This is a genomic window from Thermococcus thioreducens (genome assembly GCF_002214545.1).
Lineage (GTDB): Archaea > Methanobacteriota_B > Thermococci > Thermococcales > Thermococcaceae > Thermococcus > Thermococcus thioreducens.
In genome coordinates this window covers 497,399-722,001 of record NZ_CP015105.1, presented here as the reverse complement: position 1 = coordinate 722,001, position 224,603 = coordinate 497,399, and the positions used below count along the sequence as shown (strand labels likewise).

Annotated in this window: 224 protein-coding genes, 12 tRNA genes, 1 pseudogene and 1 CRISPR repeat array (1 of these 238 cut by a window edge); of the genes and pseudogenes, 123 read left to right on the top strand and 114 right to left on the bottom strand. The window is 53.3% G+C overall.

Annotated features, from left to right (window positions below; translation table 11 throughout):
* Positions 1–15 precede the first annotated feature (15 nt).
* Positions 16–1,161, top strand: a complete 1,146-nt coding sequence (locus A3L14_RS03925) for a M20 metallopeptidase family protein (RefSeq protein ID WP_055428977.1) — start codon at positions 16–18, stop codon at positions 1,159–1,161.
* Here A3L14_RS03925 and A3L14_RS03920 read toward each other — a convergent pair.
* From A3L14_RS03920 to hxlAB, 15 genes are all read right to left on the bottom strand, one after another.
* Positions 1,154–1,987 (bottom strand): GNAT family N-acetyltransferase, encoded by an 834-nt coding sequence (locus A3L14_RS03920; protein ID WP_055428978.1) that lies wholly within the window; start codon positions 1,985–1,987, stop codon positions 1,154–1,156. The genes A3L14_RS03925 and A3L14_RS03920 overlap by 8 nt on opposite strands.
* Entirely contained in the window at positions 1,962–2,699 is a 738-nt protein-coding gene (locus tag A3L14_RS03915) for a phosphoglycolate phosphatase (protein ID WP_055428979.1), read from the bottom strand. The genes A3L14_RS03920 and A3L14_RS03915 overlap by 26 nt, the downstream gene beginning before the upstream one ends.
* Positions 2,700–2,776: 77 nt before the next feature.
* Positions 2,777–4,027: a tRNA pseudouridine(13) synthase TruD gene (gene truD / locus A3L14_RS03910; protein ID WP_055428980.1), complete on the bottom strand. Its 1,251-nt coding sequence runs from the start codon at positions 4,025–4,027 to the stop codon at positions 2,777–2,779.
* A 1-nt stretch (position 4,028) separates the two neighbouring features.
* On the bottom strand, positions 4,029–4,544 hold the full coding sequence (locus tag A3L14_RS03905) for a hypothetical protein (RefSeq protein WP_143597808.1): 516 nt from the start codon (positions 4,542–4,544) through the stop codon (positions 4,029–4,031).
* Positions 4,544–5,905, bottom strand: a complete 1,362-nt coding sequence (locus A3L14_RS03900) for an AAA family ATPase (protein WP_055428982.1) — start codon at positions 5,903–5,905, stop codon at positions 4,544–4,546. Before A3L14_RS03900 ends, A3L14_RS03905 begins: the two co-directional genes overlap by 1 nt.
* Before the next feature lie 46 nt (positions 5,906–5,951).
* The gene (gene pth2 / locus A3L14_RS03895; protein ID WP_055428983.1) at positions 5,952–6,308 is read right to left on the bottom strand and encodes a peptidyl-tRNA hydrolase Pth2; all 357 of its coding nucleotides are present in this window, start codon (positions 6,306–6,308) and stop codon (positions 5,952–5,954) included.
* Positions 6,309–6,360: 52 nt separating this feature from the next.
* Positions 6,361–8,403, bottom strand: coding sequence for a COG1361 family protein (locus A3L14_RS03890; RefSeq protein WP_055428984.1), 2,043 nt, complete (start codon positions 8,401–8,403; stop codon positions 6,361–6,363).
* A 60-nt stretch (positions 8,404–8,463) separates the two neighbouring features.
* Complete coding sequence (gene aspS / locus A3L14_RS03885) at positions 8,464–9,780, bottom strand: aspartate--tRNA(Asn) ligase (protein ID WP_055428985.1); 1,317 nt, start codon at positions 9,778–9,780, stop codon at positions 8,464–8,466.
* A gap of 43 nt (positions 9,781–9,823) precedes the next feature.
* A complete protein-coding gene (locus tag A3L14_RS03880; RefSeq protein ID WP_055428986.1) occupies positions 9,824–10,336 on the bottom strand; it encodes a KH domain-containing protein in 513 nt (170 codons plus the stop codon).
* 100 nt (positions 10,337–10,436) lie between these two features.
* Positions 10,437–11,057: an HD domain-containing protein gene (locus A3L14_RS03875; protein WP_055428987.1), complete on the bottom strand. Its 621-nt coding sequence runs from the start codon at positions 11,055–11,057 to the stop codon at positions 10,437–10,439.
* A gap of 4 nt (positions 11,058–11,061) precedes the next feature.
* The gene (locus A3L14_RS03870) at positions 11,062–11,871 is read right to left on the bottom strand and encodes a DUF4392 domain-containing protein (protein WP_055428988.1); all 810 of its coding nucleotides are present in this window, start codon (positions 11,869–11,871) and stop codon (positions 11,062–11,064) included.
* Between the two features lie 2 nt (positions 11,872–11,873).
* Complete coding sequence (locus A3L14_RS11810) at positions 11,874–12,050, bottom strand: hypothetical protein (RefSeq protein ID WP_162840169.1); 177 nt, start codon at positions 12,048–12,050, stop codon at positions 11,874–11,876.
* Positions 12,047–12,691 (bottom strand): TIGR02253 family HAD-type hydrolase, encoded by a 645-nt coding sequence (locus A3L14_RS03865; RefSeq protein ID WP_055428989.1) that lies wholly within the window; start codon positions 12,689–12,691, stop codon positions 12,047–12,049. Before A3L14_RS03865 ends, A3L14_RS11810 begins: the two co-directional genes overlap by 4 nt.
* Position 12,692: 1 nt before the next feature.
* On the bottom strand, positions 12,693–13,448 hold the full coding sequence (locus A3L14_RS03860) for a hypothetical protein (protein ID WP_055428990.1): 756 nt from the start codon (positions 13,446–13,448) through the stop codon (positions 12,693–12,695).
* 9 nt (positions 13,449–13,457) lie between these two features.
* Positions 13,458–14,678, bottom strand: a complete 1,221-nt coding sequence (hxlAB, locus tag A3L14_RS03855) for a bifunctional 3-hexulose-6-phosphate synthase/6-phospho-3-hexuloisomerase (RefSeq protein WP_055428991.1) — start codon at positions 14,676–14,678, stop codon at positions 13,458–13,460.
* Positions 14,679–14,817: 139 nt separating this feature from the next.
* Here hxlAB and A3L14_RS03850 point away from each other — a divergent pair, with 139 nt between their 5' ends.
* Genes A3L14_RS03850 through A3L14_RS03840 form a run of 3 tightly spaced genes read left to right on the top strand, consistent with a single transcriptional unit; the run spans position 14,818 to position 16,081 of the window.
* Complete coding sequence (locus A3L14_RS03850) at positions 14,818–15,543, top strand: arginase family protein (RefSeq protein WP_055428992.1); 726 nt, start codon at positions 14,818–14,820, stop codon at positions 15,541–15,543.
* A gap of 5 nt (positions 15,544–15,548) precedes the next feature.
* A complete protein-coding gene (locus tag A3L14_RS03845; protein WP_074631393.1) occupies positions 15,549–15,872 on the top strand; it encodes an Sjogren's syndrome/scleroderma autoantigen 1 family protein in 324 nt (107 codons plus the stop codon).
* Positions 15,869–16,081, top strand: coding sequence for a hypothetical protein (locus tag A3L14_RS03840; protein WP_055428993.1), 213 nt, complete (start codon positions 15,869–15,871; stop codon positions 16,079–16,081). Before A3L14_RS03845 ends, A3L14_RS03840 begins: the two co-directional genes overlap by 4 nt.
* A gap of 65 nt (positions 16,082–16,146) precedes the next feature.
* On the opposite strand, the gene trmBL2 is transcribed toward A3L14_RS03840, so the two are convergent.
* The 3 genes from trmBL2 to A3L14_RS03825 form a co-directional block, all read right to left on the bottom strand.
* The gene (gene trmBL2 / locus A3L14_RS03835) at positions 16,147–16,941 is read right to left on the bottom strand and encodes an HTH-type transcriptional regulator TrmBL2 (RefSeq protein ID WP_055428994.1); all 795 of its coding nucleotides are present in this window, start codon (positions 16,939–16,941) and stop codon (positions 16,147–16,149) included.
* A gap of 365 nt (positions 16,942–17,306) precedes the next feature.
* Positions 17,307–22,436 carry a reverse gyrase gene (gene rgy / locus A3L14_RS03830; RefSeq protein WP_074631395.1) on the bottom strand — a complete coding sequence of 1,710 codons (5,130 nt, stop codon included), beginning with the start codon at positions 22,434–22,436 and terminating at the stop codon, positions 17,307–17,309.
* Between the two features lie 39 nt (positions 22,437–22,475).
* Entirely contained in the window at positions 22,476–23,027 is a 552-nt protein-coding gene (locus tag A3L14_RS03825) for an SWIM zinc finger family protein (RefSeq protein ID WP_055428995.1), read from the bottom strand.
* 93 nt (positions 23,028–23,120) lie between these two features.
* Here A3L14_RS03825 and A3L14_RS03820 point away from each other — a divergent pair, with 93 nt between their 5' ends.
* Positions 23,121–23,354, top strand: a complete 234-nt coding sequence (locus tag A3L14_RS03820; protein WP_055428996.1) for a hypothetical protein — start codon at positions 23,121–23,123, stop codon at positions 23,352–23,354.
* Here A3L14_RS03820 and A3L14_RS03815 read toward each other — a convergent pair.
* Positions 23,351–24,652 (bottom strand): DUF4139 domain-containing protein, encoded by a 1,302-nt coding sequence (locus tag A3L14_RS03815; RefSeq protein ID WP_055428997.1) that lies wholly within the window; start codon positions 24,650–24,652, stop codon positions 23,351–23,353. The genes A3L14_RS03820 and A3L14_RS03815 overlap by 4 nt on opposite strands.
* Before the next feature lie 154 nt (positions 24,653–24,806).
* On the opposite strand from A3L14_RS03815, the gene A3L14_RS03810 reads away from it, so the two are divergent.
* The 4 genes and pseudogenes from A3L14_RS03810 to A3L14_RS11650 all read left to right on the top strand — a co-directional run.
* Complete coding sequence (locus A3L14_RS03810) at positions 24,807–25,505, top strand: acetate--CoA ligase family protein (RefSeq protein ID WP_055428998.1); 699 nt, start codon at positions 24,807–24,809, stop codon at positions 25,503–25,505.
* Positions 25,506–25,608: 103 nt separating this feature from the next.
* Complete coding sequence (locus tag A3L14_RS03805) at positions 25,609–26,853, top strand: AAA family ATPase (RefSeq protein WP_232473406.1); 1,245 nt, start codon at positions 25,609–25,611, stop codon at positions 26,851–26,853.
* A gap of 130 nt (positions 26,854–26,983) precedes the next feature.
* Positions 26,984–27,745 (top strand): CRISPR-associated endoribonuclease Cas6, encoded by a 762-nt coding sequence (gene cas6, locus A3L14_RS03800; protein WP_055429000.1) that lies wholly within the window; start codon positions 26,984–26,986, stop codon positions 27,743–27,745.
* Positions 27,744–27,848 (top strand): annotated as a pseudogene (locus A3L14_RS11650) (type I-B CRISPR-associated endonuclease Cas1b); the annotation flags it as partial. The gene cas6 and the pseudogene A3L14_RS11650, both read left to right, overlap by 2 nt.
* Here A3L14_RS11650 and A3L14_RS03795 read toward each other — a convergent pair.
* Positions 27,845–28,519 (bottom strand): winged helix DNA-binding protein, encoded by a 675-nt coding sequence (locus tag A3L14_RS03795; protein ID WP_055429001.1) that lies wholly within the window; start codon positions 28,517–28,519, stop codon positions 27,845–27,847. The pseudogene A3L14_RS11650 and the gene A3L14_RS03795 overlap by 4 nt on opposite strands.
* Positions 28,520–28,623: 104 nt before the next feature.
* Between A3L14_RS03795 and A3L14_RS03790 the strand changes: the two genes are divergently transcribed.
* The 8 genes from A3L14_RS03790 to A3L14_RS03755 are packed head-to-tail and all read left to right on the top strand — an operon-like array spanning position 28,624 to position 35,958.
* On the top strand, positions 28,624–28,989 hold the full coding sequence (locus A3L14_RS03790; RefSeq protein WP_055429002.1) for a hypothetical protein: 366 nt from the start codon (positions 28,624–28,626) through the stop codon (positions 28,987–28,989).
* Positions 28,989–29,993, top strand: a complete 1,005-nt coding sequence (gene cas7a / locus A3L14_RS03785) for a type I-A CRISPR-associated protein Cas7/Csa2 (RefSeq protein ID WP_198300100.1) — start codon at positions 28,989–28,991, stop codon at positions 29,991–29,993. Before A3L14_RS03790 ends, cas7a begins: the two co-directional genes overlap by 1 nt.
* Positions 29,994–30,758 carry a type I-A CRISPR-associated protein Cas5a gene (gene cas5a / locus A3L14_RS03780; RefSeq protein WP_055429004.1) on the top strand — a complete coding sequence of 255 codons (765 nt, stop codon included), beginning with the start codon at positions 29,994–29,996 and terminating at the stop codon, positions 30,756–30,758.
* The gene (gene cas3, locus A3L14_RS03775) at positions 30,740–32,773 is read left to right on the top strand and encodes a CRISPR-associated helicase Cas3' (RefSeq protein ID WP_055429005.1); all 2,034 of its coding nucleotides are present in this window, start codon (positions 30,740–30,742) and stop codon (positions 32,771–32,773) included. The genes cas5a and cas3 overlap by 19 nt, the downstream gene beginning before the upstream one ends.
* Positions 32,770–33,486 carry a CRISPR-associated endonuclease Cas3'' gene (locus A3L14_RS03770; RefSeq protein WP_055429006.1) on the top strand — a complete coding sequence of 239 codons (717 nt, stop codon included), beginning with the start codon at positions 32,770–32,772 and terminating at the stop codon, positions 33,484–33,486. The genes cas3 and A3L14_RS03770 overlap by 4 nt, the downstream gene beginning before the upstream one ends.
* Positions 33,487–34,530, top strand: coding sequence for a type I-A CRISPR-associated protein Cas8a2/Csa4 (gene cas8a2 / locus A3L14_RS03765; protein ID WP_055429007.1), 1,044 nt, complete (start codon positions 33,487–33,489; stop codon positions 34,528–34,530).
* The gene (locus tag A3L14_RS03760; protein WP_232473405.1) at positions 34,520–35,254 is read left to right on the top strand and encodes a CRISPR-associated endoribonuclease Cas6; all 735 of its coding nucleotides are present in this window, start codon (positions 34,520–34,522) and stop codon (positions 35,252–35,254) included. The genes cas8a2 and A3L14_RS03760 overlap by 11 nt, the downstream gene beginning before the upstream one ends.
* 38 nt (positions 35,255–35,292) lie before the next feature.
* Positions 35,293–35,958, top strand: coding sequence for a CRISPR-associated protein Cas4 (locus A3L14_RS03755; RefSeq protein ID WP_055429008.1), 666 nt, complete (start codon positions 35,293–35,295; stop codon positions 35,956–35,958).
* Here the strand turns inward: A3L14_RS03755 and cas2 are convergent.
* The 4 genes from cas2 to pdo all read right to left on the bottom strand — a co-directional run bounded on the left by cas2 (position 35,951) and on the right by pdo (position 39,519).
* Positions 35,951–36,208 carry a CRISPR-associated endonuclease Cas2 gene (cas2, locus tag A3L14_RS03750; RefSeq protein ID WP_055429009.1) on the bottom strand — a complete coding sequence of 86 codons (258 nt, stop codon included), beginning with the start codon at positions 36,206–36,208 and terminating at the stop codon, positions 35,951–35,953. The two genes, A3L14_RS03755 and cas2, sit on opposite strands and share 8 nt — an antisense overlap.
* A gap of 516 nt (positions 36,209–36,724) precedes the next feature.
* Positions 36,725–37,570: direct repeats of the CRISPR family, unit length 30 nt; unit sequence GTTCCAATAAGACTCTAGGAGAATTGAAAG.
* 22 nt (positions 37,571–37,592) lie between these two features.
* Positions 37,593–38,516 (bottom strand): hypothetical protein, encoded by a 924-nt coding sequence (locus A3L14_RS03745; RefSeq protein ID WP_055429010.1) that lies wholly within the window; start codon positions 38,514–38,516, stop codon positions 37,593–37,595.
* Between the two features lie 129 nt (positions 38,517–38,645).
* Positions 38,646–38,807 carry a hypothetical protein gene (locus A3L14_RS11645; protein WP_157628429.1) on the bottom strand — a complete coding sequence of 54 codons (162 nt, stop codon included), beginning with the start codon at positions 38,805–38,807 and terminating at the stop codon, positions 38,646–38,648.
* Between the two features lie 31 nt (positions 38,808–38,838).
* The gene (gene pdo / locus A3L14_RS03740; protein ID WP_055429011.1) at positions 38,839–39,519 is read right to left on the bottom strand and encodes a protein disulfide oxidoreductase; all 681 of its coding nucleotides are present in this window, start codon (positions 39,517–39,519) and stop codon (positions 38,839–38,841) included.
* A 132-nt stretch (positions 39,520–39,651) separates the two neighbouring features.
* Between pdo and surR the strand changes: the two genes are divergently transcribed.
* Genes surR through A3L14_RS03725 form a run of 3 tightly spaced genes read left to right on the top strand, consistent with a single transcriptional unit; the run spans position 39,652 to position 41,736 of the window.
* A complete protein-coding gene (gene surR / locus A3L14_RS03735) occupies positions 39,652–40,374 on the top strand; it encodes a sulfur metabolism transcriptional regulator SurR (protein WP_055429012.1) in 723 nt (240 codons plus the stop codon).
* Positions 40,346–40,549: a DUF362 domain-containing protein gene (locus tag A3L14_RS03730; protein WP_055429013.1), complete on the top strand. Its 204-nt coding sequence runs from the start codon at positions 40,346–40,348 to the stop codon at positions 40,547–40,549. Before surR ends, A3L14_RS03730 begins: the two co-directional genes overlap by 29 nt.
* Before the next feature lie 5 nt (positions 40,550–40,554).
* Positions 40,555–41,736: a geranylgeranyl reductase family protein gene (locus A3L14_RS03725; protein ID WP_074631484.1), complete on the top strand. Its 1,182-nt coding sequence runs from the start codon at positions 40,555–40,557 to the stop codon at positions 41,734–41,736.
* Here A3L14_RS03725 and topA read toward each other — a convergent pair whose 3' ends face one another.
* A complete protein-coding gene (gene topA / locus A3L14_RS03720) occupies positions 41,737–43,896 on the bottom strand; it encodes a DNA topoisomerase I (protein WP_074631397.1) in 2,160 nt (719 codons plus the stop codon). It lies immediately after the preceding gene.
* A gap of 81 nt (positions 43,897–43,977) precedes the next feature.
* Here topA and A3L14_RS03715 point away from each other — a divergent pair, with 81 nt between their 5' ends.
* Positions 43,978–44,298 carry a cupin domain-containing protein gene (locus A3L14_RS03715; protein WP_055429014.1) on the top strand — a complete coding sequence of 107 codons (321 nt, stop codon included), beginning with the start codon at positions 43,978–43,980 and terminating at the stop codon, positions 44,296–44,298.
* Positions 44,299–44,399: 101 nt separating this feature from the next.
* Positions 44,400–44,477, top strand: a tRNA-Pro gene (locus A3L14_RS03710).
* Between the two features lie 748 nt (positions 44,478–45,225).
* Here A3L14_RS03710 and A3L14_RS03700 read toward each other — a convergent pair.
* Both A3L14_RS03700 and A3L14_RS03695 read right to left on the bottom strand, forming a co-directional pair.
* Positions 45,226–45,302: transfer RNA gene (locus A3L14_RS03700), tRNA-Thr, on the bottom strand.
* Positions 45,303–45,328: 26 nt separating this feature from the next.
* The gene (locus A3L14_RS03695; protein ID WP_074631486.1) at positions 45,329–45,925 is read right to left on the bottom strand and encodes an RNA ligase partner protein; all 597 of its coding nucleotides are present in this window, start codon (positions 45,923–45,925) and stop codon (positions 45,329–45,331) included.
* Between the two features lie 60 nt (positions 45,926–45,985).
* Between A3L14_RS03695 and A3L14_RS03690 the strand changes: the two genes are divergently transcribed.
* Positions 45,986–47,194, top strand: a complete 1,209-nt coding sequence (locus tag A3L14_RS03690) for a hypothetical protein (RefSeq protein ID WP_055429016.1) — start codon at positions 45,986–45,988, stop codon at positions 47,192–47,194.
* 103 nt (positions 47,195–47,297) lie between these two features.
* The gene (locus A3L14_RS11910) at positions 47,298–47,498 is read left to right on the top strand and encodes a class III signal peptide-containing protein (protein WP_055429017.1); all 201 of its coding nucleotides are present in this window, start codon (positions 47,298–47,300) and stop codon (positions 47,496–47,498) included.
* A 9-nt stretch (positions 47,499–47,507) separates the two neighbouring features.
* Here A3L14_RS11910 and A3L14_RS03680 read toward each other — a convergent pair whose 3' ends face one another.
* From A3L14_RS03680 to A3L14_RS03665, 4 genes are all read right to left on the bottom strand, one after another.
* Positions 47,508–49,811, bottom strand: a complete 2,304-nt coding sequence (locus A3L14_RS03680; protein WP_055429018.1) for a TRAP transporter permease — start codon at positions 49,809–49,811, stop codon at positions 47,508–47,510.
* 2 nt (positions 49,812–49,813) lie between these two features.
* Positions 49,814–50,269, bottom strand: coding sequence for a DUF1850 domain-containing protein (locus tag A3L14_RS03675; RefSeq protein ID WP_055429019.1), 456 nt, complete (start codon positions 50,267–50,269; stop codon positions 49,814–49,816).
* A gap of 15 nt (positions 50,270–50,284) precedes the next feature.
* A complete protein-coding gene (locus tag A3L14_RS03670) occupies positions 50,285–51,319 on the bottom strand; it encodes a TAXI family TRAP transporter solute-binding subunit (protein WP_074631399.1) in 1,035 nt (344 codons plus the stop codon).
* A gap of 160 nt (positions 51,320–51,479) precedes the next feature.
* Positions 51,480–53,393, bottom strand: coding sequence for a KamA family radical SAM protein (locus A3L14_RS03665; protein WP_198300099.1), 1,914 nt, complete (start codon positions 53,391–53,393; stop codon positions 51,480–51,482).
* A gap of 418 nt (positions 53,394–53,811) precedes the next feature.
* Between A3L14_RS03665 and A3L14_RS03660 the strand changes: the two genes are divergently transcribed.
* The 9 genes from A3L14_RS03660 (at position 53,812) to A3L14_RS03620 (ending at position 59,638) form a co-directional block, all read left to right on the top strand.
* Entirely contained in the window at positions 53,812–54,630 is an 819-nt protein-coding gene (locus A3L14_RS03660; RefSeq protein WP_055429020.1) for a D-aminoacyl-tRNA deacylase, read from the top strand.
* Between the two features lie 121 nt (positions 54,631–54,751).
* Positions 54,752–55,873, top strand: a complete 1,122-nt coding sequence (gene ftsZ, locus A3L14_RS03655) for a cell division protein FtsZ (protein ID WP_055429021.1) — start codon at positions 54,752–54,754, stop codon at positions 55,871–55,873.
* 35 nt (positions 55,874–55,908) lie between these two features.
* Entirely contained in the window at positions 55,909–56,097 is a 189-nt protein-coding gene (locus tag A3L14_RS03650) for a protein translocase SEC61 complex subunit gamma (RefSeq protein ID WP_198300098.1), read from the top strand.
* A 20-nt stretch (positions 56,098–56,117) separates the two neighbouring features.
* Positions 56,118–56,576, top strand: a complete 459-nt coding sequence (locus A3L14_RS03645; protein WP_055429022.1) for a transcription elongation factor Spt5 — start codon at positions 56,118–56,120, stop codon at positions 56,574–56,576.
* A gap of 26 nt (positions 56,577–56,602) precedes the next feature.
* Positions 56,603–57,094, top strand: a complete 492-nt coding sequence (locus A3L14_RS03640; RefSeq protein WP_055429023.1) for a 50S ribosomal protein L11 — start codon at positions 56,603–56,605, stop codon at positions 57,092–57,094.
* A gap of 79 nt (positions 57,095–57,173) precedes the next feature.
* On the top strand, positions 57,174–57,824 hold the full coding sequence (locus A3L14_RS03635; protein ID WP_055429024.1) for a 50S ribosomal protein L1: 651 nt from the start codon (positions 57,174–57,176) through the stop codon (positions 57,822–57,824).
* Positions 57,825–57,829: 5 nt separating this feature from the next.
* Complete coding sequence (locus tag A3L14_RS03630) at positions 57,830–58,849, top strand: 50S ribosomal protein L10 (RefSeq protein WP_055429121.1); 1,020 nt, start codon at positions 57,830–57,832, stop codon at positions 58,847–58,849.
* Between the two features lie 78 nt (positions 58,850–58,927).
* On the top strand, positions 58,928–59,245 hold the full coding sequence (rpl12p, locus tag A3L14_RS03625) for a 50S ribosomal protein P1 (RefSeq protein WP_055429025.1): 318 nt from the start codon (positions 58,928–58,930) through the stop codon (positions 59,243–59,245).
* A 96-nt stretch (positions 59,246–59,341) separates the two neighbouring features.
* Complete coding sequence (locus A3L14_RS03620) at positions 59,342–59,638, top strand: hypothetical protein (RefSeq protein WP_143597809.1); 297 nt, start codon at positions 59,342–59,344, stop codon at positions 59,636–59,638.
* A 369-nt stretch (positions 59,639–60,007) separates the two neighbouring features.
* Here A3L14_RS03620 and A3L14_RS03615 read toward each other — a convergent pair.
* Positions 60,008–60,083: transfer RNA gene (locus A3L14_RS03615), tRNA-Arg, on the bottom strand.
* A gap of 48 nt (positions 60,084–60,131) precedes the next feature.
* Between A3L14_RS03615 and dcd the strand changes: the two genes are divergently transcribed.
* The 6 genes from dcd (at position 60,132) to A3L14_RS03585 (ending at position 66,133) form a co-directional block, all read left to right on the top strand.
* Positions 60,132–60,602, top strand: a complete 471-nt coding sequence (dcd, locus tag A3L14_RS03610) for a dCTP deaminase (protein ID WP_055429027.1) — start codon at positions 60,132–60,134, stop codon at positions 60,600–60,602.
* Between the two features lie 336 nt (positions 60,603–60,938).
* Positions 60,939–61,142 carry an archaeal histone HpkA gene (gene hpkA / locus A3L14_RS03605; protein ID WP_074631403.1) on the top strand — a complete coding sequence of 68 codons (204 nt, stop codon included), beginning with the start codon at positions 60,939–60,941 and terminating at the stop codon, positions 61,140–61,142.
* Positions 61,143–61,207: 65 nt separating this feature from the next.
* Positions 61,208–62,482, top strand: coding sequence for a TIGR04013 family B12-binding domain/radical SAM domain-containing protein (locus A3L14_RS03600; RefSeq protein WP_055429029.1), 1,275 nt, complete (start codon positions 61,208–61,210; stop codon positions 62,480–62,482).
* A gap of 74 nt (positions 62,483–62,556) precedes the next feature.
* Positions 62,557–62,958, top strand: a complete 402-nt coding sequence (locus A3L14_RS03595; RefSeq protein ID WP_055429030.1) for a toprim domain-containing protein — start codon at positions 62,557–62,559, stop codon at positions 62,956–62,958.
* Positions 62,955–64,340: a DNA primase DnaG gene (gene dnaG, locus A3L14_RS03590; protein ID WP_055429031.1), complete on the top strand. Its 1,386-nt coding sequence runs from the start codon at positions 62,955–62,957 to the stop codon at positions 64,338–64,340. Before A3L14_RS03595 ends, dnaG begins: the two co-directional genes overlap by 4 nt.
* Before the next feature lie 77 nt (positions 64,341–64,417).
* Positions 64,418–66,133, top strand: coding sequence for a glutamate--tRNA ligase (locus A3L14_RS03585; protein ID WP_055429032.1), 1,716 nt, complete (start codon positions 64,418–64,420; stop codon positions 66,131–66,133).
* Positions 66,134–66,200: 67 nt separating this feature from the next.
* On the opposite strand, the gene A3L14_RS03580 is transcribed toward A3L14_RS03585, so the two are convergent.
* From A3L14_RS03580 to A3L14_RS03570, 3 genes are all read right to left on the bottom strand, one after another.
* The gene (locus A3L14_RS03580) at positions 66,201–67,490 is read right to left on the bottom strand and encodes a sodium-dependent transporter (RefSeq protein WP_055429033.1); all 1,290 of its coding nucleotides are present in this window, start codon (positions 67,488–67,490) and stop codon (positions 66,201–66,203) included.
* A gap of 160 nt (positions 67,491–67,650) precedes the next feature.
* The gene (malP, locus tag A3L14_RS03575; RefSeq protein ID WP_055429034.1) at positions 67,651–70,146 is read right to left on the bottom strand and encodes a maltodextrin phosphorylase; all 2,496 of its coding nucleotides are present in this window, start codon (positions 70,144–70,146) and stop codon (positions 67,651–67,653) included.
* A gap of 97 nt (positions 70,147–70,243) precedes the next feature.
* A complete protein-coding gene (locus tag A3L14_RS03570) occupies positions 70,244–72,121 on the bottom strand; it encodes a phosphoenolpyruvate carboxykinase (GTP) (protein ID WP_198300097.1) in 1,878 nt (625 codons plus the stop codon).
* Positions 72,122–72,345: 224 nt separating this feature from the next.
* Here A3L14_RS03570 and A3L14_RS03565 point away from each other — a divergent pair, with 224 nt between their 5' ends.
* The 3 genes from A3L14_RS03565 (at position 72,346) to tmk (ending at position 74,875) form a co-directional block, all read left to right on the top strand.
* Entirely contained in the window at positions 72,346–73,431 is a 1,086-nt protein-coding gene (locus A3L14_RS03565) for a sugar phosphate nucleotidyltransferase (protein ID WP_055429035.1), read from the top strand.
* Between the two features lie 10 nt (positions 73,432–73,441).
* A complete protein-coding gene (locus tag A3L14_RS03560; RefSeq protein WP_088886108.1) occupies positions 73,442–74,149 on the top strand; it encodes a phosphohexomutase domain-containing protein in 708 nt (235 codons plus the stop codon).
* A gap of 102 nt (positions 74,150–74,251) precedes the next feature.
* Positions 74,252–74,875: a dTMP kinase gene (gene tmk, locus A3L14_RS03555; RefSeq protein WP_055429037.1), complete on the top strand. Its 624-nt coding sequence runs from the start codon at positions 74,252–74,254 to the stop codon at positions 74,873–74,875.
* A gap of 229 nt (positions 74,876–75,104) precedes the next feature.
* Here tmk and A3L14_RS03550 read toward each other — a convergent pair whose 3' ends face one another.
* The 3 genes from A3L14_RS03550 to A3L14_RS03540 form a co-directional block, all read right to left on the bottom strand.
* Complete coding sequence (locus A3L14_RS03550) at positions 75,105–75,971, bottom strand: alpha/beta hydrolase (RefSeq protein WP_055429038.1); 867 nt, start codon at positions 75,969–75,971, stop codon at positions 75,105–75,107.
* Positions 75,972–75,973: 2 nt separating this feature from the next.
* A complete protein-coding gene (locus tag A3L14_RS03545) occupies positions 75,974–77,278 on the bottom strand; it encodes an MFS transporter (protein WP_055429039.1) in 1,305 nt (434 codons plus the stop codon).
* A gap of 92 nt (positions 77,279–77,370) precedes the next feature.
* Complete coding sequence (locus A3L14_RS03540; RefSeq protein ID WP_055429040.1) at positions 77,371–78,693, bottom strand: SLC45 family MFS transporter; 1,323 nt, start codon at positions 78,691–78,693, stop codon at positions 77,371–77,373.
* Positions 78,694–78,794: 101 nt separating this feature from the next.
* On the opposite strand from A3L14_RS03540, the gene A3L14_RS03535 reads away from it, so the two are divergent.
* Genes A3L14_RS03535 through A3L14_RS03520 form a run of 4 tightly spaced genes read left to right on the top strand, consistent with a single transcriptional unit; the run spans position 78,795 to position 81,664 of the window.
* On the top strand, positions 78,795–79,538 hold the full coding sequence (locus A3L14_RS03535) for a glycerophosphodiester phosphodiesterase family protein (protein ID WP_232473404.1): 744 nt from the start codon (positions 78,795–78,797) through the stop codon (positions 79,536–79,538).
* The gene (locus A3L14_RS03530) at positions 79,522–80,268 is read left to right on the top strand and encodes a glycerophosphodiester phosphodiesterase family protein (protein ID WP_055429042.1); all 747 of its coding nucleotides are present in this window, start codon (positions 79,522–79,524) and stop codon (positions 80,266–80,268) included. Before A3L14_RS03535 ends, A3L14_RS03530 begins: the two co-directional genes overlap by 17 nt.
* 44 nt (positions 80,269–80,312) lie before the next feature.
* Positions 80,313–80,984, top strand: a complete 672-nt coding sequence (locus A3L14_RS03525; protein WP_055429043.1) for a hypothetical protein — start codon at positions 80,313–80,315, stop codon at positions 80,982–80,984.
* The gene (locus A3L14_RS03520; RefSeq protein WP_055429044.1) at positions 80,963–81,664 is read left to right on the top strand and encodes a hypothetical protein; all 702 of its coding nucleotides are present in this window, start codon (positions 80,963–80,965) and stop codon (positions 81,662–81,664) included. Before A3L14_RS03525 ends, A3L14_RS03520 begins: the two co-directional genes overlap by 22 nt.
* Before the next feature lie 12 nt (positions 81,665–81,676).
* Here the strand turns inward: A3L14_RS03520 and A3L14_RS03515 are convergent, their stop codons facing one another.
* The 5 genes from A3L14_RS03515 to A3L14_RS03495 form a co-directional block, all read right to left on the bottom strand.
* The gene (locus A3L14_RS03515; RefSeq protein WP_055429045.1) at positions 81,677–82,480 is read right to left on the bottom strand and encodes a hypothetical protein; all 804 of its coding nucleotides are present in this window, start codon (positions 82,478–82,480) and stop codon (positions 81,677–81,679) included.
* A 106-nt stretch (positions 82,481–82,586) separates the two neighbouring features.
* Complete coding sequence (locus A3L14_RS03510; RefSeq protein ID WP_088886107.1) at positions 82,587–82,787, bottom strand: hypothetical protein; 201 nt, start codon at positions 82,785–82,787, stop codon at positions 82,587–82,589.
* Positions 82,784–83,491 carry a PrsW family intramembrane metalloprotease gene (locus A3L14_RS03505; RefSeq protein ID WP_055429046.1) on the bottom strand — a complete coding sequence of 236 codons (708 nt, stop codon included), beginning with the start codon at positions 83,489–83,491 and terminating at the stop codon, positions 82,784–82,786. Before A3L14_RS03505 ends, A3L14_RS03510 begins: the two co-directional genes overlap by 4 nt.
* Before the next feature lie 46 nt (positions 83,492–83,537).
* A complete protein-coding gene (locus tag A3L14_RS03500) occupies positions 83,538–84,290 on the bottom strand; it encodes a hypothetical protein (RefSeq protein WP_055429047.1) in 753 nt (250 codons plus the stop codon).
* Between the two features lie 46 nt (positions 84,291–84,336).
* Positions 84,337–85,017 (bottom strand): metallophosphoesterase, encoded by a 681-nt coding sequence (locus A3L14_RS03495; protein ID WP_055429048.1) that lies wholly within the window; start codon positions 85,015–85,017, stop codon positions 84,337–84,339.
* Positions 85,018–85,108: 91 nt separating this feature from the next.
* Here A3L14_RS03495 and A3L14_RS03490 point away from each other — a divergent pair, with 91 nt between their 5' ends.
* Positions 85,109–85,393: a hypothetical protein gene (locus tag A3L14_RS03490; RefSeq protein WP_055429049.1), complete on the top strand. Its 285-nt coding sequence runs from the start codon at positions 85,109–85,111 to the stop codon at positions 85,391–85,393.
* Here the strand turns inward: A3L14_RS03490 and A3L14_RS03485 are convergent.
* The gene (locus A3L14_RS03485) at positions 85,385–86,062 is read right to left on the bottom strand and encodes an HAD family hydrolase (RefSeq protein WP_055429050.1); all 678 of its coding nucleotides are present in this window, start codon (positions 86,060–86,062) and stop codon (positions 85,385–85,387) included. The genes A3L14_RS03490 and A3L14_RS03485 overlap by 9 nt on opposite strands.
* 218 nt (positions 86,063–86,280) lie before the next feature.
* Between A3L14_RS03485 and A3L14_RS03480 the strand changes: the two genes are divergently transcribed.
* The 4 genes from A3L14_RS03480 (at position 86,281) to A3L14_RS03465 (ending at position 91,005) form a co-directional block, all read left to right on the top strand.
* Positions 86,281–87,570, top strand: a complete 1,290-nt coding sequence (locus A3L14_RS03480; RefSeq protein WP_055429051.1) for a phospholipase C/P1 nuclease family protein — start codon at positions 86,281–86,283, stop codon at positions 87,568–87,570.
* A 140-nt stretch (positions 87,571–87,710) separates the two neighbouring features.
* A complete protein-coding gene (gene gcvPA / locus A3L14_RS03475) occupies positions 87,711–89,051 on the top strand; it encodes an aminomethyl-transferring glycine dehydrogenase subunit GcvPA (protein ID WP_055429052.1) in 1,341 nt (446 codons plus the stop codon).
* Complete coding sequence (gene gcvPB, locus A3L14_RS03470; protein WP_055429053.1) at positions 89,052–90,557, top strand: aminomethyl-transferring glycine dehydrogenase subunit GcvPB; 1,506 nt, start codon at positions 89,052–89,054, stop codon at positions 90,555–90,557.
* A gap of 133 nt (positions 90,558–90,690) precedes the next feature.
* On the top strand, positions 90,691–91,005 hold the full coding sequence (locus tag A3L14_RS03465) for a hypothetical protein (RefSeq protein ID WP_143597810.1): 315 nt from the start codon (positions 90,691–90,693) through the stop codon (positions 91,003–91,005).
* 12 nt (positions 91,006–91,017) lie between these two features.
* On the opposite strand, the gene A3L14_RS03460 is transcribed toward A3L14_RS03465, so the two are convergent.
* Positions 91,018–91,094: transfer RNA gene (locus A3L14_RS03460), tRNA-Thr, on the bottom strand.
* A gap of 100 nt (positions 91,095–91,194) precedes the next feature.
* Between A3L14_RS03460 and A3L14_RS03455 the strand changes: the two genes are divergently transcribed.
* The 12 genes from A3L14_RS03455 (at position 91,195) to A3L14_RS03400 (ending at position 102,469) form a co-directional block, all read left to right on the top strand.
* A tRNA-Asn gene (locus A3L14_RS03455) sits at positions 91,195–91,270 on the top strand.
* A 5-nt stretch (positions 91,271–91,275) separates the two neighbouring features.
* A tRNA-Ile gene (locus A3L14_RS03450) sits at positions 91,276–91,353 on the top strand.
* A 979-nt stretch (positions 91,354–92,332) separates the two neighbouring features.
* Positions 92,333–92,581 carry a DNA-directed RNA polymerase subunit H gene (locus tag A3L14_RS03445; protein ID WP_055429124.1) on the top strand — a complete coding sequence of 83 codons (249 nt, stop codon included), beginning with the start codon at positions 92,333–92,335 and terminating at the stop codon, positions 92,579–92,581.
* Between the two features lie 17 nt (positions 92,582–92,598).
* The gene (locus tag A3L14_RS03440) at positions 92,599–95,967 is read left to right on the top strand and encodes a DNA-directed RNA polymerase subunit B (protein WP_074631405.1); all 3,369 of its coding nucleotides are present in this window, start codon (positions 92,599–92,601) and stop codon (positions 95,965–95,967) included.
* Positions 95,968–95,972: 5 nt separating this feature from the next.
* Positions 95,973–98,690 carry a DNA-directed RNA polymerase subunit A' gene (locus A3L14_RS03435; protein ID WP_074631406.1) on the top strand — a complete coding sequence of 906 codons (2,718 nt, stop codon included), beginning with the start codon at positions 95,973–95,975 and terminating at the stop codon, positions 98,688–98,690.
* A 5-nt stretch (positions 98,691–98,695) separates the two neighbouring features.
* Entirely contained in the window at positions 98,696–99,871 is a 1,176-nt protein-coding gene (rpoA2, locus tag A3L14_RS03430; RefSeq protein WP_055429055.1) for a DNA-directed RNA polymerase subunit A'', read from the top strand.
* 13 nt (positions 99,872–99,884) lie between these two features.
* Entirely contained in the window at positions 99,885–100,190 is a 306-nt protein-coding gene (locus tag A3L14_RS03425; protein ID WP_055429056.1) for a 50S ribosomal protein L30e, read from the top strand.
* Positions 100,190–100,627: a NusA-like transcription termination signal-binding factor gene (locus tag A3L14_RS03420; protein WP_055429057.1), complete on the top strand. Its 438-nt coding sequence runs from the start codon at positions 100,190–100,192 to the stop codon at positions 100,625–100,627. The genes A3L14_RS03425 and A3L14_RS03420 overlap by 1 nt, the downstream gene beginning before the upstream one ends.
* 10 nt (positions 100,628–100,637) lie before the next feature.
* Entirely contained in the window at positions 100,638–101,081 is a 444-nt protein-coding gene (locus A3L14_RS03415) for a 30S ribosomal protein S12 (protein ID WP_014788295.1), read from the top strand.
* A gap of 5 nt (positions 101,082–101,086) precedes the next feature.
* Entirely contained in the window at positions 101,087–101,734 is a 648-nt protein-coding gene (locus A3L14_RS03410; protein WP_055429058.1) for a 30S ribosomal protein S7, read from the top strand.
* A gap of 99 nt (positions 101,735–101,833) precedes the next feature.
* Positions 101,834–102,019 (top strand): hypothetical protein, encoded by a 186-nt coding sequence (locus A3L14_RS03405; RefSeq protein ID WP_055429059.1) that lies wholly within the window; start codon positions 101,834–101,836, stop codon positions 102,017–102,019.
* Positions 102,020–102,082: 63 nt separating this feature from the next.
* Positions 102,083–102,469 carry a hypothetical protein gene (locus A3L14_RS03400; RefSeq protein WP_055429060.1) on the top strand — a complete coding sequence of 129 codons (387 nt, stop codon included), beginning with the start codon at positions 102,083–102,085 and terminating at the stop codon, positions 102,467–102,469.
* A 109-nt stretch (positions 102,470–102,578) separates the two neighbouring features.
* Here the strand turns inward: A3L14_RS03400 and A3L14_RS03395 are convergent, their stop codons facing one another.
* The 4 genes from A3L14_RS03395 to A3L14_RS03380 all read right to left on the bottom strand — a co-directional run bounded on the left by A3L14_RS03395 (position 102,579) and on the right by A3L14_RS03380 (position 105,561).
* On the bottom strand, positions 102,579–103,700 hold the full coding sequence (locus A3L14_RS03395) for an alkaline phosphatase family protein (RefSeq protein WP_055429061.1): 1,122 nt from the start codon (positions 103,698–103,700) through the stop codon (positions 102,579–102,581).
* A complete protein-coding gene (locus A3L14_RS03390) occupies positions 103,697–104,032 on the bottom strand; it encodes a type II toxin-antitoxin system PemK/MazF family toxin (RefSeq protein WP_074631408.1) in 336 nt (111 codons plus the stop codon). Before A3L14_RS03390 ends, A3L14_RS03395 begins: the two co-directional genes overlap by 4 nt.
* Positions 104,029–104,226, bottom strand: coding sequence for a hypothetical protein (locus tag A3L14_RS03385; RefSeq protein ID WP_055429063.1), 198 nt, complete (start codon positions 104,224–104,226; stop codon positions 104,029–104,031). Before A3L14_RS03385 ends, A3L14_RS03390 begins: the two co-directional genes overlap by 4 nt.
* A gap of 66 nt (positions 104,227–104,292) precedes the next feature.
* Entirely contained in the window at positions 104,293–105,561 is a 1,269-nt protein-coding gene (locus A3L14_RS03380; protein ID WP_055429064.1) for an Nre family DNA repair protein, read from the bottom strand.
* Between the two features lie 102 nt (positions 105,562–105,663).
* Here A3L14_RS03380 and A3L14_RS03375 point away from each other — a divergent pair.
* From A3L14_RS03375 to A3L14_RS03365, 3 genes are all read left to right on the top strand, one after another.
* Positions 105,664–105,749 (top strand) — tRNA-Ser (locus A3L14_RS03375).
* A 21-nt stretch (positions 105,750–105,770) separates the two neighbouring features.
* Positions 105,771–105,845, top strand: a tRNA-Cys gene (locus A3L14_RS03370).
* 236 nt (positions 105,846–106,081) lie between these two features.
* Positions 106,082–106,285, top strand: a complete 204-nt coding sequence (locus tag A3L14_RS03365) for a MoaD/ThiS family protein (RefSeq protein ID WP_055429065.1) — start codon at positions 106,082–106,084, stop codon at positions 106,283–106,285.
* A 26-nt stretch (positions 106,286–106,311) separates the two neighbouring features.
* Here the strand turns inward: A3L14_RS03365 and A3L14_RS03360 are convergent, their stop codons facing one another.
* The gene (locus A3L14_RS03360; RefSeq protein ID WP_055429066.1) at positions 106,312–107,511 is read right to left on the bottom strand and encodes a pyridoxal phosphate-dependent aminotransferase; all 1,200 of its coding nucleotides are present in this window, start codon (positions 107,509–107,511) and stop codon (positions 106,312–106,314) included.
* A gap of 189 nt (positions 107,512–107,700) precedes the next feature.
* Here A3L14_RS03360 and A3L14_RS03355 point away from each other — a divergent pair, with 189 nt between their 5' ends.
* The 3 genes from A3L14_RS03355 (at position 107,701) to A3L14_RS03345 (ending at position 108,765) form a co-directional block, all read left to right on the top strand.
* Positions 107,701–107,946 carry a hypothetical protein gene (locus A3L14_RS03355; protein ID WP_055429067.1) on the top strand — a complete coding sequence of 82 codons (246 nt, stop codon included), beginning with the start codon at positions 107,701–107,703 and terminating at the stop codon, positions 107,944–107,946.
* Positions 107,943–108,524 (top strand): lysine exporter LysO family protein, encoded by a 582-nt coding sequence (locus A3L14_RS03350; protein WP_055429068.1) that lies wholly within the window; start codon positions 107,943–107,945, stop codon positions 108,522–108,524. The genes A3L14_RS03355 and A3L14_RS03350 overlap by 4 nt, the downstream gene beginning before the upstream one ends.
* Positions 108,525–108,585: 61 nt before the next feature.
* Complete coding sequence (locus tag A3L14_RS03345; protein WP_055429069.1) at positions 108,586–108,765, top strand: HTH domain-containing protein; 180 nt, start codon at positions 108,586–108,588, stop codon at positions 108,763–108,765.
* On the opposite strand, the gene A3L14_RS03340 is transcribed toward A3L14_RS03345, so the two are convergent.
* Positions 108,747–109,322, bottom strand: a complete 576-nt coding sequence (locus A3L14_RS03340) for a hypothetical protein (protein ID WP_055429070.1) — start codon at positions 109,320–109,322, stop codon at positions 108,747–108,749. The genes A3L14_RS03345 and A3L14_RS03340 overlap by 19 nt on opposite strands.
* A 184-nt stretch (positions 109,323–109,506) precedes the next feature.
* On the opposite strand from A3L14_RS03340, the gene A3L14_RS03335 reads away from it, so the two are divergent.
* The 10 genes from A3L14_RS03335 to A3L14_RS03290 all read left to right on the top strand — a co-directional run bounded on the left by A3L14_RS03335 (position 109,507) and on the right by A3L14_RS03290 (position 115,815).
* Complete coding sequence (locus tag A3L14_RS03335; RefSeq protein ID WP_014012391.1) at positions 109,507–109,791, top strand: 50S ribosomal protein L44e; 285 nt, start codon at positions 109,507–109,509, stop codon at positions 109,789–109,791.
* 3 nt (positions 109,792–109,794) lie between these two features.
* Positions 109,795–109,992, top strand: a complete 198-nt coding sequence (locus A3L14_RS03330; protein WP_012571194.1) for a 30S ribosomal protein S27e — start codon at positions 109,795–109,797, stop codon at positions 109,990–109,992.
* Positions 109,993–110,084: 92 nt separating this feature from the next.
* Positions 110,085–110,912: a translation initiation factor IF-2 subunit alpha gene (locus A3L14_RS03325; protein ID WP_055429071.1), complete on the top strand. Its 828-nt coding sequence runs from the start codon at positions 110,085–110,087 to the stop codon at positions 110,910–110,912.
* On the top strand, positions 110,909–111,088 hold the full coding sequence (locus A3L14_RS03320; protein WP_055429072.1) for an RNA-protein complex protein Nop10: 180 nt from the start codon (positions 110,909–110,911) through the stop codon (positions 111,086–111,088). Before A3L14_RS03325 ends, A3L14_RS03320 begins: the two co-directional genes overlap by 4 nt.
* 1 nt (position 111,089) lies before the next feature.
* Positions 111,090–111,890 carry a proteasome assembly chaperone family protein gene (locus tag A3L14_RS03315; RefSeq protein ID WP_055429073.1) on the top strand — a complete coding sequence of 267 codons (801 nt, stop codon included), beginning with the start codon at positions 111,090–111,092 and terminating at the stop codon, positions 111,888–111,890.
* A 155-nt stretch (positions 111,891–112,045) separates the two neighbouring features.
* Complete coding sequence (locus A3L14_RS03310; protein WP_055429074.1) at positions 112,046–112,660, top strand: energy-coupling factor ABC transporter permease; 615 nt, start codon at positions 112,046–112,048, stop codon at positions 112,658–112,660.
* Positions 112,657–112,905 (top strand): PDGLE domain-containing protein, encoded by a 249-nt coding sequence (locus tag A3L14_RS03305; protein WP_055429075.1) that lies wholly within the window; start codon positions 112,657–112,659, stop codon positions 112,903–112,905. The genes A3L14_RS03310 and A3L14_RS03305 overlap by 4 nt, the downstream gene beginning before the upstream one ends.
* Position 112,906: 1 nt before the next feature.
* Positions 112,907–113,566 carry an energy-coupling factor transporter transmembrane component T family protein gene (locus tag A3L14_RS03300; RefSeq protein ID WP_055429076.1) on the top strand — a complete coding sequence of 220 codons (660 nt, stop codon included), beginning with the start codon at positions 112,907–112,909 and terminating at the stop codon, positions 113,564–113,566.
* The gene (locus A3L14_RS03295; protein WP_055429077.1) at positions 113,563–114,375 is read left to right on the top strand and encodes an energy-coupling factor ABC transporter ATP-binding protein; all 813 of its coding nucleotides are present in this window, start codon (positions 113,563–113,565) and stop codon (positions 114,373–114,375) included. Before A3L14_RS03300 ends, A3L14_RS03295 begins: the two co-directional genes overlap by 4 nt.
* 123 nt (positions 114,376–114,498) lie before the next feature.
* Positions 114,499–115,815 (top strand): hypothetical protein, encoded by a 1,317-nt coding sequence (locus A3L14_RS03290; RefSeq protein WP_232473435.1) that lies wholly within the window; start codon positions 114,499–114,501, stop codon positions 115,813–115,815.
* An 83-nt stretch (positions 115,816–115,898) separates the two neighbouring features.
* Here A3L14_RS03290 and glmM read toward each other — a convergent pair whose 3' ends face one another.
* The 12 genes from glmM to A3L14_RS03235 form a co-directional block, all read right to left on the bottom strand.
* Complete coding sequence (glmM, locus tag A3L14_RS03285) at positions 115,899–117,269, bottom strand: phosphoglucosamine mutase (RefSeq protein WP_055429079.1); 1,371 nt, start codon at positions 117,267–117,269, stop codon at positions 115,899–115,901.
* A gap of 10 nt (positions 117,270–117,279) precedes the next feature.
* Positions 117,280–117,705 (bottom strand): hypothetical protein, encoded by a 426-nt coding sequence (locus A3L14_RS03280; RefSeq protein ID WP_055429080.1) that lies wholly within the window; start codon positions 117,703–117,705, stop codon positions 117,280–117,282.
* Entirely contained in the window at positions 117,705–119,087 is a 1,383-nt protein-coding gene (locus tag A3L14_RS03275) for a mannose-1-phosphate guanylyltransferase/mannose-6-phosphate isomerase (RefSeq protein ID WP_055429081.1), read from the bottom strand. The genes A3L14_RS03280 and A3L14_RS03275 overlap by 1 nt, the downstream gene beginning before the upstream one ends.
* On the bottom strand, positions 119,084–119,815 hold the full coding sequence (gene mpgP, locus A3L14_RS03270; protein ID WP_055429082.1) for a mannosyl-3-phosphoglycerate phosphatase: 732 nt from the start codon (positions 119,813–119,815) through the stop codon (positions 119,084–119,086). Before mpgP ends, A3L14_RS03275 begins: the two co-directional genes overlap by 4 nt.
* A 2-nt stretch (positions 119,816–119,817) precedes the next feature.
* Complete coding sequence (gene mpgS, locus A3L14_RS03265) at positions 119,818–120,999, bottom strand: mannosyl-3-phosphoglycerate synthase (protein ID WP_055429083.1); 1,182 nt, start codon at positions 120,997–120,999, stop codon at positions 119,818–119,820.
* An 80-nt stretch (positions 121,000–121,079) separates the two neighbouring features.
* Positions 121,080–122,444 carry an ADP-specific glucokinase gene (locus A3L14_RS03260; protein ID WP_055429084.1) on the bottom strand — a complete coding sequence of 455 codons (1,365 nt, stop codon included), beginning with the start codon at positions 122,442–122,444 and terminating at the stop codon, positions 121,080–121,082.
* 70 nt (positions 122,445–122,514) lie between these two features.
* Positions 122,515–123,084 carry a glucose-6-phosphate isomerase gene (gene pgiA / locus A3L14_RS03255; protein ID WP_055429085.1) on the bottom strand — a complete coding sequence of 190 codons (570 nt, stop codon included), beginning with the start codon at positions 123,082–123,084 and terminating at the stop codon, positions 122,515–122,517.
* 66 nt (positions 123,085–123,150) lie between these two features.
* A complete protein-coding gene (locus A3L14_RS03250) occupies positions 123,151–123,762 on the bottom strand; it encodes a site-2 protease family protein (protein ID WP_055429086.1) in 612 nt (203 codons plus the stop codon).
* Between the two features lie 21 nt (positions 123,763–123,783).
* Positions 123,784–123,963: a KH domain-containing protein gene (locus A3L14_RS03245; protein WP_055429087.1), complete on the bottom strand. Its 180-nt coding sequence runs from the start codon at positions 123,961–123,963 to the stop codon at positions 123,784–123,786.
* 48 nt (positions 123,964–124,011) lie between these two features.
* Entirely contained in the window at positions 124,012–124,188 is a 177-nt protein-coding gene (locus A3L14_RS11800; protein ID WP_162840170.1) for a zinc ribbon domain-containing protein, read from the bottom strand.
* Entirely contained in the window at positions 124,188–124,889 is a 702-nt protein-coding gene (locus A3L14_RS03240) for a TraB domain-containing protein (protein WP_055429088.1), read from the bottom strand. The genes A3L14_RS11800 and A3L14_RS03240 overlap by 1 nt, the downstream gene beginning before the upstream one ends.
* A complete protein-coding gene (locus tag A3L14_RS03235) occupies positions 124,886–125,830 on the bottom strand; it encodes a ribonuclease Z (protein ID WP_055429089.1) in 945 nt (314 codons plus the stop codon). The genes A3L14_RS03240 and A3L14_RS03235 overlap by 4 nt, the downstream gene beginning before the upstream one ends.
* A 285-nt stretch (positions 125,831–126,115) precedes the next feature.
* On the opposite strand from A3L14_RS03235, the gene A3L14_RS03230 reads away from it, so the two are divergent.
* The 6 genes from A3L14_RS03230 (at position 126,116) to A3L14_RS03205 (ending at position 132,780) form a co-directional block, all read left to right on the top strand.
* Positions 126,116–129,058 (top strand): PKD domain-containing protein, encoded by a 2,943-nt coding sequence (locus A3L14_RS03230; RefSeq protein WP_169786413.1) that lies wholly within the window; start codon positions 126,116–126,118, stop codon positions 129,056–129,058.
* Positions 129,059–129,127: 69 nt separating this feature from the next.
* Positions 129,128–130,087 carry a tetratricopeptide repeat protein gene (locus A3L14_RS03225; protein ID WP_055429090.1) on the top strand — a complete coding sequence of 320 codons (960 nt, stop codon included), beginning with the start codon at positions 129,128–129,130 and terminating at the stop codon, positions 130,085–130,087.
* 30 nt (positions 130,088–130,117) lie between these two features.
* The gene (locus A3L14_RS03220) at positions 130,118–131,050 is read left to right on the top strand and encodes a hypothetical protein (protein ID WP_055429126.1); all 933 of its coding nucleotides are present in this window, start codon (positions 130,118–130,120) and stop codon (positions 131,048–131,050) included.
* 52 nt (positions 131,051–131,102) lie between these two features.
* On the top strand, positions 131,103–131,522 hold the full coding sequence (gene hypA / locus A3L14_RS03215; protein WP_055429091.1) for a hydrogenase nickel incorporation protein HypA: 420 nt from the start codon (positions 131,103–131,105) through the stop codon (positions 131,520–131,522).
* On the top strand, positions 131,519–132,250 hold the full coding sequence (locus A3L14_RS03210) for an Mrp/NBP35 family ATP-binding protein (RefSeq protein WP_055429092.1): 732 nt from the start codon (positions 131,519–131,521) through the stop codon (positions 132,248–132,250). The genes hypA and A3L14_RS03210 overlap by 4 nt, the downstream gene beginning before the upstream one ends.
* A 56-nt stretch (positions 132,251–132,306) precedes the next feature.
* Entirely contained in the window at positions 132,307–132,780 is a 474-nt protein-coding gene (locus tag A3L14_RS03205) for a hydrogenase 3 maturation endopeptidase HyCI (RefSeq protein ID WP_055429093.1), read from the top strand.
* Positions 132,781–132,895: 115 nt separating this feature from the next.
* Here A3L14_RS03205 and mobA read toward each other — a convergent pair whose 3' ends face one another.
* Positions 132,896–133,477 (bottom strand): molybdenum cofactor guanylyltransferase MobA, encoded by a 582-nt coding sequence (gene mobA, locus A3L14_RS03200; protein ID WP_055429094.1) that lies wholly within the window; start codon positions 133,475–133,477, stop codon positions 132,896–132,898.
* Positions 133,478–133,580: 103 nt separating this feature from the next.
* On the opposite strand from mobA, the gene A3L14_RS03195 reads away from it, so the two are divergent.
* The 8 genes from A3L14_RS03195 to A3L14_RS03160 all read left to right on the top strand — a co-directional run bounded on the left by A3L14_RS03195 (position 133,581) and on the right by A3L14_RS03160 (position 140,694).
* Positions 133,581–133,826: a HypC/HybG/HupF family hydrogenase formation chaperone gene (locus A3L14_RS03195; RefSeq protein WP_055429095.1), complete on the top strand. Its 246-nt coding sequence runs from the start codon at positions 133,581–133,583 to the stop codon at positions 133,824–133,826.
* Between the two features lies 1 nt (position 133,827).
* Entirely contained in the window at positions 133,828–134,931 is a 1,104-nt protein-coding gene (gene hypD / locus A3L14_RS03190) for a hydrogenase formation protein HypD (protein WP_055429096.1), read from the top strand.
* A gap of 92 nt (positions 134,932–135,023) precedes the next feature.
* Entirely contained in the window at positions 135,024–137,342 is a 2,319-nt protein-coding gene (gene hypF, locus A3L14_RS03185) for a carbamoyltransferase HypF (RefSeq protein WP_055429097.1), read from the top strand.
* A gap of 49 nt (positions 137,343–137,391) precedes the next feature.
* Entirely contained in the window at positions 137,392–137,718 is a 327-nt protein-coding gene (locus tag A3L14_RS03180) for a nucleotidyltransferase domain-containing protein (protein ID WP_055429098.1), read from the top strand.
* Positions 137,715–138,110, top strand: coding sequence for a HEPN domain-containing protein (locus A3L14_RS03175; protein ID WP_055429099.1), 396 nt, complete (start codon positions 137,715–137,717; stop codon positions 138,108–138,110). Before A3L14_RS03180 ends, A3L14_RS03175 begins: the two co-directional genes overlap by 4 nt.
* A gap of 2 nt (positions 138,111–138,112) precedes the next feature.
* A complete protein-coding gene (gene hypE, locus A3L14_RS03170; RefSeq protein ID WP_055429100.1) occupies positions 138,113–139,129 on the top strand; it encodes a hydrogenase expression/formation protein HypE in 1,017 nt (338 codons plus the stop codon).
* Between the two features lie 78 nt (positions 139,130–139,207).
* Positions 139,208–139,501, top strand: a complete 294-nt coding sequence (locus A3L14_RS03165) for a hypothetical protein (protein WP_055429101.1) — start codon at positions 139,208–139,210, stop codon at positions 139,499–139,501.
* Positions 139,498–140,694, top strand: a complete 1,197-nt coding sequence (locus A3L14_RS03160) for a cysteine desulfurase (RefSeq protein ID WP_055429102.1) — start codon at positions 139,498–139,500, stop codon at positions 140,692–140,694. Before A3L14_RS03165 ends, A3L14_RS03160 begins: the two co-directional genes overlap by 4 nt.
* Positions 140,695–140,738: 44 nt before the next feature.
* On the opposite strand, the gene A3L14_RS03155 is transcribed toward A3L14_RS03160, so the two are convergent.
* Genes A3L14_RS03155 through A3L14_RS03145 form a run of 3 tightly spaced genes read right to left on the bottom strand, consistent with a single transcriptional unit; the run spans position 140,739 to position 144,276 of the window.
* A complete protein-coding gene (locus tag A3L14_RS03155) occupies positions 140,739–141,638 on the bottom strand; it encodes a hypothetical protein (protein ID WP_055429103.1) in 900 nt (299 codons plus the stop codon).
* Between the two features lie 57 nt (positions 141,639–141,695).
* Positions 141,696–142,829 (bottom strand): ATP-NAD kinase family protein, encoded by a 1,134-nt coding sequence (locus tag A3L14_RS03150; protein WP_055429104.1) that lies wholly within the window; start codon positions 142,827–142,829, stop codon positions 141,696–141,698.
* Positions 142,830–142,833: 4 nt separating this feature from the next.
* A complete protein-coding gene (locus tag A3L14_RS03145; RefSeq protein ID WP_055429105.1) occupies positions 142,834–144,276 on the bottom strand; it encodes a potassium channel family protein in 1,443 nt (480 codons plus the stop codon).
* Positions 144,277–144,465: 189 nt separating this feature from the next.
* Here A3L14_RS03145 and A3L14_RS03140 point away from each other — a divergent pair, with 189 nt between their 5' ends.
* Positions 144,466–145,710: an MFS transporter gene (locus A3L14_RS03140; protein ID WP_055429106.1), complete on the top strand. Its 1,245-nt coding sequence runs from the start codon at positions 144,466–144,468 to the stop codon at positions 145,708–145,710.
* 7 nt (positions 145,711–145,717) lie between these two features.
* Here the strand turns inward: A3L14_RS03140 and cdr are convergent, their stop codons facing one another.
* The 5 genes from cdr to A3L14_RS03115 all read right to left on the bottom strand — a co-directional run bounded on the left by cdr (position 145,718) and on the right by A3L14_RS03115 (position 154,156).
* Positions 145,718–147,043: a CoA-disulfide reductase gene (gene cdr, locus A3L14_RS03135; protein WP_055429107.1), complete on the bottom strand. Its 1,326-nt coding sequence runs from the start codon at positions 147,041–147,043 to the stop codon at positions 145,718–145,720.
* A gap of 60 nt (positions 147,044–147,103) precedes the next feature.
* A complete protein-coding gene (locus A3L14_RS03130) occupies positions 147,104–148,270 on the bottom strand; it encodes a 60S ribosomal export protein NMD3 (RefSeq protein WP_055429108.1) in 1,167 nt (388 codons plus the stop codon).
* A 46-nt stretch (positions 148,271–148,316) separates the two neighbouring features.
* Entirely contained in the window at positions 148,317–148,616 is a 300-nt protein-coding gene (locus A3L14_RS03125; RefSeq protein WP_055429109.1) for a DUF424 domain-containing protein, read from the bottom strand.
* 73 nt (positions 148,617–148,689) lie between these two features.
* Entirely contained in the window at positions 148,690–152,964 is a 4,275-nt protein-coding gene (locus A3L14_RS03120; protein WP_074631411.1) for a S8 family serine peptidase, read from the bottom strand.
* A 142-nt stretch (positions 152,965–153,106) separates the two neighbouring features.
* Positions 153,107–154,156, bottom strand: coding sequence for a hypothetical protein (locus A3L14_RS03115; protein ID WP_055429111.1), 1,050 nt, complete (start codon positions 154,154–154,156; stop codon positions 153,107–153,109).
* 55 nt (positions 154,157–154,211) lie between these two features.
* On the opposite strand from A3L14_RS03115, the gene A3L14_RS03110 reads away from it, so the two are divergent.
* The 7 genes from A3L14_RS03110 (at position 154,212) to A3L14_RS03080 (ending at position 164,561) form a co-directional block, all read left to right on the top strand.
* Positions 154,212–156,671, top strand: a complete 2,460-nt coding sequence (locus A3L14_RS03110) for a glycosyltransferase family 39 protein (RefSeq protein ID WP_055429112.1) — start codon at positions 154,212–154,214, stop codon at positions 156,669–156,671.
* A 57-nt stretch (positions 156,672–156,728) separates the two neighbouring features.
* Positions 156,729–158,150 (top strand): ArnT family glycosyltransferase, encoded by a 1,422-nt coding sequence (locus A3L14_RS03105; RefSeq protein WP_232473403.1) that lies wholly within the window; start codon positions 156,729–156,731, stop codon positions 158,148–158,150.
* 133 nt (positions 158,151–158,283) lie between these two features.
* On the top strand, positions 158,284–160,638 hold the full coding sequence (gene ppsA / locus A3L14_RS03100) for a phosphoenolpyruvate synthase (protein WP_055429113.1): 2,355 nt from the start codon (positions 158,284–158,286) through the stop codon (positions 160,636–160,638).
* Positions 160,639–160,776: 138 nt separating this feature from the next.
* On the top strand, positions 160,777–162,177 hold the full coding sequence (locus A3L14_RS03095; protein ID WP_055429114.1) for an MATE family efflux transporter: 1,401 nt from the start codon (positions 160,777–160,779) through the stop codon (positions 162,175–162,177).
* 39 nt (positions 162,178–162,216) lie between these two features.
* On the top strand, positions 162,217–163,671 hold the full coding sequence (locus A3L14_RS03090) for an MATE family efflux transporter (protein WP_055429115.1): 1,455 nt from the start codon (positions 162,217–162,219) through the stop codon (positions 163,669–163,671).
* A gap of 50 nt (positions 163,672–163,721) precedes the next feature.
* Positions 163,722–164,390, top strand: coding sequence for a uracil phosphoribosyltransferase (gene upp / locus A3L14_RS03085; RefSeq protein WP_055429116.1), 669 nt, complete (start codon positions 163,722–163,724; stop codon positions 164,388–164,390).
* Between the two features lie 83 nt (positions 164,391–164,473).
* Positions 164,474–164,561: transfer RNA gene (locus A3L14_RS03080), tRNA-Leu, on the top strand.
* Positions 164,562–165,045: 484 nt separating this feature from the next.
* Here A3L14_RS03080 and rpiA read toward each other — a convergent pair.
* The 5 genes from rpiA to psmB are packed head-to-tail and all read right to left on the bottom strand — an operon-like array spanning position 165,046 to position 170,048.
* Entirely contained in the window at positions 165,046–165,729 is a 684-nt protein-coding gene (gene rpiA / locus A3L14_RS03075; protein WP_055430067.1) for a ribose-5-phosphate isomerase RpiA, read from the bottom strand.
* Positions 165,730–165,733: 4 nt separating this feature from the next.
* Complete coding sequence (locus tag A3L14_RS03070; RefSeq protein ID WP_324615388.1) at positions 165,734–166,087, bottom strand: hypothetical protein; 354 nt, start codon at positions 166,085–166,087, stop codon at positions 165,734–165,736.
* A 39-nt stretch (positions 166,088–166,126) separates the two neighbouring features.
* A complete protein-coding gene (locus A3L14_RS03065) occupies positions 166,127–167,461 on the bottom strand; it encodes a pyridoxal-phosphate dependent enzyme (RefSeq protein WP_055430069.1) in 1,335 nt (444 codons plus the stop codon).
* A gap of 18 nt (positions 167,462–167,479) precedes the next feature.
* Positions 167,480–169,426, bottom strand: a complete 1,947-nt coding sequence (locus A3L14_RS03060; RefSeq protein ID WP_055430070.1) for a beta-CASP ribonuclease aCPSF1 — start codon at positions 169,424–169,426, stop codon at positions 167,480–167,482.
* Positions 169,427–169,436: 10 nt separating this feature from the next.
* Positions 169,437–170,048, bottom strand: a complete 612-nt coding sequence (gene psmB / locus A3L14_RS03055; protein ID WP_055430071.1) for an archaeal proteasome endopeptidase complex subunit beta — start codon at positions 170,046–170,048, stop codon at positions 169,437–169,439.
* A 118-nt stretch (positions 170,049–170,166) separates the two neighbouring features.
* Here psmB and A3L14_RS03050 point away from each other — a divergent pair, with 118 nt between their 5' ends.
* Both A3L14_RS03050 and A3L14_RS03045 read left to right on the top strand, forming a co-directional pair.
* Positions 170,167–171,330, top strand: a complete 1,164-nt coding sequence (locus A3L14_RS03050; protein WP_074631413.1) for a P-loop NTPase family protein — start codon at positions 170,167–170,169, stop codon at positions 171,328–171,330.
* Positions 171,331–171,406: 76 nt separating this feature from the next.
* Positions 171,407–171,697, top strand: a complete 291-nt coding sequence (locus A3L14_RS03045) for a potassium channel family protein (RefSeq protein ID WP_082432049.1) — start codon at positions 171,407–171,409, stop codon at positions 171,695–171,697.
* Between the two features lie 58 nt (positions 171,698–171,755).
* Here the strand turns inward: A3L14_RS03045 and gdhA are convergent, their stop codons facing one another.
* Positions 171,756–173,015: a glutamate dehydrogenase gene (gene gdhA / locus A3L14_RS03040; protein WP_055430073.1), complete on the bottom strand. Its 1,260-nt coding sequence runs from the start codon at positions 173,013–173,015 to the stop codon at positions 171,756–171,758.
* A gap of 609 nt (positions 173,016–173,624) precedes the next feature.
* On the opposite strand from gdhA, the gene A3L14_RS03035 reads away from it, so the two are divergent.
* Together A3L14_RS03035 and A3L14_RS03030 are read left to right on the top strand one after the other, a co-directional pair.
* Entirely contained in the window at positions 173,625–175,208 is a 1,584-nt protein-coding gene (locus A3L14_RS03035; RefSeq protein ID WP_055430074.1) for a sodium-dependent transporter, read from the top strand.
* Between the two features lie 156 nt (positions 175,209–175,364).
* The gene (locus A3L14_RS03030; protein WP_055430075.1) at positions 175,365–176,093 is read left to right on the top strand and encodes a hypothetical protein; all 729 of its coding nucleotides are present in this window, start codon (positions 175,365–175,367) and stop codon (positions 176,091–176,093) included.
* A 12-nt stretch (positions 176,094–176,105) separates the two neighbouring features.
* On the opposite strand, the gene A3L14_RS03025 is transcribed toward A3L14_RS03030, so the two are convergent.
* Together A3L14_RS03025 and A3L14_RS03020 are read right to left on the bottom strand one after the other, a co-directional pair.
* Positions 176,106–176,423 carry a P-II family nitrogen regulator gene (locus tag A3L14_RS03025; RefSeq protein ID WP_055430076.1) on the bottom strand — a complete coding sequence of 106 codons (318 nt, stop codon included), beginning with the start codon at positions 176,421–176,423 and terminating at the stop codon, positions 176,106–176,108.
* Positions 176,424–176,488: 65 nt separating this feature from the next.
* A complete protein-coding gene (locus A3L14_RS03020; RefSeq protein ID WP_055430077.1) occupies positions 176,489–178,498 on the bottom strand; it encodes a 1,4-alpha-glucan branching protein in 2,010 nt (669 codons plus the stop codon).
* A 128-nt stretch (positions 178,499–178,626) separates the two neighbouring features.
* Between A3L14_RS03020 and rqcH the strand changes: the two genes are divergently transcribed.
* Positions 178,627–180,579 (top strand): ribosome rescue protein RqcH, encoded by a 1,953-nt coding sequence (gene rqcH / locus A3L14_RS03015; protein ID WP_055430078.1) that lies wholly within the window; start codon positions 178,627–178,629, stop codon positions 180,577–180,579.
* Here rqcH and A3L14_RS03010 read toward each other — a convergent pair.
* Both A3L14_RS03010 and nikR read right to left on the bottom strand, forming a co-directional pair.
* Positions 180,576–180,986, bottom strand: coding sequence for a hypothetical protein (locus A3L14_RS03010; protein ID WP_055430079.1), 411 nt, complete (start codon positions 180,984–180,986; stop codon positions 180,576–180,578). The genes rqcH and A3L14_RS03010 overlap by 4 nt on opposite strands.
* A gap of 23 nt (positions 180,987–181,009) precedes the next feature.
* Positions 181,010–181,426, bottom strand: coding sequence for a nickel-responsive transcriptional regulator NikR (nikR, locus tag A3L14_RS03005; RefSeq protein ID WP_055430080.1), 417 nt, complete (start codon positions 181,424–181,426; stop codon positions 181,010–181,012).
* 81 nt (positions 181,427–181,507) lie between these two features.
* Between nikR and A3L14_RS03000 the strand changes: the two genes are divergently transcribed.
* A complete protein-coding gene (locus A3L14_RS03000; RefSeq protein ID WP_055430081.1) occupies positions 181,508–181,954 on the top strand; it encodes a hypothetical protein in 447 nt (148 codons plus the stop codon).
* On the opposite strand, the gene A3L14_RS02995 is transcribed toward A3L14_RS03000, so the two are convergent.
* Positions 181,951–182,952: a TIGR00341 family protein gene (locus tag A3L14_RS02995; RefSeq protein WP_055430082.1), complete on the bottom strand. Its 1,002-nt coding sequence runs from the start codon at positions 182,950–182,952 to the stop codon at positions 181,951–181,953. The genes A3L14_RS03000 and A3L14_RS02995 overlap by 4 nt on opposite strands.
* Before the next feature lie 116 nt (positions 182,953–183,068).
* On the opposite strand from A3L14_RS02995, the gene A3L14_RS02990 reads away from it, so the two are divergent.
* Positions 183,069–184,403: a hypothetical protein gene (locus A3L14_RS02990; RefSeq protein ID WP_055430083.1), complete on the top strand. Its 1,335-nt coding sequence runs from the start codon at positions 183,069–183,071 to the stop codon at positions 184,401–184,403.
* Between the two features lie 254 nt (positions 184,404–184,657).
* On the top strand, positions 184,658–185,983 hold the full coding sequence (locus A3L14_RS02985; protein WP_055430084.1) for a TrpB-like pyridoxal phosphate-dependent enzyme: 1,326 nt from the start codon (positions 184,658–184,660) through the stop codon (positions 185,981–185,983).
* 19 nt (positions 185,984–186,002) lie between these two features.
* On the opposite strand, the gene A3L14_RS02980 is transcribed toward A3L14_RS02985, so the two are convergent.
* A complete protein-coding gene (locus A3L14_RS02980) occupies positions 186,003–186,665 on the bottom strand; it encodes a Ribonuclease P protein component 3 (protein ID WP_055430085.1) in 663 nt (220 codons plus the stop codon).
* Positions 186,662–187,117 carry an RNA-binding protein gene (locus A3L14_RS02975; RefSeq protein WP_055430086.1) on the bottom strand — a complete coding sequence of 152 codons (456 nt, stop codon included), beginning with the start codon at positions 187,115–187,117 and terminating at the stop codon, positions 186,662–186,664. The genes A3L14_RS02980 and A3L14_RS02975 overlap by 4 nt, the downstream gene beginning before the upstream one ends.
* 104 nt (positions 187,118–187,221) lie before the next feature.
* Here A3L14_RS02975 and A3L14_RS02970 point away from each other — a divergent pair, with 104 nt between their 5' ends.
* Both A3L14_RS02970 and A3L14_RS02965 read left to right on the top strand, forming a co-directional pair.
* The gene (locus tag A3L14_RS02970) at positions 187,222–187,452 is read left to right on the top strand and encodes an AbrB/MazE/SpoVT family DNA-binding domain-containing protein (RefSeq protein ID WP_055430087.1); all 231 of its coding nucleotides are present in this window, start codon (positions 187,222–187,224) and stop codon (positions 187,450–187,452) included.
* A 1-nt stretch (position 187,453) separates the two neighbouring features.
* Positions 187,454–187,819: a type II toxin-antitoxin system VapC family toxin gene (locus tag A3L14_RS02965; RefSeq protein ID WP_088886106.1), complete on the top strand. Its 366-nt coding sequence runs from the start codon at positions 187,454–187,456 to the stop codon at positions 187,817–187,819.
* 67 nt (positions 187,820–187,886) lie between these two features.
* Here the strand turns inward: A3L14_RS02965 and A3L14_RS02960 are convergent, their stop codons facing one another.
* The 3 genes from A3L14_RS02960 to A3L14_RS02950 form a co-directional block, all read right to left on the bottom strand.
* Entirely contained in the window at positions 187,887–189,332 is a 1,446-nt protein-coding gene (locus tag A3L14_RS02960; RefSeq protein WP_055430089.1) for a hypothetical protein, read from the bottom strand.
* Between the two features lie 144 nt (positions 189,333–189,476).
* Positions 189,477–190,205 carry a hypothetical protein gene (locus tag A3L14_RS02955; RefSeq protein ID WP_055430090.1) on the bottom strand — a complete coding sequence of 243 codons (729 nt, stop codon included), beginning with the start codon at positions 190,203–190,205 and terminating at the stop codon, positions 189,477–189,479.
* A 210-nt stretch (positions 190,206–190,415) separates the two neighbouring features.
* Entirely contained in the window at positions 190,416–191,000 is a 585-nt protein-coding gene (locus tag A3L14_RS02950) for a 50S ribosomal protein L15e (protein ID WP_055430091.1), read from the bottom strand.
* Positions 191,001–191,127: 127 nt separating this feature from the next.
* Here A3L14_RS02950 and A3L14_RS02945 point away from each other — a divergent pair, with 127 nt between their 5' ends.
* On the top strand, positions 191,128–192,201 hold the full coding sequence (locus tag A3L14_RS02945) for a M24 family metallopeptidase (RefSeq protein ID WP_055430092.1): 1,074 nt from the start codon (positions 191,128–191,130) through the stop codon (positions 192,199–192,201).
* Positions 192,202–192,268: 67 nt separating this feature from the next.
* Here the strand turns inward: A3L14_RS02945 and A3L14_RS02940 are convergent, their stop codons facing one another.
* The gene (locus A3L14_RS02940) at positions 192,269–194,641 is read right to left on the bottom strand and encodes a DUF5711 family protein (protein ID WP_055430093.1); all 2,373 of its coding nucleotides are present in this window, start codon (positions 194,639–194,641) and stop codon (positions 192,269–192,271) included.
* A gap of 347 nt (positions 194,642–194,988) precedes the next feature.
* Here A3L14_RS02940 and leuS point away from each other — a divergent pair, with 347 nt between their 5' ends.
* Positions 194,989–197,892 (top strand): leucine--tRNA ligase, encoded by a 2,904-nt coding sequence (gene leuS, locus A3L14_RS02935; protein WP_055430094.1) that lies wholly within the window; start codon positions 194,989–194,991, stop codon positions 197,890–197,892.
* Positions 197,893–197,907: 15 nt separating this feature from the next.
* On the opposite strand, the gene A3L14_RS02930 is transcribed toward leuS, so the two are convergent.
* The 3 genes from A3L14_RS02930 to A3L14_RS02920 form a co-directional block, all read right to left on the bottom strand.
* On the bottom strand, positions 197,908–198,267 hold the full coding sequence (locus A3L14_RS02930) for a hypothetical protein (RefSeq protein WP_055430095.1): 360 nt from the start codon (positions 198,265–198,267) through the stop codon (positions 197,908–197,910).
* The gene (locus A3L14_RS02925) at positions 198,260–198,505 is read right to left on the bottom strand and encodes a hypothetical protein (RefSeq protein WP_055430096.1); all 246 of its coding nucleotides are present in this window, start codon (positions 198,503–198,505) and stop codon (positions 198,260–198,262) included. Before A3L14_RS02925 ends, A3L14_RS02930 begins: the two co-directional genes overlap by 8 nt.
* Before the next feature lie 112 nt (positions 198,506–198,617).
* Positions 198,618–199,067, bottom strand: a complete 450-nt coding sequence (locus tag A3L14_RS02920) for a hypothetical protein (protein ID WP_055430097.1) — start codon at positions 199,065–199,067, stop codon at positions 198,618–198,620.
* Positions 199,068–199,400: 333 nt separating this feature from the next.
* Between A3L14_RS02920 and A3L14_RS02915 the strand changes: the two genes are divergently transcribed.
* Positions 199,401–199,976 (top strand): class I SAM-dependent methyltransferase, encoded by a 576-nt coding sequence (locus A3L14_RS02915; RefSeq protein ID WP_232473402.1) that lies wholly within the window; start codon positions 199,401–199,403, stop codon positions 199,974–199,976.
* 235 nt (positions 199,977–200,211) lie between these two features.
* Here the strand turns inward: A3L14_RS02915 and A3L14_RS02910 are convergent, their stop codons facing one another.
* The 13 genes from A3L14_RS02910 to A3L14_RS02855 all read right to left on the bottom strand — a co-directional run bounded on the left by A3L14_RS02910 (position 200,212) and on the right by A3L14_RS02855 (position 211,642).
* A complete protein-coding gene (locus A3L14_RS02910; protein ID WP_055430098.1) occupies positions 200,212–201,243 on the bottom strand; it encodes a polyprenyl synthetase family protein in 1,032 nt (343 codons plus the stop codon).
* Positions 201,244–201,318: 75 nt separating this feature from the next.
* Positions 201,319–202,641: an RNase J family beta-CASP ribonuclease gene (locus tag A3L14_RS02905; RefSeq protein ID WP_055430099.1), complete on the bottom strand. Its 1,323-nt coding sequence runs from the start codon at positions 202,639–202,641 to the stop codon at positions 201,319–201,321.
* A 202-nt stretch (positions 202,642–202,843) separates the two neighbouring features.
* Positions 202,844–204,061 carry a hypothetical protein gene (locus tag A3L14_RS02900; protein ID WP_143597811.1) on the bottom strand — a complete coding sequence of 406 codons (1,218 nt, stop codon included), beginning with the start codon at positions 204,059–204,061 and terminating at the stop codon, positions 202,844–202,846.
* On the bottom strand, positions 204,061–204,852 hold the full coding sequence (locus tag A3L14_RS02895; protein ID WP_055430101.1) for a hypothetical protein: 792 nt from the start codon (positions 204,850–204,852) through the stop codon (positions 204,061–204,063). The genes A3L14_RS02900 and A3L14_RS02895 overlap by 1 nt, the downstream gene beginning before the upstream one ends.
* Positions 204,853–205,050: 198 nt before the next feature.
* Positions 205,051–206,181 carry a type 2 isopentenyl-diphosphate Delta-isomerase gene (gene fni / locus A3L14_RS02890; protein WP_055430102.1) on the bottom strand — a complete coding sequence of 377 codons (1,131 nt, stop codon included), beginning with the start codon at positions 206,179–206,181 and terminating at the stop codon, positions 205,051–205,053.
* A 57-nt stretch (positions 206,182–206,238) separates the two neighbouring features.
* Complete coding sequence (locus A3L14_RS11795; protein ID WP_055430103.1) at positions 206,239–206,685, bottom strand: hypothetical protein; 447 nt, start codon at positions 206,683–206,685, stop codon at positions 206,239–206,241.
* 48 nt (positions 206,686–206,733) lie between these two features.
* Entirely contained in the window at positions 206,734–206,856 is a 123-nt protein-coding gene (locus tag A3L14_RS12005; RefSeq protein ID WP_257789386.1) for a hypothetical protein, read from the bottom strand.
* Positions 206,857–207,037: 181 nt separating this feature from the next.
* A complete protein-coding gene (locus A3L14_RS02880) occupies positions 207,038–207,835 on the bottom strand; it encodes an isopentenyl phosphate kinase (protein WP_055430104.1) in 798 nt (265 codons plus the stop codon).
* Positions 207,832–208,836 carry a mevalonate kinase gene (locus tag A3L14_RS02875; protein WP_055430105.1) on the bottom strand — a complete coding sequence of 335 codons (1,005 nt, stop codon included), beginning with the start codon at positions 208,834–208,836 and terminating at the stop codon, positions 207,832–207,834. Before A3L14_RS02875 ends, A3L14_RS02880 begins: the two co-directional genes overlap by 4 nt.
* Positions 208,833–209,255, bottom strand: a complete 423-nt coding sequence (gene hepT, locus A3L14_RS02870; protein WP_055430106.1) for a type VII toxin-antitoxin system HepT family RNase toxin — start codon at positions 209,253–209,255, stop codon at positions 208,833–208,835. Before hepT ends, A3L14_RS02875 begins: the two co-directional genes overlap by 4 nt.
* On the bottom strand, positions 209,252–209,626 hold the full coding sequence (gene mntA / locus A3L14_RS02865) for a type VII toxin-antitoxin system MntA family adenylyltransferase antitoxin (protein ID WP_055430107.1): 375 nt from the start codon (positions 209,624–209,626) through the stop codon (positions 209,252–209,254). The genes hepT and mntA overlap by 4 nt, the downstream gene beginning before the upstream one ends.
* A gap of 38 nt (positions 209,627–209,664) precedes the next feature.
* Positions 209,665–210,543, bottom strand: coding sequence for an MEMO1 family protein (locus A3L14_RS02860; protein ID WP_055430108.1), 879 nt, complete (start codon positions 210,541–210,543; stop codon positions 209,665–209,667).
* 43 nt (positions 210,544–210,586) lie between these two features.
* Positions 210,587–211,642, bottom strand: coding sequence for a pyridoxal-phosphate dependent enzyme (locus A3L14_RS02855; protein WP_055430109.1), 1,056 nt, complete (start codon positions 211,640–211,642; stop codon positions 210,587–210,589).
* 69 nt (positions 211,643–211,711) lie between these two features.
* On the opposite strand from A3L14_RS02855, the gene udp reads away from it, so the two are divergent.
* Entirely contained in the window at positions 211,712–212,548 is an 837-nt protein-coding gene (udp, locus tag A3L14_RS02850) for a uridine phosphorylase (RefSeq protein WP_055430110.1), read from the top strand.
* Between the two features lie 11 nt (positions 212,549–212,559).
* Here the strand turns inward: udp and A3L14_RS02845 are convergent, their stop codons facing one another.
* The 3 genes from A3L14_RS02845 to A3L14_RS02835 form a co-directional block, all read right to left on the bottom strand.
* Positions 212,560–213,372, bottom strand: coding sequence for a hypothetical protein (locus A3L14_RS02845; protein ID WP_055430111.1), 813 nt, complete (start codon positions 213,370–213,372; stop codon positions 212,560–212,562).
* Positions 213,373–213,410: 38 nt separating this feature from the next.
* A complete protein-coding gene (locus A3L14_RS02840) occupies positions 213,411–213,869 on the bottom strand; it encodes a hypothetical protein (protein ID WP_055430112.1) in 459 nt (152 codons plus the stop codon).
* 158 nt (positions 213,870–214,027) lie between these two features.
* Positions 214,028–214,105, bottom strand: a tRNA-Arg gene (locus A3L14_RS02835).
* Between the two features lie 104 nt (positions 214,106–214,209).
* Between A3L14_RS02835 and A3L14_RS02830 the strand changes: the two genes are divergently transcribed.
* Positions 214,210–214,287: transfer RNA gene (locus tag A3L14_RS02830), tRNA-Gly, on the top strand.
* A 333-nt stretch (positions 214,288–214,620) separates the two neighbouring features.
* Here A3L14_RS02830 and A3L14_RS02825 read toward each other — a convergent pair.
* The 5 genes from A3L14_RS02825 to A3L14_RS02805 form a co-directional block, all read right to left on the bottom strand.
* Entirely contained in the window at positions 214,621–215,961 is a 1,341-nt protein-coding gene (locus A3L14_RS02825) for an FAD-dependent oxidoreductase (protein ID WP_232473399.1), read from the bottom strand.
* A 104-nt stretch (positions 215,962–216,065) separates the two neighbouring features.
* A complete protein-coding gene (mtnP, locus tag A3L14_RS02820; RefSeq protein ID WP_055430113.1) occupies positions 216,066–216,869 on the bottom strand; it encodes an S-methyl-5'-thioadenosine phosphorylase in 804 nt (267 codons plus the stop codon).
* Positions 216,870–216,910: 41 nt separating this feature from the next.
* Positions 216,911–218,212 carry a hypothetical protein gene (locus tag A3L14_RS02815; RefSeq protein ID WP_055430114.1) on the bottom strand — a complete coding sequence of 434 codons (1,302 nt, stop codon included), beginning with the start codon at positions 218,210–218,212 and terminating at the stop codon, positions 216,911–216,913.
* A gap of 91 nt (positions 218,213–218,303) precedes the next feature.
* Positions 218,304–218,513, bottom strand: coding sequence for a hypothetical protein (locus tag A3L14_RS02810; protein ID WP_055430115.1), 210 nt, complete (start codon positions 218,511–218,513; stop codon positions 218,304–218,306).
* 82 nt (positions 218,514–218,595) lie between these two features.
* A complete protein-coding gene (locus tag A3L14_RS02805; RefSeq protein WP_055430116.1) occupies positions 218,596–219,450 on the bottom strand; it encodes a damage-control phosphatase in 855 nt (284 codons plus the stop codon).
* 415 nt (positions 219,451–219,865) lie between these two features.
* Here A3L14_RS02805 and A3L14_RS02800 point away from each other — a divergent pair, with 415 nt between their 5' ends.
* Genes A3L14_RS02800 through A3L14_RS02780 form a run of 5 tightly spaced genes read left to right on the top strand, consistent with a single transcriptional unit; the run spans position 219,866 to position 223,056 of the window.
* Positions 219,866–221,212 carry a signal recognition particle protein Srp54 gene (locus tag A3L14_RS02800; RefSeq protein ID WP_055430117.1) on the top strand — a complete coding sequence of 449 codons (1,347 nt, stop codon included), beginning with the start codon at positions 219,866–219,868 and terminating at the stop codon, positions 221,210–221,212.
* Entirely contained in the window at positions 221,209–221,448 is a 240-nt protein-coding gene (locus A3L14_RS02795) for an Lrp/AsnC family transcriptional regulator (protein WP_055430118.1), read from the top strand. Before A3L14_RS02800 ends, A3L14_RS02795 begins: the two co-directional genes overlap by 4 nt.
* Before the next feature lie 4 nt (positions 221,449–221,452).
* The gene (locus A3L14_RS02790; RefSeq protein WP_055430119.1) at positions 221,453–221,953 is read left to right on the top strand and encodes a YkgJ family cysteine cluster protein; all 501 of its coding nucleotides are present in this window, start codon (positions 221,453–221,455) and stop codon (positions 221,951–221,953) included.
* A 54-nt stretch (positions 221,954–222,007) separates the two neighbouring features.
* Positions 222,008–222,724 (top strand): phosphoribosyltransferase family protein, encoded by a 717-nt coding sequence (locus A3L14_RS02785; RefSeq protein WP_055430120.1) that lies wholly within the window; start codon positions 222,008–222,010, stop codon positions 222,722–222,724.
* A 5-nt stretch (positions 222,725–222,729) separates the two neighbouring features.
* Positions 222,730–223,056, top strand: coding sequence for a hypothetical protein (locus A3L14_RS02780; protein WP_055430121.1), 327 nt, complete (start codon positions 222,730–222,732; stop codon positions 223,054–223,056).
* On the opposite strand, the gene A3L14_RS02775 is transcribed toward A3L14_RS02780, so the two are convergent.
* Positions 223,042–223,494 carry an Lrp/AsnC family transcriptional regulator gene (locus tag A3L14_RS02775; RefSeq protein ID WP_198300102.1) on the bottom strand — a complete coding sequence of 151 codons (453 nt, stop codon included), beginning with the start codon at positions 223,492–223,494 and terminating at the stop codon, positions 223,042–223,044. The genes A3L14_RS02780 and A3L14_RS02775 overlap by 15 nt on opposite strands.
* A 67-nt stretch (positions 223,495–223,561) precedes the next feature.
* On the opposite strand from A3L14_RS02775, the gene A3L14_RS02770 reads away from it, so the two are divergent.
* Positions 223,562–223,639: transfer RNA gene (locus tag A3L14_RS02770), tRNA-Arg, on the top strand.
* A gap of 483 nt (positions 223,640–224,122) precedes the next feature.
* A protein-coding gene (locus A3L14_RS02765) for a metallophosphoesterase family protein (RefSeq protein ID WP_055430122.1) crosses the window boundary here: on the top strand, positions 224,123–224,603 show its 5' portion. It continues 275 nt past the right edge of the window; 481 of the gene's 756 nt are visible here — the first part of the coding sequence; its start codon is at positions 224,123–224,125; its stop codon lies off the right edge, out of view.

Below are 224,603 nucleotides of genomic sequence, written 5' to 3'. Positions count from 1 at the left end.
AGTCCAGGTGAGACCATGAACCCGCTCGAAGAAGCCCTGAAGATTAGGGGGGAGATAATAGCCTGGAGAAGGGACTTCCACATGCACCCGGAGCTCAAGTACGAGGAGGAGAGAACCTCAAGAATAGTGGAAGAACACCTGCGCGAGTGGGGATACTCCATTAAACGTGTCGGAACCGGGATAATAGCGGACATCGGCGAGGGTAAGAAGACGATAGCCCTAAGGGCCGACATGGACGCCCTGCCAGTTCAGGAGGAGAATGACGTTCCCTATAAATCCAGGATTCCCGGAAAGATGCACGCCTGCGGACACGATGCCCACACGGCCATGCTCCTCGGGGCGGCGAAGATAATAGCCGAGCATATCGATGAGCTCAACGGCAGGGTGAGGCTAATCTTCCAGCCGGCCGAGGAGGGCGGCAACGGAGCGGTGAAGATGATAGAGGGCGGTGCACTTGAAGGAGTGGATGCAGTGTTCGGCCTCCACGTGTGGATCGACATGCCCAGCGGGGTGATAGGGATAAGGGAAGGCCCGTTCATGGCCGGTGCGGGCATATTCAAGGCACGGATAATCGGTAAGGGCGGCCACGGGGCATCGCCACACCAGACCGTTGATCCAATTCCCATAGCGGCGGAAGCAATACTCGCACTCCAGACCATAGCGAGCAGAAACGTACCTCCAATTGAGACTGGCGTTGTAAGCGTCACTGCTGTACAGGCTGGGACGGCCTTCAACGTGATTCCAGAGGGAGTCCAGATGAAGGGAACGGTAAGATTCTTCAAGCACGAGATAGGCGAGCTGATTCAGAGGCGTATGAAGGAGATATTCGAAGGTGTCACCATGGCACACGGGGCTTCCTACGAGCTGTCGATAGAGGAGCTCGTCCCGCCGACCGTTAACGATAAGGGCATGGCGGCTTTTGCCAGAAACGTTGCCGAAAAGTACGGGCTGAGGCACAGCGATGTCGAGCCGACTATGGGCGCCGAGGACTTCGCCTTCTACCTCCAGAAAGTCCCCGGAGCGTTCCTGACGCTTGGGATATACAACGAGGAAAAGGGGATAATCTACCCGCACCACCACCCCAAGTTCGACGTTGATGAAGAGGTTCTCCACCTCGGCACGGCGATAGAAGTCGCCCTTGCCATGGAGTTCCTCAGGTGAGTTCCTTCGCGAGGATCTTAATTTTTCCCACCTTTTCAGCGCCGAAGCTCTCAACGTCGCCCGGCAGGAGTGTCAGGACCCGCTCGAACCCGAGGACCTTTGCCCTGCCGAGAACAGCCTTCAAGTCCCAAATCCTGCCCCAGAGAAGGAGTGCAGCGCCCTCCCTCCCGGGGAGACTCTTGAGGGCATAGTACGAGCCGCCGCTCCTGCCGGATTCGATCGTATAGTGAATCCCGGCGATGTTGTCCTTAAAGGCCGAGAAGAACATGCTGTAGGAGCTCTGAAATCGGCCAGCAACCAGTTCAAGGTTTTTAACGTCCTCCCAGCCGAACGCCGAAGGCTCCACGGTTCCTCTGCCCCTCGCCGGAACCCATACGGTTGTCCCCGTGAAAAGCTCAGCGTCAAAGCCGAGCTTTCTGTAGAATCCCTCCGCATCCTCATCCGGCTGGACGGTCAGCATCTCGACCTTCCGCTCCTTAGCGACCTCCCCAACGAACTCCATCAGAAGCCTTCCGATTCCCCTGCCCCTGTAGTCGGGGTGAACCTCGATAACGTCCACGTGCCCTATTTTCCTGAGCCTTCCACCAACGGGCTCCTCGGAGAACAGAACCTCGACCTCGCCAACTATAATACCTTTTAGCTCGGCAACGGCCACGAGCTGGTCATCAAGGAGGAGGTTGTTCAGATGGATCGCGCAGGTCTCGACGCTCATCCAGGGACCGCCTCGGGTGTAGCGTTCGTAGAGGTTGCCGCTGAGCCTCTCGTTGGCAGTGTGGAGTGCAACTATTCCCCCAACGTCATCAAGGGTCGCCAAGCGGATCCGCATCCTCCTCACCGAGATAGCCGGACTTCTTCAGCACGTGAAGAATTCCCTCGGCTCCACCGGCCCCGTAGGTCTTTTTCGTCACGTAGTCGGCTTCCCTTTTCAGGCTCTCCGGGGCCTGACCAACGGCGACGCGGTAGCCGACGACCCGGAAGGCATCGAGGTCGTTCTCGCCGTCACCTATGTGGGCAACCTCCCCGGGCTCTATCCCGAGCACCTCGCAGGCTTTCTCTATCCCCGTCCCCTTGTTTATCCAGGGCTTCTTGACGTGTATCGCGAAGCCGGAATCAACGGCGACGAGGTTGAGACCAAGTTCTTCTATTATGCCCCTCACGGCCTCGACTGGAATTGTTCGCAGAATCACGAGGCCCGCCCTCCGCTCAGGCATCGAAAAGCTCATAACGGCTTTTGGATAGCGCCTCTTCACCTCGCTCCAGAGGATCCACTCCTCGTCCATCTTCGTCAGATAAACCCTCTTCCTCAGCCGCCCGTCCTTTATGGACAGGGCCCCCCCGTCCTCAGCCACAACCGGCCCGCTGGTGCCTATCATTATTGCCATTGCCTCCGCAAAGGGGACGGAGTTGCCTGTGACAAGCATGACGGGAACGCCCAGGCTCTCGGCGAGCCTTATCGCCCTAAGGGCATCTTCATGGAGTCGCCTGTCTGGGTAGGTGATGGTACCATCTATGTCAAGGGAAATCGCCTTTATCCTCATAATTCCTCACCACTGGAGTGCCAGCAAAAAGGTAGAGCGCAGGCGAATAAAAAGCTTTTTTAACATATTTATGGCAATCAGTGGTCCTTCATTATCTCCCTTAAAACTGTGGTCGCGTAGGTTCCTTTCGGAAGGAAGAACCGGAAGCACATGCCAGTGCCGGGGATGTAGCCGTAGGTCAGGCCGAGGGGCCTAATCAAAAGCTCCCTCCTGCCGCCGGGCTCAACCATCGGTTTTGGAAGCTTTCTGAAGACCTCGAGGGATATCCCTTCCGCCTCAAGTATCTCCTCCTCCAGCCTTCCGGGAAGCCCTTTAGCGCGCCTCATGGCGAAGCCAAAGAGGGGGCCACTCACAGCGGCCTCGCCGCGCCGTATCTTCTCGTTTACAAAGCCTATATTAGTCCCGGTGACGCGGTACGTTCTGTCGCGGTAGGGGATTCCTCCCTTCACCTGGACGACGATATCGCCGACGAGGGCCTCGTTCAGGGGAATACCTCTTTCAATCCTCAGGGAGATGTAGAGGTTGAAGAGGTAGCTCTGGTAGGCGTGGATGAAGATACGCATTATGGGAAGTGGAAGGCTTAGAAAAGCCCTCTTCCAGCTCCCGGTCTCTTTGTAGCGGTGGAGCATGGTTCTCTCATAGCGCAGGAAGTTCGGAAATTCCTCCAGAGCTTTCTCAACATCACCAGTCTCCCAGAAGTGTCTCCTGGCCTCGTCCCCTTCCATACCCCCCTCGTGCGCTCCGAGGAACAGCCTCGCGGCACCCTCGAAGTCCCCCTGCAGGAGGAGCTTTCCGATCAGGTGGTTCGTGACACGTCTCTCCCCGAAACGCTGGTAGCCAAAGTAGTTGGGGAAGCCGCCTTTACCGCGCAGCTCTCGGATTATCTCCCTGCTCTGTTCGAATGCATTTTCGTCAACGTCTCTCACGATTATCCTGAACCTGTTTCCACGGAGGTGGCCGAGTTTGATAAACCTACCGTAGGAAACGAACCTCAGCTCTATGTCCCTTATCTGGACGTTCTCAACCGCCTCCCTCGCTCCGGCCGGCACGCTGATATACTGGTAGGTCACCGCGTGCCTGTCCTTCGTCCCGGCGAAGCCTATGTCCCTGTAGCTAATCCCGGCCCGCTTGGCTATCTCCTTGACGGCGCTCATCGTATCCCAGTTTCGCTTTTTGAGGAGGAATATCGCATGCCTCTTCCCCTCGAAAATCGAGGGGAGGGGCTCTTCAATTACCAGGAAATCATCGGGATGAACCTTTATCCTTCCTCCAATACCTGTTCTCTCACTCAAGTACACGAACTGGGAGAAGAACTCGCGGTAGTCCATCTCAATCACCTAAAATCTCCAAAAATTCGCGAAAGGATTTGCAATTCCGTTTGAGCTTCTCAAAGTCGAGCTTGTCAGCATACTTTGGAAGATTGGATTTGGTGTAACGCTCTCTCTTTTTCAGTTCATCGGAAGGTTTGGTACTCCAACTGTAGCCGAGGCTTTTGCATATCCATTCTTCAATCTCGTACTCAAAGAGGAAAATCTTAACCGGAACCTCCGTTTTTTTAGGGATATGTTTCGCAATGTCCCGTTTACGTGACCCATAATTTGCAGGATCATCCCCATCGTAAACAATAAGTATGAATTCAGGGAAAGCACTCTCAGCAGCCTTGATAATTTTGGTTAACTTATGATTGCAGAGATAAGGAGCATGAATCGGATTCCTTCTTCCAGAAAGCTTCTTGAGTTTGATGTTAGCAAGCCCCTCATGGTTCAATCTGCCCAAGAGACGTTTGAAGAACTCTCCCCCGTAGGTGTCCTCAGTAATGATGACTATCTCTTTTGCCATGCCCATCACTGCTCTTTGTTCTCAAAGAGTGAACCGTAAAGCCATCCCTCACTGAGGGTGATGCCCCTCTCATTAAGGAACTCTTTGATTTTTTCGGGATCTTTTATTCTTTTGAAGACAGTCTCACCATTCTCCTTATCGACGAGCACAAGGTCAGAAGGCTCAACGATATCAACGACAACCGGGGAGTGGGTCGTAATAATAACCTGGCTCTCGCTTTCCTTGAGTGTGTCGATGATAAGCTCAAGGGTTTCAGGATGGAGGGAATTCTCTATTTCGTCGATTATTAGGAGAGGAGGCTTTAAATAGGCCGCAGTTAGTATCGCGAGGACTTTGTAAAATCCGTCCGAGATGCTCGGGGGAGCGAGCTCAAGGTTGTTCTCAAAGACCTTCATCATGACCCTGCCGTCTTCAGTAAGCTGGAAGAAAACTCTCGTATTGGGAAACGCTATGGATAATGGACCAGTTATCCCCTCGGGTAATCTACCCTCACGGAGCCAGATGTTGTAGAGAAGGGGGACAAGGTTGGAGGCATCTTCGTTGAGGATTGTTTCTTTGCGGGGATATTGGGGTGTTTTGAGAGCCCTAATAAAAATTTGCCTTAGTATTAATTGTTTCTTTAAAAATTCAAGCCCATAAAGATCCTCTATGCCCAGTTCCATATATACAGGTATCCCAACAAATTCATTATCTCCTGACTGTAAAATTTTAGTTCTCGGCCACATGACCGGAATTTCAACAAAAAACTTATCTCCCTTGGGAATTTCAATAGTCGTGTATGCACTTTTTATTGACTTCCAATTGGCGATATCTCCTAAAAGAACCGGTCGCATAGAAGTATAATCCATAAGAATTTCGAATAAGGATGCATCTTCCAAGTCTTTTGGTAACTTTTCTCGTATGATTCCTAGATTTAAATCTGAGAACTCTGAAATCGTAGGGTACTCTAAACCCGAAAAAGCCATTTTTAGCCACTCTTTATCATGAACAACCTTTAGAAGATGGCCCTCCTTCTCGATCCTTACGTAACCAGAAACCTCAATAACCTCCTTCAAAATCCCAAAACTTCCTCCTGTTCCCGTAAAAGTCGTCTCAAAGTAAACATCGTAGCCCTCAACGTCAAATAGCATTCCCACAGTTATCGGCAGTTCCTCTTTCCCGGCCCAGACAACGTTGTTGTAACCCCACCATTCAAGGAATGGATTTGTGTCTTTTTCAACATAGATTTTCCTAAGAAGCTTGAAGACCTCCACAAGATTTGTCTTGCCCGAGGCGTTGGGACCAATGATAACGTTGAACTTATCCAGTTCTACTTCGCAGTCCCTGAGACTCTTGAAGTTTCTAACAGTGAGCTTCTTCAGCCTCACGCTCTCACCGAAGATTAAAACGGCTAAATGATTAAAAGACTTCCGCTCACACCAGCTTCAGGTGTCCGGTAACTTTGTCAACGAGCTCCTCTGGGGCCGGACCAATCGCCAGAACCGTTATCGTCCCCGGCGGAATCTCGGTTAAGCCGGCATCTCTGATGAGCGCCGTTGGAATGCCGAGCTTTTCAGCGTGAGCCTTCAGCTCAAAGAGCTCCCTCTCGTTTTCGGCCTTGACGACTACCTTCTTCTGCCCCTCGTGGAACCAGGCCTTGAACCACTCGGGCTTCTCCTTCTGGGCCTTGAGAGCGGCGGTAACGGCCCCGTGGGCCACCTGGACGGCAAACTTGCCCTTGCTGAGCTTGAGATCCTTCCGCGAGACTATGACCTGCTTGTACCTGAACATCTTCCATCCCGGAGGGAGTGAGAAAAGGAACTTATAAATTTAAGGAAAGGGGTCAGAGTTCGACTATCTCCGTGCTTTCATTCTCCTCTTCCCCGCCCTTTTTGGGAAGTCCTCCTGGGCGCCTGCTCTTCTTTCTCTCCAGCTTCTCCCTGAGCTTCTCGGACTCGTCCCAGTACTTGTAGGTGACCCCGGCGAGCACGAAGGCCACTATGATGAAGAGTATCGCGAGCGGCTTCCACGGGTTGCCGGTCGGGCTGTACGCCTCTGCTATACCTTTGAGCTCCTCCGCGAGGGGAGTTGGATCGCTCATCTTGGCGAGCGTCTGGTTGATGTAAGCTGGAAGCTCCTCAGGAGTTGGCCAGACCTTGACCTCCTCCACGATGACCTTGGGTGGGATGCTGTTGATAGTAATGAGATTGCCGAGCTCAAGCCTGTGCTCGTTTCCGAGCGGGTCGAGGTAGACGAGCGTCGCCCCTATGTTGGTGAGGTTCTCCCTGAGCACGGTCAGGTCTATCTGAACCGTCTTGGTTTCCCCGGCCTTGACGGTTCCTATCCTGACCGAAGAGGGCCCATCGAGGCTGGCCGGAAGGTCTAGGAGAAGCGTGGCGTTCGTTACAAACTCATAGTTGGGGTTCCCATCGCCGGCGGAGAGAGTGAACTTGAGCTTAACGGTATCGCCGACCTTTGCACCCACATAGTTGCCCCAGGTGCCGTTGTAAGCCTGGGCGGTAACCTCTATGGCCGGTATGTTGTAGACCTTAATGCCGCCGAGAATCGGGGAGTATATCGTCCTCTTCTTCCCTGTCTCAAGGCTCTTGTCATCGTAGAAGGTAACGATGGCCTTTCCAATCTCAAACTCGCCGACCTTGGTTGGCTTGAGGACATAGATAAGCGCCGGCATGCTGGTGAAGGCCGGGAATGTCTTGAGGGTCCAGGTCTTGGTCATGCTCACGAGCTCAAAGTCGTTGGGTATCGGCGCGGCAACGCTCACATCGTAGGCGTCACCCCTTCCAAGGTTCTGGACGTTTATCGTGACCACGAGGTTGTCCCCAAGGAGCATCGCTTTCGGGAGGGCGTCGATTTTGGCGATAACGTTGGCCTGCCTGAGAATCGGGGTCACCTGTGCACCGGCAGGGCCGTAAACCCTGATGATGGCCCTCTTGTAGTCGGGCTCAACCTTCTGAACCGAGAGCTTTAAGGGGGCGTTTGGAACGTTCTTCGGCTCGTCGCCCACCTCAAGGAGCATCGTACCGAGGCTGTTGCTTCCCCTGAGAACCTCGACCTTAACGACGTCCGGTATTGTCGAGACGAGCTTGACGTAGTACGTGGTGTTATCAACAGTAACGGGTAGCTTCTCGTTAACGTAGAGGAGGTCGTTGTAGAGGAGAACCGTCTCAACCTGCTCCGGAGGGTTGACCTCACCGCCTTCCTTGACGATCTGGAAGTTCGTGGACGCGATTTTTGGAACGTAGACGTTTATCGTTGCCCCGTTGTTAACGGTGTTCGTGACCTCTATGGAGAGGTAGTTTGCATAGGAATGCGTTGAATCGAGCTTGTACCTCACGCTACCTGCAGAGCCCTTGTCTATGGTGAGCGTGTACACGTCCCCGTAGGGCATGGTAACCTTAAAGGACGCCGTGTCACCGGAAACCGCGGTCAGCTTTATTTTTATCTGCGGGAATCCTTCGGGCAGGGTGATTTCATCCCCGACTATCAGGTTTTTGCCTGAAAGAACTTTCTGGAGCGGAGACTTAAGCTCCAGAAGTATAGACTTGGTATCATACCTAATCCACACCAGGCTCACATTGAGGTAAACGTTCGCGCTCGACGGGTAGAGGAGGTATCCGTCCTGACTGACGACGTACCTCAGAGGTCCCTGGGGACCGTCAACCTGAAGATAGATCTTGCTCCAGTTCGGATTAACGTCGGCAAACTGGACCTCAAATGGGCCCAGAACTGCCTTATCGCCAAGACCGAGGGAAACACCGGATATGCTGGCGGATTCTGGCACGCTTGCGGATTTTACTAGATGCACCATGGGTGTCAGGGAGAAAATCATCAGGCCCAGCAGGATTAAAGCGGCTACCTTTTTCATATCTCCAGCCTCCAAAGAGTAGTTAACTAATCACCAAAAGGAAAAGGTGATATAAAGATGTTACGGTGTTAGTCTTCTCCTGTCCCTTGGGAACAGGATGACTTCCCTGATGTTGTTGATGTCGAGCATCTGCTTTATCAGCCTCTCCGCACCGAGACCGAAGCCGCCGTGTGGGGGCATTCCGTAGCGGAAGGCCTTGAGGTAGAACTCAAAGCTCTCTGGGTTGAGTCCCTTCTCCCTGATCTGCTCGATGAGGACATCAACCCTGTGCTCCCTCTGGCCGCCGGAGGTTATCTCTATTCCCCTGTATTCAAGGTCGAAGGAGCGGCTGATTTCCGGCCTGTCATCATATTTCATTATGTAGAACGGCTTTGCCTCGCTGGGATACTGGTATATGAAATAGAGGGGCGCGTTTTCATTTTCGAGCATGTACTTTCCGAGGAGCTTTTCCCCCTCGGTATCTATGTCCTCGCCCCACTCTATAGTTTTGCCGAGGTCGGCGAGTATCTCAAGGGCCCTCTCATAGGTAACGCGCGGGAAGGGCAGCCTCGGCTCCTCAAGTTCAAATCCAAGAGCCTCAAGCTCCTTCGCGTTGTGCTCGCGGACGTATTCGATGGCATGGGCGACGAGCCTTTCAAGGAGACTCATTACCTCCTCCTCGTTTTCTATGAACGCCATCTCTGCATCTATGCTCCATGCCTCGTTGAGGTGCCTGGTGGTGTTGTGCTCCTCGGCGCGGAATATCGGCGCTATCTCGTAGACCCTGTCCAGGCCTGTAGCCATCATTATCTGCTTGTAGAGCTGCGGGCTCTGGGCGAGGAAGGCATCTTTCTCAAAGTATTTCATCGGGAAGAGTTCGGTTCCGCCCTCGGTGGCGGTTGCGATTATCTTCGGGGTGTGAACCTCAACGAAGCCCTCGCCGTGGAAGAAATCCCTGACGGCCTTAAAGACGGTGGAGCGTATCTTGAAAATCGCCATTACTTCCGGCCTTCTGACGTCCATAAACCTGTTGTCGAGCCTCGTGTCGAGCTCCGCCTTGACCTTCCCCGTTGGGTCGAGCGGGAGCGGGCTCTCCGCCCTGCTGAGCACTTCAAGCCGCTCCGGAAGGATTTCAAAGCCCAGCTTCGCCTTCGGGGTAAAGTTCACGATTCCTTCAACGGCTATAACGTCCTCAGCGTTCAGCTTGGGTATTAGCCTGAACAGCTCGGGATCGACCTTCTTCTTGGGGGCGGTGACCTGAACTATGCCCTCCCTGTCCCTTATCCAGAGGAACTTTATCCCACCCAGGTCCTTGATCTCCCAGACCCATCCGGCGACCTTAACCTTCTGGCCGTTCAGCTCTTCAGTAATCTGGCTTGAGTAGTGTGTCCGGTACATACCATCTACCTCCGGTTAATAACGGTGAGAAAGAAAAGGAAGTTTAAATAAAGTTTATCCTGACCTCTTCCCCTGCTATTTGGGAGAGTATGCTCTCAAGCACATCCCCCCTCTCCGGGAGCTTCCTTCTGTCCCTGCTGAGCACGAGGACTTTGTAGTAAGTCCCACCGCCGGGCTTGTAGACGATGTTGACGCCAAAGACTCCGGCAGGATAGAGGAGGTCGGTAGCGAGCTTCTTGAGGTCGTCGGTCCCCTTGACCTCAACAGCCTCAATGACGCGTATCCTCTTCCCAAGCTCCCTCATGAGGGCCTTTATGTTCTTACCGCCCTTCCCGATTGTTATCGGGACGTCGCCTTGTCCGACCATGATGACTATCAGGTCACCGGCCTCGACGGCCCTCTTAAACTCCACATCAGCGTCACCGATAAGCTGGTACAGGAGTCTCGCGACCTTAACATCCAGCTCAGATATAACACCCTCCTGGAGTTTTTTCTCGTCGGCCGGGCACAGAATGTCGTCGGTCTTCAAACACACCTCACAGATTGGCGCCTTCATCTCCTCACCTCCCTTGCCTGAAGAATGAACTTAAAGGGCTAACCCTTAATTCTGAAAGTCATTTAAAAACCTTATTATGGGGGAAAGGACGGGAGGAAGTTCAGATTTCGCCCTCTATTTCACGCCTTATGCGCTCGATGAATTGGACGGTAAAGGCGTGCCTTTCCTCGGCGATCCTTCTGGCGGTTTCGGTGTACATCAGGTCTTTGAGCCTCAGTATCTTTTCCTCAAAGTGCCTCAGAGAGGCCTCAATGTCCCTGCCGTGCTCGCCCGAGTACATGAAGACCCTCGCAACACCTATCGCACCTATGGCGTCAAGCTTGTCGGCGTCGCTGAGTATCTTTGCCTCAAGTGTCTTTGGCTCGGGACCACGGGAAAAGCGGTGGGCCTCTATGGCGTGGGCAACCGCCTCGATTTTATCCTCCCCGTAGCCAAGACTCCTGAGGTACTGCCTCGCTATCCGCGCCCCTTCAAGGGCGTGGTCTTCCACCCTTCCGGCACTTTCAAGAGGCCTGGCAACGTCGTGGAGGAGAGCAGCCAGGGCGAGGACTTCAAGATCCGCGCCTTCCTCCTTTCCAATGTGCATGCAGAGGTTGAAGACCCTCTCAACGTGACTGAAGCCGTGCGTTCCTTCCCTCTCAAAGAAGTGCCTGGCGTATTCGCGGGTCCTTTCTATTAGCCTGAGGCTATTTCCATCGGCTATGAATTTATCCAGCCTCATTCTATCACCTTAGCGCTTCATCAACCAATGCGTTTAAAAGTTCAACGATTCCCTCGTGGACGTCGAGGCTTATTCCATCGACCGTCGGTGTTTGGGCTTTTGAGACGCCATCTATGAGCCCGAGCTTTGAGATAATCCGAACTATCGTCCTCTCGTCCCAGTCGGGAAGGAGTTTCCGGCCGAGTTCTATGGATGCCTGGGCGACGAGGCCGTAGGCCCCCCAGTTGGAAACGGCCGAGAGGATCAGCTCATCCGTCTCAACGACGCTCGCTATCTTCTCTCCATGGGGGATGTGCCTAACAACGAGGCCGTGGATATTCCCCATCCCTGCCTCGTTGCCGCCGTCGCCTATTCCTATCGTTGGTATCCCAAGCTCCTTTGCCTTCAAGACTGCCCAGTCGAAAGCCTCCCTGGTTATCTCAAGGCCGCTCATGGAGTAGCACTTCCCATCCCTGGCCCTCCCCGGAGTCTCCAGCGCTATAAGGAGGGAGTAGTCCTCTATCTCTGGCCTGTTCGTAAAGCTGAGGCGGAACGGTTCAAGGGCTTCTCTCACCTCGGGGTACGTTAGTATTTCCGCCCGCCCCCCAAGAGCCTCCACAGCCTTCGCTATGGCAATCGTTCCCGGCGGGCCGTCGGTCTCAGCGCGCATCGTGGGAGGTATGGGAAAGCCGGTTATGATTAAAACCCTTCCATAATTGTCCAAAAACATTCTTGCAGAATTATGTAAAAAATTGGGGTTCTCCCTGCGGTAGTCCAAGTATACCCGGAGAACCCCCCGGTCCCCAACGTCGGTGTTTACAACATGAGCGATCATGCTTACTCGACCTCATAGACCACTATTCTAACCCTTTTGCCCTTTATCGCCTCCTTGAGCTTCCACCACAGCTCGGTGGGCTCTTCGCTCCTGTGGGTCAGCTCATGGCCGTTTTCAAGTTCGACCGTTTCCTCTCTATACTTCACAAATACGCCCTCCATGTCGAATATTCCCCTCATTCCCAACCCCCCAGTACCTTTCTCAGCTCATGAAGGGTTCTAATCTCGTAATCGGCCATGTTGTATCCCTTTTCACCCTCCCGGTTTATCCACACGGCGGTCATCCCGACATTTTTGGCGCCGTAGACATCCTGGCTGAGAGAATCTCCCACCATGACTGCTTCGGAGGGCTCGACGCCGAGGCTCTCAACGGCATAGAGGAATATCCTGGGCTCGGGCTTTATGGCGTTAACGTCGTCCCGGGTAACGACAACGTCAAAGTAGTCCAGCAGTCCAACGAGCCTGAGCTTCAGCCGCTGGTATTCAGGGCCGCTCGTTACGATACCTAACTTGTACCCGGCCTCCCTGAGCCATTTTAGGGTCGGTAGGGTGTCGGGATAAACATGGAGCCTGTGGGGATAGGCCCTCAGCAGTTCCTCATACCTCAGGTCGAGGTCAAAGAGTTTAAAGAAAAAGTTCCAGTCATGCCAGTCGTAGGTGTCCTTCCTCCCAAAGATTTCGCTCAGAAACTGTGTCCTGGCCTCGTCCCTGCTGATTCCAAACTTCTTGGAGAGCTTGTCATAAACCTGCGGAAGGAAGAGCTGGATAAGCGGCATTTCCGTTAGTATCGTCCCGTCTATATCGAAGAGAACCGCTTTCATTTTACCACCTCTTGACCAGGAGCGCCAGTATCTCGACCTCTCTGGTGAGGTTCTCGTCCATCACGACGCCCCAGATAACGTCCTTGTCCGCCAGTATTTCCTGGAAGCTGGCCAGTATCCCGTGGGCGTCCCTTAGGGGGAACTCCTTCCCGACGAGTATGCCTATAAGCCCCCTATCCCATATGCCCCAGTGCCACCCAAAGTCAACCTCCCGTAGGAGGCGCAGGATCCCGACGTTGCCGCCGCGGATCATGTTGAACAGGTCGGCGTAGTCTATGTTGACGAGCATCTGGGTCTCAAGGTAGTAGTAGAGCCTGGAAAACATGGCGGCGATGTTTTTCGATGCCTCCTGAAACGCCGTTGACAGGGAGACGTTCTCGTCCGCGAAGAAGTCCCAGAGGGAATCATAGAACACCGTCTCAAAGTCGTCGGCCCAGGAGGGCCTCTTCCCGACGACGAGTTCTTTCCGGGGTGTCAGAACGTATGCGAGCTTTATCGTGTCCTTGGGGGTGCTGTCGACTATTATTTCCCTGAGCTCGTGGTTTATGTCCTTATCATCGAAGACTAGCCAGAGGAATGTGTTTTCGGGTATCCTTGAAAAGAAGCCCCTAAGGCGCTCCTCATACTCACTTGAACGGGGGAGGAGGTAATAAGCAGGGTTTACCGTTACCTTGACCGCACCGTCGGCCGTTATGCTGTTGACTATCCGTGCCCCCGTGTTCCCTATTCCAACAAAAAGGTGGGTAAAAGACACCATGGCGACCCCTTACTCTAGGGTCGCGTGCTTCCGCTTCATATCCTTTTCGGTCTTCTGGAAGGTGGCCATCAAGAGTGCTATGATGCCGTCCAGGAATATCATCGTGGAGTCCTCGAAGAGTGTTCCCATCGGCGCTATCCACTTGTATTTGGTTAGCATCTGTCTGGCTATGTAGTCCGTGGGTATGTCCGTCTTGGCCCTCCCAGGTATCTCAACGACGACATCGGCGAGCTTTCCAAGGGTTGAGCTGGCATAGGAGGTTATCGCAACGACTTTGCCACCCTGTTTGCGGGCTATCCCAGCCGCATCAACGATGCTGTTGGTCTCACCGGAACCGCTGATGGCTATGAGCAGGTCTCCGGGCTCAAAGGCCGGCGTTATCGTCTCGCCGACGACGTAAACGTTGAAGTCGAGGTGCATGAGGCGCATCGCAAAGGCCTTACCGACGAGGCCGCTCCTTCCGGCGCCGTAGATGAATATCTTGTTCGCTCCGATCATGGCATCGACGAAGCCCCTGACCTGCTCTATCTTGAGCTTCTCCGCGACACTGCCTATGTGGTCGACTATGTCGGTCATGGCCTTCCTTATCGTCATCATGTACTCTCCCCAGAAGAGGTCTATTATCTTCCGGGTGACTTCTTCGGGGTCGTCAGCCTTGGTTATGGCACCGCCGACTATGATAATGGTGGCGCCCAGCTCGATGACCTTCGGGATTGTCTCAAGGTTCAGTCCACCAGCGACGGCAACGGGAACGCTGACGGCTTTGACGACCTTTTCGAGGTCTTCCAGCGGGCTCTTACCCTGAACCTGTTCGTCTATGCCCGTGTGGACGAGGATATAGTGAACGCCCATCTTTTCAAGCTCTTTGGCCCTTTTGACCTTGTCCTTAACGCCGATCAGATCGACCATGACCCTGATTCCATAGCGCCGTGCAACCTCAACGGCGTCCTTTATCGTCTTGTCATCGGCGACACCGAGGATAGAAACGACATCGGCGCCGTGTCTTGCCGCCATTTCGACCTCCAGAGCTCCGGTGTCCATGGTCTTGAGGTCGGCAACGATCTTCCTGTCTGGGAAGCGTCTCTTGAGAAGCTCAACCGCGCGCATGCCCTCCTTCTTGATGAGCGGTGTTCCAACCTCCAGCCAGTGGGCGCCGCCGCGGGCGGCCTTCTCAGCGATAGAAATGGCCCCCTCAATGTCAGTCAAGTCAAGAGCGACCTGAAGTATCATCTCCTCGCCTCCAAGGAGTTTTCGTTTTAATCTTAGGGGGCTACTTTTTAAACTTTGGCGTCAAAATTTAACAAAATCATGTCAAGCATTTCTACCAAGGTTTAAAAAGTGAAGGGGCAATTCTCGGTGGGTGGAATCAATGGTAACGTTCATCCCCTTCGGCGAGAAACCCAACAGGGACGGTGTTCTCTACGTTCTGCAGCTCCTCAAGAGGAACAAGCTTCTTGAAGACTACATGATAGTCGAGTCCAGCCGGGTTGAGCTTTTGGCAGAGCGCATACCCCTGGACAGCGCCTACATAGTTGGGGAACACCTCGCGACTTATGGGATAATAGAAAAGCTCCGGCCGGCCTCCCTGCTGAGCGTCGATGCCCACACAGATTTAATGCATGACTACCTCGATCATGGCTCGTGGCTGGCCTACGCCCTGGAGGAGCGCAAGATAAACCGGGCCGCAGTTCTCGCACCGGTTCTCATGATACCGACCACCGAGAGAACCCAGCTCTGGACGAGGAGGGTTAAGATATTCCCCGCCCTGCTGAGGAGCAGGAAAGTCAGGGGAAAATGGAGGGCCTACCCCAACCTCCAGACCAGCCCCCTGGACGAGATAATCGCAGAGGCGAAGAAGTATCTGGGGGATGAGATATACCTGACCGTTGACCTTGACGTTCTCCGCCCCGAATACCGGATAGCCCGCTTCCAGCACGGCGAGCTCACACTCGACGAGCTCCTTGAGATTCTTGAGGGCATAAAAAAGAACTTCAGGATAATAGCCTTTGATATAGCCGAGGTCTCTGACAAAATCCGCCGCTCGCGGTTAGGAAAGAAGGCCTTTGTCGAGGTGTTTCAGCTCCTGACGGGGTGATTCACTTGAAGGGCCCAACAGAGGAGGAGATGAGAACCGTCCTCATGCCCCTCATGCTCTCCGGGGCGAAGATGCTTGACAAGCACTGCCCCAGGTGCGGCTCACCTCTCTTCGAGAAGGACGGCAGGGTTTTCTGTCCGATATGCGAGCACAGGAAGAAACAGAGGCAGGCCGAGATGAGGGGCGTTGAGGAGCGCCTCCTGGAGAAGCTGAACGAACTGGCAAACTCCCTCCCGGATGAGATAGACGAGCTTGAGAAACACTTAAGGGCAATGGAGAAGATAATAGAACTGTTGGAAAAATACCGGAAACTGGAGGGGGGAGGATGAAGAACGTCAGGGTTTTTAAGGCTCTGGAGGATGGTCCCAAGACCATCGAGGAGATAGTTGAGGCCACGAAGCTCCCGGCGATGGAGGTACGGCGCTACCTTCTCCGCTTCGTCGAGCAGGGAAAGGTCGAGAGCTACCAGAAGGAAGGGAAGCTTTTCTGGAAGATTAAAGAAACCAGCGAGGCCGAGGAAGAGTTCAAGTACGTCTGAATCCTTTCTTTTCTCCATGCATCGAAGAAACACCGAACGATTAAGCGAAAGGAAAGAAAAGGAGATCAGGCCTTCTTGGCCTTCTCCCAGTACTCGTTGAACTTGCCCTCAAAGAGCGCCTTAACGCGGAAGTCCTTGATCCATATCTGGGTCTCGTAGTTGAAGTACCTTGCCGCCATGTCCTCAAGGGCGAAGAAGACCTCGTCGTCGCAGATGAGCATTGGGAGCTCAAGCTTGTCTATGACCTTGAGCTCAAGCTTGCCGGCCTTGTAGTAGTCAAGTATCTTGGAAGCGCTGAGCCTGTGGTAGACGTTCTCGGTGACGATTATCTTGGCCTTGGCGCCGTTGTCGATGGCCTTTATGATGTCGCCTTCGAGGTTGATGGCAATGTAGCCGTCGTCGGCAAGGAGGATCTGCTCCTTGACCTCCTCGAACATCTCCTTGGTCTTGAGGGTGGCGTTCCTTATGCCCCTGACGACCCAGACCTTCTCGACACCGTACTTCGGAATCTCTGTCTCGATGAGCGGGCTCATGAGCTCAAGGAGCTCCTCTTTGGCCTTCTTCTTGGCCTCAAGCTCCTCAGCGACGCGCTCCTGCCACTCCTCGATGAACTTCTCAAGGATGTTCTGCGGGTGGACGGGCCTGTACTTGTTGACCTTGCCCGGCTGGCTGATGGCGAAGCCCTTCTTTTCCAGGCTCCTGAGGACGTCGTAGGTTCTCGGCGCGGGAACTTCGGAAACGCTTGCCAGCTCTGCCGGAGTGAGGACGCCGAAGCCCACCAGAGCCACGTACGCCCTTGCTTCGTAGAGGTTCAACTCAAAGTGCTCCTGAAGGAGCTCAACCATTCTGTCCTTAACCATTCTTACCACCACCAGATTTTCTATTTTTTGTTTGGAGTTCATCCCATATAAATTTTTTCCACAGATTGTTAGTGTCGCTGGTTATGTTCTGAAGATTACTTAAAGATGACTTCTCTGGATATTATTGCCGTTGCATGGATATACAAAGGCATTACTACTGAATAGATTTTAAAATTTTTGGTTTTACTGGGAAGCAAAATTTATAGGGCGCATTAAGGCCCCACACGGAAAGCAAATGATATCTGAATGGAACTGATTGTAATATTATTGATAAATTTTCAACAAATTAAGTATTCCTCAGCCCCACAAACCAACATAATTAAAAGTCAGCACCCAGCTGGGGAAAATGGTATGAAAAGTGAACCTCAAGCAAGGTACTTCCGTATCTCCTCGTAGAGATCCCTGAGAACCTTCTGATAGTCAATCTTATTCTCCTCAATCCTGTCCATCATCTCCTCAAGCTCCCGGGTCTTCTCCTCACTGACCAGTTCTTTATATTTACTTATGAGATAGTGGTAGACCTTGATGCCTTGCTCAGTGGGCACGAGCTTCTTCCTCCCGCGGGTCTCAATGACGTAGTAGCGCCTTATCAGGGTTTCAACTATTTTTGCGTAGGTTGAAGGTCTTCCTATCTTGCGCTCCTTCATCAGGGCGATTATGTCTCCCTGGGTGTAGAGAGAAACCTTCGGTGCCTTCCACTTCTTGGACTCGACGACCTTCAGCTTCGTCCCCTTCTCAAGCCTCGGGAGCTGTCTGAACGGTGGAGAGCGAAGCCTTGTCCAGCCGTCCTCAATTACCTCAACATAGCCCTCTATCTCCGTCTTTCCAATGCCCGCATTAATAACGGCTTTCTCGTGGAGTATCCTGGCGGCCTTCATCTGGCTAGTCATGAAGCGCCTGAATATCATGTCGTAGAGCCTGTAGTGGTTCCGGGTGAGGTTTTTGGGGAGCTGAATTACCCCGTCGCGGACGAGCTGCATCAGCCTGCCGGTGTCTATCGGCCTGGTCGGCCTTATGGCCTCGTGCGTTCCCTCCTCGCCCCAGGGGCGCGGTTTAAAGTACTCCTCACCGAGTTCCTGTGTGATGTACTCCTTAGCGATCTCTATTCCCGTGTTGCTAACGTGGGTGGAGTCGGTGCGGTGATAAGTACAGTTATGGGACACCACACCGTTTGCAATGAAGTTTTCTGTCATGGTCGTAAAGTCATAGAGCTTTCCGGTGTAATGCTCTTCGGCAACGTCAACAACCTCAACCCACGTCACGTTGGCCTCAGCGAGGGAGAGGAGGTAGTCCTTAACCTCCGTATCTGCGGCATACTCAAGAACCTTAACGAGCTTATCCCTCGGAACGGAGAGAGGCTTCTTCAGCCAGTTCCAGACGTCTATTCCTTCCTCTCTGAGGAGTTTGGTCTTTGCACCCTTCGGAAACGTCAGCTCCTTGATGAGCTCCCCAACCGGAATCAGGTCAGATTCGAGGGGCTTCCTCGTCCCCCGGTATGCCTGATAAGCTTCTTCAAACTGTCTCCGTCTAATTCTGAGATACAGGTAGATTTTTTCCCTGAAAGCTCCAAGACTGCGGTTGCTAATTATGAGGTCCCAGACGCCCGTTTTCTTATCCAGCTTGAGATAGTTGAGAATGCCAATCTGATAAAGATAAACGCTGAGTTTCTTGAGAACGTCTTCGCGTTTTGAAGTTAAAATCGCTCTGAAATTGACTCCCCTCTTGTCATGGAGGAGGGAGAACGTCCCGTCCGTGTCAAAGTAGCCAGCAATCATCGCGTTGAGCATCTTTTCAGGGATCGTGAAAACTATTGGGTGAAGTTCACCCGAGCGAGCACCGAGGCGTCTGAATAGCTCCGTCAGGATTGAGTTGGAAAACCCAACCTGGTTCGTTGTCTCAAACACGTGAAGGAACGGGAACGTCTCCTCAAGGATGACCTTAACCTGCTTGAGCGGTGTCTGAGAGATTAGAACTTTGCTATCCCTCAGTGTTCCATCACCAAGCACTAAACCGAACGTATACCAGAAGTTCTCATCTAGCTTAAAGTTGGGGATTCTCTTGCTTCCGGCCCTCTGGCGGTAGAGGGAAACAACGTGGGGCTCAAAGTCTTTGACGCCCCATTCAAGAAGCTTTTTGAGCGGAACCACGCGGTTGCGGAGGTATTTGTACTTTGTGCTGGTCGTTATCCTTTCTTTAATTAGAGGTGCGATTTTTGAGTCGAAGTACTCTTCATCAAGCTCCACCATCACGTCGGTTATTCCCAGTTTGATAAGCATCTCAAGAAGACTGTATTCCTTCCTTCCTCCGTGCCCCGTGTTGTAAGCGAAGGCCACATAATCGCCGGGCTTTACGTTCTTTGCTGAAACCCAGCCAAGCTTTCCGTCGCGGATTACGAGAAGCCCGTGGTCTGGCGTTGCCCTTATCTCGTGCCCGTTCTTAAGTCTCACAACCTTGAGCAGCCCGTTCCAGTCTATCTCCCAGAACCTTGTCGCCTTGGCGTTCTTGGCCCTCAGCCCATTCACCGCCAGCAGGTCGCTTTCCCCATTTCTAACGGCCTCGTCTATTCTCATCAGCCTTCCATCAGCCAAGCTCACTATTGTGTCGGGAGTAACGCACAATCCGGCCTCAAACAGATCCTGCGCCAGCCTCATCGTTTCCGGCGCGGACAGCTTGAGGAAGGTTGAAGCGTCCTTCAGCATGGCATCGGTGGTGTAGGGGGGCATCGGGTTCAGCTCGCGCTCTTCAAGCTGGACGTCCTCGACAGTGACGTATTCAGGAGGTTCAACGTTTTTACCATCCTTTCCGACTTCTACCGTGAGCTGGAGGCCGTTCTCAAGGGTTAAACCGAGGAAGTAGGTCTCGCTCTCTGTGAACTCCTTGTAACGCTCAATCACCCAGCCCAGAACCGGCGTCTGAACCCTGCCGGCGGAGAGGTTGCGGTTTTCAAAGACACGCTGGAGTTCCTGGCTCAGCTCGAAGCCTATCCACCTGTCCTCTATGCGCCTGACGAGCTGAGCATTGACGCGGCCCTCGTTCACGTCCCTGGCTTCCTCAATGGCACGCATTATGGCCGGCCTCGTGACCTCGTGGAACTCTATACGTTTGATGTTCGGCGTGTACGGACTGAGGACGTTCCTTATGTCCCATGCTATCTTCTCACCCTCCGTATCGGGATCCGTCGCTATGAGTATCTCGTCGACCTCCTGAGCCAGCTCGCGCATCGCCTTGACGTTCTGGAGTGCGTCACGGACGTTGGTCGAGCCGCAGCGAGGACAGACGCCTTTCTCCTCCCAGTCCACGAACTGATGGCCACAGTCACGGCAGCGCTTTATGGTGTCGTATACCGGTATGAACCTCAGCATGCCGTCTTTCTCATCAACAAGAACGCCGTGGTAGCCCTCGTTGGTAACAAGGTCGAACATGTGCCCGCCGCTCGCTAAAATCGTCAGCATCATATTTCCTATGCTCACCTCGTAGGCGACCAGGTCACCTATCCTCGTCTTGCTCGGCTGGCCGAAGAAGCTGGCTATTGTTCTGGCCTTGTTCGGGCTCTCCACTATCATGAGGGCCGACTTAACGAGGTCCTTGACCTTGGCGCTTATCTTCCCCTCCATGACAAGGCGAACCTTCTCCCTGTCCTCGTCTATCTGCCTCAGAACCTCGTCGATGTCGAGCTCCTCGAAGGGCACCATCTTGAACTCCGTGAAGCGCCAGCGCATCTGCCTGACCAGGCCATTGAAGACCTTCTCGTTGTCCACTATGAGCACGCTCAGTCCCCTGGTGATTCCTCCGGCGAACAGCCTGCTCGTCCTTCCCGTGGCCTGGATGTACGTCCTGACGTCGGGAATCTCGATGTACCACCTGCCCCCTTCTTCCTTCAGGCTGATGAACGGATCCTCAGCAAGTTTCCGAAGAACCTCCTCGTTCTTCAAAGCATTCCTCAGGAACTCAACCAGCTCGCGGAAAACACCAAGGACGTGGTTGTGGAAGCCGTTTTCTATCGGCAGCCCCTCGGCGAGGGCCTCCTCAATCTTAAGGAGCTCGAACTGAGGTATGTTTCGTATAAGCCTCCTGAGCCTTGCGTGGAGCTTTTCGGCCTGCTTTCTGTCCTCATCGCTCAGGAACTCCATTATCTCACTGAGCAGGCCCAGGGCACGGTAGATGGTCGGCCTCTCAAGGTCTATTGAAAAGCGGAACTTGGGAACGCCGGTAAAGACCGCGTAGCGGATGAGGTGGGGCATGTCAAGACCGCGGACGAGGGAGCCGTAGTATGTGGCGGAGCCGACCAGATAATCGGCCTCACCGTTTTCAAACCTCTCTATGGCCTTTTTGTTCTTCGAGCTGACGAGCTCGACCCTGAACCCCCTCTCGCGGAGGTAGTTCACCAGCTCCTCGGCGTAGCCCAAGCCCTGGTCAATAGGCGTGAAGATTATACCGCCCTTCCCGAGCCTCCTAAGGAGCTCCCCGACGTGCTCCTTGACGTCTTTCGTAGGCTTAAGATAGCTGTCAACGACGTTCCTGAGGGCGCTCCTCCCGCTGCCGACCTCGAAGCCGAGCAGCTCGCGGTAGAGCTTTATCCTGTCGCCCCGGGCTGAACCGGTGGCCGAGGCGATTATCATTATCCCGACGCCGTTTTTGGCCTTGAACTCCTCGATCTCTCTCTGGAGCTCCGCTATCTGAGCGTTCAGCTCCTTAAGCCTCTCCTCCCTGTCCTGGGCGCGGCCGTTCAGGTACTTCGACATCTGCTTTTTCAGGCGGATTATCTCCCACGCCTTCTCTATTATCTCCCCGCTAAAGCCGAGGAGGAGAAGGGAGCGGTCTATGTTCTTGCTGGCCTTTAGAAAAGCGTCAACATCGTCGACGAAGATAAAGTCAAAGCGTCTGCCCTTCAGAACATCATCAAACTTCCTGGCAAGCCACTGGGCACTGGTAACCAGGATATCGTAGTCCCCATTTTGAATCTTGGCCAGCATCTCCTCCTTCTCCTTCTTGCGGAGGTTGCCGTGGTAGTAGGCGAGGTTTATCTCAACGCCGGCCCTCTCGGCTATCGCCTGGAGCTTTTTGACTGTCTGGACCACCAGCGGCGTTGTCGGGACGACTATGTAGCTTTTCTTCCCTTTAGTGGCGTGCCACACGGCCATGAACGCCCCAAAGGTGCTCTTGCCCATTCCGGTCGGAGCTATGATTGAGAAGCTCCTCCCCTTAAGGAGTCTCTTGACCCAGGTTCTCTGCGCGCTCCAGAAGGTAAAACCTGTGGCCTTCTCAAAGAAGGCCTCGACTTCCCTAAGGCCCCTCTCAAGGCCGTATATCCTCTCCCACTCCTTGAGGGTGCCCCTAAGCTGGAGGGCATTTCTAACCGCCGTGATGAGGTCAAAATAAGAGTCAGCGTGAGCGGTTTTATCAAGGCAATCACTGCACGGATTCTTAACGTACAGCCTTTCATCGGAAATCCTGCCGAGGCAGTTCGGGCACATCTCGCGGTATATCGCCTTCATTTTCTCACCCTCTAAGTTCCTATTTGGTGTTAGGAGGATTTATAAGGGTTTTTGGATTGTCGCCTCAAGCTCCCTGAGCTCATCCTCAAGCTTCGCCGAAAGCTCGTAGTCGCTGAAGACGTGCCTGTATTCCGCAATGGTTTCTTCGAGGACGTGAACGACTTCTATTTTGCCGGTCATCCCCACGAGCTTCAAAGCCCTCCTGAAGAGCCTGGCAACCTCGCTCCCGCTCTCGTCCGTGCTGAGGGCAAAGCGGAGCTCCTTGAGGGTAACGTCGAGCGCCAGCTCCGGAACCTCGGCCAAGAACTCCATGGCAAGGGACTCCGGATAAAGTTCGAACCTCTCACTCATCTCCGGCAGGGCTTCAAAATAAAATCCGTTCTCATGAGCCTTCATGACCGCGGCCACGTGCTTGCAGTCTCCTCCAAGTGGGCAGGTACAGCGGTTTTCGCCGGTCTGCAGGTTCAGCTCCACGTAGTAGGGGTAAGTGCCCAGAACCTTGGAGAAGAGTTTGTCCCCATGTTTGACTACCCAGAGAACCTTTCCGGCCCTGTAATAGCGCTCCCCCTTCCTGAGGGTTTTTTCGTCCATGGCACTCACTCTAGGGGGCTTCAACTGGTTACCTTTAAGCCTTTCGACCGCAACCGTTTTATCCCCCTGTGAGTACTATATCCGGTGGTGACCATGGATGTTTTTGAGCTGGCCAGGCGCTATCACGATGAGCTCGGCATAAAGGAGCCGAGCATGGCAACCATGGCGGCCGAATTTTTCGACGACCTGGGCCTCAAAGTGGCAGAGTTCCTTCAAAGCGAGGGCTACGCAATACTTAACACAAAGTTCGTGGACTACGACAAGAGCCTCGTGCTCGACGTGACAAAGGGAGAGAAGAGGTTCGAGGTAACGCTCCGCAAGAGCTAATAGCGGTTCTCGTAGTCAAAGACTATCTCCTTCTTTTCTCCGGGGTTAACAGCAACCTTGAACTCAACGTAGTCCCGGGTTTCGTCCATCGGCTCAAGGCTTGAACTGATAATTCTGCCCCACTTGTAGTGCCTGACTATGACCGTTTTGGCGTCATTTCCAAAGTTCTCAAGTGTTATCCTGATCTTGTAGTATGCGTAGCCCTCGCCGCTCTTCTGCTCAAGCACTGCTGTTGTGCCCTTAAGGTCATAGTCCCTGCCGACGCCTATTCTGAGCATGTCCCCCTTGGGAGTGTGCCCTATAGCCCTCTCACCGATGAGGAGCGACCCGTCGTCGGTCTCCCTGTATATCTCAACGATCCCGGCCGGAAGAACTTTGTCCGTCTTGAAGGATATCGACTCGTAGACCGGCCCCTCCCTGCTGTACGGCCAGCTCTCGTAGAGGTACTCCCTCTCAAAGGGAACCTCGAAGCTTATGTAGGGATACATCATCGTGCTGGCCGGGTTGATGTCTGCCACACCGAGCCTGTAGAGGTAGAACGCCTCTACCTTCTCCGGCTCGCCGACCTCGATCTGGTCGGTTCCCTTCTCCGCCATCGTGTAGAGAACCCCCGGTTGGGGCAGAGCATGATACAGCTGGACGTCGCCGGCAACCAGGAGAATCTTTGCATCCCTGAACCCCTGAGCCGTCGGGTTGTTGAGGACTATGTAGCCGTAGAGCTTTGCCTTATCGCCTATGTAGAGCTTGTACCTGCTCTCCCAGCTCATGTTTGCAACGCGGTAGATGATGCTCACGTTGTACTTTCCTGCCTTCTCAGCCTGAAGGACGGCATAAACGCTCGCCTTTCCCTCAAGGTTCTTAGCTTTAAAGTAAGCAACCTCGTTCGGGTTTATGAGGTAGTATCCGTCCCCCTCGATGGTTATCTTTCCGTTCCTGAAGCCGAGGAACTTTCCGGCTATGGTCTCTCCGCCCCCCAGCCTGACCTCGACCTCGCTACCGATATTGGCGCTGTAAACGTCTTTAGAGTCCCTGCTGAAGACCCCGAGGACGTGAACGCCCCCGTCGAGCGGCCTTATCGTGACCTCGGCTATGTCGAGCCCGGCCAGCTCCTCAAGCGGGACCTCGTTCATGCCCTCCTTCAGCTCAAGCTCCAGAGTCTTCTCAACGACGCCTATCTTGGCAGAATTGTACAGCACAACTGTCATATCTACCTGAGATGCCTTACCGCCCTGGAAGGAAAAAATCGCCAGAATTACCACCAGAATTCCTCCAATGCCAGCAATAATCTTTCGATTCATCCCAATCACCACTAACACCTTGGGCCTTGGAGTATTTATACCCCGGACATCGCTTCAAAGCCGTTAGAAGCGAAAGAAACGAAAGGTTTGCAAATGGAAACCCTTTTAACCCCCCGGCCGGATTGAGAACTGTCAGGCTTATGAGGTGATTGGTATGGACAGGATTGAGAAGGCTAGGGCAATCATTGAGAAGGCCAAGGCCGAAAACAGGCCGCTCGTCGAGCCCGAGGCGAAAGAGATACTCAAGCTCTACGGCGTCCCGGTTCCGGACTTTAAAGTTGCAACCAACGAGGAGGAGGCCGTTCAGTTTGCCAGGGAGATCGGCTACCCTGTCGTCATGAAGATCGTTTCCCCGCAGATCATCCACAAGAGCGACGCCGGCGGTGTCAAGGTCAACATCAAGAGCGATGATGAAGCCAGGCAGGCATTCAAGGCCATCATGGAGAACGCCAGGAACTACAAGCCCGATGCAGACCTCTGGGGCGTCATCGTCTACAAGATGCTCCCGCTCGGCAAAGAGGTCATCGTCGGTATGATCCGCGACCCGCAGTTCGGTCCAGCTATAATGTTCGGTCTCGGTGGAATCTTCGTCGAGATCCTCAAGGACGTCAGCTTCCGCGTCGCCCCGATAACCAGAGAGGAAGCCCTCGACATGATAAAGGAGATCAAAGCATACCCGATTTTAGCGGGAGCCCGCGGCGAGAAGCCGGTCAACATCGAGGCCCTCGCCGAGATAATCACCAAGGTCGGCGAACTGGCTCTTGAGCTCCCGGAGATCAAGGAGCTCGACATCAACCCGATCTTCGCCTACGAGGACAGCGCCGTTGCCGTCGATGCCAGGATGCTTCTCTGAGGGCTTTTGACCCTTTTTCTCTCTTCTGCAATTCCTGCCGGCAGTTGATCTTGAGAGTTTCCCCACCGGTAGGTTTTTAACTATAATTGCCATTATTATAACGGTGGTTATACTAATGGCCATTATACAAAGGCGAGAGCTGGATCGCGTCCTTGGGATTAGATGGCTCCTGCTCTACGGGCGGAGAAAAACCGGGAAAACCTTCTACGTCAGGGAGAGGGGACGCTACTCAAAGTATTTCATTGTAACCCGGGGAAGAAGCATAGTGGACATTGAAAGCGGTGAAGAGCTAACGATAAGCGAATTTACACGTCTCCTGCCGTATATGATTCAAAGCGGCCGCGTTGTTGTTGACGAATTCCACCGGCTGGACGAGCCCTTCTTCTCCCTGCTCCAGGGGCTCTCCGGAAAGGGAGAACTGACGCTTATAACCTCAACAAGACACTACTTCAGGCGCTTCATCGACGAGAACAGCCCACTCATTGGCCTTTTCCACCTGCAGGAGGTGGGACTCGTTGATCCAAGAGATGCAGTGGCATACGTTGCCAGCCTTGGAATAAAGGGAAAAACCCTAATGGAGCTGGCGTGCCTCGTTCAGGAGCCTTGGCTGGCGCAGACCGTGGGGACCATGAAGGAGAAAACCTTTGAAGTGCTGGGGAGTCTTTTAAAAGACTACGTGCCGAGCCTGACGGGCGAGATATTCACTGAGGAAGACAAGGAGCTAAGCCAGCGCTATTTTGCCATCCTTGAGGCTGTTGCTGACGGCAAAAGGACCTCTGGAGAAATAGCCTCGGAGCTGTTTTCAAGGGGCCTCGTCGATAAGAACTCCCCCGGAACAGTTAGCCAGTACCTTGAGACCCTTGTGAACATGGGGCTCCTCGAAAGAGTCCTCCTCCACGGGAAGCGGAGGAAGGGCTATCACTACAGGCACGTTTCCCCGGTGGTCGATTTTGCCTTTTATCTGAACTCCAAGTACGGGTTCTTTGAGACGGGCCTGCCCGAAAAGAGCATCTCCCAGCACCTCCGGGAAAGGATGCCGTCCTACATGGAGGTCTTTTTCGAGAGGTTTCTGGCCAGGCTCCATGCCCTTCAGCCCGTTAAAATCGCTCTCCCCGAGCTGGAGGTTGACATTGCCCTGAGGAGACACAAACGTTTGGCCTTGGTGGGAGAAGTGAAGTGGAAGGGCAAACTGACGAGGAGAGAAATCAGGAAGGTGGAGGATAAACTTGCCGGCCTTGATGCGGAGAGAAGGTTTCTGATAGTGCCCGAGAGATCAGTCCTCAGCACCGAACCGGAGGAGGTTGATGTCCTGGACTGGAGGGACTTTGTGGAACTCTCGAGGGGGTGAATTACCCCTTTCAATTCTTATCGCCTGGAACATTGTGTTAAATTTACGCGTACTCTTCAACGGAGAAAGCCTTATAAGACCCAGAAACATACTATTTTTGCCATACGCTGCATCATAATGGGGTGGTACCTTGAGGTTTGCAATAAGACTCCGGCCAGAGAATGAGCCGTTCAAAGTCCCCTTCAACCACCAGCACAAGCTCCAGGGACTGATCTACCGCAGGATCCAGCGGGTTAACCCGGAGCTGAGCCTTCGCCTCCACTCACCGAAGGTGCCGAAGCTCTTCACTTTCTCGCTATTCATGGCAGAAAGGCGGGACCTCGAAAAGGGACGGCCGTATTTCCTGGGACATGGAAGGGGCTTCTTCTACTTCTCGACGGCCGTTCCAGAGGTGGCGGAGGCCTTCATTACTGGTCTGCTCCAGAAACCGGAGGTCGAGCTCTGGGGCGAGCGCTTTACGGTTGAGGAGGTTAAGTCTTTAGCGGAACCGGAGAGATTAAGCGGGAGGAAGTTCGTGACTCTCTCGCCGATAGCGGTGACGACCAGGAGGCTCCAGTTTGGAAAGCTCAGGAGCTACGACCTAAGCCCATCGGAGCCGGAGTTCTACGAGCTTATCCGGGAGAACCTGAGGGAGAAGTACCTCCACATCTACGGAACCAATCCGCCGGAGGACTTCAAGATGAAAGTCCTCAACGCCAAGCCCAAGCGCTTCGAGGTGAAGCCGGGCATCTTTCAGGTGGCGTGGCACCTTGTCTTCCGCGCAAAGGGCGATGAAGGCCTGCTTAAAGCCGGCTACCTAGCGGGCTTCGGGGAGAAGAACTCGATCGGCTTCGGGATGGTGAAGGTTGATGGGAGGGAGAATTGGCTAAAGCCTGACTCAGCCGGAACTTAAGAAGAACGTGACGAAGAAAAGGCTTATCCGCCTTGAGGCATACAAGCGCATCAAGCACCTCGTTGGAGTTAAGGAGTACGAACCATTGGTGGCGTGGTTTTAGATTAGGGGCACTACAAACCTTTTTCGTCCCTTCTTCTCTTTCTTGACGTAGCCTTTTCTCTCCAGACGAGAGACGTATTCGCTTATAAATGGCAGTGAGTACGTTGAGTCGTTGATGAATTCAAGTCTGTTTCTAAGTTCCGTGAGGTTCATTGGCCGCCCGGTTTCTCTCGAATGATCCTGGATAATCCTTAAAATCTGGAGCTCCAACGGGGTGAGCTGGATCCTCGGATCTACAACCGGGAACTCTATAACATCACCTTTTTCAGTCACGTAAAAAACCGATTTTATTACATCCGGATTTTCGTTTCTGACGAGAACAGCCGCGTACAGAAGTTCGTATCCGACTATTCTCCTCCCGCCGGTGATGTTTATTATTGTTTCGGGGATTATCAGCCTCTTGAACTCCTCTATTCTCTCTTGAAACCGGTAGGGCTCCCCGATCTCAATTACAACCACGGGAATTCTCAAGCTTTTGAATCTCTCCTCCGCTTCCCGCACATTGGAGAGTATCCTTTTGCGATATTCCTTGGTGGTGTCTTCCCGTACAGAGTAAAGCACGACCGCACTGCTGATTTTAGGGTTCCCATTCTTGATTCTTTCAGGCAGCATGAGCTCTCCGTTCTGGAAGATATGATTGATGTGCTCCCCTACAGTGACAACGTACCTCATCTCACTCCCCAAGAGTTTTCGACCCAATAATTAATAAATTTAACTTAACTTTCGTGAATAATCCTTAAATATTGCTTCCGCAGCACATTAGTACGGTGTTCCCTATGGATGGTTGGGTTAAGAACATCGGTAGGTACCTGAGCTATTTGGTTGATGAGAACTTCGAGGAGTACGCCTACGATATCGTCGATGGAATCGCCAAGGCCCGGACTGGAGAGGAGCTCCTTGAAAACGTGTACAAAGCCCTTCGCCTGGCTCCAAAGCTTGAAAGGAAGGCTCGGGAGAAAGGGTGCAACTTCTGGAAGCCTTCTCCAGCGGACATCGAGGCCCTTGAGGATGAGGTAAAGGAACTCTCTGACAAGCCGAGAGAACTCCGTGCCCTCGCGCTTAAACTGGCCCTCTGGGCCTTCGCATACTGGAACCACTGCCCCAATAAGGGGCAGGGTAACTCCAACGGGGGTGAAAAGTGATGTACGTCCGGATAAGCGGTAGGGTTAGGCTGAACGCCCACTCCCTCAACGCCCAGGGCGGTGGTGGGAGCAACTACGTGGAGGTCACCAAGGCGAAGGTGACCGTTAAGACCGACAGCGGCTGGGCTATTGTTGAGGTTCCAGCCATTACCGGCAACATGGTGAAGCACTGGCACTTCGCCGGCTTCGTGGATTACTTCAGGAAGACACCCTTCAAGGACAACCTCACCGAGAGGGCCTTAAGGTACAACGGGACGAGGTTCGGGCAGGGTGAAACGAGGGCACGGAAGGCAGACGGAACGGAGGTTGAACTGAGGAATGAGGGTGACATCATAGCCAATCTTGCAGATGCGGACGTTCACGGCTTCCTTGCCCCGAACACCGGGGTTAGAAGGGTCTCGCTCGTTAAAACGTCTTTTATAGTTCCCACGGAGGACTTCATCAGGGCCGTTGAGGGCGAGAGACTCATAAGCGCTGTAAAGCACAACCGCGTGGACGTGAACGAAAATGGCGCAATTGGGAGCAGAGATGACACCGCCCAGATGATATTCAGCAGGGAGTACACCACCGGTGTCTACGGCTTCTCGGTCGTTCTCGACCTCGGTCTCGTTGGCGTTCCCCAGTCCAATACCGCTGGGGGTAGCGTGATAAATGATAAGGAGCGCGAGGCTAGAATAGAGAGCGCCCTTAAGGCCCTAATTCCAATGCTCAGCGGCTACCTCGGTGCGAACCTCGCGCGCTCCTTCCCGCTGATCAAGATTGAGGAGTTCATAGCGGTGGCGAGCGATGAGCCAATCCCCGCTCTCGTCCACGGCTTCTATGAGGACTACGTCGAGGCGAGCGGAGCGATAGTAAGGAACGCCAGACAACTGGGGTTCAACATCAAGGCCTTCGCCCACAACACGGACTTCGTAGAAGATGCTGAAAAGGTTTCTTCGGTTGAGGGGCTCGTCAATAAGCTCATTGAAATGCTCGACAACGGCTCCAGCGGGGGGAAGGGGTGAATGGACGTCCTCCTCGTGCGCCTTCGCTTTCCCTTTTACTCCGTCGCCAGGCGTTCGTTCCAGGTGAGGACATCACTGATACTCCCCTCTCCCTCGGCCCTCAAGGGTGCCCTTGCAAGGGGGCTCGTGCTACTGAGGGGTGCAGATGGAGAAAATCTTGACGACGTGGCCAGAAAAGCCGTTGAAGAGCTCGATGAGAAGCTGGTAGATGCCAAGGCCGTTGGGGTAGCCCCATTGACACCAATGGTTAAGACCGCGTTCCTGCTGAAGAGGTTGAGGAACCTTGAGAAAGGCTCAAAGCCAGAGAAGGACGACGCCATGAGAAGGGAATACGTCTTTACGAAGGAACTGCTCGTGGCATACATCTTCAAGAACCTCACCGAGGAGGAGAAAAACCTCTATCTGAGGGCCGCGATGCTGATTGACACCCTCGGAGACACCGAGAGCCTCTCAACGGTAGTGTGGGCTGGATTCGTTAAACCCCTAAAGAACAGTGCCCCGCTGGCGTTTTATGCTCCTTATGGAGAGATTTCAAATGCCCTAACCAAGAAGGTGCAGAGTGGCGGTGCCGTCAGAATCTCCACGGAAACGATGCTCGTGTCTCCAGACTATGGAAGCAGGCGGGAGGAGGTCTTCTACCTGCCCATCGAGGAGAGGCGGAAGAAGAGAGTGGTCTACTACGAGAGAACAGCAAAAGTCCCCGACGTTGAGGGGGCCATTGAACTTGATGGGGAGGTGTTTGGAATATGGATTCCGGGGAACTAAGCCCAGGGGAGCTCTTCAGGCTCATAACCGGCTATGAACCCTATGACTACCAGCTCACGGCGTGGGAAAAGATAGAGAATGCCATGTCCAATGGCGGAAAAGTCGTGATAGAGGTGCCCACAGCCGGAGGAAAGACAGAAGCGGCAGTGATACCCTTCTTAACGGAGGTATACAACGGAACATGGGCGGTTTCGAGGCTAATCTACGTCCTCCCCACGAGGTCCCTGGTGGAGAAGCAGGCCGAGAGAATTAGGAAACTCTTGGCTGAGGTTCTGAATCTCAGGGGAAAGTCAGAGGAGGAGGCCAAAGAACTCGCGGAAAGGTTTGTAACAGTCGAGTACGGCCTTGAGCCAACCCACGCACTCCTCGGCTGGGTCATCGTCACCACGTGGGACGCCTTCCTGTATGGTTTAGCAGCCCACAGAACCGTTGGCAAAAGGTTCACGTTTCCCGCTGGAGCAATAGCCCAGAGCCTAGTTGTCTTCGACGAGGTTCAGATGTACCAGGACGAGGGCTTGTACATGCCCCGGCTCCTTTCGCTCGTGGTTGAAACGCTCGAAAAGGCTAACGTTCCGGTAGTGGTGATGAGCGCCACCATTCCCACCAAGCTAAGGGAAATGATTGCCAGGGGGTCTGAAATCGTCACGGTAAAGCCGGACGATGGCAGGAAGCCCGAGAGGGGGAAAGTGAGCGTTCAGGTCGTTGAGGGGACGCTCGATGACGTGCTTGACGAGATAAAAAATGCCCTTGAAGGTGGAAAAAAGGTTCTCGTGGTCAGGAACACCGTTGATAGGGCTGTGTCTGCATACCTTAAGCTGAAAACGCTATCTGAGGAGTTTGGAGTGGAGCCTCTCCTGATTCACGGCAGGTTCACCGCAGGGGACAGAAAGGAGAAAGAGAAGGCTATTGATAACGCCAGGCTCATCGTGGCGACCCAGGTCGTTGAGGCCGGCCTCGACCTGCCGAACGTTGGCTTGGTTGTAACGGACATAGCTCCGTTAGATGCCCTCATTCAGCGTATAGGCAGGTGCGCGAGGAGGAAGGGAGAGGAAGGCAGGGCGATAGTGCTCGTTGAGACTATAGAGTTCGAGGAATTCCCCACAGTCAAGGGTTTCTCTGATATCTTAGGGAATATCTTGGATTCCCAGGAGCTCTTTGTGGAACTGACAAGTAAATATAAATCTGGAAACAGGGAAATTAACTTGGGTCACAGGATAGTCAGACTGCCTAGTGGGAATGGTAAGGACGTTTATGTGGGTATTCCGGGAACTGTTAAAGAGCTTACTAACGACGACAAAAAACGTAACAAAAACAAAAAAAGAAAGAAATCACCAAGTGGAAATCTTCTTATTGTTCCCTACGACACGGCCCCGTACGACCCGCTGGTGCTACTCCTCAGCCACGATGAACTTGGCTCATTGGGACAGTACCTCTACGACGTTGAAAAAGCCAGAGAGGCCCTCGACAGGGTTTACAGGTTTCACTACGCCAACAATCTAACGCCAAGGGAATTTCACTCGGCCTACGTTTACTTCCGTGAGCTCAAGCTCTTCTCGGCGCCACCGGAATACGAGCTACGTTCAAGACCGGAGCTGTACTCGATGCTCTATGTTCTCAACGGCAATGAAAACTGCGATAGAAGGTCAAAGTTTGAAATAAACAGGATAATCCGCGTCAGCCACTCCACGCTAAAAGCTCAGTGGGAGAATATAAAGGACTGCATCAAAGGAAAGCTCGTTAGGAGGTGGAATGCGAACGAGGAGCGTTACGAGTGGGTTTGTGAGAAGACCAGTGATAGGAATCCTAAGGCCCTCACCATCTATGCCGTGTCGGGTGAGTACTATAGCCCTGAGCTGGGTTTCTGGCGTGGAATGAGCCAGGAGCAGAATACGAAAGTGAAACAGGCCTCCAAAGAAGACGATGCTGGAGACATCTCTCCCGGGAGTAGGTGGAGGAACAATCCCGGAAAAACGGCACAGGCAACGTTGCTCGACTTTATGGGGGTGAGAGAATGAGCCTTCTTGCCTTCCAGGGACAGACCCTCAGAAAACACGTGAATGCCATGCTGAATGCCTGGGAGAGTGTTAAGGGGAAGTACATACCCTCGATAATAAGGGCAATGAAAGCTTGGGGCGTTGAGCTGAGCAGGGAAGATGCGGACAGGCTGATGAAGGCTTTGATAATCCTCCACGACTCGGGAAAGGGAGCGGAACTTTACCAGGACTACCTCGAGGGCAAAGCCAGACTCTCAGGCTTCAGGCACGAGCTGGTGAGCGCATACTACGCCCTGAAAATACTCCCCCAGATTTTTGATGAAAAGACAGCATTCGTTGGCTCGCTCGTCGTCATGCTCCATCACGAGCCGATACTCATGGGACAAGTCGCTAACCTTGACAGGGACTCCCTGTCGGCAGAGGTTGCCCTTGACAGGCTGAAGAACTTCGACGGAGTGGTTCCGGAGCTAAACGAATTCCTGGAAAACAGCTTCAGGGAGCACCTCGGCGTTGAGATTACCGTTCTCAGTGCGTCTCCAGATGAGGTCGTCAGGGCTGTGGTGGAGCTGAGCGTAAGGGCGCGCCACCTCCCAGATGCTGGAAGGCTCAGGCTGATAGTCGGTGCCCTGCTGATTCCCCTCGTCCTGTGCGATTACAAGGGAGCAGAGGAAAGGGAGGGTGAAACCCCAAAGTTCGCGGAAGTTCTCGAAGCCGAGTGGTTGGGGGTGGTCTGAGTGAAGGCTTACCCGACCCCGGGCATCGACGAGGTCTTCGACCTTTACGTTGCCTACGGCTACGTTGAGGCCCTTGTCCGAGGCGGGGCGGAGGAAGTTACTCTCATCCCAGAGGGAACCGCTCGAGGAGGCTACTACACCGTCGAGGGCAACGGTGACTTTGAGGAAGGTCTTGCAAGTGCCTTGGAGGAGATGCTCTCATTGCATTATGCCCTCGGCAACTACAGTTCCCGCGAGGGGGGCAAAGTCATAAGCGACGCTGACTTCAGTGCAGGAGCCAATATAAACAATGCCTACTGGGACAGTGTTCCCTCGCGACTGTCAACAGTTCTTGAAAAGATTGTGGCCAACAAAAAGACCAGTAGAAGGTACCCTGTACCGATAACCCTCATGCCCTCTGCTGGTAAGTTTCTTCCCAAACACATGGGTATTCAGGGCGGCAATCCTCTGAAAATCGATTCCCTGAGTTATGCCCTTGCATGGGTCGGGTTCCACTACTACGCGCCCTACGTTAGGTACGGAAAGGGCAACAGAACGTGGGTGCACATTTATCAGGTTGCCCCGCAGGAGAGCCTGGGTCTTGTTGAACTGCTGGCCTTAAAGGACTTGAAGGAGCATTTTCCCCACTACTACGAGGGGAGCATGGACTACCTCTCGAACCGCAGGCTGGCGCTCCTTTACCATCTCCTCCACACCGAAAGTCTGGGTGCCATAGAGACGGTAACGCGAAAGTCTCTCATCATGAGGTCGTATACCCTTGAGAGAGACGGCAACAACCAAGCGATACGCTCCTACGGTGAGGAGGACATCGGGAAGCTCATGGACTTCCTGTGGGAGCTGAAGAGGAGAAGCACTTATTACACCGTCAGGTTCTTTGACGCACTCCTCAGGAAGGAAAGCGAGGCCGTCATAGCAATCATAGACGCGGTTCTGAACGACAGGCCGGAGGGACTTTATCAGGGATTGAGGATTGCAAAGAGAGCGGGAATAACCCCTACCCAGAGCGTCGTTGAGGGAATGGAGGCGTTCATGGATGAGACTTGAACTCCTCCTCCACTTCGAGGAGCCTTTCCTCATCCCCTACAACTATCCACGGCCCCTCTACTCCCTCATAGTCCACGCGATAGAACTCGGCGATCCACTAATAGCGAAGAGAATCCACAACAACAGGAGGGACATAAAGTTCGTCGCCTCGCGCCTCCTTCCGCTCGGAAAAACAAAAGCATCAAAAAACGGCCTCCTCGTTGAGTCCGGCAGGGTTAAACTGTTTGTTGGATCGGCAGCCTGGCCCGTTCTGGAAGCTCTGGTAAACGGCCTCGCTACAGGCGCCGGAAGACTAAGCCTCGGCAGGAGAAAGTTGCTGTGGGCAGAAGCGAGGCCAAAGAAAGCCCCCGCCAGGTTTTCAGGAAAGCGCTTTAGAACCCTATCGCCGGTGAACGTCTACCACAACAGTCCGCCAAATGGCTTCAGGAGCTGGGACCTCTCACCGGTTGGCCAGCCCAACAGCCCCTTCGACGACGAGCCTACCGTGTGGAGGGAACTGGTCTTTGAAAACCTCAAGTCCAAGTACCTCATGGTTTATGGGGAGCCCTACGATGGGGACTTTGATATTGAGGTTTTTCCAAAAAGCGTGAGGAGCAAGATGTTCAGAATCAAGCGCGATGATAAAACCGGGAAGTATACGAAGGTCCGCGCCTGGCATTTCGAGTTCAGAATGCGGGGAGATGAAGAACTTCTCCGCGTTGTCTGGACATGGGGCTTGGAATGAGGAACGCTCACGGCTTTGGGATGGTAGAGGCGGTGTGAATGGAATATCCCGACGAAATCCTCGACCTCAACCAGAAGATTGAGAACGCCATAACCGGAAAGACGCCCGAGAGGAAAATATGGGTGACCAGCCTGAGCTTCTGCCTCCGCAAGGCGGCCCTATCGGTGTACCTCGGAACGTTCAAGTACGAGCGAACGGGGGAAATGCTCGTTGGAACGGTGCTCCACAGGTGGCTGGGTGATGTCCTGGAAGGTGATGACGTTGAGTTTGAAGTTCCGGTCGAGTATCCTCTCGGGGACGGCTGGAAGCTCGTTGGAAGGGTGGACGCCCTTAAAGGTGACTACCCGATAGAGTTCAAGTTCCGGGGATTCGGGGTGGACGGAAACGGGCCGAACAGTCTGGAAGAAATGGAATGGGCGCCAAAGCTCGCGAGGGAACAGCTGAATGCATACCTCAACATGATGGGGAAGGAGAAGGGGTACGTCTACGTCTTCGACAGGAATGGGCTGAACTTCCGGCCGTTTCCCGTGGAGAGGGACAGAGATGCATTTTCCCAGTTCATAAAACGGGCGGGAGTGGTCATTAAAGGAGTGAGAGACCTTGAGGCGGGCCGGTTCCCCCTCTGGATAAAACCAAGATATGGAGATAGAGAATGTGAGGGCTGCATCTTCAGACCAATTTGCACTGCCGTCGAGTCTAAATGATATCCTCTATGGGGTTCTTTTCCGTCCCTAAAATTTCCCTGAAGGGCCGGGAGCGGAGGCGGTAGATTACCACCGAATCCTCGTCCTCATCAATTATCTCCCTCAGCCCGGCTCTTATCCTCTCAAACTCCGCCCTCGTTACCTCCCCCTCGAAGACGCTGTTCTGCACCCAGTGGAGGTGCTGGCGCAGGAACTTTTTGACGTGATTGACGCGCTTCACGTTCACGTCGTAGACGATTACTATGTACACGCCACCACCCGGAACAAATCGGAGCTCAGAAATTTAACGGTTTCGGCTCTATCACGCCCAGGTTTTTCCAATTGGGTTTATCGTTCTCATCTGCTTGTTTGACTCAAAAAGCTCCCCTCAGATGGCCCAAGAAACCAAATTTTTGTTCCCTAATTATTGCCACTTTTTGTTCCATTTCTCCCATCATACTGTAACGAAATTTTTTCGAGATGTCTGGTTGAGGAAGTACTGGATCCATTAAGGCTTGAACCCTGCTAAAACTGTTTATTCTCCTATTTAATATCTGCTAAATATCGCGTTGAGGCTTTAAGGCCCCCTGGACATTCGGGAGATCCCTTGAACCTTTTTGTTCATGGCATCTTTGGAGTCCCCTCAAGGGTTTTTGCCAATATTTTCCCCGGCAAAATCTCGAATTTTGAGCCTTCTCATGACTCCCTTTCCAGCGGTTTCCAGAAAGACTTAAATATTGGGAGTGTTTTAGAGGCTTATTGGGCAAATGGGAGGAAATTCCAGCCTGTTCCAATAAGACTCTAGGAGAATTGAAAGTCAAGTCTTTGTATGGTATACCATTGAAATGATAACTGTTCCAATAAGACTCTAGGAGAATTGAAAGTAGAATTCTCGTTAGACCACCGATGAGCAGAAAAGCGTTCCAATAAGACTCTAGGAGAATTGAAAGGAACCCCACAATCGTCACAGTAACCTCGAACGTGAAGTTCCAATAAGACTCTAGGAGAATTGAAAGTCAACCACTCTCGGCATTCTTCAAGGTTCATGTTCCGTTCCAATAAGACTCTAGGAGAATTGAAAGTTTTCACTAGACCCAAGTGCATGAGCCTAGCCACCGCGTTCCAATAAGACTCTAGGAGAATTGAAAGCAGGTGCTATTAGCGGTTTCTTTTCAATCATGCGCTCCCGTTCCAATAAGACTCTAGGAGAATTGAAAGATAACCACGCCGGTTTATGCACTTTAGCGGTGATTGCTGTTCCAATAAGACTCTAGGAGAATTGAAAGTATTTTAGGTTCTCGTACAAACTTCAAAAACCCCAAATTCAGGTTCCAATAAGACTCTAGGAGAATTGAAAGGTAGAATCAGCGCGACAACTCCCGAGACATGCGGCGGTTCCAATAAGACTCTAGGAGAATTGAAAGACTATCGTCGGCCGCGTGGTTGAGAAAAAGGCTGTTCGTTCCAATAAGACTCTAGGAGAATTGAAACGCCGAGGAGCTGTAACGGGCTGGGTTCGATGCCCCAGTTGCAATAAGACTCTAGGGGAATTCCTAGGTGTTTCATGCGTTTAAGTTCGAGGGGGTGGGGGACGGAACGTCCCCCCGCAATAAGACTCTAGGAGAATTGAAAGTTGAGAAGCCCGGCAGGGAGGGTCATCTGAGCAGCATACCAAAGGAGCGCTCGAAGATCTCGCCGTGGCCGCCAAAGGCCTCGAACATCCGCTCCGAGTACGCTGATGAGGCGACCCTGAGGAACTCCCGCAGGTTCGTCTGTATCTCGTCGGTCATGGGGACGTGGAGGGGCATAGGTTCGTAGTAGTCGAGGCCCTTCATGAGACCCGTTGAGAAGTACCAGAGCGTTTTTCTGACTTTCCTCCCCTTCACCACCGAGAAACTTGCACCCGAGCAGTGAAAGGCCGCGTGAAGCACGATTATTTTTTCTATCTCAACGCCCTTCCTGAGGAGCCTCTTCCGCTCTGAATCGCCCGAAAGATCCGTTATCCTGTAGCCGCTCCTCGTCTGGGTGTCGTGAGGGATCCGCAGGTGGTGAACAATCTCAACCTTAGGGTCATAGACTAGGACATCGGTTCCCCCCACTACAAAAAGCTTTCCGTCCCGGACCTCTATAACGGTGTTCTCAGTGCTGAGAACCGTCAGCCCCTTGGCAAGGGCCAGAGCCGACATCGTGCTCTTCCCGCTGTGGGGGTAGCCGATGAAGAGAACCGCTCCCCCCTCGGGCCTCACGATGGACACGGAATCGGTGAGGAATATCCTGCCCTTTTTCATGCCCGCCCTTGCCGCGGCCTGGAGCAGGAAGAAAATCGGCGCCTCGTTGCCGTAGGCGGAGGGCACACCTGCCTCAAGCTTGTACCTGTCAACGCCGGAGACGTCATAAATCGCCCCAAAGACCCTGAATCTGTCGCCCTTGAAGCGCTCGATTACAACCTCCGGGTCGCCGGAGCTTTCGTCCACGTCAGGCAGGTAACGCCTTGCAAAAAGTCCCCTGAAGCCATCTTCAAAGCCATCATCAAGCTCTCCGGTGAAAAGAACGTTAACTCCGCCTATCCTGAGCGCCATCGCTTCACCCACCATAGGCTGGGCAGGGGGATTTATAACTTTTCCGTGAAATAGGGGAGAATGGGGACTATTTTGACATTTACATGTCCATCAGTTTTCTGCCTTCCTCTGCGTGAGTCTCAGGTGGGCCTACCATGCCAGGAGAAAGACGCCGAGAAACATCGCGGCATCTGTTATCATGTCACCCCAGAATGTCCCGGGATTGTAAAGCCTGACAACGCCGCGCATCACATAGCCAAGAGCATAGAACCCAAAGGCTGTGAGCAGAGATGTCAAAAACCTCAACTTCACGATGTCCACCGAGAAAATGAATTAAGAGCCCTCAGCTGAGGGCCGCGAGGAGTTTCTCCATGAACATCTTCTCCGGGTAGGCACCCTCAAACTGGACCTTGTCCTCGCCGTCCACCTGGATGACTATCTTAGGAACGGCCATGACGCTGTACTGGTCGGCCCATTCCGGATACTCGATGGCCTCGACCATGTCACCGAGTATCCTGCCCTTGCCGGCCTTGGCGTTCTCAATGGCGAACTTGTGGGCCATCCTGACGGCGAGCGGGCAGTACGGGCAGGTCGGGGTGACGAAGACGAGTATCCTGACGTCCCGGTCTATTTCGGCAAGCTCCTCCTTGCTGTCGGGCATGAGGTCGGTGGTGGCGTTGCTGACGTCAACGATGTCCTCCAGGAACGCCCCGAACTCGTGTCCCGCCGGAAGGCCGAAGAACCTGACGCCCATGTCCCTGCCGTCCTGGGTTATGGTGACGGCCGGAGCGCGGTCGATCTTGTACTGCTCGGCGAGCTTCCTGCCCTCCTCACTGTCGAAGTCGTGGAACTCGTAGGTGAGCTTGTCGCTCAGATCCGCGAGTTCCTGGACAAGCTGTTTGAGCTGGTCGCAGTACTGGCAGTGCTCTTTTCCTATAAATCCGATGATCTTAACCGGGTTGGTCATCTTGGAGAAGAACTCCTCCCTGATGACCTTCTTGTCCGCGTCGCTAATCAATCCCATTCCAAACACCTCCACATAAGGTTTATAACGATTGGATTACAATCTCTCCGTAGGATTCAAACTCCGGTTTGCAACCTAAGGTTGAATGTTCACTATATAAGCTTTGCGTCACAGATTTGGGTGGTGTAGGTCATGAGTGAACCCGACATCTTTTACATACTGGGGAACAAGGTGAGGCGCGACCTGCTCAGCCACCTCACCTGCACCGAGTGCTACTTCAGCTTCCTCAGCAGCAAGGTTAGCGTGTCCTCAACGGCGGTGGCAAAACACCTTAAAATCATGGAGCGCGAAGGGATACTCAAATCCTACGAGAGAGAAGGGCCGTTCATAGGGCCGGCCAGGAAGTACTACAACATAGCGATCTCCAAGACTTACGTCACGACGGTGACGCCGAACCTCTTCTGGTACAGGGGGCTTGACCTCGGGGACTTCTCCTTCGAGAAGGCAGAGATTGACCTGACCCGCATACCCATAGAGCACGAGAGCCTTCTCGGAATGGTAAACTCCTTCCTTGATCTCCAGAAAGAACTCGAAAAGATACTCCAGGCGCTTCAGGCGGTGGAAAGCAGGCGCGACAGGCTTATGAAGGAGATCAAAGAGCGCTATCTCCAGGAGATAGGCGATATGACCCAGCTCGCAATACTCCACTACCTCCTGCTGGCTGGCGAAGCCACTATCGAGGACTTGAGCGACAGGCTTAACCTCAAGGAGCGGGAGGTTCTCGTGAAGGCCCAGGAACTGGACAGATTCATACCGTTAATAATAAAAGACGGAACCATCAAAATCGACGAGAAAAAGCTGAAACAAAAGCTCGGCGGTGTCGAATATGCCGGAGAAAATAAGGGTCGTGGTTAACGAGGACAGGTGCTACCTCTGCGGCGGCTGTGCTGGGGTCTGCCCCACCCTTGCAATAAACGTAAGCGCCTCAAGGTGGGAGTTCTTCCAGGAAAAGTGCATCTCCTGCAGGATATGCATCAGTGCCTGTCCAGTGGGTGCTCTCAGCGGTGAACCCCTGGGGGTGGGAGAGTGAACGAGATGAAATACGACGTTGTGGTGGTCGGAGCAGGGATAGCCGGGCCAATTGTTGCCAGAAACGTTGCCAAAGCCGGGTTCTCTGTCCTGCTCATTGATAAAAAGCCCGCCATCGGCACGCCCAAGCAGTGTGCCGAAGGAATAAGCATGACCGTGTTCAAAAAGTACGACATCCCCTACGACAGACGATACATCAACCGCGAGATCTACGGTGCCAAGCTCTACTCCCCCAGCGGATACGAGCTTGAGCTCCGCTATAAGGAAGCCAGCGGGGTTATCCTTGAAAGGAAGGTCTTCGACAAGATGCTCGCCTACTACGCGGCAAAGGCTGGGGCAGATGTTCTCGCCAGAACCGAGGCGGTGGATGTTATCAAGAAGGGCGGCAGAGTGGCTGGAATAAAGGCCAAGCACGAGGACGAGCCGGTTGAGATTTATGCGGACGTCATAGTCGCCGCCGACGGCGTCGAGAGCAAGATAGCCAGAAAAGCCGGCATAAACACCTACGCTCCCCCCCACGAGTTCGACTCCTCCTACGAGTACGAGATGCTCATAGAGGGCTTTGACCCGGACTTGATTCACCTATGGTTCGGCAATGAGGTAGCGCCGAGGGGCTACGTCTGGGTCTTCCCGAAGGACGAGGACAGGGCCAACGTCGGCATAGGAATAAACTCAGACAATCCGCAGACCGCCAAGTACTACCTTGACAAGTGGCTGAAGGAGAACAACATACCCGCCAAGAAGCTCCTTGAGATAAACGTCGGTGTCGTCCCGGTTGGAGGCTTCGTGAAGGAGCTCGCCAAGGACAACGTGGTTGTAGTCGGTGACGCCGCCAGACAGGTCAACCCGATGCACGGCGGCGGGATGGCCGAGGCCATGGAGGCTGGAACTATAGCGAGCAAGTGGATAGTGAAGGCTCTCGAAGAGGAGAACATTTCGCTCCTCCAGAACTACACGAAGGAGTGGTGGGAGACCGACGGAAAGAGGCTTGAGAAGGTTCTCAAGGTCAGGAAGGTCACGGAGAAGCTCACCGATGAGGATCTTGACCTCTTCATCCAGGTACTTGGTAGCGCTGACGCGGAGAAAATAGCAAGCGGCAATTACGGGGGGGTCATAAAAGCCCTCCTGAAGCATCCAAAAGTCATCCTGAGCCCCAGGAGGATAAAGCTTCTCAGGGAGTTGCTGTAATCATCTCTTACCCTTCTTCCAGTCCCTGCAGTTCATGTCAACGCATATCTCGTACTCGCGGCCCTTTTCACGTATTTTGACCACCGGAGCGCCGCCGCAGCAGGTCTTGTCCGTGGAGATTATCTCGCCGCGCTGGAGGAGCGGGTAGGTGACGTTGCACTTCGGCCAGCTGGAGCAGCCGACGAAGCGCTTGCCGGTCTTCCTGTTGTATCTCACCACGAGGTCGCCGCCGCACTTAGGGCATTTGCCTATGATGAGCGGGCCTTTTCTTCCCTTCTCTCCATCTACCGACTTTTTAACCTCTTTCTCCTCTTCCTCGCTGAGCTCCTTCACCACGCCGGCCTTTCTGGCGGCCGTTTTTGAGGTAGTTGCCCCAGTTCCGGTAGTCTCCATGAGCATCCTCCCAATGTCGAGCTCCCTCTCCTTGAAGACCTTCAGGATTTTGATGAGCTGATCCTTGCTCTCCTCGATTACACCTTCCCTGTCGGCCTTTCCGGCCATGATGTCCTCCATCTTCTCCTCAAAGGCCCTCGTAAGCTCCACGCTCACTATATCGGGCACGTTCTTCTCCAGAGCTTCAACGACGCGCATCCCGAGGGGAGTGACCTTTATCTTCCTCTTGCCCTCGATGTAGCCCCTGCTGTAGAGGGTCTCAAGGATTTGGGCGCGCGTGGCTTTGGTGCCTATCCCGAGGTCCTCCATCTTTTTGATGACTGCCGCGGGGGAGTAGCGAGCCGGGGGCTTCGTCTTCTTCTTCTCGCGCTTTATCTGGATGACCTTTACAGGCTCGCCCTCCCTAAAGTGTGGAAGGACAACCTCGTCGAACTTGACGTACTTGCCGTAGACCTTCAGCCAGCCCTCTTTGACGGTTCTCGCCCCGCCCAGGATGAAGCGGTGGGAGTTGGAGTTTATTACAACCTTCATTATCTCCCTGACGGCCGGCTCCATGAAGAGCGCAAGGAAGCGCCTGACAATGAGGTCGTAGAGGTTGGCCTCGTCCTTGGTAAGCTCGCCGGGCTTGGGCAGTTCACCCGTCGGGTAGATTGCCGGATGAGCGGGGTCATCCTTCTTGCCCTCGACGGGCTTGAGCCTCTCCTTTCCGAGGAGCTCATGGGCGAAGGGCTTGTACTCCTGCAGCTTGGCAAGGTTCTGGAGAATGGAGCGGAAGTTGAGGTTTTTGGGGAGCTTCTGCGACGAGGTACGGGGGTATGAGCATAAAGCTCGCTCATACAGCTTCTGCGCAATCTCCAGCGTCTTCTTAGGCGAGTATCCAAAGGCGGAGTAGGCTTCCCTCTGCAGGGTTCCGAGGTCGAAGGGAACCGGTGGATTCCGCTTCTGCTGTCTGACCTCGACCTTCTCGACGAAGGCCGGCCCCTTCTTTGCCTCCTCGACTATCCTCTTGGCCTCCTCCTCGTCGAGTACCCGCTCCTTCTCATAGACCGCCGTGTACTGCTGGCCATTCTTCTCCAGGAGCATCTTTATGACCCAGTATGGTGTCGGCTTGAAGTTCTGGATCTCCTTTTCCCGGTCAACGAGGAACTTGAGGGTCGGCCCCTGAACGCGACCCGTGCTCAGAACCATCCACTTGCCGCTGGCGCGTTTTATTGCAGAAGTTAAAGCCCTCGAAAGGTTTACACCCCAGTACCAGTCGAGGACGTGGCGCGCTATCCCAGCGTCCGCCATCCCGAAGTTTATCGTCGGCTCAAGGTTGTACCAGGCCCTGAGGAGGTCTTTTTTGGTGAGTGCGGAGAACTTCATTCGCTTTGCCTTTGCCGGGTCGACCCCGCAGGCGTACTTGAGTGCAGTGTAGCCTATGACCTCTCCCTCGGTGTCGTAGTCACACGCTATTACAAACTCATCGGCACGCTTTGCAAGTGTAGCTAAAGCCTTGATGTAGTCCTTCGCGTAGCTCTTCCCTTTCTCGGCCACGTAAACCGGCACCCACTCTATGTCAAAGACGGGGTAACCATAGGTCTTGGTCTTCGGTGCGAGCGAGAAGAGGTGGCCGACGGCGGGAGCGACGATTATCCTCTTCCCGTCGCGGGTGAACTCGTAGTAGGGAACCTTACCTATGCTCTTTCTTACCGGCTTGCCTTCTGCCAAGGCGTAGGCTATCTTCCTGGCTACGTTGGGCTTCTCGGCAATGATGAGCGTGACCATGACGACACCTTGAAGCGATTGGGAATCCGGCTATAAAAATCCTTTTATAATGCACCGCATAACATCTGAAGGTGAGTTCAGATGTCCGAACTGCCCAAAGTTGAAAACCTGAAGGGCATGGTCAACTACCAGGAAGGCTCTATAGTGAGCAGAACTCTGCTGGATAAGAAGACAGGGAGCGTAACCCTGTTCGCGTTTGACAAGGGGCAGAGACTGAGCGAACATACGGCGCCCTTTGATGCCATGGTCTACGTCCTTGAAGGAGAGGCAGAGATAAAGATATCCGGAAAGCCCTACAGGCTAGGGGAGGGGGAAATGATAATCATGCCGGCCAACGAACCCCATGCCGTCAGCGCTCCCGAGAAATTTAAGATGCTCCTGGTGATGATAAAGTCGGAGTGATAGGTTTCATTTTTATACTCGGCCTCTGCCGTTTCTCGTGATGGTTTCCCAGTACAGCGAAAAGCTTAATAAGGAACCTTTCAATGCACTACTGCGGGCATGGGGCCGTAGGGTAGCTTGGCCCATCCTGCGGGCTTTGGGAGCCCGTGACCCGGGTTCGAATCCCGGCGGCCCCACCATTCAAACTTCGCTTGCGCGAAGTTTGACCAAGGTTCGTAGCTCCTTTTTTAAAGGTCAAATTCTGAGTGATTTTCTACCCGAACGGTGGTTTTAAATGTGAAAACTTTTCAAGTTGCTCCTTGATAGGGTTTAACTTTAAAATCGACGCCCGAAGGGCGTCAAAGAAGAGTAAACCCAGTGCCAAGGCCTGTTTAAGCGTGTTCTCCTGGGAAAACGAGTTTTCTGAGTGTAAAAATCTTTGTATTATGTTTCCTTTGGAGGGTGAGCTACGTGCTTTTGGTGGAGCTTTCCAAAAGCTCCAGCGCTGGCGGAAAATTAAGTGCTCTTTTAAATTAGGCTCATTTAAGTAGGGGTTTCTTTTCAACGTGCTTTGTAATAGGGGAGTTTTAGTGGGCTTTCTTAGGTGGGGTGCTCAATATTTGTTGGGTTTATTCTTTCCGCGCCCTCCGGGCGCTACTGAAAGTAACCCCTTAGAAACTTGGCCTTTAGAAGGTCGAATTCTCTAAAATAAAGCTTTTTCCACGCGGGTTCTACTTGAACCGCGCTCCGAAGGAGAGCTAAAAACTCGAACCCTCTAAAAACGCTCCTTTGAAATGAATTCATTCCTGCCCAAAAACAACCCGTGGAAAAACTCCACACTCAAAACACGCCTTTTCAAAAGGAATCACGAACCTTGGTCAAACTCTGCGGGACTATCGTCCCTTGCGTCGGGCAAAGCCCGACGTCGCGCAGGCGAAGTTTGTAGAATGGAGCCCCGGGCGGGGTTTGAACCCGCGACCTGCCGCTTACCAAGCGGCCGCTCCACCAGGCTGAGCCACCGGGGCGTCGATGATACCATGCAGGCCAGCGTTTATAAATTTTTCCCTCCCATCTTCTCGACGAGTCCTTCTAAAACTTCCCTGAAGTTGGCCGCGTCAATCCACTTGATGCCCATCTTCTGGGCCCAGGTGAGTACGCCGACGTCGGCGGAAACTATAGTTGCATCGAGCTCTTTGGCAAGCAGAATGAGCTCAAAGTCCTCCTTGCTGTCAACTATCCCCTCCCGCAGGGCCTTCCGGTAGTTCCTGCGCAGCTTCTGGATTATCCTGTCCACGTTGTCCGTCTCGATAACGCTCTCGCGAACTGCCTTCTCGGCCACGCGAAGACCTTTGTCGATGCGCCGCCTTATGTCGTCTATAAGCTCGTAGACCACAAAGGCAGGAATCTTGATGTCGTGGACGTTCGGGGGCTTTTTGATTATGTACAGCTCGATCTCGGGAAGGAGCTCCTCCTCATCGACGAAATGCATAACCTCGCGGTAGATGCCCGGGGGCATGTAGAACTCGACCTTTCCGAAGAGCCTCTCGGCATAACCCAGAAAAGTCCTCATAGCCTCAGTGGGGGAGCCGCCGAACCTGTTCCGGATCTCCGGGTTAACGAAAATGCTCGTGTCAAGGACGAACCGCATTGCCACGCTACCACCACAAGCTTATTTAAACCCGGAAGTTTAAAACGGTTAGGTGAAAGCATGAAGGTCGGAGTCGTTTTTGGAGTCAGCGAACTTGCAAACCCGAAGGCCTTTGAGAAGAAAGCCTCGGAGTTCATAACGGCCCTTGCAAAGGAGTTTGAGGTCGTTGGGGGCTTTTTCATCTCGACAAAGAGGGACTTCAAGGAGGCGAAGGAGGAGGTCAACTTCAACGAGGTTGATGCAGTTGTTCTTTACCCACTGACCGGCGGCACTGAGGGTCCCCTGAAGGAGTTTGCGGTTTACAGGAGGCCCACCGTGATTTACGGCGACCCGTTCAACAACTCCCTTGCGGCTGGAATAGAGCTCAGGGAGTACTTCAGGGAAAGGCTCGTCCCTTCAACCCTCGTCAAGGACTTCAACGAGCTGAAGGCGGCCCTGCTTGGCTACGAGGACATGAAAGAGACCCTCGATAAGTTCCTAAAAATGAGAATCGGTATAATAGGTAGGGTCTCACCCTGGCTTATCAACGAGAAGTTTGAGCTTCCTTACACGAAGATAAGCCTCAAGAAGTTCTACGAGTACTACGAGGCAACCACCGAGGAGGAAGGATGGAAGGTTGTGGAGGAAATCGTTGGAAAGGCCATCGAGATAAAGGAGCCCGGCAGGGAAGACCTCGTGAGGGCAGGCAGGATATACCTCGCGATAAAGAGGATACTGGAGGACTACAGGCTGGATGGGTTTACGATTGGGTGCTTTGACATAGTCATGAAGTCCAAAATGACACCCTGCCTGGCGCTGGCCATGTTCAACGCGGAGGGAATTCCGGCCGCCTGCGAGGGGGAACTGAACGCCCTGCTGGGAATGATGATAGTGAGGCGCTTCTTTGACAAGCCAGCCTTCATGGGCAACATAGCCGACTACGGGGAAAGCCACATAATCCTCGCCCACTGCACAGCACCGCTCATCGGAAAGTACATCATCAGGTCGCACTTCGAGAGCGGCACGGGGGTCGGCGTCGACGTCCAGCTGCCGAAGGGGAAGGCCAGCCTCCTGAAGATACGGGGAAGAAAGGCGGTCGTTGCCGGCGTCGAAGTTACCGGCCAGGAACACAGTGAATTCAGATGCAGGACGCAGATAAAGCTCCGCATAGAGGACGCGATGGACTTCATAGACGGAACCCTCGGGAACCACCACCTCCTCGTCTACGTGGACAGCGAGGAGCTGGCTGACCTGCTGAGCGAGCTGGGCTTCGAGGTAATGCTCTACTAAGACCCCAGCACCATTTATTCATCCCTTGTTTTTTGTTGATGCCTTCACCCTGGCAAAAATTTTATTAACTTTGAGTTACTTAATACAACATGGGGGTGATGGAATGAGGCGGGCCCAGGCTGCCATCGAGTACCTATTTATGGTGGCCGCTGCTCTGCTTATAGTACTCACAGTCGTCCGGATACTTGGGAGACTCTCAAAATCAATAGCCGAACGGAACGAGATGACCTCCAAGGAAATCGTGAATACCCTAAACCAACTACTCGGTGGTGGAGACAACAGTACGTCAATAAATATGGGATAAAAGAAAGGGTCAGGATGTCCTGATTCTCTTCTCATAGAGCATCAAGCCAAGAAGGAAGGCCAGCTCGATGCCTACGGGTATAAAGTGCAGTGACGCGGCAATAAGGCCAGTGACCACTATGGCAGCTCTGAGGACTACTGGGACACTGAGAGACTTGAAGTGGCCTGTAATCGCTATTGCCATCATGTACATTATCAGTATTGTTGCCAGCAGATAGTAGAGAACCCTCAGAGCGATCTCGGGGGTCCATTCCTGCACGGTTATGAGGAACATCTCTGGGTGTGTGAAGTAGATGTACGGCCCGATGTACCCTGCCAGTGCATATTTAACCGAGTTTATAGCGGTCTTCCAGAAGTCTCCACCAGCTAACGCTGAACCTGCATATGCAGCCAGTGCCACAGGAGGTGTTAGGTCTGCGAGTATTCCAAAGTAGAACACAAAGAAGTGTGCCGCGAGGAGTGCTATGGCAGTGCTGTATCCCGGCACGGAGGCGTCGTAGATAGGGTTGCCTGCGACTGCAGTGTAAACAGCTGGGGCCGCCACAAGGGAGGTTATAACGTAGTTCGCCGTCGTTGGGACACCCATACCCAGGATGAGGCTGAATATCATTGCCATTATCAGGAGCAGGAGCAGGTTTCCGCCGGCGAGGTCAACGAGCTTGTAGCCAAGGGACGTGACCAAGCCGGTCATCGTGAGGACTCCCTGTATAAGGCCTGCACTGGCAGCGGCGAGCATCACGGTAGTACTGGTCTTGCCCGCGTCTATCATGGACTCATACGTGGCTGAGTACATCTTCCTGCCGCCCTCTGTTCCCGACCTATAGCCCACAACGAGGGAGAATATTATTCCGAAGGTACCGCTCATCAGAAGTATCTCCTCTTTCCTCATGTAGAGCAGCTTTCCGAGAACCGCCATCAGTATGAAGAGGATGCTTATGTAGAACTTCTCATTGAACTCGGCTTTATCAGTGAAGAGCGCTGCCGCTACCAGAAGAGCAGCGAGTATCAGGAGCACTGCCCCAACCGGGGTGGCATACTGCCTGCTGGTGAACATAAGAATGGTCGTTATGAGCGCTATTGCCACATAGAAGTGTTCATGTCCCGGTATCTCGTCCTTTGATATCCAAGCGACCCAGATAGCAATTCCAAGGGAGGACACAGCCGCGATGTGCGGTGCAATTCCCCAGACAAGCGCCACCGTAATGACGACTATCGGGAGCAGGATGTAGATTTTCTTCAGGAAGTAACTCAGGGGCTTAAAGTGCTCCCTGGGCATCCCCTTCAGGCCGAGCCTCTTGGTCTCAAGGTCTATGAAGAGGTAGACGCCTATGTAGTATATCAGAGCCGGCAGGACCGCGGCTATGATGAGCTTGTTGTAGGGGACGCCGAGGAACTGCGCCATGATAAATGCAGCGGCACCCATAACAGGGGGCATCAGCTGGCCGCCGGTCGAAGCGACCGGTTCAACGGCACCTGCTATTTCAGGAGGATAGCCTGCCTTTTTCATCAGGGGTATTGTGAAAGTGCCCGTTGTCAGGACGTTGGCGACACTGGAGCCGCTGACGGTACCCATGAGCCCGCTTGAAATCACAGCGGCTTTGGCCGGCCCTCCCGGCCTAGTCCCAAAGAGACTTATCATGAACTCCGTGATGTAATCGCTGACCCCTATCTTCAGGAGGAACGCCCCGAAGAAAACGAAGGCAAATACGTATATCGTCATGACATAGTAGGGAATTCCGAAAATTCCTTGGTCGAGGTACAGGTACTGGACTATCCTCGTCCAGTTGTAGCCGGCGTCTCTGATACCATAGAGCAGGAAGATAACCACAATCGTGGGAAGAATCCAGCCTATGGCCTTCCTTGTGGCCTCAAGGACGAGTATTATTGCCAGTATTCCAAAGATAACGTCCGTCTGATTCACATCGTAGTACACCATGTACGTGGGCCAGCGCCAGAACTTGTAAAACGCAGCTGCCAGACCCAACAGGATTATCAGGTAGTCAAACCATTGAACCTTGGACAGGTACTTTTCCTTTTTCCGGATAGGGTACCTCAGGAAAGCTATGACAAATATCATTCCCAGCACGAAGGCCATTACCTGCTGATCCTGGAAGTCGAGCTTCAGGAACCCTACTTCAATTCCCAGTTTGCTGAATATGGAGTACAGAAGGAACATGAAATTGAAGATAAACAGTATCTCAAAAATGCCTATGAGTATCGAGGCAGAGTTGAGAACCCTATCCAAGGTTTTGGGGAGTGTCCTAGTCGTCTCAAGTTTTATCTTTTTCTCTATGGCCTCAAGGTTCTCTCCCATCTTCAACACCTCCTAATGGTTAAAATGATCCCAGGCACGGCAGTGACCTCTATTCTAAGAACGCCCTCCTGCGGGGGCTGTACAAACATGGGAATTCCATCCATCACAACGGTGACGTTGTTCAGGGGTATGAACCAGTATTCCCAGTGCTTTCCAAGGAACCTGTCCTCCCTTTTAACGTAAAAGTCCCCGTCCCTATAGTCGAAATCTATAGGCTGTCCCGCCAGGAACTCCTGCCACATTTCCATCGTAAAGTATATTCCGTCACCTGAGACTCTGTAAACGTCCACGACCTTTGTAAGGGAGACACTGTGGGTATAGTGAATCTCCAGCAGGGCCTGATTCCGGATGGGCCTGTAGCATTCGTTCCCATTAAACGCTACCCCAACCGCGGGGAAAGGGTAAATGGCCGGCGCGATCAGGAGAACGATTAATAAAAAAATGAAAGATTTCCTCAATATCCCACCCCTACATCAGGGCTTGACGCTTTCAGGGACTGTTATTCCCTGCTCTTCGTAGTACTTAATAGCTCCCGGGTGGAGCGGGACCATAAGGCCTTCAAAAGCCTTGTTGATGTCAATCTGCTTCGCCACCGTGTGGGCGGTGGCAAGGTCATCGATGCTGGTGTAGAGAATCTTGGTCATTTCGTAGACGAGGTCATCGGGAAGGTCTTTGTGGACGATAAGGGTGGCCTTAACGGCTATTGTCTGGGCGTCTTCATCCATTCCGTTGTAGGTTCCCTTAGGTATGGTCACCTTGACGTAGAACGGATAGCCCTGGTCGTGGAGTTTTTGAACGACTTCATCGGGGACTGAAAGTATCCTGACCGGGACCTTGACGGCTATCTGGTTGATTGCTGGAGCTGGGTAGGCTATAACTGTAAACTCCGCATCAACCTGGCCGAGAACAAGGCTCTGGGCGGCTTCTTCAAAGGTCTGATAAACGGGCTCGATCTGATCCCAGATTCCAGCAGCTTTGAGAACCCTCTCAGCGGTGGCAGCGACACCGCTTCCAGCGGCACCAACGACGACCTTCTTACCTTTGAGGTCGTAGATGGTCTTAATGTCGCTGTCGGCCCTCACAACGATCTGGACGGGCTCGGGGTAGAGTGTTCCTATTGCACGGAGATCTTTGATGGGCCCGCTCTTTTCAAACTGGTATATGCCGTTCCATGCATAATAGGTAACGTCGTTCTGGGCTATCGCCGCCTGGGCCTCACCCTTGCCAACGGCGAGACAGTTGGCAACGCTGGCACCGCTGGTAACTGCCTTGGCATAGATCATGTCACTCTTCTTGTTTATTACCTTTGCATACATCGAACCCAGTGCGAAATAGACGCTACCCGGTCCGGAACCTGTGTAAATGGTTATGATGTACTTTCCATCGTCGGTCTTCTCCAGGTTCAGGCCCTGGGTCGTTGTTTCTCCACCGCCGGTCTGAGTACAGCCGGCCGCTATCACGGCCAAAAACAAAACAAAGGTCAAACCAACTGCTGTCCATTTCCTCATCCTTTACCACCCCTTAACGGCTGACGCCCACATATGCGCAGGCGTCTAAAGATGTACATGTATCGCAGTATATGCACACTACATAGTTATATATTTTTTGGCCAGTTGAAAGTTTTACATGCTATTAAACAAAAACCAAATGGAAAACAATGAAAAATATTCAGTAGTAGTACCAGATGGTCCAGTAGTCTTTCGGATCCTCTCCGATGCTCTCCAGGTAGTCGAGGTACTCCTTAATTGGAACGTCGGGGTAGGTGTAGAGCTTGGTCTCGCTGATACCCTTCTCCCACGGATGCATGAGGTATATCCTGCTGCCGTCGGGCCTTATTCCGACCAGCTCCCTGTCCTGCCATGCACGGAGGTGGTTCTTGCCCATCCTGGGGACGTTGAAGACGGGCTCGTCCGGCCTGAACTGTCCCGGCAGGAGCCTTGCCTCCTCCTTCCTCTCCTGGACGACCCTGGCTATGGGCACGAGGTAGTCCTTCTGCTCTATCTTGCCCTTCGGATAGAAGGTGTAGTAAGGGTCGATGCCCACCTTCTTGAGGGCAATTCTTAAGGCCACGTTCTCAAAACGCCTGCTGACGTTTCTCTGGTATACCAGCTGGTTGTAGATATATATCCCCTGCTTCCTCAGCTTGTACGTGGCCTCGGCGACCTCAGGAGTTACCTCATAGGCGGTCTCGAAGTGGGTTGAGATGGCGACGTTCCTCTTCCCAGGTTCGATGTATGACCCGAGAATCTCGGCGAGGCCCTCGGTTATTCTCATTGGAACCGTGACTAGGATCCTGGTTCCCCAGCGGATGTTCACGACGTGATCCATCTCCGCAAGGCGGGACATTATCTTATCGATTATCTTGTCGCTGAGGGCTATGGGGTCTCCGCCGGTTATGAGGACGTCCATCATGGAGTCGTGCTCGGCGAACCACTCAAGGGCTTTCTCTATCTTGTCCCATCCGGGGAAGGAGCCGGCCATGAATGGCTCAAGAACCTCCCAGTTCCTCTGACAGTAGACGCATATCTGCGGGCAGGTGTCGTAGGCCTTGAGGATGGCAATGGTGACGTACCTCCTGGTGACGAGGTCTATCGGGGATGTGTCATGTTCGCCCATGAAGTCGAAGTAGTACTCCCTGTCCTCCCTGTGAACTATCATGTTGTCCATGTACCACTCCGGCGGCATTACCTGCCTTCTCACGTGCCTGTCGTATTTGTAAGGCTCCTGAAAGTCCCACAGGTGGAGGTAGTGAGTCGTTATTCCCCAGGGGATGCGGTATTTAACGGCCAACTCGACCTGCCTGAGGTCATCCTCAGGAACCTTGACTATGCCCAGCTCGTTGAGCTCCCTCAGGGTTTCAAGACCCTTCTCCCTCTTGAGGACGTGGGAGAACTGCCATTTATAGTCGAACCACTCGTCTTCGGTTATGCCAAAGTACTCCATAAGCTGTTCTCTCTGCTTCTTCCTTTTCTCGATAATTTCCCCGTCGAGGCCGCTCGGGTACTTCTTGAGGTAGCCCCTTATGTAGTCCCATTCCTTGTCAAGGTAGTCCGAACGGGCGAGAGCGGCCTTTCTCCCCTTTATCTTGCTGAAGTCCACGAATTTAATCCCTGCCGCTTCAAGCTTTGGTCCGAGCCAGCCTTTGGAGTAGCCGCTGACACCGGCCATAGCCTTGAATAGGTGCCTGAACTCCTCAACGAAGCCCTCCGTAATAATGCTCAGAACGTGCTTGTCTCCCCTTGCGGCTTTCCACAGGTATTCCAGCGTGCTGAAGCCCGCCGCCTTCTCCCCGTATTCGGAGATTATGTTCAGGAAGACGCTGGTGGCTTCGATCCCGAGCCATCTGTCTATGGGATCAACGTTAAATTCTCCGTTCTTGTATTTCCAGAGCAATTCCTCTCCGAATTTGGAAAGTCTTTCGCGAGCATCCTCTATAGTGTCGCTGGTGAGCAGTATCTCTTTGATTTCAGGCAGGGGTTCAAAAATCTCCATAAAGACCTCGTGATCAACTCCCTGCCTGAGGCCCCAGGGGGACTCCTCCACATTAAATGTGGAGACGGCACTTTCCATCTGTTTTTCCATATTTTCACCCCCTTCGATGCGGCCCTCAGGGACATCAGTGTTCCTGTCCCTTCACGGGTGTCCGGTTATCGTTCCTAGTGAGCTCCCATGGCTATATATATTTTACTTTTTCATGCCAGTAAAACCTGACATTATTAAAATTTTTTGCCAATAATTGCGAATATTTTACATATTTTGGGCCAAATTATTGAAAAATTGATAAAATATAATTTAACTTATGTCAAAGTCCCGCAGGCATCTTTACATTGATAAATTCCAAACTTTATATAAATTCAATGATCTGGGGTGTGTAATTCGACTTTATTCAAAAAAGGTAAACACCCCCAAATCGCTCATCTCGTCTCCACTGCAGGCACGGCAGGAGCGAAAAACAAAAGCATTATAACCCAAAGCCCCACACTGCGTGCGGGGAAGTAAAATGAGGGTGATAATGACTACCAAAATCGACCTTGCATCGATGAACATCAGGGACAAGCTGATCGGTAACTTCGGCTTCACCGAGACGGATAAATCATTCGATGGAAACCCGGTATACTCAAACGGGGACACGCTCATACTGACCACCAACGATGAGATGATATACTACGACGGCCTCGACAGGGCCATCGAGGAGCAGCTCGGCATTAGGCCAGAAATCATAGCCTTCGCCTCCAGGCACTCAAGCAAACAAAGACTGCCGGCACTCACCGTCCACGTGACCGGAAACTGGGGCAATGCCATGTACGGCGGGAGGGATGAGAGCCTCGCCATAGCCCAGCCAAGTGCGATGAAGCTCGCCCTCATGAAGATGAACGAGCTCAACGACCTCGGCTGGACGGTCTGCTACGAGGCAACCCATCACGGCCCGAGCGAGCTTGAAGTGCCGAGCTTTTTCATCGAGATTGGCTCCAGCGAGGAGGAGTGGGTGATCGACAGGGCCGGTGAGATAATAGCCGAGACGACAGTCTATGTGCTTGAGAACTACAGAAAAGCCAAGTTTCCGGTTGCTATTGGGATAGGCGGCGGGCACTACGCGCCCAAGCAGACGAAAAGGGCACTTGAGACGGAGGTAGCGTTCAGCCACATAGCGGCGAAGTACGCCCACCCGCTCGGGAAAGAGCTCGTGCTTAAGGCTATTGAAAGGACCGCGGAAAAGGTGGAGGCAATATACGTTGATTGGAAGGGGAGTAAAGGCGAAACACGGCAGATGGCTAGGGCTCTCGCCAAAGAACTGGGCTTGGAGTTCATACGGGACTGAATAATCGAAATCTTTAAAGATGTTGAGCGGGATTTTAAAATCAGCACTCGCCCTTAGCTAAATTTATATACTACCTGCCTACAAAGTGAAACAGATGTTAAATTGCCCGGAGGGTGAAAAGATGCTGAAGCTGATTGAAGACGCTATCGAAAGAACCTCTGCCGACCTTAACAAGGCCCCTGAGGCCCAAGTTCCTCAGACCGACATCGATGAGGAGCTCAAGAGGATTCTTGAGCAGATACAGGCTAAGATTTATGTCGTTGGTGTCGGCGGTGCCGGCTGTAACACCATTAACAGGATGATGCAGGTTGGTATACAGGGCGCTAAGGTTATCGCCATCAACACCGATGCCCAAGACCTTCTCAAGGTTCGCGCTCACAAGAAGATACTCATCGGTAAGGAGCTCACCCGCGGTCTCGGAGCCGGGAACAACCCCAAGATGGGTGAGGAGGCCGCCAAGGAAAACGAGAGGGACATACGCGATGCCCTCGAAGGTGCTGACATGGTCTTCATCACCTGCGGTCTCGGAGGAGGAACCGGTACTGGTGCCGCTCCGGTGGTCGCTGAGATAGCCAAGAAAATGGGCGCCCTGACCGTCTCGGTGGTAACCCTCCCGTTCACCGTCGAGGGCATAAGGCGCATAAAGAACGCTGAATACGGCCTTGAGAAGCTTAGGAAGAACAGCGACACAGTCATAGTCATCCCGAACGACAAGCTCATGGAGGTCGCTCCCAACCTGCCGATCCATATGGCCTTCAAGGTCGCGGACGAGATACTCGTCCAGGCCGTCAAGGGCATCACCGAGCTCATCACCAAGCCAGGTCTCGTCAACCTCGACTTCAACGATGTTCGCGCCGTCATGAAGGACGGCGGCGTCGCCATGATCGGTATCGGCGAGAGCGACAGCGAGAAGAGAGCCTTAGAGGCCGCCCAGCAGGCCCTCAACAGCCCGCTCCTCGACGTTGACATAAGCGGTGCCAAGGGTGCCCTCATAAGCATCAGCGGAAGCGACGTCAAGCTTGAGGAGGCCCAGCAGATTATCGAGCTCGTCACGAGCAAGCTCGACCCTGAGGCACAGGTCATCTGGGGAATCCAGCTCGATGAGGAGCTCGGCAAGATGATAAGGATCCTCATAGTCGTCACCGGCGTCAGCTCACCCTACGCGGTGGCAGAAGAGGAGACCCTCTACTATCCGGAGGAGTCAGAGAGAAAAGTTATTAAGCTCGACCTTGAGGAGCTTTGACGACCCTTTCATTTTCAAAATTTAGTGAGGTGACGATGGTGGCAACAACCACGGAAAAGCTTAAAAGCTTCTTCGCGGAGTCGCGGAGGGTTTTGATTGTTACGAGAAAGCCGGGTATGAAGGAGTTTAAGATGGCAGCGAAGATTACCGGCATCGGAATGATACTAATCGGCCTTATTGGCCTTGTGATCCGCCTGTTCGGCTACCTCATCACTGGCTCTTGAGCCAGCAACGGGTGATAGAAATGAGCGACAGCAGGATATTTACAGTACGTGTCACCGTCGGCCAGGAAGAGACCACGGCCAAGCTGATATACAGTAAGATTAAAACGTACAACCTGCCCGTGTACGCGATACTCGCCCCCTCAAAGGTGAAGGGTTACATTTTCGTCGAGGCGCCCAGTAAGAGCGCCGTTGACGAATCCATAAAGGGCATAAGGCACGCAAAGGGCACCCTTCCGGGCGAGGTTAGGTTTGAGGAAATAGAGCACTTCCTGGAGGAGAAGCCAGCGGTGAGCGGCTTCGAACCCGGCGACATAGTCGAGCTCATTGCCGGACCGTTCAAAGGAGAGAAGGCAAAGGTCGTAAGGGTTGACGAAGCCAAGGACGAGATAGTCGTTGAACTCATCGGTTCAATCGTCCCGATTCCGGTCACGGTAAGGGGCGAATACGTTAGACTTATAAGCAAACGCCAGAAGGAGTGAACGGTCAAAGGACAGAGGTGAGAAAGATGCCGCAGATTGTTGAGGTGCTCGTTGAGGGAGGAAAGGCTTCACCCGGACCCCCGCTCGGTCCCGCTATCGGTCCGCTTGGACTCAACGTCAAGCAGGTCGTTGACGAGATAAACAAGGCCACCAAGGACTTCGAGGGAATGCAGGTTCCCGTCAAGATCATCGTCACAGACCCCAAGAAGAAGACCTTCGAGATCGAGGTCGGCGTTCCCCCTGTCAGCCAGCTCATCAAGAAGGAGATCGGCGCGCCAAAAGGCTCCAGCGAGCCCGGCCACAGCCCGGTCGGGAACCTGACCATGGAGCAGGTCATCCGGATAGCGAAGGCCAAGCAGGAGCAGATGCTCGCGGCGGACCTCAAGGCCGCAGCGAAGGAGGTCATCGGTACCGCGCTCAGCATGGGCGTCACCGTTGAGGGCAAGAACCCCAGGGAAGTCCAGAAGGAGATTGACGAAGGCGTTTACGACGAGATTTTCGCCAACGCCGAGGAGTGAGGGAAAAGTTTAAAAATCCCTCTTTTTACGCATTTTTGACTTTTCGCTGCTTAAATCAAAAACGAAAGGAGGGCTGTAAATGGCCTTTGACAGGCAGAAATTCGTGGAAGCGGTGAAGGAGGCGAAGGCCCGGGCTAAGCCGCGCAACTTCACACAGACCGTCGAAATGGCAGTCAACCTCAAGGATATAGACCTCCGCAAGCCGGAGAACAGGTTCAAGCTTGAGGTTGTGCTGCCCCACGGTCGTGGGAAAGAACCAAAGATCGCGGTCATCGCTGATGGTGCCGTTGCCGAGGCGGCTAAAAAGCTCGGGCTTGATGTGATTAGTGGAGAGCAGCTTGAGGAACTTGCCAAGAGCCCAAGGCAGGCTAGGAAGCTGGCGAAAAACTACGACTTCTTCATAGCGGCCGCACCGCTGATGCCGAAGATCGGTAGGTACCTCGGTAGGTACCTCGGTCCGAGGAACAAGATGCCGCAGGTAGTTCCGCCTACCATGACCAACCTCGAACCCATAGTGGCAAGGCTCAAGAGGACAGTCAGGATACAGCTCAAGAACAACCCCGTTGTGCACGCCAGGATAGGAACCGAGGACATGGACGACGAGAAGCTCGCCGAGAACGCCGAGGCGGTTCTCAACGCCATCATCAACAAGCTGGAGCGCGGTGAGAACCAAGTGAAGTCAGTGTACGTCAAGACCACCATGGGACCGGCAGTTAAGGTGGAGAGGTGAGGGAGATGGCCCACGTAGCCGAGTGGAAGAAGAAGGAAGTTGAAGAGCTCGCCAACATCATCAAGAGCTACCCAGTGATAGCACTCGTGGATGTCGCCAACGTCCCGGCTTACCCGCTCAGCAAGATGCGTGAGAAGCTCAGAGGCAAGGCCCTTCTCAGGGTCAGCAGGAACACCCTCATAGAGCTCGCTATAAAGAGGGCCGCCCAGGAGCTCAACAATCCGAACCTCGAAAAGCTCATCGACTACATCGAGGGCGGAGCAGGAATCCTCGCCACCGAGATGAACCCCTTCAAGCTCTACAAGCTCCTTGAGGAGAGCAAGACCCCTGCCCCGGCGAAGCCAGGCGTTGCGGTCCCCAAGGACGTCGTGATTCCAGCAGGTCCAACTTCAATCTCACCGGGTCCGCTCGTCGGTGAGATGCAGGCTCTTGGCATACCCGCGAGAATCGAGAAGGGTAAGGTCAGCATCCAGAAGGACTACACCGTCCTTAAGGCAGGTGAAGTCATAACCGACCAGCTCGCGAGAATCCTCAACGCCCTTGGAATCGAGCCGCTTGAGGTCGGTCTCAACCTGCTCGCGGCCTACGAGGACGGAATCGTCTACACCCCAGAGGTTCTCGCTATCGACGAGAGCGAGTACATAAACCTGCTCCAGCAGGCCTACATGCATGCGTTCAACCTGTCAGTCAACACCGCCTATCCGACGAGCCAGACTATCGAGGCCATCATCCAGAAGGCGTTCCTTGGCGCCAAGAACGTTGCAGTCGAGGCTGGCTACATCACTCCAGAGACCGTCGAGGAGGTCTTTGGCAGGGCCCTTCGCGCAGTCCTGCTCATAGCCCAGGAACTGCCTGAAGAGTTACTCGACGAGAAGACCAAAGAGCTTTTAAACCAACAGGCACAAATAGCCGTTGCCGCTCAGCCTCAGCAGGAAGAGAAGGTTGAGGAGGCTGAGGAAGAGGAGGAAGAAGAGGAAGCCTCCGAGGAGGACGCGCTCGCAGGACTGGGCGCGCTCTTCGGCTGAACTTTCCATTTCCCTCGTATCCCTGAACGAATCCGTGTGAAATGAATGAAAAAATGAAGATGATTGGAGGTGCGAAAAATGGAGTACGTGTATGCCGCTCTGCTGCTCCACGCCGCTGGTAAGGAGATAACCGAGGAGAACCTCAAGGCCATCCTTGAGGCCGCTGGTGTCAGCCCGGACGAGGCCAGGATAAAGGCCCTCGTTGCCGCCCTTGAGGGCGTCAACATCGACGAGGTCATCGAGAAGGCCGCCATGCCGGTTGCCGCCCCGGTTGCCGTTGCCGCTGCTCCGGCTGCCGAGGCTCCGGCCGAGGCCGCTGAGGAAGAGGAGGAAGAAGAGGAAGAGGAGGCCAGCGAGGAGGAGGCCCTCGCCGGTCTCGGTGCCCTCTTCGGCTGAAATCCTTTTCCCTTTGTCCGCCCCCAGGCGGACACCCAACACTTTTCTTTGCAAACATTCGCCACCGTTAAATAACATGAGCCCCATAATTCTCTGGTGGTTTTCATGCCCATCGTCCTCGAAAAGATTGGGGATAAGCCCCTCGATGAAGCCCTTAAAGAAATGGGAATGGCATCGAAGATCATGGTTCTGGAAGAGCTCATGACGGTTTACACCGAATGGGTAAGCATGGTGAGCGAGGTTCTCGTCGGCCCGTACGGGATCAGGAAGAACGTCAGCACATACCGCGTTGATGCCCATTATAAGATTATGAAGACAATGGAGAAGGTGTACTCCACCGGCGAAGCCTACAAAGCCCTTGACGACCTGATACGCGGTCTGACGCAGGAGTGAAGCATTTTCGTATTTTGAGGGGATTATCTTTATATCCTAACCTTATTTGCGATGCATGTGAAGCAACCCTTGCTTGCGCAAAGTTTCATCAAAGTTCGTGATTTCCCCTGGTACCGTCTATTTAGGAGGGGTTTTCTCTAGATATTATCCTTTCGACCAAATGGTATTCTGTCCCATATGGTTGTTTAAAAGGTTCAGAGTTTTAGCGCTCCTTTGGAGCGCGAGTTGAAGTTGAACCCGTTAAAAGCGCCTTTTGGCGATGAATCCTCCTATAAAGTCACAACTAAAACAAAACCCACTAAAAATCTGACCACTCAAAAGGAATTACAAGCTTTTGATCAAACTTTTCGCCAGAAAAGTTTGTATTACTGGCGGGCCCGGCGGGATTCGAACCCGCGACTACCGGCTCCGAAGGCCGGCGCCATGTCCCCTAGGCCACGGGCCCTCGGAAGTGTTTTAAGGGGCGGCAAAATAAAGCTTGCGGTGGTCACTAATGATGCTCCCGGACTGGAAGATCAGGAGGGAAATTCTAATCGAACCCTTCAGTGAGAGGTCCCTTCAGCCGGCAGGTTACGACCTGCGCGTTGGGAGGGAGGCGTACATAAATGGAAAACTGATAGACGTCGAAGAGGCCGGAAAGGTTGCAATTCCTCCCAAGACGTATGCCCTCATCCTGACCCTTGAGAGGGTTAGGCTCCCCGACGATGTAATGGGCGACATGAAGCTCAGAAGTAGCCTCGCCAGGGAGGGCCTCCTTGGGTCGTTCGCGTGGGTTGACCCTGGCTGGGACGGCAACCTAACCCTCGGAATCTACAACGCATCAGACGAACCGGTTGAGCTCGCCTACGGGGAACGCTTCGTGCAGATAGCCTTCATCAGACTGGAAGGGCCGGCCAGAAACCCATACCGCGGGAACTACCAGGGAAGCCAGCACCTGGCACTCTCAAAGAGGCGGAAAAGATAACCGCTTTCCGTTAACCCCATTCTATTCCTTAAGCCATATCCAGGCAAAGTGCGGTGAATTAGGATTTTTCAAAGATTGCCGGCTACATTGCCCCCGGTATTACCGGGTTATTGTCGGCAGGAGGCACCATCTGGGTGGGGCCTTCCCTGACACCCTGGACTCTTGATCGGTTGTCTATCCCCCCAAATGTCAATGAAAATATCCCTCTTGACAAGCCGATTGTATTCAACGGCGCACCGGCCGTCTAATCGACGTAGACGGCTCCGTTTACCGAAAGGTTTATATATCTCCAATTCTTTAAAAAATACCGAAAAACCCTTCCTGGAGGTGTTGCGAATGGCTGAGTTGCCGATTGCCCCGATTGACAGGCTGATTAGGAAGGCTGGCGCCGAGAGGGTCAGCGAGGAGGCCGCCAAGGTTCTCGCCGAGTACCTTGAGGAGTACGCCATCGAGCTTGCCAAGAAGTCCGCTGAGTTCGCTAGGCACGCTGGCAGAAAGACCGTCAAGGCCGAGGACATCAAGCTCGCCATCAAGGCCTGAAGGCCTTTTCCTTCTTGATTTTTGCAGTCATCAGATTTTTAAGATGCCCCTTCTCATGTTCCACCATGCCAGAGATAGCCATCAGGATGACCAAACGCAACCACAACGCATTTGTCCACCTCCTCGGAGCCCTAGAGAGCCAGGGTTTTGACCTCGGGGAACTGTTAATAACGAAGGACTTCAACGAGATTCTGAAGGCCCGGCCGAAAGTCGTTTTCTACTCGTTCTTCACGGAGGAGATATGGGGGGGTCTTCCTCAGGAAGTCCGGCTTCTCAAGGAGAGAGGTGCGCTGCTAATAGCCGGTGGCTATCACGCGATAGCGATGCCCAAACATACGCTCAACCAGCTTGGCTTTGACATAGCCGCCATAGGAGAGGGAGAGGAGGTTCTCTATCAGTTACTCACGGTGCTGAAAAGGACGGGATATAGGATTACAGGGGAGCTCCTTGATATCAGGGGACTGGCCTTCTACCTCAACGGTGAGTTCATCTTTACAGGTTTTGCGAGAGTCGAGGACTTCTGGCGATTTCCACCGTACCCGGAAAGCGTCCGTCTGATATCCCCCATAGAGATAACCCGCGGCTGTCCCTTCGGCTGTTACTACTGCCAGACACCTTACATCAAGGGGCTCCGGATGAGGCACAGGCCGATAGACCAGATTGTAAAATACTCCCGCAGGATGAAGGACATGCGCTACATAACGCCAAATGCATTTGCTTACGGAAGCCCTGGGGCGATACTCAAAATCAACAAGCTTGAGGCCCTTCTCAAGGCCCTTCAGCCCCTAAGGAAGGAAGGCCGAAGGCTTTTCTACGGCACGTTTCCCAGTGAGGTCCGACCGGAGTTCGTCCTCCCAGAGACTTTAGAGCTCCTGATTGATTATGCCGACAACAAACGTTTGGCGATAGGTGCCCAGAGCGGTGACGACGCGATGCTGAGAGCAATGCACAGGGTTCACAGGGTGGAGCACGTCCAGCGGGCGGTGGAATACATGCTTGAGTACGGTTTTGAGCCTGTCGTCGACTTCATCGTCGGCATACCGAACGAGAGCGAGGAGAGCCAGCTCAAAAGCATCGAACTGATGAGGTGGATTATGAGAAAAGGAGGTAAGGTCAGGGCGCACTACTTCATGCCGCTCCCGGGAACACCCTGGGCGAAATGTAAGCCTTCACCTCTGAGCGAGGAGATGAAGAAGTTTCTGGGCAGGATGGCAGCGAAGGGCAAGATAGAGGGTTCCTGGGGCAAGCAGGTTGAGCTCTCAAGAAAGCTCCAGAAGCTCATTGAGGAGTTCTATGAGGAGCCCATGAGCCACACGGTTCCCGTGCGCAACGTGTGCTGATGTAGACAAAAAGACGTCAAAAATCCTCCAATAAGCTTATAACCCCATTCTTTCTTTACCTAACCGACGGCAATATGTACGCCGAAAACTATAAAAGATTCCTGGAGCTTATAGATAAACTGCGAGAGTTTGAGGGAGCCCTCATCGTGGAGGGCCCGCGAGACGAGGTGGCTCTGAGGAATCTGGGGGTCAGGGCGGAGATAATAAGGCTCTCACGCCTCCCGCTAACGGAAGTCGCGCTCATCGCGTCATCGTATAAAGAGGTCATGATACTTACTGACTTCGACAGAAAGGGCGAAGAGCTCGCGAGGAAGCTCCTCCGGTATCTGGAGGGCTATCCCTGCAGGGTCGATTCAGAAACGCGCAGAGAGCTTAAGAGAATAGCAAAGAAGGACATCAAAGGGATTGAAGACTTCTACGGCCTGTACCTCAAGGTCGTCTCCGTTTCTGACCCCCTGATGGAGGGGATTCGATGAAGAGGAAGAAGACAGTGCTTCACCACATTTTGGCTGAAAAGCAGAAGTTTGAAAAACGGAAAGAGGGTGGTGGTATGTCAGCCAAAGACGAATTTGGAACCACGAAGTACGTAATCTATGCCGAGTTTGAGGCAAACGGAATTGTTGAAAGGCCCGACGTCGTTGGTGCTATTTTTGGTCAAACTGAGGGCCTTCTGGGTGACGATCTCGATCTTAGGGAACTTCAGAAAACTGGAAGGATTGGAAGGATAAGGGTTGAAGTTCACACGAAGGCCGGAAAGACCTACGGAACGATAACAGTCCCATCAAGCCTTGACAGAGTCGAAACGGCGATTTTGGCTGCTGCTCTGGAGACTATCGACCGCGTTGGTCCCGCTGAGGCCAAGATAAAGGTTCTCCGCATAGAGGACGTTAGGGCCACCAAGAGGAAGTACATAATCGAGAGGGCCAAGGAGATACTCGAAAGCCTTATGGAGCAGGAGATACCCGAAACCCAGGAGCTGACGGAGGAGGTTAAGAAGGCGGTTAGGGCTAAGGAGCTCATCGAGTACGGGCCAGAGAAGCTTCCTGCTGGACCCCATGTGCCGTTCTCGGACTCAATTATCGTCGTTGAGGGCAGGGCTGATGTTCTCAACCTGCTCAAGCACGGCATAAAGAACGCGATAGCCGTGGAGGGCACCTCCGTCCCCGAGACAATCATAAAGCTCAGCAAGGAGAGAATTGTCACCGCCTTCACGGACGGCGACCGCGGCGGTGAGCTCATACTCAAGGAGCTTCTCCAGGTTGCTGACGTGGACTACGTGGCAAGGGCACCGGAGGGCAAGGAAGTCGAGGAGCTGACCAAGAAGGAGATAGTTAAGTCTCTTAGGAGCAAGGTTCCGGCCGAGCAGGTTATAACGGAGATATTCTACAAGGGCAGGAACTTCTACGATGTCATAAAGGAAAAGGAGAAGGCCAAGTCAAGGGAAGAAAAGAGGGAGGCCAAGCCCCCGGCCCCTGCCCCACCGGTCGTGAAGGCTGAGGAGAGGAAGCCCCAACCAGAGCCCAGAAAGGAGGAGCGCATAATAAAGCCCATTCAGCAACCAAGGCCGAGCGAGCTCGATGAGTTCGGGGAGTTCATAGAGAAGGTCAAGGCCTCCAAGGAGTCCATGGCACTGCTCCTCGACAAGGACAAGAACACCGTTGCGGAGATACCGGTTAGGGAACTCACGAACCAGCTCAAGGAGCGCAAGGACGTCTACGCTGTGGTCTTCAACGGTGTCATCACCCAGAGGCTCATAGACACCGTGAGCGAGAGCGGCGTCAAGTACCTCGTGGGCGCGAGGAAGTACAACGTCGTCAGGAGGCCGATAAACCTCAAGATAGTTACCTTCGCGGAGTGAGCTCCGCATCTCTTTTCTCCCAATTTCTGAGGACTAACTTTATAACCACTCCCGCCTTTCTCCCCCCGGTGAGGAGAATGAACGTGGAAGAGCTTGTACTGAAGTACGCGCTCATAAACGCTTACACCCACAAGGGGAAGGCAAACGCCAAGGCGGTAATAGGAAAGGTTCTCGGCGAGAACCCCGAGTTGAGGCCAAAGGCCAAAGAAATAATCCCCCTCGTGGACGAGATCGTCGAAAAGGTAAACGCCCTCTCGCTTGAGGAGCAGGAGACCAAGTTGAGGGAGATTTATCCAGAGTTTTTTGAGGCAAAGAAGACCAAAAAGGAGGAAAAGAAGGGCCTTCCCCCCCTACCGAAGGCGGAGAAGGGAAAGGTCGTTACCCGCTTCGCTCCCAATCCCGATGGAGCCTTCCACCTTGGAAACGCGAGGGCAGCCATCCTGAGCCACGAGTACGCGAGGCTCTACGGTGGGAAGTTTATACTCCGCTTCGACGACACCGACCCGAAGGTCAAGAGGCCCGAGCCTATCTTCTACGACTGGATAATCGAGGACCTCGAATGGCTCGGATTCAAGATAGACGAAATACACATCGCCAGCGACAGACTGGAAATCTACTACGACTACGCTGAGAAGCTCATAAAGGGTGGAAAAGCCTACGTCTGCACCTGCCCGCCTGAGAAGTTCCGCGAGCTTCGCGACAAGGGCATCGCCTGCCCGCACAGAGAGGAGCCGGTGGAGGTTCAGCTCGAACGCTGGAGGAAGATGCTGAACGGCGAGTACAAGGAAGGTGAAGCCGTCGTCAGGATTAAGACCGACCTCAAGCACCCCAATCCCGCTGTCAGAGACTGGCCGGCGCTGAGGATAATCGACAACCCCGACCACCCGCGCGTTGGGGACAAATACCGTGTCTGGCCCCTCTACAACTTCGCCTCGGCCATAGACGACTACGAGCTCGGCGTCACTCACATCTTCCGCGGCCAGGAACATGCCGAAAACGAGACGAGACAGCGCTACATCTACGACTATTTCGGCTGGGAGTATCCGGTCACCGTACACCACGGAAGACTCAGTATAGAGGGAGTAATCCTCAGCAAGTCCAAGACCCGGAAGGGAATCCAGGAGGGTAAGTACCTCGGCTGGGACGACCCGAGGCTCGGAACCATAAGGGCACTCAAGAGGCGCGGTATAAGGCCGGAGGCAATAAGGGAGCTCATTATAGAGGTCGGCCTCAAGAGGAGCGACACCACAATAAGCTGGGACAATTTAGCCGCGATAAACAGGCACATCATCGAGCCGATAGCCAACAGGTACTTCTTCGTTGCCGACCCGATACCCATGTACATCGAAGGAGCAAAGGAGTTCACCGCCGAGATACCGCTCCACCCGGACCACCCGGAGAGAGGCGTCAGGAAGCTCAAGTTCATCCCCGGAAAGCCCGTCTACGTCTCTAAGGATGACATAGAACTCTTCAAACCGGGCAGTTTTGTTCGCCTGAAGGATCTCTTCAACGTCGAGATAATCAATGTGAGCAAGGACGGAATCAAGGCCAAGTTCCACAGCGTCGAGTACGAGGTAGCAAGAGAAAACCGCTGGAGAATGGTTCACTGGGTCACAGAAGGTAAGCCCTGTGAGGTTCTGGTGCCGGATGGAGACGAGCTGATTGTCAGGAAGGGCATTCTGGAGAGCAATGCGGACGTTAAGGTTGATGACATCGTCCAGTTTGAGCGCTTCGGCTTCGTCAGGATCGATAAGGTTGGAGAGAAAGTTGTGGCAATATTTGCCCACAAATGAGAATCGCTGAAGTTATCCACTTTTCAATTTTGAAAAAGGGAAGCTAAGATAAAAAGGAAAAACTAAGTCATACCTCCTCCTGAGCTGGGAGCAGTCCATCCCCAATAAGCCCAAAGCCGACAATGACCATCGCCAGTATTCCCGAGGCTATGTATATCCCTCCAGCTTTGAAAGTCGTTATCAGCGCATAGACACCGCCCACCAGGAATAGAAGTGCCGCAAGAATGCTTGCTCCCATGACTGCTGGCCTCTTCTCTTTTGAGTTCAACACCGGCCAGAGTTCATAGATTGAAGTGAAGAATATTGACACGGTCACGGCCTTCAAGGCCATATCTGCCACCGACGGCGCTGCATCAATGACCCCAACGGCCAGAGAGGCCCCTATAAGGTACGTCGTTGCCCTGTTTCTTCCCACCCTGAGCATTGATTCAACTATCTGAAGCCCTACTTCTGCCGTTGGAAGGAGGCTGGTGAGGCCCGCAAAGAAAACGGAGATTGCTATCAGGAGCAGGAGAACCTGGTAGTCTTTGAGGAGGGTGGGCAGTTCAGCCATAAGTGCGATTGCTCCCTCTTCCCCACCATAGACGTAGGTTAGGAGCCTCTCGGGGGTTGAGGGTGCTATGGCATATACCACTATGATGGTTGAGAGTACGCTGACAAAGAACTGGAGCAGCACTCCGGCCCCTATAATAACCCGAGGATTAAACCTTTCATTAAGGAAACTGCCGAGCATCAGGTAGAAAGCGAATCCCAGGCCGACTCCATACGCTGCTCTCATCGCGGCGTCCCTGATAAGATCCAGGCTTAAAGAAGTCCTCGCAACGAGCATGTGCTTGGCCATTCCAAGGAACGTAGCATTTTCGGGAATCTGGGTCTTAAACGCCACCGCCGTTACGGCAACTGCAACCACAAACACTAATGACCCAAAGGCCATTATCGCAAAGGACTTCTCCTTGGCACGGGTAAGAACCACGAAGATTAACGCGAACATCAGCACCTTTGCGATGAGCCTCCCCACCGTTCCAGTTCCGAGCAGGGGGGCCAGAATGCTGAGCATGGTGTTTGCTGTGTAGTACGAGAGGAAGATGATTACTGCGACCAAGATCGAGATTATCATCGCCCTCCTGCGGAAAAGCTTGTGGTAGAGCTCAACGAAGTAATAGCCGGACTTCATGACGGTTTCTGCCTCCAGTATGGCCACATATGCAAACAGCGCCAGGAACAGTACATGGACTGCAAGCCCTGTGAGCCCGTATTTAAGCCAAAACTGCGGGAACAGACCCAAAGTTCCGATTCCGGTGGCAAAACCGGCTACCAAAAAGGTCATGTAGAGTGTCCACTTTTTGACATCGTCCATAACTTCACCTCCAGGTATTTTATCAAATCTCCATTCAAGGCACCTAAGGTTAAAAACATAACCCATCATAATTTGCCAGTGATCGTGACATTCAATTCCACCGTCTGAGTGCAGGCACCGTAGGGATAACACAGAGTTAAAAAATAAGGGAAACAAAATTTTAGGTGAGGCCTTTCCACTTAACCAGACCGAGAAGGAACCGGTGGGGCAGCTTCTCGTGGTGCGGATAAACCCTGAGGGCGTAGTGCCAACATGGGTCACCGAGGTGCCTCAGTGCCGTCCCCTCGTAGGTGTAGAGCCATCTACCATCTTCAAGCTTCTTCGGGTGCCTCAGTTCGATGATGTAGGGCTTCTCCACATGGTAGCCTTCAGCGCGAACGCCGTAGTACAGCTCGACCCTGACGTCCTCCGGTGCCAGCCCGTCCAAATACAGGGTAACCTCAAAGCCGCTCCGGTCATCCCTGATCTTGATGTTCTCTACGACCACCTTGTCCCAGGATGCGGTAACCCTGTCCTTCCACGCCGCTATCTCCTTTGTTCCCCTGTAGTTCTCCCTCGTCAGCCAGATGTGGTTGCTCATGGCCTTCGCGTAGAACCTGCCGACGTACTCCTTGACCATCCTGTGGGTGCTGAAGCGCGGGGCTATGCTCTTGATGCTCTCCTTCATCATGTATATCCATTTTTCACGGTTCTCGTAGTACGTTGGGATTATCTCCCTCTCCAGGAGGTCGTAGAGGGCCTGCGCATCCTTCACATCGTCCGCTTCGGTTTCAGGTTCCGTAGTTTCCTCTCCAACAACCCAGCCGTTCTTGCCGTTGTAGCCCTCGACCCACCATCCGTCGTAGATGCTCGCGTTGAGGACGCCATTCAGTCCAGCCTTCATGCCGCTCGTCCCGCTCGCCTCCATAGGCCTGCGCGGCGTGTTGAGCCAGACGTCGACGCCAGCGACCATGAGTCTGGCACTGCCCATATCATAGTTCTCCAGCACGAATATCTTGCCCCTGAACTCGGGCATCTGACTGACTTCATAAACGCGTTTGAGGAACTCCTTACCGGCCTCGTCCATTGGGTGAGCCTTGCCACCGAAGACAAGGTAAACCGGTCTTTCGGGGTTGTTGAGAATTCTCTTCAGCCTCTCAAGGTCAGTTAACAGGAGGGTCGCGCGCTTGTATGTTGCGAAGCGCCTGGCAAAGCCTATTATGAGTGCGTTCTCGTCTATGTCCGGTAGGGGATCGTCTGTTCCAAGGCGTTCGTTCCGCCTCATAACCTTTCTCCGGAGGAACTCTATGAACTGCCGCTTGGCTTCGAGGTGTGCCTCCCAGAGCTCCTCGTCGGGAATCATCTCAACGGCATACCAGAGGCCTTCAAGGTTGGTGTGCTCGCGCCAGATTTTGCCCAGATAGCGGTCAAAGAGCTTCCTCATCTCATTGTGAACCCACGTCATAGTGTGGATTCCGTTCGTGATGCCCTCAATGGGTATCTCGTCTATGGGAACGTCGGGCCAGAGATCCCTCCACATGCGCTTGCTGACCTCCGCGTGGAGCTGGCTTACGCCGTTGACGTAGCTCGACGTTCTTATCGCGAGCAGGGTCATGTTCAGCTGGTCGCCCTCTCTCCCGAGCTCCAGCAGTTCTTCCCTGCCCTCAAGGAACTTTGCAAGCCTCTTCCTGACCTCCTCTATCGGGAACCTGTCGTGGCCGGCCGGAACCGGGGTGTGGGTAGTGAAAACCGTCGTGCCCCTCACTATGCTGAGGGCCTCGGTAAAGGTAAGGCCCTCCTCCATGTACCAGGCCATTCTCTGGAGGTTCGCAAAGGCAGGGTGTCCCTCGTTGAGGTGAACCACGCCGGGCTCTATTCCGAGGGCTCTAAGAAGTCTCATACCACCGATTCCGAGGAGTATCTCCTGCTTTATCCTTTTGTCAATCTCCGCGTTGTAGAGGTAGTCACATATCGTCCTGTCGTCGGCGCTGTTTTCCGGGACATCAGTGTCAAGGAGGTATATCTTCACCCTGCCAACGGCAACTTCAAAGGCCCTTGCGTAAACAATCCTGTCCTCTATGGGAACCCCGATGAGGAGAGGTTTTCCATCCTTTCCAAGGACTGGCTTGATTGGCATCTCCTCTGGCTTATATTCCGGGAAGACTTCCCTCTGCCTGCCGTCCCTGTCAATCTCCTGCCGGAAGTAGCCGTGCTTGTAGAGGAGGCCTATAGCTATGAACGGAAGTCCGAGGTCGCTCGCGGTCTTCACATGGTCGCCGGCGAGAATTCCAAGTCCGCCAGAGTAGATGGGCAGGCTCCTGCTTATTCCGTATTCCATGCAGAGGTACACTATCGGTTTGTCCCACTTGGGGTAGTTGGTCGAGAACCAGGTCGAGGAGGGGTTCATGTAGTCCTCGAACTGCTCGGTTACGAGGTCATAGAGGTTCATAAAATCGTCATCTTTGAGAAGCTCGCGGAGGCGGCTCTGGGGAACGTCAAGAAGGAGTTTGACAGGGTTCTTGTGCTCCTGCCACAGCTCCGGATCGATATACTCCCAGAGCTTTGTTGCCCTTCTGTTCCAGCTCCACCAGTAGTTGTAGGCAAGCTCCGCCAGATCCTTCAAAGGATGGGGAAGCTTCTCCCTGATTACATCCTGGGTATTGAAAACCTCTACCATGGCAACCACCCGTGTATCATCATGGGTGATAAATATTTGGAGTCAACCTTAAAAAGTCTTGCCGTCCGGCATTCAACGAAAAGGAGAAAAGAGAGGCTCACTTTCTTTCAAGGACAAAGGGGCTGATGTAGTCGCCGTACTTCGTCCTGGCCTCAAGAAGGCGCTTCTTCTCTTCCTCAAGAACCTCAAAGAGCTCTTCTGGAACTTCCCTCACCTGCTCGCGGTATATCCTCTCAATGCGCTCTATCTTCGCTAAAAGCTCCGGAACCCTTACCGTGAACTGCTTCTCGTAGTCTTTCCTGCTGTACCCTTTGTTCAGAACCTCCCTAAACAGCCTTGCCAAGTCCTCGTACTTCGGAATGTAGCCTATCGGCGTTTCTATGGCATCGACGTCGCCGTGGACGCGAAGCTCCATCCACTTGAGCCAGACGGCCTTGTCAAGCTTGTGGTTGAGCCAGTTGCCGTTCTCGTCGCGGAGGAAGTAGTTCACCGCAAATATCTTCGGGGCCTTCCTAAGCTTCTCCCCGAACCTCAGGTAGTTTTCGATGTATTCCCCCAGGGGAACGCTCATGAAGTCGAGTATTGCCATCGGGTTGAAGGCCCTAACACCTTCTTTGCCGAGCGTTGCCGCGGTGGTCTCGCTCTCAAGCGAAGCTCCCATCGTAACGACGCCGTGCTTCCAGTCGAAGGCCTCCCTCACCGGGGGCCACGTGTCCTTGTCCCTGCCGCCGAAGATCATTCCACCTATCTCGACGCCGCACGGTGCTTCGAGTGCATCCATGTCGACGTTCGGGAAGTGCTCAAGTGAAACCGTGAAGCGGGCGTTCTTGTGGCTCGGCGGTATTTCGTTGCCCTCTTTGTCCTTCTTGCCCTTCCACCACTTTCCGCTGTGGTTCTCGCCTTCCTCCGGAATCTCCATGCCCATCTCGTTCCAGTAGGGCTTTCCGTCCTTGACAAGGACGTTGGAGAATATTATCTCGACCGGGGAGTGGAGAACCTGCCATATTATCGGGTCGTCCTCGGGGTTGACACCCTGGATTATGCCGAAGACCCCCTTCTCGACGTTGGCCCCCCTTGCGACGCCGTTGAAGGGCATTATGAAGGTTAGATCGTCGCCGACGATGTTCTCCCAGCTTATCATGGCGGTGGATGTTTTTCCGCACATGCTTGGATATGCGCCGGTGAAGTAGGTCTTCCTCCCGTTAGGGCCGTTGACACGCATCAGGAACATGTGCTCGCTGAGCCATCCCTCCCTGACCGCGCGCTGGATGGTGAGCCTGAAGGCGAGCTTCTTGAGCCCGATGGTATTGCCGCCGTACTGGGTGTTGACGGAGTAAACCGTCTCTCCGACGAGGTCAATGTAAATGCGTCTCTTATCGAGGTTTTTACTCGTTTTTCTCTCGTCGAGCTCTCCAGCCGAGTGAACGAAGCGGAAAAACCTGGCTCCCCTTCCGAGGCGTTTGAACTCTTCGTAGCCCTTCCGGTAGAGAATAAACTCGGAGTGGGCTACGTAGGCCGAATCGGTGAGCTGAACTGCCGGAATCGTGAATACAGAGTTCCTGGGCCCGAGAACAAAGAAGCACACGAAGAGTTCCTTACCCTTCATGATGCCCCTCATGAGTTCCCGTATCTCCCTCAGGCCCTCGTCCCTGTCCTTGGTGTTGAGGAAGGGTATTTCCTTCCCGCCCGGGACGAGGAGCTTGGTGTTGGCCTTGTCCCTGGCCTGGTCGTAGTAGCTGTCGTAGTGGACGGTGTGGTTCGGCGTTTCGAGGAGCTTTTCCTCCCCGTAGTAGAGGGCCTTCCAGCGGACGTAGGCCTCGTCCTCCGGGCTGTCGGTGCAGACGAAGACCTTATCCGGCTCAAGCCATTCAATCCAGTCCGCCAGAAACTCGTGGAGTTCGGGATTGTCTATCGCCCTGATTTTTTCAAACTGCTCTTTATCAAGGAGCTTTTCAAGCCTCTCCAAGGCGTTCATAATATCGCCTCCGATGGGAGTTGGATTCATGCTTAAAAATTCTTCGTCGTTGTGACCAGCGTGAAACGGAATCTGAAGCCTTTGTCGTCCCAATCGTTTAGAAAAAGGTCGCTGATCGTCAAAAAGACAGCATGTAATGCCCATAGTTAGTGATTGATGTCCATATCCCTACCTTCAGCGCAAAGTATATTAACCGACGGTGATATACTTTCTTGGTGCGCGTAATGAAGGCAGTGATCCTGGCCGGAGGCAAGGGCACAAGGTTATTACCGCTAACAGTCTACAGACCAAAGCCCATGATACCCTTCTTCAACAGGCCGCTGATGGAATATGCCGTTCAAAGCCTTGTAAAAGCCGGCGTTGACGAGATATACGTTCTCGTCGGATACCTCAAGGAGCGCATAATGGACTACTTCGGAGACGGGAGCCGCTGGGGGGTTCAGATACACTACTCCGACAGGGACAACGTGAAGCTTGGAACAGCGGGAGCCACAAAGAAGGTCGTTAAGGAAATCGATGAAACGTTCTTCGTCGTCTCAAGCGACGTGCTCACCAACCTCAACCTTAAGGCCCTGTACGAGTACCACCGCAAAAAGAAGGCCCTCGCAACGGTAGCCCTCTCCAGGGTGGATGACCCCAGCCAGTACGGCATTGCAATAATCAATGAGGATGGGAGGATAATCCGGTTCAAGGAAAAGCCGAGGCCGGAGGAAGCGTTCAGCAACCTCGTTAACGCAGGAATCTACGTCTTCGAACCGGAGGCCTTTGACCTTGTTCCCAAGGGGAAGAACTTCGACTTCTCCAAGGACCTGTTCCCAAGGATGCTCGAAAACGACTTGGCTCTATACGGGTTTCCGTTCAATGAGTACTGGAACGACGTTGGAAGGCCATCAAGCTACCTTCAGGCCACTGAAGATGTTTTTCTCGGCAGACTGCTTCTGCCCGGCCTCAGAACCGAGAGCCTTAAGGGCAACCTTGAGTACGGCGGTGCCCTCATCACGGGCAGGAGGTGCATACTGAGACGGCCGGAGGTGAGGGGCTTTGCCGTACTGGGAGACGACGTGGAAATCGGCAGAAACGTTAAAATAGAGCGTTCGGTGATATTTTCAGGGGCCGTCATAGAGGAGGGTGCCGAGATTAAGGAGGCTATAATAGGAGAGAACGTCCGCGTGGGCAAGGGTGTCCTTATACAGCCCGGCAGCGTTATAGGCGACAACACGCTCATCGAGGACTTCAGCAAGATAGGCTCCAACGTCAAGATTTGGGTGGAGTCGCGGATTGGTAAGGAAAGTATAATACTCCCGGACTGAGGTGGTGGAAGTGGAAGTGTACTACTCCCAGAGGTTCAACCCCGAGGAACTTGCCCTTCTCGGAAGGGCCATAGGAACGATATCCCACGGTACGATAATAGTCGGAAGGGACGGCAGGGCAATATCCAGGTACGGAAAGCGGGCCATGGTGGTTGGAATCGTCAGCACGGGCTCGACAATAATGGACGTCCGCCTTATCCCACTGATAGCCCTGAAGGACTTTGCCCACAGGAAGGGACTTCCGCTGGCGTACGTGTACTATTACGGCGGTGTCCGCGTTTATGTCAGCGGCATAGACAGCGATGAGATAGGGGCCATAATGGAGAGCAAGAGCTTCATCGAGGCCCAGCCCAACGACATCGGGGCGACCGTGTACTATCCAAACGCCCTGGATGACTTCCTCCACGAGGTCTTCAAGTACTACAACTTCAGGGTGGATGGCAAAGCCCTGGTTGATGCCATGACCCCCCCCGCCGTGCTGTTCTTCCCGCGCATGAGCGACCACTTCGGCTTTGAGGTCGAACTGATAAACGACATGATGACGAGCTACCTTCCGCCAAAGCCCAAAGAGGTCTTCATGCACAAGCTCCAGAAGGGTGAATACGACTTCGGACTGCGCTTTAGACCGGAGGGCATCGTGGAGTTCTACAAAGACGGGGAGGAGCTTGAATTCGGCAGCATGTGGAAGCTCCTTGACCACATGAGGAAAAACCTTTGAATTTTTTGCCCTCTATTTTAAATCTCCTAAAAGTCTTTAAGAGAAAAGCGTTAAAAGGGACAGGTTCATTATAATCTCCCGTTCGTTTTGGAGGTGACGTCTGTGGGAGCATTTATAGTCATGGAAGGCATCGATGGCGCGGGTAAATCAACCCAGGCAAAGCTTCTGGCAAAGTGGTTTGAGGAAAAAGGCTATGACGTGATTCTGACCAAGGAGCCAACGGACACCGCCTTTGGAAAGCTGATAAGGAAGCTGGTTCTCACCGGAGGACGTGAGGGCATAATCGATGGCGCCAGGATAAGTCACGAGGCTGAGGCGCTTCTCTTCGCCGCCGACAGGGCGGAACACGTTGCAAAGCTCATAAAACCCTCCCTTGAGGCCGGGAAGGTAGTAATATCCGACAGGTATTTCTACTCCTCCCTCGCTTACCAGTGGGCGCGCGGGTTAGACCTGGAGTGGCTGATAGACCTGAACCGCTTCGCAATAAGGCCAGACCTTGTGATTCTCCTTGATTTACCCGTCAAGGAGAGCATGAAGCGTATCAACGGGCGGAGCATAAAGACCGAGTTCGACAAGATAGCGGAGCTCCAGAAAAAGGTCAGAGAGAACTACCTTAAGTTAGCCGAGCGCTTCCCCGAGATGAGGATAGTGAACGCCCTCGCGAGCGTTGAGGACATCCACAACGACATAGTGGCGCTGGTTGAGCACGAGCTCTTCAAGAAGTGATGGGGTCGGCCAGTGCCAGTCTCTTCATCTCCAAATCCGACCGGTAAACGCTCTTCATCCCCCTTCTCCCTTCGGCGGTTGCTTTTTAAAAGGTTCCCCTGAAATTCTTCCGGCCGATGACGAGCGTTAGCCACGCTGAGCGGTGAGGAGAAGAGGGTTAGCCGAGGCCGTTTTGACCCCGTTTTTAGGGAATTCATTACAAAAAAGTTAAGGAGGGACAAAAAACCTCCTAAAGGTACTTTTTAAGGAACTCCCCAACTTTCCCCTTCCACTCCTTCGGATGGAGCTTCAGAGCCCTGACGTGGGGAGCATCCGTAACCCAGAGCTCAACATCGGGGTTCCTCTTTTTGTTCAGTTCGTAGAACTCCTTTACCTCATCGACTTTCACCAGGGGATCTTTTTCGCCCGCTATAAAGAGGAGGGGCCTCTCTACCTTATCGGCGTATTCAAGCATGTTGAGCTCCCTTGCCCCGCTGAAGAGCTTTGTAAATGGCTTGACAAAGTAGTAGAGCCACTCTGGCAGGTTGGCGAAGTACTTAAGGCCCCGAGCACCGGTTTTATCGAGATAAATCGGCGGGCTGTCAGCCACACCACAGCAGACCTCCTTGAGCTCTGCTAAGGCTCTTATCGTAACTATTCCACCCATTGAGAAGCCAACCAGCGCAATTATCTGCGCCCGTTCGGGGTGGTTCTCCCTCAGCCACGCTACTGCCGCCTTAACGTCGAGCAGTTCTCTGTCGCCAACCGTGGTGTACTTCCCCTCGCTCTTTCCGTGGGCCCGGAAGTCAAAGACCAGAACGTTGTAGCCCTCTTTGAGCAGAAACTCAATGGTGTCCTTCATATAAACCTCGTCCCACCTGCTTCTGGTGTATCCATGGAGAGGGAGGACTGTCTTATCGCTCCCCCTGTCTACCCACCAGCCGCTGAGTTTCAGGCCGTCCTCGGTTGTGAACTCAACGTCCTCATAGTCAAAGCCGAGGTCTTCAGGCGTCCAGTCTCCGACAAAGCGCGGCGGTTTGACCATCTTGTAGGCTACAAAGGCCGAAAAGGCCAGGAAAACCAGAAGGATAAAGATTAAAACACCAAGCCAGACCATGCTCAACCCTCCTCCGCGACATCGAGGTTCTTCATGTGCCATATCATCGGCATCGCCAGGAGGACGAGCAGGGCCCCGATCGGGAAGAGCACCCTGTAGTTTTCTCCAGCCAAGTCAACTATCGCACCGCCGATGATCCCGGCGAGAAGAACCGGGAGGGAGCGCGTGGCCTCGAAGAAGCCGTAATACCTGCCGGTGAAGGCTTCCCTCTCGAATTTTGTTAGCAGGTCCCCGATTACCGGGTATGAGGCGGCCATGAGCACTCCCCAGCCCAGTCCTGCTACCCCAAGGGCAATCACTATCTCTGTCTGACTCTTTATGAACCATCCCCATAGCTGGGGGAGGGCGAATATAAGTCCCCCGAGGATTATGCTCAACCTCCTCCCGAGTTTGTCGTAGATTATACCTCCCGGAAGGGCACCGAGGAGGACCGTTATGTTGAAGAGCGCCATAAGGTAGAGGCCGAGCGAGGTGACCGCTTTGATGTTTTCCTCGGTCGCAGAGCCGTAGAGGATGTAAGCAAGTATACCGTAGAGGAATATGGCTATGAACTCGAAGCTCATCCACCAGAGTGTCTGCGCCGCGTAGAACTTGAGGAAGTCACGGTTCTCAACAATGCTCTTGAGGTAGTCCCAGAGGCTTTCGTCCTCCTCGATTTCAGGGGCTTCTGGCTCCTTGACGATGAAGTACACAAAGAGGGCCGCGCCTATAAGAAAGGCCGCTGTCACAAGGAAGGGGACCTTCAAATAGGGTGTCTGTGCCAGCGCCTTTATTCCCTCGTTCTCTCCGGTTTCAGCTACTGCCTTCGCTATCAGGAATCCGGCGAGGCCAAACAGGAAGAGGTTGCCCGCCCATTCGAGGAGTGTGATAACTCCGCTCGCCTTTCCTCTCTGACCGCTTTCGATTGTATCCGGCATCAGGGCACGGTACTGTGCGGTGTAGAGGTGCATCGAGAGGTAGAAGAAGCCAAGAGTGAGCGCAAAGCCCCACAGCGGAACGCCCATCGCGTAGCCGGTGTATACCATCAGTGCCGCGATTCCTGCCAAAAGGCCACCCGCCATTATAAATGGCCTTCTTCTCCCGTGCTTTGATTTGAGTGTATCGCTGTAATAGCCGAGGAGAACCGGTATGAAAAGGCCGATAAAGCCCTCAGCGGCAAGGATGGTTCCCTTTACAAATGCCGAACCGGTGTAGCTTGAGAGCAGTGGGAACGAGAGTCCCTTGTTGAGCGCCCAGCCGGTGCTCCTGCTGAAGCCGAGCAGAGCGAGGCCAAGAACAACACCCCAGCTGAAACCTTTTCTCTTCATGGCTTCACCCCCTTATTTTACACACCTATGTCAAAAGGAAGTTTTTACGTTTTCGGTTCAACGGGCTAAATAGGACAAAAAATGAAAGGACTTTAGTCCATATCCGGAACGTAGTCCAGTATGTCGCCCCTGCGCTGGACGATGTCCCCACGCCTGACGAACTGCATCGCTATCGCAGAGAGTATGAAGAAGGCTATCGAGAACGGTATCAGCGTCCTGTAGCCGATGAGGTCGAGGAATGCCCCTGCCAGCGGAGGTGCAACCAGGTTCGCCGCCTGACTGAAGAAGTAGTAGAGCCCGGTGTAGCCGCCGAGCTTCTCCTCGGTCGTCATGTCAACTACCATCGGCAGGGAGTTGACGTTCACCATCGCCCAGCCCATGCCCCCGACGAAGAAGAGCCCCATGAACGTCATGACGACCGGGTCGCCCAGGGAGCTGGACTCGGGCTTCTGTCCCTCGCCAACGAGATAGGCCGCTATGAGTATGGCAACTATCACCATCAGCCCGAGCGTTATGGTCCGTCTCCTGCCGAGTCTCGCTCCAATGAAGCCCGCTGGAATTGCAAATATCATGAAGCTGAGGGAAAACAGGCCGAGCATGAACGCGCCGGTGCTCTCCTCGATGCCGAGGTAGTACTTGGCGTAGCTCGTGAAGAAGGTTTCCAGGGAGTTGAAGGCTATGAACCAGAGGGATATGGCCAAAAGGATGGCGAGCAGGCTCCTCTCGTGGCTGGCGAAGACGTCCTTGAGGTTCTCCTTGAGCTCACCGAAGCTCTTGTGGGATGTCTCCGACAGGAGCTTCCTGATGCTGACCTTCTTCCCTGGAACACGGTACTCCTCCGGCTCGGGGACGAAGAGGACAACCAGGAGGTTGGCGAGGAGCATTATCGCGGCACCGAAGTAGAACGGGTAGGCGTAGTTCATGTCGTAGAGAACCTTGCCACCGAAGTACGCCAGCAGTGCCCCAAGGCCGCCCATAAAGTTGATTATCCCGTTGGCCTGGCTCCTCTTCTCGCTAGGCGTGATGTCCGGCATAAAGGCAACAACCGGGGAGCGGAAGAGGGCCATAAAAAAGTTCATAAAGACTATCGTCCCCATGAAGAGGGCAAGGTTCTCATACATCCTCGAAACGGGTATGAGCGCAAACATTATCGCGGCAGAGGGCGCGCCCAGGAGTATGTAGGGCTTTCTGCGCCCCAGTCTTGTCCGGGTCATGTCGCTTAATGCCCCAAGGAACGGGAGGAGGAGAACCGCGAACAGGTTGTCGATGGTCATGATGAAGCCGGTCACCGTCTTGCTGAGATGGAATGTGTCCTGCAGGAATATTGGCACGTAGGCGTTGTAGAGCGCCCATATTATACTTATTCCGAAGAAGCCAAACCCAAGGAGGAATATTCTCGAATATTTGAACTCCAAGGTACTCACCCCCGCTGCGGGTCGTGACAACAGGGAAAATAAACCGATGAAGCTTTTAAGGGTTGTGAGTCCATTTTTGAACGGTAGCGGAGATGACACTTATGGACAGTGAAAAACCCCTAATCCTGGGTCACAGGGGCTTCAGGGGGAGGCTCGAAAACACCCTCCCAGCGTTCAGGAGGGCGCTCAGGTATGCGGATGGAATCGAGTTCGACGTCAGACTAACGGGCGATGGAAAGCTCATAGTCCACCACGACGATTCTTTTCAGGCGAACGGCTCGCGGTACAGACTGAGGGCGCTGACCCTGAGGGAGCTGAGGAAACTGCACCCGCTGGGGAAACTCGTTCCCACAGTGGAAGAAGTTCTCCGCTCCTTCCCAGAGGTTCTTCTGAACGTGGACGTAAAAGAAATAGACGCCGTTGATGGCATAACGAAGCTCCTCGAACGACACAAGGCCACCGAAAACACGGTGTTCTCATCGGAGAACCCCGCGATAGTTCGGGCCATACTCACGGAGTGTCCGGAATGCAGGGTAGGACTCTCAATAGTCGGATACTCCTCGATCCCACGGATACCCCTCCTCAGGGGAATGACCTCCGTCCATGTGCCGATAGACGCTGTTTCGTACATTGGCTATCAGCCACTGGTGGTTCTTCTGAGAACCCTCAGGCGGCGCGGGCTGAGGGTTTACATCTGGAACTACCGAATGGACGAGAGGGTCTGGATCCCGAGACTGCTTCACCTGGTTGATGTCGTCATATCCGATAACCCGGCAAGACTTAGGAAAAGTTTTTACGCTGAAGGTGTAGTCTCTCGGGGCGATTCATATGTGGGAACGCGATAGTGTTATCGTCCTTGGACACAGGGGATACATGAGCGCCTACCCGGAGAACAGCCTCCTGGCCTTCAGGAAGGCTATCGAAGCCGGTGCAGATGGAATCGAACTGGACGTGTGGCTGACCAGGGACGGAAAGGTCATCGTCATGCACGACGAGACCATAGACAGGACGAGCAACATGAACGGAAGGCAGAAGGAGATGACCCTCGAAGAGCTCAAAAGGGCTGATATCGGCATGGGGGAGAAAATACCAACACTTGAGGAAGTTTTTGAGACCCTTCCCCAAAATGCCCTTGTCAACATCGAGCTCAAAGACCCCGACACGGCCAGAGAGGTCGCAAGAATCGTGGCCGAAAACAGCCCTGACAGGGTCATGATATCCTCTTTCATAATAGACGCACTCAGGGAGTACAGGAAGCATGACGGAGAGACCGTGATGGGCCTCCTAATAGACCGTGAAGAGGTCGTTCCGCTGATTCCAAAGCTGAAGGAGGAACTCGGCCTCTGGTCGATAAACGTACCAATGGAGGCGATACCCATAATCGGCTTCGAGAAGACCGTGCAGGCGATAGGATGGGCGCGCTCCCTCGGCCTCAAAGTTGTTCTCTGGACCGAGAACGACGTCCTGTTCTACAAAGACGACAATCTGGCCAGGCTTAAGGGGCTGTTTGACGTTGTAATAGCGAACGATGTGGAAAGGATGATTGGATATCTTAAAACCCTTGGACTCAGGTAAAAAAATCTTTTAAGGCTCTTTCCTTTACTCTATATGGTGGAGGTATGCGGTGGGGTCCGCTTCTAATTCTCATGGCCATTGCCCTAATGCTGGCATCTGCAATGGTACCGCCGGTGAGGTACGTTCCCCCTCCACGACTGACAATAGATTCCAACCTTGAGGAGTTCACGGAGGAGCTTGAGAAGCACAACGTAACAAAACCATACCTCTGCGAACCGGCCGAAAGGGTTATCGTCACGTGCCACATCCGCTCCGATTGGGAGCTGAACAGAACCATAACGGCTCTCGATGGGTTTCCACACTTCTCGATAGAGTTCACCAACGGCTACGACGAAACCGATGCCGTGGTCTTCAACAAGAGCGAGTTTTACTCAGCCCTTCCGAACACATGCCGGCCCTGGGGAAAGGTTGAATCAAAACCTGTCAAACTCGACCGGAACCGGCTGGAAAAGGAGCTGGAAGCCTACAGGGAGCTGGAAGGCCTGATTGACGACCCTATGGAGAGGGAGTTCATCCACAACCGCACCATCGAGCTGGAAGGGCTTCTGGGATTGAGACAGAAAGGGCAGATCTGCAACGCAACGTTTGCCCACGTCATACTGACGTACCCGGTAAAGACGGAGAGCAACGCACCCCTGATGGGGACCCTGTGGACGGGTGTCATTCTCACGGGAATTGCTGGGCTGGTGATGGTATGGAGGGAAAGAGGGGCCTGATGCTCGCGATGGCTCCGTTCATGATTTTCATACTCCTGGGCTCAATATTCCTCGGCATCTACTACAGGGAGACGTCTCTGGTCAGTGAACAGGTCGCCAGTATGGACGAACTTGAGGGGATAAGGGGAGAAAACGCCTCCTGGGGTGGGCTCTGCAACATTGTGAACATATACGTTACGGTGAAGAGCCGGGAGGACGCCGCAGGGCTGGAGGAGTTTCTTGGGGAGGAGAGAATAAGGGTGGCCGTTTCAAGGCATGGTGAGAGGTTCATATCCATGAGGGGCAGGGTTGCACTCAGGGATGTTGACAGGATTGTGAAAAAGGGCCAGAAAAACGGATGGGTGGTGGCGTATCACAACAACTCCGATTTCTGCGCCAAGTGGATTTCCAGGTTCGAAATGGAGAACGGAATAATATCCGCCCACCTGAATGAACTCTCCCCTGAGAGCAAAGAAATTCTCACTAGAACTATGGAGGGCAACAGTGAGAGGATCGAAGAAATCGAAAACGAGACGAGGCTGTGGGCGGAGCTGAACATCATGGTGCAGGCGGGGCCCGCGTACACACCTGAAAGCTTTCACGAGCTCTCGGGCTCCCTGGCAACATGGGGCACTGTGCTGGGAGTCCTCTTCCTTATGTGGTGGGTTTTCAAGGACAAACATAAAAAAGGGGAGAACTAGCGGTGGAATTCCTCACCAGAACATTTCATCAAAGTCACTGGCGTTCTCTATTCCATTGGGCGCCACTATGTGTACCGGCTTGTTTACCTCCGAGAGCTTGACCTCATCATGAACCGTCATGTGGACTTCCACAGGTTTCTCAGAGATCCCCGTCATCGTCATCACGACGTCCATGTACGTCTCTATGAATACGGGAGTCCCATCGTCCCGGAGGTGAACCTCAACCCAACCGGATTTTGTGTCCACGGTGACGTTGCCAGGGAGGTTGCCCCAGGCCTCGTTGAGGTAGCCGGTCTGGTTGGTGGCGTTAACGAACTCCCAGAAGGTAACGTTGACGCGGAAGGCATAGCCATCTGCCAGCGTCTTAATGGTCACGTTCTTCATCTTAAGGAGGTTCTCGATGTAGTCAACGTTAAGCGAGCCCTTCGCCTGGGTGGAGATGTCATTATTGTTGGGGACGTTGTACCATTTTCCATCAACTTTGAGGTACACGAGGGTTCCGTTGACAAAGTACGGCCAGGTAAAGGTGATGTTCATCCCCATCGTGTGCATGTTCATGGTCATGTTTCCTGTTTCAAGGCCACTGGTTTTGTTGAACATCCCGATAACACGGCCGGACATCGTTATGTTGACCGTCCTGTTGGTTATCGGCTCCGTGAAGTGCATGGTCATAGAGAAGTTCTGGTCGTACCTGGCAGTCTCAATGTTATCAATGGCGTTCAAAATCTTCTCCTTGGTCAGTCCGACACCATCGCCGATGCATCCACTTGCCAGTACTACGAGACCAACCAGCAAAAGCGCCATGATCCGCCTCATGGTACTACCTCCCATAGTCTCACCATAATATCCATGAATAGGTTTAAATACTTTTTCTATTCAGATTTTGCAAACTACTGAGAAAAGTTAGCAAAAAGTGGAAAGCTCAAAGTGCCTCGAACTTCTGGAGGAATATCCTGAGGTCTGTCCTAAATGGCTCTTCCGCGCGCTCTATCTCCTCGTTAAGGAGCCGAAGAAAATTTGCCTCATCCGTGGATTCCTCCCAGAGGCGTTTCACGAGATTTTCCAGCCTCTCATAGTACTCCACGTAGGGCCTTGCCTCAAACAGAGCCTCTTTAAGTTTCACATTCCATCCCTCCTCTTGAACCAGTAGTACCACAGCCTGCCAACGTCCTCTGCCTGGCCCATTATCATGAAGTATCGGAGTATGGCGAGGTTCACGAGTATCAGCAGTATCAGGATTATGTTGTACGCAGGCACCTCTCGGCTCAGGAAGGCGTAGTAGTCCCAGATGAAGTGGAGGAGCATCGCGAGGAGGAAATAGGGCCTGACGGAGGTCACTTTGCCCTCAGCCTTCATCCCGTAGCCGACGCCTATGACCGCACTCCAGGCACCGTGGGCGAATGGGGTAAGGAACGCCCTAACAATGGTTACCGAAACACCGTATCCCAGGCCGTAGAGAAAGTTCTCGGTTGCTGCAAATCCCAGACCAGCCGCGACGCCGTAAACAAGGCCGTCCATTATGCCGTCCATCTGGCCCGCTTTGAATGGCCACCTTATTGCCAGCGCCTTGGCGGGCTCCTCAACGATCCCCGCCACAAGGGCAACGTAAAACGCGGTCAGCGGAAGAACCGGTTGCACGATGCCTCCGATGGTAAGAACACTCTCTAAGATGTAGGCGATTCCAACGGAGAGTGTCCCCCCGAGTATAAACGTCCCTACCACGTACTTTCTCGGTTCCGGCTCGTACTTATCGGCGTGATAGAAGTACCAGAGTATCACCAGAGCGGGAGCGTATGCAAAGAACACTATTGCGCTTAGGAAGTCCATACGTCACTTCACCAAAAGAAAATTGGGGGCTTGAAAATTTAAAGGTTTAGCATTTGCCAAGAAGCTCCCCTATGTCGAGTCCCTGACCTTGCAGGTAATCCACGAGAGGCTGGGGAGGCTTTACAGAGGTCGAATTAACGCTGGTTATCTCTATTTTAATCTCGTCAACCCAGCGTTCGTTGTCTTTCCTGTAGTATGCCTTCTGGAGTATCTCAACGGGGATGAGGTTTTTGGTCAGCTTTATTGTCACGGTACCGCTGTAGTCCTTTTCATTCCTCGCTTCACTCCAGAGGGTGTGGTTAACTGTGAGGATATAATAGTCTCCCTCAGTTGTGAGCGTTGTATTTTCAAGGGGAAAGTCCTTCCAGAGGTTATCAAGAAGGGTTGAGTTCACTTTGGGTTCATTTCCATTCTCATAGCACGAGAACTGCCAGTCTATCAGACCACTCCTGTTGGTTAGTGTTACAAAGCCAGCTTTAGTTGTGTAGTAGTAGAGGGCATAGGCCAGCTTTCCAGTCTTGTTTGCTATGGTGATCGAGGATTTCATGCCGGCCTCTCTGTCCAAGGAGACCCTGGAATAGAGCGTTGCTACAAGTTTAGTTCCGTTGTACGTTTTAACGTACATAACATATTCATAGCTTTTTATTCCTGCAACTGCGCTTTCAAGCTGATCCTTTGTAAAAGGTAGGTTTTGGGCTGTGGTTGTTGTCGGAGTGTTACCCCCCGAGGAGATGCACCCGGACACAAGAACCGTGAGAACGAGCAGCACACCGATGATTCCCAGGTATTCCTTTCTCATTCCATCACCCGAGAATAGTTCAGCTCCGGGTATTAAAAGGTTGGCATCAAAGTGAACTCAAAACCCTGCCCAGATCACCCAGCCGGCCGAAGTCCAGGAGTTCGTCCTCCAGAGGAACAAGAACCTTGGCATCAGACAGGTCATACTCGCGGAGGAAAGGTGAGACTATCTCCCTGAGCACATCGTTTCCATACGCCCAGGGGCTGAATGCGGGAAGTACTATAAGCTCCTCACCCATCAGAAAGGTGGGAACCTTAACCAGCGCCCCCACCTCATCCCGGAGCCGTATTGCCGGGTGTTCATGCCCTATGATGAAGCGCTCCCCCTCGACGAGTTTATGGCCGTGGACTAGCTTCCAACTTCCCAATTCAAGTTCATCAACGACCTCAACACCCAGTTCCCTGAGCCAGAGAGTTCCGACGTCGTGGTTTCCTCTCACCAAGACAAGTTCACTTACCAGAGGCAGTACCTCCCCAACGAACGCCTTCAGCTCTTCTCTCTCCCTCCATTCGGGCACAAAGGAGTGCTTCAGATCGCCGTCCACAACAAGAACCCTCGGTTTTTCTCGCTCTATGAGAGATTTCAGCCTCCCAACGACCTCTCTGAACACCCGGGGAAGATAAAAGCCCTCCCTTGCCATGCTGACCTCGTAGCCCAGATGAAGGTCGGCTATGACCAGGGTATTTCCGAGTTTCAGTGCCTTTCCCGGAAGCGGTGTGGGCCTCATGTGTTGGAGTTCGACCTCCGGCTTTTAAACTTTGTTAGGACAACCGAAAAGGTTTTAAATCTGTCCATTAAGTGGACAGTGGTGAGTAAGAATGCCCTATATTGGTTTTGCAAGGAGTCCTCACGGGCCGGCTAAAACTTATCAGCTCGTACTCGGAGAGCTTGAAAAGCGGGGTTTTTCCATTGGGTTTTCAAAACATCACTGGGCCGGCGACCTGCCCTTCGGCCTGATAGTGGCCGAAACGGACAGGGGAGAAGTAGCCATAAGGTGGGCGCTGGGTAGGGAGTTTACGGTAGAGCTTGAAGAGGTGGATGGCGAGACATACGACGAGTTCATTGAGGACACGCTTGAGTACACCAACGCGGACTCAGGGTGAGCGTTCCTGTCTTATTCTCTCTATCACGTCGAATATGCTCCACAGGTCGCGTATCACATGGAGGTGCGGTATTAAGGCTAGCCTCTCGCGGTTCTTCTCAACGAACTTGGCACTGAAGGGGAAGTAGTACCAGACGTATTCGGTGTTTTCGTCGCCGTGCCCTATGAATCGCCAGGGCTTGTCGTCAACCCATACAAATATCTCGTCCCCGTACCTCTCCCGAACCTTCCTGAAGGCCTCGTCTATCGTCATCTCGCGTCCGAAAACTATAACGTCGTCGAAAAGGTCGTAGATGCCCATCTCCTTAAGCCTTCTAACCTTCATACCGTCTATGAAGTCCTCGGCCGAGAAGGAAATTACTATGTGGCCCTCCCCTTTGAGCCGTTTGAGAAGTTCGGGGGCATCATCGAGTGGTTTGGTTAGCTTTGCTCTCTCCTCAAACCAGGTCTCAAAGAACTGAGTCCTCAGGAAGAAGGGGGGCTTTGACTTCTTCTTATGGCTTCCAAAGGTCGGCCTCTCAAAGTAGTTCTCAATTTTGGTGAGCAACTTGGCCCAGAGCCCCTTGAAGGGCAGCCATGGACAGCGTCTCTCCAAAGCTTTCACAAATGCCTCCTCTATGCACGAGTATGTGTCGGCCAGTGTCCCATCGAAGTCGAAGGCTATTATCATGATGTCCCCCTCCAGCGTGGTGGATGGCGTGGCCTTTAAGCTTTGCTTTTATGGGGCATCTTTTCTTGGGCCACAAACACCACATCGGGCTAAATGCCACCGCTTCAGACAACACCTTCCGACTCAAATGGGGTATACTTTGTAACTCCGGTAACTCGAAAGAGTTTTAACTTCTTTTAACCTCAGAGAAATCTGCCATCTGTTTGGAGGGGGATAAAATGAAGAAGGTTCTGTCCCTGATAATAGCGCTTTTGGCCGTGTCTGGACTGGTCTCAGCATGGCCGACAAACGGCCCAACGATGGACGATCCGATGAACGTCCACCAGAAGCTGACGTACAAGGCAATCGAGGCCGTCTACAAGGACAACCCAGCCCTCGGAAGCATACTGATGCAGTACAAGGATCAGCTCCTTTACGGTGCGTACGACGAGGACTGGACAGGCGGAAGCATAGACATCGGGGGCAAGACGTACACCATACAGAGCCAGTACCACTTCCTTGACCCCATGGACCACGCCGAGCTGTTTACTGTGGCCCTCCTTGGGGATCCTGACACATCTGCGGCAGACATGGCCCAGAGGCTCTATGAAAAGGCGGTACAGCTCTGGAAGCAGGGCGACAGGACAGGAGCGATGTATTACCTCGGCAGGGCACTCCACATAATCGAAGACCAGGGCATGCTCATAGGGCACCAGACGCCGCACCTCTTCGAAGACCTTGAGCAGGAGAAGTACGTTGAGAACGCCCACGACTTCGTTGAGAACCAAATCTCACCGACAGTTGCGGATGACATTCTGAACAACCGCGTCCCGCTCGACCTCACACCGATAAAGTGGTGGCAGATACCCCAGGAGAAGTCCAGATTTATTCAGGGCTACGACATATACCTCACGGACAACGAGAACGGACACATGAGCCTCTCCAACGGTGTCGCCTGGGCGTACGCCGATCTCGCTGCACACAACTCGTGGAGATACATGCTCTACGCCACGGGCAAAGACATAAACCTATGGAGCGAGTGGGGTCACCTCGGAAGCTACTTCTGGACAAGAACCCTCAGGAAGGGAGACCGGAGCGTCCTCAAGCTTGAGTTCAAGGGTGCCAGCTCGATAACCATAGTCTTCAAGGACATCGACATGCAGAACGCCTACTTCAAGACCCTCGGCTACGTAGAGATATACGATAAGAACTGGAACCTCATTGCCAGGTATGCCCAGGATCCGAACCCGCTCGTTGATACCAGGGTCACCGTTCCCGGGGATACCGTTTACATCTACACACACGTTGACAGTACTGCCTGGCTTGACAGCGACGTGGACGGGTGGGCGATAAGGAACATCGAGCTCCATGCGAACTTCGACGTCAACTCACCGAGCGGTTTCAGAACCCTCGACGGCAGGGAGTACAGCAAGGTCCAGTGGGCGGTTTATGAGACCATGCAGTACAACATCAGACTGCTCGCGGGCCTTATGGAGAAGTTCTTCGAGGACGTTGGCGTTACTGGCTGATCCTTTTCCATTTCATTTTCTATTTATGATCCAGCCATCGTCGTGAAAACGTTCTTTTTTGAGGTATCCTCGGGCACAAAGCATATATTGCCGGGGGCCTAAATTTCAACGAACATTTTAAAGTTCAGAGGGTGATAAGTATGGGCAAGCACTACATCCCTAACTCCGCAAATAGGGAGGAGATGCTGAAGGAAATTGGACTGTCCTCCATCGAAAGCCTGTTCTCGGATGTTCCCCGAGGGATGGTTAAAGAGTTCAATCTCCCCGATGGAAAGAGTGAGTACGAAGTCTTTCTTGAGCTCAGCGAAGTCCTCTCCAAGAATAAAACCATCCTTGATACGCCCAGCTTCCTCGGTGCCGGAACCTACTTCCACTACGTCCCGGCGCACGTTAAGTACCTTATCGAAAGGAGCGAGTTCCTTACGTCCTACACACCCTACCAGCCGGAGATAAGCCAGGGCATGCTCCAGGCGCTCTTTGAGTACCAGAGCCTAATCGCAGAACTCGTCGGGCTACCGATAGTAAACGCCTCAATGTACGACTGGGGAACCGCTATGGCAGAGGCGGCTTTGATGAGCGCAAGGGTAACCCGGAAGAACAAGTTCGTGGTGCCGAAGCACCTCAGCCCGGAGAAGAAGAGAGTCCTCGAAACCTACGCCGCCGGTCCGGGCCTTGAGGTAGTGGAGATACCCTGGGACGAAAGCGGCCAGCTCGACCTTGAGAAGCTCAAGGAAGAGGTTGATAGCGCCGCGGGTGTCTACATAGAGCTTCCAAACTTCTTCGGCATACTTGAGGAAAACATCGAGGAAGTCGGGGAGATCGCCCACGACGCGGGGGCGCTCTTTGTGGTGGGGGTTGACCCAACGATACTCGGGATTGTCGAGGCTCCCGGAGAGCTCGGTGCTGACATAGTCGTCGGAGAGGCCGCTTACTTCGGCAGCCCGATGAACTTTGGCGGACCGAGGGCCGGCATCTTTGCGACGAGGAACGACAGGAAGCTTATCCGTCAGATGCCTGGAAGGATAATCGGAATGACCAAAGACGCCGAGGGAAGGAGGGCCTTCGTCATGACGCTCCAGACGAGGGAGCAACACATAAGGCGCGCAAAGGCCACCTCAAACATCTGCTCGAACGAAGCGTTGGTGGCCGTTGCGGCCGCGATTCACCTGGCCACCCTCGGGCCGAGGGGACTGAGGGAGCTTGGAGAGGTCATACTCAAGAACACCGCCTACCTCAAGAAGAAGCTTTCAGAGGTCGCTGAGATACCCTTCGGTGGAATTAACTTCAAGGACGTCCTTGTGAGGTTCGAAAAGCCCTATAGTGAGATACATGAGGGCCTTCTTGAGAGGAACATCCACGGCGGCTACTACATAGGGAAGCACTTCCCAGAGCTGGGAGAGAGCGCCCTCTTTGCCGCAACAGAAACGACGAGAAAAGAATGGGTCGATGCACTGATAGATGCCCTCAAGGAGGTGGCCTGAATGTTCCGCCAGGCTAAATGGGGCGAACCGCTCATCTTCGAACTCTCCCGCGAGGGGAGGATCGGCTACACCATGCCGAAGCCGATTGAGGACGTCAGCGTTGAAATCCCTGAAAAGCTGAGGAGGAAGAGCCCGCTCAACCTTCCCGAGCTGAGCGAGCCAGAGGTCGTCAAACACTACACCCGCCTGAGCGAGATGAACTACGGCGTCGACAACGGCATCTACCCGCTCGGCTCGTGCACCATGAAGTACAACCCCAAGATAAACGAGGAGATTGCCGCCCATCCGGGCGTCGCCTACGTCCACCCGTACCAAGACGAGAGAACCGTCCAGGGAGCTCTCAAGATAATGTGGGAGCTTGAACAGTGGCTCAAGGAAATCACCGGGATGGACCGCTTCACCCTTCAGCCCGCTGCCGGTGCCAACGGAGAGTTCACAGGTGTCATGATAATCCGCGCCTACCACCTCGACCGGGGTGAAACGCAGAGGACGGAGATGCTTGTACCTGATTCCGCCCATGGAACGAATCCAGCCAGTGCAGCAATGGCGGGCTTCAAGGTCATTGAGATACCCTCCAACGAGAACGGAACCGTCGATCTGGAAGCCCTTGAGAACGCGGTGAGCGAGAGAACCGCAGGTTTAATGCTCACGAACCCCAACACCCTCGGCATCTTCGAGGACGAGATACTTGAGATAGCGAAGATAGTCCACAGGGCCGGTGGTCTGCTCTACTACGACGGGGCAAACCTCAACGCGGTTCTCGGAAAGGTCAGACCCGGCGACATGGGCTTTGATGTGGTCCACCTGAACCTCCACAAGACCTTCTCGACACCGCACGGTGGCGGCGGCCCTGGAAGCGGGCCCGTCGGAGTCAAGGACTTCCTCAAGGACTACCTGCCAGTCCCTCTTGTCGGCTACGATGAGGAGCGCGGCTACTACCTCGACTACGACGTGCCCAAGAGCATAGGTAAGGTGAAGGAGCTCTACGGCAACTTCGCGGTTATCGTCAGGGCCCTCACGTACCTCAAGATAATGGGAAGGGATGGCCTTAAGGAGGTCAGCGAAATAGCGGTTCTCAACGCCAACTACCTCACCCAGAAGCTGAAGGGAACTAAGGGCTACGGGCTGCCCCACAAGGAGCTCAGGAAGCATGAGGTGGTGTTCAGCGCCGAGCCTATGAAGAAGGAAACGGGAGTCAAGGCCCTTGACGTGGCGAAGAGGCTCCTCGACTTTGGACTGCACGCTCCGACCATATACTTCCCGCTGATAGTCCATGAGGCTCTAATGATAGAGCCCACCGAGACCGTCAGCAAAGAGGAACTCGACGCGTACGTCGAGGCTTTGAAGAGGATAAGTGAGGAAGCCTACAGCAACCCGGAGGTCGTCAAGAACGCACCCCACAGCACGGCGGTGAAGAGGGTGGACGACGTTCTGGCAGCAAAGAGGCCGATAATAACCTGGCGCATGTACAGAGAGCTCAGGGAAAAGGGTGAGGTCGATATCTAAGGGACGCGGCCCTTATATCCATTCTTAACAATTCTTTTCTACCACTTTTTGGTCACTATTGCTCATATATGCACCAAAAAGTTAATAAAGGCCCTCTCTGATCAATATGTAATAGAAAAATTACATATGGGTGATGAAGATGGACAAAATCCTTGGGAAGTATGGAGCCGTCCATTATGAGGACATCATTGATGAATATGAGGTGCCCGTGAGGGGGTTTCTCTTCAAAGACGGCCGGCTTGAGGGGGTGTACGTGAAAGGAGGAATCCTTCCGGTCACAGAGGAGCTTCCAAGGGACGTTCACGAGGATATCCTCAGGGGGAGAAGTGGAAAGAAGCTAATCGTGAGGGAAGTTAGGTACGCCGGAGCGGATGTTCTTGAGGTCTACATCCAGGATGGTTACAGAACGTGGCCGGTCTATGTAAGCCAGCTCCCAGATGAGAGCTGAAGAAGTGCAATGTGGAGCCCCGGGCGGGATTTGAACCCGCGACCGGCGGATTACAAGTCCGCCGCCCCGCCAGGCTAGGCTACCGGGGCACGGTTTTATGAGGGCTGGTGTAGAATATAAAGTTTTCTCTCCAGCTTGACATCACCGTAAGTTTTATAAATCCCCCCTGTATTCCCTACATTGGGTCGTGCCGCCGTAGCTTAGTCGGTAGAGCGCCGGACTGTTAATCCGGCGGTCCCCGGTTCGAGTCCGGGCGGCGGCGCCATTCGTGGGCCCGTAGCTCAGCCTGGTCAGAGCGCGCGGCTCATAACCGCGTGGTCGGGGGTTCAAAGCCCCCCGGGCCCACCAGAAAACAAACTTTTGCCAAGCAAAAGTTTGATCAAAGTTCGTGATTCTTCTTTGAATTGCTTCCCACTAAGGATTTTTTAGGTTTAATTGGCGTTGTTGTAAGGGAATTCAAAGTTAATGGGCTTTTTAAGTGGGTTCACTCTAATCCGCGCTCCTCAGGAGCGCTAAAAATAAACGAACCAATCAAAAACTACTTTTTGCTTGGTGAATCCCCGGCAGAAATAGAGCTCATTATGATGAGAAAATCCAAGTCAAGGGCAAGCTCAAAGGAATCACAAACTTTTTGGTCAAGCTTTTTCTAAAAGCTTGCTTCGCGAAGTTTGATCAAGGCTTGCATGTCAACTCTAAAATGGCTGGTTCTTGAGTGGGTTTAATCCCCAACTACCAATCTTGTATTGTCTCACCCCAAAGGCGTCCAAAGAACGCCGGAACAAAAAGTGGAACCTCTTGAACTTGTTGTTTTTAGGAGTAAACTTCATTAAAGCGGTAACACCCATGAAGGCAAGATAAAGCTTGTTTGCCCACGTTAAATCGCGAAATCGGATTACTCCACCAAATACCCAATTTTAAGAGCAAACTCCAGATTTAAAGCCTCAAACGCCCCCCATTTCTTGCCAAAAATTGACCAATTTTGGCCGTGTTTTAATTGGATATGTCAATTAATACGCGTAAAAAGTGAGCATGATGCCAATATTTTGCCGCTAATAATGCCAGACCTCCAATAAATTTTGGCCGTTTGGCCGTTTTCCCGGAAGTTTGAACATCGAACCCGTGCCGAGCCTTTATAAGTCTTTCCCAGTAACGGTGAACATAAAAGTGCATCAGCGTAGCTTTTCGGCATGGAAAACGGTTCTTAAACTTTACGCAACCGATATAAACCCCTACGGGCGAGTTATCACTCGAAAAGCTTATATACCGAAACCCGCAGGTGGGAGGTAGTGATAATCGTTCTTAAAAAATGTTAAGGGGGCAATTCTCGGTGGCGGCGAAAAAAGAATTTGATATATTCACTCACGAGCTGGTTCCTGAACACAGGATACTCAGTGAGGAGGAGAAAGAGGAACTCCTCAAGAAGTACAGAATCCGCATTTCCCAGCTTCCGCAGATCAAGGCTTCAGACCCTGCTGTTGTTGCTCTCGGCGCAAAGCCCGGGGACGTTCTTGAGATCAAGAGGAAGAGCCCGACGGCGGGCTACTATTACTACTACCGCCTGGTGGTTGAGGACTGATTCTGCGAGGTGAGATTATGGCATCGAGAGGACCGACCGTTGTGGACGTTACTCCTGACGACCTCTGGCTCGTTATGGAAGCGTACTGGAAGGAGAAAGGACTCGTCAGACAGCACCTTGACTCTTACAACGCCTTCATCGACTACGGGATGCAGAAGGTCATAGACGAGTTCGGCGGCATCAAGCCGGACATTCCCGATTTTGAGGTTAGGTTTGGAAAGGTTCGCCTCGGCGAGCCCGAATTCCAGGAAGCCCAAGGGCAGAGAAAGCCCCTCTACCCGATGGACGCGAGGATCAGAAACCTGACCTATTCTGCTCCGCTTTATCTTGAGCTCATTCCCGTCGTTAACGGCATCGCCCAGGAAGCCGTTGAGGTGCGCATAGGTGAGCTCCCGATAATGCTCAAGTCCAAGGCGTGCAGGCTTTACGGCCTCAGCGACGAGGAGCTTATAAAACTCGGCGAGGACCCGAAGGATCCGGGAGGGTACTTTATCATCAACGGTTCCGAGAGGGTCATCGTCTCTATCGAAGACCTCGCCCCGAACAAGACCCTTGTTGAGAGGGACCAGAGGCAGAACAGGGTGATAGCCAAGTGTTTCTCCTACAGGCACGGGTACAGGGCTCTAATCACCGTCGAGAGGAGAAAGGATGGAATTCTCTACGTCAACATTCCAAACGTTCCCAGGCCGGTTAAATTCGTCTACGTCATGCGCGCTCTTGGTATTCTCAGCGATAAGGAGATAGTCGAGGCTGTGAGCGACGACCCGCGCATCCAGCAGGTTCTCTTCGACAACCTTGAGGACGCGAGCGACATAACCAGCCAAGAGGACGCTCTCGACTACATAGGCAAGCTTGCCCTCCCCGGCCAGCCAAAGGAGTACAGGCTCAGGAGGGCCCAGCACATCATAGACAACAACCTCCTGCCCCACATGGGCGTTGAAGAGAAGGACAGGCGCGCCAAGGCATACTACCTCGGCATGATGGCCCTCAAGGTTCTGGAGCTTTCCCTCGGCCTCCGCGGTGAGGACGACAAGGACCACTACGCAAACAAGAGGCTCAAGCTCGCTGGAGACCTTCTCAGGGACCTCTTCCGCGTCGCCTTCGGCCAGCTCGTTAAGGACATGCAGTACCAGATGACCAAGACCTACCAGAGAAAGGGTGAGCGCTACACCTTCGAGAACATCCAGAGGTTTGTGAGGAACTCGATAAGGCCCGACGTTCTCAGCGAGAGGATTGAGCACGCTTTAGCGACCGGTGCCTGGCCGGGTGGAAGAACAGGTGTGAGCCAGCTTCTCGACAGAACCAACTATATGTCGACCCTCTCCCACCTCAGGCGCGTTACTTCCCCGCTCAGCAGGGACCAGCCCCACTTCGAGGCTCGTGATTTGCACGGAACCCACTGGGGTAGGATATGCCCGACGGAGACTCCGGAAGGTCCGAACTGTGGTCTCGTCAAGAACCTCGCCCTGATGGCCCAGATAACCACAGGAATCCCCGAGGAAGAAGCCAGGGAGTATCTCAACAGGCTTGGGGTTATCCCGATAGAGGAACAGAGGCCGAATCCAAACCTCTGGCGTGTCTACCTAAACGGTGTTCTCATCGGAACCGTTGAGGACGGAGAAAGCCTCGTGAACAGAATAAGAACCGACAGGAGAAGCGGAAGAATAAGCGACGCAATCAACGTTGCCCTCTACCAGGACGAGGAGGTTAGGGAGATATACGTCAACAGCGACGACGGCAGGGTTAGAAGACCGCTCATCATAGTTGAAAAAGGCAAGCCAAAGCTCACCAAGGATCACATCGAAGGAATAAAGAACGGCACCCTAAACTGGAGCGACCTCGTCAAGATGGGTGTTATAGAGTACCTCGACGCCGAAGAGGAGGAGAACGCCTACGTCGCGACATGGCCGTGGGAAGTTACCGAGGAGCACACCCACCTTGAGCTCATGCCCGCGGCAATACTCGGTATCCCTGCCTCACTCGTTCCGTATCCTGAGCACAACGCCGCTCCGCGTAACACCTACGGTGCCGGTATGGCCAAGCAGAGCCTAGGTCTCGGCTGGGCAAACTTCAGGATCCGCGTTGACACCCGCGGTCACCTCATGCACTACCCGCAGGTTCCGCTCGTCAACTCGAGGATAATGAAGGCCGTCGGTTTTGAGGAGAGACCTGCCGGTCAGAACTTCGTCGTTGCTGTCCTCAGCTACTCAGGATACAACATGGAAGATGCAGTCATCATGAACAAGGCCTCGATAGAGCGCGGTCTTGCTCGCTCAACCTTCTTCAGAACCTACGAGGCCGAGGAGAAGAGGTATTTGGGCGGTCAGACCGACCGCTTCGAGGTCCCTGACCCAACCATACAAGGCTATCTCGGTGAGAAGTACTACAGGCACCTCGATGAGGACGGTATAATCTTCCCCGAGTCAAAGGTTGAGGGTAAAGACGTCCTCGTTGGAAGAACATCACCGCCGAGGTTCCTTGAGGAGCAGAGCGGCCTCGGAGGCATAATCCTCCAGGAGAGGCGTGAAACCAGCGTTGCTGTGAGGCCAAGCGAGAGGGGCATAGTAGACAAGGTCATCATCACCGAAACCGGCGACGGAACCAAGCTCGTCAAGATAACCGTCAGGGATCTCCGCATCCCCGAGTTCGGAGACAAGTTCGCATCAAGGCACGGACAAAAGGGTGTCATCGGTCTAATCGTCCCACAGGAGGACATGCCCTGGACCGAGAGCGGAATCGTCCCAGACCTCATAGTCAACCCGCACGGTATCCCGAGCCGTATGACCGTTGGACAGCTCATCGAGGCCATAGGCGGAAAGGTTGCCTCGCTCAAGGGAAGAAGAGTTGACGGCACAGCATTCATTGGAGAGCCTGAGGAAAGGCTCAGGAAGGAGCTGGAGGAGCTTGGATTCAAGCACAGCGGAAGGGAAGTCATGTACGACGGCATAACCGGAAGGCGCCTTGAGGCGGATATATTCGTCGGCGTCATCTACTACCAGAGGCTCCACCACATGGTCGCCGACAAGATGCACGCGCGCTCAAGGGGTCCGGTGCAGGTTCTCACCAAGCAGCCGACCGAGGGAAGGGCAAGGGAAGGTGGTCTCAGGTTCGGTGAGATGGAGCGTGACGTCCTCATCGGTCACGGCGCCGCGATGCTGCTCATAGAGCGCCTTTTGGAGGAGAGCGATAAGACCGAGGTATGGGTCTGCGAGAGCTGTGGACATCTGGCACTCGAAGACAAGCGCAGAGGAAAGGTCTACTGCCCTGTCTGCGGAGAGGAAGAGAAGATAAGCAAGGTGGAGATGAGCTACGCCTTCAAGCTACTGCTGGACGAGCTGAAGGCGATGGGAATAAGGCCGTCTCTCAACATAGTTGATAGGGTGTGATCGCCATGCAGTCGATGAAAAAGGTCATCGGGAGTATTGAGTTCGGAATCCTCTCACCCCAGGAAATCAGAAAGATGAGCGCGGCCGAGATAAGCGTCCCCGACACGTACGACGATGACGGTTACCCCATTGAGGGCGGCCTCATGGACAAGAGGCTCGGTGTCATTGACCCCGGACTGCGCTGTGAGACCTGCGGAGCGAGAGCCGGGGACTGTCCCGGCCACTTCGGTCACGTTGAACTCGCCAGACCGATAATCCACGTCGGTTTCGCCAAAACGATCCACCGCGTTCTGGAGAGCACCTGCCGCGAGTGCGGGAGGATAAAGCTCACCGACGAGGAGATAGAGGAGTACACCCACAAGTTCGAGGTCATGGGCGACAGGAAGAAGGCCAAGGACAGGCTCATCAAGGAGATACACAAGAAGGCCAAGGAGAGAATGGTCTGCCCGCACTGTGGGGCTCCTCAGTTCCCGATTAAGTTCGAGAGGCCGACCATCTACTGGGAGCTCAGGAAGGACGAAGAGGGCAACGAGTACAAGCACAGGATGATGCCGAGCGAAGTTAGAGACAGGCTTGAGAAGATACCCGACAAAGACCTCCATCTCCTCGGCCTGCACCCTGAGAAGGCCAGGCCAGAGTGGATGGTCCTCACGGTCCTTCCGGTTCCGCCGGTTACAATGAGACCGTCAATCACCCTGGAGAGCGGTATTCGCGCTGAGGACGACCTCACCCACAAGCTCGTCGATATTATCCGCATCAACAACCGCCTTAAGAGCAACATCGAGGCAGGCGCGCCACAGCTTATCATCGAAGACCTCTGGGACCTCCTCCAGTACCACGTTACCACCTACATCAACAACGAGACCTCGGGAATCCCGCCGGCCAAGCACAAGAGCGGAAGGCCCCTCAAGACCCTCGCTCAGAGACTCAAGGGCAAGGAGGGAAGATTCAGAGGAAACCTCAGCGGTAAGCGTGTCAACTTCTCAGCGAGAACCGTCATCAGTCCCGACCCGATGATAAGCATCAACGAGGTCGGCGTTCCAATAGCTGTAGCCATGGAGCTCACCGTTCCCGAGAAGGTCACCGAGTTCAACTTTGAGAAGCTCAAGAAGATGGTTCTCAACGGTCCCGAGAAGTATCCAGGCGCCAACTACGTTATAGACCCGGAGGGAAGGAGAATCCGCCTCATGGAGAACAACCTTGAGATCATCGCAGAAAAGCTCGACCTTGGCTGGACCGTCGAGAGGCACCTCCTCGACGGCGACATAGTCCTCTTCAACAGACAGCCTTCACTTCACAGGATGTCCATCATGGCCCACCGCGTTAGGGTCATGCCCTACAAGACCTTCCGCCTCAACCTCGCCGTCTGTCCGCCCTACAACGCCGACTTCGACGGTGATGAGATGAACCTCCACGTGCCCCAGACGGAGGAGGCCCAGGCGGAAGCAAAGATACTCATGGAAGTTCAGAACCACATCATCTCGCCGCGTTACGGTGGCCCGCTCATCGCTGGAATACAGGACCACATCTCCGGTGGCTACCTGCTCACGCGCGAAGGGGCATACTTCACGCGCAGTGAAGTGGAGCAGATGCTCATGTTTGCGGGCGTTGACGTGGAGGAGCTTCCCAAGCCGGACAAGGTCGAGAACGGCGTTGAGCTCTGGAGTGGAAAGACGATATTCTCGCTCCTCCTGCCTGAAGACCTCACCATATGGTACCGCAACAAGCTCTGCGACGACCCCGAGAGGTGCGAGGCCATTGAGAAGCTCATAGAGGAGAAGCTCATTCCCGATGAGGAAGAGGTCAGAAAGCTCGCCTACGACGGCTTCACCTACATACTCAACGGCAAGCTCCTCAGCGGTGCCATAGACAAGAAGGCCTACGGAAGGGAGGACGGAAAGCTCCTTGACCTCATAGTGAGGGAGTACGGTGTTGAGAGGGCCAGGCAGTTCCTTGACCAGGTCACCAAGCTCGCCATATGGGTCATCACCCACAAGGGCTTCACCACTGCGATAGACGACGAGGACCTCCCGAGCGAGGCCCTCGATAGGATTAAGGAGATCATCCGCGAGGCTGAGGAGAGGGTTAACAGGCTCATCGAGGCTTACAAGAACGGCGAGCTCGAACCGCTGCCAGGCAAGACCCTTGAGGAGACCCTTGAGAGCAACATAATGGCCGTTCTGGCAGAGGCGCGTGACAACGCAGGTAAGGTCGCCGAGCGCTACCTCGGTATGAACAACCACGCGGTCATCATGGCCAAGACCGGAGCGAGGGGCAAGATGCTCAACATCACCCAGATGGCTGCCATGCTCGGCCAGCAGTCCATCCGTGGAAAGCGCCTCTACCGCGGCTACCGCGGAAGGGTTCTTACCCACTTCAAGCCTGACGACTTGGGGGCCAGAGCCAGGGGATTCGTCACCAACTCCTACAAGAGCGGTCTAACCCCGCAGGAATACTTCTTCCACGCCATGGGTGGTAGAGAGGGACTGGTTGATACCGCGGTCAGGACGGCGCAGAGCGGTTACATGCAGCGCAGACTCATCAACGCGCTCCAGGACCTCAAGGTCGACTACGACGGAACGGTCAGGAATCCCACCGGAATCATTGTCCAGTTCAAGTATGGTGAGGACGGAATAGACCCCATGAAGAGCTGGGGAGGCAAGACTGTGGACGTTGATAGGGTCATTGTGAAAACCCTGCTCAAAGTGAGGGGGAAGGGGTGAGGTAAATGGTCGCCGCAAAAACCATCAAGAGCATGGTTGACAAGGCCGAGCTTCCCGACAACATTAAGGAAGAGCTTTACCTCAAGCTCATCGAATACAACAAGAAGTACAAGCTCAAGAAGGCCGAGGTTCAGGCCATCATAGACGAGACCGTCAAGGAGTACCAGAGGGCTCTCATCGAGCCGGGGGAGGCGATAGGAACGGTTGCGGCCCAGTCCATCGGTGAGCCGTCAACGCAGATGACCCTTAACACCTTCCACTATGCGGGTGTCGCTGAGATTAACGTCACCCTCGGTCTGCCGAGAATCATCGAGATCGTCGATGCCAGAAAGAACCCGTCAACGCCAATTATGACAGTCTACCTTGACGAGAAGCACCGCTATGACCGGGAGAAGGCCCTAGAAGTTGCGAGGCGCATTGAGGGAACCACCCTTGAGAACCTCGCGAGGGAGACCAGCATAGACATTCTCAACTTCGAATTTATAGTCGACATCGACCCGGAGAGGCTCGAAAAGGCCGGTCTGGACATGGAGAGAATCCAGAAGAAGCTGGAAAGCTCCTTCAAGAGTGCCGAATTTGAAGTCGACGGTTACACGGTCATAATGCGCCCTAAGAAGGTTGGCAAGCTCTCCGACCTGAGAAGACTTGCCGAAAAGGTTAAAAAGCACCGCCTTAAGGGTCTCTCGGGCGTCGGGAAGACCATCATAAGGAAGGAAGGCGACGAGTACGTCATCTACACCGAAGGTTCCAACTTCAAGCAGATCCTCAAGGTTCCGGGCGTTGATCCGACGAGAACCAGGACGAACAACATCCACGAAATAGCAGAGGTGCTCGGTATTGAGGCGGCAAGAAACGCCATCATCGAGGAAATCGTCAACACTATGCGCGAGCAGGGTCTTGAGGTCGACGTCAGGCACATCATGCTCGTCGCCGATATGATGACGCTCGACGGCGTCATACTGCCCATAGGCAGGCACGGTATAGTTGGGGAGAAGGCCAGCGTGCTTGCCAGGGCCGCTTTCGAGATCACCACCCAGCACCTCTTTGAGGCTGCTGAGAGGGGCGAGGTCGACCCCCTCAACGGTGTCGTCGAGAACGTCCTTATCGGACAGCCCGTGCCCGTCGGTACGGGAATCGTTAAGCTGGCAATGAATCTCCCCCTGAGACCGAAAAGGGAGTAGGGAGGTGTAGTTAATGGTTGACTTTGCATTCGAGCTTAGGAAGGCGCAGGACACAGGAAAGATAGTAATGGGTGCCAAAAAAAGTATCCAGTACGCCAAGATTGGTGGGGCCAAGCTGATTATAGTCGCCAGGAACGCCAGGCCCGACATCAAGGAGGACATCGAATACTACGCCAAGCTCAGCGGCATACCGGTTTACGAGTTTGAGGGAACCAGCGTCGAGCTCGGAACCCTCCTCGGAAGGCCGCACACCGTCTCGGCCCTCGCTGTGATAGACCCCGGCGAGAGCAGAATACTGGCCCTTGGGGGTAAGGAGTAATGCCGCTCAAGCTCAACACTGACCAGATAAAGTTCATAGCCCTCTTTGAGAGCATGACTGGGGCAACAGTCCTCGACTGCCTCATAGACACCAACAGGAACAGGCTGATCTACGTCATCAAGAAGGGCGAGATGGGACTGGCACTCGGAAAGAAGGGAGCCAACGTCAAGCGCGTCCAGAACATGCTCGGAAAGGACATTGAGCTCATAGAGCACTCTGAGAACCCCGAAGAGTTCCTGAGGAATATTTATAAGAGCCTCGGGGTTAAGGTTAAAAAGGTTCACATCACTGAGAAGCGTGATGGTAAAAAGGTCGCCCTCCTCGATATAGGCCCGCGTGAAAAGCCGCGCGCCATCGGAAGGGGCGGCCAGAACATCAACCTCGTGAAAGAGCTGATGGAGAGACACCACGGCATTCATGATGTGATCATAATTTGAGGTGATGATCATGCCTGGAAAGAAGGCCCCGTATGGAGAGTTTGCCGGTAGGAAGCTCAAGCTCAAGAGAAAGAAGTTCCGCTGGAGTGACATAAGGTACAAGAGGAGAGTCCTCAGGCTCAAGGAGAAGAGCGACCCGCTTGAGGGAGCTCCGCAGGCCAAGGGAATCGTCCTTGAGAAGATCGCGGTTGAGGCAAAGCAGCCGAACTCGGCTATGCGTAAGGCTGTCCGTGTCCAGCTCATCAAGAACGGTAAGGTCGTTACTGCATTTACTCCCGGTGACGGAGCTATCAACCACATCGACGAGCACGACGAGGTCATCATCGAGGGAATCGGCGGTCCTAAGGGCGGTTCCATGGGTGACATCCCGGGAATCAGGTACAAGGTCGTCAAGGTGAACAGGGTTTCCCTCAAGGAGCTAGTCAAGGGCAGGAAGGAGAAGCCGAGGAGGTGAAGTGAATGGCCAAAGCTTTAACAGAGCGCTTTTACCAGCCGAAGGAGCTCAAGGTCATGGGCAGGTGGAGCGTTGAGGACGTCGTTGTGAACGACCCGTCACTCAGGCCATACATCAACCTCGACGCCCGCATACTCCCGCACAGCCATGGAAGGCACGCCAAGAAGCCCTTCGGTAAGGCCAACGTCCACATCGTTGAGCGCTTGATTAACAAGGTCATGCGCAGCGGTGCCAGCGGCCACAAGGTCGGCGGTCACTTCATGAGAAGGGAGCACCGCTCCCTCATGAGCAAGAAGATGAAGGCCTACGAGGTTGTCAAGGAGGCCTTCATGATAATCGAGCGCAGAACCAAGCAGAACCCGATTCAGGTTCTCGTCAGGGCCATCGAGAACTCCGCTCCGAGGGAGGACACCACCACCATCGCCTTCGGTGGAATCCGCTACCACATGGCGGTTGATGTCTCCCCGCTCAGGAGGCTCGACATCGCCTTGAAGAACATCGCCCTTGGAGCGAGCGCCAAGTGCTACAGGAACAAGACCAGCTACGCCCAGGCCCTCGCCGAGGAGATAATCGCCGCCGCCAACAGGGACCCGAAGAGCTTCGCCTACAGCAAGAAGGAAGAGATCGAGAGGATCGCCCAGTCCTCACGCTGAGGGCTGGAGGCTTTTCTCCTTCTCTCCTGTTCTCCCGTTTGAGTGTCTTCGCCGGAAGGTTTTTGTGTCATTAGTGAGCTTGAGCATAGGAGAGCAGGAATGAAAAGGCGCAAATTTGAGATCCTCGACTTTGGAGATGAAGTCGTTCTTGTTCCAATTGACGAGGACATTGAGCTCCAGGGACTTTTGAAGCTCGGTAAATCTGCCAAGGAAATCATGAAGGAAATCCGCGAGGAAGAATGGATTCTGGAGGAGCGTAAGCTTCGCCGCCTTGGACTGCTCTAAGCTCCCCAATATTATACCCTCCGGGAGGAGGGAAATCTATAAATACCCGGAGGGAGGAGGGAAATGGAGCTTCGGGACTACCTGATGCCGGGGGAGTATATCCTCTCCGTCTTCAATAATCTGGATATTTCTCCAGGGAAATTCAATGGGTTAGCAGTAACTAATAAGCGGATAATACTGTTCAACACAAACTCTGGGATAAGTAAGCTTTTCAGAAAAAACCGCTCAGCGGGTATCAAAAACCTGAAATCAACGTTTTTTAAGGGTATCTCTATGATACAGATGGAAGTCTACGAAAAATCATGGGGAAGACGGGAGCTCATTTCATTGACAAGGTATGTTAAACTCCTTCGAAGTGATGGTTCGTACCAATACACACCAGACGGTATTATAGGTATCATAACGCCCAAATTGGATGTCCCAGCTTATCTGAGATTAAGGGAGTCCTAGAATCCGCATTGAAACCCATAGCTTTAGAAATCGAGTACAGTTACTCTGAAAAAGATAAGGCGCAGATCCTCAAATTCATTCTTAGACCCTCTGAATGATAACCCAACATTCAGAGAATCAAACTCCGCCCCACCATATTCCCCGGCTTTTCCAAGCCAAAAAACTTCAAAACCGTCGGTGCTATATCCATGAGGCTCGGTTCGTCAAGCCCCACCCTCTCGAAGCCCCAGAGGATGATCGGAACCTTCATTACCGGCTCGTTCATCGAGCCGTGCATTCCCTTGACCCAGTGGCTCACTCCCTTTATGCCCTTGCACATCCTGTGGGAGCAGAACCAGTAGCCAGGCTTGGCGGAGACTATCAGCTCGCCGCTCAGGGGCGTGTCAAGGTGTGGAAGCTCATCGCGGAAAAAGACTTCTTTGACCCCCGGAGCCTTTCTCAGAACTTCAAAGGCTTCCTCGGCCTGGTTCGGGTCTCTGAGATAAACGTGAACCCCACCGCCAGAGGAGACGCGTAGCGTCTCGATGCCGTGCTTCTTGAGGTAGGTTTTCAAGTTCACCCAGGTGTGAACCTCTTCCTGTCCGTGGTCGGCGAAGATTATGAATGCATACTCTTCCTTCAGTCTCTCCCAGAGGGTTCTCACGGCCGTATCCACAGTCTCGACAGCCTTTAGAGAACCCTCACTCAGGGGGCCATGGTCATGGCTCATGCCGTCTATCGAGGCGAAGTGGACGAGGAGCAAATCCGGCCTGCACTCCTCGTAGAGGTAGAGGGCGGAGTTCAGCACCCAGACGTCCTTCCTCCAATCGCGACCGTGCTGGCGGTACATCCTATCACCAGCAAAGAAGGGTGGGAAGATTCTAACGTCCGTTCCACTGAACGGGGGCATGGTATAGCCGGAGACGCTGGCGGTTCTGACACCTTTCTGCCGCAACAGGTCAACGATGGTCGGGCCCCTAATTACCCTGTGGGGATTAAAGGCCACCTCGTAGTCGTAGAAGTTGACCTTTCTGTCAGAGAGGCGGTCGTAGTAGCCGTTCTCGACGACGCCGTGGTCTCTGGGCCAGACACCCGTCATGACGCTCGTGTGGACGAGGTCAGTCAGCGTTGGGAAAATGGAATCGACCACGGCAAAGCTCCCGCTTTCAGCTAACTCGCTCAGGAAGGGCATGTGCTTCAGGTTGTAAACCCCACAGCCGTCGAGGCTTATGAGGGCGAGCTTCTTTCTCATGGCTCAAACCCCAGAAGAGAGCATATCTTCTGGTTTATCTTCGTTTTGAGAAGTGGTCCAATTTCCCCAAGTTCACCGACGAGGATGTCCTTTTGGACTGTTGCTATCTTTGTAAGTCGAACGAACGATGAAACTTTGAGACCAGTTAGGTGGAACTCTGGATGAACCTGTTCAATTAGAACGTCGGTTTTTGAGTTATAGTGCTCACTCCTTGAGGAGATAAAGGCGAGTGTAACGTCTTTTCTATCTTCAAACAGCACAAGAGCCGGACGGAGTTTTGTTCCTTTTAGACTTGTAAATGGAAACGGCACGAGAACTATCTTCCCCTTCATCTGTATCTCACCCTAAGGTCTTCCTCTGAGTATATGTCCGGCTCGTTCTCGAGGAACTCCTTTAGTGATTCCTCCGAGAGTTTCATCAGGGCGTAGCTCTCCTCCCTCTCAAGTAACTCTGTCAAGAGTTTCTCTATGTTCTCAAGCTTTTCCTCAATCCTCATGAGCTCCCTAATAACATCAACCCCCTCCACGTTATCACCTCCAGCCGGTGTCGGCCTGACGTGCAGTCATCATCTCTCAGTGGGATGGAGTGCTCGTCATCCACCGGGATTCTCTCCGCCGAGGCGGTATATATTCTTTCCGAGCCACTCGTCTAAAGTCTTCTGCCTCGCGAGGCTTCCGAGGATGTAGCTTCTCGCAAGGTATTTCTCAAATGGATGCTCAAGGCGACGCTTTATGGCATCGAGGGCCTCGTTGAGCGTCTCAAAGCGTCCAACCAGGTTGTCCATCGCCTTTTTAACGCCCAGTCTTATCTGCCAGACCCCAACAGGGGCATAGTACTCCGGTGTGACCTCGCGGAAGACCACTATCCTCGCCTGTCTCCTCCTCACGCGGAGTGCCTCAAGGACGCTCAGCCTGGCGGCGTGATACGCTCCGGCCGTTTCCTTGACGTACTCCCTCCTCCCGCGGAAGTCTTCGTAGTCGTGAATGACGCTGGGCTCGCCAGCCCCGAAGAGGGAACCCTTCAGCCATACCTCCAGAAGCTCGAAGGCGTAGCTCTCGGGCATCAGAAGAACAGCGTATCTGTTTCCAAGGAATCGGTAGAAGTAGACCTCGTAGTCGTTTATCTCGGGGTAGCGGAGAATCTCGCGCCTCAGGTTCTTGCCTATCGTGTCCTGGACAGCGGTTATGCTCCACCTCGTCGGGACGAGCTTTTTGTCTACCCCAAGAAGCCCAGCGGAGAGGAGTCTTATGATGTAGTACTCGTCGAAGCCCCAGTTGTACAGGCGCATTATAGCTTGCTCGGCCTTCAGCTCGTCATTAACAACGTAGTCCGTCCTGCGTGGAATTTTCGGGTTCTCGGTGAGCTCAAAATCGAGGAGTTCCGCCTTTGGTCCTATTGGCGGCGCGAACTCGCTTGGAAGAACTTTGAGGACTGGCTTTCTCTTGAGGAGTATCTCGCTGTCAACCGGCCTTATCGACATCGCCAGCTCCTGAACCTCACCCAAAATTCTGCCGCTCCTCCTCACGTGAATATCAGCTTTGGTCTCACCCATGACGAGAAGCGAGCGGTAGTAGAGGATATCGCGAATCGTCTTGTTCTCCCATTTGAGGGGGTTGTCAAGGTAGTCCGTCTTGCCCTCGATGGGAGGCACAAGAGGACCTATGCGGACCCGGGGATAGCCATACTCACCAACGAAAATGCTGGGCGGGGAAGAGCCGAAAAGGTGGCGTTTGTTCAGCCTCTGCTCGACGGTGCGGGCTACCCTGAAGCGTTCAAGAATAGGACAGGTTGGCCTGCCGCAGAGGAGCTTCCTGCCTTTGCATACCGCACAGAGTTTTGAGTTAAAGGGTGGAGCACTCATTGGAGATAGGTACATTAGAGGGTATTTATGGTTTGCCAATGGTGACGAAGTTCCAAAAAACTTAAAAACCCTCTCCGGCTCATATAACTCGGACATTGGAGTGCCGCGGTAGCCTAGCCTGGTAGGGCGCCGGCCTGCTAAGCCGGTGGGCGTTGCCCACAGGGGTTCAAATCCCCTCCGCGGCGCCAGCATCTTTCTTCGGGTCAAATGCCGGGATAGCCTAGAGGCGAGGCGAGGGACTGCAGATCCCTTCCACCCGGGTTCAAATCCCGGTCCCGGCTCCACAACAAACTTTTGCAGGGCAAAAGTCTTGTCAAAAGGTGATTGTTTCTTGTTTTGAGTGCGTTTCTACTCGAAGAATTTCTTGGTTTGGCTTTGCTTGGCAAAAGTTTCCTGGCCTCAGGAGTGATGGCCCTCCGCACCGCTCGGTGCCGGGTCAACCGCTCAGCCGAAAGGAGCGTAAGCGCATCGGCCAGTGGAGTTTATAAAGAGGGAAAAGATATGCCTTCCGGTGGTGACGATGATACGGGTAAAGGTCCTTGGAAGGGGTATAGAAAGGGAGATTGAGTGGAAGAAAGGGCTCAAGGTCGCAGACGTTCTCCGTGAGGTCGGCTTCAACACGGAAAGCGCCATAGCCAAGGTGAACGGTAGGGTCGCACTTGAAGACGAGAACGTCAGCGACAACGACTACGTTGAAGTCATCCCCGTCGTCTCGGGCGGGTGACAACTAAAACTGGGGCAGAAGGGGCTTCAAGCCCCAAGCCTCTTCCTCATAAATGCCTCGAAGTTGTCCATGGCCCCCTCAAGTATCTCAACCGGCGGCAGGAAGACCGCTCTGAAGTGCCATGCCCCGGCCTTTCCGAAGCCGGAACCGTGGACGAAGAGCACGTGGGCCTCGTGGAGGGCATCAAGGACAAAGTCCTTATCGCTCTTCCACTTGGAGCGCTCCTCTATCTTCGGGAAGATGTAGAAGGCTCCCTGGGGCTTGGTGGTGCTTATCCCCGGAATCTCACTTAGGCGCTTGTAGATGTAATCCCTCCTCTCCTTAAGCTTGGCCATGTACTCCTCAAGGTAGTCCATCGGGCCCGTCAGGCCGGCTATGGCGGCGAACTGGGCCGGGGTGTTGGGGCACAGCCTTATCCTGGCCATCTTGTCTATAGCCTCTCTGACCTCGGCGAGCCTGTTCTTGGGGTCAACGTAGTAGAAGTAGCCGAGACGCCACCCTGTGGCGAAGTAAACCTTTGACATACCGTTCATGACTATTACAGGGACGTCCTTCGTGAGGGAGCCAGGAGAGACGTGCTTCCCCTCGTAGGTCATGAGATCGTATATCTCGTCGCTTATCACGGGCAGGCCATATTCACCGGCGAGGTCGAGTATCTCCTTAATCGTCTTCTTCTCGTAGAGCGCTCCCGTTGGGTTGTTCGGGTTAATGACCGCTATGGCCTTTGTCCTTTCGTCTATTTTCTTCCTCATGTCGTCGATATCCGGCTGCCAGCCGTTCTCCTCCACTGTGAGGTACTCGTTGGCAATGCCGCCGTAGAACTTGACGAGGCCCGTGTAAGGCGGATAGCTTGGACTAGGGACAAGGATGTTGTCCCCTGGGTTGAGGAGGGCGCCGAATATGAACTGCAGCGCCTCGGTAACGGCCGCGGTAACGCGGACGTCGTCGGGAGTTATGTCAACGCCATTCTTCTTCCTCTCGCGCTCCACTATCGCTTCCCTCAGCTCGGGAATGCCTTCGCTCGGCCCATAGTAGTTGTGCCCATCCTGAATGGCCTTGCAGTACGCGGCCCTCATGTGTTTGGGCGGCTGAAAATCAAACTTGCCCGGATCACCTATGTTGAGCCTTATTACCTTTATTCCCTTCTTTTCAAGCTCCCTAGCCGGGAGAACAACGTCCCTTATGGCGTATTCGATGCCCATAGCCCGTTCGGATGCGCGAATCATGTGAACCACCATTTGGATGATGAATGGTTGTCGTAAAAAAACCTTTGCCCGCATAGGTTTAAAAGGGCGTGATTTTAACGGGTTACGGGCGATGACGACTAGCAAGCATGCTGAACGCTCACGAATGATGACGTGAACACCCACCGAGCCCCTCGATACGTTTATTAACCTTAAGAGGAAGGTCTTTACATGAACATCTTCATCCCACTCATTGCGGGTGTTATCATCGGATACGTTCTCCGCAGGAAGGAGCGCAGGGTGAACGTTGATCTTCCGATGAGCGCCGCACTGCTGCTCCTGATATTCTTCATGGGCGTCGAGACCGGGAAAGTAAGGATAGACGCCCTGTGGCTCCTAAGCTCATCCATAGTATTTGCGGCTCTAACAATTGCGGGAAGCGTCGGAATCGCCCTCATCGTGGGGGGAAGGGGATGAGGTTTCTGATTTACGTCCTGCTCGCGCTGGTCGCTGGCATACTCACTGGACACTTCTATGCCCCGGAGTTCGGAAACCTCTATGAAATCATGCTCTACCTGTTGATACTGATAATCGGAATTGATCTGGGCCAGAGCTTTCGCCTGAGGGAGATTAAGAAGCTCGGAAGACTGGCCATAAAACTGCCTCTCGGCACATTCCTGGGCTCACTCTTGGGCGGCCTCGTCGCTTCCCTGCTCCTGGGAATAGAACCCAAGTGGGGGCTGGCTGTGGCGGCCGGCTGTGGCTGGTACAGTCTCACCGGGCCTTTGATAGCCCAGTATTCAGCCGTCTACGGAACCCTTGGTTTCCTGGCTAACCTCACGAGGGAAATCTTCACGGTGCTCCTCTACCCAGTAATGATAAGGAGAGTCCCCAAGGAGCTGGCGGTCTCCATGGGTGGTGCAACCACGATGGACACGACGCTACCTATAATGACGAAGTTCGGGGGCAGTGAGGTCGCACTTATAGCCTTCGTTCACGGCTTCGTGCTCACCGCGCTGGTACCGTTCGTGGTTCCATTCATATTACAGTTCTGACCAATAACCTTTTAAGTTCAAACGCTTCAGGTTCTATTGACAAACCAACAGGGTGATAAAAGTGGCCGAGGTTGAACTCGTTTTCAAGGTTTTGAAGGAGGCCGGAAAGCCCCTCAAGAGCAAGGAGATAGCGGAGCTCGCGGGGATTGACAAAAAGGAAGTTGACAAAGCCATCAAGGCTCTCAAGAAGGAGGGGAAAATAATCTCTCCAAAGCGCTGCTACTATGCCCCGGCGGAGTGAGAATACTTCTCGCCGAGCTTTTTGAGGATTGCCTCGTGCTGTTCCTCATTTCTCTTTATCTCCTTGACAAGCTCCCTAACAACCGGGTGGAAGGCCCTCCTTGACAGCCTGTCGTAGAGCTCCACCATCTCCCTCTCCAGCTCAAGGTATCGCCCAAGGAGTTCTCCCACCTTTCCGTCACCGTTCTCGGGCAGTACGACCTCCGTTGGGAAGTCTTTCAGGTACTCCTCAATTATCTCCTCCGGGGGCACCCTGGCCCCCATTGCACCAAATCCCAGGGGCATCACAACCGTGGGCAGGCCCGGGATGAGGGCCACTTCACCGGTGCTCTCACCACTCCCGTACTCCTCCACCAGTCTCATTGAATCGTGGTATGCCCTCTCAAGTGCCTCCATCAGGTGTCTGTGGAAGGCCGCATCTATGGCCATTCTCATTATGAGGGCCCTCAGGTCGGCATACTCCGGGTCTTTGAGCTTCTTAAGAAGCCTCCTGTACTCGCGCTCGGCCTTCTCCTCCAGCCTTTTCAGCTCCTCAACAGTGGTTATCATCCTCTCCATGGCCCTCACCCCCCGAAGCAATTTACTAACATTTGGTTATTTAAAAATTTTGGTTCAACCCGCAAAAACTTTTTTAAAGCCTCACCCCTACCGATGCCTGCAGGCACTATCATGCCTCACGGCTCGGGGGTCTCCGAGGCTGGGGCGAGTAGGAACCCACCGGGCCCTGCGTGGAGGTGAGAGAATGAAGTATCCGAAGCAGATAAGGACTTACTGCCCCTACTGTAAGAAGCACACTATCCACAAGGTCGAAAAGGTCAAGAAGAGGCCAAGGAGCGAGCTCAGCCAGGGCCAGAGGCGCTTCAGGAGGATCATGAAGGGTTACCGCGGTTTCCCGAGGCCGAACCCGGCCGGAAGGGAGAAGCCTGTCAAGAAGCTCGACCTCCGCTTTAGATGCACCGTCTGCGGCAAGGCCCACACCAGGGGACAGGGCTTCCGCGTTAAGAAGTTCGAGCTGGTGGAGGTGTGACCCATGGCGCTCCCGAAGAACCTCATCCCTATGCCGAGGAGCAGGTTCCTCCGCGTCAAGTGTATCGACTGCGGCAACGAGCAGATAGTCTTCAGCAACCCTGCGACCACCGTTAGGTGTCTCGTCTGCGGTGCAACGCTCGTCGAGCCGACCGGTGGAAAGGGTGTCATCAAGGCCAAGATACTTGAGGTTCTTGAGTGAACCATCCCTTTCTCTTAATTTCGCCTTCTGCTAAACTTTAAAAACATCTTTTCGTAAGTTACTCAGGCAGAGAAAATTTTGAGGTGGTTAAAATGCCGAGGAAAGCCAAAGAGTATCCCGAGGAGGGAGAGTTTGTCGTCGCTACCGTCAAGAGCATTCACCCTTACGGTGCGTTCCTCAAGCTCGACGAGTACCCCGGCAAAGAGGGGTTCATGCACATAAGCGAGGTCGCCTCGACATGGGTCAAGAACATAAGGGACTTCGTCAAGGAAGGGCAGAAGATAGTCGCCAAGGTTATACGCGTTGACCCGAGCAAGGGGCACATCGACCTGAGCCTCAAGAGGGTGAACCAGCAGCAGAGAAAGGCCAAGCTCCAGGAGTACAAACGCGCCCAGAAGGCGGAGAACCTTCTCAAGATGGCGGCAGAGAAGATAGGAAAGGACTTTGAAACCGCCTGGAAGGAAGTATGGGTTCCCCTTGAGGAGGAGTACGGAGAAGTATATGCCGCCTTTGAGGATGCCGCTCAAAATGGAATGGAAGTCCTCGAAGAGCTCATAAGCGAGGAATGGATTGAAGCCCTTAAACCGATCATAGAGGCCTACGTCGAGATACCCACGGTCACCATCGATGCCGAGTTCGAGATAACCGTCCCCAGCCCCAACGGGGTCGAGATTATCAAGGAAGCCCTAATCAGGGCACGTGACAGGGCGAACGAGGAGAAGGAGATAGACGTCAAGTTCTCCTACCAAGGGGCGCCGAGGTACAGGATTGACATAACTGCCCCGGACTACTACAAGGCCGAGGAGGTCCTTGAAGACATCGCCGAGGAGATACTGCGCGTTATAAAGGAAGCCGGCGGCGAGGCGGCCCTTATCAGGAAGGAGAAGCGCATTAAGAAGATAAAGAGGAGAGGGGCATGAGGTTCCGCATAAAGAAGTGTCCCGAGTGTGGGCGCTACACCCTCAAGGAAACCTGTCCCATCTGTGGAGCTAAAACCAAGGTAGCCCACCCGCCGCGCTTCTCGCCGGAAGACCCGTACGGCGAGTACCGGAGAAGACTCAAGCGCGAGCAGCTGGGTATAGCAGGGAGGGATTGATATGAAGGAGTCAGTTATCCACGTCTATGAAAGGCCTGAACTCAGAGACCCGGTCTTCATAGAGGGTCTCCCGGGGATAGGCCTTGTCGGGAAGTTGGCTGCCGAGCACCTCATCCAGGAGCTCAACGCGGTCAAGTTCGCAGACCTTTACTCACCGCACTTCATGCATCAGGTTCTCATAAAGAAGAACTCTGTCGTTGAGCTCATGAAGAACGAATTCTACTACTGGAAAAACCCCGACGAGAACGGCAGAGACATCATAATAATCACCGGGGACCAGCAGGTTCCGCCCACCGACAGCCCCGGCCACTTTGAGGTCGTTGGAAAGATGCTGGACTTCGTCAACGAGTTCGGTGTCCGCGAGATAATCACTATGGGCGGCTACCAGGTGCCCGAGCTCCAGGGGGAACCGAGGGTTTTAGCGGCGGTAACCCACGAAGAGCTGGTAGAATACTACCAGAAAAAGCTGGAAGGTTGCCAAGTAGAGGTTATCTGGCGCGAGGACGAGGGCGGGGCCATAGTAGGCGCTGCCGGACTGCTCCTCGGTATGGGCAAGCTCCGCTCGATGTACGGTATAAGTCTCCTCGGAGAGAGCCTTGGCTACATCGTGGATGCCAAAGCCGCAAAGTCCGTCCTCTTAGCTGTGACCAAAATCCTCGGTCTTGAGCTCGACATGACCGCCCTGGAAGAGCGCGCCAAGGAGACGGAGGAGATACTCAGGAAGGTTCAGGAGATGCAAAGGGCCATGCTGGAGCAGCAGATGCCTCCCACCCCAGAGGAGGAGGACAGGGGCTATCTCTGAGGGTCTTTCTTTTTGTTATACTCCGCCCTTTTTTAGTATGGCCATCACTGTTGCCCTGAAACCTTAGGTTGATAATACCCAGTTAGAGAAACCCTTTTATTTGGTGCTACCATTTAGCTCATTGATAACACCAACCAGAGATGGAGGTGTTTGAGTTGCACATTCCAGATGGACTGCTGAGCACGCCGATGATAGTGGTTACCTACGCAATAACGATAGCCGGGATAGCCTACGCCGCCAAAAAGCTCAGGAACTTCCCGGAGGAGAAAATACCTCTCCTGGGCCTCTTCGCGGCTGGAATCTTCGCGGCGCAGATGGTCAACTTCCCGATAATAGGTGGCGTCAGCGGCCACCTGCTTGGGGCAACGCTGGTCGCTATAATGCTCGGACCATACGCGGCGGTAATAGTCATGACGGCAGTTCTGCTTATACAGACGCTCCTCTTCGGCGACGGTGGGATAACGGCAATCGGCGCAAACATCCTCAACATGGGGCTTATAGGAGCCTTCATAGGCTACGGTGTTTACACGAAGCTCAGGGGCATCAACGAGACCTTCGCCATAGCCCTTGCCTCCTGGCTCTCCGTCGTTCTTGGAGCGGGCATGACCGCAGTGGAGATCGGCCTCAGCAAGAGCCTCCCGTTCATGAAAGTGCTCTCCCTTATGCTCGGCTACCACGCTATAATCGGAATTGGTGAGGCAATACTCACCGTCCTGATAGTTTATGCCGTAAGGGCAAAGCTTCCGTCAGTTGAGGGGGTGCCCGCATGAGGACGATTTTTAAGGGTCTGATAATCATAGCCGTCGTGCTGGCGATAGTGCTGCCGCTCGCATCGAGCAACCCCGATGGGCTTGAAGCAACGATGGAGAAGGTGGGCCTTACCGAGAGTCCAATCTACGAGGCCCCCCTTGACTACGGTGAAACCTGGGGCCAGAGCGTGGTCATGGGACTAGTCGGAATCTTCCTGACCTTCGGAGTTGGCTACGGCCTGGCAAAACTCGCCAAGGGTGCCTGAGGTGTACCTGCCCTTTATTTTTCTTTATGCAATCGGCGTTGTGACAAGAAAAAGCCTCACGGAGTTAGCCTATTTTGGTCTCATTTTTCTGATCGTTGTGCTCACGATGAGGCCAAAAAAAGGTGTTTTCAAAAAACTCGGCTTCCTCCTTGGCTTTGAGGGTTTTCTGTTCATATTGGCGCTGTTTAATCCTGGAAAACCAGTTCTGGAAACGCCAATTGGTCCGATAACCCACGAGGGGATATACTCCTTCTTCATGCTCCTCGGAAAGGCGTTTTTATCAGCGGGGGCTGCACTCGTCGTGACTAACTCCGTTGGTTTTTCAAGGATTCTTGCCGAGATGGAAGCGTTGAGGTTCCCGCGGATACTCACATTAACCCTGGCGTTCACCTACCGCTACCTCGACCTCTTCGTTGATGAGACAACGAGGATGAAGCGCGCCGTGGACTCAAGGGCGTTTGGTGTGGGGAGGAAGGAGTACTACAGAAAGCTCGGCTCCCTCATCGGGGAGGTATTCGTCCGGGCATACCTTAGAAACGGGAGGATATACAGAGCCATGCTCGCGAGGGGATTTGGGGAGTTTCCCAGCCTGGAGGAGCCAAGACCAAACGCAAAGACCGCAACACTGGCTCTATTAGCATTGGGGGGACTGCTGCTATGATAGAGCTGGAAAATCTTCACTTCTCCTACTCTGGAAGGGAAGTTCTCAGGGGAATAACCCTTAAGATTAAGAGGGGAGAACTGTTTGGCTTCCTTGGGCCGAATGGAGCCGGAAAGAGCACCCTTATGCTGCACCTCAACGGTATACTCAAACCAAAGAAGGGCAGAGTCATCGTGGACGGCCTTGATCCGGTAAAACAGCCGAAGGAAGTACGGAGAAAGGTCGGGATAGTTTTTCAGGACCCCAACGACCAGCTCTTTTCTCCGACTGTGTTCGAGGATGTGGCCTTCGGCCCCTACAACTTGGGATTGAGAGGAGAGGAGCTGAGGGAGCGCGTCCTGTGGGCGTTGGAGAGGGTTGGAATGGAGGACTACGCCGACAGAGAAACCAAGGAGCTAAGCTTCGGCGAGAAGAAGAGAATAGCGATAGCCACGGTTCTGGCAATGGAGCCCGAGGTTGTGGTGTTCGACGAACCCTTCGCTAACTTGGACTTCAGGGGTAAGAACATGCTCAGGGAAATCATACTCAGGCTGAGGGACGAGGGGAAAACAGTAATTCTGGCGAGCCACGAGGCAGAATACCTTGGAATGTGCGACAGGATAGCCCTCATGGACGGCGGCAGGATAATAAGAGTGGGAACGCCCGAGGAGATACTCGGGAATCCGGAGCTTCTGAGGGAGCACAACCTCGACGTACCTCCCCTGGCCGAACTCTTCCTGGGCCTCGGCCTGCCGGTTCCGAGGAGCGTGGAAGAGGGAAGAAAACTGCTGGAAGAGTGGAAGGCTGGAGGGTTTAACCAGAGCTATTGACTTTTTTATGTTAAAATTAAATCTTCCAGCTGATTAGGTTGCCACAAATTTTAAAAATACTACTGTAGTGAATTATTATAGTGATACTCAATGATAAAGCAAACAAGAAATCTCCTATTGTTGGTGCTAGTAACACTCCTGATAGCAACATCAGTATCAGCAGAGTGGATACCGCCCAAAGATGGAATGACCATTGTCCTGACAGATGAGAAGGGAAGAACCCTCAAGGGCTTCTCTGGAGATTATGAAATTCAGGTTCAGGTTGACGTTGCCACTCCTTCCGGCATTAAAACCCTCGGCCACTACAGAATCAAGCGCTCCGGATTCTGGAAGCTTGACACTACAAGGGGCATCGTGAAGGTGGCAAACCTGCGGAAACTCCTCCCAAGCATAAGCGAGGAGAAACGCTACGGAGTCAGGATTTCAGTTTGGGTCATAGACAGGGAGAACGGCGTTCTTTACAGGGGCATAGGTTCAACCCTCCTATCGGAGAAGGATTTGCAGGGAGCCTCCAAGCGAGTAAATATAGAGATTCTTGAGAAGGAATCCCTACCAAAGCCCAACCACGCGGGCTGGTACCACTATGAATGGCGCCCGGCAGAAGACTCCTGGGAAGCAGAAGACTACGTTGAGGTCCCCCTGCTGATCATCGACAACAGGGATGGAAAAGGAAAGTTACAGGGCTCGATTTCTTTAAGGGCAGACTACAAAACGGAGTTCTCGGCGACTCTAGCGTATGGAACTAACCTGGAGGCAAAGTTCAAGGGTGGCGACCCGGTTAAGGTTCTGTCATCGTCGGTGACGATATACGGAAAGAAATGGGTTCCAGTTGAAGGCCACTATTACTTTGGAGACATCGTGGATGTTCCCAAGGGCAATATGGGTTACATATACATTCTAGCCAAACCTTACTACAGACACGAAAAAGAATACATCTGTGCCTGGGGAATGGGTGCTTATGGCTGCAGTGAGACTGGCAGGGAGAGGATAGACGTTGGAATTTATGACGTGAAAGCGAGTAAAGGCGTCAACGGATACATAATTGACGGTGGAAGCTCCCTCGGCAGTCCGGATTTTGACCGGACGTTTTTTAGATTCACTAAAGAGAGTCTACAGCATCCACTTACGGCGAACAAAGGTATAACTCTGGCGTATATGTTCCAGGCGATTGGTGGAAAGTGCGGCGTCAAGTTTGGCATTGGAATTCCTGTGGGAGCAATTGCAGTTGCCTTTGGTGCACCAGCGCCCGTCGCAGGATTAGCGGCATCGGTTCAGTATGAGAAAGCCGGAAGCGTGACAATAGATGGAACTATAAAAGAGAACGGCCCTTCAGTGATGATTCACGCCTTCAAGAGTTCCCAGAAGTACAAGTTCAAGGCGGGCTGGTTCAGCTCGTGCTCCGCGGAGATTCCAATGGGGTTCTACGTGAAGAGCAGTTAAATCCTCTCTTTTCTATTCCCCTTTCTTCTCAACTTCCAAGTGACGAGACTTCCAGAAGAAAAAGTTAGGGCATAAAATGGGAATCAGGCCCCAATCGCCTTCTCCAGAAGCTCCAACCCAAGTTTAAGGTACCCCTCGGCCTTCCCCTCGCTCTTTGCCTCACTGAAGACCCTGATTATCGGCTCGGTTCCGCTGGCCCTGACCAGAACCCAGCCGTCGGGGAAGAGCACCTTCGTCCCATCGGTGGTGTCAACGGTGTAGCCTTCGGCCTTGGCAAGCTCGGCAACCCTGACGACTATCGCCTTCCTATCACCCTCCACCTTTCTTTTCGTCTTGAACTGGTAGTACTTCGGCAGTTCATCGATCAGCTCACTGAACTTCTTTCCGCTCTTGGCAAAAATCTCGACTATCTTTGCCGTCGTCATGGCTCCGTCCCTGCCGAGGACAAAGTCCGGAAAGATAACACCGCCGTTCTCCTCTCCCCCAATTGTCCCGTTGTGCTCAAGCAAAGCCCTTGCCACGATGAGGTCGCCCACCTTCGTGCGCATGACTTTAGCACCGTTCCGCTCGGCTATATCATCAAGAAGGTTCGAGGTCGCTATGGTGGTAACTAGAAGACCTCCCCCGTTTTCCCTCAGAACAGCATCTGCTACGAGCGCGAAGGTCTTATCGCCCTGTATGAACCTGCCGTTTTCGTCTATGAACACCGCCCTGTCGGCGTCGCCGTCCTGGGCAACGCCGAAGTCGGCGCCAAGGGCTTTCACGATCTCCATGAAGCCCCTCAGGTTCTCCTCGTTCGGCTCCGGGTTTCTGGCCGGGAAGTGACCGTCAGGATGGGCGTTGACGCTGACGACCCTGCAGCCGAGCTCCCTAAGCAGGTAGGGAAGCGTCAGACTGCCTGCACCGTTGGAGGTGTCAACCACGACGAAGGGCCTCCTCTTCCTTATCGCCTCGACGTCAACGCGAGCCTTTATCGCCTCGATGTAGGGCTTGATGATGTTCTCTTTCCTGACCTCACCGATTTCGTCCCACCTGGCCCTGTCGAAGTTCTCATTAAAGAAGACCTCCTCAACCACCGCTTCTCTCTCCTTCTTCAGCCCCATGCCGTTGGGTTCGAGGAGCTTTATACCGTTGTACTCCGGCGGGTTGTGACTGGCAGTTATCACAGCCCCACCGTCGGCGTTGAAGTGGTTGGTGGCCCACTGTATCGCTGGTGTTGGAGCTATTCCGACGTCTATAACGTCGCAGCCGACGCTGAGAAGGCCGCTTATAAGCGCACTCTTGAGCATCTCCCCGCTGACGCGGGTGTCCATGCCAACCACTACCAGGGGTCTTTCCCTCCCCTCCCGTTTGAGCATAGTCCCAAAGGCCATGCCCATCCTGAGGGCAAACTCCGGGGTTATATCTTCGTTGGCAATTCCGCGAACGCCGAAAGTACCGAACAGCCTTCCCATCGCAACCACCTCACATTAGAGCACTGGCAAAGTTGATTACCATCATCACGAAGATGTAGAGTCCGTAGACGAACGCCCCAGCTTGAATCAGAGAGACAAGTATCTTCAGCGGCTTCCATCTGCCCGAGAGCAGGGGCACGGGCATACCTACCAGTATCGCGGCGAACAGGTAAACCACCGCATTCTTTATGGCCGAATAGTCCACGGGTATGTTTATCTGCGGATAGGTTATGGTGACCTCCTGCCCCTGGACTGTGAAGGTTATATCCGCGTTCTGTAGTCCAACGACAATTATGTAGGACATTATGAGCACGAATAGCAGAGTTGGCAGAAGGTTGAGCGAAAGGGAAGATATGGAGCCGCTGAACCGCTCCCATTCGTCCCCGCAGTTCTTGGCCCTCTCCTTCTTCTGCTCCTTCTCATCCTCAGCCATCATCACTCCCTCCCAAAATCGTCTTCAAAACGAACTATATCATCCTCATCTAGATACTCCCCGATCTGGGTCTCAATAACCTCAAGAACCACCTTGCCTGGGTTCTCAAGCCTGTGGATAACGCCGGCAGGTATGAACGTGCTCTCGCCTGGCCGGAGGAGGATTTCCTTCTCCCCGACGCGAACCTTTGCGGTGCCCCTGACGACCACCCAATGCTCGGAGCGGTGGTAGTGCATCTGAAGGGAGAGCTTCTTGCCCGGCAGGACGCTCAGGCGCTTTATCTTGTAGCGGTCTCCCTCCTCCAGAACGGTGTAGCTTCCCCAGGGCCTGTAAGCCGTTCGGTGGACCATCACACGCTCATCGTTCAGCTCCTTAAGGCGTTTGTAGACCTCCTTCACCCTCTGTCCTTCCCCGCGGTGCGCTATGAGGAGGGCATCGTCGGTGTCTATGATAATGAGATCCTCGACCCCGACGGTCGCTGTTAGGCGGCTCGTCATCACAAGGTTGTTGCGGGAGTTAATACCGATGTGGTAGCCCTTTCTGCCTCCGACCTTGACGGCGTTCCCGCTCTCATCTTTCTCCATTACCTCGTAGATGGCGTCGAAGCTGCCCAGGTCGTTCCAGTAGACGTTGAGGGGAACAACAGCCGCTCTGTCCGTCTTCTCCATGACTCCGTAGTCAACAGACAGCTCCGGAACGAGCTCGTAGGCCTTCTCAACGCTCTCGGCCTTTTCGAAGGCCTCGTAGACATTAAGGGCGTGCTTCCTAACCTCATCTGTGAAAATCCCTGTGTCAAACATGAACATTCCGCTGTTCCAGTAGTAGTCGTTCTCAACGTAGCGCTTCGCCGTTTCAAGGTCGGGCTTCTCCTTGAACTCCGCCACAAGATATCCACCCTCAAGCTTCTCCCCCGGTTTTATGTACCCGTAGCCGGTGTGCGGCTTGGTCGGCTTTACCCCAAAGGTCACAAGGTAGTCCCTGGCGAGCTTCTCCGCGTTTCTAAAGGCTTTTACATAGTTCTCGTTGGCGTCTATCAAGTGGTCCGAGGGAAGCACGGCCACTACCGAGTCACCAAAGGCCTCCTCGATTCTTTGTATTCCCCAGAATATGGCCGGCAGGGTGTTCTTTCCTTTTGGCTCAAGGAGGATGTTGTTCTCCGGAAGCTCCAAGCCGAGCTCCCTAAGGTCGTCGAGAACGCGGAACCGATACATATCGTTGGTGACCACAAAAATCTCGTCCGGTTTGGAAAACGTAAGGGCGCGCTGGACGGTCTTCTGAAAGAGAGAGTACTCATCGAACATCCTTATGAACTGTTTGGGCATCAGCTCTCTGCTGAGGGGCCACAGCCTCGTTCCCTTCCCTCCAGCTAGAATCAGAGTCTTCATAACACCACCTCCAGTAGTTCGTTGATCGAGCTTATATTTTTAGCCCCCCTATGTCTGAGGGTTCCAACGAGGAAGGCATGGTCGACAACGTCAAGGAGAGGGAAATCGTTCTCCCCATCACCCACGGCGTAGCTTTCGACCCTCTCAAGGCGGGAGTACAGCTTCAGCAGTTCCACGGCGGCGCGCCCCTTATCGGTGCCCCCCGTTACACCTATGAACCTGCTGCCCCGCGATACCCTGAGGCCCCTCTCGGAAAGCAAATCCTCGAAACCAGGCCTTTCCCATGCAAATATCGTCTCGCTGTAGTCCCGCCTCATTGCAAGCCTCGCCAGATTCTCGGGCAACCCTGTAAATGCCATGACCTCATCGAGCGTGCAGTTTCCGTAGTACTTAAGGCCGTACTCGGGCGCCAGGGGATCAAGGACGCGTTTTATACGGCTGTACTTCTCTCCAAGTTCAATGAGGATGTACCCGCCCCGTCTCCTTCCGGAAACGTCAAAGGGAAAGTAGTCCTCCGGAATTACGATGGCACTTCCGTTCTCGACTATGAATGGACCTTCCAGCCCCCAGGCTCCCCTGTAGTACTCCTGTTCCGCGAGCGTCTTCGATGAATTGAGCACGACCTCAAAGCCCGCGCTGATTAGGGACTTGAGGATCGGCTCAGCCGGCTCAGGCGAGTAGTCGTCACCGAGCAGGGTTCTGTCGAGGTCTAGGAAGATCACCCTCATCCTCACACCTCAAAGCGCAGGAGTGTTTCGGCATTGTCTTCGAGGATTTTCATCCATTGGTTCGCGTTTATGTTCTCGATTGGGGGCATGGTTCTGGGTTTTGGCGGCTCTTCATTCTCGCCAATGAGGCCGTGAAGACGTAGCTCTTGAAGGATTCTCCGCCTGAGGCCCTCTGTGGCAAGCTCGGAGTGATAAATCGTCCCGAGGGAGCTCAGAATCATGTCCCTGACGTGCTCCTTCCCCTTGTCCTCATGGAGGTGTGGGTTGAGGGTCTCAATCTGGAAGACCTCAACTCCCTGGTCATAGACGTCCGTGTGGGGGTCTCTGCCCCATCTGCCGAAGGTCTCGAAGAGGTACACCAGTTCGAAGGGCTCTATAGAGTATCCTGTGGAGAACGGCATAATCTCAGCCAGTTTCAGTGTCATCGCATGCTCCCCGGCGTTCCCTGTGACTATGATGTTGGTCTCAAAATTGGTTGCCACGCCAAAGAGGGCGTTCATATACTTGTTGGTTATCTCACTCACGCGTCCCCACTTCTTGAAGTAGAGTCCCTTGGTGCTGACCTTTGGCTTGTGCCTCCAGCTCAGACGAACCATTGCATACTCGCTTTCGCTCATCAAAAAGCCAGCCGCGTAGTCCTTCACGTACTCATTGACCGAACCGGGAATGTAGTTGTCCGCATCAACAAAGCCCACGTATTTGGCCCCAACTGCCTTGGCAATGAGTATCCCTATGAGCATTCCCTCCCCCTTGCCGCTCCTAACGGCACCTTTTTCATCGAGCACCTCTGTGTATCCCGCCTCCCTGAACGCCTCAGCAATACCGCTGTCCTTCTGATGGATCATTATTATGCGCGACCGGGTCAGGTTGTAGAAGTGCTTGACCAAGTCAACCTCCTGCTTGAAGAGATTTGGCCCCTCCCTCTTGCTGTTGGAGACTATTATTATCGGGCACTGGTGGGGTATCGCTTTCAGAACCCCGTCCACTAACTGAAGCTTCTCGTTTTTCATAGGAACCACTATGGCCATGTCCTCAAGTATGCCGTAGATGTCCTCCCTCGGCACGTTGGTGACGGTAAAGCTCCCCACGTCCCGCGTCTGCGTGTCCAGCTTGATGACCTTCTGAACTTCGTAAATCTCAACGGCCCCGAACAGCTCCTTGTAAACCGGAGCCTCCAAAAGCAAACCGACCACCCCGTGATAATTTTCGAAGATGAAAAGGAAATCCCGTAAAAATTTTGGAACACAAAATAAAAAGGTTTGTTTTATGGACGCAGTGCAAACTCACCGACGAAGGCCGAGCTGGATATGGTGTCGCCTATTCCCACGGTGGACTTTGGCTTTTCCACTATCTTCGTCGGAACGAATGAGAGCTGGTAGCCATCGACGTCGGCAATGCCGTTCTTCATGCCGTACTCCCTAACCAGGGCCTCCTCGACAGGCTTCGCTCTCTCATTGACCGGTACATCCATTGCCTTAGCAACATCGTCTATGGAACGAACGTCCCCGAGCTTCGCCTTGGCTGCAGCAGCTAAAGCCGCAAAGAGCAGTGCATCTCTAACGAACTCGCCCTTATAGGCGGTCAGTGCCAGGTAGTAGCCGTAGGTGTGGAAGTGTATCCTCTTCACGCCGGTCTTTTCAGCGAGCTTGAGCATGGCTTCGGTTACCACAATCGGGTCAACCGGGTCGTGGGCGAGGAGCTTTTCTGCGAGGGCATTCTCTCCCAGCACATCCATTATCGAGGCCAGCTCGACCTCATTGAGGCCGACGCTGTGGAATGAGCCGAGCACATCAACGAGGGCATTTCTGACCGTCTCATCGGCCGTGAATGCAAACTCAAGGTGAACGGGGACGTTTCTTCTTTCCAGCACATCCAGATGCCGCTTCATCTCTTCAAAAGGCTCTCGGTAGTTCTCCTTCGTGAGCGCCTGAAGGCCGCTGATGATGGCGAGCCGGGCTTTTGAGGCTATCTCCTCAAAGTGATCGGTGAACTCGGGCCTTATGTAGACGTTCGGGTTGTAGTCGTCAGCCGAGCCTATGAAGCGGTTCTCCCTCGGTGCCTCGAAGTCGAAAACCCTGAACCCGCGCGGGAACTCGTAGATGTAGTGGACGCAGTTCTCCTCGTCCCCGGCGAAGTCCCTCGGGTGAACGAGCTTCAGCTCCCTGTTCTCGACCTTCGGCACGTATATCGGCCCGTCCTTGAAGAGCTTCGCCTGGAGTCTCGAAAGCTGGGGAACGTGAGCTATAACTGGGACACCGTAGACTCCACCGAGGAGGTTGGCCATTATTCCGACCTGGCCGCCCATCCTCAGCTCGTCCCAGCCCCAGCGCTTCATGTAGAACCTGACGGTGCAGCTCTCCACGAAGAGTTCCGCGGCCTTGCCCCGGCGGACGCTCCAGAGGATTCCGCCGAAGAGGTGCTCAAGGGAGGTTATCTTCTCAGGGAGCTCCTCAGAGTATCTCAGAACCTCGCCTTTCCCTATGTCCCCTATCCGCCGCTCCAGGTCTGCGGAGTCCAGGTACTTTATGGCGTCGATGTTCGTGTTGTATGCGAGAAGAACCCCCCCAACCTTTCCAACCTTCCCGCGGACTTTCTCAAAGGCCGGTGAGTAGAGAGCGTCCCAGGACATTGTATCACCGGGAGTGATGTAACTGCTGAAAGTTAATAAGGGTTGCGGTGAGAAAAGGAAAATTAAGAGCTCACTCCTTCCATCTCGGGTTGTCCACAACCTTGACTTCGCCGTTCTCCTCAATGACCAGCTTGGAGAAGCCCTTCTCGGCTATGCTCCCGTAGTCGTGACCAGCATCGGCCGGATATATCGCCAGGAAGATGAACGGCTCGTCGCCCGTGTTAACCGTCCTGTGGGCCCAGTATGGCGGGACGTAGACGACCGTTCCGGGCCTCATCTCTATCCATTCGGCCTTTCCTTCCGGGGTCTGGAGGAGCATTCCCCCCTTCCCCTTGATGCCGTAGTATATCTCCGCCCTGTCAGCTTTGGAGTGGTAGTGTCCCTTGGTGAAGAAGAACTCCTTTCCAACCTTGCCCGGGTAGAGAACCGTCGTGGCGAAGTTCAGGTCTCCGTCCTTTTCCTCCTGCTCGACCGCGTATACCTCATAGACAACGGGGTTTTCCTTGAGGAGCTCGCTGTAGGCATCTTCATCGACGAAGTATCCCTTCAGGTCGCTGAGCCTTCTGACGAGCTTTTTGGCTCCGGGAATGACGCCGGTTTCGAGGTTAATATCAACACCCAGCGGGTTCTTGTACTCCATGGGAACCACCGTGATAAAAGTGAGGGTGGGCCTATTTAACCTTTCCCTTCTATATCACCGGGAGTGTTACACCAGTCTGAAGAGGAGGTATGCGATGCCGATGGATACGGCCCAGGCTCCAGCGTTCCAGCGGACGACCTTCGAGCCGTCCAGCGGTGGGAACGGAAGCAGGTTGAAGAACGCCAGCCACAGGTTGACGGTTGCAGTCGTCCTAAAAACCCACCAGAGGGTAGTAAACGGGTGAAAGGTTCTCAAAAGAACCAGCGCAACTACACCAACGGCTATATTGGTCAGTGGGCCGGCGAGGGCTATCCTTCCAAACGCCTCCCTGGAATCAACGGCGTAGGGGGCATAGACCTGGACGGCACCGAGGGCGGCGAATATCCACGCCGTTCCTGTAAGGAGCCGGGTTGCCAGTCCAAGGAGGAGGGCGAGAAGTATACCCGTCTCCCAGCGTTTGTAGTACGCCCTGTAACCGTAGTGCCGCGCAACCTGTCTGTGGGCGAGTTCATGGAAGATGAAAGCCGTCAGAACCGCAATGAGGGAGTAGGGGAGGGCGTATGGATCAAAGTTGGAAAACAGCAGAGTGAGGACTAGAAAAGAAATCAGCAGGTCTTCGATCTCCCTCCTTCCGGCACTCCGGGGTTTATTCACAGTGCGCCAGGGTTCGTAGTTCATCAGAACGCCCCACGGGGAGGTTCACCTGCCCTTCACTTCAATCTTCTTACCGATTACGAGCTCTGCCGCCTTAACGGCCGCGCCGCCGCTCCCAACGGCTATCCTCACCTGATCCTCCGGGACGTAAACGACTATCTTGTCCTCAAGCTCCTCGATTTCAAGAATCCTGACGTTGAGCATCTTTTCGAGTCTGTCCTTCATGGTGATCCCCAAGAATGCTGGGGCTCTTTCAAATATAAAAGTAACGAATCAGTCGAAGTCCCAGATGGTTCTGCCCTTGTAGAACATCATTACGTAGCCGCAGTTCCGGCAGATGACTATCTTCACCTTGTGGGCGGTGAACCCCCATTTGCTGTCTATCTTGCCTTCCTCAACATCAAAGTCCGTTCCCCCGCAGAGCGGGCAGACCAGATGCCTCCTTTCCATCATACCACCCCCTCAGTCCAGTAGGGCGAGAGGAATCCCCTTCCCCGGGCCCTGTCGAGAAGGTGCTCAATTCCCGGCTTGTGGCCGAGACCAACAACGGCTATGACCTTCGGCCTCTTAACCCCGCGGAGCTTAAGGTTCTCCACGATTGAGATCAAATTCCTCGCCATGACCTCGTTCCTCTCCTCAACCAGGACGCGGTAGAGATAGGGGTATCTCCTCCGGAACTGAACCATCATGGCCCTGTACTCCGCCATCGGGTCGGCCATTTCACCGGACTTAACCGGCAGGAATATTCCAAGCGCCTCCAGAGCCATGAGGAGCTTCTCTCTCCCCGGTGCGGCGAGAATCTTCGAGAGTATGAGGTTTATGTCTTCGTCTATGAGGTAGAGCGGGACACCCAGCCTCTGGGCGGTGTTTATAGCGGCTTTCATCTCCTCGCCGGGCTTCATTCCGAACTCCTCCCCGAGCTTCTCCTCGACCTTGGCCAAGACGTAGTTTATCAGCCCCCTCCTGCCGAAGCGCAGTGATTCCTCCAAAGTCAGCCGCCGGTTCTCGTTCATAGCCAGGAAGCGGGCTCTGTCGAGCTCTATAGCAACAGCATGAGGCCTCTCATTGAGTATTGTCCTGATTACCTCCTCCCTGCTCTTCGGCGAAACATGCATCGTGCCTATGACCCTGACATAGCGAAGGTAGCTCATCCCCTCTCCTCCGGAAGGTTTCTCACGTTGAATTTACCCGATTTAAAGGTTAAAACGTCAAAATCCCGCGGAACTATGAAGTTAACCCCGAACTCCCGGCATATCCGTGAGGCCCCGCTCAGGTATTCGTCGTAGGTGTAGCGGAAGGCCCTGTGGAATAACGCTAAGAGCTTAACCTTGGCCGTTTTAGCGACCTCACAAGCTTCCTCCACCGTTGAGTGGTAGCTGTCGCCCCTATGGGCAGGATCCAGATAGGTGGCCTCATGGATTAGAAGGTCCGCCCTCTCGGCGAAGAGCCTGACCCTTTCAGTGGGCTCGGTGTCGCCGGTGTAGACCACCTTAACGCCCTTCCTCCTCGGCCCGGTGACGTCTTCAAGGTAAATCGTTTTCCCGTTCCACTCGATTTTACCTTCACGCTCAAGCTTCCCAAGTATCGGCCCCTCGCTCAGACCATACTGGGCGAGCTTCTCAGGGAGAAACTTTCCTCTTTTGTCCTTCTCCTTGAAGACGTAGCCTAAGGCCGGAATCCCGTGTTCGACCTTGAAGCTCCAGATTTCATAGTCACCGAACTTCAGCCTCGTCTCGCCCAGCTCATGAACATGTATCTTAAAGCCCGGCCTGAAGAAGCCGCTGTTGAGGAAGTGCTGGACGAATTCAAAGGTGTACTTGGGGCCGTAGATGTGGAGAGGCTTTTCCCTGTCCCACAGGTTCATCGTCTGGATCAATGCAGCCAAACCGAGGTAGTGGTCGCCGTGGAAGTGGGTGATGAAAATCTTTTCCACCTTCATTGGGCTGAGTTTAGCGGTGTTCATCTGCCTCATAGTGCCCTCCCCGACGTCGAAGAGTATAATCTCACCGTTGTAGCGGAGCGCTATGGCCGGGACGTTTCTCTCCCTGGTGGGCATTATGCCGCCCGTGCCGAGGAAAATCACTTCGAGCATGTTACATCATAGGAAGGGGGACTTAAAAAGCTCTCCCAAGAGTTATAACCGGGAATCGTAACACAATGGGTGAAAAGCCTTTTATATTTCAAAGTCCAATGGTGTCATGAGTTTACTTAGGTCTGCTCTTTTGCAGGTCTTTGTAAACTCCTATCGAAAGGGGGCGAATTTATGAAAAAAAGAACTGCCCTTCTGGTTTGGTTATTTCTTATCATCTCCCTACTTGCCGTGCCCTCCCATTCAGTGAAGGCTGGAGAGGCCGACCTTCTCTATGGTTCCGGGGGAATGGTGATAGCGAACGAAGAGATCATCATAGGTGATAGGGGAGACTACATCTGGGGCTACGAGAATGAAACTGGCGGCTACGTAATGCAGTTCCCCACCGGCTATGAGAAGTGGGACGAGCTGATTGCCTGCGATGTCAACGGCGACGGAAAGGCGGAGATAATCCAGGGCGACAGGAGCACGGATAAGGTGTACTACTACGACATGTATGGAAACGAGCTTTTCAAATGGGACTTCGGTTTTGAAGAAGGCGATGATCTGGCCTGCATAAGACTGGGTTTTGAAGGGAGAGAACCCTTCTACAAAATACTCTTTGCAGACAGAAACGATTTCATTTACCTTGGTTACGGTAGTAGTTTTTCACTCCATTCAGAGAGCATGGGAAATCTTGATTTTGAATACGGAGACAGTATCGTGGCGGCGGATATCGACGACGAAGCGACGAGTCAGGAGTTCATACTCGCGGACCACGACAAAAACAAGATGTGGATATATGATTTCCCAATGCCAAATTCACCGCCGGGTCTTGTTGGTTCCCTTGATCTGGAGGACTACTTTGACCTCACCCCAAGGGACGAAGTAAGTGCGGGGGATGTAAACCTGGACGGGAGGGAGGAGATAGTTATTGCCACACAGGACAACGACAACGGAGGTGCGAAGAGGGGAATCCACATTTTCAGCATTGAGTACCGCAACGGGATGTACAGTCTCAATGAGCTGAGCTATTTTGCGATTCCTTTTAAAAAGGGTGGCAGGATGGTGGTGGGAGACGTCAACGCCGATGGTGTTGACGAGATAGTCTGGGCCTCCCAGGACGGAAGGGTAAGGGTCTATAACATGGCCGGCGACCTGTTGAACGGCCCGAACGGCCTCAAGACTGAGTTCACATACGGTGCTGGTCTGGCCGTCGGAGATATAAACGGGGACTCAATCGCCGTTGGGCCTCCAAACAGAGGAACCCTCCATGTGGTGGACACGGTCTTGGCGGTTATCAACGCCCCACCGGTTGACTTCGACGTCATAAACGAAACGGGTATTTTCTATTCGGAGTTCATCAACAAACAGACTCAGACGTCAATAGCCTCTGTTAAGGCCACCCACGATGTTAAGCTGACGGCAGAGCTAAAGTACAAGGAGGGAATTGGTAGGCTTGTTTCAACGGAGTTCAACATAAAAACCTCACTTGGGTATAAGCTACAGAAGGAGACAGGTCAGTCCTATGAGACGACCATAACTTACAGGATGCTCTCCGATATGGCCGACGGTGCCCTCTACGTGAGCACTGACTATGATGTGTACGAGTTCCCGATAATATCTCCCCCTGAACTGGCGGTCATAAACGGAAAGCAGCAGTACATCCTGGTTACAATCCCCAAGGGGCCACCCAACGTTCACTTCGTGAACTACGACTCGAACCTTCATGAAATAGGGGACATCAACACGTATCCAACGAGAATAACTGAGCTCAGGAACTACGATGCCTCCAACGTCCTTGGAGTATTCACAATTGAGGCCGGAAAGGTGGGGAGCTCGTATGAGCAGTACATGAAACAGCTCAACTGGAAGAAGAACACAAACACCTTCAGCCTCGGGATTTCCATAGGCGTGAAAGCATCACTTGGCAGCGGGGTTATAGCTGGTTTTGAAGGGTCTTTCAGAGGGGATTACGGCTACGAAAAGGTCAGCACCCACGAGGTCAAGTTCTCGGATGAGACCAGTGTTTTGGTGGCATATGATGGCCGCATCGAGGATTCAGAGAAGTGGTATAATGTCACCGGCGTAATCTACACGGACAGCGAGGACGGGCATCTGGTGCTCGACTTCTACGTGCCGAGCAAGGGCTCTTACTATGAAAACAGGGAGAACAGCCCAATAATCATTGACCTCGGTCTTTTCAAGATAAACTACAATGCATTTAAGGCCCTCAACAAGCCCCCGGAGTGCTCGATTGAGGTGACCCCGGATTCAGGGAAGATGCCCCTCAAAACTGACTTCTTGCTCCATCTAACCGACCCCGAAAACGGAAGCTTAAGATGGGAGATGGACTTCGGCGATGGCTTTAGGAGCGAAGGCAATGCCACCAGGATAACTCGTGTCTATCCAGAAGAGGGAACCTACCAGGCAACGCTGAGGGTTTACGATCCGTGGGGGGCCAACGCGACATGCCGTGTAACGATAAATGTCCAACACAACGAAAAGCCCATGGCGCTTTTCAGCTACTCGCCAGCGGAGCTGAAGGTCGGTGAAGAGGTAAGATTCATAGACAGCTCCACTGACCCTGATGGAGAAGTTGCAGGCTGGAACTGGAACTTCGGAGACGGAAGCACCTCGACCGAGAGGAACCCCAGGCATACCTATTCTCAGCCGGGCAAATACACCGTCCTGCTGACGGTCGAGGATGAGAGCGGCCTTAAGAATGCCTACTCCAAGGAGATAACCGTTGAACCAAGGAACTACCTGCCCACCGCGGACTTCACATTCCTACCGAGGGAGCCGAAAGCCGGGGAGGAGGTAAGCTTTGCGGACAAGTCCCACGACAGGGATGGAGAAGTGGTAAGCTGGAGCTGGGACTTTGGAGATGGAGGTACATCAAGCGAGGCCGAGCCTGTTCATGCCTTCGAGAAGGCCGGCAACTACACTGTAACGCTGACGGTAACGGACGACGCAGGAGGGGAGGACGTCAAGAGACTAACCATAGAGGTCTCCACCAAACCTACCTCCTCTCCGACCGAAACAACATCAACCGAAGCCCCAACGACCACCCAAAGACAGACTCCGTCAGAAACATCAGAAACAAGCGAAAGCAACTCCCCCAGTCCGACCGCTCAACCCACAACCACTTCCGCAAGTCCAGAGCCGTCCCAAACTGAGGCTGGGGGTACCTGCGGCCCGGGACTGATAGCGGTTCTGGCGATCCTGGTTGCCCTCTGGAGGAGGCGCTGACTCCCCCATTTAATTTTGACCAAAGTGTTAAATACTTCCGGACGGCTAATTATTCTGAGGTGTTCTGAGATGGAAGAGATTCTGAAGGCAATCGAGGAAAAAGACTGCAAAAAGGTTGCAACCCTTCTGTACCACAGGGTTGACGAGCTGGGCGACGAGGAGCTTAAAGAGGTCCTCGAAAAGGCCGAAAAGCTCGCCCTGGAGTGCGGTGATTTCGAACTGTACAAGCTCACCGTTTACTACTTCCACGAGCTTCTGGGCATAGACAAGCTGAGCGAGTTTGAAAAGATGGCCGAGGAGAAGGACACCTTTGAGGTAAAGTTTGAGCTGGCCGACCTCTACTACCTGATAGGAGAGCTTGAAAAGAGCCTCGACCTTTACAGGGCACTGCTTGAAGAGGAGACCGAGAAGGGGAACAAGGAGAACATAGCGAAAATCTACTACGCCATGGCGCTCATCCACGAGGAACTCCAGGAGTACGAAAAGGCCATAGGGCTCATGGAAAAGGCGGAGGAGATATACCGCGAGCTCGAAAACGAGGACGAGGTTCTGAGGATAGCCATCCACAAGGCGTACGTTCTCTTCGAATCCGGGGAAACCTACGAGGCAAAGGCAATGCTCGCCGGTCTTCTACCAAGGGTCTTAGACAAGAGCGACCTCCTCGTTGAGATACACCTCAGCTTCGAGGAGATATTTGAGGAGGACGAGAACTACGATGCCGCTTTGCAGGAGTGTCTCTACGCACTGATTCATGCCAGAGGAAGCGACTACGAGGATATCGCCTTCGGTTCGCTGATGGACGTCCTCTGGCAGCTGTTCCTTGAGGACGACTTCGAGACGGTTTACCTGCACATGGATATGTTCGCCAAAGCAATGCCGGAGCTGGCGGACTTCTTCGAGGCCGTGAAGGCGATAGCCCTCTACAAGGACGGCAAGATCGAGGCGGAAGAGGCAGGAAAAGCCATAGAAAAGGTCAAGGACCCGCGCCTGCTAGACCTTCTTGAGTTCCTCGGAGAGGCCGAGATGTGAACTCGGCTCAAAAGAAGACCGATGGTTCCCATGGAACGGAAAACCAAAACCGCCGTTCTCCTTTCATTTCTATCCCCGTTATTCGCGGAGGTGCTGAGCGGCTCCACCCCACCCCTGGAGGCCCTTACCAATCCCCTCTCATTTCCCCTCCTGTGGGCCTACTACGGTGCTGGCGTTCTCCTCGTCCGGGAGGCCTGGATCCGGTGGGGGAGGAACTACCTGAGGCTCATGCTCCTCGGCTTTGCCTACGGAATCATCGAGGAGGGGCTCGTTTTAAAGTCCTGGTTCAACCCGGAGTGGCCGGATTTAGGTATCTTGGGTATCTATGGAAGAGCCTGGGGGGTCAACGCCGCCTGGGCGGTGTGGCTGACGATATTCCACTCCCTGATGAGCATAGCCATCCCGATAATGGTGGTAGATGCCCTCCATCAGGAGTTCCGGAACGAGAGTCTTCTCGGAAAGCGGGGAATCCTGCTTACATCAGCGTCGTTTCTGCTGTCAGGTGCAGTGTTCTTCGCAGTCCTGGGCTCCTACAGGGTGCCGGCACTTCAGTACATCCTCACGATAATCCTCACGGTGCTCCTGCTGATCCTCGCAAGGAAGGTAAAAATGAAGACTCTCTTCAAGCGCGGCATTCCAAGGAGACATCCCTTCGTCTATGGCTTCACTGTCTCCTTCGCGTTGTTCTTTATCTTCACAGCCTTCCCCCACTCCTCAGTACACCCCGTTGTGCCCTCTGTCCTCGGACTTATGGTAACCCTCCACTTCTACTCCACACCTTCCCATCTGGACGAGAGGAGAAAGTATGCCCTAGCCCTGGGCTTTCTGGCATTCTGGTTCGTGCCCTACGACATAATCCTCGAACTCAACGGCATGAGGGGTGAGGCCCTCCTGGGCGTTGGTACCTTCGCCTTTCTTGGGTGGAGGCTGAAGAGAATGAGAGCCAGTGAACCCGAGGTTTGAAACCAGTTCATTTTTAAGAGCGTGACCCTAAAACCTAGAGGAGGGATTGAAAATGCACGAGTGGGCACTGGCAGATGGTATAGTTAGAACCGCCCTCGATTACGCCCAGAAGGAAGGGGCAACAAAGCTCCTCGCAGTAAGGGTCGTCCTCGGAGAGCTCCAAGATGTGAACGCAGAGATAGTCGAGTTCGCAATGAAGGAGCTCCTAAAGGGGACGATAGGAGAGGGAGCGGAGATAGAGTTCGTCGAGGAGGAAGCCCTTTTTAAGTGCCGTGACTGCGGTCACGAGTGGAAGCTGAAGGAGGTCAAAGAAAGCTTCGATGAGCGCATAAAGGAGGACATACACTTCATCCCCGAGGTAGTACACGCGTTTCTAGCCTGTCCGAAGTGCGGGAGCAGGGACTTTGAGGTTCTCCAGGGGAGGGGAGTCTACATAAGCGGCATAAAGATCGAGAAGGAGGGAGAGGCATGATAAGCATAGACCCGCGCGTCAAGGGCATAGAGGGCAGGCTTGAGAAGGTGAAGCGCATAATCCCCGTCGTCAGCGGGAAGGGCGGTGTAGGAAAGTCCCTTGTCTCCACCACACTGGCCCTCGTTCTGGCGGAGAAGGGTTACAAGGTTGGACTGCTTGACCTCGACTTCCACGGCGCGAGCGACCACGTGATTCTCGGCTTCGAGCCAAAGGAGTTCCCCGAGGAGGAGTACGGTGTAATCCCGCCGACGGTTCACGGAATAAAGTTCATGAGCATCGTCTACTACTCCGAGGACAAACCCACACCCATGAGGGGCATGGAGATAAGCGATGCCCTCATCGAGCTCCTCGCCATAACGCGCTGGGACGAGCTGGACTACCTCATCATAGACATGCCCCCCGGCCTCGGCGACCAGTTCCTCGACGTGCTGAGGTTCCTCAAGAGGGGCGAGTTCCTCGTCGTTGCAACGCCGTCGAAGCTGTCAATCAACGTCGTTGAAAAGCTTCTGACCCTTCTCAGGGAGAGGGAACACAGAATCCTCGGAATCATCGAGAACCTCAAGCTGGACGAGGAGAAGGACATAGAGGAGCTGGCTAAGAGGTTTGACGTGCCATATCTGACCGGCATACCGCTGTACAGAGACTTGGAAGGGAAGATAGGAAAGCCGGACGGGCTGCTGAGGACGGAGTTCGCGGACAGGATAAGGGAGATTGCCCAGAAGATCTGAGCCGACCGAGATTTTTCTTTTATTAAATTCAAAATTCTGCGTGGCGGGGTGTTGAGATGGAACTCTCCGACCTCCTAAAAAACGCCGAAAGGGTGGTAATCTGCGGCATAGGGAACGACGTTAGGGGCGACGATGCCTTCGGAGTAATCGTCGCAGAGAGGCTGAAAGAGCTCGTAAAAAATCCGAACGTTCTCATCCTGAACTGCGGAGAGGTTCCGGAAAGCTACACCGGAAAGATAGTTGAGTTCAAACCCGACCTCGTGGTCTTTGTGGATGCCGTTGACTTCGGCGGTGAGCACGGGGAGCTCGTTATAGCCGACCCGGAGGGGACGCTGGGGGATGCCGTCTCAACGCACAGCCTGCCGCTGAGGGTGCTCGTGGGATACCTGAAGTCCAGAACCAACGCGAAGTTCCTCCTCATAGGCTGTCAGCCAAAGGTTCTGGGCCTTTTCCAGGCGCCGAGCGAGGTAATCATTGAAAAGGCGGAGGCCCTGGCGGGGTCTCTGGCAGAGCTCCTCAACGGGATGTGATCCAATGGGGCTGAGGGCGCTCCTGCTGGTGGCCAGCGCCTTCTCCATCCCCTCGTTCCTCCTTGACCTGAAGGCGGGAGAAAACCGCAGCTAGACTAAAAAGGTGGTTAATACCTCAAAAGAGAGTACGGCTGAGCTTTTTCAGGTCTTCCTTCCTGTTGACGTTGAAGAGGCCGAGAAGCCACTCCTCCGGAACGGACTCAAGGCCGATGTAGCAGGCGTCCGTAGACCGGATGGCCCTGTTCAGGGCGTAGTCGCCGTTCCCAATCCTTTGTTCGAGCACTGATCTGAATTCAGCAGGATATACCGCATGGAGCGGTTCAAGGTAGCCGTTTTCCCACCTCGGGACGCATACTCTTCCCCCGCTCCTCTCGAACCGGGCGATTATGTAATCAACGAATTCGGGAACTATTAGGGGCATGTCGCCGGCGACTATAAAGGCATCTCCCAGCCCCAGCGCCGTGTAGACGCCGCTTATCGGGCCCAGGAGCATCCTGTCAACCACCACCCGGTAGCCCAGCTCCTCCAGCGCACGGGCGTTTTCGGGGGAGGCCACTACAACGATCTTATCTATAAGCGAAGCGGATTCAAGCCTTTCAAAGGCATACTGGATGAGCGGCTTTCCATCTACTCTGAAAAGTAGTTTATCTCTTTCAAAACGCCGGCTTTTGCCCCCAGCCAGAAGGATGCCCAGCATGATACATGGTCGGATTCCAGACTTTTAGGGTTGACGGTTGAAAACCTATGGTTCCGGAAAGGCCTAAAAAAGCACCGGCTGAATTATCAATGGGTGACACAAAATGTGCTTGGCTGTTCCGGCGAAGGTACTTGAAATAAAGGGAAACGTCGCGATAGTCGATTTCGGCGGCGTTAAGAGAGAAGCACGCCTTGACCTGCTCCCTGACGTTGAAGTTGGCGATTACGTCATAGTGCACACGGGATTCGCGATAGAAAAGCTGGACGAGGAAAGGGCGAGGGAGATACTCGAAGCGTGGGACGAGGTCTTTAGGATAACCAGGGGTGAGGAGCTCCCGGGAGGGAACTAAGATGCTGGAGAAGTTCAAGGACAGGGAGCTCGCCCAGAGGATAGTCAGGCAGATACACGAAGAGGCAAAGGGCCTCGACGAGCTCCGCTTCATGCACGTCTGCGGGACCCACGAAGACACGGTGACCCGCTCCGGAATCCGCTCCCTCTTGCCGGACAACATCAAGATAGTCAGCGGCCCGGGCTGTCCCGTCTGTATAACCCCTGTCGAGGACATAGTGAAGATGCAGGAGATAATGAGGCAGGCCTACGCCGAGGGGGACAGGATAATCCTCACCACCTTTGGGGACATGTATAAGATCCCGACCCCGAGGGGTAGCTTCGCTGACTTAAGGAGCGAGGGCTACGATGTCAGGGTCGTCTATTCGATCTTCGATGCATACAAAATAGCCAAGGAAAACCCCGACAGGACGGTCGTGCACTTCTCACCGGGCTTCGAGACGACCACAGCCCCGGCCGCGGGAATGCTCAACGCCGTTGCCGAGGAAGGGCTGGAAAACTTCAAAATATACTCCGTCCACCGCCTGACTCCCCCGGCCGTTGAGGTGCTTGTAAAGCAGGGGACAAGATTCCACGGCCTCATCGACCCCGGCCACGTCTCCACGATAATCGGCGTAAGGGGCTGGGAGTACATAACGACCGACTACGGCATACCTCAGGTCATAGCCGGCTTCGAGCCGGTTGACATGCTGCTGGCAATACTCCTCCTAGTCAGGATGGTCAAGAACGGTGAGGTCAAGATACTAAACGAGTACACGCGAGTCGTTAAATACGAGGGCAATGTTGTCGCTCAAAAGCTCATAGACAAGTTCTTCGAGGTTAAAGACGCCAGGTGGCGCGCACTCGGCGTCATGCCCAAGAGCGGCCTTGAGCTGAGGAAGGAGTGGAAAGACCTGGAGATAAGGACGTACTACGACCCGGAGGTCCCAAAGCTGCCCGACCTCGAAAAGGGCTGCATCTGCGGTGCGATACTTCGCGGTCTGGCTCTGCCCCCGCAGTGCCCGCACTTCGGCAAGACATGCACGCCGAGGAGTCCAATAGGACCATGTATGGTCTCTTACGAAGGAACCTGCAGCATTTTCTACAAGTACGGGGCTTTATTCTAACACCAAAGGTTAAAAACTCCCCTCCCGTTTTCAACTTTTGGTTTTAGAAACCTATAAAGGCCCAGATTACCAAGAAGGAACCGGTGAGAGGAATGAAAGCTTACAGGCTTCACGTTCAGGGTATCGTTCAGGCCGTCGGCTTCCGCCCCTTCGTTTACAGGATAGCACATGAGCATGGGTTGAGGGGCTACGTCAAGAACCTCGGCGATGCAGGCGTCGAGATAGTGGTCGAGGGTAATGAGGGAAATATAGAGGCCTTTATCCGAGACCTCTACGCAAAGAAACCTCCCCTCGCAAGGATAGAGAGCGTGGACAAAAAAGAGATACCCCTCCAGGGATTCGACCGGTTCTACATCGAAAAGAGCTCTCAGGGTGGGGGTGGTGGGGACTCGATAATCCCCCCGGACATAGCGATATGCGACGACTGTCTGAGGGAGCTTTTTGACCCGACCGACAAGCGCTACATGTACCCCTTCATAGTCTGCACCAACTGCGGGCCGAGGTTCACGATCATAGAAGATCTGCCATACGACAGAATCAACACCACGATGAGAGAGTTCCCGATGTGCGACTACTGCGAGAGCGAGTACAGAGACCCGCTCAACAGACGCTATCATGCAGAACCCGTCTGCTGTCCTGTCTGCGGGCCGAGCTACCGTCTCTACACTAACGACGGGGAGGAAATCATTGGAGACCCGCTGAAAAAGGCGGCGGCGCTCATCGATAAGGGATACATAGTGGCGGTAAAGGGTATCGGCGGGATCCACCTCGCCTGTGACGCCACCAACGAGGAAGCTGTTGCGGAGCTGAGGAGGAGAACCCACAGGCCCCAGAAGCCCTTCGCAATAATGGCGAAGGACGTCGAGACTGTGGAGGAGTTCGCCTTCCTAAGCAGAGAGGAGCTTGAGGAGCTGACCTCATACCGGAGACCGATAATAACCCTCCGCAAGAAGGAACCCTTTCCCCTGCCGGAGAACCTTGCCCCGGGACTTCACACAATAGGCGTTATGCTCCCATACGCGGGAACCCACTACATCCTCTTCCACTGGAGCAGAAGCAAAGTCTACGTCATGACTTCTGCCAACTACCCGGGAATGCCCATGGTAAAGGACAACGACCGGGCCTTCGAGGAGCTGAAGGACGTTGCGGACTACTTCCTCCTTCACAACAGGAAGATACTCAACAGAGCCGACGACAGCGTTGTGCGCTTCGTGGACGGAAGGAGGGCGGTTATAAGAAGGAGCAGGGGCTTCGTGCCTCTGCCGATAGAGATACCCTTTGAATACAGCGGCCTGGCCGTTGGGGCCGAACTGATGAACGCCTTCGGTGTGGCAAAGAACGGGAAGGTCTACCCGAGCCAGTACATAGGCAACACGTCCAAAGTTGAGGTTCTTGAGTTCATAGAAAAAGCCATAGGGCACTTCAAGAGACTCCTTCGCGTTAAGGACTTCGACTTAATCATAGCTGACCTTCATCCGAGCTACAACACGACAAAGCTGGCCATGGAGATGGCCAATCAGCTCGATATAGAGTTCCTCCAGGTGCAACACCACTACGCCCACATAGCGAGCATTATGGCCGAAAACGGCCTGGATGAGATAATAGGCATAGCCATTGATGGCGTCGGATACGGTACAGACGGCCACACATGGGGCGGTGAGGTTATATACCTGAGCTACGAGGACGTCGAAAGGCTGGCCCACATAGACTACTACCCGCTCCCCGGCGGAGATCTGGCAAGCTACTACCCGCTGAGGGCGCTTATGGGGGTACTGAGCAAGGTCTACAGTATAGATGAGCTGGAGGGGATAATAGAGAGGTGCTGTCCCAAGGCGGTAGAGAGCCTCCGCTACGGGAAGGTCGAGTTCAAAGTGATCCTGAACCAGCTCGCGAAGGGAATAAACACTGGCTATGCGTCCTCAACGGGAAGAGTCCTCGACGCTTTCGCTGTGCTCCTCAACGTAGCATACAGAAGGCACTACGAGGGCGAGCCTGCCATGAAACTTGAGAGCTTCGCGATGCGCGGCAAGAACGACCTCAAGTTTGAGGTTCCAGTCGAGGGCGAGCTGATAAAGGTTGATGAGCTGTTCAGGGACGCTTTGGAGGCCCTAGACAGGGCCGCCCCAGCGGACATAGCCTACTCGGTTCACCTGGCCCTTGGAAGGGCATTCGCCGAAACGGCAATAGAAAGGGCGCGGGAGTTTGGTGTGAAGAACATCGGAATAAGCGGTGGAGTCGCCTTCAATGAGCTCATAGTCAAGACAGTCAGGAAAATCGTCGAAAGCAACGGACTCAAATTCCACACGACCCACGAGGTGCCGCGCGGCGACAACGGGATAAACGTGGGGCAGGCCTTCCTCGGCGGCCTGTACCTTGAGGGATACCTCACGAGGGAGGACCTGACGCTGTGAAGGGAAAGGATTTAATCAGAAAGAGACAATCATCAGATAGGTGTGGCTGATGCCTATAATCCAGAGAGAAGAACTGGAAAAGATCCTGCGTGAGGTGAAGTCCCGTTTGCAAGAAATCCTCGGCGATGACTTAGTGGAGGTAATCCTCTTCGGCTCATACGCGAGGGGAGAGGCAAGGGAAGACAGCGACGTTGATGTGCTGGTTGTGGTTAAGAGATGGCCCAGTGTTGAGGAACTTGAGGGAATCGGTAAGCTTTCGGCGGGATTGGTTCTGAAGTACGGCGTGGTGTTCTCACTGATTCCATACGTTGAAAACCCCAAAATGTCCAGCGATCCGTTGATATGGAACGTTAGTACCGAGGGGATCAGGATATGAAAGAGAGAATTCCGTTGATGATTAATAAGGCAGAAAGAAGTCTCGAAGCGGCGAGAACACTCCACAAAAGTGGCATGTACGACTTCGCAGTTTCGAGGGCTTATTATACCATGTTCTACTGCGCTGAGGCGATTCTGCTAACGAAGGGGATAAGCGTCTCAAAGCACTCGGCGTTGATAGCTCTTCTTGGCAAGGAGTTCGTGAAGACCGGTGAAGTTCCCTACAGGTTCTTTACTTACATCACGCTTGCCTTTGAGGTAAGACAGGTAGGTGACTACTCTGTAATGAACGACATCCCTGAGGAGACGTCTCTGCAACAGATTAAGCACGCCGAGGAGTTCCTTGAATTCACAAGGCAATACCTCTCATCTAAAGGCTTTTTGGAGGAATGAGTATGGTGGAGAAAATAAAGCTCGAACACGGAGCAGGCGGAGAAATAATGGAGGAGCTCTTGAGGGACGTCATACTGAGGACATTGACCCTCAAGAGCGCAGGAGGAATCGGGCTGGATGCCCTCGACGATGGAGCGACGATACCCCTCGGAGATAAGCACATCGTCTTCACGATAGACGGGCACACAGTGAGGCCGCTCTTCTTTCCGGGGGGAGACATCGGCCGTCTTTCAGTCAGCGGGACGGTGAATGATCTAGCGGTCATGGGAGCAAGGCCCCTCGCTCTGGCCAACTCCATGATAATCGGCGAGGGGTTCGACGGTGAAGACCTGAAGAAAATCCTCCGCTCGATGGATGAAACGGCCAAGGAAGTGCCTGTCCCCATAGTCACCGGCGACACCAAGGTCGTCGAGGACGAGATAGGAATCTTCGTCATAACAGCTGGAATCGGAATCGCTGAGAGGCCGGTAACCGACTCGGGGGCGAAGGTCGGCGATACCGTCCTCGTCAGCGGCACCGTTGGCGACCACGGGATAGCGCTGATGAGCCACCGCGAGGGGATAGCCTTCGAGACCGAGCTGGAGAGCGACGTGGCCCCGGTATGGGAGGTCGTTGAGGCGGTAGCCAAAGCAATAGGCTGGGAGAACATCCATGCCATGAAGGATCCGACGAGGGGCGGACTGAGCAACGCCCTCAATGAGATGGCCAGAAAAGCGGACGTCGGTATACTCATAAGGGAGAACGATGTCCCCGTCAGGCCGGAGGTCAGGGCGGCGAGCGACATGCTCGGAATAAGCCCCTTCGATGTGGCCAACGAGGGCAAGGTCGTCATGGTCGTTCCAAGGGAGCACGCGGAGGAAGCGCTGGAGGCTATGAGGCGCACTGAGAAGGGCAAGAACGCGGCCATAATAGGCGAGGTCATAGACCGCTATAGGGGTAAAGTTCTGGTCGAGACAGGCATAGGCGGAAAACGCTTCCTTGAGCCACCTGCTGGAGACCCCGTACCGAGGGTCTGCTGAGTTTTCCCATTTTTGTCCTTAACCTTGGGTTAGGGAAAGCTATAAATCGTCTTCTCCCGAGTTCTACTCGGTGAGAGCATGATAATCGCAAAACCATGCGTAACGATGAAGGGCATCGTCATAAGCGGCTATTCATGGGAGCGCCAGGTGAAGGTCGATCTGACCAGAACTGCGCAGTGTCTCAGGGAGAGGGGGTACACGGTAAAGAAGCTCCTGCCGGGGATGATGCTGATCCTTGAAATGGAAGGCTACGAAGTCAGCGTCTACCCAAGCGGCAAGATAATAATCAAACTGCTGGAGGACTCGAAGACGGGCGAATCCATCGCCCGTGTGATATATGACTGTGCTGGAGTTCTGGAGGTGGTTTCATGAGGATCCCGGAGGATGTTAGGAAGGACATACCCCTGACTTCAGAGGTCATATACTTCGACAACACGGCCACTTCGCTCACGCCGAGGCCGGTTATAGAGGCGATGGACGAGTACTACCTCAGGTACCGCGCCAACGTCCACAGGGGAATACACAGGCTCTCCCAGATGGCAACCCACAAGTACGAGGAGAGCAGGAAGGTGGTTGCCGATTTCCTCAACGCCAAGTTCGAGGAGATAGTATTCACCAAGAACACGAGCGAGAGCCTCAATTTAGTTGCCCTCGGCCTTGAGCACATCTTCAAGCCCGGCGACAGGATAGTGACGACTCCCTACGAGCACCACTCCGATCTGCTCCCCTGGCAGAGGTTAGCGAAAAAGCTCGGCCTGAAGCTGGAGTTCATCGAGGGCGACGACGAGGGCAACCTGGACTTGAGCGACGCAGAGAGGAAGATTAAAGGTGCAAAGCTTGTAGCAGTTCAGCACGTCTCCAACGCCCTCGGCGTTATCCACGAGGTCGAGGAGCTTGGCAAGATGGCCAAGGAAGCTGGAGCGATATTCGTCGTCGATGCCGCCCAGAGCACCGGCCACATGGAGGTCGATGTAAGGAAGATGAACGCCGACTTCCTCGGACTTTCCGGCCACAAGGGGCCGATGGGGCCCACGGGAATTGGGGTCCTCTACATCAACGAGGAGTTCTTCGATACTTTCGAGCCCCCACTGATAGGCGGAGGGACGATAGAGGATGTTGACCTGTGCTGCTACAAGCTGACCGAGCCTCCCGAAAGGTTCGAGGCAGGAACGCCCAACATAGGCGGTGCGATAGGTCTCGCCGCCGGAATAAGGTACATAGAGAAAATAGGGATAGACAAGATCGAAAGACAGGAGCACAAGCTGGTCAAGAGGATAACAGAGGGGCTTGATGAGCTGGAAGTTCCGTGGTACGGGCCGAGGAACCTGAAGAAACACGCCGGTGTCGTGAGCTTCAACGTTCCCGGCCTTCACCCCCACGACGTTGCCGCGGTTCTCGACAACCACAACATCATGGTTAGGAGTGGCCACCACTGTGCTTTACCTGTTATGAAGAGGCTCGGAATAAACGGCACCGTAAGAGCGTCATTCCACGTCTACAACAGCCTTGAAGAGGTCGAGACTTTCCTCGGCGTCATGGAGGAGCTGGTGAGGAGCCTGAGGTGATTTCCATCTTTTCCTTTGAAAGACTGTAGTTCGGGAAAAGTGAATCAAAGGGGCAGCTCCCCCCACTCCACGTTTATCGTTTCTGGAGTGCGGTAGATGAAGGCCGCCTCCCCCTTGTGGACGTGCTTCCTCATCGGGCCCGGTGGGACGCCGTTCGTCTCGTAGATGACGCTCTGGGTGTCAGGGTCGTGGTAGAGAACCAGGCTCGGGCCGGCTAAGTTCATTATAGAATCTATGGCGTACTGCGTCGCGAGAATCGTTACCCTCGCCCGAAGGGGCCTCGTTATGAGCGGTATTGCGGCACCGCCGGCTGTGGTGTACGCCAAAACGGCCGCATCGTTGACCCCTATCATCGTCCTCCTCCTGTGCCTGACCCCCGCACTTACAACCAGAAACGCTATACCCGCAAGGGTTATGCTGTAGGTCTCCCCCAGCTCCACCAGAATGTTATCTCCAAACTCGGGGGGCCTTCCGGAATAGAATGCCTCGTCCAGGAGAGTGTAGCTTTCCCGGATAACCTCGGCGTATTTTCCGTCTGACTTAACTGCCTCTGGAACGCTCTTCACCTTTCCGGCAAGGAAATCGGCGTAGAGTCTTTCCGTCAGGGTTCTGTCGAGCCCGTAAACCGTCTGGACTATCGTTGCCGCGGTGTAGCCGTCGAGAAGGCCTTTCTCAGCCAGGACTATGGGGTCGAGACCCGTTCCCTGGCCATCCCTTATCCGGATGATGGTGTCAAAACCTTCCTCTGGAAACTCTCCCTCCGTGTCGAAGATAACGATCCCGTAGTCAATTTCCCGGTACCTATCCGCAAAGTACTTCAGCGCTTTTCCCGGCCACTCATCCATGCCGAATATCTTGAGGGTTCTCCCGTGGTAAGCGGGGTCGTAGAAGGTGTCCTCACCCTCCCGCTCAAAGAGCCTAACCGCTATACGGCTGTACTTCATGGGGTTCACCGGTTGGAAATAGGGGAAGGTTCTATAAACGGCTTCTGGTTTAAATGCCTAAACGACCCTAACGAGCCTCTCCATCCAGGGGCCCACACGAACCCGGATATACCCTCTGAGCTTTTTATCCACCTCCCTATCCCCAGTATAAACCCTGAGCGGGCCGTTTTCAAGCTTGGAAGGTGTTGCCACGACGATTATGTCCTCCCGGGGAATCCTCCTCAACACCTCCGCTGAGAACTGCTGATTCCCCCTCCCGAAAAGGAACCCGAGACCGCCTATAACCGTGACAACCACCCTGGGTCCTCTATCGGCAAAACGGAGCAGGTCCTTTTCAGTGGCATCCCTAACAACGAGCCTGGCCTTGCCGTCCCTAACCTCAACAACGTCAACCCCGAGGAGGGTTCCCTCTATTCCCAGTCTGTCCTTTATCCTCTTCACCGTCGAACCGGAGCCAAGGAAGTATATTCCATCGTCCTCCAGGATTTCCTCGGCGACGGCTTCAGCTATCGCCTCAAGCTCGTCTTCCTCGCTGAGGGGAATCCTCTCCTTGCTGCCCTGCACAAGGGTCTCGACAACCGGGACGATGGCCTTCCCGTAGGTCCTCGCTTTAACCTCGTCGTGGCGGTAGGCGTCTTCATCTATATCCCTTACCTCACGCTCCTCCAGCCTGGCGCGCCCGTGGAGAAAATCCACCAGAACCCTCGCCGCGTCCTCCGGAGAGGTGGCAAAGACACCGGAGTACATCTTAACCCCCGTAGGGATTCCAAGGATCGGAAGATTCTCATCGATTGCCCCAACCACATCCCTGGCCGTTCCGTCTCCGCCCGCAAAAAGGAGGAGATCAACCCTTCCACGCATCCTTCTCGCAAGCTCCCTGGTATCTTCTGAGGTCGTGTCCGGTATCCTGACCCCATCGACTTCCCGGTAGCCGATTTCCCTGTGCCGTATCACCTCAAACTCAAAGTCAAACTCCCTAAGAACGTCCTCTCCCAGTGGGGCCGGGCCCGTAATGAACCTTATTCCACCGGCCTCGTCGTAGTGGGAGAGCTCCTCCAGAAAGAGCCTCACAAGGTCGTGAGCAATAGGCCTGGCCCCCCTCCTAATCGCTTCTTCGACGACCCCGTCGGTGCCTTTGAGTGCGACCTTGCCGCCCATTCCGGCTATTGGGTTGATTATAAGGCCTATCATCCTCTCACCTCATGTACCTCCTCGCAAAGACTGTCAGGAACACCGCCCACATGAACATTCCGAACAGAGCCTCCACCGAGGCGATGACCCTGCCGACGCCTATCGGGTGGTAGTCCCCATAGCCCAGGGTGGTTGCGGTAACAACGCTGAAGTACTCGTAGTCGAGGAAGCTCATACTCCCTGACAACCCCTCAACGCTTTTGGTCAGGAAGAAGAGCAGGGGGAAGAAGACGTTGACCGCGCCAAGCCATATCAGTATGGGCCTCTTCCAGTCGGTACCGTATTTGCAGGTCAGGTCCGCGAAAAGCCACTCAAAGAGCGCCTCCATTTTGAGGAAAAGCCTTTTAATGCCCCTCCTCCTTCCGGCCAGGCGGGACTGCCTTTTCTCCACCATCTCCAGATAATAGTACCGGTCGGCCCTCTCAAAGTCCCCGTTCCTCTCCCAGCTTATCCTTGCGAGGCGGTAGAGCACCTCCGCCGCGCGGTGGCTGTTGAACCTGCACCCCTCGACCTCAACGAATCCTTCAACGCTGAGTTCAACCGGGATGTTGGGCAGAACAGTCGAGTTCCAAGCGAAGTCTCCGTTGAATGAGACTCTGCGGAATATCATGTTGCCCATGACCCTCGTATGAACAAACTCTGGATTCTTAAGCCAGCTGGCAAGGATCTCCGCGTGCCCGAAGATGTCAAGGTTCTCAAGGACGAGGTTGCCGTGGAACCGCCTTATACTCAACCTCACCTGTCTTTTGAACCTGGCCGCCCTGTCAAATTGGATGTCACGCATAATAAGGGAGGTGGCTTTAACGCTCCTCTCGGACGATGAAGAGGGCCTTATCCCGTGCTCCTCCAGTATCTTCCTCATAAGGGGATATCGGACGTTAATTCCAATCCTTCTCACGTTCTCCAGGCCGCTCAGCTCTATCCTGCCCACGGCCCGTTTCTCACCGTACTCCTCCTCCCATTTCTCACCTCCGCCGACATACTCGGTGGAGTTTATCATGAGGTAGCGGACGCTCGAATTCCTGACATACACGGAGTTGGAGAACCTCACCCTCAGCAGGTTCAGGCCGAAGACGTGGGAACCGTGGAGGAGGAACGTCCCCAGCTCACTCCCGAATACAACGAGTCTGCCCACCCGGGAGTTGTAGAATGTTATCCCGGGAACGTTCGCCGAGTCAAAGAGTATCGTCTTCACGCGGGAGTTCTTGAAGACTATGGACTTTTCGGCACGGAAATCACTGATTTTAACGTCGTACAGGTAAACTCCCTCAAAATAAGTCTGACCCGCCTTGAGTCTTCTGAGGAAGGCCTCTTCCTTGACCTTCTTTATCTCCTCACCCAAAAGCCGCTCCCCCTCATCGTAGGGGATATGGAGGGGACAGTACTTTGAACCCTCAACCGGTTTTAGCCTGCACTTCTGCCCGTTCTCGTAGGTGTACTCACACATGGCTCTCCCGGGTAAACTCGTTTCCCGAATAATTAAGGTTTTCTACTTTGCGGATTCCACCAACGTCTCCGCCGGCAGGGAAAAGCTCCCCGAACAAGTCGAATGAACACATAAATACATTAAAGCCGCTTTTGAATCGGGAACCTTTTTAAACCGAACCCGCCTCCCCGAGGCCTCAAGGTGAGAAAAATGAGTCAGAGGGTAGCAGTCGCGGTGAGAAACGCGTCAGTAGCAAACCGCTACCGCTATATCCCGAAGATGCCCAGGTGGTTCTACTCCTTCGTGCCCTTCAAGGTGGCCACCGGCGGAAGCTCCGCCCTGGTTAGTCTGTACCTCCTTGAACTCGGAGGTAATGCATCAACCGTTGGTCTGGCCTTTGCCCTCGCGAGCTTGGCCTCTATGCTCGGCGCCTTATTCTGGGGCAGGCTGAGCGACAGAACCCTCAGGAGGAAGCCATTCATACTGCTGGGTTTTGCGAGTGTTCCGGTATTCCTTACCCTGATGTCGCTGGCGAAAACACCCGCCCAGCTCATTGCGGTAAACACGGCCTACGCGTTCTTTCTTGCATCGACCCTTTCGGTACCCATAGCCTTGGTTCTTAGAAGCGTCAGAAAGCACAGCTGGGACTACGGCATAGGAAAGTTTAACGAGGTAAGCGGATGGGGATGGGTCCTCGGCCTTGTACTGGGGTTTGGGCTGTCCAGGTTTATGACTATACCCCAGCTGTTCCTGACCTTTGGTCTGATGGGAGTCCCATCGATCGTTATGGGGGAGCGCATGATACGCGAGGTGCCCATCTATATCAACAGAAAATCCATCAGGGCGTTTGGAAACTACGTTGTTGAAAAGGCCAGATACATGCCGTCCTTTATACTCCACACAAACTTCAGCCTTCCGGAGGGCCTGGGGAGATTCTATCTGGCTTTCCTCCTGTTCTGGATAGCCGCTGGACTGTACTTCCCCCAGATGCCCGTGCTCCTTTCGGACAATGGTTATTCCCGTGAGATAATTTATCTGGCCCTGATAGCCAACTCGGCGATAGCGGCCCTTAACTACACCCGCGTGGGTGCGGGCATGGGGAGGAACAGGGAGGGCACCCTGAGGAAAGGCCTCATGCTCCGTGCAGGGGCGTTTATTGCGGTAATGGTGGGCATCTTCCTTTCACCGGCACTGCTACCCCTTGCCTTTGCTTCATATGCCCTCGCTGGCTACTCCTGGACATTCATCAGCGTCTCTTCAACGGCCATAGTGAGCGAAAAAGCCGGAGAAAAGGAGAAGGGCAGTGCCATGGGTACGTACAACGTGATAAGCTCTGCTGGATACATAACCGGGAGCGCAATAAGCGGTGCGCTCATATCATCGGCCGGATTTGGGGCGACGTTTGGACTCGGACTTGCCCTGCTCGGTGGGAGCATAGCCCTGCTGAGAAAATGAAGAAAGGTCAGAACTTGAGAACCCTGGCGAGGACGATAAGCGGATCCCACACCGGAGCGAAGGGCGGTGCGTATGCCAGGTCGGTGAAGAAAACGTCCTTCGTTGTGAAGCCCGCCGTCAGCATGGCGGCGGCGCTGTCTATTCTCGGCAGTATCTCGGCACCGACCGCCTGGACACCGAGGAGTCTGCCGGTCTCGTTGTCGACGACGCCCTTGAGCCATATCTCCCTTCCGCCCGGATAGTAGTGGGGCTTTGTCCTGGCCTTTATGAACGCGGTTCTGACGTCGTAGCCTTCTTTGAGAGCCTCGGCCTCAGTTAGGCCGGTCTTCCCAATCTCCAGGTCAAGGAACTTGGTTATGCTCGTTCCAAGCACTCCCGGGAAGTGGATATCCTTTCCTGCTATGTTGCTTCCGGCGACGTAGCCCATCTTGTTGCCGGCCGGTGCGAGGGGCATCCAGACGCGCCTGCCGGTGATGAGATGCTTTGTCTCGGCAACGTCACCGGCAGCGTAGACATTTTCAACGCTAGTCTCCATCCTCTCGTTCGTCCATATAGCCCCGGTTTCACCTATCCTCACGCCCAGCTCTCTGGCCAGCTCGGTGTTCGGCTTTATGCCCGTCGCCACAATAACCATGTCTGCTTTGTATTCGCCGGCGTCGGTGATAACTCTCTCGACTTTTCCATTGCCCTCAAAGCGCAGGGTGCTCTCATTCAGCCGGAGATTGAGGTTCTCCTTCAGCTTCGCCTCTACGATATCGGTAATCTCCCTGTCGAAGGTTTTCCTCAGAACCCTCTCACTCCTGCCGATGAGGGTAACGTTCTTGCCCCTCGCAACGAAGGCCTCCGCCATTTCAAGGGCGATGTACCCTGTGCCTATGACAACAACGTCCCTAACGTCGTGCTTCTCCATGTACCCGGTTATGGCAACGGCATCCGGGGGCAAATCCGCCGTAAAAACACCCTCCAGACCAAAGCCCTCAATCTCTGGAAGGCTCGGAGAGGCACCGTTGGCGAAGACTAGGTAGTCCCACTCGTAGGTGTGCTCCCCATCCTCCTCCCTGACGCGGACGCTTCCCTGTTCCACCTCTACGACCTCCGCCTTCATGTGGAGGTCTATGCCGCGCTTCTTGATGAAGACCTCCGGAGGATAGTGCATGAGCTTCTCCTTTGGCGAGATGCCCTCGACCACGTAGGGCACACCGCAGGGAGCGTGGCTGACCCATTCCGTTGCCTCGAAGACCTTTACGTCCCACTCAGGTTTGAGCCTCTTGACGCGGGACGCGGCACTCATTCCGGCCGCTCCACCGCCTATGATAACTATCGTTTTTCTCATTCTCCATCACCGAGAAGGGTTCAAAACCAAAGGTTAAAAAGGTTGATGTGCAGAAACGGGTCATTCCTTCCTGTCCAGGAGGTACTTCCTGCCCCTGACCTCCACAATGCGGTATATCTCCCCCTCCCTTAGATCCATGTCCGGCTTCTCCAGCTCGTACGTCTCGTAGGTCTTCATGTCCATGAGCTGAATCTCGGTCGGAGTTATACTCGTGACCATGGCCTCGCTCTTCTCGCTCTCCACGGTATCTATGCCCTCCCGCTTCACCGTCTTCCAGTCACGGTGTTCGCTCTCACGGGTGGAGAGGTTCCTGAGGGAGAGACCCTTCCCGTCCACGCGTTCGACTTCGTAGACGTTGCCGCGCTTATCAGCCACTATGTCCCCCTTCTGAAACTTTGGAATCCTGATGCTCACGCTGGTGCGGTAGACCTCCCTGCTGGTCTGCCTGTCAAGGCCGACGAGTTCGTAGGCCTCACTTATCGTTCCCCCAAATTTCTCCTTTATCGCCTGGGCGAGCTTTCTTGCCGAAGAAGTCGAGCCCATGTAGAAATCAAGCCCCTCCTCCTTTTCGATGGTGTCCTGGATGAACCCCATTCTGTCTTTCCTCATTATCTCGTCCACCTTCTCCTCGACGAGCTTCCCTATAACCTTCCGCTCCTCCTCCGTCAGCGGCCTGTCTTCGGCACGAACCTGAAGTATTGCCTCGAAATAACCACCAAGGAACCTAGAACAGCGAGGACAGACGGTCTGGCGGACGTAGACGGTGACGTATTTTACCTCGTCGTGAAGCTCGTACTGGAGCTCGTGCAGTCTGGCCTTAACGCGGATCTCGTACGTTATTATCGCCGGAAAGTATTCGATGTGCCAGTCAACGGGCTGGAAAGCTATGACGGCTCTCCCAGCGGAGAGTTCCTCAATCTCCTCAAGCTCTTCGGGGGAAATTATCCCAAACTCCCTCACCCGTTCATCGAGAGAGTCTCCTATCACCTCAAGGAGCGCATTTTCAGCGACTTCAAATACCAGCTCATCAAGCTCATAAGTATGGGGATCGACCCAGACGCCCCTCTTCTTATAGCTCCCGCAGTTCTGACACAGCTCCGTGTTTATCTCGCCATCGATCAGCAGAACGGGATTTTCCTTCCTGAAGCAGACCTGACAGAGCCCCTCTATGAGCGGGCCCCCCTCACTCTCGCTTATCCCACACCGGTAACAGAACCTCTCGCTCATTCCTCTCACCGGAAGGGAGTGAGGAAGGGAGTTTAAAAACCTAATCTCAGAGAAAGAGCTTCGCCATCTGGGCGTGGGGAACACCCTGAATCCTGAGCACCCTCGTCTCGTCAATGTAGCCCAGTTCTATCGCTTTTCTGACGCATCGCTCGCCAGTGAGGTTGGCGATGGTCGCCTCTTCCAGCATGGCCCCCAGGGCATCCTCGTCAACCAGTTCTCCCCTGTAAAAGCGCTCCTTCACTTCGAGCTTCAGCTCGCCTTCCCTGAAAGTTTTTCCGAGGAGCTCCTCATCGCAGGCCGCTAGGAGAACTTCCCCCTGAACTCTGTAGACTTTGACGTATATCATTGAGCGACACCGGAGGGAAAAACGCCTGAGGGTTTAAAAGGGTTGGGTAAATGGAGAAGAAGGGAGAAGGGCATCAGCCCTGGGCTTCAATCTCCTTGACGGCCTTCTCAAGGATGGTGTATGCTTTGAGGATGTTCAGGTAGGCCTTGCGGATGTTGGGCAGTGCAGCTATTGCGAGGTTGTCCCTGCCCGGAGTCAGGTACTTCTCGGCCTCAGCATAGTACTGGTCGGCGAGCTGCTTGTAGTGCATGGCCTCCTGGAGGGTCTCATTGTCGACGCCGAGCTCAACCGCCTTCTGGTAGAGCGGGTCGAACTTCTGGTCGTACCTCCAGTAGAGCATGTACCAGACGTAGTTCCAGGTGCTGACGATCCAGCGGGAGGTCTTGTATTCAATCGTCAGAGTTACCGGTGAGGCGTACTTGACCTTCAGCACGGCGTACTTCGCGTTCTTACCGTCAAGGATGTAGTAGCTGATCACATGGTCGCCCTTAACGTCGACGTACTGGGTATCGACCGGCAGTGTTACGAGGACGTAACCGGTCGTTCCGCTCGGACCCTCAACCGTCAGGTCTATGCTCGTACCCGTGTCGTGGTAGCCCGTGACTGTACCGAGTCCAACCGCGACGTAGGGTGATACCTGGGTGGCGGAGTAAACCTTGTTCTCCGCAAGCTCCTTGACCTTAACCGTCACCTCCTTGGAGGTGTCCTGGTAGTAGTCGCTGAAGACCTGAATGTTGAACGTCTGCTCCATGTGGAGGGGTGTGAAGTACACCTCGACTTCACCGTTGTCCGTGTAGTACTCCCTGCCGTTCACGACGACCTTTGCCGGAGTGTTTATCCTCTCCATCGTCGCAAGGTCGAGGAGCCTTATCTTGAGCACTGACTGCTTTCCGAGGGTGGCTTCCGGATACACTACCACGTACATCTCGGGCATGCCTACCTGGAACAGCATCGGCGCGTAGGTCATAGTCTCCCCAGTGTCTGCGTTGAGGAGTCCGAGCACTCCGAGGTAAGTGCCTGGAGCCGAAAGGTCCACTTTAGCGCCGATGGATTCTGAGGTACCCGTGCCAAATGCAAACGGGGTGCTGTCGACCGCCACATCACCGTTGTCGCCGAGCACCTGGTAGTAGAAGGTGTAGTGGATCGGGTTGTAGCTCCTTGTGTCGTATCCGTAGACCATTATCAGGTAGTATCCCGTCTCGGGCATGAACTTTTCGAAGACCTCATCGCTGGTCGGGCCTATCTGGTCGTAGTAGACCGTATAGTTCGCGAAGTTGAGGAGGTCATTCAGCGTTGGGAAGTACAGCACATACAGGTCAAGGTCAGCAGTTGGGTCTTCGGGCTCGGTAATTCCAAACCTGATGAAGTATGTGGTTGGGTCAACATAGAAAGCCCCGATGACATCCCAGTCGTCCTGGCTGACGTTCCTGACCATTGCATATGCTTGGTCAAGCCTTCCAAGGCCGTATCCAACAGCAACGGCGTTGAAGTCGCCGTAGTTGTTCTCCACCTTGGCCCCAACGCTGACGTTTGCCGGAGACGGGACGTCTTTCTTGATGATCTCAGGTGTTATTGAAACGGACGCAGCGCTCACTTCGATCTCATAGTGGGCATCCTCGTAGCCGGTCCTGGCGTAGGAGCTGACGCTGACGTAGGCCGTTATCTCCCAGACGCCCTCAACCGGATTCTCTACCACCCACGTGTACTCAAGCGGTCCTCCTGGGCCGACGTAGTAGTATCCGGGCACTCCGTCGTAGACAACACCGCCCATTGGCCTCGCGATGACGAGCTTGACCCTGCCCATTGGGGTGCCGTTGGCATCCGTCGGGACGCGGAGGGTAACGCGGAGTTCCTTTGTGCCCCTCGGCACCTCGAAGAAGTAGTGCTTGGCCTCACCCGGTTTGCCGGTGTCGGTGATCTTGGCGCTGGTCCCGCCGTTCTTGTTTGCGGGTATGTCAACGGTCACTGCGACATAACCATCGATGTAGCTGGTGTCCGGGTCGTCGATGTAAATCAGACCCACGTAGGTGCCGCTCTTCTGGAGCTTGGAGTAGTCGATGTTGATGGAGAACTGTCCGATGAGGTCGCTTATGTACATGGCATTAGCGCCGTGTATGGTGACCTCGGTAGTGTTCGGCATGATCCAGTCAACGTTGGTGCTTATCTTGTAGGTCTTGTTCTCGAAGACGTACCAGAGGCCCCATCCGGGCTCGTACGTCATCGGCGAGAAGTATATCGGGACGCTGCCCGGATACTCGTCCCTTATGTAGACTCCTCTGTAGAGGTACGGATAGCCGAACATGTACTGGAAGTAGCCCACTCCCCAAGAATATATTGAGCTCAACGTCGCAGTTGGTATTACTGGCTGCTCAATCGGGTTCTTGAAGCTGGTGAAGGTCGTGCCCGCGAAGAGGTAATTGGTCGGTTCCTGGCTGAGCTCTTCGAGTTTGGCTATGGCCTTGTCGACCTGTATGAGGCCAAAGCCCTGGTCTATCATGGTCTGGTTCGTGGGCTTGGCGCTGAGCTCAAGGGCGCGCTTGATCATTATCGGGTTGTAGGTGATGTTGTGCTGCTTGGCATAGCTTATCATGAGGGCAACTGCACCGCTGACGTGCGGGGTGGCCATTGATGTGCCGCTCCAGAATCCGTAGTACCTGTACGGGTTTCCGTAGAGAACCGTGTACCACATCGGAAGGCTTGAGAATATGGCAGTTCCAGGGGCCATCACGTCCGGGTCGAGGAGACCGTCCATCCTCGGTCCCCTGCTGGAACTCATGGCCGGACCGTTCATAACCCCCGGCAGGCCGTAGAGAAGCTCCCACCTCTCGCTCTCCCAGTAGTTGCCGACCGTTATGGCCAGGTCGCTGTCACCGGGGGCGTGAACGCTGTTGGTTGTCGGCCCCTCGTTTCCAGCGGCAATGGCAAACGTAACCCCGTAAATGTCGGTGAGCAGGTTGACGTAAAATATCTCCGGGGTCTCAAGTCCGTCGTTTATCTCGCCACCACCGCCGAGGGACATGCTGATGACGTCGGCACCCATAAGGGTCGCGTATATCATCCCGCTGATTATCCAGCTGGTTCTTCCAAAGCCGAGCTCTCCCGGAAGAACTTTAACCTCGATGAGCTGGGCGTTGGGAGCAACGCCGTAGACGCCGTAAAACACAGGGTCAGTGGGCAGACCAACGCCCGCAACGGTACCGCTGACGTGGGTGCCGTGTCCGTGGGCGTCCCACATGAAGTAGGCGTAGCCCTCACTGGGCTCGAACTCTATGAAGGCAACGTTGACCTTAGTTGTGTTAACGGTGACGTAGTCCCCGCTGATGTCATAAATTCTCATCGGCTGGTCGTTGGTGAAGTTGTTGTCGAGGTTGAAGTCTATGTAAGCGGTGAAGTTACCGCTCTGGTTGACTATGAGAACCGGATAAACATCACTGAGGTCTCCAAAGAGGCCAAGGCCGTACGGGTCGTAGGGGGTCGCGCTGAAGTTGTTGAGGTCGAAGTACCTCTCGGGAAGGAGGCCGATGTAGTATGTATCGCCAGTTATGTTGCCGACATAATAGGTGCCCATGGTGTAGTTGGTGTATGCAGGGTGACCGTAATAGTTAGCGTAGACTCCCCAGAAGACAGTGACGTTCTTGTTGACGGTGATAGTTCCTCCGACGGGAGTGGTAGTGTTGTAGTATATCTGGGCCATACCCTCGTCGCTCGCGTCATAGATGTCAATAATCTTCTTCCTTCCATCGAGGGTCGTCTGGAGGAACGGGTGTCCCACATCCACACCCGTATCAAGAACGGCAACTGTAACGTTGTCTCCGTAGACACCGTAGTCAGTCCAGACGTTGTACGCGTCTATGGTGAAAACGCTCATGAACATTTCTGGGAGGGAGAGGGAGTCCCTTGCAGGAGCGCTGGGAGCAGTCCCATCCTCGGGAGCCACAGGTTCCTGGAGCTTGACAGTCCTGTCCTTCCACACATGCAGGATACCAGGAATGTTCTGGAGCTCCTCCACCCTGGAAACGGGCATCTCCACGACTATGAACTGATACTCGGGTTTGCTTATTGGATCGATCTTTCCAAGCTTTTTAAGGGCATTATATACCTCCATCTTGTGGTCTCTATCCGGTGCGACTATCAGTCGTACGGTTTTGTCACTGGTCTTCAGGATATTCTGTATTTCCTTTTGGAGAATCTCACCGCTGATGAACTGCTCAGGATGAGCATTGTTTGTGGTTTCTACTTTGGCAGGGTTAGAGGGGGCGGCAAAGACAGGTGTTGCTGAAAACGCTACTGAAGCTGCCGATAGTACGAGCACCGCCACAATCAAAAGACTCAAGGCCTTCCGATTCATCCTGACACCTCCGGGTTGTAATGTTCACCTATATTGTGGATAGAGCACCGATATAAACGTTTCGCACCACACGGTTGTATAATCCACCTTAACTGCCATGTTACAACTTGAATGATTATTCAAGGACATTGGTGACCGCGCTTCATGTTATGTTGCCCTCAGAAACCGAGAAAAGCAAAGTGGCCACAATAAATAACATTATGAACGCATCCACTCCGGGGTCTAGCGAGTATATCATAAGAGACAAGACCACCACAAAGCTCCCTCTGTTCCCCTCACTGTTTCCAAGGAACGTGCCAAGCAAAAAAGCCTCTATCACGCCCAGAATTCCAAAATCAGCCACCGGCTGGCCAAAGAAGAAATAGGTATAGTTCGTGGAGGCACCGAACAGTGAAGCGACCATGCCCCGGGGGTTGCTACTGAAGAGGAGAGCACCATGGAAGAAACCCCATGGAAGGGAAAGACGAACGAGGTTGTGGAAAACCAGGAACGTGAAGCCTATCCTCACTAGAACTGCCTCAATCCCACCGCTCATACCCACTATGATGAGGGCAGGAATGAGACTGAGACCGAGGAGCCATTTTCGAAACTGAGGATAATCAAAGTATGTACCCAGGAAATAAGCCAGATATACCAGAAGAACCAGGGAGCGGAATGTGCCGAGGAAGAACAGCACGGTATACACCCCCACTAGGAAAGTTTTCCAGCGAAGAGAAAGCGTGGAATAAGCCATTCCAACAACCGCCAGAACCGCCGCTAGAACTAGAGAACCCACGAGTTCATACCTGAGGGAATTCTCAAGAAGTGGCACACCCACGACGATGTATAGAGCAGAGGGTATCAAAAGTGCCACTAGGAGAGCGCTTTGGGGGAACAGCCTGAAAGGATTGATTCCCAGCCGGTACACTATAAGAACCAAAACAGCCAGGAGGGAAAAAACGGGAAAATTCTGGAAAGAGAGTAGCAGAAATAGAACAGCCAGCAGTGAGGATGGGAGTCTCAGGTTGAGGACATAGCCCAAAGAGAAAACCGCAAAGAACGCCAGGGCATAGACAGTTCCCAGAAGGAGCACTGAGGGCTCCAGTCCTCGTGAATATATTGTGTTGCGTAAGCCTTCGTCAAAATAGTTGGCGTACAGTGAAAGGGTAAGATAAGAAAAGAAGCCGAGGCTAAAGATTTTTAACCCCCTCACTTTACCACCAATTAATGTTAAAAAAGGAGCTTAAAAATTTGAGGGGTGTCGTGCAATGAAGAGAGAAAGCCTCTACCTCCCCCTGCTTCTCATTTCTGCTTTCATCATCAGACTCATTCCCCACAGAACGCTTCTCTTAGCGACATACGACGAGTACCTTCACCGAGACATAACCCTGAGGATAGTCAGCCAAGGCATAGGCTCGATCCCAAAGGATATACCTTCCCTGATCGGACTGAGGGCCTACAGCTATCCGCCTCTGTTCCATATAATCGGCGCGGCGTTTTACAAGATATTCCCGTCCGATTACCTCTTCTTCGTCCTTCCGGCAGTCTACGGCACCCTCGCAGTGCTTGGCTTCTACCTGGCGTTTAAGGAGCTCACGGGGGACAAAAACCGCGCCCTTCTTGCGACGGCATTTCTTGCCTTTGCCCCCAACTCCATATACAGGACTAGCCTCTACATCCCTGAAAACCTCGGTCTGTTCCTGTTCTCGGTAAGCCTGCTGTTCCTGATAAGATTCATGAAATCGAGGAAGCTCTCCAACCTGGTCTTTCTGGCCATCGTGATGACGGTCTACATGCTGACCCACAGGGGGTGGATATTCTTTGCCATGGCCGCGGTTCTGCTGTTCGCCTCCTACCTGTGGCCTTTCATAAGAAAGAACCTCCACTACCTTGTCGTCCTAGCAGTTCTAGCGTTCACAGCCTACACGCAGGTGTCTTTCATCCAGTCAACCGTTGGGGAGCTGTTCCTCAGGCTTCAGCGAAGCGAAGTGAGCTTCCTGGGCTACTTCAAGTGGATAGGCGTTATCCAGCTCGTCTTTGGAGCGATAGCAAGCCCATACTATTTCAAAAGGGACAGCATACGACGTGGCTTCGTCCTCTGGGCCTGGGCGTTTATGCTGGCCGGCGGAATTTCCTTCCGCTTCCGCGACCCTTACGCGACAATACCCCTCTCAGTTATGGCCGCAGAGTACCTTATTGACGCTGTCTTTCCTGCCATCGGACCGTTTATCCAGAGAGCCTTCGAAGACGTGAAAGGTCCGGGCGCTGAGTGGATAAAGAGTATTTCACGAAAGCACTGGGTAACCTCACTGGTAATCCTGCTGTTGTTGGTTACCCCTCTTGCCCAGGGAGCCTACGGAGCTTACAAGTACGTCGAGGCGCCAACTGTGAGCGATAAGGAGGCCTACGAGTGGATAGTCCAGAACACTCCTGAAAACGCCACAATACTCGTTTGGTGGGATATGGGATATCTCCTCATAGGCAACACACACAGAAAGGACGTTGTCATATGGAAAAAAGTCTATCAGGGATTCTTTGGAGAGGCTCCCACCGTGAGGGAGGCGGGCCAGGCGTACACTGACCACGTCGTAATGTTCAGCTCAAACCAGCGCGAGTGGGCGTATTATCTTATGAGGAAATACAACGTAAGCTACATCTTCGTTGACAGGAAACGGTATTCGTACGGCCTCATCCGCTACGGCCTTATGGAATACGCCCCCTATGATACCCATTTCAAGGTTGAATTCTGCAACGGCGGTTCGGTCATATACCGCTTCATTCCAGAACCTACCCTAAAGATGGAACAGCCGTTTCCTCTAAACTATACCGGAAATTACTCACCGCTCGTCAATTTCCTGGAGAAGTTCTGGACGGGATATAATTATGCCGACTTCGACACCAGGTACAAGGCCTACTTCAATCTTAATGCCTGGATGGTTGACCTCTACTCACGCCTCTACCAAAAGACCGGAGATGATGCCTTCAACGCCCGCACAGACTGGCTCCTCCGCTGGCTTTCATACAAGCAGATGGACAACGGAGCGTTCCCCTGGGGAGTTCCACCCAACGACTTTACCCTGTACACCGCGTACACCCTCGAACCTCTGAAGGAGGTCAACTTCGACGGAAAGGGGAGGTCGCTCAAGTTGCTGGAGAGCAGGGAACGCGAGGACTACTTTATGACAACACCGAAGGACAATAAAGGTGGCCTCGTGACAAACGCTCTCATGCTCCCAGTTTACAAGGAGCTTGGAATCCTGAACTCCACAACCGAGAAGAACATCGTCATCCAGCTACTGAGGGAGCAGAAGGAGGATGGAAGCTGGAACAACAACCTCGGCACCACCATAGCACTCGCCTCAAGCCTCGCAAGGTACTATCAGCTGACGGGCAATGAGAGCGTCCTCAAAGCGGTCAGAAAAGCGGCCGAATGGATGACAGGGGAGCAGGAGGATAGCGGAAAGCTGAAGGCAGAGAAGTATGAGTACGCGTATTCCAGAGCTACCTACGCCCAGATGGCATACATTTATCACGTCGCCGGACTTAAGGACGCGGAGGAGAAGACCCTCAGCTTCATCGAGAACACGTTCGACCCCAACAGGGAGGTACACCCCCTCGATTCAGTGCTCACCATGTACCGCTACTTCAGCTACGCCTACGGCAGCGATAGAGCAATCGATATGATCAACGGACTTCTAAAGGCCCATCCACTGCTCAGCTTCTCCTGATTTTAATTTCGAAAGGTTTAAATAGTAACACATCCTGGAGTAAATGGAGGGTGTGACGTGACGCCAGTGCTCTCAAGGAGGGAGGTATACATAAGTGGGACAATAGCTCTTTTTTCCCTGACTCTAGCCATAGCCTTCCTCCCCGATAGAACCATCACCTACGACGGAGCACTCTACATAAATATCGCAAGGAATCTCCTCAAGGGCATAACGAACTACACTTACCAAGGGGTCTACATGATGTACCGTCCACCAGTCTATGTCTACACTCTCTCGCTTCTCTTCAGGTTAGTTCCACCCCACTCCCACCTAGCGGCAGCTCGACTCGTCTCAGCGTTTTTTTACGCCCTTACGGCCGGCCTTGTATATACCTTCGCTATGGAGCTGTGGAGAGACCGGCTGAAAGCGTTTGCGGCGGCTATGTTCTACGTCTTCAATCCCCCGGCTTTTGCGATGGGAACCCGCGAGCTTGTCCACAGCGAGTTCACGTTTTTCTACACCCTCGCCATATACCTACTGTACACCGGGAGAAAAAGGGGTGAAGCCACAAGGCTGTACCTCTCGTTCATAATCGCGGGAATAGCGGTGCTGACCAGATACACAGGACTCTCGATACTGGGAGTCATAATAGCATACCTGTATCTGACCGAACACTGGGATTGGGCAAGGAAAAAGGAGTATCCCCTCGGGTTCCTCCTCTTCATCCTTGTCCTCCTGCCCTGGATGTACATGGGCCATCTCTATTACGGCGGTGCGTTTAAGCCCTTCAGCGTGGCCACCCAGTATGTAACCAACGCACCACCGGTTTCAGCATTCGACTACGTGGGAATGATAGCCAACACCCTGGGTATCCTCCTGTTCTTAGCAATAGCCGGCTTTGTATTCCTCAAAAAGAACGACGAGGGATGGCTTCTCATAAGCTGGCTCTTTCTTGGACTGCTGGGGATAATGACCGTAACCCATAAAGAAGAGCGCTTCATAACGTTCCTCTCTCCCGTGATTGCCCTCCTAGCCGCTCACGGCCTGTGGAGCCTGGCGGAGATTCTCCACGAACTTATAACGAGTGCCGAGCACAGAAAGTATGCGTCTATCATGCTCCTGATACTGTTCCTGATTCCAATTGGAAGAGACGCCCTATACCTCAAAGGGCAGTGGGACGAACAGGGGGCTGTCTATGTTAAGGTGATGGAATACGCCTCAGCCAACTACCCTTCCGTGGAATGGCTCCTTGTTTCGCCCAAGATGTACACGATGGCAGGACTGTACTATCCGGATGCAATAATCCAGGTCATAATAGACAGACAACAGGTTCGTAACAGAATCGCCAGCGGAAAGTACGGCCTTATAATCAAAATGGAGAGCGACCCTCCACTAAACATCGAAGAAAGCGGTATGTACACCATCGCCAGGGAGTTCCCCGAAGAGGGCTTTAAGGTTTTCATACGCTCCACCTCAATCTCCAAAAGCAGGGATAGTTAAGCCCCCGTCAACCCAAATGAACACATTCGCCTTCTTTTTCATTCATGTACCCCAAAGAACAGCCATGGATAGTTAATTTTAAATACGGGCCCTCGATATATCACCCGCAGTAAACGATTGTGGAGGGATTCGCATGAGCGAATACAAGTTTATAAAGTGGTTTGAGGAACTCGGAAAGGGCGACGTCGCTCTTGTTGGCGGAAAGGGTGCCAACCTTGGAGAAATGACCAACGCCGGCATTCCGGTTCCGCCCGGCTTCTGTGTTACCGCCGAGGCATACAAGTACTTCGTCGAGAACGTCAAGCTTGAGGACGGAAAGACCCTCCAGGAGTGGATTATGGGTGTCATCGCCGAGACCAACGTCGATGACTCCAAGCAGCTCCAGGAGAACACCGCCAAGATCAGGCAGAAGATAATCGAGCTCCCGATGCCGGCAGAGATAGCCGGAGAGATTGAGAGGGCCTACAAGGAGCTCTCCCAGAGGTTCAACAAGGACGCCGTTTATGTCGCCGTCAGGAGCTCGGCCACCGCTGAGGACCTCCCGGAGGCCAGCTTCGCCGGCCAGCAGGAGACCTACCTCGACGTCTACGGCGTTGACGACGTCATAGACAAGGTCAAGAAGTGCTGGGCCAGCCTCTGGACCGCCAGGGCCACCTTCTACAGGGCCAAGCAGGGCTTCGACCACAGCAAGGTCTACCTCTCAGCGGTCGTCCAGAAGATGGTCAACAGCAAGACCAGCGGTGTTATGTTCACCGCCAACCCGGTCACCAACAACAGGAACGAGATCATGATCAACGCCAGCTGGGGCCTCGGTGAGGCCGTCGTCAGCGGCAGTGTTTCTCCTGACGAGTACATAGTTGAGAAGGGCACCTGGAGGATCAAGGAGAAGTACATCGCCAAGAAGGAGGTCATGGTCGTCCGCAATCCGGAGACCGGCAAGGGAACCATCTACGTCAAGGTCGCCGACTACCTCGGTCCGGAGTGGGTTGAGAAGCAGGTTCTCACCGAGGAGCAGATCATCGAGGTCGCCAAGATAGGCGCCAAGATCGAGGAGCACTACGGCTGGCCGCAGGACATCGAGTGGGCCTACGACGCCGACGACGGCAAGCTCTACATCGTCCAGAGCAGGCCGATCACCACCCTCAAGGAGACCGAGACTGCCCAGGAGGCCGCCGAGGTTGAGGAGGCCGAGGTCATCCTCAAGGGTCTCGGTGCCTCACCGGGCATAGGTGCCGGAAGGGTCGTCGTCATCTTCGAGGCCGACGAGATCGACAAGGTCAAGGAGGGCGACGTTCTCGTCACCACCATGACCAACCCGGACATGGTTCCGGCCATGAAGAGGGCTTCCGCTATCGTCACCGACGAGGGCGGAAGAACCAGCCACGCCGCCATCGTCAGCCGTGAGCTCGGCATCCCGGCAGTCGTCGGTACCAAGGAGGCCACCAAGAAGCTCAAGACCGGCGACTACGTCACCGTTGACGGAACCAGGGGTGTCGTCTACAAGGGCATAGTCAAGAGCCTCGTCGAGAAGAAGGAGGAAGAGAAAGCCGCCGGCGGACAGGTCGTCGTTGCCGGTGCTCCGCTCGTCACCGCCACCAAGGTCAAGGTCAATGTCTCCATGCCGGAGGTCGCCGAGAGGGCAGCCGCCACCGGCGCCGACGGTGTCGGTCTCCTCCGCGCCGAGCACATGATCCTCACCATAGGCAAGCACCCGGTCAAGTTCATCAAGGAGGGCAAGGAGGAGGAGCTCGTCGAGAAGCTCGCCGACGGCATCAGAACCGTTGCCGCTGCCTTCTACCCGAGGCCCGTCTGGTACAGGACGCTTGATGCTCCGACCAACGAGTTCAAGGAGATGCCCGGCGGAGAGGACGAACCGGACGAGAGGAACCCGATGCTCGGCTGGCGCGGAATCAGGAGGAGCCTTGACCAGGTTGAGCTCCTCAAGGCGGAGTTCAAGGCCATCAAGAAGGTCGTCGAGGAGGGCTACGACAACATCGGCGTCATGCTCCCGCTCGTCGCCAACCCCGAGCAGATCAGGAAGGCCAAGGAGATCGCCCGCTCAGTCGGCCTTGAGCCGCACAAGGACGTCGAGTGGGGAATAATGGTCGAGGTTCCGGCAGCGGCTCTCATCATCGAGGATCTCATCAAGGAAGGCCTCGACTTCGTCAGCTTCGGAACCAACGACCTCACCCAGTACACCCTCGCCATCGACAGGGACAACGACAGGATAGCATACCTCTACGACGAGAAGCACCCGGCGGTGCTCAAGCTCATCGAGAACGTCATCAAGGTCGCCAAGAAGTACGGCGTCGAGACCAGCATCTGCGGACAGGCAGGAAGCGACCCCAAGATGGCCAAGATCCTCGTCAGGCTCGGCATCGACAGCATCAGCGCCAACCCCGACGCGGTGGAGCTCATCAGGAAGACCGTCGCCCAGGAGGAGCAGAAGCTCATCCTTGAGGCGGCTCGCAAGAGGCTCTTCGAGTGAGCTTCCTTCCCTTTTCTATTCCGTTTCTATCGCTTGTGTATTGAGACTCCAGCGGCGTTTTTCAGACAGGGATATCCATGTTGCTGGCTCTTTTATCCACCATAAGGCTTTTATACACACGTTTCGACAGCCATCTCAATGAGACGTGAAGTAGAGGCAATGCGCGACCAGATCGTGGGCGGCCCGATAGTGAAGACGCTCATCGTGCTAGCCTATCCCCTAATCATAAACCAGCTCGTTCAGGTTCTCTACAACCTCACCGACACGTACTGGCTCGGGAAGCTCGGAAGGGAGGAGCTGGCGGCACCAGGGACGGCGTGGCCGCTGGTGTGGTTCTTCATGGCCATCGGAATGGGGTTCGCTACAGCAGGCTTCGCCTTCGTCAGCCAGTACGTCGGGGCGAGGGAGTATGAAAAAGCGAACAGGGCCGCGGGAGCGCTCTACTCCCTCATGATGCTCTTCGCTATTGGAGTTGGCGTATTTGGTGTCCTCTCGGCCCCATACCTCCTCAAGTTCATGAACGTTAGTGACACCGTCTATCCCTACGCACTCAACTACACCCGCGTCATCTTCGCCGGAATACCCTTCGCCTTCACGCTCTTCGCCTTCAACTTCCTCCTGAGGGCGATAGGAGACACAAAAACACCGGTTAAGATAAACATAGCCACCGTGCTCCTCAATCTGGCCCTGGACCCCTTCCTGATATTCGGCTGGGGGCCGTTTCCAGAGCTTGGGGTCATAGGTGCAGCAGTAGCAACGATGTTCTCCAACAGCCTCGGCTCGCTCTTCGGTGGATACCTCCTCTTCAGGGGGAAGGTTGGGATACACCTTACGGTGGAAGGCCTGAAGCCAGACTGGCCATTCTACAAGCGCATTTTCCGCGTTGGTATACCCTCAAGCGTTGGTTCGTCAACCACAGCCCTCGGCTTCGTCATACTCACGAGGATAATCTTCACCCTCGGTGGTCAGTTCGGCGAGGCCGATGTGGCCTTCGCGACCTACTCCATAACCAACAGGCTGACCAACTTCATGTTCGCCTTCTCTGACGGCATAAGCATGGCGATGGGGACAATGGTGGGTCAGACCGTTGGGGCAAAGCTCTACGAGAGGGCCAAGACCATAGCCGAGAAGACGATGGCAATAAACTTTGCCATCCTGAGCGTCGGAACGCTCCTCTTCGCCTTCTTCCGTGTGGAGATATTCAGCTTTTTCATCAACGACCCGGCGATAATAGCCGAGAGCGCTAAGGTAGTTAAGTATTTCTCCGCATCGCTGCCTTTCTTCGGGATATTCTCGGCGGTAAACAACGTCTTCCAGAGTTCAGGGCACACCAAGAAGAGCATGCTCCTCAGCATACTCCGCCTCTGGGGGCTAAGGTTGCCCCTCAGCTACGGCCTCGGAATCCTCGTGAGGGACACCTCCGGAATGTGGCTCGGGATGGGTCTGAGCAACGTTCTCGGCGCGGTTGTTGCTCTCGCCTGGTTCCTGACCGGGAGCTGGATGGAAAGGATAATCGAGGAACCCGCGAGCGCATCATAAACCTTTTATATCACCGTTTCGATTGCGGTCTGATTGCACATGAAGAGCGAGAAAATCGGGAGGATGCGCGAAGAGATACTAACCGGGCCCATAGAAAAGACACTTCTCGTTCTGGCGGGCCCGCTCATTGTAAACAACCTAGTCCAAGTTGTCTACAACATAACCGATACCTTCTGGCTCGGCAAACTCGGGAGGGAGGCGCTCTCGGCCCCGGGAGTCACGTGGCCAATAATCGGCACATTAATGGCCCTTGGACTCGGGTTTACCACAGCGGGCTTTGCCTTCGTAGGCCAGTATATAGGCGCTGAGAAGTATGACAGGGCAAACCGCTCCGCCGGGGCACTCTACTCACTCATGCTGTTCTTCGCGACGGCAACTGCCATAATTGGAACGCTCCTCCTGCCGTACGCCCTGCACTTCATGAAGGTCAGCGAGAACGTCTACCCATACTCGCTCACCTACGCGACGATAATATTCCTCGGCATCCCATTTTCCTTCACTTTCATGGCCTTTGGAGCGCTCGTGAGAGCAACGGGGGACACGAAAACACCGGTCAAGATAACCCTTCTCACCGTGGCGATAAACATAATCCTAGACCCGATACTGATATTCGGCTGGCTGGGCTTCCCGAAGCTGGGAGTTGCAGGGGCTGCAATAGCGACGGTCTTTGCAAACTCGGTAGGAGCATTCATAGGACTCTACCTCCTCTTAACCGATAGGGTCGGGCTGAGCCTGAGCCTTGAGAGCCTCAAGCCAGACTTCGAGTTCTACAAGAAGATATTCAAGGTTGGCCTGCCGTCGAGCATCGGCCAGTCGGCGAACAGCTTCGGCTTCGTTATCCTCACTAGGATAATATTCGGTTTCGGAGATGTCACCTACGCCGCCTACGTTATAACTACCAGACTGGTGAACTTCCTCACGAGCATCTCTCGCGGAATAAGTATGGCGATGGGGACGATGATAGCCCAGAACGTCGGAGCGGAGAACTACGAAAGGGCAAAAAGAATAGCCGAGAGGGCGATGCTCATAAACTTCGCAATAGCTAGCCTCGCGATACTGATAATCGGGGTCTTCCGCGTCGAGATATTCCGCGTGTTCTTAAACGACCCTGCCGTCATCAAGGAGAGCGAGGTCGTTATGAAATACTTCCTAATCTCGGTGCCGTTTTTCAATGGAATATTCATAGTCGTCAACAGAACCTTCAGTTCGGCGGGCCACACCAAGAAGAGCATGGCCCTCGGGATATTCCGCCTCTGGGGGCTGAGGATTCCGCTCAGCTACGCCTTCGGCTACATCGGTGCCATAACAATCCTTGGAATCACCGTACCTCTCGCGGAGCTCTTCGGCTTCACGAGCAGGGGAGTGTTCTTCGGCATGGGCATGAGCAACTTTATAGCCGCGATGGTTGCTCTCGCCTGGTTCCTGCGCGGCACGTGGATGAAACGGATAATCGAAGAGAAGTCAAAAACCGAGCCTGAGAAGGCCACTGCTTAACATCCGGAAGGCTAATAAACCCTTTCTCTGACCTACCACCGGTGAGGGCGATGATAGAGGATAAGCGGTGGAAGGGTGTTTACTCCTTTGAGGACTCCCCGTTCATCATGGAGATTCTGACGGAGCTGAGGGACGAGAGAACGGGGCCGATACCGTTCAGAAAGGGACTCGTCAAGCTCGGCCGCTACATGGCCTACGAGCTGACCAAAACGATGGAGGTCGAGAGGATTCCGATAAAAACGCCGCTTGAAGAAACCGTTGGAACGATAGTCAGAGACAGGCGAAACGTCGTCATAATCACCGTTCTCCGTGCGGCAATACCGCTGATGGAGGGACTCATCAAGGTTCTTGACCACGCAAGGGTTGGAATAGTCTCAGCATCGCGGGGAAAGGCCCCGAAGTTCGAGATAGAGATGAAATACGTGAAAGTGCCTCAGGTAAAGCCGGAGGATACAGTTATCATAGCGGATCCGATGATAGCCACCGGTTCAACTCTCATCAAGGTTCTTGACGAGGTTAAGAGGTACGGGAAGGCCAAGCGCTACGTCATAGTCGGGGTTCTCGCGGCTCCAGAGGGAATAAGCAGGATAAAGGAAGCCCACCCGGAGGTCGAGATGTTCGTGGCGGCGATAGACAGGGAGCTCAACGACCACGGCTACATACTCCCCGGCCTCGGCGATGCCGGCGACAGGGCCTTCGGTGCGCCGATTAAGGTTTGAAATTCCTTCTTTCCGTTTTCTCTGCTCGCGGACGTTAAATTTATAAGCCGGCCTTTTGTTATTCTTTTTGAAACCCGCAGTGTGCGGGGGTTGCCGAGCCTGGTCAAAGGCGGTGGACTCAAGATCCACTCCCGCAGGGGTTCCGGGGTTCAAATCCCCGCCCCCGCACCAGAAACTTTGCTGGGCAAAGTTTCATCAAAGTTTAGGGTTCCTTTTTGAAATGCCAAAGCGCTGAGGGATTCCTTTTTACGGGCTATTTTTTGGGTTGAATTCCTGCATTATCACCCTCCCCAGGAGTTCCTCCTCTTTGACGCCCTTTGGGCGTCGGCTAGAATTTGAACTCCCCCTAAAATGCCCGTATGAGTTGAATTCAGGTTTAATTGAGAGATTTTTAACGTTGAATCCCTTTTTGAATGGCAAACTCTCGCAAGAACCACGAACTTTTGGTGAGACTATCTAAAAGCTTCAGCGCCGCTTTCACTATCGTTCAAGCGTCCTTAACGGATGACGGAAGGTTGGTGCAATTTTGGAATGTGCTCCTTTTATGAGTGGGTTTTTTATTCACTTGCTTTTGGAGACTGACTCTTTGCCCTCGATGGGAAGAACGGATTCATTCTAGGGAAAACCACCAAGCAAGAGTTGGAAAAGAAAAACCTCAGCGCTCCAGCTTCTTGACGCCGTCCCTGGTTCCAACGAGGACTATGTCGGCTATGTCCGCAAAGATGCCGTTCTCCACCACACCGGGGATGTTGTTGAGCTCTATCTCAAGGTCGAGCGGGTCGTCTATGCGGTGGAACCTGGCGTCGAGAATGAAGTTGCCGTTGTCGGTAACGACCGGCCCGTCCTTCTTGCTCGCTATCCTCAGTTCAGCAGTGGCGTTGAAGACCTCTATCTCCTCGGCTATGGCGCGCCAGGCTGCCGGAATGACCTCAATGGGAACGGGCATCTTCTGGCCGAGCCTCTCGACCAGCTTGCTCTCGTCAACGAGAACGAGGAACGTTCCAGCGCGGTATTCGATTATCTTCTCCATGGTGAGCGCCGCACCGCGGCCCTTTATGAGGTTCAGATAGGGGTCAACTTCGTCGGCGCCGTCAACGGCTATGTCTATCGCATCGACTTCGTCCAGGCCGACTACCGGGACGCCGTTCTCAAGGGCGAGAAGCCTAGCCTGATAGGACGTGGGAATGCCGTAAACGTCTTCAAGCTCCCCCTCCATAATGAGCTTGCCCAGATACTCGATAAAGTATGCAGTAGTGGAGCCTGTGCCGAGGCCGACTACCATATCATCCTCAATGAACTTCAGGGCCTCCTTGGCAACCGCCCTCTTGAGCTCCTCCATAGGCTCACCCCATCACCGTTCCGTTCTGCGTGAGTTTATAAAGCAGGCTCTGGTTTGAGTAGAACTGGGGCTGGAAGTTGACCATCAGGGTGTAGCTGAGCATGGTGAAGTACAGCCAGAACAGGAACCAGCCAAAGAAGGCCTTCCTGAGTATCAGGCGCTCCTCCTCGATGTCGGGCGGCAGCTCCTTTATGAGGGCCATGACTACCTTGTCGATGATCAGGAACATGGCGATGCCTATCATCCAGCCGTACTGGAACTTTGCGGCGGCAACCCCACTAACCAGACCACAGATGAGTCCCCACAGGTAAACGGATAGTGAAAACTTGTGTTCAATTGCCAGCCCCACGTTCTTCACCTACGCTTAGCTTTAAAAAGACCTTTTAAAACCTTTCCGTTACTCAGATAGTGTCTCCAGGAACCTGCGCCCTTTATCCGTCAGCCTGTAGTAGACGCGCCTGCCCCTTCTATGGGATTCGTCTATTAGGCCCAGACTCTCAAGCTCACGGAGGTGCTGGTAAACCGCCTGATACTTGAGCGGCTTCTCAAGGGCCTCCCATATCTCATAGCCGTACATGACCCTCCCGCTGAGAAGTCTCAGTATATCAAGCTTTGTTCCCCCTATGCTGAACTTTTCCCGTGTCTCAGCGTAGTGTCCCTTGAGGCCAGAGCTGGTCACGATAAGCGCTATTCTGTCGTCCCTCTCAAAGTAACCTTCCTCGGCCAGCTTGAGCAGGGCAGGAACTATCACTGCCGAAGCGTACTCCGCAAAGATCCCCTCCCCGGCGAGCAACCTCTGCCCAAGGTCGAGCTCATCCTCGCCGACTAGCACAGCGGTCCCGTCGGTCTCGCCTATGGCCTTCAAAGCCAGCTCCTTCATCACGGGGTTCTTCACGTAGAGCGCCAGCGCCTTGGTCGGCTCCGCCCTCGGCTCGACGCCCAGAACCTCACTCGCTATGGGGGAGCATTTCTCCGCCTGCACCGCTATGAGTCTGGGCATTTCCTCAATGGCACCTATCTCCATGAGCTCGGTAAAGCCCTTATAGATGCTGTAGAGGTTGCTTCCACTTCCCGTCGGGATCACCACGTGGGTCGGGTTCAGCTCCTCCCACAGCTCAAAGGCGAGCGTCTTCTGCCCCTCCAAACCGACGAGGTTGCTCTCGGGGGTGACGTTGTAGAGCCCCTTGCCCTCAGCCAATCCTTCCGCGTAGCTTATGCCCTCATCAACGCTCTCACCGTAGCGGATCACCTTCGCACCGAAAGCCACTATCTGGTTCAGCTTCCCCTGCTCAACCAGTTTTGGAACGACTGTGTAAGCAGGCTTCCCAGCCCGGGCGGCATAGGCCGAAAGGGAAGCGGCGGCGTTTCCGTTGCTGGCCACAACAAAACCGTTCTCTGCGTGGGGAATGCCGTAGGAGACCGCCACAGTGATGAGCCTGTCCCTGAACGAGCCAGTGGGATTCCTCGTCTCGTCTTTGATGAAGACGTTCAGACCGAGTTCCTCACCGAGTTTAGCCTTCAGAAGGGGCGTTCCGCCCTCGTTCAGGCTGATGACACGGTCCACATCGGGAAGAAGCTCCCGATACTTCCAGACACCGGGCCTTCTCCCTTTCCATGAATAAACGTCCACGGATTCATAGTCGTACGCTATCCTGAGCGGCTCACCGCAGGAGCACGTTGGGGGAATAAAGGAGGAGTAGAGCCTCCCACAGCTTGGACATCGAACCTGCATCGGGCATCACTCGGACGGTCACTTAAGCCTTATTGCATCCAGGTTGTTCGGGGCGCGCGTTGAGATACCGAACTTCTTGTGGATGCTGGTGCTCAGGTCAAGACACTTGTGTGGTTCTCCGTGGACGGTTATCACCCTCTCAGGCCTCGGTCTCAGCCTGGCTATATAGCTGATGAGCTCTCTCCTGTCGGCGTGGCCGGAGAAGCCGTCGATAGTGTGAACCTGCATGTTGACCTTGACGACCTCGGTCTTTCCACCCTCTCCGACCAGCGGTATCTCCCTGAGTCCCCTCTGAACCTGTCTTCCAAGCGTTCCCTCGGCCTGGTAGCTGACGAAGATCATGCTGTTCTTCGGGTCGGGAGCGAGCTGTTTGAAGTACTCCACGCTCGGCCCGCCGACGAGCATACCCGAAGTGGCGATGATTATTGCCGGCTCTCCGCTGTCTATGATATCCTGCCTCTCACGGGAGTTGGCGACGCTCTTGAAAACCGGATTGAGGAACGGGTTGTAGCCCTCGTGGAATATCTGCTCGCGCAGATGCTTGCTGAGGTACTCTGGATAGGCCGTGTGGATTGCAGTGGCCTCCCATATCATTCCATCGAGGTATATGGGCACCTCGATACCGCCGACCCGGGCGTACTCTTCGAGAACCATCATTATCTCCTGTGCCCTGCCGACCGCCATGGCAGGTATGAGAACCTTACCTCCCCTCCTAATCGTCTGATGGATGACCTCTATAAGGCGCTTCTCGGCTTCTTCACGCGGCATCTGGTAGTCGTTGCTTCCTCCGTAGGTGGACTCCATGATGAGGGTCTCCAGACGGGGGAACCTGCTTACAGCGGGTTCAAAGAGCCTCGTAGGGATGAACTTGAAGTCTCCGGTTATGGCTATGTTGTGAAGCCCGTTGCCTATGTGGAGGTGGACTATCGACGACCCGAGAATGTGGCCTGCATTGTGGAGGGTGAGCCTCATGTCCGGAGCGATGTCGCGAACCTCGCCGTAGTCGAGGGTTATCGTGTGCTTGATGACCTCTTTGATGTCCCTCGGCCGGTAGAGAGGCTCGACGCCGTTCATCTGCTGTATCTCGATGAAGTCCTGCTGGAGGAGCACCATCAGATCCCTCGTCGGCGGCGTCGTGTATATCGGGCCGTCGAAGAGCTTGTAGCGGAAGAGGTAAGGGAGCATTCCGCTGTGGTCGAGGTGGGCGTGGGTTATGATGATCGCATCGAGTAACCCAGCATCAAGAACGTACCTGAACTCGGGCGCGTCAAAATGCGGAAATGCCTTTTTGGGGTCGCGGAGGGCGGCTATGTTAACACCGAAGTCCACGAGAACATAACTTTCGTTAGTCTGGACTAGAAGGGCACTTCTACCAACCTCACGGAAGCCCCCAAGGCTGGTTATCCTAATCCACTCGCTTTTTAGCTCGGGTTTGCGGTAGATATTCCGGCCAACCTGGCGGAGGAACTTCCTCCTGTCCCTAGCCTCCGCCTGAAGTATCTGCCTTATCGAGTATATGGTCTGGCTCTGAAGCGGTGGTGTCCTTATGACGCGAGGCGCCCAGTGAACCTTCTGGGTTATCAAGCGAAGCGTTTCGCCGTTCTTTCCTATAACCAGGCCCGGCTTTTTGGCCTCTATGAGAACCTCACCGACGGACGGGTCAAAGCTTATGTTGGTTATCTCGGCCTCCGCAGGAACAATCTGCTTTATCATCTCCTCTGCCCTCTCCGGAGGAAGGAGGACTTCAGGGTCTGGACGGACGCTGATGCGCTTCTTTAAAACCTTGGCGAGGTTTTTGATGAGCTCCCCGTCCTGCATTATGGCTTCGGGGTTCTTGACGTAGATTACAAGCTCTGGCCCTTCGAATTCAACTTCAGTTATCCTAGCCTCCCTCGGAACCATCTGGCTTATTACAGCTTTTATGTCACGTAGAATGTCATCAACGAAAGTTTCTCTCCTTATCAAAGCCACCACCTCACTTTAGAAGAGCTTCCATCTCCTCCTTGGTCAGCTCCCTGTAACCGTCTTCCGTGACGGTAACGAGGGTTACCCCATCCCCCGTGAAAACATCGCGCCTTGTGGCTACCTTTATCGCCTTGAGGGCAAGTCTGATACCCCCCTCAAGCTCCATATCCTCGCTATACCCATCCTCAAGAACCGCGAAGGCAAACTCCATTCCAGAACCGGCAGCGGTGAATCTGTCTTCGGTAACGCCGCCGGCCATGTCTATCGAGTACAGTCCGGGCCTCTCATCGTAGCCCGCTATGAGGAACCACCCAAAGTACGGCATGAACCTCCTGCCGTGGAGGATGTTAGAAGTCAGCGTAGCAAGGGCCTTCACACCCATCTCGTTCCCGACCCTGGCCCTGTACAGTCTAGCCTCGGCCCTCAGAAGCCTGACGAGTGAGAGGATGTCCCCAACGCTTCCGGCACCGGCCAAGGCCAAGTGGTCGTCTATCTGGAATACCTTTGTGACGTTCCCCGAAAGCACCATGTTGCCGAGCGATGCCCTCCTGTCCGCCGCTAGGACGACGCCGTCCTTACACACAATGCCGACCGTAGTCGTTCCCTTTAGCTTTTCAGCCAATTACAACACCCCTGCTGGTATGTTTTTAGAATAGAAGAACCTCTACAACGCCAGTTTAGGGGAATAGTATTTAAAGGTTTCGTCCGAAGCCTACGCTTAGATGCCGCGGGGTGATAGAATGAACGAGGTCATACTCCTAACCGGGCCGCCGCTCAACGGGCGCGACGAGTACATAACCGAGGCACTAAAGCTCGCCGACGAAGAGAGCTACGCCTACTACCACGTCTTCGACTACATCAGGGAGGTCGGAAAGGAACTGGGCGTCAAGATAACCCGAAAGAACGTCCTTGACTTTGCCATAAGCCACCAGGATTTGATGAACGAGATAAGGGATGAGGCTTTCAATAGAATAAGAAAGGAAATAGATAAAAGTGACCGTAAGTTCCACCTGGTCTCAACACCGAGCCTCTTCCGCTGGGGAAGCGGGAGCGTTATAGGCTTCACAACTAGCAATCTGAAGCTTCTGAGGCCGAACCGGGTAATAATAGTCCTGGACGATGTCCTGTCCGTAAGGAGGCGTATCATCAACGACCCGGAGTGGTTCGAGCGCTTCGGTGAGAATCCCGAGAACATCAAGCTCACCACCCTAGTCATGTGGCGTGAGGATGCAATAAACCACGTTAAAACCCTGATACATGAGCTTAAGAAAGAAGGTATCGAGGTCCGCTATATCCTCCAGTTCGGAATAAGACACCCCTACGAAGTCTTTCTCGACCTGATATTCAGGGAAGAAGAAAAGCCGCTCGTTTACCTCAGCTATCCGATGACCGGTCACGAGGAGGAGTACTACCAGCGGGTCAGGGGATTCTACAACAAGCTCAGTGAACACTTTACAGTCCTTGACCCCGGCGCTCTGGACGACTGGTGGGTCGTTGCTGAATACGATGCCCAGGTTAACGCTGACCCTTCAATAAAGCGCATCCGGATAAAGCACCTTCTGGACGGTGAGGAAGTCGAGGAACTCGACAGAGAGGACATAGAGCAGGCCACCGACATACTGAGGCGCCAGCTCGTCGAGAGGGACTTCAACCTTGTCGACGTCAGCAAGGCCATAGCGGTCTACCACTACGCTGAGGGCGTCTCCGCGGGGGTCATCAGTGAGATGGCCGAGGCATACAGAACGCTGGCGGCGATATACCTCTACTACCCCTTCGACAGAAGGCCGAGCCCGTTCATGGAGTTCTACGGCATGCAGAACCCCTCACGGAGAACCATGTTCAAGGACGAGGACGAGATGATAAGGGTCATGGTCGAGGAGAAGGAATACTGGGCAAAGGTGTGAGGGAATGGAGAAGGAAAGAGAGGAAGGGCTCGAAATCTAACTCATAGGCTTTCGAACCTTCCTCCACGAATTTTTAATGGTCCTCTACTACGTTAAAAGCATTCTTCTGGGCCTTTTTAGCCTGATAATGGTTTTCGGGGTAGTGCTCGCCTTCCAGGAATCCCTGAGCATCGGCAACGGGATTTATTTCGCTTTCATATCAGCCTTCACGGTTGGCTATGGAGACATAATTCCCACAACACCGATATCAAAGCTCCTCTGTGCCTTCATACTGCCCATACTGGGAATGATAATGACGGGAATAATAGTCGTGGCCGCGATGCAGGCAATATCAAGGCTGTATCAGGAAAGGGGCAAAAAGCTCTAGAACATTGACATTGTATCCCTGCAGAAGAACAGAAACTAAGAGAAAGGGAGGGGAAAAATCACTTCTTCACCCATCCGCGCCACTTCATGGCGTCGTAGACCCTCTGGACGGCGACGACGTAGGCGGCATCCCTCATCTGGATACCCTTCTCCTTGTGGGTGTTGTAGACGTCCCAGAAGGCCTTGGTCATCTTCTTGTCGAGCTTTGCTCTTGTAGTCTCGGTGTCCCAGTAGTCGCCGGTTATGTTCTGGACCCACTCGAAGTAGCTGACGGTAACACCGCCGGCGTTACAGAGGAAGTCAGGTATGATGAGGACGCCCTTCTCGTGGAGTATCTCGTCGGCCTCCGGCGTTGTCGGGCCGTTGGCGAGCTCGGCAATAATCTTGGCCTTGATCTTGTCAGCGTTGTCCTTGGTGATGACACCCTCAATAGCGCTCGGGGCGAGGACGTCGACTTCGAGCTCAAGGAGCTCCTCGTTGGTGATGTTGGTGGCTCCCGGGAAGTCCTTAACTGAGCCGTGCTCACGCTTCCACTTGAGAACCTCGTCGGCGTTTATGCCGTCCTCCATGTAGATACCGCCCTTGCTGTCGCTGACGGCGACGACCTTCATGCCGTACTCCTCGCTCATGATCTTGGCCATGTAATAGCCGGCGTTACCGTAACCCTGGATGGCTATGGTCTTGCCCTTGAGGTCCATTCCGAGGGCCTTGGCGGCCTCGCGGACGGTGAAGCTGGCACCCCTTGCTGTTGCGTCCATCCTGGCGACGATACCACCGACACCAGGCGGCTTGCCGGTGATGATTCCGAAGCTCGGAACCTTCCTCCTGCTGATGGCCTCGTACTCGTCCATCATCCAGGCCATGATCTGCGGGTTGGTGTAAACGTCAGGGGCAGGGATGTCGGTGTACGGGCTGATGACGTCGTAGATGGCCCTTATGTAGTTCCTGGCAAGCCTCTCCTTCTCCCTCTCGGAGAGCTTCTTCGGGTCGACTATGATGCCACCCTTACCTCCACCGTAGGGGAGGTCAACGACGGCGACCTTCCAGGTCATCCAGGTAGCGAGGGCCTTGACAGTGCTGAGGGTCTCGGCCGGGTGCCACCTTATACCACCCTTGGTCGGACCGCGGGCCCAGTTGTGCTGAACACGGAAACCGGTGAAAACCTTAACAGAACCGTCGTCCATCTCAAGCGGAACTGAGACCTCAACAATCCTCATGGGCTTCTTGAGCCACTCAAGGGCCTCTTCGCTTATGTCCATGAACTGGGCAGCCCTCTCAAGCTGCTGAACGGCCATCTCAAACGGGTCAATCTCGACCATTTTTCCCACCTCGGGTTTCGGTAATTTGCGAGATACCCTTAGGCATTTGCATATATAAACCTTTCGCCAAAGGAGGCAGGAGAACGGTTAATTTTAAACAAAAAGTTATATACGGAAATTTTCGGCGAAAAGAAAAAATCTGCCGAAATTTTAAGACAAAAACAGTGCTGTACATCCAAGATTTTTTATACATTGGAGCACATAAAAAGGCACCATTGAATAAAAATGAATGAAACTATATTGAAACGAGGGCCCTCAGCGAGAAGTCGGTCATCATCCCGTCAGATCACTCTCGTTCCAATCATCGGGCGTTTCCACTTTGCTCTCCCACCAGTTAAATCTTTCCCCATTTTTCCACTCTATTGTTCGTCACTATGATTTATTATCCAGTTATTGATTGTCAATACGTTGCCCTAACGCTTACGTTAACCTGACGTACTGAAAAAATGACGAGAAAGGAGGAACTCAACTTTTAAGTCAGAGTAAATCGTCTTTTGTCGAAAAAAGCTATCAGAAAGCTTTTTATAGAATGCCTTGCCTTATACATAATGCCCCACAGCCATGCATGGGGTGCTAAAGCCCATACACTTAAGAACGGGGGTGAATTGTGTGGAACAAAGAGATCAATGGGCAACCAAACTCGGTTTGATTTTAGCTATGGCAGGCAACGCCATCGGTCTTGGTAACTTCTGGAGGTTCCCATACCAGCTGGCTAGCAACGGTGGCGGCGCCTTCATGATACCGTACTTTATAGCCCTGCTCTTCCTTGGAATACCAGTGATGTGGATTGAGTGGACAACGGGAAGATACGGTGGCAAGTACGGCCACGGTACAATTGGTCCGATGTTCTACCTCATGGCCAGGGAAAGCCTGAAGCCAAAGACCGCCCTTATCTTTGGTATCATCGGTGGTATGCTGGCTTTCTCGGTCGCTTCGCTGCTGAGCTCATACTACTACCAGGTAATCGGCTGGTCAGCGGCATACACCTACTACAGCCTAACCGGAGCATACTTCGGAAAGGACACGGTGCAGTTCTTCCTGGACTACGTGGCCAACACCAAGGCGGTCATATTCTTCTGGGGACTGACAATGGTCCTCCTCGGAATAGCGGTCGGACAGGGTGTTAGCAAGGGTATCGAGCGCTGGGTCAAGGTCATGATGCCGCTCCTCTACGTGTTTGCCATACTCCTTGTCATCAGGGCACTGACCCTCGGTTCACCGGTCAAGCCAGAGTGGAGCGCTATCAAGGGCCTTGAGTACATCTGGAAGCCAGACTTCCAGACGCTGAGCCAGAACTTCTTCAAGATCAGCCTTGCGGCCGCGGGCCAGATATTCTTCACACTGTCTCTCGGTATGGGTATCATCCACAACTACGCCAGCTACCTTGGCCCGGAGGACGACGTTGCCCTCAGCGGTCTCGCCACCGTTTCGCTCAACGAGTTCGCAGAGGTCATCCTCGGTGGTTCACTCGCTATCCCGATAGCCTTCGCCTACCTCGGTCCGGAGCAGGCCATCAAGGGTGGCGTTGGCCTTGCCTACATGGCACTACCGAACGTCTTCGCCAACATGCCAGCCGGCCAGATATTCGGTGCGATGTGGTTCCTGCTCCTCTGGTTCGCAGGATTCACTTCGGCCATAGCAACCTACAACTACCTCGTGGCCATGCTTGAGGAGGACATACACCTGGAGAGGAAGATAGGCACCTGGGCCGTCTGGGTATTCCTGTTCATCCTCGGACTCCCGGTTGCACTCGACAGCAGCCTTGCTTACCTCAGCGAGCTCGACATGTGGGTCGGCAGCTACTTCCTCGTCCTGCTCGGTCTCTTCGACGTCATCGTTGCAGTCTGGCTCTTCAAGCCCGACAACTTCTGGGAGGAGCTCCACAAGGGGGCCTACATCAACGTGCCCGGCTGGTTCAAGCCCATCATGGTCTTCATAGCGCCACTGTTCATGATAATCCTCCTCGCAGGAAACACCTGGGACTACATCCAGATGGGAGCCTTCAGCGTCTCAGAGTCCTACGTTACCAACGTCCTTGGCTACGACTACACGCCTGAGGTCATCAGCCTCATCACCAGGGCCAGGATAGTGATATTCATAATCCTCATCATCGGTGCCATCGAGGCATACATGGCCATCAAGAAGAAGTACGGCGAAGAGCTCGCGAAGAACGAGGTGCTGATAAAGCTCTGAGGTGATGAAGATGGACACGGGAGCCCTTGCTTTCCTTATATTTGCCTGGGGTTCAATATTCATCATGATGTACTGGAGCATTACGAAGCTCCTGCACCATGAGAAACAGCAAAAGGCTTAAAGCCCCCTTTTCTTTTACCTTTTGGAGGTGTAGTCATGAAAAGCGCAGAGATTCTGCGAGACGTCGCGCAGACGTTAGAGGATGTTGAAAAGAAAATCAACTCACTAAAAAACCTCTCAGATAAAAACAAGCAGAAAGCCCTCAGGCTCATCCACGAAGCCCGTGAGAACTTCCTCCAGCTGTCGGAAAACCTCGCAACCGATAACGAGGAGTTGGCCAACTTCTTCCTTAAGAGGGCCGTCAGGCTGAAGAACAACACAAACGACCGGTACATCGAGAAAATGGGAGAAAAAGAGTACATGAAAGACGTATCCGCGATAAACAAGTATTCCAAAGTCGCTCCCTACGATTTCGCCGGGGAGGTCAAGATTCTCCGCAGGGCGTACAGGGCGTTCCTGTTCGGAATGGTCCCGTTCTATATCGTATCCGGCATATTCGGACCAGTCTACGCGGTTACTGCGCTCATATTGATAATCCCAACGCTCCTGGCCATGCTGAGCCTGAGGAAGAGGGGGAACCTCGGTCTGATGCTGTCCTTCGCAGTCATGCCAATCCCAATGGTCATGGGGGCGTTCTCGATAAGGTACGCAGTATATGCGTTCAACGACCCAGCCGAGCTGGCGAGAATAGCTGAAGCCTTTGGCAGAAGCATCACCTTCGCCCAGGGTGTTGTGGCCGTAATCGGAGCTCTCGGAGCGGCAACACTAATCCTGCTCGGCTACGCCAGCTACATGCTCTACAAGCACAGGCACGCGTTCCTGTGAAAAAGAAAGCCCTCAGTAGAGGGCTTCGTTCCCCCTTTCCCCCGTTCTTATCCGCACAGCATCCTCAACGGGAATTATGAAAATCTTCCCGTCACCCGGCGTCCCGCTTCTCGCGTTTCTGATGATGACGTCCACAACTTTCTCAAGATCCTTGTCCTTCACGACGATCTCAAGCTTCATCTTCGGGAGGAGGTCGTACGGCGGAACACCGCCCTGGACGCCTCTCCCCTGCACGGGGTATGCCGTCAGGGGCACTATACCTATCTGCTTGAGGGCATTCTTCACGCGGTCAAAGTCGTTTCCCCTAATAATCGCCTCAACTTTTTTCATGGCAACCACATAGATAGTCTGTCAAAACTTCAGAAAAGGCTTTCGAAACGAAACAAGAGGAAAATTCAGGAAATCTGAGCCAGGAACTTCCTCAGTCTTTTAGGTGAGATACGCGTTTTCCTGGCCAGCTCTTCAATATCGGCGTTTTTAAGGTCTTCCACCGTGTGAACCCCGGCACGCTGAAGCTTTGCCAGGGTCTTCGGCCCGATGCCCTTTATCATTAGGAGGTCGCTCTTCCCCACCTTATGTTTCTCTCCTTTCTTCGAGATTCCACCCGGCTTCATCCCGGTTCTTCTAACTCTTTTTGATCTGGACGGCTTTTCAGCGTTACTGGGTGACTTTATGGCTGCAACCTTAACGACCTCCGTGGCGTAGGCCCTCTCCGGAACGTTCTTATGCCGTTCAGCGGGCCTTTCGCTCTCCGCTGACGGAACCTCCGGGGGCTCTACGTACTCCGGGAATTCCGGGGGATTTTCGCTCACGTAGCTCGCAACCACCACCGGCCGGAAGGCGTTGTCCCTCTCCTCAAGCTCCTCCAGGAGCCGAGAATCGAACTTCCCGGTTTTAACGTACCGCTCCAGCTCGTTTGCCAGCCTGTGGAAGTCCCTGCTGTGGATTAAAATCCTTCTCTTCCCGTATTCCTTCGCCTGACCCGTCGTTATGAGGAACTGCCAGTCGCTGGCTTCGAGGATCAAGAGCTCCCTCGCGAGCTGCTCAAGGATCCTGTCGGCGGTTCTGTCCCGTCCGTAGTACCTGCTCGCCAGCGCCACCATTCTCTCCTCAGCGCGGTAGAGGTGCCCCCACGTCCACTCCGTCTCCTTGTTCCACCATGTCGAGTGGTCTGAATTAGCTCCCCACGAGCCCTCAGGGAGTTCAATTTCGTACCTCTCACCGCGGTAGTTGTCGAGGAAGGTGGAAAGCGTCGTTGTGACTATTCCCCTCTCAGCCATCAGCTCAAGAACCCTGCCGAGCCATTTAACTCCCTCAAACCACCAGTGGCCAAAGAGCTCGGTGTCGTAGGGAGAGACGACTATCCCCCTCTCACCTGCTCTCTCCTCGAACTCAACCAAAAGCCCCTCCACCAGCGAGACGAAGTGCCTCGCGTGCTCTTCAACGCGCTCCATCGCTTTATCGGGGTCGTAGAACTCCTTCTCGCCGAGCTCAACGTCCTTTCCCGTTATCCTCCAGTACTGCCCCCCGCTCTCCGGGGCCTTCCTGTGGAACTCCCTGTACCAGAAGTCGCCGGGGTAGCCGTAGTGTGCGCTCCATACCTGGTGGCCCGTCTCCCTGTTGCGGGCGAAGACCGCCACGCTGGAACCCTTGACCCAGTAGGGCCTCAGCGTGCTCTTTTCTCCCCCGTAGAGCGGAATCTCACCGTAGCCCCCAGTCACGGGGCCCTCATCAATCAGGCTGCTCTCAACGAAGAAGTACTCGATGCCGAACTCCTCCAGAAACTTCTCTATACCGGGTCTTTCAACCTTCCTTCCACCGGGAAGCTCCCACTCCCCGGCCGGCCGGTAGGCGCACTCCGGGAGCCATATCCCCCTCGGCCTCCTGCCGAAGTGCTTCTCGTAGGTCGCTATCCCGTTGGCGAGCTGGGCCCTTATGGCCTCGTCCCTGCCGAGGAGTGGTAGATAGCCGTGCGTTGCCGCGGAGGTTATTATTTCAATGTATCCCTCATCCTGGAACTCGCGGAACTTGCCGACGATGTCGCCGTTTATGGCCCTCCAGTAGTCATAAACCTTCCTGAAGTGGCCGAGAGAGGCTTTAACCGCCTTTTCATCGTACCTGCCCGATTTCAGGTCTTCTTCTGTGGTCTCAATCTTCCGGAGGAGGTACCTCTCGAACTCGGCCTTGATGTAGTCGTCGGCCAGCTGTTCGGCCAGAACGGGGGTTATGTTGATCACGAGCTGGAACCTGATGCCCGAAGAACGGAGGCGTTCAAACTCCATGAGGAGGGGAATGTAGGTCTCGCTCATCGCCTCGTAGAGCCACTCCTCGCCGAAGGGCCATCTTCCGTGCTTCCGGACGTAGGGGAGGTGGGTGTGGAGGACGAACGTGAAGTAGCCTTTCATTCTGTATCACCGGGAGTGTTATTGTACTTGGAGTATTTAACCTTATCCGGAACAGGGTTGAGCTCGTGCACATCTCAGGACAGCGAAGGAGTTTAAAGGGGAAGAGACAACCCGGAACGGGTGAGAGGATGAAGGAAGAGATGAGCAGCGTTGATATCCGCTACATAGTGAGGGAGCTTCAGTGGCTGGTCGGTTCTCGCGTTGACAAGATCTATCACGACGGCGACGAGATAAGGATAAAGCTCCGCACAAAGGAAGGGCGAGCCGATCTAATCCTCCAGGCAGGCAAGAGGTTCCACCTGACCAGCTACGTCAGGGAGGCCCCAAAACAGCCGTCAAGCTTCACCATGCTCCTGAGAAAGCACCTGAGCGGGGGCTTCATAGACGCAATAGAGCAGCACGGCTTTGATAGAATAGTTAAGATTTGCGTCGGAGACTACACGCTCATCGGCGAGCTCTTCCGGAGGGGCAACGTCATACTCGTTGATGGGGAGAACAGGATTGTTGCGGCATTACGCTACGAGGAATACAAGGACAGGGCGATAAGGCCTAAGGTTGAATACAGGTTTCCGCCGGCGAGGGAGAACCCGCTTGAGGTAACGAAGGAGAGGTTTATCGAGCTGATGCGTGAAAACGAGGAGCTTGAGCTCGTGCGTGCCTTGGCTAGAAAGCTCAACATGGGCGGCATGTACGCGGAGGAGATCTCCACCAGGGCAGGCTTCGACAAGACGACACCAGTTAAGGAGCTGAGCGATGACGACCTGCTTAGGGTCTACGAGGCCATGATGAACACGTTCAACGACGAGCCAAAGCCCAACATCGTCTTCAAGGACGGAAAAATGCATGACGTCGTTCCTATCGACCTGAAAATCTACGACGGACTTGAGAAGCGCTATTTTACCACCTTCAGCGAGGCTTTGGATGAATACTTCGGAAAGATCACCATTGAAAAAGCCCGGATGGAGCAGACGAAGAGGCTTGAGGCCAAGAAGAGGCAGCTCCTCATGACGCTTAAAAAGCAGGAGGAGATGCTGAAGGGCTTCGAGGAGGGGGCGAAGGCAAACCAGGAGATAGGCGACCTGATCTACGCGAACTACGCCCTCATAGAGAGGCTTTTGGAGGAGTTCAGAAAAGCCACAGAGAGGCTCGGCTGGGACGAGTTCAGGAGGAGGATAGAGGAGGGCAAGAGGGCGGGCAACAAAATCGCTCTCATGGTAAAGGGCACCGACCCGAAGGAGAAATCTGTAACGATAGAGCTCGATGGAAAGAAGGTCAGGCTGTATCTCAACAGGAGCATCGGCGAGAACGCGGAGCTCTACTACGAGAAGGCCAAGAAGTTCCGCCACAAGTACGAGGGTGCTCTTAAGGCCTACGAGGACACGAAGAAGAAGCTCGACGAGGTGGAGAGGCTCATCGAGGAGGAAATGAAGAAGGAGCTGAACGTCAAGCGCATAGAGAGGAGAAAGAAGAAGTGGTTCGAAAAGTTCCGCTGGTTCGTTTCGAGCGAGGGCTTTCTCGTATTGGCCGGAAAAGATGCAAGCACCAACGAGATCCTTATCAAGAAGCACATGGGCGAGAACGACCTCTACTGCCACGCCGACGTTTACGGCGCCCCGCACGTCGTCATCAAGGACGGGCAGAAGGCCGAAGAAAGAACCATATTTGAGGCCTGTCAGTTCGCGGTTTCGATGAGCAAGGCGTGGAGCAGGGGGGTTTACAGCGAAGATGCTTACTGGGCGTATCCGAACCAGGTCACCAAGCAGACGCCGAGCGGTGAATATCTGGGCAAGGGTGCTTTCATGGTCTATGGAAAAAGGAACTGGCTTCACGGGCTTCCCCTCAAGCTCGCCGTCGGTGTAATCAACTATGAGGGCGAAGACTTCGTTGTCTGCGCGCCGGTTGAGGCCATAAAAGCCCACACGGACAGGTATATCATAATCCGCCCGGGTTCGCTGAGGAAGAGCGAACTTGTAAAGAAAATCAGGCACATCCTTGAAAAGTGGGGGTACAAGGTGAGGGAAGAGGACGTAATGTCCGTCCTGCCGCCGGGGAACGGCGATGTGGTCGAGGTTGTGGGCTAAAGCTTTTCGCCGCCGGCTACCACAAAACCCACAACAAAGCTCAGCAGGGCTATGATGTATCCCTCTGCCAAGACCTCAAAATAGCCCGAACCGTAGACGTACCATGATGTGAGGGTAAACACCAGCATCCCCACCGTACCCACTCCCGGGCCGACCCTTCCCCCCAGAACGCCGAAGAGCACGCCGATGAGTATCATAAATATTCCCGCAAAGAACGCTATGAAGGTAAACATGCCCGCGGTGCTGTTTGGATTGAGCCACCAGAAGGCCCCGTTAAAGCCCCCGGGCATCGTCAGAACTTCACGGAGGATACCAAGGAAGGTTATCTCACCACCATCGAAGCGGAACCATGGAAGTGCGAAGGAGAGAACCACCAGAAGGGAGGACAGGAAGGAGAAGAGCCTCATATTCACCACCTCCCTAAATTTTATTAGACCAGCTCCCTCCCGGTGGTCGTCATCACGAGCTTTCCGTGCTTTACCCCCTTGAGGCTTATCAGCCTCTCGGCTATCTCCTTTATCCGAGTGGCCTTGCCCCTGACCACGACCACCTCAAGGCAGTTGTGTTCGTCCATATGGACATGGAGGCTTGAAATTATCTCGTCAACGTAGTCGTGCTGTAAATCCAGAAGTTCCTTCACGACATCGGCCTCGTCGTGGTTGTAAACTATGGTTATTGTACCGGCAACGTCCCTGTCGCCCTCCTCCCATTCGTGTCGGACTATAAAGTCCCTCATCATGTCCCTTATGGCCTCACTCCTGTTAACGTATCCTTTCTCAGTGATTATACGGTCGAACTTTTCAAGCAGTTCACTCGGAACCGAGACCCCAAAGCGTGTAATCTTCATGACACCACCGTAATTTCTTTGAACGTCATCGTTAAAAACGTGACGCGAAATTCTTTTATTTCTTGGAGAGAAGTTAGCCCTATGCCAATGGAAGAACTCTACGCAATAACCACCAGAGAGCTGGCAAAAGACCTCGTGTTTGAGATAGACGATGAACCGGTAACCCTTTCAATAAGGGGCGTCCTTCTTGCCAGAACCGACTCCAAGGGCTATAACTTCTCGTTCTTTGAGCTTAGTGAGGAGGAATTCGTACTTGTGGTTCAGATGAAGGGCTTCGTCGTCTATCTCGGTATTGAATCGGATGAAGAGCTGGAAGAGGAGGTATATCCCGAGCTCGTCAGGGCGCTTCTCGAACATCTGGCCCCCCAGATAGCCCTCCTGATAACTAAGGCGGAGAAAGATTACCCAGGTAGGGCGGATCTGCTCCTCGACGACGACATGAGCTCCGACTTAAAGGAGTTCTTCTACGGCCTGCTCGTCAAGCATAGGCAGGGAAAGCCTGTCTACGAACAGACCGAAGTGGCCTAGCTCAGGAGTTCCACAAGGACGAGAGCGGCAAGCATGAGGGCAAGCACGAGCACCGTTCTCTTTGTGTAGAGCTTCGCCGCCCTCTTTTCATAGTAGCTCCTTGGGGAGACGTTGAGTATGTAGAGTCCGAGGAGAGAACCGCTGAGAAGACCGAGGACGTTCTCAACGGTGAGGGCAAGCGAGCCGGCAAAAACGTCCCACCACCCCATGGCCAGGGAAATCCCTATCACCGTCGTTGGTGGAACCAGTGCGGCCGCAATTGAGACTCCAGCGAGGATCTCCGGAATTCTGCTAACTATGGCAACTATTCCGGCGTAGCCGAGGATTATCGCCAGGAGAATGTAGACGAGGCCAGAATCGCCGCGGACGAGTATCTCGTGGGTTGGTTGAGCGGGCATCGAGCCGGCAAATCTGAGGGCCAGGGAGGCGAGGAGAGCCGATAAGAATATGACGGCGAGAAGCTTCAGGATTGAGTAAACTGCATCGAGGGCATCCCTGCCCCTGCCCATGACGATGTTGAGGGAGAAGCCATAGAGCGGGCCGAGAATCGGCGAGAGGAGCATGGCCGAAATTATCATGACTATGCTGTCGTTGATAAGGCCGAAGAGCGCTATGATCGAGGCAACGGCACCGAGGGTGAGCTGGATCGGGTCAACCTGGGCCCCGCTGTTGGCGTTCTCGATGAGCCCCTCTATGGCGGCGAGACTCCAGCGGCGCTTGAATTTTCTGAGCGACTTGACCGAGTTGGAGTATTTCACCGACTTCCCGCTGACAGGCGTCCAAGTTATCGAGGAGTGCCCCTTCCGCAGGTCAACGGCCTTCATCAGCTCGTCAACGACGTCGTTGATCACAAAATCAGGCACGAGAACCGTGAATTTAAGCGCCTGATGCTCGTTGCTCTGCACTTCCTCGGCGTAGAACTGGAGGCCCCACTTAACCAGAACCTCCCTAACCTTCTCACTCTCGTCCTCGCCGCAGTAGATTTCCAGCCGGAGCATGGGACATCAAAGACCCTACGGCACCCACTCTAATAACCCTTCCGGAAACGCTTCAATATAATTTGAAACAATTGCAAACCTTATAACCCTCCACGACGTAGAGGTTATGGAGGAACATGGCGGGCAAACTGGCTGTCTCCATCGCCATCTCGGCGTTGCTCTCTTTCCTCGCGTGGATACTTCTCCAGCTCAACCACTTCCTCGGAGTCCTCCTCTTTATCTCCGCGGTCATCATACCTCCGGCGGTTTTCAGGGACTACTACAGCAAAAGGCCCCTCCAGCTGGCACCGTTTCTGGCGGCATCGCTCATCCTGATGTTCCTCTTCCAACCCCCTCCGGTCTCCGGCCCCAACATCTATTTCGGCCTCCACTTCGCCACGGGCTGTTGGGAAAAGGAAGGGGATATATGGCCTCTAAGCGAGGGAGAGCTCTCCTATTCCTGCAACGAGATAGCTGCATACTCGACGGTTCGCGTCAGCGGTGTCGCATGGAAATCAGTCAGTGTTGAACTGCCCCTCCTCGGCGGCTTTGTAACCCTATATGAACCACGGGAGAAGGCGGATAAAGCCTACCGCGAGGCCACAGAACGCCTCGAATTGGAGGGCTACATCAAGCTCGCGGAGAACTACGGAACGTACTCCCACACCATAAAAGATGCCCTGTTCGTCAAAGGAAACGAGTGTGTCTACCTGATGGAAACCAGGGTTCTCGGTGGGGGTCTCGCAGTTATTTCAGCACGTGGTCCGTGCAGGAGCGTCAAGGGGTTCGCACTTCGCTGGCACGACGACTATCTCTGGAACGTTAGCGAATCGCCCATCTTTGAGAGGTACCGCTTCAACTGGAGCTCAAAGGAAGGCGTTAAAATCGGGAGGTTCATCCCAGTGGAATGGCCGAAGGAATGGGTGAAGAACACCTACAAAGCCATAGAAATCGAGCTCAAAGGAACTGGATACGTCAAGCAGATGGAGGGAAAAATCGGGGACTGCAGGTGGTCCCTCTGGACGAGGGGGGAGAAATCACACTATCTAGCTATTAAAGGCAAAGAAATCCTCGTGCTGAGCGGGAAAACGGAAGACGTTGAAAGAACCGCGGAGAAGGTTTCGCCCTGCGGGATGAAGAACAGCCGAAAAGATGAAGGGAAGACGCCGGAAGAGCTGCTCAACCTCGTGGTGTCTGCGCTCAACGGGAGCTTTGCCCTGAAACCAGCCCAGGAACAAAACCCCTGGGCCCTTGCGGGGGAGAAGTTAGTGGGCGAAAACCTGAGCGTGACACTTCTCGTTTACGGAACTCAATGGCAGTGCAACTACGCCCGCTACCTGCTCGACACCGGAGAGAATACGACGTCAATCTGCATCGGGCGGGGAGGATACTTTGTCACCGTGGCGATTGAGGGAGATGCTAAAAGCGTGAGCGTTGTTTTATCGTCAATAAAACAACCAAAAAGAACTTAAGGGGGTTTGACCCCCACAGGTCGATGCGCCATGATTACCAGGAGTGATTGTTTTTGGCGTCTCTGAGGCCTCTCTGAATCTTCTGGTTAGTCCAACGACTCAAGGGCGGGATTGCTTTTGGCCTGACTGATAGGGGGGCTCGTTTTTGGAGGTTTTAGAGGAACAGCCAGAGTTTTCTGCTTTAAGTTAGCCCTCACGCTCGTTATTCCCTCCTCTTTGGGACGTTTCTTGAAAGGACTAAAGGAGGTGTTAGAATGAAAGCCGTTCTGCCGGATTCGAGAATACCAAAGAGGTGGTACAACATACTGTCCGACCTGCCGGAGGAGCTGGCGCCTCCCCTCGATCCAGAGACAGAGGAGCCGATGGAGCCGGAGAAACTGTTGAGGATTTTCGCAGAAGAACTCGTAAAGCAGGAGATGAGCACCGAAAGGTACGTTGAGATTCCCAGGAAAGTCCGCGAGCTGTACGCCAAGATTGGCCGCCCTACGCCGCTCTTCCGTGCCACAAACCTCGAAAAAGCCCTTGGAACGCCGGCGAGGATTTACTTCAAGTACGAGGGTGCAACAGTAACTGGTAGCCACAAGATAAACACCGCCCTGGCCCAGGCGTACTACGCGAAGGAACAGGGAATAGAGAAGCTTATAACTGAAACTGGAGCCGGACAGTGGGGGACAGCTTTGAGCCTGGCCGGGGCGCTTATGGGGCTGAAGATAAGGGTTTACATGGCGAGGGCGAGCTACCAGCAAAAGCCCTACAGGAAGACGATAATGCACCTCTACGGGGCCGAGATTTATCCAAGCCCGAGCAACAGAACCGAAATAGGCAGGAAGTTCCTGGCGGAAGACCCCAACCACCCCGGCGGACTGGGGATAGCGATAAGCGAGGCCATCGAGGACGTTCTCCGCGATGAGAAGGCACGCTACGCCCTTGGAAGTGTCTTAAACCACGTTCTCATGCATCAGACGGTCATCGGTTTGGAAGCCAGGGAGCAGATGAAGGAGTTCGAGGAGCCGGACGTTATAATCGGCTGCGTCGGCGGCGGGAGCAACTTCGCGGGTTTGGCTTACCCCTTCGTGAAGGACGTCCTCGACGGAAAAGCGGACTACGAGTTCATAGCCGTTGAACCGAAGGCCGCACCGAGCATGACGAGAGGGGTCTATAAATACGACTTCGGCGATTCAGGGGGATACACGCCGAAGATGAAGATGCACACCCTCGGCCACACCTACTACGTCCCGCCAATCCACGCGGGCGGGTTGAGATACCACGGCCTGGCTCCAACGCTGAGCATACTTATAAACCACGGCATCGTCAAACCGGTAGCCTACCACCAGAACGAGGTCTTTCAGGCGGCCCACCTGTTTGCTAGGACGGAGGGAATAATCCCTGCACCGGAGAGCGCACATGCAGTTAAAGCCACCATAGATAGGGCACTTAAAGCCAAGGAAAAAGGCAGGGATGAGGTCATACTATTCAACCTTAGCGGCCACGGCCTGCTCGACCTCAGGGGCTACGCGGATTATCTCGACGAAAAGCTTGAGGACTACGAGCCCGAACTGTTCCCGGCTCTGGAAGGATGAGCCCTCTCCACTTTAACTTTCACTTTAACTTTGACAGAATCCTTTTCGGGTAGAAGTTCAGGCTCGCCCTCGCCTGAGGGATCTCCATTCCCAGGTTTATCCCGAGGCTCATCAAATCCCTCGGAGAGCGAACCTCCCACCGCGTTTCGGCCGAACTTGTGATAAACCTCGGAACCGAGTACTTGTCAACAAGTTGCCAAGTCTTGGCCATGAAGCGCAGGATTTGAACCCTCTCATAGGAGTTCGCCCTGAGGAGCGGTGCCAGAGAGAACCCTATCGCAACGTTCTTTCTGGCCGCTATCCTCGCCAAGATGTGGTCAAAGCCCGGATCCTTCCTCCCCAGCCAGGGGCTTATAAGGGCATCGACACCCGCCTCAAGGGCGAAGCGGTTCACCCTCATGTCTCCTCCCTGGACGTAGATTAACGCCTTCGGATTGCGGTTCTTGACTTCCCGGATGAGGCTCGGCTTTTTGGTGACTATCAGGAGGGCAACCTTACCGCAGGTCTCCCGGAGGAATTTAATCTCCTCCTTCAGCCCGCTCCAGTCGGGAGAACTTTCGAGGACGAGCTTTTTTGTGAACACGACCTCGTCGAACCACTCTTTGGCCAAATCGTAGGCGTCCCCGCTCCTAACATCCATCTCGATGAAGTAGTCGCGGGAAAAAGAGACCTCCTCGCTCATTCCTCAAGCCACTCCCTGACGGCTTTGACGACCGCTTCCTTTCTCATCGGGAAGGCCTTGACCTTTATCTTGACCTGAATAGTGTCGCCGCCCTCATCTATCTCCGGCTCGCCGAGGTAAGCCTTCTGCTTGTTGAAGCGGACGTATAGGGTTCCCTCCTCATCGACCTTCTCGTCGAGGTTGTCGATGATGTAGCGTTTGTCCTCCTCGCTCAGCAGTTCCTTGAAGTGGTCGAGGAACTTTCTAACCGCCCTGCTCCGCTTGATTTCGACGTTGACGACCTTGATGGGGTTGCCGAAGAACCCCGTGGTCTCGTCTATGTCAAAGATTATGTCCTCGTCGTCTATCTCCTCGGGGATGAATGTGGCTATCGCCTCGAGAACCTTGTCCTCGTCTTCCGTTGCCTGGATGAAAGTGGTAATCCTGATGTGATGCGCCCGTATCTTCCCCATTGCTCTCACCGGAGAGAATTGGAGCCGGTGCTTTAAAAGGTAACCGCAACTACCGTTTGGGAAAAACTTAAATAAAATCCCATTAAACTAACTATGGTGGGAATATGCTGGCAAAAGTGGACCCAAAGGGAAGACTGTACCTTCCCAAGGAGCTGAGGAAGAATCTCCCAAAAGAGGTTTACCTCGTCAGGGTGGATGATGGCATACTCATAGTTCCCAAGCCAGAAGACCCCTTAAAGGAGCTTGAAGAGCTTGGAAAAAACCTTCCGGACATCCCGATTGAGGAAATCAAGGTGGAAATCCTAAAAGAGGCCGAAAAGCTCGCAGGTGAGTGAAATGGTCTACGCTGACACCGACTTTTTTCTAGCCCTTTTAAAGCCCTCCGACTGGCTTAAGGAAAACGCCAGAAAAATCTACGAAAGATACATGGACGAGATAACAACTTCAGAAGCAACGTTTCTTGAGCTACTGATACTCTCAAAGAAGTTCAACCTTGACCCTGTTAGACTTTTGGCAGCGGTCATGGCGGTAATAGGGGAAGAAAAAGAGGACTACCTCCGGGCGGCATACTACATGAAGGAGCACAGACTCAATCCCTTCGATGCCGTTCACGCGGCAAAATGTGGGGGGACAATAATAAGCTCAGACAAAGCCTTTGAGGAGGTAGGAATCAAAAGGATAAAGCTCGAAAGTCCGGAATAATGGCAAATCCCGATAAGGACTCCTAGGAGGACATTCACATAACCTTTGCACTTGAATAAATGCAGCGTTATCTTCTTTTTCTCAGGGAAACTAACAAGACAATTATTATAACAGCAAGAGTAATCAGAGTAAAGGGTGTTGAAAACCCATTACTCTCCGAATTTCTGGATAACGCTGAAAGCATTTCAGGGGTTATGTCACTGAATTTGCCATTTTCAAAGAAATATGCCCTGTTTTCATTAAATACCACCACTCCTCCACAGCAAAATGATAGCTTGTACTCATGATTTTTAAGAGCATTTGGAAGGTCAATGCCCTCTCCTGATGTGAGGTCAAACATGTCAGTGGAGTTAAAAAGAAAGACTGAATTTTCTCCAGAGACCACAAGCATGCTTCCGGACTCAACCTTTAGCGCTGGGAATCCCTTTAGCTCCCCTGTATTGACCACTTTAATGTAGCCGTTTCTAACTTTCAGGGAACTGAGGTGGACGAGTGAAAAATCCCTGAGTTCAAATAGATTGAGCAAGATGTGGGTTCCCCTGTTAGCAGGAGTTCCTGAAAGGATATAACTCCTATTGAAGGCCGTTACCGGATAAAGCGTTGCGTAGCCTTCAAACGTATGTATCTTAATGAAATCGGTGCCGTTATATAACCAGACAATAGAAATTGAATCATTACGCGTATCTCTGTCAAAAAGTACCGGTTTTCCGACCCACACCTTAGGGGGATACGGCCCTTCCCCCAGTTCTCTTTCTCCAAATCTCTTATTGTAGATTAAAACCAATGAAGAGTCCCTGATGGCAAATATCCGAACCCACCCCGTATCTGCAGATACTGTAACCAAGGTTTCATTGCCATTAATTACTAAGCCCGCGGAATATATGCCCGTTTTGCTGAAGTTGTACTCGTCGAGTAGCTTCCCGCTTTCATCGACCAAGTATACAAGAGGCCCTCCAACGAGCCAGGCGTTGAGTGCTGGAATCCACATCGCCGGTCCGGAGACGTTCAAGGGGATTAGATTTTCGTCCTTCAGAAGGTAGTACTTAAAGATAAAATTACATTCCCCGGTGTTAAGGTCGTCGTTGGAATCCTGCATTATAAACGTCAGGAAGTACTCCCCGCCATTCCACTTAACATCCAAATCATTGTCGGTGCACAGACTCCCTCCAGTAAAAGTTTCAATAAGCCTGAGCTTGCCTTTGTGATACGTATAAAGCTCAACAGTCCCCCTCTCTCCTTTCTGAAGGAGCCAGTATTCACCGTTCCAGTGCCGCACTTGATAACGACTTAAGGTAAGGTTAAGCCGTTCGGCTTCGAAGGAGTGGCCATTGTAGACTACACTGTAGAGCTCCTCAGAGGTCTCATTAAAGACCAGAAAAGCAATCTTTCCCTCAGCAGAGTAGGCATCCAGGATTTTCAGATCATCGCCCTTACCCCATACCGGGATAGACCCGATGAGCAAAAATAATAGAAACAAAACCGGTAACTTTTTAGAACCTACCACTCTGGACATTGATTTCTCACTCCATCAATATTGTTTATATTAGCATTGTAGTAGTATGCTCTTTGAGACCATATAAATCCAGTGGCTCTTTTTTGAGCTTCGACGTAATCACATGCTTTATGTATCAATTCTGGATATAGGTTGATAGTCCCATCAACTTCCATTTCTATATATCCATTTAGGGATATCCCATATCCATCTCAGGATCTCAACTAGTGCATCAATACCCCTAGTCGGATCCAGATATGGATATTCCTCTGGAGATCCTTCTAAATCTCCAGTATAGTAATCTCTCCATCTCTGATAATAATGAGGCTGAACAAAAACAAATGTAAAGTAGTTTGCCAATAATTTTATGTTAGTGTTATCAAGATTCAGTTTATCGTGAACATATGGTATCCAAATGAATTGTTGCCATTTGTTTTTAATATAATCGGAGATTTCTTGAATATCTTCTTCATAAACAATCCCATCACTAACCTGCCAAGGATATTCAAGATACCAATAGAAACCCACTTGGTAGCCACTCGTGTTATTGTATACTCCATCAACCCATCCTTTCCAATATTGGATTCCTCTAACTCCCCGGGTCTTGCTCTCGTCAATAAGAACTGGAATCACAACTAGGTAATCAATTCCCCTCAATATTGAATCTACCCATCTTCCAAGAGATGCCCCATCTTGATATCCATCATTGTAAGAATACCCACTAAACGGAATATTACCATAGAGCAAGTTTCCATTTTCATCTTTTGCAGAAGAGTGTAATGCTACTGCATAGGTGAAGCCTCTGTCTTCCAACTGAGAGGGTGTCCCTGCAGAGGGAAATGTTCCATAACTCCCATTTTGTGCTTTAAAATACCACAATCCATATGTTGCCATTATATCACTTCAATCTATAGTTCTTAATTGTAACTATTTAAACTTTTTGACTTTTTACACTATTATTGGTATTAATGGAATTTTATCTTGTTATTCTGGTTTAGTTTGACCGTATAAAATCCCACAAATAATACACATCTCAAAGATGCCTAACACATTAATTCGCAATCAAAGATCAGACAATAACAGAAAGAGGACGGGGAGAAAACTTCACTTGCCCTTGCCCTTGTTGGCCCTTATGCTGGGCCTGACCTTTTCAGCTCCTTTGCCCTTGTTCCTAAGTCCCCTGCTCTTCCTGCCTGCTGAAGTGAGTCCGCGGAAGACCCTGCCCTTGTGGGCCTTGCCTGCTATCCAGGCGATCTTCGGGTCGCTCTTTATGACCGGGTGGTGCGGGTCGACCATTATGACCTCAAACCACCTGTACATTCCGTCCTCGCCGACCCAGTAGCTGTTGAGGACCTCAAGGTTGGGGAACTTTCTGGCCGCCTTCTCCTCGGCTATCCACTGGAGGCTCTTCTTCGGGCTGTACTTGACCTGACCCATCTTGCTCGGCTTCCTTCCGCCCTTCCACCTGGGCCTCTTCCTTCCGCCCTTCCTGACTCTGACTCTAACCATCACGTAGCCCTGCTTGGCCTGATAGCCGAGGCTCCTTGCCCTGTCAAGCCTGGTCGGCCTCTCAATCCTAACGACGACCGGTTCTCTCCTCCACTTTATCATCCTGACCTTGAGAAGCTCCCCGACGTAGCTCTTCTTGGGGCTCTTCCAGGCTTCCCTAATGTACTTGTACATTCCCATCTTGCTCCCTCCTTCCGTGTTTGTGGTTCTCCCTTACGGGAACATCCCGCGGGCCTGGCCCGCCCAGTCGGTCGAGGTTCGAGGTTGAGTTTTTAAGCCTTGCGGAGTAGTTAACGTGGTGAACCCAATGCGCCTTCAAAGACTCGTATCCCTCATGAATGAGAAAAACTTCGACGGTGCTCTAATAAGCCCCGGGACGAACCTCTACTACCTCACGGGGCTGAGTATACACGAGGCAGGCGAGAGGCTCACGGTTTTGGTCGTAAGCGCCGACGGCGATTACAGGCTCCTAGCGCCGAGCCTCTACGAAAACGTTGTCAGGGACTTCCCGGTTACGTTCTGGCGCGACGGGGAGAACCCCTACGACAAGCTCGCCTGGATTTTAGCGGAGCTTCATCTATCAGACGGCAGACTTCTGATAGAGGACACGATGCGCGCCGACTGGCTGATGAACGTCATGAAGCTCGGTCCCTTCGAGTTCTATCCCTTGAGCTCGCTCGTGAGGGAGCTCCGCATGAGGAAGGATAAGCACGAGATAGAGATGATGGGACACGCCGCCAAGGCCGCCGACAGAGTCTTTGATGAGATCCTGAGCTGGGATCTAGTGGGAATGCGCGAGCGGGAGCTTGCCCTTAAGATAGAGCTGGCATTGAGAGAGCTCAGCGATGGAATATCGTTCCCACCGATAGTAGCGAGTGGAGAGAACGCGGCCAATCCCCACCATGAGCCCGGTGAGAGAAGGCTCAGAAAGGGGGACATGGTGATACTCGACTACGGTGCGAGATGGAAGGGCTACTGCTCGGACATCACAAGGACAATAGCCCTCGGCAGGCCGAACGAGAAGCTCGTGGAGATTTACGAGGTCGTCAAGGGGGCACAGGAGAGAGCTTACAGAGCTGTCCGTGAGGGAGTTGAGGCTAAAGCGGTGGACAGAGCGGCAAGAGAGGTCATAGAGAATGCCGGCTACGGCGAGTACTTCACCCACCGGACGGGACACGGTCTTGGCCTGGACGTCCATGAGGAGCCGTACATCGGCCCGGACGGAAACGTGATCCTCGAAAACGGCATGGTCTTCACCATAGAGCCAGGAATCTACGTCCCCGGCCTCGGAGGGGTTCGCATAGAGGACGACGTTGTTGTCCACGATGGAAAAGGAAAGAGGCTGACGAGGGCGGAGAGGGAGCTGATCACGATTGGGTAGGATTGCAACTGCCACACGGCGCAGTGGGGATAATGAAGAATAAAAAAGAAATGCAACCACATTACCATTATCTCTCTCTTCTTCTCACAAGTGGAACCATGATAAAAAAGAGCATGAAAGCTGGTCCACAGATGCCGCTACCTGTGGTGCTTGTTGTCTGGGTCTCAGTGATACCTGTTGTGCTTGTTGTAGTAGTTCGGGTTTCCGGCGGTTTTTTAACATTTAATGTGAAAGTCTTCTCGTCTCCTTTAATCCACTTGCCATTATCCAAGTAAAAAACTTGGACCTTGTAGGTGTACTGCCCGGCATCTACTGGAGCAGTGAATTTAGCGATAAGTGATAACCCTCCAGGCCCTGCATTTACGACCTCTTCTGTACTCCAGACTTCAAAGGATCGTAGTATCTTAACAAGCACTTTTGAATTCGCGGAAAAGTTGTACTGGATTTTTATTGGAATTGAAATCTCCCCACCGGCATAAACTTGAAGCGGCGGTGAATAATCCCACACTAATGGCGATCTGGAGAAGAAGTAAACCATTGAGTAGGATCCTACTGCAACATAATTCCCGTCTTCAGACATGGAAACACTGTAGACACCATCGCCGGTATCATAACTCCACAGTAACTCTCCCTCCCTGTTAAAGAGATATACTTTGTTGTCCCCGGAGCCTGCCACAATGTAAGAACCATCCATGGAAATAGAAACACTGTAAACTCCCCCGCCGGTTTTGTAACTCCATAATAATTCTCCAGTCTTGTTGAGGAAGTAAACTCTATTACTATACGAACCTGCTGCAGTGTAATTTCCGTCCGGAGATATAGAAACGCTGAGGATGGGATAACCAGTTGGGTATTTCCACAATAGCTCTCCATCCCTGTTGAAAAAGTAGATCCAGTGATCATAAGAGCCCACTCCAATATACGAGCCGTTGGCGGATATTGAAACACTCGAAATATGACCATTGGCTTTGTAACTCCACAACAACTCTCCATCTCGATTGAAGAAGTAAACTCTGCCATTATCTGAGCCCGCTATGACATAACGTCCGTCTGAGGAGATGGAGACACTCCTAACCCGACCTCCAGTTTCATAGCTCCACAATAACTCTCCCCTGCTATTGAGAAAATAAACATTGCCCTTTGAGCCTGCCGCAATGTAGGAACCGTTTGCTGAAATAGAAACGCTATATACTCGACTACTGGTCTCGTAATTCCACAGCAATTCACCTTGCCGATTGAAGAAGTAAATCTTGTTATCCGCCGAGCCAACTGCAACGTAAGAGCCGTTCTTTGAAATAGAGGCGCTATAGACATAGTTGCCAATCTTGTAATCCCACAACAGTTCTCCATCCTTGTTAATGAGGTAAATCCTCAGGAATGCCCATACTGCAGTGTAGTTTCCGTTCGCTGAAAGAACAACACCTTCCACCCACCCCCGGGGTGATGTGTTGGTATCCCACAGCAAGGTACCATTCTCACTAAATAAATACACCTTGTCAGAGGATATTGCTACATAGTTCTCGTCTACGGAGATATAAACACTCCAAATATAGTCTCTGGCATCGTAACTCCATAATAACTTACCCTGCCGGTCAAAAAGATAAACCTTGCTATCTAACGGGAATATCACTGCTATATATCTTCCATCAGAAGACATTGAAAGCCCGTTATGAAGTGAATATTTTATACTGTGAACCTTCTCTCCCTTGTAACTCCACAATAACTTCCCATCGCTGTTAAAGAAGTAAATTTCATTACTGAACTCGAGACCCACTGCAACATAAGAACCATTTGCTGAAACGGAGACACTGTAAACCCTGTCATTGGTTTTGTACTTCCACAGCAATTCACCTTGCTGGTTAAAGAAGTAAACATCATCCCAAGAGCCGACTACAACGTAATTCCCATTCGCCGATAGGGAAACACTGTACGCTTCACTACGAGTTTCGTGACTCCATAACAGTTCTCCATTCCGATTGAAAAAGTAAACTTTGCCATAATAACTTTCTGCCCCACTTTTCCAACCGGAGCCCACGACAATATAGGATCCATCACGGGACATAGAAACACTCCAAACAAAGCCCTTAGTCTCATAATCCCATAATAGTTCTCCATTTTTGTTGAAAAAGTAAACCTTATCTCCAGACCCCACTACAATGTAAGAACCGTCTGAAGAGACAGAAACATCGTATACCCAGTCACCCACATTGTAACTCCACAACAACTCACCGGCCATGTTAAAGAAGTAAATCTTGTTATCTGGTGAAGCGGAACCTGCCACAATGTAGCTCCCATCTGCCGAAGTAGAAACTGCTGTAAAGAAACCATCAACGTTATGGCTCCACAGAGGTTCTTTTTCTACCACCTGGGCTTTCACCTCAGTCGGTACTAACGTTACCAGCAATAGTACGACAAAGATCCAACCAAGTATTTTCCTCACATTGATCCCTCCCGCAGATTAATTACATCGCGATGACAAGATATCTTTTTAGCATATAAGAAGATTTTGTTTAAATTGCATCAATAAATAAGTACACTACGTTCTTTAAAGGGAATGACAATTTCTCAAGGATGTAACATTGTTAAAAGGCCCGATCATTGTCTTGTAGACAATCCACTTAGCACCCAAAACCTTAAATACTCAAAACCGTTATTCGGTGCGATGCCAATGAGGGGGGAGTGTCTTCTCCATCGCTGGAATCGCAACCGTGCCTGATTTCCCGGATAACCCCCCTATTCTGGAGTATCGCTCACGCTCTTTTGAAAAAATTCTGAGGAGGTATCGCCATGGCTGAGCTTAACTTTAAGGCCATTGAGGAGAAGTGGCAGAAGCGCTGGCTGGAGGAGAAGGCCTTCGAGCCGAAGGCGAATGAGAAGCCCAAGGAGAAGAAGTTCTACATCACGGTCGCCTTCCCGTACCTCTCGGGGCACCTTCACGTCGGCCACGCAAGGACCTATACGATCCCAGACGTCATAGCGCGATTCAAGCGCATGCAGGGCTACAACGTGCTGTTCCCCATGGCGTGGCACATCACAGGAGCGCCGATAGTCGGAATCGCCGAGAGGATAAAGCAGCGCGACCCCAAGACGATACACATCTACCGTGACGTCTACAAGGTGCCTGAGGATGTTCTCTGGAAGTTTGAAGACCCTAAGGAGATAGTCAAGTACTTCATGAAGGCCGCGAAGGAGACCTTCATCAGGGCAGGCTTCTCCGTTGACTGGACGCGCGAGTTCCACACGACGAGCCTCTTCCCGCCCTTCAGCAAGTTCATAGAGTGGCAGTTCTGGACGCTCAAGGACAAGGGACTGGTCGTCAAGGGAGCGCACCGCGTGAGGTGGGACCCGGTCGTTGGAACTCCCCTGGGAGACCACGACATAATGGAGGGGGAAGATGTCCAAATACTCGATTACATCATCATCAAGTTCATCCTGGAGGAGAATGGTGAGGAAGTCTACATGCCTGCCGCGACGCTGAGGCCTGAAACAGTATACGGCGTCACCAACATGTGGCTGAACCCCGGGGCAACCTACGTGAAGGCCAGAGTCAAGCGCGGCGAGAAGGTCGAGACGTGGATAATCAGCAGGGAAGCAGCGTACAAGCTCTCCTTCCAGGACAGGGAGATAGAGGTCATCGAGGAGTTCAGGGGTGAGAGGCTGATCGGAAAATACGTGAAGAACCCCGTCACCGGCGACGAGGTCATAATCCTGCCGGCTGAGTTCGTTGACCCAGACAACGCGACCGGAGTTGTCATGAGCGTTCCGGCCCATGCCCCCTTCGACCACGTCGCCCTCGAAGATCTTAAGAAGGAGACCGAGATTCTGCTGAAGTACGACATCGACCCGCGCGTGGTCGAGGAGATAAGCTACATCTCTCTGATAAAGCTTGAGGGCTACGGCGACTTTCCAGCTGTGGAAGAGGCAGAGAGGCTCGGCGTGAAGAGCCAGAAGGACGTTGAGAAGCTTGAAGAGGCCACCAAGAACATCTACAAGGCCGAATATCACAAGGGAGTCTTCAAGATAGAGCCCTACGCCGGCAAGTCCGTCCAGGAGGCGAAGGACCTGATAGCGAAGGAGCTCCAGGAGAAAGGCATCGCCGAGATAATGTACGAGTTCGCCGAGAAGCCGGTCATCTCGCGCTTCGGCAACCAGGCGGTCATCAAGATAATCCACGACCAGTGGTTCATAGACTACGGAAATCCCGAGTGGAAGGAGAGGGCCAGGGAAGCTCTGGCGGAGATGACAATATACCCCGAGAGCAGAAGGGCCCAGTTCGAGGCGGTGATAGACTGGCTCGACAAGAAGGCCTGCGCGAGGAAAGTTGGATTGGGAACCCCGCTCCCGTGGGACCCGGACTGGGTCATCGAGAGCCTGAGCGACTCGACTATCTACATGGCCTACTACACCATAAGCAGGCACATGAACAGGCTACGGGAAGAGGGTAAACTCGACCCGGAGAAGATTGACAGGGAGTTCTTCGACTACCTGTTCCTGGAGGAGTTCAGCGAAGAGAAGGAGAGGGAGCTGGCCGAGAAGACCGGAATTCCAGCCGAGGTTATCCACGAGATGAAGGAGGAGTTCGAGTACTGGTACCCGCTCGACTGGCGCTGCTCTGCCAAAGACCTCATCCCGAACCACCTGACGTTCTTCATCTTCAACCACACGGCCATATTCAGAAAGGAGCACTGGCCAAGGGGCATCGCCGTCAACGGCTTCGGAACGCTCGAAGGAACGAAGATGAGCAAGAGCAAGGGCAACGTGCTGAACTTCATAGATGCCATCGAGGAGAACGGTGCCGATGTGGTGAGGCTCTACATAATGGGTTTGGCCGAGCACGACAGCGACTTCGACTGGCGCAGGAAGGAGGTCGGCAAGCTCAGGAAGCAGGTCGAGAGGTTCTACGAGCTGGTGAGCGAGTTCGCGGGCTATGAGACAAAGGAGGATGTCGAACTCAAGGACATAGACAGGTGGATGCTCCACAGGCTGAACAGGGCCATCGAGGGAGCCACCAAGGCCCTGGAGGAGTTCAGGACGAGGACGGCCGTGCAGTGGGCGTTTTACAGCGTCCTCAATGACCTGCGCTGGTACATGAGGAGAACCGAGGGCAGGGACGACGAGGCCAAGCGCTACGTCCTGAGAACGCTGGCGGATGTATGGGTCAGGCTCATGGCCCCGTTCACACCGCACATCAGCGAGGAGCTCTGGGAGAAGCTCGGCGGAGAGGGCTTCGTCAGTCTCGCCCCCTGGCCAGAGCCGGTTCCGGAGTGGTGGAACGAGACGGTCGAGGCCGAGGAGGAGTTCGTAAAGGCCCTCATCGAGGACATCAAGGAGATTATCAGGGTAGCGAAGATAGAGGATGCCAGGAGGGCCTACATTTACACCGCCCCGGAGTGGAAGTGGCGCGTTGTAGAAGTGGTCGCGGAGAAGAGGGACTTCAAGTCAGCCATGGCAGAGCTCATGAAAGACCCAGAGATGAGGAAGCACGGTAAGGAGATCAGCAGGCTGATACAGAGACTTATTAAGGAGAGAGCCTTCGACGTCAAGCGCATCAACGAGGAGAAGGCCCTGAGAGAGGCGAAGGAGTTCATAGAGAAAGAACTTGGCATCGAGATAATCATCAACCCAGAGGAAGACAAGGGAGGAAAGAGGAAGGCCGCGATGCCGCTGAAGCCGGCGGTGTTTGTGGAGTGAGGATTCTTCTTTAATTTATTTTACAGGCATTTGTCCATTTGAAATCTTTCTTTGGGTTTCCAAGTAACCTCCTAAAAATCCAACAACAATGCCACCAGCTATCCAGTGTCCCAAGATGAACATAATTGGTATAATAGCAACCATAGGATACGTGATAATAGACGCCAACTTCAGATCCAAGATAGATAATGTTCCACGCCTAAACACAGACATGCCCATTAACGTAATAATCGACGAGAACACTGCATCGCAGTATTCATTCTGAATTTCGAACCAACTACCCGCAGCATAAATAATAGCGCCGATAACAGCTCCCAAAAAAATAATTATAAACAAATCTCCCAAAAAAGTTAGAAGAACACTGTGTCTATTCATCTCCCGTCACCTTATATCCTTTTTTTACTGCTATCTCTTTTGACTGTTTAAAGATAACCTCTATTTTGTTATTTCTATGCCTCTTGTATCCAGTCAGGATAAGTAATTCTTTGTCACCTACATTTTTAGTTTCCACTATAATGAAATCTGGACGATGCTTTGAAAGCATTAATGTCTTCATAATGGTCTTTTTGAGGTAGCTTATCTCTGGGAAAGTGAAAGTGGCATACTCTTCCACATGGTCCCTAGAAGGTGTTGACACAGGAACCGCAGGCGAAGAAACTGAGGGGCCAAGAACAAAGAGGTCAAATGAGCTTGTAACAGTCTTTGTTTTGAAGTATATTGGAGTATTAAAGATTTTCTAGCCTCTTAACGAACAAATCAAGAGCACAGTTATACGTAACCCTGTGAGTTCCACCAACATAGTTATACCGAACTTTAAGCCATGGAGCAGGCAAACCAAAGTAGTAGTCGTATGGACTGTGATCCCCAGCTTCAATTCGTTCTTCAACAAACCATTTGTATGTTTGGGGATGTGTTATAATTCCACGGCCCCAATGATCTGAAATCGTCAAATACTTACCGGGAACATAATATATTCTAACACCCCATGCATCGTAAGATTGTCCAGACAAGAATTTCCAAGAGCAATAGAAGTAATCTTCCCACCCACCATAGACGACTTCCCCTCTTTTATGAGAGAACTTCAAAGAGAAAACATCCCCCGCGCTTGCACTTCCTGCCGTCATTCCGATCATCAGCAGTCCCAACAGGGCCGCGAACAACGGCTTCCACTTCACATGGTTCACCTCCATTGGTTGTCTGCAATGTCTGCTATGCAACTGTTCCTTATAAATTTTTTCTTTTACTATAAGTAAGATTTCTTCCTTTTTTTCGAGTATAAGTTTATTCTAACCATGATTTTTTCTCTTAGAACGAGTCAAAAGAAGCCCGAGTAAAAGAGTTGCATGACGACGCAATCATGCAATATGTAACTAAGATGATGACTCACCAGCGTCAGAGGCCACAATAAGAAGAATTTCAACCCTGCCATTAATTCAATCACATCTTATAAATCTTTTTCTCCAAAAAAGCCTTAAAGAGAACGTTTTTAACATTTTTCGGTGTTTTCCATGCCTGCTGGAGAGGAAAGGTTTAAGAGAGAAATCCTTTCAAGAATTCCGCTTCGAAACGAGCCGCCTTTACCACCAGATTGGTTGCATGTGGAAATGCTCGAACGCTTCCGCGTCCTTCAGTTTGCGCCGATTAGAGAGGGCATGAACGTGCTTGAGGTAGGTTGCGGTGCACATGCCCTAACAACTGTTCCTTTAGCATATTCCGTTGGAGAAACCGGCCGCATTGTTGCCGTTGATCTGAGCAGGTGGCGCTTCTTCGAGGAAGTGGCATCCTCCACCGGAATGAAGCACCGGATAATCCCACTTAAGGTAGACGCGAAGGAGCTGCCTTTTCCGTTTAAGACCTTCGATTTAGCCGTTCTCGTTCATGGAGTTAGAAGCCTGAAAAATGAGGAAACGATGGTTAGGGTCTTCTCCGAGATGCTCCGCGTGGCAAACATGGTTTTCATAGCGGAGAGTCTCCCCATAGCGAACAACGAGAGGCAAAGGGCACATCTTGAGCTCTACAACCTGCGCGAGGATATCTTTGAGGCGCTCTTCGGCGAGAAGGACGACCTGCACTATCTCCACTGAAAAAGCTGAAAGAGCTGGTGAAAACGGCAGGTGGAAAGATAACCGAAAGCGGAACCTTTGAGCCGGGCCTGCCGCACTACTTAGCCTACATCCCGCGGGAATACGTGGAGCAGATAAAAGACGAGAAAAAGCGCGCCGAACTTCTGGAGCGCTGGGATAAAGCACATGAAAAGTGGAAGAAGGGGACGGAGCATCCTCCTGTGGGATGGTTCTGGCGGAAAAAGAGGAGTAAAGCTCAGAACTCCCTCTCAACCAAAAACTCCGCCAAAAGCTCCAAATCCTTCCTAGCCTCGCTCTCCGGGAGAACCTTCAAGGCCTCGTTTGCCTCCCTGACGAGGTTCTTAGCGTATTCTGCGGCGTAATCGATGCTGCCGTACTTCCTGAGGAGCTCGATAGCTCTGGCAACTTCTTCCTTGACCTTCTCGTCGTGGATGAGCGCGTCGCCCTTGGCGTCGCCGGCGTACTTGCCGAAGACCTTCAGGAACTCGGCCTTGTCCTTCTCAGTTGCATTGTCAAAGAAGTGGCCCACTATGAGCGTCTTCTTGCCCTTCCTGATGTCGCTACCGACGGGTTTTCCGAGCTTCTCCTCGTCGGCTATGAGGTCAAGAACGTCGTCCCATATCTGGAAGGCTATTCCAACGTTCCTCCCCCACTTCGAGAGCGCCTGAATGTACTCCTCGTCCTCAGTTCCAACGATAGCGCCTATCGTTGCGGAGCCATCGAAGAGCGCACCCGTCTTGCCGCTTATCATCCTGAGGTATTCATCAACTGTGACCTCTTCCCTCGTCTCGAACTCGATGTCGAGGGCCTGCCCCTCGCAGAGCTCGTTGGAAGTCTGGACGAGGACTTCTAAAATCCTCGCCTTTTTCTCTGGGCTGACCTCCGCTTTAGCTACCGCCTCGAAGGCCTTGGAGAACAGCAGGTCTCCGGCGAGGATTGCCATGTTGACGCCCCATATTTTATGGACGGTCGGCCTTCCGCGCCTCAGCTCGTCCATGTCCATTATGTCGTCGTGAACCAGCGAATAGTTGTGGATGAACTCGACGGCGGCCGCTGGATAGAGCGCCTTGACTGGATCGCCGCCGACGGCTTCAGCCGCCCTCAGGACGACGAACGGACGAACCCTCTTTCCGCCCGCGAGTGGATAGTGTCTGGCTGCATCATAGAGCTTATCCGGCTCTTTTTCAGGGATGAGCTCGAATATTGCCTTATCAACGTCCTTTGCGGTCTCTTTAACCCTTGCGAACAGCTCATCGTACTTCCCCATTCTATCACCCCGTGAGTGATGAAAACAACCTAAAGGAAAAATAGGGCAACGGTTTATCAGTTTTGCCCTCGACGTTCAGCGTATTTCGACCATGTAGCCGTTCCTCGACACGAAGACGTCCCTGCCTATCAGGTAGCCTTCCTCCTCGGCCAGCTCCGCGTAGTGGGTCAGCATTCTGAACTCACCGTGCGCTGGAACTATGTTCTCCGGGTTCAGCATTCTGATGAGGTAGCGGTGGTCTTCCCTGCTGGCGTGGCCGCTGACGTGGAGGTCTTTTATCATTCTGACTCCCTTCATCTTGAGCTTCGTCTCGAGGACGTAGCGCTGTGCCCTGTTGAGCGGGTTGGGTATCGTTCCGGCGGAGAAGACGACCGTATCGCGCTTGCCGATGTCGTATAGCTCCCCGTTGGCCATCCTCGTAAGGACTGCACCGGGCTCCCCCTGGTGTCCGGTGACTATCAGCAGATAGTTCTCCCTTGCCTGAGAGACCTCCTTGAGAACCTTCCTGACGGCGTTTGGGCTCCTCACGGCCTTCGCTCCCTTCATCTTGATGAGACCGAGCTGCTTGGCTATTCCGGTGTACTTGGCGAGCGAGCGGCCGACCAGAACGGCCTGCCTGCCCATCTTGTTGGCTATCCAGATGAGCTCCTGAAGGCGAGAAATGTGGCTGGCGAAGGTCGTAGCTATAAGCCCGTCCGCCTCCATGCCCTCGTAGAGGAAGAAGTCCTCAAGGAGCATCTGTGCAACGGCCTCGCTCGGCGTCTTGGTTGGTTCAGCGACGCGGGTTGATTCCGCTATGAGGACCTTGACGCCCTCCTTCCCGAGCTCCTTCAGGCGTTTGTAGTCGGGCCTCTCCCCGAGGGGGTTGTTGTTGTCGAACTTGAAGTCGCCCGTGTGGACGACCGCGCCCTCAGGGGTGTGGACAACCACCATCGCGGACTGCGGTATTGAGTGCGTTATCTGGACGAACTCTATAGCCAGGTTCTCGCTCACCTGGACTATCTCGCCGTACTCGGTCTCGTACATCGGGTTCTTGACCTCGAAGTACTGCTCGCTCTTGACCTCGCCCTTCGCGAGCTTTATCGTGTAGGGCGTGCCGTATATTGGGACGTCCGGGTAGTGGGGGGCGAGCTTGGCGACCGCCCCTATGTGGTCGAGGTGACCGTGGGTGAAGGTTATGGCGACAACCTTCTTGTTTCTGATTGAAGAATCGTCAGGAATCGCACCGAGCTTCTGGAGTTCCTTCGTGGGGAACTGCTGGATGTTGACGTCCTCATGGATGAGAACGCGGTCAAGCCTTATCCCCATGTCGATTATAACGACTTCCCCGTTGTACTCGACGGCTGTCATGTTCTTGCCGACTTCCTCGTAACCGCTAACTGTGTGGATTTTTATCATGTCTATTCCTCCTTACGCCCCCAGGCCTCTCCTGAGGCGTGGGGCTGCGTTGGTCTTAGTTGTGGGCAGGGGTTTAAAAAGGTGTGCATTTTCAAAGCAAGCAACTATCTTACTAATCCCCATAACATTTTCAGACCACGGGCGAGGCTTTCAAAATGCAGTAAAGAAAAGAACGGTAAAGAACCCATGCTGTTCTTACCACTTATGGATCTACCAAGTATTCGTAGAACGTCTCCACCCCCCTAATTTTCGCCAATATCCGGAGATATTCAGTGTACACCTCTGAGGGATACAAGAAGTACAGTTCTGAATTTCTGTCTTGAAGCTTTGGAAGCACTGTATAGTCTACTCTAGCGATGTGATATAACACTACCTGGGAAATCAGTGGATCGAGGGTGTAAATGTTGTCTCTGTGGAGCTGGTTCAGGAGGTTGTTGGTCTCTGAGTATACCATGTCTCTAATTTTGGACACATTGAATGGATAATCAAGTCTCATTGGGACGTTTGCGACATCGTCTTTGGAGATATTATAGTACCCTTCGGCCCAGCTGAAATAGAAGAGCGCTAGAGAATTAAATCCCTGGGCAGATAAGTTTTTTGAAAGGCTGTAATAAGTCAATCCATATGCTCCATAGACCTCCAAGCTCCCCTGCTTTGTGTTGTTAATGAGGACAAGTTCAGAGAACAACTTGCTTTCCCTGTTTTGGATTATTTTGTGGGCCTTTTCGCTTAAAGCTTTTCCACCTGGAGATTCCAAGTTGAGCTTTATAACTTGTTCAATCCCGCGATCAACGTAAGGAAAGACATAGTTCTCATAATATTCTGGGAGTCCCAGGAGGGATTTGCACACGTCTTCAGAGAAGCCGTATTCTCTTGCATACTCATCATAATCTAAATCATGGTTATCAACCAGCAAAAGTTCGAGCCACGCCAAGAATGCATACGCTCTCGGCTCTGTGATTTCGCCCTCGAGCTTCTTGAAGGTTATTAAATAGTATTCCTGCCTCTCCCTCAACTTCCCATATCTGGGTGTTACATTTTGTATTAAAGCGTTGAACTCCTTGGAGGTCATGTTTTTCGGGCAGGAAACGTTATTCCATATACTATTCCACGCGTAGGAAGAGTAAAGGGGCCATGTGTATATGCCAGTTCCATAAAAGGTTTCCTCAAATTTTGACCCATTACCATCTCCAACCTGAGAACGGAGTGTTTCAACGTCCTTTTTGCTCACGATGTCCCAGAAAGAGAACTTTCCGAATTCTCGCTCAAACGAATGGTGGGCGTACATCTCATCTACGGAATACCCGGGAATCTCTGACTTCTCTTCTGGTCCATTCGGAGTTCTAAAATAGAGAAAAAGACCAAAAAGCACAATCCCTATTAGAAGTAATGCGAGAAAGCTTTTTTCTTTCATAGCCATCACCAATTTTTAACTACTGTTAACGTATAATCCTTACTTACTGAGACCGTTCTTATGTACTTCGAAATTCCAAGCGGCTGTATGCTGGCCTCTCTTTTGATATTCCTGTTAAACACCCAGCTGGAATGTTCGTAGAACCAAATTTCAGTCCTTGAGTAAGCCCGTATCCTGTAACTGTACGTACCCCTTCCCAATCTTCCCGTATCTGTCGGTTTGACTCTAAGTATCATACCACCAGTTATATGATCTCCAATGTATCTTGAGAAACTTGAATCAGTTATAAGCTGAGGTCCCATCTGAGAATAATCATATCTCGTTAGAAGCTTGATGAAATCTATGACCAGATCCGCATAGGGGATGTAACTAGCGATTTTATCTATCATATATCCTACCGCACCATTAATGAGAGAGGCATAGTTAGAAGGGATGCCGCTTCCATCATTATCCCCTACCCACCAGAGCTCATATTCAACCTTCGTTGGGCCACTGATCTGAGATACAGTCAGCCGCTTGTTTTTGGACATAAAACAGCCAGAACTTAAATGGCAGAGGGGTTCATTATCAATTCCCGTGAAGCTACTTATGATAAGTGTCTGCTGAGTGCCTGCACTTATGTGCGGATATTCGCCATAGAGGAAGATTGTCTCATCAACCCGCGCACTGCTACCATAGTAAGAAACCGTTGTGGTATACTTGCTCCACCCAAGTCCTTTGTATGCACTTACATTTTTTGCCAAAACTCCAACCATCAGCAGCCCCAACAGGACTGCTAACAACGGCTTCCACTTCACGTGATTCACCTCCATTGGTCGTCTGCAATCAACATTATACAACTTTATCCTATAAGCTTTTCTTTTTACTTGGAGTGAAGATTCTTTTCTTTATTTTTTGAGTATAAATTTATTCTGACTACGATTTTTCTCTTAGAACGAGTCAAGAGAAGCCTGTGTAAAAGGGCGAACAAAAACGAGTATTAGAAAGCAGAAAAGTTAAGCTTTCCTCTGCCTTGTCCTGAGAAACTCAACTAAGTCAATCCTCTGCTCAAGCCACTCCCTCGTGAATCCTGTGACCACGAGCGGGACCCTTCTGAGCTCCTCGACGTTTCTGGCCCCAACGAGGAACATAGCGTTCCTTATCTCCTCGATGTAGCGCCTGAGAACCTTGATGACGCCCTCAACGTCGCCCTTTACAGCTGGCTTGAGGAGAGGCAGGGCAACGCCGGCGAAGGTCGCACCCATCGCTAAGGCCTTTGCCATCGTTATCCCGTCGCGCATTCCGCCGGTGGCTATGATCGGCAGCTCGGTTGAATACCTGACCTCGGCGACGCTTATTGAGGTCTTAATCCCCCAATCCCAGAACTTCAAGGCGAGGTTCCTGCCCATCTCATCCTTGGCGCGGTAGTACTCGACCGCGCTCCAGCTCGTTCCACCGAGGCCGCCGACGTCGATGGCATCTATACCGATGCTCTCAAGCCTTATCGCGACCTCCATCGAAACGCCAGCACCGGTTTCCTTCGCTATAATCGGATAGGGGAACTCGGCCTTAAGCTCGGCGAGGGCCTTCAGGACACCCCTGTACTGCGTGTCGCCCTCCGGCTGGACGCTCTCCTGGAGCGGGTTCATGTGGATCGCCAGAGCGTCCGCCTGAATCGTCTCGACGGCCTTTAAAGCCTCATCAATGCCGTACCTGTCAGGCATTGTCTCGGCAAACTGCGGCGCCCCAAGGTTGCCGACGAGAAAGACGTCCGGGGCAACGTCGCGGACGTAGTAGCTCTCCCACGTCTCGGGCTTCCTTATCATCGCCCTCTGGCTTCCAACGCCCATCGGGATGTTAAGCTCCTGGGCGGCCTTCGCTAAAGTCTTGTTTATCTTTCCGGCGAGCTGGGAGCCTTTTGTTCCGCCGGTCATTCCGGCTATGAAAATTGGGTAATCGAACTTCCGCCCGAGAAACTCGACACCCAGGTCTATTTCCTCCTTGTCTATCTCGGGAAGGCTCATGTGGACGAAGTGCACATCCTCAAAACCGTTGGAAACGTGGGCCTGAACGTTTCTCTTCAGGCAGTGCTCGATGTGCTCAAACTTCCTGATGATCGTGAGCTCCTCCCTATCGAAAGCCTGCATTTCAACCACCGGAAAAAGTTGAGGCTGGGGGTTAAGAGGTTTTTGGATGCTCGTTTTCTATCGACTGACTCTTTTCCAGAATGTCTTTAGGGCAAAGTTGATCCACACTAACATCAAAGCAGCTAAACTCATCAGAAATAGGAGTGACCCCAAATACCGGATAAGCTCCGGCCTTTCATAACATCCACATGATGGAAAGTCTTTCCCCGTGCCAGTAACAGCTAAAATATATCCAGCATATGCGGCCAATGCCAAGAAAAATGTGACGACTAAGTCCACTGCAGGATTCATATTTTCTTTATAAAACATACCAAAAAGCAAGAATATTACACTTGTTATAAGGAAATATGTGGCGACTCCATAAGTAATCTCAACCGTATCAAGATCTTTAAAATATTGATTGTCCTTGTTAAGCTGATAATCAATCACGAATGTTAATCCCAAGAGAATCAAAAGAACCGCTACAGCCAGTAAAGATCCACGAACTATAGAGATCGTTCGCATAAGTATCACCCTACTAATACTTGTGGAACAAAAAATAAGAATAAAAAGTCACTTTCTCTGACCGAGAACATATTTCTCATAATACCCCCAAACATCTTCTATCATCATTTGTTTTATCCCATGTTTTGCCACTATTAACAACACAACAAGTGGCGCAAGCAGTCTTTTCATGCTTGCACCCCTACTAAATACTGCAACAATACTTCTGACTCCAAGACTTATAAATATTTCCGTTTATGAGTAACAATTTATTACGATTTTCTGGTGAGTTCTTACTTTTCAACCGAATGTTCAGGAACCCAATTAATCAACAGAAACCAGAGTAAAAGACCAAACAAAGCAAAGAGGAACACTAAATCCCAATGTTAATTCTCGTCCCAAAGCCGTCGCCCCTTATCGCCCCGCCCAGCCTTCCCGGAACCTTCCCGTTGACGAACCAGACCTCCGAGTGCTCCGCTATCTTCTTCGCCTCCCTCAGCTTGTTGCAGATTCCGCCGGTGACGTCGGTTCCCGCTGAGGTGCAGTGGAGCCTTTCGAGGAGAGCCTCTATATCCCCTTTGGGGAGGTTTTGAATCAGTCCCCCCTCACCGGGTTTGCCATCGTAGATCCCGTCAACGTCCATTAGGAATATCACCTTCTCCGGCTCAAGCATCTTGGCGAGGTAGGTGATGATCTGGTCGCCGGAGAGTATGTCTATGCCCTTTGCGAGGTCTATGGAGACATCGCCGAAGAGAACGGGAATGAACCTGAGCTCAAGGAGCCTTTCGATTATCTCAAGGTCACCGTAAACAACTTCACCGTTCTCGGTTATGAAGACGGACGATGTCGAGACCGAGAAGGCCGGCAGACCCTCGCGGATGAAGGCTTTGATAAAGTTCGCGTTTGCCCGGAGCATGGCCTGATGGGTCTCGGTGAAGCCTATCCTCCTGAAGTTGGCGGTATCCCAGTCCTCCGGAAGGCCTTCTCTGATTCCGTATTTCTTGGCGTAATGGTGGCCAAAACTCCCGCCGCCGTGGACGATGATGAAGTCCTCACGGGGATAGAATTTGGCTATCTCCCTGGCTATGCTTCTCACGGTCTCATGGTCAAAGTTCTCCGGTTCACCTTTCTTGTCGCTGAAGACACTGCCACCGATTTTGACGATTATCATGACAGAACCTCCTCTATCCTCAACCCTTCGCGGCTTATCCTCGTTATCATCGGCGTCCCGCCGGCTATGGTTATTGCCGTTGCCACTTCGCTCTGGTTCTCGGGAGCCAAGGCGTACATACAGCCACCGCCACCGGCGCCGGTTATCTTTGCCCCTATCGCTCCCGCAACCCTCGCGGCATAGACCAGCTCGCTGAGCTTTTTCGTTGAAACCCCAATGGCATCCAAAAGCCCATGGTTGATGTTCATGAGCCTGCCGAGCTGGGCAAAGCGGATTTCGTCATCGAGGTCCGAGGTTATTACTTCCCGGGCTTTCTCGACTATCTTGCCCATCGCTATGAGCACTGGCTCTATGACCTCGGGCATCTCCTCGTAGGTTCTCCTCACCATCGCGACGAGCTCCTTTGTTGAGCCGCTCGAACCCGTGTAGCCGACGACTATGGGCAGCTCCATGAAGGGCAGGTGTTCGAAGTTCCCTTTTTCGTAGTGGATGAAGCCGCCTATGGCTGAAACCGTTGGGTCTATACCGCTCGATGCCCCCTGGACGAGGAGTTCGACCTTATGGCCCAGCTTTCCTATCTCCTCGTTGCTCAGCTCAAGGCCCAGGAGCTTCGAGACGGCCCCGATTGTCGCCACAGCCACGGCGGCGGAAGAACCGAGGCCGGCACCAACAGGAATCTGGGACGTTATCGAGACTGTAATCCCTTTCCCATTAGCATCGGCCTCCTCCCTCACCAGCTCTATCGCCTGACGGACGTAGCTGAGAACCTCGGCAGCTTTGCCGTAGTCGCTCTCGAAGTAAATCTCGTCCTCGGAGAAGGAAACGGTTAAACCAGGAACGCGGATGTCCTTGGCCTCTATCTTTATCGCACCCCTATCGTTGAACTCCGCCCACACGTAGGTCCTGAGGTCTATGGCCGCGGCAATGGCAGGCTTACCGTAGACGACGCTATGCTCGCCGAAGAGTATAATTTTAGCCGGAGCGGATGCCAGAACCCTCATCCTTGACCCTCCAAGAAATTCTCTATTACCTCAATGAATTCGTAAATGTCTTTAAGATGCTCGTGGAGGACTTCAAAGGCCAGTCTATCATTAATCCTCCCATATCTGTGGACAAGGATGTTGCGAAAGCCCTTCATCAGCCTGAGCTTGTGGGCCATCCCCTCAGGAATTATCCCGGCGCGCACAAGCCCTTCAAAAACGTCCTCCTCCCTTTCCGGCATTGTGATCCTCAGGTCGGAGTTTATTACAGCACATATGTCAATGACGTTCTGAATCGCAAATTCAGCCCGCTTGTAAATTCCGTCCTTGACTATACCAAGCGATTCGAAGTCCTCAAAATCATCCGGGAGGTTTTCCTCAATAAGCCTGAGACTCTCAAGTATCCCTTCAATCTTGGAGCGTATGACCTCGACCCTCATTCTATCGCCTCCAGCCCAAGGTAGTCGTAGTAGTATCTCCTGAAATCCTCCCACTCCTTGAGCGTTTCGTAGGCAAGGTCGTATAGAAAAGTCTCGTCTCTGCAGAAGAGGACTTTACCCTTGAGGCACTCCTTCTTGAGATAAACCGGCAGGAGCTGAAAAATCTGAACGTCATAATTCTCGGGAAGGCTTCCAAGGACGAGCATCCGGAATTTAAATGCATCCTTGGGACTTCCCTCGTAGTAAACGCACAGGTCTACGTCACTGTCCTTTCGAGCCTCACCTCTGGATTGGGAGCCAAAGAGAATTACGAACTTCACCCTCTTTCCCCCAAGCTCAAGGATTTTTCCAACGGCATTCCAAATGTTCATGGGTAAAGAATGGGAGAAATCCCTTATGGCCTTTTCGTTCAGCGTTTGAAGACTATGCTCGCGTAGCCTACTATGGCATCGGTTGAACGGCTCACCTCGAAGCTCGTCGTGTAGTGGAGCAGCTCCGCCTCAAGCGCTCCGGCAAGGCGGGAGTAAACCACCGCAGTTCCAACTCCACCCGGCCCACACATTGTGTGGCCCATCTCGCGGAGCTCCCTGAACATGCCCCCAACGTCGAAATCGAGGATTCTCCTTATCACCCTGAAGTCCCACTCCTTTATCCTGTGGGGAAGCTCATCAGCCCTCGCCCTAAAGGGTACGTAGCCGTACATAGCTCCGTAGTGCATGAAGTCGGTGCTCGCTATTACCACAACGTCCCTGCCGAGCTCCTTAGAGGCTTCAAAGATGGCCTTTCCAAGGTCTTCCGAGACCTCCTCGTCCTGAATGCCGAGGGCTATCGGGACTATTCTAACTTCCTTTCCGGCGAGCTCGCTGAGGTACTGGATGAAGGGAAGCTGAACCTCTATCGAGTGCTCATATTTGTGGGCAAGCTCGTCCAAATCGGCTATTCCTGAGAGCTTCGCTATGGCCTTGGCCATCTCGGAATCAACATCCACGTCGCCGAGGGGCGTGCGCCACTTTCCGGAGGGGTAGACCGCTATCGGCGAGCCGAGGCCGGTGTGGTTCGGCCCGAGGATGACGAAGGTCTCGGGCAGGCCGTCCTCAAAGATAGCCCTGTATGTTCTCGAAGCCGTGTAGCCCGAGAAGACGTAGCCCGCATGGGGCGCAACGCCGGCTGTTATCCTTCTCTCGCTTCCCTCCTCTCCGAGGTCGCTGAAGAACTCCCCCAGCATCAGCAAGAGGTCTTCACCCGAAGGGTAAAAACTGCCAGCGACGGCAGGATACCTTACCTCCATGATCCCACCTCCAAAGGTTCATCGTCCTCAAGGTCTAAATACCTTAGGTCAGTTTGAGGCCCGAGCCGGTGAGGGGGAGAAGAACCCTCGAACCATCCGGAATTTCGCCGCTCTCGACTAGCTTCCACAGAGCCGCGAGGACAACGGCAGAGGTAGGCTCAACCAGAAAACCCGCCCGCTTGAGCCAGTTCAATGCTTCCACCGTTTCGGGCCCTTCAATGCTCACACAGAGACCGTTTGTTTCCTTGATCGCCCTCTTCATTTCATCAATCCTCGGAGGTTCCGGAATCGCTATCCCATCAGCCAGGCTGTTGGTGAGGGGCGAACGCTCGCAGAGACTTTCAAAACCTGAAGCCTGAACAGCAACGAGCCGGGGGAGCTCCGCGATCTCGCCCATATCCTTTAATTCCGTGAAGCCCTTCCAGAGGCCGAGGAAGAGCGTTCCGCTCCCAGTGGGGACCAAAACGTAGTCGGGAACACCGACCTGCTCGTATGTCTCAAAGGCCACCGTTTTTGTACCCTCGATGAAGTATGGGTTGAGCCAGTGGGAGACGTAGGTTACCCCCTCGCGCTCTGCAAACCCCACCGCCATTTCGTGAACGGCCATCCTGTCACCGTCGACGAAGTGGAGTACCGCCCCAAGCCCCTCCAGAAGGGAGAGCTTCTCCGGCATCGTATTGTATGAGACGAATAGGTGGGTGGTTATCCCGGCCGGAAGGGAGTACAAGGCCATGCTCAGGGCCGCGTTGCCGGAGCTGTCGAGGACGACCTCCCGGATCCCTTCCTCCATGAGCTTTGCCACGGTGACGTAGGTCCCACGATCCTTGAAGGAGCCACTCGGATGGAGGTATTCGAGCTTGAACAGTCCAATGACATGACCTATCTGGAGTGCAGCGGTCGGGGTGATAGCGGGCACCGCCGGGGGGAGGTAGTTCCCGCCCACGGGGAGGGAGTTGAGGTAGCGGCGCATGTCCAGGTACGGGAGAAGGCTACCGAAGAAGCTGAAGTGGTTCCGCCTGACTAGCAGGGTTCCGCCGCAGTCGCAGGTCAGACGAAACGTCTCCGGGTACTCCCTACCGCAACGTGAGCAGACGAGCATCGTACCACCCAAGGTTTTTTATTTCCACGAGCGATATCTATGGCACAAGTGGATAAAAAGGTGGTTGCCATGGTTGAGAAGTTTGTTTCCGCCGAGAGGCCCCAGACAGAGGAGGGCTACCAGTACCACATCGCCTGCAAGCCGGGGGACGTTTCAAGGTACGTTTTACTTCCCGGCGATCCTGAGAGGGTGCCGAAGATAAGCTCCCTCTGGGACGAGGCGAGGGAGATAGCTTTCCACAGGGAATACAGGACACACACAGGCAGGTATAAGGGCGTCCCGATAAGCGTGACGTCCACCGGAATCGGAGGGCCGTCCACTGCCATAGCCATAGAGGAGCTCGCGGCGATAGGTGCCGACACTTTCATCCGCGTCGGCTCCACCGGCGCGATACAGCCGGGGATGGAAATCGGAGACCTGATAATAGCGAAAGCCGCGGTGAGGCTTGAGGGGACTTCAAAGCAGTACGTCCGCGTTGAATATCCAGCAGTTGCAGACCTTGAGGTCACGCTTGCGTTAATCGAGGCGGCTGAAACTTTGGGCGTCCGCTACCACATCGGCATAACCGCTTCAACCGACAGCTTCTACCTCGGCCAGGGAAGACCGGGACTCAAGGGCTACTTCCCGAGCTTCGCGAAGAACATAATGGACGACCTGAGGCAGGCGAACGTCACCAACTTCGAGATGGAGGCGGCGACCCTTTACACCCTCGCGAACATATACGGACTGAGGGCCGGCTGTGTCTGCGCGGTCTTCGCCAACCGCGTTACCAACGAGTTCGGAAAGGCCGGGGAGAAGGAGGCAGCATTAGTTGCCAGCGAGGCAGTGAAGATACTCGCCGAGTGGGACGAGGAGAAGGAGAATGCCGGAAAGAAGGTGTGGTTCCCAGGGTTGGAAAGGGTTTGATTTACTGTCCCTTAATTTTCCTTCATAGCCTGTAGCACGTTATAAAGAGCACTATTCAATCTCATAACTCTGTCTTTCATTTTGGCCAAGACCAGATAAATAGGTTCTTTTCTTGGCAATTCTTCTTTCACAGGGTGAGCCACCCAATTTCTCAAATCAATCAACGGATTAATATTACTTTCAAATTTATTTTTGCTACTAAACCGTGAATGAGATTTCACTAGGCTCCACAACCCCATATCCTTTAACAGAATATCCCTAAGGTCTTCAAGATACAAATAGTCAATATATCTCAGGTTTTCATTTTTCTTGCGATCCTCACCCAAGTAACCCTCTATCTTGGAGAGCTTCTCAGGTTTTATTTGCTTTTTTATAGCATCATCAAGTTTAGTACCATAATATGTTTCCAGCACTTTCCGAAGGTTTGACTCCAATTCAGCCACCATTAGATAAAACAACACTCTCACAGGGTGCTTCTTAAGGTCAGAATAGTGAACAAGACCCACAATGCTCTTTCCTTCCTTAACAAAATAGACAGTATGCTCCTCGTTGAACAAATCAATTAAGTCAAACAATCGCGTATCAGCTGAGATAACGTTTTCTGCCAAAATTAACCTTATCTTCCCAGTTTTTGTATCATAATAACGTTTTAGATCCCTACAAGGTAAAACATCATACTCACAATTTTCTAATTTTTCAGGAGGATAATCTTCATAATAAACAAAATGCTCTTTTGGCGTCATTATCATTCTTACGGTAAGTGCATCTATTAAGGGTTGAAGTTTCGGAGGTAACACGTTTTGAAAGAAGGCTATGCCATTCACAAGTTATCACCCTAAATCATTTATCACCAATACACCTTTTATGTTTTCTTTTTAACTCCTGCTAATGCGCTTGTGTCATTCGATGCTAGCCTACCTAGGTATATTGCTCCGATTGCTATAACTAATGAGAATATTATGACCATGACAATATCGCTACCTGATGGTCCAGTATACTCCATGAAAAACGCGTCACCTTTTCCAGTATTTTGCCCTAGTGTAACTCCTACATAATAGCTAACTAGTACCATGAGGCTGAACACTATGAAAAGCGTGGATAGAGGTTTGGGACATTGTTTATCTACTACTCCCTTATATACTGATGCAACAACGGCACTAAAGATTATGGCAGCAAGGACCCCATATGCGAATATTTCCAGTTGATTTATCTGAAAGGTGCCTAACTGGTATCCATATCCTGCGTCGTATCCTACATACGTCCCCCAAATCCCTCCAAGGCTAGCAGTTATCCAACTAACAAGTAGGGTTTTGTTATTCATTTTACTCACCCGAGATTGATGTTATAGTATGTATGCTCAAAGAATATTTAAACATTTTTGTAGTGTTTTTGCTAGCAGTTATTAACGTAGCATTCTCAAACAACATCTAAACACAACTTATTAACAACTTAACAACCAAAATACAACCAAAATTATGATGGCGCCCCGGCGGGGATTCGAACCCCGGACCTCGAGGTCCGCAGCCTCGCGCCCTATCCAGACTAGGCCACCGGGGCACTGCCCGCTAACCCTTCTAAGGGAGTCTTTATAAATTTAACCGTCTCAGCTCACCGAAAGATTTATAAAGCGCCCGAAGGTGAGTATTCTACGGGCCTGAACTGCGGTGGTAGTCTAGCCTGGTCTAGGACAGCGGCCTGCCACGCCGCTGGCCCGGGTTCAAATCCCGGCCACCGCACCACACAAACTTTTCTGGAGAAAAGTTCGATCAAATGTTTCTTACTGTCCCACTACTACCAATGGGTCCATGGGTTCCCTAAAAATTGACCCGTTAAAGGTTTGTTCCTTAACTTTCAGGTTTACAAGGTTTCACTAAGCGAAAGGCGTCCTGTGGACGCCAAAAAAGAAGTGAAATCTCTTGAAAAGGTTTATTTCGGAGTTAAACCCGAGGTTAAGTCGCAGTTAGACAGTGCACGGTTTATTTTTGCCTTTCGTAGAGAAGAACATTCTTTATCAATTTTTTCCAAAATGCCAAAACAAACAAAAAGAAGAAGTGAAAACCACAAAAAACCCCTTAGGTTCTCAGCTTCGCCAAGGCATCTTCAGCCGCCTGAAGTATCGGATAGGCAACCGGCGAGGCCGTGAGGAGCGGATGGGTGGCTATCTGGAGCGTGTAAAGCTCGCTCGCCGTTAGCCTTTTCTGTATCGCGAGGGCAAGGATGTTTATCATCTCACCGACGCTCTTACCTCCAGCTATCTGGGCGCCTAGTATCGCCCCCCTGTCGCGGGAGAATATCAGCTTCGCAGTTATCATGGACGTTCCCGGGAAAACCGCGGGATGCCTGTCCGGGGCTTTTCCATAGCCCACTATGACCTCAAAGCCCTCCTTCCTAGCGGCCTCCTCAGTAAGGCCTGCCGCCGCGAGGGTCAGACCGGCAACATGGGTGGCGTAGACGCCTATCGTTCTCCTGTTCTCCCTTACTATTTGGAGCCTGAAGAGGTTCGCTCCAGCTATTCTGGCCTCAAAGGTTGCCGTTGAAGCCAGCATAAGGGTGTACGGCTTCCCCGTGAAGAAGTCCCTGTGCTCCACACAGTCGCCAACCGCAAAGATGTCCGGATGGGATGTTCTCATGTACTCGTCGGTCCAGATGCCGTAGCGCGTAACCTTGAGACCTGCCTTAACGGCAAGCTCAACGTTCGGCCTGTAGCCTATTGAGAATATCACGAGATCAGCCGGGAGCTCGGTGCCACCAACCAGCCTGACCTTCTCGACTCTCTGTTCACCAGCGAGCCTTTCGATGTGGCCGTAAACAATATCAACACCCACCTCACGGAGCCTGCTCTCTACCATTTCGCTGAACTCCGGATCAAAGGAGCTCCTCAGGAGCCTGCTTCTGACGACCAGAGTGACGTCCTTCCCGAGTTTTCGTATCTCGTCACCCACTTCAAGTGCTATGAACCCGCCACCGATTATAACGACGTTCTCTGCCTCCTTCACCCGCTCCTTAAGCTTCTTTAGGTATTCGTAATCCTTGGGTATGGTATACACACCGTCGAGGTCAAATCCAGGAACCTCCGGAATAACGGGTCTGGAGCCGGTAGCTATGACGAGCTTCTCCCACCGGACCTCCTCTCCCCCTCTGGTCCTTACGAGCTTGGTCTTGGGGTCTATGTGGGTCGCCTCATCCACAAGAACGTCTATTCCTGCTGGCTTGAAGAACATGTCGAGGGGGATTAGATCCTCATCAATGCTCTTGAGGGTTCCAAAGACGTACGGAATGCCGCATGAGATTATCCCAACGTCCTCCTTTTTGATTACCAAGACGCTCTTGTCGGGATAGAACCTCTTCGCGGCGAGGGCCGTGGTTATGCCGCCGGCGCTCGCGCCGACAACCACAACATCGTACTTCATCATTTCGAAATCACCACTGATATCTCCACCCAAAGGTTTTAAACAGTTTCGTTATCAAACTTGACTGGATGTAAGCAGTATCCGTAAACAAAAGGAGAGAAGAAGGATCACTCCCCGGTCGCGCCCTTCAGGGCATCCTTGCAGGCGCAGTGGCGCTCCTTTGGAATGTACTTGATGGACTTCATCAGGAGGTACTTGATCTCCTCGCTCTTTTTGGCCATCAGCTCGACGACCTCGGTGTGGGTGAGCTTCTCCCTGCTTATCCCCGCGGCGAAGTTGGTGACTATGGCCACGCTGGCGTAGCACATCTCAAGCTCCCTCGCCAGGGCCGCCTCCGGGCACTGGGTCATGCCAACGACGTCGGCGCCGAGTATTTTAAGGGCCCTTATCTCCGCCCTTGTCTCGAACCTCGGGCCTTCCATGCAGGCGTAGGTTCCCGTTGGGTGGTATTCAAACCCAAGCTCCCTCGCGGCCGTTATCAGTGCCTTTCTCAGCTCCGGGCAGTAGGGGTCGGTGAAGTCAACGTGGGCCACAAACTTTCTGTCGTGAGGGCTCTCGTCGCCATCGTAGAAGGTGTAGTGCCTCGTCTTGGTGAAGTCAATAAGCTGGTCGAGGATAACGAAGTCGCCCGGCTTCATGGCCTCGTTGAGCGAGCCCACTGCCGAAGTTGAGAGAATCCTCTCCACACCGAGCTCGTAAAGGGCCCATATGTTGGCACGGTAGTTGATCTTGTGGGGGGGAACGCTGTGTCCCTCGCCGTGCCTTGCTAGGAACGCTATTTCCTCGCCACCGTATTCACCTATCTTCACCCTGACCTTTCCGTAGGGGGTGCTTACGAACTCCTCCCTGACGTTCTGGAGCAGCTTGGGGTCGTAGACTCCGGAACCTCCAATAATTGCTATCCTCGGCATGGTATCACCTGAGAATGAGAAAAGGGGGAGGGCTTAAAACGTTAGTGCTTCTCCCACAGAACCTTCTGGTGTTTTGCCTTCTCCTCGATGTCCTCGCTGACCTCTCCCTCAGCCTGCAGTTCCAGTATCTTCGTGAGAATCTCGCTGAGCAACCACGAACCCCACTTGGGGTCTTTAACCTCAAGGGCGGCATCTATGGCCCCGTCGATGTCCCCTGATTTCAGCCTGGAGACGGCTATGCTACCAAAGGCGAGAGAGCGGAGGTAGTTGCCGCGGACAAGCCCAGCAAACCTGAGCGCCTCATCGAACTCACCGAGCTTCGAGAGGTACGTAACCACCTTAACCCTGATTGTATCCTCCCGGGTGTGCTCCCCTATGGTCCTGACAAGGGGCAGATATTTGGCAGTGACCCCTTTAGATAGCAGGTGATCCATTATAACCCCGGCTATCCTTTCGAACTCTTCACCTTCCAGATACCCCAGGAGGGCCAGTAGAACATCCTCCTTGTCGACTGAAGTTTTGACGATGCCTTCCAGGATGGAGAGCCTCTCGTCAGGATACATCCGTTCGAGGATCTTCATGACAAAATCCAGCTCTCCCTGACTGCCAAGACCAATTAGGAGGGACTTCAATACATCAAATCCAGTGTCTGATGACATTCCCAGCGCGATGTCCACGAACTTCTCGTACGTGGCCGTTGGGACGTCTGAGTTCTTCAGGTGGACAGCAACCTCCTTCATGGCCTCTCCGAGCCAGTACTCGCTCTTAAGTTCCGAGAGAACCCTGATAGCGCTTCCGAACTCCTCACGTTTCAGATGCTCCTTTATCGCCTCTATGGCGGCTATGGAGTGCCAGGGTTCGTCGTCTATCCGCTCTATGATGAGTCTTGCCCTGCGCATGTTGCCCTTCTTGAGGTAGACCCTGAGTATCTTCAGGAACAGGTCGTTTCGCTTTACGGAGTCCTTGACGTCGGTGGCATAGAAGAGGGCATCATCGGGCATGTCCAGTTCCAGAAGGCGAATGACCAGCTCTTCAAGGAGGTCATCCTTCAGGGGTTCGGGAAAGCTCAGAATAGACTCATAAGCCTGATGGAAGACCTTTTGGGAAGTCTTTGCATCTACCCCCTTAAGGTACGCCCCTATCTCCACGAGGGCTTTGACCAGAAGAACGGGGTTATCAATTGATGCGGCGGCGTTGAAGGCATATTTAAAAGCAGTTTTATACTCCGGCTTTTTGGCGCGGTACATGTAGTAACCAATTTTAGCGTACGTGACTGCCCGGAGGTACTTGTCCCGTATATCAGAAGCCAACCGGAGGGCCTCGCGATAAACGTCCAATGGCATTATTTTCACCCGGAAAACTTACGATATGATGGTATTTAATCGTTTCCGGTGTTCAGAACATAACACAAGAGGTTAGTCAAAAAACGAAAGTTCAGCCAAGCTCGTCGTAAACAACTCCAACGACCTCTCCATCATCGAGAGAGACAAAGCTTACCTTGGTCTTTTTGCCACTCTTGGGATCTACCACAACGAAATCCGGCCTGGACAGGTATCTGCTCGATGGTATCCGCCAGACATCGCCGTAATGGGCCCTAAGCTCCTTCAAAAACCTTTCCGCATCACGTCTGATAACGGTTGTCATCGGTATCACCACTTATATCTACTACTTTAAAATATAAAAAGCTTTCCCATAGACATTCGTTAAAGATAATATCGACAATTGACTAAAATTTTGACCGCATGCAAACCAGCGCCCCCTTTGGGACGCCCAGCTCTCTTGAAATTGGGGAACATTTTGCCCTGAGGAGGAAAAATATCCTGCCGTCACCGAGGTCACTTAGGGTCTCAAAATTCGCCTGCCCCTTTGCAATTATTACATCGGCCCTCTCAAAGAGCCGCAAGAATTCCGGGGACGCATACTCCAAAGGCGCCCCTGGAAGCCTTGAACCCGTAGAAATGACCCTCGCAATCTTATCAAATCCGGCCTCCCGGAGGTCTTCAACCGTTGCGTCGTTGATTATCGGTCCCTCCTTGGCGGCCACGTACACATCAAGAGCCGGAAACTCCCTGCGTATAAGCTCTATGAATATCCTGTCAAAGTATATCTCACCGCAGTTGTCCACCAGGTAGAGGAGCGTTTTCGCCCGCTCAAGCTCCATCAAGAGCTCATCGCTCTGGTCAATGTAAAGCTCCCTGGAAGCAAGGTCGAAGAGGTCGTTTCCAATCTTCTTTGGGCCATAACTAACAGCAAAGTCTATGGTGTTCCCCGCGATGGCAAGCTTCAGGGCCCGTTTTATGTCACCAACCCTACGCACCTCCGCCGCCACGCTCCTTGCAAGCCCTGTGGAAATTCTCTTATACTCCCCGAACGGATCATCGTCTCCCAGAAAATCGTAGAGCTCAAGGAACAGCCTGCCCCCGTCCGTGGCCGGAACCGAATCCTCTCTGAAGAACTCTCCCAGCCTGTTTGCGAGGAATACCATAGCTCTCTTGCGCATCTCCACGTCTTCTGTGCTCATCTCGGTTATTTTCTGAGCCTGAGCGACCGTGCACGCGATACATTCGTAGTGAATCTTCATCCTACCACCAGGGAAAGATTGAAAAGGCCCTTAATAAATCAAGCCCTGAGCTTCTCGACGTATTCGAGCTCCTCAGGGATTGGATTTCTCTTTCTCAGCATCTCCCTCACGACTAGGTAGCCGTAAAGCGCAGTCATCCACTCCATTCCTCTCACCCCTTTTAACTTCTTCCAGCGTGTCCGGCCTGATCTTGGGCTTAAAAGCTTTTCTAGCCCTTAAACCCTCATCTGTGCCCATGAAATATCTACAATCTTCCAAAAAAGCAACAATGAAGATTTTCGATATTGGATGAACAATAATGAGCAATTTAAAGACCTAAAAGGGCCCCTCTTTTACCAAAAGAATACATTTGAGCAGGATACGGAAACCCAACCGTTTATAAACTTTGGAGACTCCATCACTACGGTGGGAGAAAATGGCCTTAGAGAAGCTAGGGAAGGCACTCAACAATGCCCTCAGGAAGCTCGCCCGTTCCGGCACAGTTGACGAGGCCCTCATAAAAGAGGTCGTGAGGGACATACAGAGGGCGCTCATCCAGGCGGACGTTAACGTTAGGATGGTCCTCCAGTTGACGAAGACGATAGAGAAGAGGGCGCTTGAAGAGAAGCCTCCAGCGGGAGCATCAAAGAAGGAGCACATAATCCAGATAGTCTATGAGGAGCTCACAAAGTTCCTCGGAAAGGAGGCCAAGCCCCTCGAAATAAAGGATAAGCCGACTGTTCTGCTCACCGTTGGTATCCAGGGATCGGGCAAGACTACGAGCGTGGCGAAGCTGGCGAGACATCTCCAGAAGAGGGGCTACAGAGTAGGCCTCGTCTGTTCGGACACCTGGCGTCCCGGTGCCTATTACCAGCTCAAACAGCTCGTTGAACCCTTTGGGATAGAGGTCTTCGGCGACCCCGAAGAGAAAGATGCCGTCAAACTGGCCCGCGAGGGCGTTGAGTACTTCAAAGGCAAGGGTGTGGACGTCATAATAGTGGACTCGGCCGGAAGACACAAAGAGGAAACCGGCCTCATCGAGGAGATGAAGCAAATAAGCGAGGCAATAAAGCCCCATGAGGTGATTCTGGTCATTGATGGAACCATCGGCCAGCAGGCCTACAACCAGGCGCTTGCGTTCAAGGAGGCAACGCCGATAGGCTCAATAATAGTCACCAAACTCGACGGTTCTGCCAAAGGTGGCGGGGCACTCTCTGCTGTTGCCGCTACCGGGGCGCCCATAAAGTTCATAGGCGTCGGGGAGAGGATAGACGACCTTGAGCCCTTCGACCCCAAACGCTTCGTATCCAGACTGCTCGGCATGGGCGACATAGAAGGCCTGCTTCAGAAGCTTGAGGAGCTCCAGAAGGCCCAGGAGTTCAAAGAGGAGGACCTTGAGAAGTTCCTCAAGGGCAAGTTCAACCTCAAGGACATGTACGCCCAGCTTGAGGCAATGCAGAAAATGGGGCCGCTAAAGCAGATACTCCAGATGATTCCGGGGCTCGGGTACTCCCTGCCCGATGATGCTGTCAAAGTCGGAGAGGAGAAGCTGAAGAGGTACAGGATAATAATGGACTCGATGACGGAGGAGGAGCTCGAACACCCGGAGATAATCAACTATTCGAGGATAAAGAGAATCGCCAGAGGTTCCGGAACCAGCACCCAGGAGGTCAGGGAACTGCTCCACCAGTACAACCAGATGAGGAAGATGTTCAAGAGCATGGACAAGAGAAAGCTTTCTAAGATGGCAAGGAAATTTAACTTTGGGGGGTTTGGGATATGATCGAGGCCTTCGTGCTGGTTGTTGTTAAGCCCGGAACCGAGGAGAAAGTATACAGCGCCCTCTCAAAGGAGGAACGGATAAAGGAGATATACCGCGTCTATGGAGAGTACGACATCATAATCCGGGTGGAAGTTGAGAACATCCATGAGCTTGACAGGTTCCATGATGAGGTGCTGAGAAAAGTGAAAAACATAGAGATGACGGAAACGCTGATAGCCAGCTCGTACAGGGGGTGAAGTCTTGGAAAAGAGGTGGGTTGCAACGATCCACCTCGACACCCTCGAAGTCGAGCATGACCTTTCTTTTAAATTTAAGTGCGTCGAAAGCTGTGGAAAGTGCTGCTACGAGCTTGAGATACCGGTTAGAGATGAGGACATAGCGAGGATAGAGGACCTCGGCTACAACGCCTGGGAATTCGTGGACTATGAAAAGATGTTTTACCGGGGTGATAAGTTCCTGAGCTATGCACTCAAAAAGCGTCCCTTTGACGGCGGATGTGTCTTTCTCGACCCCGAAACCATGAGGTGCCGGATATACGGGAAGAGACCCTTGGCATGCAGGCTGTATCCCTTCGTCTTCGTGAAGCAGGGAAGAGTTATGGAAGTATACGTCAAAATGGACTCCTTCTGTCCAGGCCTCGACCACCCTGAAGGCGAACCAATAACCCGGGAGTTCATCCTGAGGGAATACGGCGATGTTGTGGAGGAGTACCGCAGAAAGGTTGTGAAGAGCCAAGAGTGACCGAAACCTATTTATACATTTTCTTGTTAATTTTTGGCCACTGGAGGTGAGAGAATGAGTCAGCTAAAGTCGGTCCAGGAAAAGCTCAGACTGGTCAGGGTGCTCCGACTGCTTAAGAAGACCTACACCTACGAGGAACTGTCCAAGATAACCGGCCTTCCCATCACTGTGCTCAACAGGTACGTGAGGGGGAAGGTCCTTCCGAGTGCCGAGAGAACCAAGGAGCTCCTTGAACTGCTCCTCCCGTACATCAACATAGAGGAGGAAGTTAGAAAGAGGATAAAATTTGACGAGTACGGATTTTTTGACAACATGCCGGTGCTCAGCGATACATCCCTTATGAGCCTCATCGCAGAGGAGGTGGCTGGCAGATACATGGACAAGAACGTGGACAAAGTCCTCACCGCCGCAACCGACGGAATCGCCCTCGGTGTCCACGTGGCCAGGGAACTCAACGTTGACGTTGTATACGCCAAGAAGAAAAAGGAGGTCGGAGTCGAGAAGTTCTACGAGGTCAGCTACGTTCCGAGCGCCTCTGGAAGCGTAACAACCCTGTACCTTCCCCAGTGGGCGCTCAGAAAGGGCGAAAACGTCCTCATAGTCGATGACGTGATAAGGAGCGGTGAGACCCAGAGGGCTCTCCTTGAGATGTGCAGACAGGCGGGGGCAAAACCCGTGGGCATGTTCTTCCTCATAAGCGTCGGTGATGTCATCGACCACCTCAAGGAGGAGTACAGCATCCCGGTGGAGAGCCTCATAAGGCTGGAGTGATACTGATGAAGGTGTTCATCTACAACGCCGACGGCCTGACAATACCTGTGGAGGTCGAACTCGGCCTCCCCTTCAAATTCGTGTGCACCGAAGAGGAGTGCGGCAGGGAGGTAGTCATAGAGGGAGTCGTCAGGCTGGCCAGCGAGGAAGAGTTTACCGAGACCCTTGAGAGCACCATAGCCGAGAACTCAGACTTCAAAAAGATACGCGAAATAGCCGCCAGAATGCTTGTATTCGAGGGGAAAGTCAACGGAAAAGAAGTGAAGCTTCCGGTCGAGAGCTTTGATGACTTTGCCAAACGGTTTCTAGAGCAAGTTTTAGTCCTCCGTTAGCTTAAGCCGCAGATCTTCCTTGACAACCTGCATTGCCACGCTCGTGTTCGTTTTTTCCACACCCTCCAGCGAGAGAAGCCACTTGACGAAGCGGTTCATATCGGCCCTATCTTTGAACTTGGCCACCACAACTATGTCGAACTCCCCGGTGATGTCGTACACCATCACAACCCGATCGTTGCGGGCTATTTCCCGTTCTATTTCAACTATCTTCCTGCCCTGGGCCTTAACCCCTATCACCGTGGTGAGACCAAAGCCAAGCTTCTCATAGTCAAGAATCGGTGCAAATCCCCGGATTACTCCCTCCTCCTCCATCCTCTTGATGCGGTTGTACACTGTCCCAACAGCGACCTTTAGCTCACGCGCTATCTCACGATAGGATAACCTGGCATTCTCCTGAAGCAGAGAGAGTATCCTAAGATCCAGTTCATCCACCATCCGCACCACCAGTCCTGTTACACCGTAAACTTTAAATACCCTTCCCTTGGAGGGAATAGCGGGCAGAGGACCGGTAGCCTAGCTAGGATAGGGCGGCGGCCTCCTAAGCCGCAGGTCCGGGGTTCAAATCCCCGCCGGTCCGCCATAGAAACTTTTGTCAGACAAAAAGTTCCACAGACGTTGTGGCATCCACAGCACTACCCAATTTTGCAGGCATTATTGGCAGATATTTAAAATTTCATGAGAACTACTGGATCTTTGCTGGACCTCTCCACCTAGGGCGAGGCTTTCAAGAGAAAGAGTAAAGCGTTTTTCAAAAAGAGCTATTCAAAAGCTCCCGTTGAAAAACAACAGAAAGGGATGTGAGAATCCACAGGAGGTGATGGATATGGTGGAGGACGCTCTCCTGCTGTACCTAGCGAGCATACACAGGGAGAAGAAATCCAGAAAAAAGACGGACCTCCGAACCATCTGAGGCCTTTTCCCGGCCGGTCAACTGATATCTTCTCCGCCCAAGGGACTTGGCCTGGAGAGGAGAGAAATCATGCCCCCGTTCTCATTCCGAAATCTTTAAATATTTTCGGAACTTTTAGTTAATTTGGGTAAGAAAAAGTGGGGGGGTGGGAGGATGGTGTACGTCGCGGTTCTGGCAAACGTTAACGGCAACCTTCCCGCCCTTGCAAAGGCCATCGAGAAGATAGAGGTTCTCAAAGAGGAGGGTTATGAGATCGAGAAGTACTACATCCTTGGAAACATAGTTGGCCTGTTCCCTTATCCGAGGGAGATCCTGGATACCCTCGACGACCTCATAAGGAACAATGAGGTTAGCGTAATCCGTGGCGAGTTCGACCAGGTCATAGCGGAGAGCGACCCCCACGCCGAGGGGCCCGACTACATTGGCCGTGTGAACTACCCAGAGCACATCAAGCTGGCCCTGAAGTACACGTGGGAAAAGCTCGGCCACGAGGGCAGGGAGTTTATACGCGACCTGCCCGTTTATCTGGTCGACAGGATTGGAAAGAACGACATTTTTGGCGTCTACGGAAGTCCTCTGGATCCGTTCGGAGGAAAAGTCCTCCCGGAGCAGCCGACGAGCTACTACGAGACAA

What these genes read in the sequence shown, in the direction of transcription:
- A3L14_RS03925 (WP_055428977.1), top strand. Translation starts at nt 16, where the DNA reads ATGAACCCGCTCGAAGAAGCCCTGAAGATTAGGGGGGAGATAATAGCC.
- A3L14_RS03920 (WP_055428978.1), bottom strand. Translation starts at nt 1,987, where the DNA reads ATGCGGATCCGCTTGGCGACCCTTGATGACGTTGGGGGAATAGTTGCA.
- A3L14_RS03915 (WP_055428979.1), bottom strand. Translation starts at nt 2,699, where the DNA reads ATGAGGATAAAGGCGATTTCCCTTGACATAGATGGTACCATCACCTAC.
- truD (WP_055428980.1), bottom strand. Translation starts at nt 4,027, where the DNA reads ATGGACTACCGCGAGTTCTTCTCCCAGTTCGTGTACTTGAGTGAGAGA.
- A3L14_RS03905 (WP_143597808.1), bottom strand. Translation starts at nt 4,544, where the DNA reads ATGGGCATGGCAAAAGAGATAGTCATCATTACTGAGGACACCTACGGG.
- pth2 (WP_055428983.1), bottom strand. Translation starts at nt 6,308, where the DNA reads ATGTTCAGGTACAAGCAGGTCATAGTCTCGCGGAAGGATCTCAAGCTC.
- A3L14_RS03890 (WP_055428984.1), bottom strand. Translation starts at nt 8,403, where the DNA reads ATGAAAAAGGTAGCCGCTTTAATCCTGCTGGGCCTGATGATTTTCTCC.
- aspS (WP_055428985.1), bottom strand. Translation starts at nt 9,780, where the DNA reads ATGTACCGGACACACTACTCAAGCCAGATTACTGAAGAGCTGAACGGC.
- A3L14_RS03880 (WP_055428986.1), bottom strand. Translation starts at nt 10,336, where the DNA reads ATGAAGGCGCCAATCTGTGAGGTGTGTTTGAAGACCGACGACATTCTG.
- A3L14_RS03875 (WP_055428987.1), bottom strand. Translation starts at nt 11,057, where the DNA reads ATGAGGCTGGATAAATTCATAGCCGATGGAAATAGCCTCAGGCTAATA.
- A3L14_RS03870 (WP_055428988.1), bottom strand. Translation starts at nt 11,871, where the DNA reads ATGATCGCTCATGTTGTAAACACCGACGTTGGGGACCGGGGGGTTCTC.
- A3L14_RS11810 (WP_162840169.1), bottom strand. Translation starts at nt 12,050, where the DNA reads ATGAGGGGAATATTCGACATGGAGGGCGTATTTGTGAAGTATAGAGAG.
- A3L14_RS03865 (WP_055428989.1), bottom strand. Translation starts at nt 12,691, where the DNA reads ATGAAAGCGGTTCTCTTCGATATAGACGGGACGATACTAACGGAAATG.
- A3L14_RS03860 (WP_055428990.1), bottom strand. Translation starts at nt 13,448, where the DNA reads ATGGTGTCTTTTACCCACCTTTTTGTTGGAATAGGGAACACGGGGGCA.
- hxlAB (WP_055428991.1), bottom strand. Translation starts at nt 14,678, where the DNA reads ATGATACTTCAGGTCGCTCTTGACTTGACTGACATTGAGGGGGCCATT.
- A3L14_RS03850 (WP_055428992.1), top strand. Translation starts at nt 14,818, where the DNA reads ATGGTAACGTTCATCCCCTTCGGCGAGAAACCCAACAGGGACGGTGTT.
- A3L14_RS03840 (WP_055428993.1), top strand. Translation starts at nt 15,869, where the DNA reads ATGAAGAACGTCAGGGTTTTTAAGGCTCTGGAGGATGGTCCCAAGACC.
- trmBL2 (WP_055428994.1), bottom strand. Translation starts at nt 16,941, where the DNA reads ATGGTTAAGGACAGAATGGTTGAGCTCCTTCAGGAGCACTTTGAGTTG.
- rgy (WP_074631395.1), bottom strand. Translation starts at nt 22,436, where the DNA reads ATGAAGGCGATATACCGCGAGATGTGCCCGAACTGCCTCGGCAGGATT.
- A3L14_RS03825 (WP_055428995.1), bottom strand. Translation starts at nt 23,027, where the DNA reads ATGGACGAAAAAACCCTCAGGAAGGGGGAGCGCTATTACAGGGCCGGA.
- A3L14_RS03820 (WP_055428996.1), top strand. Translation starts at nt 23,121, where the DNA reads ATGGATGTTTTTGAGCTGGCCAGGCGCTATCACGATGAGCTCGGCATA.
- A3L14_RS03815 (WP_055428997.1), bottom strand. Translation starts at nt 24,652, where the DNA reads ATGAATCGAAAGATTATTGCTGGCATTGGAGGAATTCTGGTGGTAATT.
- A3L14_RS03810 (WP_055428998.1), top strand. Translation starts at nt 24,807, where the DNA reads ATGGACAGGATTGAGAAGGCTAGGGCAATCATTGAGAAGGCCAAGGCC.
- A3L14_RS03795 (WP_055429001.1), bottom strand. Translation starts at nt 28,519, where the DNA reads ATGAGGTACGTTGTCACTGTAGGGGAGCACATCAATCATATCTTCCAG.
- A3L14_RS03790 (WP_055429002.1), top strand. Translation starts at nt 28,624, where the DNA reads ATGGATGGTTGGGTTAAGAACATCGGTAGGTACCTGAGCTATTTGGTT.
- cas7a (WP_198300100.1), top strand. Translation starts at nt 28,989, where the DNA reads ATGTACGTCCGGATAAGCGGTAGGGTTAGGCTGAACGCCCACTCCCTC.
- cas5a (WP_055429004.1), top strand. Translation starts at nt 29,994, where the DNA reads ATGGACGTCCTCCTCGTGCGCCTTCGCTTTCCCTTTTACTCCGTCGCC.
- cas3 (WP_055429005.1), top strand. Translation starts at nt 30,740, where the DNA reads ATGGATTCCGGGGAACTAAGCCCAGGGGAGCTCTTCAGGCTCATAACC.
- A3L14_RS03770 (WP_055429006.1), top strand. Translation starts at nt 32,770, where the DNA reads ATGAGCCTTCTTGCCTTCCAGGGACAGACCCTCAGAAAACACGTGAAT.
- A3L14_RS03760 (WP_232473405.1), top strand. Translation starts at nt 34,520, where the DNA reads ATGAGACTTGAACTCCTCCTCCACTTCGAGGAGCCTTTCCTCATCCCC.
- A3L14_RS03755 (WP_055429008.1), top strand. Translation starts at nt 35,293, where the DNA reads ATGGAATATCCCGACGAAATCCTCGACCTCAACCAGAAGATTGAGAAC.
- A3L14_RS03745 (WP_055429010.1), bottom strand. Translation starts at nt 38,516, where the DNA reads ATGGCGCTCAGGATAGGCGGAGTTAACGTTCTTTTCACCGGAGAGCTT.
- pdo (WP_055429011.1), bottom strand. Translation starts at nt 39,519, where the DNA reads ATGGGATTGATTAGCGACGCGGACAAGAAGGTCATCAGGGAGGAGTTC.
- surR (WP_055429012.1), top strand. Translation starts at nt 39,652, where the DNA reads ATGAGTGAACCCGACATCTTTTACATACTGGGGAACAAGGTGAGGCGC.
- A3L14_RS03730 (WP_055429013.1), top strand. Translation starts at nt 40,346, where the DNA reads ATGCCGGAGAAAATAAGGGTCGTGGTTAACGAGGACAGGTGCTACCTC.
- A3L14_RS03725 (WP_074631484.1), top strand. Translation starts at nt 40,555, where the DNA reads ATGAAATACGACGTTGTGGTGGTCGGAGCAGGGATAGCCGGGCCAATT.
- topA (WP_074631397.1), bottom strand. Translation starts at nt 43,896, where the DNA reads ATGGTCACGCTCATCATTGCCGAGAAGCCCAACGTAGCCAGGAAGATA.
- A3L14_RS03715 (WP_055429014.1), top strand. Translation starts at nt 43,978, where the DNA reads ATGTCCGAACTGCCCAAAGTTGAAAACCTGAAGGGCATGGTCAACTAC.
- A3L14_RS03695 (WP_074631486.1), bottom strand. Translation starts at nt 45,925, where the DNA reads ATGCGGTTCGTCCTTGACACGAGCATTTTCGTTAACCCGGAGATCCGG.
- A3L14_RS03690 (WP_055429016.1), top strand. Translation starts at nt 45,986, where the DNA reads ATGAAGGTCGGAGTCGTTTTTGGAGTCAGCGAACTTGCAAACCCGAAG.
- A3L14_RS11910 (WP_055429017.1), top strand. Translation starts at nt 47,298, where the DNA reads ATGAGGCGGGCCCAGGCTGCCATCGAGTACCTATTTATGGTGGCCGCT.
- A3L14_RS03680 (WP_055429018.1), bottom strand. Translation starts at nt 49,811, where the DNA reads ATGGGAGAGAACCTTGAGGCCATAGAGAAAAAGATAAAACTTGAGACG.
- A3L14_RS03670 (WP_074631399.1), bottom strand. Translation starts at nt 51,319, where the DNA reads ATGAGGAAATGGACAGCAGTTGGTTTGACCTTTGTTTTGTTTTTGGCC.
- A3L14_RS03665 (WP_198300099.1), bottom strand. Translation starts at nt 53,393, where the DNA reads ATGGAAAAACAGATGGAAAGTGCCGTCTCCACATTTAATGTGGAGGAG.
- A3L14_RS03660 (WP_055429020.1), top strand. Translation starts at nt 53,812, where the DNA reads ATGAGGGTGATAATGACTACCAAAATCGACCTTGCATCGATGAACATC.
- ftsZ (WP_055429021.1), top strand. Translation starts at nt 54,752, where the DNA reads ATGCTGAAGCTGATTGAAGACGCTATCGAAAGAACCTCTGCCGACCTT.
- A3L14_RS03650 (WP_198300098.1), top strand. Translation starts at nt 55,909, where the DNA reads ATGGTGGCAACAACCACGGAAAAGCTTAAAAGCTTCTTCGCGGAGTCG.
- A3L14_RS03645 (WP_055429022.1), top strand. Translation starts at nt 56,118, where the DNA reads ATGAGCGACAGCAGGATATTTACAGTACGTGTCACCGTCGGCCAGGAA.
- A3L14_RS03640 (WP_055429023.1), top strand. Translation starts at nt 56,603, where the DNA reads ATGCCGCAGATTGTTGAGGTGCTCGTTGAGGGAGGAAAGGCTTCACCC.
- A3L14_RS03635 (WP_055429024.1), top strand. Translation starts at nt 57,174, where the DNA reads ATGGCCTTTGACAGGCAGAAATTCGTGGAAGCGGTGAAGGAGGCGAAG.
- A3L14_RS03630 (WP_055429121.1), top strand. Translation starts at nt 57,830, where the DNA reads ATGGCCCACGTAGCCGAGTGGAAGAAGAAGGAAGTTGAAGAGCTCGCC.
- rpl12p (WP_055429025.1), top strand. Translation starts at nt 58,928, where the DNA reads ATGGAGTACGTGTATGCCGCTCTGCTGCTCCACGCCGCTGGTAAGGAG.
- dcd (WP_055429027.1), top strand. Translation starts at nt 60,132, where the DNA reads ATGATGCTCCCGGACTGGAAGATCAGGAGGGAAATTCTAATCGAACCC.
- hpkA (WP_074631403.1), top strand. Translation starts at nt 60,939, where the DNA reads ATGGCTGAGTTGCCGATTGCCCCGATTGACAGGCTGATTAGGAAGGCT.
- A3L14_RS03600 (WP_055429029.1), top strand. Translation starts at nt 61,208, where the DNA reads ATGCCAGAGATAGCCATCAGGATGACCAAACGCAACCACAACGCATTT.
- A3L14_RS03595 (WP_055429030.1), top strand. Translation starts at nt 62,557, where the DNA reads ATGTACGCCGAAAACTATAAAAGATTCCTGGAGCTTATAGATAAACTG.
- dnaG (WP_055429031.1), top strand. Translation starts at nt 62,955, where the DNA reads ATGAAGAGGAAGAAGACAGTGCTTCACCACATTTTGGCTGAAAAGCAG.
- A3L14_RS03585 (WP_055429032.1), top strand. Translation starts at nt 64,418, where the DNA reads ATGAACGTGGAAGAGCTTGTACTGAAGTACGCGCTCATAAACGCTTAC.
- A3L14_RS03580 (WP_055429033.1), bottom strand. Translation starts at nt 67,490, where the DNA reads ATGGACGATGTCAAAAAGTGGACACTCTACATGACCTTTTTGGTAGCC.
- malP (WP_055429034.1), bottom strand. Translation starts at nt 70,146, where the DNA reads ATGGTAGAGGTTTTCAATACCCAGGATGTAATCAGGGAGAAGCTTCCC.
- A3L14_RS03570 (WP_198300097.1), bottom strand. Translation starts at nt 72,121, where the DNA reads ATGAACGCCTTGGAGAGGCTTGAAAAGCTCCTTGATAAAGAGCAGTTT.
- A3L14_RS03565 (WP_055429035.1), top strand. Translation starts at nt 72,346, where the DNA reads ATGAAGGCAGTGATCCTGGCCGGAGGCAAGGGCACAAGGTTATTACCG.
- A3L14_RS03550 (WP_055429038.1), bottom strand. Translation starts at nt 75,971, where the DNA reads ATGGTCTGGCTTGGTGTTTTAATCTTTATCCTTCTGGTTTTCCTGGCC.
- A3L14_RS03545 (WP_055429039.1), bottom strand. Translation starts at nt 77,278, where the DNA reads ATGAAGAGAAAAGGTTTCAGCTGGGGTGTTGTTCTTGGCCTCGCTCTG.
- A3L14_RS03535 (WP_232473404.1), top strand. Translation starts at nt 78,795, where the DNA reads ATGGACAGTGAAAAACCCCTAATCCTGGGTCACAGGGGCTTCAGGGGG.
- A3L14_RS03530 (WP_055429042.1), top strand. Translation starts at nt 79,522, where the DNA reads ATGTGGGAACGCGATAGTGTTATCGTCCTTGGACACAGGGGATACATG.
- A3L14_RS03525 (WP_055429043.1), top strand. Translation starts at nt 80,313, where the DNA reads ATGCGGTGGGGTCCGCTTCTAATTCTCATGGCCATTGCCCTAATGCTG.
- A3L14_RS03520 (WP_055429044.1), top strand. Translation starts at nt 80,963, where the DNA reads ATGGAGGGAAAGAGGGGCCTGATGCTCGCGATGGCTCCGTTCATGATT.
- A3L14_RS03515 (WP_055429045.1), bottom strand. Translation starts at nt 82,480, where the DNA reads ATGAGGCGGATCATGGCGCTTTTGCTGGTTGGTCTCGTAGTACTGGCA.
- A3L14_RS03505 (WP_055429046.1), bottom strand. Translation starts at nt 83,491, where the DNA reads ATGGACTTCCTAAGCGCAATAGTGTTCTTTGCATACGCTCCCGCTCTG.
- A3L14_RS03500 (WP_055429047.1), bottom strand. Translation starts at nt 84,290, where the DNA reads ATGAGAAAGGAATACCTGGGAATCATCGGTGTGCTGCTCGTTCTCACG.
- A3L14_RS03495 (WP_055429048.1), bottom strand. Translation starts at nt 85,017, where the DNA reads ATGAGGCCCACACCGCTTCCGGGAAAGGCACTGAAACTCGGAAATACC.
- A3L14_RS03490 (WP_055429049.1), top strand. Translation starts at nt 85,109, where the DNA reads ATGCCCTATATTGGTTTTGCAAGGAGTCCTCACGGGCCGGCTAAAACT.
- A3L14_RS03485 (WP_055429050.1), bottom strand. Translation starts at nt 86,062, where the DNA reads ATGATAATAGCCTTCGACTTCGATGGGACACTGGCCGACACATACTCG.
- A3L14_RS03480 (WP_055429051.1), top strand. Translation starts at nt 86,281, where the DNA reads ATGAAGAAGGTTCTGTCCCTGATAATAGCGCTTTTGGCCGTGTCTGGA.
- gcvPA (WP_055429052.1), top strand. Translation starts at nt 87,711, where the DNA reads ATGGGCAAGCACTACATCCCTAACTCCGCAAATAGGGAGGAGATGCTG.
- gcvPB (WP_055429053.1), top strand. Translation starts at nt 89,052, where the DNA reads ATGTTCCGCCAGGCTAAATGGGGCGAACCGCTCATCTTCGAACTCTCC.
- A3L14_RS03465 (WP_143597810.1), top strand. Translation starts at nt 90,691, where the DNA reads ATGAAGATGGACAAAATCCTTGGGAAGTATGGAGCCGTCCATTATGAG.
- A3L14_RS03440 (WP_074631405.1), top strand. Translation starts at nt 92,599, where the DNA reads ATGGCATCGAGAGGACCGACCGTTGTGGACGTTACTCCTGACGACCTC.
- A3L14_RS03435 (WP_074631406.1), top strand. Translation starts at nt 95,973, where the DNA reads ATGCAGTCGATGAAAAAGGTCATCGGGAGTATTGAGTTCGGAATCCTC.
- rpoA2 (WP_055429055.1), top strand. Translation starts at nt 98,696, where the DNA reads ATGGTCGCCGCAAAAACCATCAAGAGCATGGTTGACAAGGCCGAGCTT.
- A3L14_RS03425 (WP_055429056.1), top strand. Translation starts at nt 99,885, where the DNA reads ATGGTTGACTTTGCATTCGAGCTTAGGAAGGCGCAGGACACAGGAAAG.
- A3L14_RS03420 (WP_055429057.1), top strand. Translation starts at nt 100,190, where the DNA reads ATGCCGCTCAAGCTCAACACTGACCAGATAAAGTTCATAGCCCTCTTT.
- A3L14_RS03415 (WP_014788295.1), top strand. Translation starts at nt 100,638, where the DNA reads ATGCCTGGAAAGAAGGCCCCGTATGGAGAGTTTGCCGGTAGGAAGCTC.
- A3L14_RS03410 (WP_055429058.1), top strand. Translation starts at nt 101,087, where the DNA reads ATGGCCAAAGCTTTAACAGAGCGCTTTTACCAGCCGAAGGAGCTCAAG.
- A3L14_RS03405 (WP_055429059.1), top strand. Translation starts at nt 101,834, where the DNA reads ATGAAAAGGCGCAAATTTGAGATCCTCGACTTTGGAGATGAAGTCGTT.
- A3L14_RS03400 (WP_055429060.1), top strand. Translation starts at nt 102,083, where the DNA reads ATGGAGCTTCGGGACTACCTGATGCCGGGGGAGTATATCCTCTCCGTC.
- A3L14_RS03395 (WP_055429061.1), bottom strand. Translation starts at nt 103,700, where the DNA reads ATGAGAAAGAAGCTCGCCCTCATAAGCCTCGACGGCTGTGGGGTTTAC.
- A3L14_RS03390 (WP_074631408.1), bottom strand. Translation starts at nt 104,032, where the DNA reads ATGAAGGGGAAGATAGTTCTCGTGCCGTTTCCATTTACAAGTCTAAAA.
- A3L14_RS03380 (WP_055429064.1), bottom strand. Translation starts at nt 105,561, where the DNA reads ATGAGTGCTCCACCCTTTAACTCAAAACTCTGTGCGGTATGCAAAGGC.
- A3L14_RS03365 (WP_055429065.1), top strand. Translation starts at nt 106,082, where the DNA reads ATGATACGGGTAAAGGTCCTTGGAAGGGGTATAGAAAGGGAGATTGAG.
- A3L14_RS03360 (WP_055429066.1), bottom strand. Translation starts at nt 107,511, where the DNA reads ATGATTCGCGCATCCGAACGGGCTATGGGCATCGAATACGCCATAAGG.
- A3L14_RS03355 (WP_055429067.1), top strand. Translation starts at nt 107,701, where the DNA reads ATGAACATCTTCATCCCACTCATTGCGGGTGTTATCATCGGATACGTT.
- A3L14_RS03350 (WP_055429068.1), top strand. Translation starts at nt 107,943, where the DNA reads ATGAGGTTTCTGATTTACGTCCTGCTCGCGCTGGTCGCTGGCATACTC.
- A3L14_RS03340 (WP_055429070.1), bottom strand. Translation starts at nt 109,322, where the DNA reads ATGGAGAGGATGATAACCACTGTTGAGGAGCTGAAAAGGCTGGAGGAG.
- A3L14_RS03335 (WP_014012391.1), top strand. Translation starts at nt 109,507, where the DNA reads ATGAAGTATCCGAAGCAGATAAGGACTTACTGCCCCTACTGTAAGAAG.
- A3L14_RS03330 (WP_012571194.1), top strand. Translation starts at nt 109,795, where the DNA reads ATGGCGCTCCCGAAGAACCTCATCCCTATGCCGAGGAGCAGGTTCCTC.
- A3L14_RS03325 (WP_055429071.1), top strand. Translation starts at nt 110,085, where the DNA reads ATGCCGAGGAAAGCCAAAGAGTATCCCGAGGAGGGAGAGTTTGTCGTC.
- A3L14_RS03320 (WP_055429072.1), top strand. Translation starts at nt 110,909, where the DNA reads ATGAGGTTCCGCATAAAGAAGTGTCCCGAGTGTGGGCGCTACACCCTC.
- A3L14_RS03315 (WP_055429073.1), top strand. Translation starts at nt 111,090, where the DNA reads ATGAAGGAGTCAGTTATCCACGTCTATGAAAGGCCTGAACTCAGAGAC.
- A3L14_RS03305 (WP_055429075.1), top strand. Translation starts at nt 112,657, where the DNA reads ATGAGGACGATTTTTAAGGGTCTGATAATCATAGCCGTCGTGCTGGCG.
- A3L14_RS03295 (WP_055429077.1), top strand. Translation starts at nt 113,563, where the DNA reads ATGATAGAGCTGGAAAATCTTCACTTCTCCTACTCTGGAAGGGAAGTT.
- glmM (WP_055429079.1), bottom strand. Translation starts at nt 117,269, where the DNA reads ATGGGAAGGCTGTTCGGTACTTTCGGCGTTCGCGGAATTGCCAACGAA.
- A3L14_RS03280 (WP_055429080.1), bottom strand. Translation starts at nt 117,705, where the DNA reads ATGATGGCTGAGGATGAGAAGGAGCAGAAGAAGGAGAGGGCCAAGAAC.
- A3L14_RS03275 (WP_055429081.1), bottom strand. Translation starts at nt 119,087, where the DNA reads ATGAAGACTCTGATTCTAGCTGGAGGGAAGGGAACGAGGCTGTGGCCC.
- mpgP (WP_055429082.1), bottom strand. Translation starts at nt 119,815, where the DNA reads ATGAGGGTGATCTTCCTAGACCTCGACAGAACCCTGCTCGGTGACGAC.
- A3L14_RS03260 (WP_055429084.1), bottom strand. Translation starts at nt 122,444, where the DNA reads ATGTCCTGGGACGCTCTCTACTCACCGGCCTTTGAGAAAGTCCGCGGG.
- pgiA (WP_055429085.1), bottom strand. Translation starts at nt 123,084, where the DNA reads ATGGAGTACAAGAACCCGCTGGGTGTTGATATTAACCTCGAAACCGGC.
- A3L14_RS03250 (WP_055429086.1), bottom strand. Translation starts at nt 123,762, where the DNA reads ATGAACTACGAACCCTGGCGCACTGTGAATAAACCCCGGAGTGCCGGA.
- A3L14_RS03245 (WP_055429087.1), bottom strand. Translation starts at nt 123,963, where the DNA reads ATGAAGGACAGACTCGAAAAGATGCTCAACGTCAGGATTCTTGAAATC.
- A3L14_RS11800 (WP_162840170.1), bottom strand. Translation starts at nt 124,188, where the DNA reads ATGGAAAGGAGGCATCTGGTCTGCCCGCTCTGCGGGGGAACGGACTTT.
- A3L14_RS03240 (WP_055429088.1), bottom strand. Translation starts at nt 124,889, where the DNA reads ATGAGCTACCTTCGCTATGTCAGGGTCATAGGCACGATGCATGTTTCG.
- A3L14_RS03235 (WP_055429089.1), bottom strand. Translation starts at nt 125,830, where the DNA reads ATGCTCGAAGTGATTTTCCTCGGCACGGGCGGCATAATGCCCACCAGG.
- A3L14_RS03230 (WP_169786413.1), top strand. Translation starts at nt 126,116, where the DNA reads ATGGTGATAGCGAACGAAGAGATCATCATAGGTGATAGGGGAGACTAC.
- A3L14_RS03225 (WP_055429090.1), top strand. Translation starts at nt 129,128, where the DNA reads ATGGAAGAGATTCTGAAGGCAATCGAGGAAAAAGACTGCAAAAAGGTT.
- A3L14_RS03220 (WP_055429126.1), top strand. Translation starts at nt 130,118, where the DNA reads ATGGAACGGAAAACCAAAACCGCCGTTCTCCTTTCATTTCTATCCCCG.
- hypA (WP_055429091.1), top strand. Translation starts at nt 131,103, where the DNA reads ATGCACGAGTGGGCACTGGCAGATGGTATAGTTAGAACCGCCCTCGAT.
- A3L14_RS03210 (WP_055429092.1), top strand. Translation starts at nt 131,519, where the DNA reads ATGATAAGCATAGACCCGCGCGTCAAGGGCATAGAGGGCAGGCTTGAG.
- A3L14_RS03205 (WP_055429093.1), top strand. Translation starts at nt 132,307, where the DNA reads ATGGAACTCTCCGACCTCCTAAAAAACGCCGAAAGGGTGGTAATCTGC.
- mobA (WP_055429094.1), bottom strand. Translation starts at nt 133,477, where the DNA reads ATGCTGGGCATCCTTCTGGCTGGGGGCAAAAGCCGGCGTTTTGAAAGA.
- A3L14_RS03195 (WP_055429095.1), top strand. Translation starts at nt 133,581, where the DNA reads ATGTGCTTGGCTGTTCCGGCGAAGGTACTTGAAATAAAGGGAAACGTC.
- hypD (WP_055429096.1), top strand. Translation starts at nt 133,828, where the DNA reads ATGCTGGAGAAGTTCAAGGACAGGGAGCTCGCCCAGAGGATAGTCAGG.
- hypF (WP_055429097.1), top strand. Translation starts at nt 135,024, where the DNA reads ATGAAAGCTTACAGGCTTCACGTTCAGGGTATCGTTCAGGCCGTCGGC.
- A3L14_RS03180 (WP_055429098.1), top strand. Translation starts at nt 137,392, where the DNA reads ATGCCTATAATCCAGAGAGAAGAACTGGAAAAGATCCTGCGTGAGGTG.
- A3L14_RS03175 (WP_055429099.1), top strand. Translation starts at nt 137,715, where the DNA reads ATGAAAGAGAGAATTCCGTTGATGATTAATAAGGCAGAAAGAAGTCTC.
- hypE (WP_055429100.1), top strand. Translation starts at nt 138,113, where the DNA reads ATGGTGGAGAAAATAAAGCTCGAACACGGAGCAGGCGGAGAAATAATG.
- A3L14_RS03165 (WP_055429101.1), top strand. Translation starts at nt 139,208, where the DNA reads ATGATAATCGCAAAACCATGCGTAACGATGAAGGGCATCGTCATAAGC.
- A3L14_RS03160 (WP_055429102.1), top strand. Translation starts at nt 139,498, where the DNA reads ATGAGGATCCCGGAGGATGTTAGGAAGGACATACCCCTGACTTCAGAG.
- A3L14_RS03155 (WP_055429103.1), bottom strand. Translation starts at nt 141,638, where the DNA reads ATGAAGTACAGCCGTATAGCGGTTAGGCTCTTTGAGCGGGAGGGTGAG.
- A3L14_RS03150 (WP_055429104.1), bottom strand. Translation starts at nt 142,829, where the DNA reads ATGATAGGCCTTATAATCAACCCAATAGCCGGAATGGGCGGCAAGGTC.
- A3L14_RS03145 (WP_055429105.1), bottom strand. Translation starts at nt 144,276, where the DNA reads ATGTGTGAGTACACCTACGAGAACGGGCAGAAGTGCAGGCTAAAACCG.
- A3L14_RS03140 (WP_055429106.1), top strand. Translation starts at nt 144,466, where the DNA reads ATGAGTCAGAGGGTAGCAGTCGCGGTGAGAAACGCGTCAGTAGCAAAC.
- cdr (WP_055429107.1), bottom strand. Translation starts at nt 147,043, where the DNA reads ATGAGAAAAACGATAGTTATCATAGGCGGTGGAGCGGCCGGAATGAGT.
- A3L14_RS03130 (WP_055429108.1), bottom strand. Translation starts at nt 148,270, where the DNA reads ATGAGCGAGAGGTTCTGTTACCGGTGTGGGATAAGCGAGAGTGAGGGG.
- A3L14_RS03125 (WP_055429109.1), bottom strand. Translation starts at nt 148,616, where the DNA reads ATGATATACGTCAAAGTCTACAGAGTTCAGGGGGAAGTTCTCCTAGCG.
- A3L14_RS03120 (WP_074631411.1), bottom strand. Translation starts at nt 152,964, where the DNA reads ATGAATCGGAAGGCCTTGAGTCTTTTGATTGTGGCGGTGCTCGTACTA.
- A3L14_RS03110 (WP_055429112.1), top strand. Translation starts at nt 154,212, where the DNA reads ATGAAGAGAGAAAGCCTCTACCTCCCCCTGCTTCTCATTTCTGCTTTC.
- ppsA (WP_055429113.1), top strand. Translation starts at nt 158,284, where the DNA reads ATGAGCGAATACAAGTTTATAAAGTGGTTTGAGGAACTCGGAAAGGGC.
- A3L14_RS03095 (WP_055429114.1), top strand. Translation starts at nt 160,777, where the DNA reads ATGAGACGTGAAGTAGAGGCAATGCGCGACCAGATCGTGGGCGGCCCG.
- A3L14_RS03090 (WP_055429115.1), top strand. Translation starts at nt 162,217, where the DNA reads ATGAAGAGCGAGAAAATCGGGAGGATGCGCGAAGAGATACTAACCGGG.
- upp (WP_055429116.1), top strand. Translation starts at nt 163,722, where the DNA reads ATGATAGAGGATAAGCGGTGGAAGGGTGTTTACTCCTTTGAGGACTCC.
- rpiA (WP_055430067.1), bottom strand. Translation starts at nt 165,729, where the DNA reads ATGGAGGAGCTCAAGAGGGCGGTTGCCAAGGAGGCCCTGAAGTTCATT.
- A3L14_RS03065 (WP_055430069.1), bottom strand. Translation starts at nt 167,461, where the DNA reads ATGCAGGTTCGATGTCCAAGCTGTGGGAGGCTCTACTCCTCCTTTATT.
- A3L14_RS03050 (WP_074631413.1), top strand. Translation starts at nt 170,167, where the DNA reads ATGAACGAGGTCATACTCCTAACCGGGCCGCCGCTCAACGGGCGCGAC.
- A3L14_RS03045 (WP_082432049.1), top strand. Translation starts at nt 171,407, where the DNA reads ATGGTCCTCTACTACGTTAAAAGCATTCTTCTGGGCCTTTTTAGCCTG.
- gdhA (WP_055430073.1), bottom strand. Translation starts at nt 173,015, where the DNA reads ATGGTCGAGATTGACCCGTTTGAGATGGCCGTTCAGCAGCTTGAGAGG.
- A3L14_RS03030 (WP_055430075.1), top strand. Translation starts at nt 175,365, where the DNA reads ATGAAAAGCGCAGAGATTCTGCGAGACGTCGCGCAGACGTTAGAGGAT.
- A3L14_RS03025 (WP_055430076.1), bottom strand. Translation starts at nt 176,423, where the DNA reads ATGAAAAAAGTTGAGGCGATTATTAGGGGAAACGACTTTGACCGCGTG.
- A3L14_RS03020 (WP_055430077.1), bottom strand. Translation starts at nt 178,498, where the DNA reads ATGAAAGGCTACTTCACGTTCGTCCTCCACACCCACCTCCCCTACGTC.
- rqcH (WP_055430078.1), top strand. Translation starts at nt 178,627, where the DNA reads ATGAAGGAAGAGATGAGCAGCGTTGATATCCGCTACATAGTGAGGGAG.
- A3L14_RS03010 (WP_055430079.1), bottom strand. Translation starts at nt 180,986, where the DNA reads ATGAGGCTCTTCTCCTTCCTGTCCTCCCTTCTGGTGGTTCTCTCCTTC.
- nikR (WP_055430080.1), bottom strand. Translation starts at nt 181,426, where the DNA reads ATGAAGATTACACGCTTTGGGGTCTCGGTTCCGAGTGAACTGCTTGAA.
- A3L14_RS03000 (WP_055430081.1), top strand. Translation starts at nt 181,508, where the DNA reads ATGCCAATGGAAGAACTCTACGCAATAACCACCAGAGAGCTGGCAAAA.
- A3L14_RS02995 (WP_055430082.1), bottom strand. Translation starts at nt 182,952, where the DNA reads ATGCTCCGGCTGGAAATCTACTGCGGCGAGGACGAGAGTGAGAAGGTT.
- A3L14_RS02990 (WP_055430083.1), top strand. Translation starts at nt 183,069, where the DNA reads ATGGCGGGCAAACTGGCTGTCTCCATCGCCATCTCGGCGTTGCTCTCT.
- A3L14_RS02985 (WP_055430084.1), top strand. Translation starts at nt 184,658, where the DNA reads ATGAAAGCCGTTCTGCCGGATTCGAGAATACCAAAGAGGTGGTACAAC.
- A3L14_RS02980 (WP_055430085.1), bottom strand. Translation starts at nt 186,665, where the DNA reads ATGAGCGAGGAGGTCTCTTTTTCCCGCGACTACTTCATCGAGATGGAT.
- A3L14_RS02975 (WP_055430086.1), bottom strand. Translation starts at nt 187,117, where the DNA reads ATGGGGAAGATACGGGCGCATCACATCAGGATTACCACTTTCATCCAG.
- A3L14_RS02970 (WP_055430087.1), top strand. Translation starts at nt 187,222, where the DNA reads ATGCTGGCAAAAGTGGACCCAAAGGGAAGACTGTACCTTCCCAAGGAG.
- A3L14_RS02965 (WP_088886106.1), top strand. Translation starts at nt 187,454, where the DNA reads ATGGTCTACGCTGACACCGACTTTTTTCTAGCCCTTTTAAAGCCCTCC.
- A3L14_RS02960 (WP_055430089.1), bottom strand. Translation starts at nt 189,332, where the DNA reads ATGTCCAGAGTGGTAGGTTCTAAAAAGTTACCGGTTTTGTTTCTATTA.
- A3L14_RS02955 (WP_055430090.1), bottom strand. Translation starts at nt 190,205, where the DNA reads ATGGCAACATATGGATTGTGGTATTTTAAAGCACAAAATGGGAGTTAT.
- A3L14_RS02950 (WP_055430091.1), bottom strand. Translation starts at nt 191,000, where the DNA reads ATGGGAATGTACAAGTACATTAGGGAAGCCTGGAAGAGCCCCAAGAAG.
- A3L14_RS02945 (WP_055430092.1), top strand. Translation starts at nt 191,128, where the DNA reads ATGCGCCTTCAAAGACTCGTATCCCTCATGAATGAGAAAAACTTCGAC.
- leuS (WP_055430094.1), top strand. Translation starts at nt 194,989, where the DNA reads ATGGCTGAGCTTAACTTTAAGGCCATTGAGGAGAAGTGGCAGAAGCGC.
- A3L14_RS02930 (WP_055430095.1), bottom strand. Translation starts at nt 198,267, where the DNA reads ATGAATAGACACAGTGTTCTTCTAACTTTTTTGGGAGATTTGTTTATA.
- A3L14_RS02915 (WP_232473402.1), top strand. Translation starts at nt 199,401, where the DNA reads ATGCCTGCTGGAGAGGAAAGGTTTAAGAGAGAAATCCTTTCAAGAATT.
- A3L14_RS02910 (WP_055430098.1), bottom strand. Translation starts at nt 201,243, where the DNA reads ATGGGGAAGTACGATGAGCTGTTCGCAAGGGTTAAAGAGACCGCAAAG.
- A3L14_RS02905 (WP_055430099.1), bottom strand. Translation starts at nt 202,641, where the DNA reads ATGATAAAAATCCACACAGTTAGCGGTTACGAGGAAGTCGGCAAGAAC.
- A3L14_RS02900 (WP_143597811.1), bottom strand. Translation starts at nt 204,061, where the DNA reads ATGGCTATGAAAGAAAAAAGCTTTCTCGCATTACTTCTAATAGGGATT.
- fni (WP_055430102.1), bottom strand. Translation starts at nt 206,181, where the DNA reads ATGCAGGCTTTCGATAGGGAGGAGCTCACGATCATCAGGAAGTTTGAG.
- A3L14_RS11795 (WP_055430103.1), bottom strand. Translation starts at nt 206,685, where the DNA reads ATGCGAACGATCTCTATAGTTCGTGGATCTTTACTGGCTGTAGCGGTT.
- A3L14_RS12005 (WP_257789386.1), bottom strand. Translation starts at nt 206,856, where the DNA reads ATGAAAAGACTGCTTGCGCCACTTGTTGTGTTGTTAATAGTGGCAAAA.
- A3L14_RS02880 (WP_055430104.1), bottom strand. Translation starts at nt 207,835, where the DNA reads ATGATAATCGTCAAAATCGGTGGCAGTGTCTTCAGCGACAAGAAAGGT.
- A3L14_RS02875 (WP_055430105.1), bottom strand. Translation starts at nt 208,836, where the DNA reads ATGAGGGTTCTGGCATCCGCTCCGGCTAAAATTATACTCTTCGGCGAG.
- hepT (WP_055430106.1), bottom strand. Translation starts at nt 209,255, where the DNA reads ATGAGGGTCGAGGTCATACGCTCCAAGATTGAAGGGATACTTGAGAGT.
- mntA (WP_055430107.1), bottom strand. Translation starts at nt 209,626, where the DNA reads ATGAACATTTGGAATGCCGTTGGAAAAATCCTTGAGCTTGGGGGAAAG.
- A3L14_RS02860 (WP_055430108.1), bottom strand. Translation starts at nt 210,543, where the DNA reads ATGGAGGTAAGGTATCCTGCCGTCGCTGGCAGTTTTTACCCTTCGGGT.
- A3L14_RS02855 (WP_055430109.1), bottom strand. Translation starts at nt 211,642, where the DNA reads ATGCTCGTCTGCTCACGTTGCGGTAGGGAGTACCCGGAGACGTTTCGT.
- udp (WP_055430110.1), top strand. Translation starts at nt 211,712, where the DNA reads ATGGTTGAGAAGTTTGTTTCCGCCGAGAGGCCCCAGACAGAGGAGGGC.
- A3L14_RS02840 (WP_055430112.1), bottom strand. Translation starts at nt 213,869, where the DNA reads ATGAATAACAAAACCCTACTTGTTAGTTGGATAACTGCTAGCCTTGGA.
- A3L14_RS02825 (WP_232473399.1), bottom strand. Translation starts at nt 215,961, where the DNA reads ATGATGAAGTACGATGTTGTGGTTGTCGGCGCGAGCGCCGGCGGCATA.
- mtnP (WP_055430113.1), bottom strand. Translation starts at nt 216,869, where the DNA reads ATGCCGAGGATAGCAATTATTGGAGGTTCCGGAGTCTACGACCCCAAG.
- A3L14_RS02815 (WP_055430114.1), bottom strand. Translation starts at nt 218,212, where the DNA reads ATGCCATTGGACGTTTATCGCGAGGCCCTCCGGTTGGCTTCTGATATA.
- A3L14_RS02810 (WP_055430115.1), bottom strand. Translation starts at nt 218,513, where the DNA reads ATGACAACCGTTATCAGACGTGATGCGGAAAGGTTTTTGAAGGAGCTT.
- A3L14_RS02805 (WP_055430116.1), bottom strand. Translation starts at nt 219,450, where the DNA reads ATGAAGATTCACTACGAATGTATCGCGTGCACGGTCGCTCAGGCTCAG.
- A3L14_RS02800 (WP_055430117.1), top strand. Translation starts at nt 219,866, where the DNA reads ATGGCCTTAGAGAAGCTAGGGAAGGCACTCAACAATGCCCTCAGGAAG.
- A3L14_RS02795 (WP_055430118.1), top strand. Translation starts at nt 221,209, where the DNA reads ATGATCGAGGCCTTCGTGCTGGTTGTTGTTAAGCCCGGAACCGAGGAG.
- A3L14_RS02785 (WP_055430120.1), top strand. Translation starts at nt 222,008, where the DNA reads ATGAGTCAGCTAAAGTCGGTCCAGGAAAAGCTCAGACTGGTCAGGGTG.
- A3L14_RS02780 (WP_055430121.1), top strand. Translation starts at nt 222,730, where the DNA reads ATGAAGGTGTTCATCTACAACGCCGACGGCCTGACAATACCTGTGGAG.
- A3L14_RS02775 (WP_198300102.1), bottom strand. Translation starts at nt 223,494, where the DNA reads ATGGTGGATGAACTGGATCTTAGGATACTCTCTCTGCTTCAGGAGAAT.